Here is a 230,686-nt window from a genome sequence, read left to right as displayed (position 1 = left end):
GCTTCCAGCAGATAAAACTGGCCATCGCTGTCCAGCATGACGTCAATGCGACCCCAACCTTTACAGCCCAATGCGGTCCATGCTTTCAGGACTAATTCCTGCAAACGGGCCTCTTGTTCGGCTTCCAGACCTGCAGGGCAGAAATATTGTGTCTCATCAGAGAGATACTTCGCCTCATAATCATAGAAGGTTCCCGCGGGTTGGATACGTATTGACGGTAAAATTTCTTCACCAAGTATCGCAACTGTAAATTCCGGGCCACTGAGCCATTTTTCGATCAGTACTTCTTCATCATGCTGAAAAGCCAATGCTAATGCACCCTGCAAAGCATTTTCTTCTTCAACTTTTGACATCCCTACGCTGGAGCCTTCACGGCTTGGCTTCACAATCAGCGGCAAACCTAACGCAGAGATTTTTGTAACCGCTTCATCGCTAAGACCTTTTTCGAACTCAGAGCGGGTCAATGCAACCCAGGGCGCGACGGGTAAACCTGCGCCCTGCCACAGCAGCTTGCTGCGCAGTTTGTCCATCGAAATTGCGGACGCCATGACGCCGCTGCCGGTATATGGCAGGCCAATTTGCTCCAGCATGCCCTGCAACGTGCCATCTTCCCCGCCACGACCGTGCAGCGCAATAAACACCTTCTGAAAACCCATAGATTTCAGAAGAGTGACATCAATCTCTTTAGGGTCAACCGGATGGGCATCGACACCACCTTCGCGTAACCCTGCCAGTACGGCCGCGCCGGAATTCAGCGAAACTTCACGCTCTGCGGAGGTTCCTCCTAACAGGACCGCGATTTTATCAGCCATGTTGTTCTTCCTCCGGGTTTTGCGGCTTCAGTTTGATTTCAGCTAAGGAACGCGCGATTTTGCCGATATTTCCAGCGCCCTGCACCAAAATCAGATCATTGCCGGTTAATACCGGCGCCAGCATGTCTGCCACCTGAGCCGGATCGGATACCAGAATCGGGTCGATCTTACCGCGACCACGGATCGTACGGCACAGCGAGCGGCTGTCAGCCCCCGGAATCGCGGCTTCACCCGCGGCGTATACATCCAGCATCAACAGCGCATCGACCTGAGTCAGCACGTTGGCAAAGTCGTCATATAGATCGCGTGTACGCGTAAAGCGGTGCGGCTGGAACAGCATTACCAGATTTTTGTCCGGCCAGCCCGCGCGCGCAGCTTTAATCGTGGCATCCACTTCCGTTGGGTGATGGCCATAATCATCAACCAGCATCGCCGTCCCGGCTTTACCGTTTACCGGCTCAAGCGGAAATTCGCCGAGGAAGTCAAAACGGCGTCCGGTGCCCTGGAAACTTTCCAGCGCGCGCAGAATTGCGTCGTCTTCAATGCCTTCTTCTGTTGCAACTGCCACCGCCGCCGCCGCGTTCAGCGCATTGTGACGGCCCGGTGCGTTCAATGTCACACGTAAATCGGCCATCCCCTGACGCAGCAGCGTGAAGTGCCCTTGTGGACCAATCTGCTGGTAATCTTCAACGCGCACATCAGCATCATCGCTGAAACCATAGGTTGTGGTTTGACGACCGACGCGCGGCAACAACTCGCGGATCACCGGATCGTCAACGCACATCACCGCACGACCATAAAACGGTAAGTTATGCAGGAAATTAATAAACGTCTGCTTTAAATTTTCGAAGTCGCCATGGTAGGTATCCATATGATCGGCTTCGATATTGGTAACAATCGCCACCATCGGCTGCAAATGTAGGAACGACGCATCGCTCTCATCCGCCTCCGCAATTAAATAACGGCTATGACCCAGACGCGCATGGACGCCTGCAGCCTTCACCAGACCGCCGTTGACAAACGTCGGATCCAGCCCCGCTTCCGCGTAGATACTGGAGACCATCGCTGTGGTCGTGGTTTTACCGTGCGTCCCGGCAATGGCGATACCGTGACGAAAACGCATTAATTCAGCCAACATTTCAGCACGACGGATCACCGGAATACGTGCTTCATGCGCCGCAACAATTTCCGGGTTATCCGCAGAAATGGCGCTGGATACCACCACCACGCTCGCATCACGCACGTTTTCCGGGCGATGGTTGAAGAAAATCGTGGCGCCCAGATTCGTCAACTGCTGAGTCACCGGATTCGGCGCCAGGTCAGAACCGCTGATCTGATAACCTTCGTTGGCCAAAACTTCGGCAATACCGCCCATACCAGCACCACCGATGCCGACAAAGTGAATGTGCCGAACGCGACGCATTTCGGGCACTATGGAACGCAGTTTTGCCAGTTGTTGTGTATTCATTCTTTAGCCATTAACTTCTTAGTTCATGCGATGCAAAAGGCATCACCACAATTACGCCCGGGCAGCCCGGCTCACTTCATTAGCAACACGCTCTGTGGCATCCGGTATGGATGCGGCGCGCGCACGTTCTGCCATGGTTAATAAGGTTTCTCGCGACCACCCGGAAAGGGTGTTAGCGACGGCATCCACAGTAAACTGCGGCTGCTCAAGAATTTTGGCGGCGCCCGCTTTCTCCAGCGGCAGCGCATTCCAGTACTGCTGTCGGTCTTTGTGCTGGAAAGGCACAAACAGCGCAGGCAAACCTGCGGCAGCAATTTCACTTACCGTCAGCGCACCTGAGCGACAAACTACGACATCCGCCCACGCGTAGGCGGCTGCCATATCATCAATAAACTCAGTGACCTTGTGCTGCGGTTGTCCCGCGTCAGCATATGCCTGTTCAACGGTTTGCTGCGCACCTTTGCCGCTCTGATGCCAAATAGTCACCGCGTCACCAAGCTCTGCGGCAACCTGCGGCATCGTCTGGTTCAATACGCGTGCTCCCTGAGAACCCCCGACGACCAGCACGCGAACCGGGCCTTCACGCCCTGCCAGACGTACTTCGGGCGACGGCAGCGCCAGAACGTCGGTGCGTACCGGGTTACCCACCACTTCCGCATTCGGAAAAGCGCCAGGAAAAGCCTGCATCACCGTAGTGGCAATTTTCGCCAGCCACTTGTTGGTTAATCCCGCAATGCCATTCTGCTCATGCAGTACAACCGGAATGCCTAATGACCAGGCTGCCAGACCGCCAGGGCCGGACACGTAGCCGCCCATACCCAGCACCACATCAGGCTTAAACTGCTTCATGATGGCGCGCGCCTGACGCCAGGCATTAAAAATACGCACGGGGGCGGCAAGCAGCGCGTTGACACCTTTGCCACGCAAACCGGAGATGCGAATAAAGTCAATTTCAATGCCATGCTTCGGCACTAAGTCCGCTTCCATACGATCGGCGGTGCCCAGCCAACGAACTTGCCAGCCCTGAGCCATTAAATGATGCGCGACCGCCAGCCCCGGGAACACATGCCCGCCGGTACCGCCTGCCATCACCATTAACCGCTTCGGTTGACCACTCATCGTGCACCTCGTGTAAACGCCTGGGCTTTTTCCAGACGCGTTTCATAATCAATACGTAACAAAAACATGATGGCCGTCGACATAATCAACAAACTGGAACCACCATAACTGATCAGCGGTAACGTCAGACCTTTGGTTGGCAGCATACCAGCTGCCGCACCGACGTTTACCAGCGCCTGGAAGCTAAACCAAATCCCGATGGAGCAGGCTAAAAAGCCTGAAAAACGGTGGTCAATTTCCAGCGCTTTGCGGCCAATCGACATAGCGCGAAAAGCGACGAAGAATACCATTAAAAGTGCCAATACCACACCGATATAACCCAGCTCTTCCCCAATGATGGCGAAGATGAAGTCGGTGTGCGCTTCCGGTAAATACTCCAGTTTTTGCACCGAATTACCTAACCCCTGCCCCCAAATCTCACCGCGACCAAAAGCCATCAGCGATTGCGTTAACTGGTAGCCGCTGCCAAACGGATCTTCCCATGGGTTCCAGAAGGAGGTTACGCGGCGAATACGATACGGTTCGGCAAGGATCAGCAGCACCACCGCCGAAATCCCCATACCGATAATGGCAATGAACTGCCACAGTTTCGCTCCAGCGAGAAAGAGCATCGCCAGCGTCGTGACAAACAGCACCACTACCGTACCAAGGTCAGGCTGCGCCAGCAGCAAGATTGCCAGCACCAGAATCACACCCATCGGTTTTAAGAAGCCGCGCAGGTTGTTACGCACTTCATCGACTTTACGCACCAGGTAGTTGGCGAGATAACAGAACAGCGACAGCTTGGTGAATTCCGCAGGCTGAATACGCAGTGGACCCAACGCGATCCAGCGCGATGCCCCGTTAACGGAGCTCCCCACCACCAGAACGATCAACAACATGATGATCGAGGCGATCAGCATCGTCGTGCTGTACTTTTGCCAGAACTCCATCGGCAGACGTAGCGTCACCATCGCCAGACAGAACGCGAGGAAGATATACAGCGCGTCACGTTTAGCGAACAGGAAGGGATCGCCTGCCAGGCGTTGCCCTACGGGCATCGATGCCGATGTCACCATCACAAAACCGATCGCTGCCAGACCAAAAGTCAGCCACAGCAGCATGCGGTCATACATGATCAGGCTGTCCGCGTCTTTATCACGCGAAGCCATCACCCAGCCTTTAAGTGCCGCGAAGATCCACGCCAGGACACCCAGTCCCGGTACGCGCGGCATTTTCAGACGAGGGAGAGAGAAGCGCATCAACCCAACTCCTTCGCCAAACGGGTAAAGACGTCACCACGTTGCTCAAAGTTCTTGAACTGGTCAAGGCTGGCACAGGCTGGCGACAGCAGCACCATATCACCCGACTTCACACACGGTGCGAGCAGACGCATTGCCTGCTCCATGGTTTCAGTGTGTTCCGCAACCTCAGGACGCAGAGCGGCAAGCTGTGCGCCATCGCGACCAAAGCAGTACAGACGAATGTTGTCGCCAGTCAGGTAACGTTGCAGCGGCATAAAGTCGGCGGATTTCCCGTCACCGCCCAGCAGCAGGTGCAGCGTACCCTCAACGTGCAGACCATTCAGTGCCGCTTCGGTGCTGCCGACGTTGGTGGCTTTTGAATCGTTGATCCAACGCACACCGTTATGATTCAGTACCAACTGGAAACGATGCGCCAGACCGGTAAAGGTAGTCAGCGCTTTCAGGCTGGACGCCCGCGGCAGACCCGCAGCATCCGCCAGCGCCAGCGCCGCCAGGGCGTTGGTATAGTTATGCTGGCCGGTAAGCGTCATCTCTTTCACGTTCAGGACTTTTTCACCCTTCACCCGCAGCCAGGTTTCACCCTGCTGACGATTGAGATGATAGTCACCCATATTGATGCCAAAGCTCACGCAGCGCTCATCCGCCCCGCGAATCGGCATGGTCAGCGCATCATCAGCATTGACCACACACACTTTCGCATTCTCATAGACACGCAGTTTGGCCGCACGGTACTGCTGCAAGCCAAACGGATATCTGTCCATATGATCTTCGGTGACGTTCAAAATGGTGGCGGCTACGGCCTGTAAGCTGGAGGTTGTCTCCAGCTGGAAGCTCGACAGCTCCAGTACATACAGCTCGCGTTCGTCATCCAGCAGCATCAACGCGGGCAGGCCAATATTTCCGCCAACCCCCACGTTCACGCCGGCTGCTTTCGCCATCTCGCCGACCAACGTAGTGACGGTACTTTTCCCGTTGGACCCGGTGATCGCGACGATCGGCGCCTGTGCTTCGCGACAAAACAGCTCAATGTCGCCAACAATTTCAATCCCGGCATCAGCAGCAGCGCTCAACGAAGGGTGCGCCAGGGCAATACCAGGGCTGGCGACGATGAGATCGGCTGCCAGCAGCCAGTCATCATTCAGGCTACCAACATGACGCTCAACTGCTTCCGGTAATTTATCCAGACCAGGCGGCGTCGCACGGGTATCCATTACGCGCGGCGTCACGCCACGCGCCAGAAAGAAATCCACGCAGGACAGCCCGGTCAATCCCAGACCGATAATGACGACTTTTTTACCCTGGTAATCAGCCATGATTAACGTACCTTCAGCGTTGCCAGGCCAATCAGCACCAGCATCAGCGAAATAATCCAGAAGCGCACAATGACGCGCGGTTCCGGCCAGCCTTTCAGTTCATAGTGATGGTGAATCGGCGCCATACGGAAGATGCGCTGTCCGCGCAGCTTAAAGGAGCCAACCTGCAGAATGACCGACAGCGTTTCTACAACAAATACGCCGCCCATGATTACCAGCAGGAACTCTTGACGCAGCAGCACGGCAATAATGCCCAGCGCGCCACCCAGCGCCAGCGAACCGACGTCACCCATAAAGACCTGCGCCGGATAGGTGTTAAACCACAGGAAACCTAATCCCGCGCCGACAATCGCCGTACAGACGATCACCAGTTCGCCTGCATGGCGTAAATAAGGAATGTGCAGATAGTTGGCAAAGTTCATATTACCGGTCGCCCATGCCACCAGCGCAAAACCGGCGGCCACAAACACGGTCGGCATAATGGCCAGGCCATCCAGACCGTCGGTAAGGTTTACCGCATTCCCGGTACCGACAATGACGAAGTACGCCAGCAGGATGTAGAACAGCCCCAGTTGCGGCATCACGTCTTTAAAGAACGGCACCACCAGTTCAGTTGCCGGGGTGTCTTTTCCTGCCAGATACAGCGCAAACGCGACCCCTAATGCAATGACCGACATCCAGAAATATTTCCAGCGCGCTATCAGGCCTTTGGTGTCTTTACGCACCACTTTGCGGTAGTCATCGACAAAACCGATAATGCCGTAGCCAATCAGCACCACCAGCACGCACCACACGTACGGGTTGGATGGGTAGGCCCACAGCAGCACGGAGATAACAATCGCGGTGAGGATCATGATGCCGCCCATGGTCGGCGTACCACGTTTACTAAAGTGTGATTCTGGGCCGTCGTTACGCACGACCTGACCAAATGACATTTTTTGCAAGCGGGCAATCATACGCGGGCCCATCCACAAAGAGATGAACAGCGCGGTCAGCAGGCTGACGATGGCGCGAAACGTCAGATAGGAAAAGACGTTAAAGCCGGAATAATATTTGACCAAATGTTCGGCCAGCCAAACTAACATGTCCCATTCTCCTGTAATGCGCGTACTACCTCTTCCATGGCGGCACTACGTGAACCCTTCACTAAAATCGTCATGACCTGATGTTCTGCAATCAATGCTTTAAGATGCGCGGCCAGCGTACTTTTATCCGCAAAATGTTCGCCAACGCCACTGGCGTCGCTAATTGCCTGACTCAGTTTTCCCGTACTCAGTACACGGTCGATGCCTGCAGCTTTCGCAGCAACACCCACCTGTACATGGCATGCTTCGCTTTCTGCGCCAAGCTCTGCCATATCGCCAACGACCAGTACGCGATAGCCCGGCATTTCAGACAGCACCTGCACCGCTGCGGTCATCGAACCGACGTTCGCGTTATAGGAGTCGTCCAGCAGCAGCTGATTTTCCGCGAGTTGAATCGGGAACAGACGCCCCGGTACCGCTTGCAGATCCTTCAAACCCGCTTTGATCGCCTCGTGCGTCGCGCCTACCGCCATAGAGAGCGCCGCCGCCGCAAGGGCGTTAGCGATATTATGGCGACCCGGTAACGGCAGCAGGACATCAATGCTTCCGGTCGGCGTTTGCAGAGAAAATTCCGTGCCATGCGAGGTCACATGAACGTTGGTCGCCGAAAAGTCGCTATTGGCTGCATTCGGGGAGAAACGCCAGACTTTGCGATCGCCGATGATGCTTTGCCAGTTCAGCCAGTCGTTGTTGTCGGCATTCATAATGGCGATACCGTTCGCTGACAGGCCGGTAAAAATCTCACCTTTTGCCTTCGCAACGCCCGCCAGAGAGCCGAAGCCTTCCAGGTGCGCGGCGGCCAGGTTGTTCACCAGCGCCGCTTCCGGACGCGTCAGGCCGACGGTCCAGGCGATTTCGCCCTGATGGTTGGCACCGAGCTCAATCACGGCATAGTCGTAATCGTTGTTTAAGCGCAGCAGCGTCATCGGTACACCGATGTCGTTATTCAGGTTGCCCGCGGTATATAGGGTGTTACCACACTGGCTCAGAATGGCAGCCGTCATCTCTTTGACGGACGTTTTACCGGATGAGCCGGTCAGCGCGACAACGCGCGCCGGAACCTGGGCGCGAACCCACGCAGCCAGTTCACCAAACGCCAGACGCGTATCGTTAACAATCAGCTGCGGCAGGTTGGTGTCCAACGGGCGGCTGACCAACAGCGCACCGGCCCCGCTCTCTTGCGCTTTGTCTGCAAAATCATGGGCATCAAAGCGTTCGCCTTTCAGTGCCACAAACAGGCAGCCCGGCGTCACTTTACGCGTATCGGTTGTTACGGCATCAAGGGTCAGATCGGCCCCTTTCAATTCACCACGGAGGATCTCCGCCAGTTGGCTGAGCGTTACGCTAATCATGCGATAACCCCCAGCAGACGCGCTGCCGTGACGCGGTCAGAATAATCGAGGCGCTGTGAACCAACGATCTGGTAGTCTTCATGACCTTTACCGGCCACCAGCACCACATCATTTTCTTTCGCCTGCATAATGGCGTTTGTCACCGCTTCTGCGCGACCTTCCATCACCTTCGCCTGTCCGGCATCCAGCATCCCCGCCAGAATGTCGTTAATAATGGCGCGCGGCTCTTCGGTACGCGGGTTGTCATCGGTCACCACAACAACATCGGCAAACTGCTCGGCAATTGCGCCCATCAACGGACGTTTGCCTTTATCGCGATCGCCGCCGCAGCCAAAGACGCACCACAGTTTGCCAGTACAGTGCAAACGTGCCGCCTGTAGCGCTTTTTCCAGCGCATCTGGCGTATGGGCGTAATCAACAACCACGGTGGTTTTACCCGGCGCACTGAACACTTCCATACGCCCGCAAACCGGCTGCAATTGTGTCGCCGTTTTCAGTAAATCAGCTAACGGATATCCCAGTGCCAGCAGCGTTGCCAGCGCCAGCAGCAGATTGCTGACGTTAAACGCCCCCATCAGGCGGCTTTCAATTTCACCGTCGCCCCATGAGGAGGTAAAACGAATCGTTGCCCCGCTGTCGTGATACTTCACGTCAACCGCTTTTAACCAACGACCGTGACAGTTCGGGTTGATGTGGTCTTCCATCGAAACGGCAACCGCATCCGGGAGTTTCGCCAGCCAGCGACGACCGACTTCATCATCCGCATTGACGATGGCCTGACCGCAATGGTGCGTGGAATACAGCAGCCATTTCGCGGCTTCGTAATGTTCCATGTCGCCGTGGTAGTCGAGATGGTCACGGCTTAAGTTAGTAAATACTGATGCGGCAAACTTCAGCGCCGCCACGCGATGCTGAACCAGACCGTGTGAAGAGACTTCCATTGCGCCAACCGTTGCGCCCTGCGCAACCAGCCCCGCCAGCACATGCTGGACATCAACGGCTGAACCGGTGGTATTTTCCGTCGGGATCACTTTGCCCAGCAGGCCATTGCCTACTGTTCCCATCACCGCGCTGGTTTCGCCAAGCAGTTGGCTCCACTGTGCCAGCAGCTGGGTGGTGGTGGTTTTACCGTTGGTCCCGGTCACGCCGACCAGACGCATTTTCTCAGAAGGCTCGTGGTAAAAACGGCCTGCCAGTGCAGATAAACGTTCGTTAAGCTGACTAAGATAGATGACCGGAACGCCGTGCATTTCACGGATTTCACCATCAGTAGCTTCATCTTTCGCTTCTGCAATAATGGCAGCCACACCTTGCGCTATCGCCTGCGGGATATACCGACGCCCGTCCGCCTGATGACCTAATACTGCGACAAAGAGATCGCCCGATGCAGCCACACGGCTGTCAAGCGTCATCTCCCGCAGTGCTCGCTCCGGTGCACCCGGCACCCATGGAGCAAGAAGGTCGCGCAAATTACGATCTGCCACCTGTTGCCTCGCCTTGATTATTCACAAATTCATTTTTATCGCCCGTTGTCAGCGCATCCGGCTCGATGTTCATGGTACGCAATACGCCGCCCATGATGGCACCAAAGACCGGCGCGGAAACGGCGCCACCGTAGTATTTACCCGCCTGCGGATCGTTGATAACAACAACCAGCGCGAAGCGCGGCTGACTCGCAGGCGCAACACCTGCGGTATAAGCAATGTATTTGTTGATGTAGCGGCCATCCGGCCCTACTTTTTTCGCTGTACCGGTTTTAATGGCGATACGATAACCTTTAATCGCCGCCTTCACGCCGCCGCCGCCGGGCAGCGCCACGCTTTCCATCATGTGCACCACGGTACGTACGGTCGCTTCCGGGAAGATACGCTCGCCCGGAACTGGAGGGTCAACTTTAGTAATCGACAGTGGACGATAAACGCCGTAACTGCCGATCGTTGCATAGACTCGCGCTAACTGTAACGGCGTTACCATTAGCCCGTAGCCGAAAGAGAAGGTGGCCCTCTCTATGTCAGACCACCGTTGTTTTTGAGGATATAAGCCACTGCGTTCTCCGACCAACCCCAAATTGGTCGCTTTTCCCAGCCCAAAACGTGAGTAAGTATCTACTAACGCTGAGGACGGCATCGCTAACGCCAGCTTGGAAACACCGACGTTACTCGACTTCTGCAAAACCCCGGTGAGGGTTAATTCGCTATAACGTGCCACGTCTTTGATTTCGTGGCCATTAATTCGGTAAGGGATAGTGTTGAGGACCGTATTTTCGCGTACCACACCGCGCTGCAGCGCGGTCATCACCACCATCGGTTTAACGGTAGAACCCGGTTCAAACACGTCGGTAATAGTGCGGTTACGCATCGCGTCTTTTGGCGTACCGGTGAGATTGTTCGGGTTGTAGGACGGACTGTTGGCCATTGCCAGCACTTCACCGGTGTTCACATCCACCAGTACCGCACTGCCTGACTCCGCCTTGTTGAACGCCACGGCGTTATTCAGTTCACGGTAGACCAGTGCCTGTAAACGCTCATCAATGCTCAACGCGAGGTTATGCGCCGCCTGGCTGTCGGTAGAGGAGATATCTTCAATGACGCGGCCATACCGGTCTTTACGTACAATACGCTCGCCCGGTTGTCCGGTGAGCCACTTGTCGAAGCTCTTCTCAACGCCTTCAATGCCCTGGCTGTCGACGTTCGTAAATCCGATGAGGTGAGCAGTCACTTCCCCGGAAGGGTAGTAACGGCGGGATTCTTCGCGCAGATGGATACCTGGCAGCTTCAGTTTTTTGATGTAATCAGCCATGTCAGGGTTTACCTGACGCGCCAGATAGATAAAGCGCCCTTTCGGGTTGGCGTTAATGCGGGAAGCCAGTTGATCGAGCGGGAGATTCAGCGCGGTTGACAGCGCTCTCCAGCGTTCGCCAACGCTCACTCCGCCGGCATCATGTACTTCTTTCGGGTCGGCCCATATAGCTTTAACCGGAACACTCACCGCCAGCGGACGACCAGAGCGGTCGGTAATCATTCCGCGCGATGTAGACACTTCCTGGACGCGTAGAGAGCGCATATCACCCTGACGCACCAGCATGTCCGGCGCGATGATTTGCAGCCAGGCAACGCGACCCAGCAGAAAACCCAGTGCCAGCAAAATACAGCCGCACAGTAACGCAAAACGCCAACTGATAAAGTTGGCTTGTTCTTCCTGGCGTTTTGGTTTGTGCGTTTTTGCCGCTGCTTTCATGCGTCGCGTTTATCCTTATTTTTGTACTACGATATTTTCTTGTGAGGGATCGACATGCTGCATTTGCAGCTTTTCCGTTGCGATCCGTTCAACACGGCTATGGTCGCCGAGCGCGTTCTCCTCAAGGATCAAGTTACGCCATTCGATATCCAGCGCATCTCGCTCCAGGACCAGCTGCTCACGCTGCGCAGTCAGTAACCGCGTATGGTGCGCTGTTGTCACGACGGTAACCGCCGTCAAAATAATGCAAATGAACAGGCAGAGTGGCAGCTTCCCAAACCGCAAAAGATCGTCACCGATCACGCCAGGCAAGGCATGGCGCTCGTTGCTTCCTATCGATCCTTTAACTTTGCTGAGGGCTTCTGTCACTCTGCTGATCATGCGTTCGTCCTCTCTGCAATACGCAGAACTGAACTACGGGCACGAGGATTCTCAGCGACCTCTTCTTCACCCGGCATCATCTTGCCTAGTGCTCTTAACTCACGGCCGCCCAGTTTTTTGATCTGCGCTTCGGTCATCGGTATTCCAGCCGGTACCTGAGGACCACGGCTTTGTTCACGCATAAAGCGTTTCACAATGCGGTCTTCAAGCGAATGGAAACTGATGATCGAAAGGCGACCACCTGGAGCCAGCACGCTGAGCGAGCTTTTTAGCGCCTGCTCTATCTCCTCCAGTTCACTGTTCACCCAAATGCGCACCGCCTGGAAGGTACGGGTCGCGGGATGTTTGAATTTGTCCTTCACCGGCATTGCCGCCGCAATAACTTCCGCCAGTTCTTTGGTGCGGGTCATCGGTTCGATGCGGTTACGCTCCACGATGGCGCGCGCAATGCGTTTGCCGAAGCGCTCTTCGCCAAAGGTTTTAATCACCCAGGCAATGTCTGCTTCATCGGCGGTTTGCAGCCATTCGGCCGCTGACTGACCGCGTGTTGGGTCCATACGCATATCTAACGGACCGTCACGCATAAACGAAAAACCGCGCTCTGCGTCATCGAGCTGCGGTGAAGAAACGCCCAGATCGAGAAGAATCCCGTCGATCTTACCGGTCAGTCCACGCTCAGCGACATAGTCAGCCAGCGCAGAGAAAGGTCCATGTACGATGGAGAAGCGAGGATCGGTAATCGTTTTAGCAACGGCAATAGCCTGCGGATCGCGATCGATTGCCAGTAAACGCCCCTCTTCGCCAAGCTGGGAGAGGATCAGACGTGAGTGACCACCGCGACCAAATGTCCCGTCAATGTAGATGCCGTCTGGACGAATATTCAGGCCGTTTACGGCTTCATCCAGCAACACCGTTGTATGTTTATAATTTTCCGTCATTTTATAGAGACAAATCCTGCAATCGTTCCGACAACGCGCCAGTAACAGACTGCTCAGCGTCGATATCTTCCTTGACCTGTTGATACCAGGTCGTTTCATCCCACAGCTCAAACTTATTGAACTGCCCAACCAGCATCACTTCTTTCGTTAGCCCTGCGTGTTGCCGCAGAATAGGCGCTATCAGTAATCGACCAGCGTTATCCATCTGACATTCGCTGGCATGACCCAACAATAAGCGCTGTACGCGACGCTCAACTGGATTCATGCTCGACAGACGCGATAGCTTCTGCTCGATTATTTCCCATTCAGGCAGGGGGTACAGCAGCAGGCACGGGTGATGGATGTCAATGGTGCAAACCATTTGACCGGTAGCGCTCTCAAGCAGTTGATCCCGATAACGGGTAGGCACGGATAAGCGCCCTTTACTGTCGAGATTAACTAACGTTGCTCCCCGGAACATGCCAGTCTCACCCCCGATTACCACTTTATCCCACAAATTCCCACTTAAAGGAGTTTACGGAGCGGAGGAAAACCTTGTCAAGCAAGTCGCGGCGCTTAGCGGAGCAAAAAACCCATTGTTTACGGCTAATATCAGCGTTGAACAAAATCCGTACAGCAAACGAAGCAAATTAACGTCATGAATATTTGTAAGAAAAAAATCCAACAACTCATCATTGTTTAAAACAACTGAATATCATCAGAAGAAAATATAAAGTGTCAGTTTGCGACGCGAGCGGCATTTTAGGACAATATGCAGCGAGTTAACAGTACCAGTTAATCGGTCTGTACGCCGCGCAGGACCAAGGTAAGCACCAGATGGCCGCAATACGAGAGCAAAGTGTTTGTTAATTCGGCAAATCCACACATGCATGTAACAAAATAATACAACCGTAACGCGTCGTTACGTATCAATAACCCAAAAATGGATAGTTGCATTTTTAATTCGGGGTATTTCAAGAATACATTTCAGATAATTCTAAAGAATATTCTTAAATATAATGCGGTTATTTCTGAGAATAGAAAAACTGAAGACGTCAGAAGCTTATCCCGCCGACGTCATCAATTGAGGAAACTTAGTTACGGCTGAGAATACCGCGACGGTACAGATTACGCCGTATACGCGTTAAACCTGGTTTTGGTTTACGCGGTTCGTCCAGGCTTGCCAGTACAATCTCCAGCACGCGTTCCGCGACATCACGATGGCGCTGTGCCACCGCCAGTACAGGGCACTGCAGGAAGTCGAGCAGTTCATGATCACCAAAAGTCGCAATCGCTAAATCAGACGGCAACTGCCCATCACGACGCAGGGTCACATCCATCACCCCCTGCAACAGGGCAAACGACGTGGTAAACAACGCCTGAGGCATTGGGTGCGTTTCCAGCCATTTATCAAACAGCTGCGCTGCAGCTTCCCGCTCATAGCTGTTGGCGTACAGGAAATGGACTTCACGCGGATCGTCCTTCCACGCGGTACGAAAACCCTGTTCGCGCAGGAAACTGACGGATAATTCAGGAAGCGCGCCCAGATAGAGGACGGTTTCAGCAGGGAATTTGCGTAACTCTTCCGCCAGCATTTCCGCATCATCCTGATCTGCACCCACAACGCTGGTAAAATGTTCGCGATCCAGTGCACGATCCAGCGCCACAATCGGGAATGAACTGTTTGCCCAGCGTTGGTAGAACGGATGTTCAGGCGGCAAGGAAGTCGACACAATAATGGCATCGACCTGGCGCTGTAAAAGATGCTCAATACAGCGCATTTCGTTATCTGGCTGATCTTCAGAGCAGGCAATCAACAGCTGATACCCACGTTGACGCGCCTGGCGCTCCAGATAGTTTGCGATCCGGGTATAGCTCGTGTTCTCAAGATCCGGGATCACCAGCCCGATAGAACGTGTGCGTCCAGCACGCAGCCCGGCCGCCACGGCATTCGGGTGGTAATTATGCTCGCGCACCACCGCCATGACTTTTTCAACCGTTTTGTCGCTTACGCGATATTGCTTTGCTTTGCCATTAATAACGTAGCTTGCAGTCGTTCGCGAAACGCCGGCCAACCGAGCGATTTCATCCAGTTTCACAATTGCCCCTTGCGTAAAATGTACAAACCATAACCTTTGTGATGGCATGGGTTAAATTTATTAACATCTAAGCGCAGAATAATGACTCCGGCAACCGCTTTTGTCTCTGGTTACCGCTGATTTCGCAAAAAAAAGCCCAACCTGAGTCGTTGGGCTTGCGAATTAAGAACCCGATCATGATTAACGCATGATTTTATCGCCGCGGGAAAGCCCAACCACGCCGGAGCGAGCAACTTCCACAATTTTAGCGACTTCACGCAGCGTTGCCAGAAACGCATCCAGCTTATCGCTGGTGCCCGCCAGTTGTACGGTGTAGATAGAAGGCGTGACATCGATGATTTGCCCGCGGAAAATCTCCGTGTTGCGTTTCACTTCTTCCCGGCCATAACCGCTGGCCTGGATTTTCACCAGCATGATTTCTCGTTCAACGTGGGCGCCCTGTCCCAGCTCGCTAACGCGCAGAACATCCACCAGTTTGTGGAGCTGCTTTTCGATCTGCTCAAGGACTTTCTCATCCCCTACCGTCTGAATCGTCATCCGCGATAAGGTCGGATCGTCGGTCGGCGCGACGGTCAGGCTTTCAATGTTGTAACCACGCTGGGCGAAGAGGCCAATCACACGCGATAATGCACCTGACTCGTTTTCAAGCAATACTGATAATATCCGGCGCATAATCAGGTCCTCTCCGTTTTGCTTAACCACATTTCATCCATCCCCCCCCCACGAATCTGCATCGGGTAGACATGTTCACTACCGTCGACGGTGACATCGACAAACACCAGACGATGGTTATGCACATGTTCCAGCGCTTCGCCCAGCTTGCTCTCAAGTTCTTCAGGCCGATTAATCTGGATACCGATATGCCCATAAGCCTCAGCAAGGCGCACGAAATCGGGCAGCGACTGCATGTAAGACTGTGAGTGACGCCCGGAGTAGATCATGTCCTGCCACTGTTTGACCATGCCGAGATAACGGTTGTTAAGGTTGAGTACCAGCACCGGCAGTTCATATTGCAGCGCCGTCGACAGCTCCTGGATATTCATCTGAATGCTGCCATCCCCGGTGACGCACACTACCGTTTCATCCGGCAAAGCCATTTTCACCCCTAACGCCGCAGGTAAACCGAATCCCATAGTGCCGAGGCCGCCTGAGTTAATCCAGCGACGCGGTTTATCGAACGGATAGTAAAGTGCGGCAAACATCTGGTGCTGGCCAACGTCAGAAGTCACATACGCCTCCCCTTTCGTCAGACGCCAGATGGTTTCAATCACCGCCTGCGGCTTAATACTTTCGCTTTGCGTGTCGTATTTCAGACACTGACGGGCGCGCCAGTGCTCAATCTGTTGCCACCAGTCACGATTATCATCCAGCGGCTGCTGAGATTTCTCCTGCTCCAGCAGTTCGAGCATCTGATCCAGCACCAGGCGGGCATCCCCCACAATCGGAATATCCGCAGTAACGGTTTTGGAAATAGAGGTCGGATCGATATCGATATGCAGCACGGTCGCATTCGGACAATATTTTGCCAGGTTATTCGTCGTTCGATCGTCAAAGCGAACGCCGACGGCAAAGATCACATCGGAATGATGCATGGTCATATTGGCTTCGTAAGTACCGTGCATGCCCAACATGCCCAGCGCCTGACGATGCGTGGCCGGAAACGCGCCCAACCCCATGAGCGAGGAGACAACCGGCAGATTCAGCGCTTCAGCAATCTGAGCTAACTGCTCATGGCAAGCGGCATTGACCGCACCACCGCCCACATAGACAACCGGTTTCTTCGCCACGACCAGCGTCTGCAACGCCCGTTTTATCTGTCCTTTATGTCCCGTCGTCGTCGGATTATACGAGCGCATACTCACCGAGTCCGGCCAGCTATAAGGCAGTTTCTTCGCCGGATTCAGAATATCCTTCGGCAAATCCACCACCACTGGCCCCGGACGACCGCTTGCTGCCAGCCAGAAGGCTTTTTTCAGCACCTGCGGGATATCTTCCGTTTGTTTGACCAGGAAGCTATGTTTCACCACCGGGCGGGATATACCTACCATGTCGCACTCCTGGAAGGCATCGTAGCCAATCAGCGACGTTGCGACCTGTCCGGAGAGGATCACCAGCGGAATGGAATCCATGTAAGCCGTTGCGATCCCGGTAATCGCGTTGGTCGCCCCCGGCCCGGAGGTGACCAATACGACCCCCACTTCTCCCGTGGCACGCGCAAGGCCATCAGCCATATGTACCGCCGCTTGTTCATGGCGGACCAGCACATGATCAATACCGCCGACCGTATGCAGGGCATCATAAATATCGAGGACGGCCCCCCCGGGATAACCGAATACCTGCTTCACACCCTGATCGATGAGCGATCGGACGACCATCTCGGCTCCAGACAACATCTCCATGGCTTGCCTCACTCTTATAATGAATTGCGGTTTAACAACACATTAACCGCTGACGATGACGCATGGCAATTGACTCCGAAGGGGTGGCACTGGAGTAAATAAGAATAAAAAGGAGGAAAGACGCGAATAAACGGAGAATTAAACCAGCATAAGCAATCAGTATGATAAATAATCGCTTAAAAATGGGAACTTACAGCAATTACTCTATTTTTTGACACTTTTGGACAGACGTAAAAAATAGAGTTCAGCATAAAATTTCAGTTATAAAGTTAAAAGCAGAATAAACAGGATGCGCCGTCCGGTTTACTCTGCTAAATGCTACTGCTTACAAACGGAGACTAACAACTCTTCCATCCATTGATGTCCTTTATCCCGGCCTGCGGCTTCATGCCATGAAAGATAGCATGTGCGGCTGTTCAATTTTAACGGTAAAGGCAAGATCTGTAGTTCTAAAGAATCGGCAAATTCTTCTGCTAACCAACGTGGCGCAATAGAGACCAAATGCGTTTGCGACACAATATTAAGAACGCTAATTAATGCCATGCCCTGATAAGCCACTGAGGATTGTTTATCCGGTGTGTCATACCACGGTTGGCTGAATGATGCGAAGCGATCAAGTGACACCACCGCATGCTGTTCATTATAGACATTGCTTTCCAGTAAAGGACCACTAATGCGCGGATGCTTTTTACTTGCCACTAACACCATTTCGTCATTGAATAACGGAATACTGGTAAATTCAGGACGTCGGAACTCTTCATAGCTAATAACGAATTCAGTTTCCTGGTAACGTAATTGATGCTCTGTATTTTGATTGAGTGAAGATTTAAATACGACATGAATGTTTGGTGCAACTTGCTCAACCCTATTATAAATCAACGAGGTCAGAATATTATCCAATGGGCTGCATACGCAAAGATTGAATACGCGCTCGCTGCTGGCTGGCTCAAAACCCGATCCAGGCAGTTCATTCTGCACTAATTGCAATGCCTGGCGAACAGAACCAAATAGCTGGAAGGCTCTTGCTGTCGGCTGGATACCGCGTCCATAACGAACAAAAAGCTCATCATTAAACATAATTTTCAGGCGCGCGACCGCATTACTGACAGCAGGTTGCGACATCCCCAAAGTATGCGCGGCACGGGTGATGTTTTGTTCTTGCATCACCGCATCAAAGACGGTTAATAAATTAAGATCAACCATGCGAAGCTGTGGTTTCCCAATATCTATAATATTTGTTTTATCTGTTATTTTTACTTCTGGCATATTTAACTCCACTGTCACTCTAAACTCCCTTTTCCCAGACGGAGTGAAGAAATAATCTCCGTTAATATGATTTACCATACATATAAGATGAGAAAAAGAAAAAACATTAAAATTAGGAAAACATAAAGGCACAAACCTAAATGAACAAAAGACCAATGCGATCGCAGTGTGGCAGTGTCACTGCACGGTGATTCATATGTTTAAATTTCAAAAACAATATAACCATAAGCATGGCGAATATACAATCATACGTATAGTGAATGTGTATTTAAGTTTTAATTAAATGTTTATATTATTAATACATTAAAAGTTAACATTAATTTATCAATTTTGTGGTGTTACACCACCCATAGCCATTCATAATTACTATAAAAACAGATAAATCATCAAGATATGAAATTCCAAGAGCGATTTTTCCTTCAGTTCGCCGTTACAATAAATGCAAATAACTATGCTCAAATATGTCAAAACATGAAAATTATGTACAACCATCAACTGATTAATTTTATGTAGCCCGAAAAATTCAGCACAATTCGCTTAAGTTTTGCAGAAACTTCCCCCCTCTAACGAGGCATTTGCTGGAGTGAGGGTTGACATCAGTCTTCATATCCAGTACCACTAAAAGCATATCGCATTCGCCTGGAGCTTAATTGATGACTTACATTGCTCGTTTCAACGGTCTACTACTACTAAACGCATCTTCGTTGCGCGGTAGACTGGTGGACGACATTCAGCATTAAGTCAGCTCCAGTTAAGACAAAAAACCCGCGCCGTTGCGCGGGTTTTTTTATGCTCGAAGCAAGGCGCCCTAAGAAACCAAGGACCTAAACCATGAGCCAGCAAGTCATTATTTTCGATACCACCTTACGCGATGGTGAACAGGCGTTACAGGCAAGCCTGAGTGTGAAAGAAAAACTGCAGATTGCGCTGGCCCTTGAGCGTATGGGCGTTGACGTGATGGAAGTGGGTTTCCCCGTTTCTTCACCGGGCGACTTTGAGTCAGTTCAGACTATCGCTCGTCAGGTTAAAAACAGCCGCGTTTGTGCCTTAGCTCGCTGCGTAGAAAAAGATATCGACGTTGCCGCAGAATCTCTGAAAGTCGCTGAGGCTTTCCGTATTCATACGTTTATCGCCACCTCGCCGATGCACATCGCGACGAAATTACGCAGTACGCTGGATGAGGTCATTGAGCGCGCGGTCTACATGGTTAAGCGTGCGCGTAATTATACCGATGACGTGGAGTTCTCCTGCGAAGATGCAGGCCGTACCCCTATCGCCGATTTGGCTCGCGTGGTTGAAGCTGCCATTAACGCGGGAGCCAAAACCATTAACATCCCCGATACCGTCGGTTACACCATGCCTTTCGAATTTGGGGCAATCATTTCTGGCCTGTATGAACGCGTACCAAATATCGATAAAGCCATCATCTCCGTACACACCCATGATGATTTAGGTTTGGGCGTAGGCAACGCACTGGCAGCCGTTCACGCCGGAGCGCGTCAGGTGGAAGGCGCGATGAACGGTATCGGCGAACGCGCCGGTAACTGCTCACTGGAAGAAGTGATCATGGCGATCAAAGTGCGTAAAGATATCCTGAATGTACAGACCCGCATCAATCACCAGGAGATCTGGCGCACCAGTCAATTAGTCAGCCAAATCTGCAACATGCCTATTCCTGCTAACAAAGCCATTGTCGGTAGTGGTGCCTTTGCCCACTCTTCCGGCATCCATCAGGACGGCGTACTGAAAAATCGTGAAAACTACGAAATCATGACGCCTGAATCCATCGGCCTGAACCAGGTACAGCTGAACCTGACGTCCCGTTCCGGACGTGCCGCGGTGAAACACCGTATGGACGAGATGGGATATAAAGAAAATGAATACAGCCTGGACAACCTGTACGACGCATTCCTGAAACTGGCGGACAAAAAAGGTCAGGTATTTGATTACGACCTGGAAGCGCTGGCCTTCATTAATAAACAGCAGGAAGAACCGGAGCATTTCCGTCTGGATTACTTCAGCGTGCAGTCCGGCTCAAACGACATCGCCACCGCCTCCGTCAAGCTGGCCTGTGGTGAAGAAGTCAAAGCCGAAGCGGCGAACGGTAACGGTCCGGTCGATGCCATTTATCAGGCAATCAACCGTGTAACTGAGTACAACGTCGAACTGGTGAAATACAGCCTGACCGCCAAAGGGCACGGTAAAGATGCGCTGGGTCAGGTGGATATCGTTGCCAACTATAACGGTCGTCGTTTCCACGGCGTCGGTCTGGCGACAGATATCGTCGAATCTTCCGCTAAAGCAATGGTTCATGTGCTGAACAACATCTGGCGCGCCGAAGAAGTCGAAAAAGAATTGCAACGCAAAGCTCAGAACAACGAGAACAACAAGGAAACCGTGTGATGTCGAAGAATTATCATATTGCTGTTTTGCCGGGTGACGGTATTGGCCCGGAAGTGATGGCGCAAGCCCTGAAGGTACTGGACGCAATCCGCAACCGCTTTAACATGCGCATTACCACCAGCCACTACGACGTGGGTGGTGCCGCTATCGATAACCACGGTCAGCCGCTGCCGCCTGCAACGGTTGAAGGCTGTGAACAAGCTGACGCCATTCTGTTTGGCTCCGTTGGCGGCCCGAAATGGGAAAATCTGCCGCCAAACCAGCAGCCAGAGCGTGGCGCGCTGCTGCCATTGCGTAAGCACTTCAAATTATTCAGTAATCTGCGCCCAGCTAAGCTCTATCAGGGTCTGGAAGCGTTTTGCCCTCTGCGCGCAGATATTGCCGCGAACGGTTTCGACATCCTGTGCGTACGCGAACTGACTGGCGGAATTTACTTCGGTCAACCAAAAGGTCGCGAAGGCAGCGGACAACATGAAAAAGCCTTTGATACCGAGGTTTATCACCGTTTCGAGATCGAACGTATTGCGCGTATCGCGTTTGAATCCGCCCGTAAACGTCGCCGTAAAGTCACGTCGATTGATAAAGCTAACGTACTGCAAACGTCTATTCTGTGGCGCGAAATCGTCAATGAAATTGCTAATGAATACCCAGACGTTGAACTGGCGCATATGTACATCGACAACGCGACGATGCAATTGATCAAAGATCCTTCCCAGTTCGACGTGTTGCTGTGCTCTAACCTGTTTGGCGACATTCTGTCTGACGAGTGCGCCATGATCACCGGTTCAATGGGCATGTTACCGTCCGCCAGCCTGAATGATCAGGGCTTCGGTTTGTACGAGCCTGCTGGCGGCTCCGCTCCTGACATCGCCGGGAAAAACATTGCCAACCCTATCGCCCAAATCCTGTCGCTGGCGCTGCTGCTGCGCTACAGCCTGGATGCCAATGATGCGGCAACCGCAATTGAGAGCGCCATCAACCGCGCATTAGAAGAAGGCATCCGCACCGGTGACTTAGCCCGTGGCGCTGCCGCAGTCAGTACCGATGAAATGGGCGACATCATTGCCCGTTACGTCGCAGAAGGGGTGTAATCATGGCCAAAACGTTATACGAAAAATTGTTTGATGCGCACGTCGTCTTTGAAGCGCAAAACGAAACCCCGCTGTTGTACATCGACAGACATCTGGTGCATGAAGTGACCTCTCCGCAAGCGTTTGATGGCCTGCGCGCGCATGGCCGTCAGGTACGCCAGCCGGGTAAAACCTTTGCCACCATGGATCACAACGTCTCTACCCAGACCAAAGACATCAACGCGTCGGGTGAGATGGCACGCATCCAGATGCAAGAGCTGATTAAGAACTGTAACGAATTTGGCGTCGAGCTGTATGACCTGAACCATCCGTATCAGGGTATCGTTCACGTGATGGGGCCAGAACAAGGCGTGACGTTGCCGGGTATGACCATCGTCTGCGGCGATTCCCACACCGCTACACACGGCGCGTTCGGCGCGCTGGCGTTTGGTATTGGCACCTCTGAAGTTGAACACGTTCTGGCGACGCAGACCCTGAAACAGGGGCGCGCCAAAACCATGAAGATTGAAGTCAACGGTAAAGCAGCCCCTGGCATTACCGCCAAAGATATTGTGCTGGCGATTATCGGTAAAACCGGTAGTGCAGGCGGTACCGGACACGTAGTTGAGTTTTGTGGCGAAGCCATCCGCGCGCTGAGCATGGAAGGCCGCATGACCCTGTGCAACATGGCGATCGAATTGGGCGCGAAAGCGGGCTTGGTCGCGCCAGACCAGACCACCTTCAACTATGTCGAAGGCCGTCTGCATGCACCGAAAGGCAAAGACTTTGACGACGCGGTCGCCTACTGGAAAACCCTGCAAACGGATGAAGGCGCCACTTTCGACAGCGTCATCACCCTGCAAGCGGAAGAGATTGCGCCGCAGGTCACCTGGGGAACAAACCCGGGTCAGGTCATTTCGGTGAACGATAATATTCCCGACCCGGCATCCTTTGCCGATCCCGTTGAGCGCGCATCGGCTGAAAAAGCGCTGGCGTATATGGGGCTGAAGCCAGGTATTCCGTTAACGGAAGTGGCTATCGATAAAGTGTTCATCGGTTCCTGCACCAACTCGCGTATTGAAGATTTACGCGCCGCGGCGGAAATCGCCAAAGGACGTAAAGTTGCGCCAGGCGTACAGGCACTGGTGGTGCCGGGCTCTGGCCCGGTGAAAGCGCAGGCGGAAGCAGAAGGTCTGGACAAGATCTTTATCGAAGCAGGATTCGAATGGCGTTTACCAGGCTGTTCCATGTGTCTGGCCATGAACAATGACCGCCTGAATCCGGGCGAGCGCTGCGCATCCACCAGCAACCGTAATTTTGAAGGCCGTCAGGGCCGCGGTGGTCGCACGCATTTAGTCAGCCCGGCCATGGCCGCCGCTGCCGCCGTTACCGGTCATTTTGCCGACATTCGCAGCATCAAATAAGGAAACCACCATGGCAGAGAAATTTACCCAGCATACCGGCCTGGTTGTCCCACTGGATGCCGCCAACGTTGATACCGACGCAATCATTCCCAAACAGTTTTTGCAGAAGGTTACGCGTACCGGTTTTGGCGCTCATCTGTTTAACGACTGGCGTTTTCTGGACGAAAAAGGACAACAGCCAAATCCTGAGTTCGTTTTGAACTTCCCGGAATATAATGGGGCATCAATTCTGCTGGCGCGCGAAAACTTCGGCTGCGGTTCGTCACGTGAACATGCGCCTTGGGCGTTGACCGATTACGGTTTTAAAGTGGTGATTGCCCCAAGCTTCGCCGACATCTTCTACGGCAACAGTTTCAATAACCAACTGCTGCCGGTGACTCTGAGCGACGCGCAGGTAGATGAAATGTTTACCCTGGTGAAAGCCAATCCGGGCATTAAATTTGAAGTGGATCTGGAAGCGCAGGTGGTGAAAGCGGGCGATAAGTCCTACAGCTTTAAAATCGACGACTTCCGCCGCCACTGCATGCTGAACGGTCTGGACAGCATCGGGCTGACGCTGCAGCATGAAGCAGCCATCACCGAGTACGAAGACAAGCAGCCAGCATTTATGCAGTAATCTCTCCCGCTGGTCACCGCACGGTGGCCAGCCTCTACTCTTCGCCTACAGCGTATCGCCGTAATAGATTTGGTAGCCAAGATTAACGCTGCCCGGCGCATCCTTCCCGCCAAGACGTTTAATCAAAATATCCGCCGCCGTTTTGCCAATCTCAAAGCGTGGTGTAATCACGCTGGCGATTTTTTGCAGCCGCGCACGGCCAATTTCCAGCCCGTGGAAACCGGCAATCGCCATTTTTCCCGGCACATCGTACTGCTGTGCCTGACACTCCAGCAGCACGCCAACCGCCAGGTCATCGTTGGTACAGAAAATAGCGTCAATATCCGGCTTTTCCGCCATCGCCTGCTGGAACATTTTGCGCCCCAGCGCTACCGACGAAATCGTTTTTGGCGCCAGGTGATACGCCTCCAGCCCCTGCGCAGCCAGCGCATTCTCGGTACCGCGGTAACGACTCAAATCGCGAGGGTCGTCCATTGATCCAAAGAACGCAATGTGACGTTTTCCACTGTCGATAAACGCCTGGGTCATCTCGAAGGCCGCTTTTTCGTTATCGAAACCGACCTGTATATCCAGATACTGGCCGCTAATATCCATCAGTTCCGCCACAGGTACGCCGCTGGCGCGCACGTACTGGATCATCCGCTCGGTATGCAGCTTTCCGGTGAGGATCAAGCCGTCGATATTGTAAGAGAGCAGATTCAGAACCTCGCGTTCTTCACGCTCGGCGTCATATTCGTAGTTGGCGATCAGCGTCTGGTACTGGCAAGCCGAGGTGACGGATTCAATTCCCGCCAGCACGTCGGCAAAGATCTGATTACGAAACGAGGGGATCAGCACACCAATAGTTTTGCTACGTGCGTTGAGCAGAATTTCCGGAGCGCGGTTAGGAATGTAGTTGTTCTCTTCCATGATTTTCGAAATCAATTCACGGCTGCGTTGCGACACCTGATTCGGGTCACGCAGATAACGGCTGACCGTCATCTTATTCAGACCGGCCAGATTAGCGATATCCTGTAATGTCATCCGATTGTTTTTCATGAGGTTCTCTACGACCAACATCCCATTATGCTCGCAGAGAACCTTATCACAGCCGGTTAGCGACTGCACTCCTCGCTCAACCTTAACGCGTTACCATCTCAGCCGACGGCGACGTGGTTTCATTTTGCGCACGAACGCAGTACATCAGCACCACCGATGACAGCAGAGCAATCGCCATGAAGGTGTAGGAGACGCCCGGCCCGCCGGTCACGCCGTTGAGGTAACCCACCAGCCACGCGCCGAGGAATGCCCCTAACGCGCCAAAACTGTTGATCATTCCCATCGACACGCCGGAGACGTTGCGCGGCAGCAGTTCGGGGATCAGCGCGAAGAACGGTCCGTAAGGCGCATACATACAGGCAGCGGCAACGACCAGCAGCGCGTAAGAGAGCCAGAAGGACTGGTTGCCCAGCATCCACGAGGCAAAGAACGCAATGGCAGCAATCAGCAGCAGCGGCCAGATAAACAGCTTACGGTTCTGGTATTTATCGGACAGCCAGGAAACCGTCAGCATCAGGCAGATCGCCGCCAGATACGGCACTGCCGCCAGCCAGCCCACCGCCACAATATCCATCTGCGCCGCGTTTTTCAGAATCGACGGCATCCACATCATGAAGCCATACACCCCGATGCTCCACAGCGCATGCACCGCGCAAAGCATAATGACGCTGCGTGAACGCATCGCTTCACCGTAGTTGCGCATCGGTTTGATGTCCCGCTGCTCGCGGTCCATCGCCTGCTGTAACGCCTGTTTCTCCTGCTCGCTCAACCAACCCGCATCCGCCGGTTTGTCGCGCACCAGAATCACCCAGCAGAAAGCCCAGATCACCGCAGGAATACCTTCAATGATAAACATTTCACGCCAGCCCCAGGCTTCAATCAGGTAGCCAGAGACAATCGACATCCACAGCACTGTGACCGGGTTACCGAGAATTAAAAAGGTGTTGGCGCGCGAGCGTTCAGTTTTGGTAAACCAGTTGCTGATATAAATCAGCATCGCGGGCATCACCGCCGCTTCGACGATGCCGAGAATAAAGCGGATCGCCATCAGCGTTGGGATATTGCTGACAAAGCCGGTCGCCGCGGCACAAAGCCCCCAGAGGATCAGGCTGTAAAAAATCATTTTACGGACGCTATGTTTAACGGCATACATGGCGCCAGGCACCTGGAAAAAGAAATATCCCAGGAAAAAGAGCGCGCCAATCAGCGAGGCCGTGCCCTGGGTGATCCCTAAATCGTGTTCGATACCAGCGGCAGCGGCAAAGCCGTAATTGGCGCGGTCGAGATAAGCTAAGCTGTAGGTAATAAAAATAATCGGCATTAAATACCACCAGCGACGCGCTGGCAGTTTTGCGAGCATATTCATACTCACTCCTTGGATTATCATTAAAGGATGAGGTTGCTTCCCGCGGCCTCGTTAGCGATCAAACAGCGGCCAGCATGCCGCCATCGACAAACAGAAGATGCCCATTCACAAAGTCAGAGGCGGGCGCAGCGAGATAAACCGCCGCGCCGATCAACTCTTCCGGGTTACCCCAGCGAGCAGCGGGCGTGCGCTGGAACAGCCAGGCGGAGAATGCTTCATCGTTAACCAGCGCGGTGGTCATGTCGGTAGCGAAATAGCCGGGAGCAATACCGTTGACCTGAATATTGTATTCCGCCAGTTCCACGCACATGCCACGGGTTAACATTTTGACCGCGCCTTTTGACGCCGCGTAGGGGGTAATGGTTTTACGACCTAATTCACTTTGCATTGAGCAGATATTAATAATCTTCCCGCGGCGGCGTTGCACCATGTAGCGGGAAACCTGCTGTGATACCAGAAAGACCGATTTCTGGTTTACATCAATCACTTTGTCCCATTCAGCCTCCGGGAATTCGGTGAAGGGATAACGACGCTGGATTCCGGCGTTGTTAATTAAAATATCAATGGCCCCAACGTCCTTTTCAATTTGCGCGATGGCGCACGCCACCTCTTCCCCGCTGGTAACATCAAATCCATAGCCAACAGCGCGATAGCCTTCGGCCACCAGTTTGTCCGCCGCCGCCTGCGCCCGCTGCTGGGTAATGTCGTTAATAACAATCTCAGCACCGTGCGCCGCCAGACCGCTGGCCAGCAGGTTACCAATGCCCTGAGCGGAACCGGTAATCAGCGCGCGTTTACCGGTCAGGTCGAATAGGTTTTTCATGAAAAAACTCCTTTTTTGATAACTGTTACGCGTAACTGTATACGCGTAACAGTAGAAAAAAGAAGATCCAGAAAGAGGAAAATGATCGTTATGTGATCAACGTTACATTTACGTGCAAGATAAAAAAAGAGGGATAGGCCTGATAAGCGTAACGCGTTCAGGCCGTAGGGACAGGTTGCCTGATGGCGGCGTAAACGCCTTATCCGGCCTACAAAAACGACAAAAACTAATGCAAAATATCGCCAGTCCGGGCACTGCGACGCCAGGACTGCGCCGGACTAAACGTCCTTCACCCGCCCGGTCATCCACAGCGTAACCACCGAAATCACCGCAATCACCCAATAGACGGCATAGTGACCGTAGCTTTGCGCAACTGCCCCCTGAATCACCCCTGCCAGAATGACTCCCGTTGAAATACTGTTGGTAAATAATGTGGTCGCTGACCCCGCACGTCCGGGCATCAGATCCTGAAACCACAGCATGCCTATCCCGGCGATAATACCGATAAATACCGCGTTAAACAGTTGCAGCACCAGCAGCGCCGTACGGCTGTGAAAGAAGATCAAACCAATATAAAACAGCACGCCTGCCGCTACGGCCGCGATCATCATTCGCCGTTTACCAAAGCGCTTCACGTAATAGCCTGCCAGAATCATCGCCGGAATTTCCAGCCCAGCCGCCGTCCCCATCAGGATCCCGGCCAGCTTGTCCGGCAAGCCCAGTTCAAGACTTATCCACAGTGGCATATCAATGATGTACATGGTGTTGCAGGTCCACATCAGCGTGGAGGCAATAAACAACATACGCACATTTTTGTCCTGCCAACCGCCGGTCTGTTCCAGCGGCACGTCTACAGGCTGCTCCACCCGCGCGACAGACGGCAGTATCAGCGCAATCAGCACCAGGCTAATGGCAAAAATCCCTGCGGCAATGGAAAACATCGCCGTAAAGCCGTAATTCAGCGCCAGCATGAATGCCAGTGGCGGTCCTATCACCCAGGCCAGCGAAAGCTGCGCACGCATCACCGAGCTAAACATCACCACTTCACGCGCGGAGTTATCAGCATATTCTCGCGCCAGCGCAAACAGCTGCGGCATGGCGGTGTTCGCCAGCGAGGCCAGCAGCACACCGCAGGTGATCAGCGTGAGATAGTGGCGATTAAAGGCAAACAGCAGCGCATTGCCAATTGCCATCAGACAGCAGAACATGATCAACTTACGCCGATCGCCCTGGCTGTCGGATCGTTTCGCCAGGCCAAGGCTGACGACGATCCCGACAATCGCATTGACGGTGTAAAACAGCCCGACCCAAAATGGCTGCGCCCCGACTTCACGGCTCAGGAACAGACTCAGAGTGGGTGCCTGCAATGCCCCCGCCACGCCCATCATAAAAGCGACCAGCATAAATGCCGCGTAAACGCCGTTGAGGCGCCGTCCCATGGTCATAATCCAGAGCATATCTTTCCTTTTAAGCGCAGCTGAAACGAAAAAAGCCAGCAGATAATACCTGCTGGCGGGTGAACGAGGCTGTATCCTGCCATTATATCTGGCATCGACGCTGGGTAAAAAACGCATAATCCAGGCGGAGGGCGCTGGGTATAGAAATCTATTCCCAAGCCTGACAACGCAGAGTATGCGTTTTTTACACGCGTCCCGGAGGGCTGGGGCCATTTTTTCACATAGCTGTGTTGCTCACACCCTATTTGGTTCACCAAATTTCACTGTTCGCGCCTTGCCATGTGAAAAAATAGCCACCAGCGATGCTCAGATATAATGGCAGGATACAGCCTGCACCAATACTCAGTCACACATGATGTCTGCAATTTCCAATTCAGGAGTCAGATGTCATCTCCCACTGCATCAGCTCTTCGAGCATCTTTAAGCGCTGCGGTGCGCTCAGGCAAGCCAACCAGGACGATTTTTCCGTCGTGGTAAAGTACTTCAACCAGAACTGACGCATAGATGACCCCTTCGTTGTCTCATCGCTTCATCGGAATCTATTATTGGCTTAATATAGGGATTATAAAATTGCTGAGTTTTCCGCAGGAGTTCCCCTTTTATGTCTTCTGGTCGTTTGCAACAACAGTTCATCCGTCTGTGGCAATGCTGTGACGGCAAAACGCAAGACACGACGCTCAACGAGCTGGCGGATCTGCTGAGCTGCTCGCGCCGCCATATGCGTACGCTGCTTAATACCATGCAGGATCGCGGCTGGTTAACGTGGGAAGCTGAAGTTGGACGAGGTAAACGCTCGCGCCTGACATTCCTCTATACCGGGCTGGCGCTCCAGCAGCAGCGCGCGGAAGACCTATTGGAACAGGATCGCATCGATCAACTGGTGCAACTGGTCGGTGACAAAACGGCCGTACGGCAAATGCTGGTCTCCCATCTGGGTCGCAGCTTTCGCCAGGGTCGGCATATCATGCGCGTTCTCTATTACCGCCCCATGCACAACCTGCTCCCCGGCACGGCATTACGCCGCTCCGAAACCCATATCGCCCGGCAAATCTTCAGCGCCTTAATTCGGGTAAATGAGGAAAATGGGGAACTGGAAGCGGACATTGCCCATCACTGGCAGCAAATTTCACCTTTACACTGGCGATTCTTCCTGCGTCCGGGGATCCATTTTCATCATGGCCGCGAGCTGGAAATGGCAGATGTTATCGCCTCACTGATGCGCATTAACAGCCTGCCGCTGTACTCACACATCACGCAGATCGTCTCTCCCACGGCCTGGACGCTGGATATCCATCTGGCCCAGCCAGACCGCTGGCTTCCCTGGCTATTGGGGCAGGTCCCCGCCATGATCCTGCCGCGAGAATGGGAAACGCTAAACAACTTCTCCAGTCACCCGATTGGTACCGGTCCGTATGCGGTAATACGAAACACCAATAACCAACTGAAAATTCATGCATTTGATGATTACTTTGGCTACCGGGCCCTGATCGACGAAGTTAACGTTTGGGTATTACCCGACATCGGAGAAGAGCCTGGCGGCGGGTTGACGCTAAAAGGTCCCACAGAGGATGAAAAGGCGATCGAAAGCCGCCTCGAAGAAGGTTGCTACTACCTGCTGTTTGATGCGCGTAGCCACCGTGGAGCTAACCAGGAGGTCCGCGAATGGGTAAGCCGCATTCTCTCGCCAACGAATTTAATCTGCCACGCCGACGAACAGTACCAGCGACTGTGGTTTCCCGCGTATGGTTTACTCCCCCGCTGGCATCACGCAAAACCCGGCCATGGTGAAAAACCCGCCGGGCTGGAAACGCTGACTATCACTTACTATCGCGATCACATCGAACACCGGATTATCGCGCAGATAATGAAGACATTGCTCGCGCAGCATCAGGTGCAGTTGAATATTCAGGAGATCGACTACGATCAATGGCATGCAGGTGAAATCGTCAGCGATATCTGGCTCAACAGCGCCAACTTTACCCTACCGCTCGACTTCTCACTGTTCGCCCATTTGTGCGAAGTCCCGTTGCTGCAAAACTGTATCTCGCGGGACTGGGAAAACGATGCGGCTCGCTGGCGAACGGGCGAAATGAGCCTGGCTGCATGGTGCCAACAGCTGCTCGCCACAAAGGCCATTGTGCCATTAATCCACCACTGGCTGATCATTCAGGGACAGCGCAGTATGCGCGGGCTGCGCATGAATACCCTCGGCTGGTTTGATTTTAAATCGGCGTGGTTTGCTCCGCCGGATCCTTAATTGCTGCTAAGCAACAAAATCATTACACTAACGCCGTTCTCAACGGGGTGCTAAATAAAAACATACACAAAATCATTCGATCTGCGTATGGGCTGAGAGATACCCGTCGAACCTGATCCGGATAATGCCGGCGAAGGGATTTGAGGCTTATCTCAAGTCCTTTGCCACCCAACTCTTGAGGTGCAAAGTGTTTAAAAAATGTCTTCCGCTTTTACTGCTGTGCGCAGCGCCTGTCTTCGCCAAACCTGTACTGACCGTCTATACCTACGACTCGTTCGCAGCTGACTGGGGCCCGGGCCCAACAATCAAAAAAGCCTTTGAAGCTGACTGCAATTGCGAGCTGAAACTGGTCGCGCTGGAAGATGGCGTCTCGCTGCTTAACCGCCTGCGCATGGAAGGAAAAAACAGCAAAGCCGACGTCGTGCTGGGTCTGGATAACAACCTTCTGGAAGCCGCCACACAAACCAAACTGTTTGCCAAAAGTGGTGTAGCAAACGACACCGTTAACGTACCCGGCGGCTGGAAAAACGATACCTTCGTGCCGTTTGACTACGGTTATTTCGCCTTCGTTTATGATAAGAACAAGCTGAAGAATCCGCCCAAAAGCCTGAAAGAACTGGTAGAGAGCGACCAAAAATGGCGCGTCATTTATCAGGATCCACGCACCAGCACGCCAGGTCTGGGTCTGCTGCTATGGATGCAGAAAGTCTATGGTGATAAAGCGCCAGAGGCGTGGCAGAAACTGGCAGCCAAAACCGTCACCGTCACCAAGGGCTGGAGCGAAGCCTACGGCCTGTTCCTGAAAGGTGAAAGCGATCTGGTGCTCAGCTACACCACCTCTCCGGCCTATCACATCATCGCCGAGAAAAAAGACAACTACGCCGCCGCTAATTTTAGTGAAGGCCACTATTTGCAGGTGGAAGTCGCCGCCCGCACCGCGGCCAGCAAGCAGCCGGAACTGGCCGAGAAATTCCTGAAGTTCATGGTGTCTCCGGCATTCCAGAATGCGATTCCGACCGGCAACTGGATGTATCCCGTGACGCAAGTCGCCCTGCCGTCAGGATTCGAGCAACTGAATAAACCGACCACCGCGCTGGAATTTACGCCACAGCAGGTTGCGGCTCAACGTCAGGCATGGATTAGCGAATGGCAACGCGCCGTCAGCCGTTAATCCCCGGCTGGCTGGTTCCAGGGCTTACCGCCGCCACGCTGATGGTGGCCGTTGCCCTGGCCGCGTTTCTGGCACTGTGGTTTAACGCCCCACAGGGAGAGTGGTTCTCGCTGTGGCAAGATGACTACCTGTGGCACGTGGTGCGCTTTTCTTTCTGGCAGGCTTTTCTATCCGCTGTGCTGTCGGTTGTCCCGGCGATTTTCCTTGCCAGAGCGCTCTATCGTCGCCGTTTTCCAGGACGTCTGGCGCTGCTGCGCCTGTGCGCCATGACGTTAATCCTGCCGGTGCTGGTCGCGGTCTTCGGTATTCTTAGCGTCTATGGTCGTCAGGGCTGGCTGGCCTCACTCTGGCATGTCTTCGGGCTGGAATGGACCTTTTCGCCTTACGGTTTGCAGGGCATTCTGCTGGCGCACGTCTTTTTCAATCTGCCAATGGCCAGCCGTCTGCTGTTGCAGTCGCTGGAGAATATTCCCGGCGAACAGCGACAGTTAGCCGCTCAACTCGGGATGCGCGGCTGGCATTTCTTCCGTTTTGTTGAATGGCCGTGGCTGCGTCGTCAGATACTGCCCGTCGCAGCACTCATCTTTATGCTGTGCTTCGCCAGCTTCGCCACCGTTCTGTCGCTGGGCGGCGGGCCACAGGCCACGACCATCGAGCTGGCTATCTATCAGGCGCTGAATTTTGATTACGATCCTGCCCGCGCAGCCATGCTGGCGTTGATCCAGATGGTTTGTTGTTTGGCGCTGGTGCTTCTCAGTCAACGTCTGAGCCGCGCGATTGCTCCCGGTGCTACCCTGGTACAAGGCTGGCGCGATCCTGACGATCGCCTGCACAGCCGACTGACTGACGCAATCCTGATTATTCTGGCCCTGTTGCTGTTGCTGCCGCCGCTGCTGGCGGTGATTGTCGATGGCTTAAACCGCCATGTTCTGGATGTACTGATGCAGCCAGTGCTGTGGCAGGCGCTGGGAACCTCGCTGCGCATCGCATTAGCAGCAGGAGCGTTATGCGTCATACTCACCATGATGCTGTTATGGAGCAGTCGTGAACTTCGTGCACGACAGCAGGTGCTGGCAGGTCAGATGCTGGAACTGAGCGGCATGATGATCCTCGCCATGCCGGGTATCGTGCTGGCAACCGGCTTCTTTCTGCTGCTCAATAACACTATTGGGCTTCCCGAATCTGCCGACGGCATTGTCATTTTTACCAATGCGCTGATGGCGATCCCTTATGCTTTGAAGGTGCTGGAAAACCCAATGCGTGACGTCACTGCGCGCTATAGTATGTTGTGCCAGTCGTTGGGCATTGAGGGATGGTCGCGCCTGAAAGTGGTTGAACTGCGCGCCCTGAAGCGCCCGCTGGCACAGGCGATGGCGTTTGCCTGCGTGCTGTCGATTGGCGATTTTGGCGTAGTGGCGTTATTTGGTAATGAGGATTTCCGCACCCTGCCGTTTTATTTATATCAGCAGATTGGCTCTTATCGCAGTCAGGATGGCGCAGTTACGGCGTTATTACTGCTGATCCTGTGCTTTACGCTGTTTACCGTTATTGAGAAATTGCCGGGTCGAAATGTTAAAACTGATTGATATCACATGGCTTTATCACCATCTGCCCATGCGCTTTACGCTGTCGGTCGCGCACGGTGATCAGATAGCGATACTCGGGCCCAGCGGCGCCGGGAAAAGTACGCTACTGAATCTGATTGCCGGCTTTCTCACGCCTGCCAGCGGTAACATGGTGATTGACGGTGAAGATCACACCACAACACCACCCTCGCGCCGTCCTGTTTCTATGCTGTTTCAGGAAAACAACCTGTTCAGCCATCTGAGCGTACAGCAAAACATCGGCCTGGGCCTGAATCCTGGATTGAAGCTTAACGCATCGCAGCGGGAGAAAATACTTCACATCGCCCAGCAAATGGGGATCGACTCTCTGCTGGAACGCCTCCCCGGTGAACTTTCCGGCGGACAGCGGCAGCGCGTGGCGCTGGCGCGTTGTCTGGTGCGGGAACAACCTATTTTACTGCTTGATGAACCGTTCTCTGCACTTGATCCCGCGCTGCGCCAGGAGATGCTAACGCTGGTGGCCGAAGTCTGTCGCGAGAAGCAACTGACGTTACTGATGGTTTCCCACAGCGTAGAAGATGCGGCGCGAATTGCGCCCCGCTCGATTGTGGTCGCCGACGGGCGCATCGCCTGGCAGGGCGATACGGACGATCTGTTAAGCGGCAACGCTAGCGCCTCGGCGCTATTGGGCATTAAAGCATAATGCGTTGCCGGATAAGGCGAAGCCGCCATCCGGCAAAAGATTCGTCAGTAACCCACGACTTTACGCAGAATATCGATATACACCGGCATCAGTGGATGGCGCAGTAACGCCACCAACGCAACCACACCGATCCCGAGCGTCAACGGCGCCAGATACAGCAAACGGCTGCGGGGGAAATACGCCGTTAAGCGATCAACAGCCGCTTTGCCACTGCGCCATAGCCGCCAGCAAAACCAGCCGCCCACCCAGAGCAACACCGCCGTCGCCAGCAGCAACCATTTGAAATCCCCGCTCTGCATATCAGAAGGAATATCAATTGCCGCCCCCGCCAGGATCCCCGGCAGGAAGTAGAACGGTGGCCACAGCACGCAGCCGATAATATTCGGGACGATAAATTTAGCGACAGGCAGATCCAGCATGCCTGCTACCATCGGCACCAGCGGACGCGTCGGTCCGACAAAACGCCCCACCAGAATAGTAAACATGCTGTGCTGATGCAGGGCGTGCTCGGTTTTATCCAGCAACGCCTTGTTCTTTTTCATGAACGACCAACGGTGCAATGGCTTTTTAAAGCGCCAGCCCAGCCAAAAAGAGATCCAGTCCCCCAATAAGCAACCTATAATGCCCGCAAGCCAGGCATGCCAGAAGTTCAGTTCGCCGCTGCCAATCAGCGCCCCCAGCCCCGCCATCATCACGGTCCCGGGTAGAATCAGGCCAACCAGCGCCAGCGACTCCAAAAAAGCCACCAGAAGTACGGCGATCAGAGAGTACAGGGCGGACTGGAGAATAAAGTGTTCCAGCAATGCTTGCATAATGTGTCCGTCAAATTTACGAAGCAGGGATTTTGATAACCCCTCTCAACTTCGTCAAGCCATCAATTGTCTGAATAGATTGCGAGTTATGACAACTTTCAGGATACATCATTCACTTTTTATTCACATCCAGCGCGAAACTCGCTCGGACTGGCGCCGGTACATTTTTTGAAAACACGAGAGAAATAGAGCTGGTCGTCAAAACCAACATTGCGACCTACGGTGGCAATGGGCATACGTGTGGTACTCAGTAATAGCTTCGCCTGGCTGATGCGCTGGTCCTCGCGCCAGCTTAATACGCTGATACCTAACTGCTGACGGAACAGATGCGACAAACGGGAAGGCGACAGGCAGACGTGCTGCGCGACGCTGGCGATATCAAAATTGCTGTCCGCCAGGTGATCGCTGATGTACTGGCAGGCATCGCGGACGCGGTTGTCCATGGGCGGGTGTAGCGATTCATTGATGGCTTCCATACGTCGGAGCAACAACTGTTCCAGTAAATTAATCGCCAGCAGTTCGGAATAACGACCTTCTCCCTGCCCGGCGTTAATTATCTGCCCAAACAGCTCGTTAAAATGCGGCTGATGCGCTTCATCCGGGCGGAAAAAACCGGTCTGGGCAAAAATGGCTGGCCAGGTCAGCCACTCCTGCCAGTAGGCGCGCGGGCGAAAGTAAACCCACTGGTGATACCACTCGCTGGCGTCAGGGTGGCGTCCGTAGTGGTGAATTTCTCCTGGTGGAAACAACAGAATATCGCCAGGCCGACAGACAAACTGCTTGCCCTGATTATTGATAACCCCTTCACCACGGATGGTGAGATTGAGGATATAACCCTTCATACCCAGCGGCCTGTCGATAAAAAAATCCAGGTATCCGTTCGCCTCAATGGGGGTTAATCCGGCCACCAAATGCGCGTTAAACGAATAACCTGGCAACAGGGGATCGTTTTGCGTTTCAGCCATAATTTCAATACTCCCTATGTCCTGCCAAGAAACAATTTGTCCATATTACGCCAGACATCATCGCTGTCGCCCCTGCGGGCCGCTGTATTTGCGGTAATGGACCACCAATCCCGCTTGTGAAAAGCTCTTTGTAAAAAACATGTACTACGCCAACGTCAAAATCGGCTAACAAAAGTGTCTATAACTACGGCAGAAATGTCCACATTGATTATTTGCACAGCGTCACACTTTGTGATGCCACAGCATTTTAATCCATAAGATTAGCGGATCCTGCCTGACGGTTTTTATCGCTACTCACTACTGTTTATCCATACCCGTATTTTTGGATGGAGTAAGACGATGGCGATTGCAATTGGCCTCGATTTTGGTAGTGATTCAGTACGCGCTTTGGCGGTGGAATGTGCCACCGGCGAAGAGATCGCCACCAGCGTTGAGTGGTATCCACGTTGGCAGGAAGGGCAGTATTGCGATGGCCCAAACAACCAGTTTCGCCATCATCCGCGCGACTACATTGAATCCATGGAAGCGGCGCTGAAAACCGTATTAGCCGAACTGAGCGCTGAACAGCGCGCGGAAGTGGTCGGGATCGGCGTTGACAGTACCGGCTCAACCCCGGCGCCCATCGATGCAGACGGTAACGTACTGGCACTGCGTCCGGAGTTCGCGGAAAACCCGAATGCAATGTTTGTCCTGTGGAAAGATCACACCTCAGTAGAAGAAGCCGAAGAAATCACCCGCCTGTGCCACACACCGGGCAAGATCGATTACTCCCGCTATATCGGTGGTATTTATTCCAGCGAATGGTTCTGGGCCAAAATCCTGCATGTAACTCGTCAGGACCATGCGGTAGCCGAAGCTGCGGTCTCGTGGATTGAGCTATGCGATTGGGTTCCGGCCCTGCTCTCCAACACCGTACGCCCACAGGATATTCGTCGCGGTCGCTGCAGCGCCGGACATAAATCCCTGTGGCATGAAAGCTGGGGTGGTCTGCCGCCAGCCAGTTTCTTTGACGAACTCGACCCCATCCTCAACCGCCATCTGCAATACCCAATGTTTACTGATACCTTCACCGCGGATCTGCCGGTTAGCACCCTGTGCGCCGAGTGGGCACAGCGCCTGGGGCTACCGGAAAGCGTGGTGATTGCAGGCGGTGCTTTTGACTGCCATATGGGCGCGGTTGGCGCAGGCGCACAGCCTAACACGCTGGTGAAAGTCATCGGCACGTCGACCTGCGACATTCTGATTGCCGACAAACACAGCGTTGGCGAACGCGCGGTGAAAGGCATTTGCGGCCAGGTTGATGGCAGCGTAGTGCCTGATTTTATTGGCCTCGAAGCTGGCCAGTCCGCATTCGGCGATATCTATGCCTGGTTTAGCCGCGTGCTGAGCTGGCCTCTGGAACAGCTTGCCGCACAGCATCCGGAACTGCAGCCCCAGATTAAAGCCAGTCAAAAACAGCTGCTGCCTGCACTCACTGAAGCCTGGGCTAAAAATCCATCACTGGAGCATCTCCCGGTGGTGCTCGACTGGTTCAACGGTCGCCGTACGCCCAATGCCAACCAGCGTTTGAAAGGGGTAATTACCGATCTGAACCTGGCAACTGACGCGCCAGCGCTGTTCGGTGGGCTGATTGCCGCCACGGCCTTTGGCGCACGCGCCATTATGGAATGCTTCACCGAACAAGGCATTGCGGTTAACAACGTAATGGCGCTTGGCGGTATCGCGCGCAAGAACCCGGTCATCATGCAGGCCTGCTGTGACGTGTTGAACCGCCCGCTACAGATTGTCGCTTCAGACCAGTGCTGCGCACTCGGTGCGGCTATCTTCGCTGCCGTTGCCGCGAAAGTACACGTCGATATCCCAGCCGCTCAGCAGCAAATGGCAAGCGCCGTGGAAAACACGCTGCAACCTCGCCCAGAGCAGGCTCAACGTTTTGAACAACTCTACCGCCGCTATCAGCACTGGGCGGTAAGCGCTGAACAACAATACCTTCCGACTGCCGCTCCGGCGCAACAAACCCCGGTAGACCTGGCAACCCTGACACATTAAGGACACGACAATGACGATTTTTGATAACTATGAAGTGTGGTTTGTGATTGGTAGCCAGCATCTGTATGGCCCTGAAACCCTGCGTCAGGTAACCCAACATGCGGAGCACGTCGTTAACGCACTGAATACTGAAGCCAAACTGCCCTGTAAGCTGGTATTAAAACCGCTGGGCACTTCCCCTGACGAGATTACCGCTATCTGTCGTGACGCTAACTACGACGATCGCTGTGCAGGGATGGTGGTCTGGCTGCATACCTTCTCCCCGGCCAAAATGTGGATCAACGGCCTGACTATCCTTAATAAACCGCTACTTCAGTTCCACACCCAGTTCAACGCCGCCCTGCCGTGGGACAGCATTGATATGGACTTTATGAACCTGAACCAAACCGCGCACGGCGGTCGTGAGTTCGGCTTTATCGGCGCACGTATGCGTCAGCAGCACGCCGTGGTCACCGGTCACTGGCAGGATAAACAAGCGCATGAACGCATTGGCTCCTGGATGCGCCAGGCCGTGTCCAAACAGGATACCCGCCACCTGAAAGTCTGCCGCTTTGGCGACAACATGCGCGAAGTTGCGGTCACAGATGGCGATAAAGTCGCTGCGCAGATCAAGTTCGGCTTCTCGGTAAACACCTGGGCCGTGGGCGATCTGGTGCAGGTCGTGAACGCAATTAGCGACGGCGAAATCAACGCGCTAATCGATGAGTATGAAAGCACTTACACCATGACGGCGGCGACGCAAGTCCACGGTGAAAAACGTCAGAACGTCCTGGAAGCGGCCCGTATTGAACTGGGGATGAAGCGCTTCCTGGAACAGGGTGGATTCCACGCCTTCACCACCACATTTGAAGATTTACACGGCCTGAAACAGCTTCCGGGTCTGGCCGTACAGCGTCTGATGCAGCAAGGCTATGGCTTTGCGGGCGAAGGCGACTGGAAAACCGCCGCTCTGCTTCGCATCATGAAGGTGATGTCAACCGGTCTGCAGGGCGGCACCTCATTTATGGAGGATTACACCTACCACTTCGAGAAAGGCAACGATCTGGTACTCGGTTCGCACATGCTGGAAGTTTGCCCGTCCATCGCGGTGGAAGAGAAACCGATCCTCGACGTACAGCACCTCGGCATTGGTGGTAAAGACGATCCCGCCCGTCTGATCTTCAACACCAAAGCCGGCCCGGCCGTGGTTGCCAGCCTGATCGATCTCGGCGATCGTTTTCGCCTGCTGGTTAACTGCATCGACACGGTACAGACACCGCACTCCCTGCCGAAACTGCCTGTAGCTAACGCGCTGTGGAAAGCTCAACCCGATCTGCCGACCGCATCTGAAGCCTGGATCCTGGCCGGCGGCGCGCACCACACCGTGTTCAGCCACGCGCTGGATCTGAACGATATGCGCCAGTTCGCTGAAATGCACGATATCGAGATCGCGGTGATCGATAACGATACCCGCCTGCCGGCCTTTAAGGACGCGCTGCGCTGGAACGAAGTGTATTACGGGTTCAAACGTTAATTGTCGAAACGGATTGCCCGGTGGCATTTCATTTACCGGGCCTACAAATCACCGTAGGCCGGATAAGCGAAGCGCCATCCGGCATTCAGGAGTTAACATGCTAGAAGATCTTAAACGTCAGGTACTGGAAGCCAATCTGGCGTTGCCTAAGCACAATCTGGTCACCCTGACCTGGGGGAACGTCAGCGCCGTCGATCGCGAGCGCGGCGTGTTTGTGATTAAACCTTCCGGGGTCGATTACAGCGTAATGACCGCAGACGATATGGTGGTAGTCAGTATCGCCACGGGTGAAGTAGTCGAAGGCCAGAAGAAGCCCTCTTCCGACACCCCAACGCACCGACTGCTGTATCAGGCATTCCCGACCATTGGCGGTATTGTTCATACCCACTCGCGTCACGCGACAATCTGGGCGCAGGCGGGTCAGTCGATTCCGGCCACGGGTACCACCCATGCGGACTATTTCTACGGTTCGATTCCCTGCACACGGAAAATGACCGACGAAGAAATCAACGGCGAATATGAATGGGAAACCGGCAATGTGATCGTTGAAACCTTTGAGAAACAAGGTATTGACGCCTCGCAGATGCCTGGCGTGCTAGTGCACTCTCACGGTCCGTTTGCCTGGGGAAAAAATGCCGAAGATGCAGTGCATAACGCCATCGTGCTGGAAGAAGTCGCCTACATGGGGATCTTCTGTCGCCAGCTCGCGCCGCAATTGCCAGATATGCAACAAACCCTGCTAGATAAGCATTACCTGCGTAAACACGGTGCTAAAGCCTACTACGGGCAGTAACCTTTATATAAGCGCGTTTTGATCGTCGCGCGCTTTATTTCTACTCGGCTATATATTCAGCAAAAGCACTTTGATAAACACAGTTATTAGAAGAAACATACTCAATCACATTGTCATAATTCCCATGAGTTTCCTCTCCTTCCAGTGAATGGAAGAAAATATAATCTGTTATCGTTGACTGCCATTTCTGCCCACACAACAAATAATTAATTACCGTATCACGATGACCATTTCTTCTGTCATGCCCCTGCCAGTGAAAAAAAGCGTTTCCACTTTCAATTATTTCAGTCCGCCAAATTTGTCCGGTCCATGTTTTGTACTCAATATATTTGCTCACAGTTTTAATTAATGGGTTTGATAGCTGAGTATTAACAAATAGATAGTGCTGGTATCCAGGCAAAATTGCCTGAGTATAAACATTCATAAAAACTCCATCTCATCACTTTCCCGGATATGTATTAAGAAGCACCCGAACAGTAAGCTGAAAATAAATTATACCCCGAGATAAAAACCAAATTCTACAGAGAGATTCCCGACGAATTCGAACTGAAAATCCGTTTCTATTCGGCAATAAACACGATTAAATATATATTATATTTAAAACTCATATCCGGATGCTTCGAATAAAATCTTTACATCAACCATTAATAAACACAAATAAAAAAAGTAACTTTTCCTGAATCCGAGAAAGATGTAGCAAAAATAAATAAGCACAAATCCGAAAAACAGCAAACATCCGATAATGAACTTTATAATATCAATTCAATACATAACCCAGATGGACAATCGCCATTTAAAACAACAGCCACACCAATAAAATAGTTCACTGCAACTCGTCTTAGGCACGATATTCATATATTAAATACGAAGATAACCCAGGCTGACACAACACATTTTTTACTCAGAGACGCTTTTTACTCCAGCGGGTACCGCGTCTTACGCCGAATAACTGTACAAAATAACAGTACAATCATGTAAACCAGGCTATAATAGTGTCTGGCTTTTTGACGGATACACAGCGTGGCGCAGGCAGGCTTTATTCTAACCCGACACTGGCGGGACACTCCGCAGGGAACTGAGGTCTCATTCTGGCTGGCTACAGACGATGGGCCGCTGCAGGTCACGCTTGCGCCTCAGGAGTCAGTCGCGTTTATTCCCACCAGTCAGGTTCCTCGCGTCACGTCATTATTACGCACTGAAAACGGCTATCGCCTGACGCCTCTTCAGTTGCAAGACTTCCACCGCCAGCCCGTTTCCGGCCTGTATTGCCGCTCACATCGCCAGCTTATGCGGCTGGAAAAACTGCTGCGCGAAAACGCAGTCACCGTCTACGAAGCTGACGTACGGCCGCCGGAGCGGTATCTGATGGAGCGCTTTATCACCTCCCCTGTTTGGGTCGAAGGCGACAGACATGACGAAATGCTGGTTAATGCCCGCCTGAAGCCGAACCCTGACTATCGACCACCGCTAAAATGGGTATCGCTGGATATCGAAACCACGCGCCACGGCGAACTCTACTGCATCGGTCTTGAGGGCTGTGGGCAGCGTATTGTCTATATGCTCGGCCCGGCAAACGGTGATGCCTCTGCGCTGGATTTTGAACTTGAGTACGTTGCAAGCCGCCCGCAGTTGTTGGAAAAGCTCAATGACTGGATTGCCCGTCACGATCCTGATGTGATAATCGGCTGGAACGTCGTGCAATTCGATTTACGCGTCCTGCAAAAGCACGCCGAACGTTACCGCATTCCCCTGCGTTTTGGTCGTGACAATAGCGAGCTGGAGTGGCGCGAGCATGGCTTCAAAAACGGCGTGTTCTTCGCGCAGGCTAAAGGTCGCCTGATTATCGACGGCATTGAGGCGCTCAAATCCGCATTCTGGAATTTCTCGTCATTTTCGCTGGAGACGGTGTCGCAGGAGCTACTGGGCGAAGGGAAGTCAATTGATAATCCCTGGGACAGGATGGACGAAATCGATCGCCGGTTTGCCCAGGATAAGCCCGCGCTCGCCACCTACAATCTCAAAGACTGTGAGTTGGTTACGCGTATTTTTCATAAAACCGAGATCATGCCATTTCTGCTGGAGCGATCGACGGTCAACGGTCTGCCGGTCGACCGGCACGGTGGTTCAGTTGCCGCCTTCGGACATCTCTACCTGCCACGAATGCACCGGGCGGGGTATGTGGCACCGAACCTGGGTGAAGTCCCCGCTCACGCCAGCCCCGGTGGCTACGTGATGGACTCGCGCCCCGGCTTATACGACTCGGTACTGGTGCTGGATTACAAAAGCCTGTACCCCTCAATAATACGTACTTTTTTAATCGATCCGGTGGGGCTTATCGAAGGAATGGCGCAGCCGGATCCGGAGCACAGCACCGAAGGGTTCCTTGACGCCTGGTTCTCACGTGAAAAGCACTGCCTGCCGGAAATCGTGACCCGGATCTGGCATGGTCGCGATGAAGCAAAACGCCGCGGCAATAAGCCGCTCTCGCAGGCGCTGAAAATCATCATGAACGCATTTTACGGCGTGCTGGGAACCACCGCCTGTCGCTTTTTCGACCCGAGACTGGCCTCGTCCATTACCATGCGCGGCCATGCGATCATGCGCCAGACCAAAGCGCTGATTGAAGCTCAGGGTTACGACGTTATCTATGGCGATACCGACTCGACCTTTGTCTGGCTGAAAAAGGCGCACTCAGAAGATGATGCCGCCCGGATTGGCCGTGAGCTGGTGAGCTACGTCAACGACTGGTGGGCGCAGTCGCTGAAACAACAAAAATTGACCAGCGCGCTGGAGCTGGAATTTGAAACCCATTTTTGTCGCTTTCTGATGCCGACCATTCGCGGTGCAGATACCGGCAGTAAAAAACGCTATGCAGGGATGATTCAGGACGGTGCTGAGCAACGTATGGTGTTTAAGGGACTGGAAACGGTACGAACCGACTGGACGCCGCTGGCCCAACAGTTTCAGCAGGAGCTATACCTGCGAATTTTTCGTAACGAACCTTATCAGGAGTTTGTTCGCGAGACTATTGACCGTCTGATGGCCGGTGAAATGGATGAACAACTGGTGTACCGCAAGCGCCTGCGCCGCCCGTTAAGCGAATACCAGCGAAATGTTCCACCACACGTGCGTGCCGCGCGACTCGCCGATGAGCAGAATGTAAAGCTGGGGCGTCCACCGCAGTATCAAAATCGCGGAACCATAAAATATGTCTGGACGGTCAATGGCCCAGAACCTGTTGATTATCAGCTATCTGTGCTCGATTACGAGCATTATCTGACACGCCAGATCCAACCCGTTGCCGAAGGAATTCTTCCCTTTATTGACGATAATTTTGCTACACTACTCACAGGGCAACTGGGGTTATTTTGACGCGTGACGAAACCGTCGCCATCCAGTACCATAGCGCCCTTTCCATTCCTGGACCCCAATACACTTGCTGCCACTTTACTCTGGCAGAGGGTGAGTATTGCCTGCAACTAAAGATATAGAGCCGAACATATATGCCTTTTACACTTGGTCAACGCTGGATCAGCGATACAGAAAGCGAATTGGGACTTGGTACCGTTGTCGCCATGGATGCGCGAACCGTCACATTACTTTTCTCATCGACGGGCGAAAACCGTCTGTATGCGCGCAGTGATTCCCCCGTGACCCGCGTGATGTTCAATCCAGGCGATACGATAACAAGCCATGAAGGCTGGCAACTGCATGTCGATGAAGTAAAAGAAGAAAACGGCCTGCTTGCCTATATCGGAACCCGCCTGGATACCGAAGAAACCGGTGTCATGCTGCGTGAAGTACTACTCGACAGCAAACTGGTATTCAGCAAACCACAAGATCGCCTGTTTGCCGGCCAGATTGACCGCATGGATCGCTTTGCTCTGCGCTATCGCGCGCGTAAATTTCAGAGCGAACAATACCGTATGCCGTGGAGTGGTTTGCGTGGTCAACGTACCAGCCTGATTCCTCACCAGCTGAACATTGCCCATGATGTTGGCCGTCGTCATGCCCCTCGCGTTTTACTGGCAGACGAAGTGGGTTTAGGTAAAACCATTGAAGCCGGGATGATCCTGCATCAACAGCTGCTGTCAGGCGCCGCAGAGCGCGTGCTGATCATCGTGCCGGAGACATTACAGCACCAGTGGCTGGTCGAAATGCTGCGTCGCTTCAACCTGCGTTTTGCCCTGTTTGATGATGAGCGTTATGCAGAAGCGCAGCACGACGCCTACAACCCGTTTGAAACCGAACAACTGGTCATCTGCTCGCTGGACTTTGCCCGTCGCAGTAAACAGCGCCTGGAGCATCTGTGTGACGCCGAATGGGATCTGCTGATCGTCGATGAAGCGCATCACCTGGTGTGGAGCGAAGACGCGCCCAGCCGCGAATATATGGCCATTGAACAACTGGCAGAACGTGTGCCGGGCATCCTGCTGCTAACCGCTACACCGGAGCAGCTGGGCATGGAAAGTCACTTTGCTCGTCTGCGCCTGCTGGACCCCAGCCGTTTCCACGATTTCGCCCAGTTTGTTGAAGAGCAAAAAAATTATCGTCCGGTCGCCGACGCCGTCGCTATGTTACTGGCAGGCAACAAGCTGAGTAATAGTGAGCTGAACATGTTAGGCGACATGATTGGCGAGCAGGACATTGAACCGCTATTGCAGGCGGCAAACAGCGACAGCGAAGATGCCCAGAGCGCGCGTCAGGAGCTGGTTTCGATGCTGATGGACCGCCATGGCACCAGCCGCGTGCTGTTCCGTAACACCCGTAATGGTGTTAAAGGCTTCCCAAAACGCGAGCTGCACACCATCAAGCTGCCGCTGCCGACCCAATACCAGACGGCGATTAAAGTCTCCGGCATTATGGGTGCGCGTAAAAGCGCGGAAGACCGGGCGCGCGATATGCTCTACCCGGAACAGATTTATCAGGAATTCGAAGGCGATACCGGCACCTGGTGGAACTTTGACCCGCGCGTGGAATGGCTAATGGGCTATCTGACCAGCCACCGCTCGCAAAAAGTATTAGTTATCTGTGCAAAAGCCACCACCGCGCTTCAACTGGAGCAGGTTCTGCGCGAGCGCGAAGGTATCCGCGCTGCCGTGTTCCATGAAGGGATGTCGATCATTGAGCGTGACCGCGCCGCAGCCTGGTTTAGCGAAGAAGATAGCGGCGCCCAGGTAATGCTGTGTTCTGAAATCGGCTCCGAAGGGCGTAACTTCCAGTTCGCCAGCAATCTGGTGATGTTTGACCTGCCGTTCAACCCGGACCTGCTGGAACAGCGTATTGGCCGTCTGGACCGTATTGGTCAGGCGCATGATATTCAGATCCACGTCCCGTACCTGGAAAAAACCGCACAATCCGTGCTGGTGCGCTGGTACCACGAAGGTCTGGATGCGTTCGAACACACCTGCCCGACCGGCCGTACCATCTACGACACGGTCTATAACAATCTGATCGGCTACCTGGCTGAACCAGAAAATACCGATGGCTTTGACGATCTGATCAAAACCTGTCGCGAACAACATGACGCGCTGAAAGCTCAGCTGGAGCAAGGTCGTGATCGTCTGCTCGAGATCCACTCTAACGGCGGTGAAAAAGCGCTGGCACTGGCTGAGAGTATTGAAGAACAGGACGATGATACCAGCCTGATCGCCTTCGCCATGAACCTGTTTGATATCGTTGGTATTAATCAGGATGACCGTGGTGACAATTTGATCGTGCTGACACCGTCCGATCATATGCTGGTGCCAGATTTCCCTGGATTGCCGGAAGATGGCTGCACCATTACGTTTGAGCGTGATGTCGCTCTGTCGCGTGAAGACGCTCAGTTTATTACCTGGGAGCATCCGTTAATCCGTAATGGTCTGGATCTTATCCTCTCTGGCGACACCGGCAGCAGCACCATTTCGTTGTTGAAAAACAAAGCATTGCCGGTTGGAACTCTGTTGGTTGAGCTGGTGTATGTGGTTGAAGCGCAAGCGCCGAAACAGCTGCAGCTGAACCGCTTCCTGCCGCCAACGCCGGTACGTATGCTGCTGGATAAAAACGGCAATAACCTCGCTGCACAGGTTGAGTTCGAAACCTTTAACCGCCAGCTCAGCGCCGTTAACCGCCACACCGGCAGTAAACTGGTCAACGCCGTGCAGCAAGACGTTCATACTATTCTGCAACTCGGTGAAGCGCAGGTGGAAAAATCAGCCCGCGCGCTGATCGACGCGGCGCGTAAAGAAGCGGACGAAAAACTGACTGCGGAACTCTCCCGTCTGGAAGCGCTGCGTGCCGTTAACCCGAACATCCGTGATGACGAACTCAGCGCAATTGAAAGCAACCGTCAGCAGGTGATGGAAAGCCTGGATCAGGCGGGCTGGCGTCTGGATGCCCTGCGCCTGATCGTCGTGACGCATCAGTAACGGAGCCATACATGGGGATGGAAAACTACAATCCGCCGCAGGAACCCTGGTTGGTCATCCTGTATCAGGATGAGCACATTATGGTGGTCAACAAGCCGAGCGGTTTGTTGTCTGTGCCGGGTCGTCTGGATGAGCACAAAGACAGCGTGATGACGCGTATTCAGCGCGACTATCCGCAGGCTGAATCCGTCCATCGTCTGGATATGGCCACCAGCGGCGTGATTGTAGTCGCGCTAACCAAAGCGGCAGAGCGCGAGCTAAAACGCCAGTTTCGCGAGCGCGAACCGAAAAAACAGTATGTGGCACGCGTCTGGGGGCATCCCGCTCCGGCCGAGGGTCTGGTTGATTTACCGCTGATTTGCGACTGGCCGAACAGGCCAAAGCAAAAAGTGTGTTATGAGACCGGGAAATCAGCGCAGACAGAGTATGAAGTAGTGGAGTTCGCGGCGGATAACACCGCCCGGGTCGTGCTTAAACCGATTACTGGACGCTCCCACCAGCTGCGTGTGCATATGCTGGCGTTAGGGCATCCAATCCTCGGCGATCGCTTCTATGCTACGCCCGAAGCGCTGGCGTTGGCACCCCGCCTGCTGCTGCACGCCGAGATGCTAACCATCACGCATCCCGAATACGGCAACAGTATGACGTTTAAAGTCCCGGCGGATTTTTAAATTCTGAGCCAATTTATGCCGGGGGCGCTTCGCTTGCCCGGCCTACATTCATTACCGTAGGCCGGATAAGGCACTAGCCGCATCCGGCATAATTATTATTTAAAGCCTTTTTGTTCTTTGATTAACTCGTAAGCCTTCTGGATTTCCTGCGCTTTTTGCTTCGCCATTTCCATCATCTCTGGCGGCAGACCTTTCGCGACCAGTTTGTCCGGATGGTGCTCGCTCATCAGCTTACGGTAAGCGCGCTTTATGGTAGTCGCATCATCGGTCGTTTTCACACCCAGCACATTACAGGCGTCTTCCAGCGTCGGGCCGCGTTGCGCCTGCTGCCAGCCACCGCCGCCAGACTGCTGCTGATATCCGCCGCCAAACTGTGCGCCGCCCTGCATCATGCGCAGGAACTGATCAAATTGGGTACGTGAGATCCCCAACTCTTCAGCAATCACATACAGCACTTCACGCTCATTAGGATGTAACGACCCATCGGCAAATGCCGCCTGGATTTGAATTTCCAGAAACATGCGGATCAGATCGAATCGACCAAAACAGACGCTGCGAAACTGACGCATCTTTTCACGTAATGGATAATTATCCGATTTTCCTACCCGGAAGGCGTGTTGTGCAGCCGTTCGCGAGTCACCGTGCAAATTCATCCGATCCATCAACTGGCTGGCGATATGAATATCGGCTTCCGTGACGCGACCTTTGGATTTGGTCAGATGTCCCATCACCTCAAAAGTGGTGGCAAAAAACAGCGCCTGGCGTTCACGTTGGTTGGCAAACCACGCCATTTTGCGCATGCGGGCTTTGTCGAACATGTGGCCAACTAACAGCCCCAGAACCACACCCCAGAAGCCGCCACCCATCATTAAGGCCACGGCTACACCAATTATCTTTCCCCAATACTGCATAGACTCCCCAAATCTTTATGCTCTCAGCCAGGCTATGTCCCACAATATAAGGTGCTTTTACCGATTTACGGCTGCGGTCAATTGTGGGACATCGCCTATAATTTGCATTATCATACCTGTCATTCAATGCCGTGCCTAACACCACGGATGCCTAAATGGGCAGGATTAACACTAGCGCAGTGAAGATGAGATAAGTTAGGCTGTGACCGTTTGTCACGCGCGACGCTACTGATGATGGAACAATAAATACAACGTATGAAAAAACGTATTCCCACTCTTCTGGCCACCATGATTGCCAGTGCCCTCTATAGCCATCAGGGCCTGACAGCCGATCTCGCCTCACAGTGTATGCTGGGCGTGCCGAGCTATGACCGTCCTCTGGTACAGGGCGAGACTAATGAATTACCCGTCACCATCAATGCCGACAACGCTAAAGGGAATTATCCCGATGACGCGGTGTTTACCGGCAACGTGGACATCGCACAGGGTAACAGCCGCCTGCAGGCCGACGAAGTACAGCTTCATCAGAAGCAGGCTGAAGGCCAGCCGGAGCCAATACGTACCGTCGATGCGCTGGGCAATGTCCATTATGATGACAATCAGGTTATTCTGAAGGGGCCGAAGGGTTGGTCGAATCTGAATACCAAAGATACCAACATCTGGGAAGGTGATTACCAGATGGTGGGCCGTCAGGGACGCGGGAAAGCCGATCTGATGAAACAGCGTGGGGAAAACCGTTATACCATTCTGGAAAACGGTAGCTTTACCTCCTGTCTGCCAGGTTCCGATACCTGGAGCGTCGTCGGTAGCGAGGTGATCCACGACCGTGAAGAACAGGTCGCAGAGATCTGGAACGCCCGTTTTAAACTGGGTCCGGTTCCGGTCTTTTACAGTCCTTATTTACAGTTACCCGTCGGCGATAAGCGCCGTTCCGGTTTTCTGATCCCGAACGCAAAATATTCCACCAATAACTATTTTGAGTTCTACCTGCCGTATTACTGGAACATTGCGCCCAACATGGACGCCACCATCACGCCACATTATATGCACCGTCGTGGCGGGATCATGTGGGAAAACGAATTCCGCTACCTGACGCAAGCAGGTGCGGGCCTGATGGAGTTCGACTATCTGAACTCCGATAAAGTGTATGAGGACGAACATCCGAAGGATGACAATTCACGTCGCTGGCTGTTTTACTGGCAACACTCTGGGGTGATGGACCAGGTGTGGCGTTTCAACGTTGACTATACCAAGGTCAGCGACACCAGCTACTTTAATGATTTCGATAACAAATACGGTTCCAGTACCGACGGCTACGCCACGCAAAAATTCAGCGTCGGCTACGCGGTACAGAACTTTGATGCCACAGTTTCGACCAAGCAGTTCCAGGTCTTCGACGCGCAAAACAGTAACAGCTACTCTGCGCAGCCGCAGTTAGATGTCAACTACTACCAGAATGACGTTGGTCCGTTTGATACCCGTATTTATGGTCAGGCGGTGCACTTCGTTAACACCAACGACAACATGCCGGAAGCGACGCGCGTTCACCTTGAACCGACCATCAATCTGCCATTGTCGAACAACTGGGGAAGCATCAATACCGAAGCAAAACTGCTGGCAACGCACTATCAGCAGACTAATCTGGATTGGTACAACAGCAACCCGCAGAACACCAAGCTCGATGATTCAGCTAACCGCGTCATGCCGCAGTTTAAAGTTGACGGCAAGATGGTGTTTGAGCGCGACATGCAAATGCTGGCGCCGGGTTATACCCAGACGCTGGAGCCGCGCGCGCAGTACCTGTACGTACCGTATCGCGACCAAAGTCATATCTATAACTATGACTCGTCCCTGCTGCAATCCGACTATAGCGGCCTGTTCCGTGACCGTACCTATGGCGGTCTGGACCGCATTGCCTCCGCCAACCAGGTCACGACTGGGGTCACATCTCGCGTTTATGATGACGCAGCCGTTGAACGTTTTAATATATCCGTGGGTCAAATCTACTATTTCACCGAGTCTCGCACCGGCGATGACAACATTAAATGGGAGAATGATGATAAAACGGGCTCACTGGTATGGGCGGGCGATACCTACTGGCGCATCTCCGATCGCTGGGGGTTACGCAGTGGGATCCAGTACGATACCCGTCTGGACAGCGTTGCAACCAGTAGCAGCAGTATCGAATATCGTCGCGACGAAAACCGTATGCTGCAGTTGAACTACCGTTATGCCAGCTCGGAGTATATCCAGGCTACTCTGCCGTCTTACTACTCTACGGCAGAGCAGTATAAAAACGGGATCTCACAGGTGGGCGCAGTGGCAAGCTTCCCAATCGCCGACCGTTGGTCGATTGTTGGCGCTTACTACTTCGATACCAACGTGAACAAAGAAGCAGATTCAATGCTGGGGCTGCAGTACAACTCCTGCTGTTACGCCATTCGCTTCGGTTACGAACGTAAGCTGAACGGCTGGGATAACACCCAGAAACACGCGATTTATGACAACACGATCGGCTTTAATATCGAACTGCGCGGCCTGAGCTCCAACTACGGTCTCGGCACCAACCAAATGTTGCGTTCAAACATTTTGCCGTATCAAAGCTCTTTATGATCTGATTGATTTACAACGTAATCCGCATCGCGGTTAATTGAAATGGAAAAAGTATGAAGAACTGGAAAACGCTGCTTCTCGGTATCGCCATGATCGCGAATACCAGTTTCGCTGCCCCACAGGTAGTCGATAAAGTCGCAGCCGTCGTCAATAACGGCGTCGTTCTCGAAAGCGACGTCGATGGCTTAATGCAGTCAGTAAAACTTAATGCGGGTCAGGCTGGTCAGCAGTTACCGGACGACGCCACGCTGCGTCATCAGATCCTGGAACGTTTGATCATGGATCAAATCCTCCTGCAAATGGGTCAGAAGATGGGTGTTAAAATCTCTGACGAGCAGTTGGATCAGGCTATTGCCAACATCGCCAAGCAGAACAACATGACGCTGGATCAGATGCGCAGTCGTTTGGCACAGGATGGTTTAAGTTATTCGACCTATCGTAGCCAGATCCGCAAAGAGATGACCATCTCTGAAGTTCGTAACAACGAAGTTCGCCGTCGCGTCACTATCCTGCCTCAGGAAGTGGATGCCCTGGCGCAACAGGTAGGCAACCAAAACGATGCCAGCACCGAACTTAACCTGAGCCACATTCTGATCCCATTACCGGAAAACCCAACTTCCGACCAGGTTAACGCGGCTGAAAGCCAGGCACGCTCTGTTGTTGATGAAGCGCGTAACGGTAGCGATTTCGGCAAACTGGCTATTACTTATTCCGCTGACCAGCAGGCGCTGAAAGGCGGCCAGATGGGTTGGGGACGTATTCAGGAGCTGCCGGGTATCTTCGCCCAGGCGTTAAGCACTGCGAAAAAAGGCGATATCATCGGCCCAATTCGTTCAGGCGTCGGCTTCCACATCCTGAAAGTCAATGATATGCGTGGCCAAAGCCAGAGCATCTCCGTGACTGAAGTTCACGCCCGCCATATTCTACTTAAGCCGTCGCCGATCATGACCGATCAGCAGGCGCGTCTGAAGCTGGAACAAATCGCGGCAGATATTAAGAGCGGTAAAACTACCTTCGCGGCAGCCGCTAAAGAGTTTTCTCAGGATCCAGGCTCTGCCAACCAGGGCGGCGATCTGGGTTGGGCTGCAGCGGATATTTTCGACCCAGCTTTCCGCGATGCGCTGACCAAACTTCATAAAGGCCAGATGAGCGCCCCGGTGCACTCCTCTTTCGGTTGGCATCTGATCGAACTGCTGGACACGCGTAACGTTGATAAAACTGACGCGGCGCAGAAAGACAGAGCTTACCGTATGCTGATGAACCGTAAATTCTCGGAAGAAGCAGCAACCTGGATGCAGGAACAGCGCGCCAGCGCTTACGTTAAAGTTCTGAGCAACTAATGGCTCGTACTCAACGTGTTGTTATCACTCCCGGCGAACCCGCCGGGATTGGCCCGGACCTGGTGGTTCAGCTCGCCCAGCGCGATTGGCCTGTAGAACTCGTTGTCTGTGCGGATGCAGGACTTCTCAGTGACCGGGCAGCGATGCTCGGTTTACCGCTTTCACTCCTCCCCTACTCTCCAGATACCCCAGCCAGACCGCAATCAGCAGGCACATTGACGCTGTTACCGGTTGCGCTGCGGGCACCTGCTGTCGCGGGTCAGTTGGCGGTAGAAAACGGGCAATATGTAGTGGATACGCTGGCTCGCGCCTGCGATGGTTGTCTGCAAGGTGAGTTTGCGGCGTTGATCACCGGTCCGGTTCACAAGGGCGTAATCAATGACGCAGGCGTTCCGTTTACCGGGCATACCGAGTTTTTTGAAGAGCGCTCACAGGCAAAGAAAGTTGTTATGATGCTGGCGACCGAAGAGCTGCGCGTTGCCCTGGCAACCACGCATTTGCCGCTCAGAGCCGTTGCCGACGCCATTACGCCCGCCCTGCTTCAGGAAGTGATCGGCATTTTGCATCATGATTTACGCACTAAGTTCGGCATTGCCGATCCACATATTCTGGTGTGCGGTCTTAACCCGCATGCTGGTGAAGGCGGTCATATGGGAACGGAAGAGATAGACACCCTCATTCCGGTACTCGATGAACTGCGTGCGCAGGGGATGAAATTAAACGGCCCGCTGCCCGCAGATACGCTTTTTCAGCCCAAATATCTCGACCACGCGGATGCCGTGCTGGCAATGTACCACGATCAGGGTCTCCCCGTGCTAAAATACCAGGGATTTGGTCGCGGTGTGAATATCACGCTGGGCCTGCCCTTTATTCGCACATCCGTCGATCACGGCACCGCACTTGAACTCGCGGGCCATGGACAAGCAGATGTCGGCAGTTTTATTACGGCGCTTAATCTCGCCATCAAAATGATTGTTAATACCAATGAATAATCGAGTCCATCAGGGCCATTTAGCCCGTAAACGTTTCGGGCAGAACTTCCTCAACGATCAGTTTGTGATCGAAAGTATTGTCTCTGCTATCAACCCGCAGAAAGGTCAGGCTATGGTCGAAATCGGCCCAGGCCTGGCGGCATTGACCGAACCAGTAGGCGAACGTCTGGACAAGCTCACGGTCATTGAACTGGACCGCGATCTGGCAGCACGCTTACAGACACACCCGTTTTTAGGGCCTAAGCTGACGATTTATCAGCAAGATGCTATGACCATGAACTTCGGCGAACTGGCACAAACGATGGGACAGCCGCTACGTGTATTCGGCAACCTGCCGTACAACATCTCCACGCCGCTCATGTTCCATCTTTTTTCCTATACTGATGCCATTGCCGACATGCATTTCATGTTGCAAAAAGAGGTGGTCAATCGTCTGGTTGCAGGGCCAAACAGTAAAGCGTATGGTCGATTAAGCGTCATGGCGCAGTATTACTGCAATGTGATCCCGGTACTTGAAGTACCGCCTTCCGCATTTACGCCTGCGCCTAAAGTCGATTCCGCCGTAGTGCGTCTGGTCCCTCACGCGACGATGCCGTACCCGGTTAAAGATGTTCGTGTGCTGAGCCGTATTACCACCGAAGCGTTTAATCAGCGCCGTAAAACGGTACGTAACAGTCTCGGCAACCTATTTAGCGTTGAAGTACTGACAGAGCTGGGCGTTGATCCGGCGATGCGAGCGGAAAATATCTCTGTCGCGCAATACTGCCGGATGGCTAACTATCTGTCAGAAAACGCGCCATCGAAGGAGAGTTAAACATGATCAATTCGCCCCGAGTGTGCATTCAGGTACAAAGCGTCTACATTGAGGCGCAATCCTCACCTGATGATGAACGTTACGTTTTTGCTTACACCGTAACTATCCGCAATTTGGGGCGAGCGCCTGTGCAGCTGTTGGGGCGTTATTGGTTAATCACTAATGGTCATGGCCGCGAAACAGAAGTCCAGGGTGAAGGCGTGGTTGGCGTCCAGCCCCATATCGAACCCGGCGAAGAGTACCAGTATACCAGCGGTGCGGTGATTGAAACGCCGCTGGGCACCATGCAGGGTCACTACGAAATGATCGATGAACAAGGCATCGCCTTTACCATCGACATTCCCGTATTCCGACTCGCCGTTCCAACACTCATTCATTAAAACAATAACTATGGCGACATACCTTATTGGCGACGTTCACGGTTGTTACGATGAACTGGTAGCCTTGCTGCATCAGGTAGACTTTAATTCCAAAAAAGATACCCTATGGCTCACCGGCGATCTGGTCGCTCGTGGGCCGGGCTCGCTGGACGTTTTGCGCTACGTGAAATCACTGGGCGACAGCGTGCGGTTGGTATTGGGTAATCACGATTTACACCTGCTGGCCGTATTTGCTGGTATCAGTCGTAATAAACCTAAAGACAGGGTCACATCGCTGCTCGAAGCACCGGATGCCGACGAATTACTTAACTGGCTCCGCCGTCAACCGCTGTTGCAGGTGGACGAAGAGAAGAAGCTGGTGATGGCACATGCCGGTATCACCCCACAGTGGGACCTGCAGACGGCAAAAGACTGTGCTCGCGATGTTGAAGCCGTGTTGTCGAGTGACTCATATCCCTTCTTCCTTGATGCGATGTACGGCGACATGCCCAATAACTGGACCCCGGAACTGACCGGGCTGGCACGCCTGCGTTTTATTACCAACGCCTTTACCCGCATGCGTTACTGCTTCCCCAACGGTCAACTGGATATGTACAGCAAAGAGTCACCAGAAGACGCGCCTGCCCCGCTGAAGCCATGGTTTGCCATTCCTGGACCTGTCAGTGAAGCGTACAGCATTGCATTCGGGCACTGGGCATCGCTGGAAGGCAAAGGCACACCAGAAGGTATTTACGCGCTGGATACGGGGTGTTGCTGGGGAGGCGATCTCACCTGTCTGCGCTGGGAAGACAAACAGTACTTTGTGCAGCCATCAAATCGCCATCTGAATCTGGATCCTGGCGAAGCGGTCAACGCCTGAGAGATTTATGCCTGATGGCGCTACGCTTATCAGGCCTACATCTGGCACAAGAATAGGCCGGATAAGGCGTTTCGCCGCCATCCGGCACTTACAGGATTAACGACGCTCCAGAATCTCGAAGCAGTAGCTGTGAGAGTTTTGCGCGTCGGCATCGTGGAATTCACTGAACACCGACTCCCAGTCATCCGGTTCGTAGTCCGGGAAATGCGTATCCCCTTCGACTTCAGCATCAATGTGCGTCAGATACAGCTTCTGCGCTTTTGGCAGGAACTGCTCATACACGCGCCCACCGCCAATCACCATAATCTCTGGTTCATCACCGCAGGCCGCAATGGCTTCATCAACAGACTTCACCCACTGCACACGATCGTCAGTGCCAGGCTTGCTGCTGATGACGATATTTTTACGCCCAGGTAACGGTCGCCCGATGGATTCCCAGGTGTGGCGTCCCATGACAACCGGCTTGTTTAAGGTATTACGTTTAAACCAGGCGAGATCGGCAGGGAGGTTCCACGGCATGGCGTTCTCCATACCGATGACGCGATCTACCGCTAACGCCGCAATCAGACTGATCATTGAATATTTCCCGGATACAAAAAAATTGTCGCCACTATACGGAAAGCGCAATCTTTCGTCGACTGGCGGAAAGAGGATGAACAGGAAAATTTTCCGTTCTGCTGGCGAACCGACCTATTTAAGGTGGTACGCCAGCATTACAGTAGTTCAAAAACAGCCAATTAGCAGTAAAGTTTGCAGAACATCACATTTTTTACCCTATGCTGACGGTTTCACTTCCGGCTCATCGGCGACGTCGCCCGTATGCTTACCTTCATCCGTGCCTTGCCAGCCATGGCGTTGAATTAACGATAAGTGCTGACGATCTTCCGCAATAATTTCACTCAGCATTGCGCTGGTGCGTTTATAAACGGCCGCGCGGGAAGTCGCGTCATTTTCCCCTTTCACCATCTCCTCTACCATCATGGTATTGAATCGGCGGAATACGTCCGCCCGCTCACGTGCCTCATAGCGCCCAAGCCCGAGACCCTCCAACGCCAGACGTCCGGTCTTCAGTGCACCTTCAAAGGTTTCGCGTTCCGGCATATCCACGCCCGCCTGGCGCAGGCGGATGTAATGATCCACATCGCGCGCACGAGCAATAATTTGCAGATGCGGGAAATGCTCTTTCACCATTTCGGTTAACTGCAGGCTGGTTTGCGGATCGTCAATGGCATTAATAATGACTTCAGCTTTCGCCGCCCCGGCAGACTCCAGCAGATCCATCCGGGTCGCATCGCCATAGAAAACCTTCATCCCGAATTTACGCAGCGTTTCGATATGGTCCGGGTCATGATCAAGAACCACCATTTTGACCCCACTCGACAACAACAGACGACCGGTTATCTGGCCAAATCGCCCAAATCCAGCGATGATCACCCGCGGTTGCTCCTCATCGATTTCATCGGCTTCCCGCTCTTCCGAAGTCGCCGATTTTTCCAGACGCGTCAAAATCACCAGCAAAATCGGCGTAGCCGCCATCGACAACGCCACCGCCAGCGTCAGCGATTTCGCCCAGTCAGGATCGAGCACATTTGCCATTTGCGCCGCGCCAAACACCACAAAGGCAAACTCACTGCCCTGCCCTAACAATACGGCAAACCAGCGACGCTGCTTGTTCGGCACCTGCAACGGTTTCGCTATCAACCACAGCATGACGGTTTTGATAACCAGGAAACCGACCAGCAAAATGATAATGCGCAAGGGATTATCAATCAGCGTACCAAAGTCGATAGACATCCCCACGCCAATGAAAAACAGTCCCAGCAGCAATCCTTTAAATGGCTCAATGTCGCTTTCCAGCGCGTGGCGATACTCAGAGCTTGCCAGCAGCACCCCGGCCAGAAAGGCCCCCATCGCCATCGACAGGCCAACCTCTTCCAGGAGCAGACCGAAGCCAAACACGAGGAACAGCGCAACGGCACTGAATACTTCCCGCAGGCCCGAACGCGCAACAAAACGCAAGGCCGGACGTGTGACATAACGCCCCAATACCACCACTAATACCAGTGCGCCCGCTACCTTCAGGGCTGACAATGCAAACGCCCCAAGCGTAGTCGATGCGCCGCTCGCCGCCAGTAACGGGATCATCGCCACCAATGGAATAGCGGCGATATCCTGGAACAGCAGCACGGCAAACGCGCTGCGGCCCATTTGCGAAACCATCAGGTTGCGTTCATTCATTGCCTGCATAGCGATGGCCGTTGAGGAAAGCGCCAGCGTCATGCCGATCAGTTCCGCTACCTGCCAGCGCAGGCCGAGGAACATACAGAACAAACCAATTAAGCCGCCGCAAACCACCATCTGTAGCGCACCGCCGCCGAACACCGATGCCCGCAATTTCCACAAACGTTGCGGATCCAGCTCCAGACCGATGACAAACAGCATCAGTACCACACCGATCTCCGCAAAATGCAGGATGGATTCGGCGTCCGTCACCAGCCTCAGCCCCCAGGGTCCGATAATGCATCCGGCGATGAGATACCCCAGTACCGACCCTAATCCCAGCCGTACGGCGATGGGTACAATCAGCGCCGCCGATCCGAGATAAATCAGCGCCTGTATCAGCGTATGGCTATCCATGGTGTGCCTCCTGCCATTCCATCAGACGCTGTTTGTAGTGACGCGCCTGCGCTTGCAGCGTTTCATCATCACAGATAAACGTACAGTGCATCGCAAACGGCGGCAGCCATTTGAGGCCGCAATAGAGCGCTGTTGCCTGTAAAGGCTGAGAAAGCACATCAAATCCGGGATGGGAGCCAATATCGAAGTGGTTTTCACCGCCGCCGGTCGTCACCGCCCACAGCAGTTGTTTACCGTGCAGCGCAGTACCACCATGGCCATACGCCCAGCCGTGCGAAAGGACTTTATCCATCCACAGCTTGAGTAATGGAGGTGTGCTGTACCACTGCATCGGATGCTGCCAGATGATCAAATCAGCGCGCGCCAGCGCATCCTGTTCAGCGGCAATATCGATATTGAAGTCGGGGTAGAGCTGGTATAGCGAGCGTATCTCCACGCCCTCCAGCGTCCTTGCCTGTTCAAGCATCCGCTTATTCGCATGCGAATGTTGCGGATAGGGATGCGCATAAATGATGAGAATCATGATTAGCCTGTGTCACTGCATTATTGTAATAACAGTGAGTTTAGTCACTTAATCCACAGGCTAACAGTCAATATTATTGAGTGGCTGAATGGAGAAAACTGAACTAGTTGTCCAGTTCGCTCATATCCTTAACCTGATCGCGGTTAATCTGTTCCGTCTTACCCGTCTGGGCATTTTTGTACGACACCAGACCAGTATCATCATCAACCTGTGGTTTGCCGTCAGTGACGATTGTTTTGCCATCGGTGGTTTTAACCGCCTGGTTTGAGGAACAACCGGCCACGGTAAACAGTGCTGCTGCGGTAAAAATTGAGGTGATCAGGATATGTTTTTGCATGGTGTTCTCCCTGCTTTTCAGTTGTTTTCAGTGATATACCCAGTTAACTGTAGGCTAACTGACTGAGTTGCAGGGAAAATACAGAACACTCCTAATAGCCTGCCCTGGTCACGGGCTTACTGCGAATCGTCATTTGACTGGTTTGCGCCAGCGTCAGACCTCGCGTTTCCGGGGCGAAAGCGATGGACACAAGCAGGCCAATCAGCGAAATTCCTGCGCCCATCAGCATGACATTGCTGATACCGTATTTGGTGATGAATACCGGCAGCGCCCAGGTTGAAACAATAGTACCGATGCGGCTTAAGGACATAATCACCCCGACGGCAGACGCGCGAATGTCGGTAGGGAACAGTTCGTTTGGGTATAGCCACTGCAGGTTTCCCGGTCCCCCCGAGAAAAACGCGTACACGGCAAACGCCAGCACCACCAGCCACGCCCCCATATCAGGAATTAACCCCAGCACAGCCAACGCCAGCGTCATCATAATAAAGCTGCCAATCAATAGCGGTCGGCGACCCGCGCTATTGAGCCAGAACATGGGCGGAATGCATCCCAGCATAAAGCACAGGCTTATCACCACATTGCCCAACGCGGCGCTTTTCCCGGCACCAAGCCCCAACAGTCCAACAATCTGCGGACCAAAGGTATAAATGGCGAACATCGGGATCACCTGACAGGTCCAGATAGCGGCAACAAACAGGACAAACGGGAAGTGTCGGCGATTAAACAACTGAAGGAAACGCGTCTCCTGCGGCGCCTCTTCGTCGAACACCACCGGTTCGCCGAACAGTTTGATCATCATCGCTTCACACTCTTTCACCCGACCTTTACGCAGCAGCCAGCGCGGCGATTCAGGAAGATCGAAGCGCCCAATCAGGATCAAAATACAGGGGATCACCGCGCTGCCCAGCATCCAGCGCCATCCTCCCTCAACATCATAAAGCCAGTAACCGACCAGATCGGCACAGGTAGCGCCGACATACCACATCGCGGCGATAAAACCGATGGAGAAAGCGCGCTGGCGGGTATTGGAGAACTCGGTAATCATCGAGGTAGCAATCGGATAATCGGCACCAATCACAATGCCGATCAGCACGCGCATCACCAACAGCTCAACGGGCGAGGAAACAAACATGGTTGCTGCCGATATCACGCCAATGGCGATAATATCGATGATGAACATTTTGCGCCGCCCGACCTTATCGGAAATGTAGCCAAACAGCGACGTCCCCACAAACAGACCAGCGAGAGTGCCGGCGCCCAGCAGACCAATCCACTGTGCGTCCAGTTTCAATGCTGGCGTGAGCTGTTCCAGCGCCACGCCAATCATCACCAGCACATAACCATCCAGAAATGGCCCACCGCTTCCCCACAGCATTATCCGGCGGTGAATAGAGGTAAATTTGATGTCATCAAAGTTCCTGGGCTGCTGCATAGCGACTTCCTGTTTCAACACGGGCAAAGCGTCATCTATAGGCCGGATAAGGCGTTTACGCCCCCATCCGGCACTGGCGTCACATGATTGCCGGATAAGACGCTAGCGCGTCTTATCCGGCCTACGGGTGCACAACCTCGTACTTATTAACCGTAGCGAAACTCCACGCCAAATGTCCCACGCGGGTATTCCCACTTTTCCAGCGCTGTATCGAGTCCGAGAATGCGGCACGTTCCGCACTCCAGACATCCGGCATAATCAAACCGTACGCTGCCGTCGTCCTGCTTTTTATACAGCCCCGCTGGACAGGCCTTAATCAGCACTGCCAGCGCCTGTTTATCAGGATCGGTTTTGAGAATGATATGTGGGCTGTCTTCATCGACATTGAACTTATTGACGCCCAGTTTGACGTCCACATTGACGGGAGATGTCATAATACGGTCACTCCTTTCAGGCCATCTTTCATCAGGTTGATGAAGCCCACTTTCTTCGCATGGCGCAGGATTTTTTTACGCATTGGCACTGGGGCGGAACCATCTACGGTGAACAGGTCGCGTGCGATACTGACCGCCATTTCGGGATAGGCGGTAAACATGCGCGGGTTATCAAGAAAAGCAGGAAGCTTCTGGTACATACGCATATCGCGCATCGGGCCATCGTCCAGATGCTGACGGTATTCACCCAGCGACTGCTTGCTAAAGTCGTCACGCTTCATCGCTGAAAGCACCGTTTTCGCCGCCGCTTCGCCTGCGGAAATGGCGAGATCCATACCGCGAATGGTAAAGCCGAGGTTCATACACATTCCGGCAGCGTCACCGGCAATCAGCACACCGTCCCCCACCAGTTCAGGCTGCATATTCATACCGGCTTCAGGTACGACGTGCGCGGCATATTCCACCAGCTTGCCACCGGCGATCAGTGGGGCAACCGCCGGATGCTGTTTGAAATCTTCCAGCATTTGCGGGACCGATTTTTTCGCGTCTTTCAGGTGATGAAGGCCGCAGACCAGCCCCAGAGAAAGGGTTGTTTCATTCGTATAGAGAAAGCCACCGCCCATCAACCCATCGGTTGGCGATCCGGCAAACAGGCAGGCTGCACCTTCGTTCCCCTGTAACTGGAAACGATCTTCAATTACCGATTTTGGCAGTTCGATCAGCTCTTTTACGCCGACGGCAACATGCGATGCCTCGACGCGCTTTGCCATACCCAGCTTTTCAGCCAGCAGAGAATTCACCCCGTCGGCGAGGATCACCACTTTGGCTTCCAGAATATCGCCGTCGGCTTCCACGCCCACGACTTTACCCTCGCGCTGCACAACGTTATCCACACGAATACCGGTGATGAGCTGGGCGCCCGCCTCCTCGGCCTGCTCCATCAGCCAGGCGTCAAATTTGCTACGTAAGACGGAATAAGAAACCTGCGACGATGCGGCCTCTTCACCATTGCAATAGTCGATGGTCATCGCCCCTTTGTCGGTCATAAAGGCGAGCTTTTCGTGGGTGATTATGCGTTCAATGGGGGCCTGCTCAGCAAAACCGGGAATGATGCGCTCCAGGCTATGCGCATACATGCGCCCACCGGTGACATTCTTCGCGCCAGCAGAATTGCCGCGCTCGATAACCAGCACCTGTGCACCTTCCCGAGCCAGCACCAGCGCCGCAACCGAACCAGCCAGACCTGCACCCACGATGATGGCATCAAAGATATCTTCGGACATACGTACTCCTGTCAGCGGCAGGATACCTTCGCATCCTGCCCGAATGGTTTAACGCGCTAAGGCAGCCGTCAGCGCAGGCAGGATCTTCAGCGCATCGCCAACGATGCCATAATCTGCATACTGGAAAATCGGCGCATTTTTGTCTTTGTTGATGGCGAAAATCGTCTGTGCGCCGTTGGCGCCGACCATATGTTGGATCTGCCCTGAGATCCCCACGGCCAGATACAGTTCAGGCTTAAGCATCAGGTTGGAGATGCCGACGTAGCGTTCATGCTCCATCCACTTCTCGTTTTCCGCCACCGGACGGGAACAGGCCAACTCAGCGCCAATCGTCTGGCACAGCGCTTCTGCCAGCGAGATATTTTCTTTGCTACCAATACCGCGTCCCACGCTGACCACCAGACGGGCTTTGTCGAGATCGACGCTGTTGCTCTGACGCGCCTGAGTTGCCGTACGGGTCGCGACAATGGCCGGAGCCTGCCACTGGACGGTGTGCACCTCACCGCTGCGAGCGGTATCCGGTTGCTGCGCGTCAAATGTTCCGCTACTGAGAGTGATCACGGCAAACGGTGAAGCGATTGTTTCTGCTCCCATCGCCAGGCCGCCGTAGACCATATGTTTGACCGCCGCTTTTCCATCCTGCACCGCGACTGCGCTGGCGTCATTTGAGACTGCAGCCGACAAGCGAAAGCCCAGCTTTGCCGCTAACAGCTTGCCCCGACGTGTATTCGGCAGCAGCACCGCGCCGCCCTCGCTGTGCTGACGAATGATTTCGGCCATCGCATCGGCGTAGTCTTCAACCATACGGTCTTCTGGTTTGCCGCTGAGCAGCCAGACATGATCCGCGCCTAAATGACATGCCGTTGCACTGTCCGCATCGCTGAGCACAAACGTGTTAACTTTTTCGCCTAAAGCCTGCGCACCTTTCATCAGTTCCGGCAGACGAGAAGGGGTATCGCTGAATACCCAGATACTGGAAAATTTGTTCATAACATCCCCTGATAATTAAATGATTTTGCGAAGATTCTCGACAAACGCGGCAATCTGTTCTTCACCGTCACCTTCAATTACAACGCGCTGACGCTCGCGCTGTTTCGGCGCAGCAACCTGCTGTGCGGAATACGCCTGCACGCTGTTCAGCCCAATGTCTGCAGGTGACCAAACCTGAACCGGTTTTTTCGCCGCACCAAGAATGGCTTTCATGGAAGGGATTTGAGGGGTGTTGATGTCAGTAGAGACCGCGATAACCGCCGGAAGCGGGATACTCAGGGTTTCAACTTCATCTTCCAGTTCACGCTCTACCGTCAGAGTGCTGTCGGTAAGAGAGAGGATTTTGCTCACGCCGTTTATCGCCGGCACGTCCAGCATTTCGCCCACCAGCAGACCAACCTGCTGAGCATAAAGATCGGAAGAACCGTCGCCGCAAATAAGCAGATCAAAACCGGATTTTTGCACGGCGGCAGCCAGCGCAGTGGCTGTTTGTTGCGGCAGCGCCTGTTCAAATTGCTCGTCAATGACAACAATCAGTTCATCAGGGCCACGGGAAAGCACATCTTTGCGCCCTTTTGCATTGGTCAGCGCTTTGCCTCCGACGCTCATGGCCACAACCTGAGCCTCTCCCACCTGCTGTTTTAACTGGCAAGCCGCTTCGATCGCATTCAGATCATATTGGCTGATTTTGCCATCTGCTTTGCTGAAATCGAGTGTTCCATCAGCATTATTAATCGCAATATCCTGCTCATCAGGTACGCATTTGTAGCAAGTAATTATCTTCATTGCATCTCCAGAAATCATGAAGGAAACGTATTTATATCGGCGGTGTTAAATACAGATATCACGCTCTTTAATTCGGAAATAAAACCTTAATCACCAATATTGAAAATGTCACACATTGAAATTCGTAACTTTCAATAGTGTTACATGCCTCACCAATATTGAAAGAATCACGTCAAATATGAAAATTTTCAATATTGTCTGCTGGTTCAACAATATTGAACGCCAGTCACTTAAAAAAGTTAAAAAACCAATATCAAGATTATGATTAATAAGGAAATTATCTAGATTTCCAGACAAAATAACCAGCATAAAAAAGTGTGACGCACATAACAGAATAGCCGGAAATGAATACCCATTATGAGTTACTCACTGAGGCGCCCCAGAGGTTAAAAAGTCATCAACAAATCATTAATAATAAATAAACAAACGATCACATACGGGCACGCTAAATAAATTTCGTTTTCACACTGGAATTCACTTATGAAAAATGAAAAGAGAAAGTCGGGAATTGAACCGAAGGTTTTTTTTCCGCCATTAATAATTGTTGGGATACTTTGTTGGCTAACAGTAAGAGATCTTGATGCCGCTAACGTCGTTATTAATGCGGTATTCAGTTATGTCACCAACGTCTGGGGTTGGGCATTCGAATGGTATATGGTCGTCATGCTCTTCGGCTGGTTCTGGTTAGTCTTTGGCCCGTATGCCAAAAAGAAATTAGGCGACGAAAAACCCGAGTTTAGTACCGCCAGCTGGATTTTTATGATGTTCGCCTCCTGTACATCCGCCGCGGTGCTGTTCTGGGGTTCCATCGAGATCTACTACTATATCTCTACCCCGCCGTTCGCTTTGGAGCCCAATTCCACGGGTGCGAAAGAGATCGGTCTGGCGTACAGCCTGTTCCACTGGGGGCCGTTGCCGTGGGCAACCTACAGCTTCCTTTCCGTGGCCTTCGCCTATTTCTTCTTTGTGCGCAAGATGGACGTCATCCGTCCCAGCTCTACGCTGGTACCGTTAGTGGGCGAAAAGCATGCGAAAGGGCTGTTCGGCACCATCGTTGATAACTTCTACCTGGTGGCGCTGATCTTCGCGATGGGTACCAGCCTCGGTCTGGCGACGCCGCTGGTAACCGAGTGTATGCAATGGCTGTTCGGTATTCCGCATACGCTGCAATTAGATGCCATCATCATTACCTGCTGGATCATTCTGAACGCCATTTGCGTAGCCTGTGGCCTGCAAAAAGGAGTCAGAATCGCCAGCGACGTGCGTAGCTACCTGAGCTTCCTGATGCTGGGCTGGGTGTTTATCGTCAGCGGCGCCAGCTTCATCATGAACTACTTCACCGATTCGGTCGGCATGCTGCTGATGTATCTGCCGCGCATGTTGTTCTATACCGATGCCATCGGCAAAGGCGGATTCCCGCAGGGCTGGACTGTTTTCTACTGGGCGTGGTGGGTCATTTACGCCATCCAGATGAGTATCTTCCTGGCGCGTATTTCTCGTGGTCGTACCGTACGTGAACTGTGCTTTGGGATGGTGCTGGGCCTGACCGCTTCCACCTGGATCCTGTGGACAGTCCTTGGCAGCAACACGCTGCTGCTGATGGATAAAAACATTCTCAACATCCCGCAGCTGATTGAACAACACGGCGTGGCGCGCGCCATTATCGAAACCTGGGCCGCCTTGCCATTCAGCACCGCCACCATGTGGGGCTTCTTTATCCTCTGCTTTATTGCCACCGTCACGCTAATTAACGCCTGCTCCTACACCCTGGCGATGTCCACCTGTCGCGAAGTTCGTGATGGTGAAGAACCGCCGCTGTTGGTGCGTATCGGTTGGTCCGTTCTGGTCGGCGTCATCGGCATCGTTCTGCTGGCGCTGGGTGGGCTGAAGCCCATTCAGACCGCAATTATCGCCGGAGGATGCCCGCTGTTCTTCGTCAACATCATGGTGACGCTGTCCTTTATTAAAGACGCCAAAGTGCACTGGAAAGACAAGTAATTCTTATTAACCCAATTGATCAAGAGGCTGAAAGATGGATTTCAACTTAAATGACGAGCAGGAACTGTTTGTCGCCGGTATTCGTGAACTGATGGCCAGTGAGAACTGGGAAGCTTATTTTGCCGAGTGCGATCGCGACAGCGTCTACCCTGAGCGTTTTGTAAAAGCACTGGCAGATATGGGCATCGATAGCCTGTTGATCCCGGAAGAACACGGCGGGCTGGAAGCCGGTTTTGTCACCGTTGCCGCCGTCTGGATGGAACTCGGACGTCTTGGCGCACCAACCTATGTGCTGTACCAGTTACCGGGGGGTTTTAACACCTTCCTGCGTGAAGGGACTCAGGAACAAATCGATAAAATCATGGCGTTCCAGGGAACAGGTAAGCAGATGTGGAACTCTGCAATTACCGAACCGGGAGCGGGATCGGATGTTGGCAGTCTGAAAACCACTTATACACGCAAAAATGGTAAGGTTTATCTTAATGGCAGTAAGTGCTTTATCACCAGTAGCGCCTATACCCCGTACATCGTAGTGATGGCGAGAGATGGTGCATCGCCGGATAAACCTGTTTATACCGAGTGGTTTGTTGACATGAGCAAGGCGGGTATCAAGGTCAACAAACTGGAGAAACTCGGTCTGCGCATGGATAGCTGCTGTGAAATCACCTTTGATGACGTTGAACTGGACGAGAAAGACATGTTCGGTCGGGAAGGTAATGGCTTCAATCGTGTGAAAGAAGAGTTTGACCATGAACGCTTCCTCGTCGCACTGACCAACTACGGTACGGCAATGTGCGCTTTTGAAGACGCAGCGCGTTATGCCAACCAACGCGTACAGTTTGGCGAAACGATCGGCCGTTTCCAGCTGATTCAGGAGAAGTTCGCGCACATGGCGATCAAACTGAACTCCATGAAAAACATGCTGCTGGAAGCCGCATGGAAAGCGGATAACGGCACTATTACCTCGGGCGACGCGGCCATGTGCAAATACTTCTGCGCCAACGCGGCATTTGAAGTGGTAGACACCGCCATGCAGGTGCTGGGTGGCGTGGGTATCGCGGGTAACCATCGCATCACGCGCTTCTGGCGTGACCTGCGCGTTGACCGTGTTTCTGGTGGTTCTGACGAAATGCAGATCCTGACGTTGGGTCGTGCGGTATTGAAGCAATACCGTTGATTCGTTCGTTTCGTAGGCCGGATAAGGCGTTTACGCCACCATCCGGCAATATGCCCGGTGGCGCTGCGCTTACCGGGCCTACAAAAAAAGCCAGGAGAAAAATGATGAATCATTTACCAATGCCATCCTTCGGCCCGCTATCCGGGGTACGCGTTGTCTTTTCAGGGATCGAAATTGCCGGTCCGTTCGCCGGACAGATGTTCGCCGAATGGGGTGCTGAGGTTATCTGGATTGAAAACGTCGCATGGGCCGATACCATCCGCGTGCAACCTAACTATCCGCAGCTATCACGCCGTAATCTGCATGCCCTGTCGCTGAATATTTTCAAAGATGAAGGCCGGGAAGCGTTTCTGAAGCTGATGGAAACCACCGATATTTTCATTGAAGCCAGTAAAGGCCCGGCCTTTGCCCGCCGCGGTATTACCGATGAAGTGCTGTGGGAACATAACCCGAAACTGGTTATCGCCCACCTTTCCGGCTTCGGCCAGTTTGGTACCGAGGAGTACACCAATCTTCCGGCGTATAACACCATCGCACAGGCGTTCAGTGGCTATCTGATCCAAAACGGTGACGTGGATCAGCCAATGCCAGCCTTTCCGTACACCGCCGATTACTTCTCCGGGATGACCGCGACGACAGCGGCGCTGGCGGCTCTGCACAAAGTCCGCGAAACGGGTAAAGGTGAAAGCATCGATATCGCCATGTACGAGGTGATGCTGCGCATGGGTCAGTATTTCATGATGGATTACTTCAACGGCGGCGAAATTTGCCCACGCATGACCAAAGGCAAAGACCCGTATTACGCTGGCTGCGGCCTGTATAAATGCGCCGATGGCTATATCGTCATGGAGCTGGTCGGCATCACGCAAATCAACGAGTGCTTCAAAGATATTGGCCTCGCCCACATTCTTGGCACACCGGAAGTCCCGGAAGGCACCCAGCTTATCCATCGCGTGGAATGCCCTTACGGTCCGCTCGTGGAAGAGAAACTGGACGCGTGGCTGGCAACACACAGCATCGCCGAAGTCCAGGCGCGCTTTGCTGAGCTGAATATCGCCTGCGCGAAGGTGCTGACCATTCCGGAACTGGAAGGCAACCCTCAGTACGTTGCTCGTGAATCCATTACTCAGTGGCAAACAATGGATGGCCGCACCTGCAAAGGGCCAAACATCATGCCGAAATTTAAAAACAACCCGGGGAAAATCTGGCGTGGCATGCCGTCACATGGCATGGATACTGCCGCCATTCTGAAAAACATTGGTTATAGCGAAGCAGACATAAATGAGCTGGTCGGCAAAGGCCTGGCCAGAGTTGAGGAATAAACGCGACGCGCTGACCCGCGAGTGGGTTAGCGCTCACGCCTGATTTCAGTGGATAAAGCAATATGGATATCGTTGGCGGACAAAACTTACGTCAGATGTGGGACGACCTGGCCGGGGTGTACGGAGATAAAACGGCGTTAATTTTCGAATCCTGCGAAGGAGTCGTTCGGCAGTTTAGCTATGCCTCGCTCAATGAAGAGATTAACCGCACGGCAAACCTTTTCCATTCCTTAGGGATCCGCAAGGGCGATAAGGTCGCATTGCATCTGGATAACTGTCCGGAATTCATTTTTTGCTGGTTTGGGCTGGCAAAAATTGGCGCCATTATGGTACCGATTAATGCCCGCTTACTGGGCGAAGAAAGTGCCTGGATCCTGCAAAACAGCCAGGTAAGCCTGCTGGTCACCAGCGCCCAGTTTTATCCTATGTACCGCCAGATACGGCTGGAAAATACCACACCGCTTAATCATATCTGTCTGATTGGCGAACAGCTTCCGGTTGACGACGGCGTGAGCCACTTTACCCAACTGCAATCCCGCCAGTCGACTACGCTGTGTTATACGCCCGCGTTATCCACTGACGATACGGCGGAAATTCTGTTTACCTCAGGCACCACTTCACGGCCTAAAGGGGTGGTGATTACCCACTACAACCTGCGTTTTGCAGGCTACTACACTTCCTGGCAAATCGCTCTGCGCGATGATGACGTCTACATGACGGTGATGCCCGCTTTTCATATCGACTGTCAGTGTACCGCCGCAATGCCCGCATTCTCCGCTGGCAGCACCTTTGTGCTGCTAGAGAAGTACAGTGCCAGGGCGTTCTGGAATCAGGTGCATAGATATAAGGCGACGGTTACCGAATGCATTCCGATGATGATCAGAACACTGATGGTACAACCTGCCGCGCCAACCGACAGACAGCATCACCTGCGCGAGGTAATGTTCTATCTCAATTTATCCGCACAGGAAAAAGACGCCTTTACCGAACGCTTTGGCGTCAGGCTGCTGACCTCCTACGGTATGACTGAAACCATCGTCGGTATTATCGGCGACCGTCCCGGTGACAAACGACGCTGGCCCTCCATTGGCCGCGTGGGATTTAGCTATGAAGCTGAAATCCGTGACGATCACAACCGTCCCCTGCCCGCCGGAGAAATTGGCGAAATCTGTATTAAAGGCGTGCCGGGCAAAACAATCTTCAAAGAGTACTATGCCCAGCCGGAGGCTACCGCCAAAGCGCTGGAACCTGAAGGCTGGTTACATACCGGAGATTCGGGCTATCAGGATGCGGATGGCTATTTTTATTTCGTCGACAGACGCTGCAACATGATTAAACGCGGCGGAGAAAATGTCTCCTGCGTCGAGCTGGAAAATATTATTTCTGCGCATCCGAAAATTCAGGACATTGTGGTTGTCGGTATTAAAGATTCAATCCGTGATGAAGCCATTAAAGCGTTTATCGTCCTTAATGAAGGTGAAACATTAAGCGAAGCCGAGTTCTTCAGCTTCTGCGAAAACAATATGGCGAAATTCAAGGTTCCCTCGTTTATGGAGATAAGAACCGACCTGCCGCGCAATTGTTCAGGAAAAATAATCAAAAAAAATCTGAAATAACCCTCCCGGTAGGAATTCCTCCTGCCGGGAAATCTATTTATCTGGAGATGAACTATGAGTGAATCATTACATCTGACCCGTAACGGCCCGATTCTGGAAATTACCCTCGACCGGCCTAAAGCCAATGCCATTGATGCCAAAACCAGCTTTGCCATGGGTGAAGCGTTTCTTAATTTTCGTGATGACCCGGAATTACGCGTAGCGATAATCACCGGCGGCGGTGAGAAATTCTTTTCTGCGGGCTGGGACTTAAAAGCAGCGGCTGAAGGTGAAGCGCCGGATGCCGATTTTGGCCCAGGCGGCTTTGCCGGTTTAACCGAAATTTTCGACCTTAATAAACCGGTCATCGCTGCTGTAAACGGCTATGCGTTTGGCGGTGGTTTTGAATTAGCGCTGGCGGCGGATTTTATCGTCTGCGCGGAAAATGCCAGCTTCGCGCTACCGGAAGCCAAGCTCGGGATCGTACCTGACAGCGGAGGCGTTCTGCGTCTGCCGAAGCTACTGCCACCGGCTATCGTCAACGAAATGATGATGACCGGCAGACGAATGAGTGCCGAAGAAGCGCTGCGTTGGGGTATCGTCAACCGCGTTGTCAGCCAGAGCGAACTGATGGATAGTGCGCGCGAACTGGCGCAGCAGCTAGTGAATAGCGCCCCGCTGGCGATCGCCGCGCTGAAAGAGATTTACCGTTCGACCAGCGAAATGCCGGTAGAAGAAGGCTACCGCTACATCCGCAGCGGCGTGCTGAAGCACTATCCGTCAGTGCTGCACTCCGAAGATGCGCTCGAAGGACCGCAGGCGTTTGCGGAAAAACGCGATCCGGTGTGGAAAGGACGCTGATAACAGATGAGCTATTACGCCTTTGAAGGCCTGATTCCGGTAGTGCATCCAGAGGCGTATGTTCATCCCAGCGCCGTGTTGATTGGTGATGTGATCGTGGGGGCTGGCGTCTACGTCGGCCCACATGCCTCACTGCGCGGTGACTATGGTCGCCTGATTCTGGAGGCAGGTTCTAACTTGCAGGATGGCTGCATCATGCACGGTTATTGCGACACTGACACCATCGTGCATGAGAATGGGCATATCGGCCATGGCGCAATCCTGCACGGTTGCATGGTGGGCAGAGATGCGCTGATCGGCATGAACAGCGTCATTATGGACGGCGCAGTGATTGGTGAAGAGAGCATTGTCGCCGCCATGAGCTTTGTCAAAGCCGGATTTCAGGGGGAGGCTAGGCAGATGCTGGTGGGCTCACCCGCTCGCGTATTGCGTGAAGTCACGGACCAGGAACTGCACTGGAAACGGTTAAACACCAAAGAGTATCAGGATCTTGCGGTCCGCTGCCGGGCAGGTTTACGCGAAACGCAGCCATTAACGCAAGTCGAAAAAAACCGGCCGCGCCTGAAAGGCACGACGGACGTAAAACCCAAATCAGCACAGTAATTGATGCCGGATGCGCTCACGCTTATCCGGCCTACGCGTCAACCACCGTTTATGCCGCCATCAGGCAACTGACAATTAGCGACGCATACTCTTGGAGAGCATCATCTGCCATTTCTGCTCACGGTTGAGCTCTGTTGGGGGAACGGCAGACAGCCGCGGCGTTTTCGCCACACTCACCTTTTTTTCCTGCAAATTGTGGCTCAATCGGTTGTAGAGGTGAGAATCAATACTGATGACTTTTACCAGACGCTGGCACTGGCAGCCCCGGCCTGCAATCTGATTAGGGATCATCTTAACTTCACAAACAATTTCTCCCACTTCCGACAGAATATAAGAGAGCGTATTAATTGCTTTGCAGTGTTCAATATCAAAATGGCGGGAAATTTCTTTTGCGGTGATCCAACGATCTTCAGCCATCATCCAGTCAGCAATTAACAAATAAAGCGGTCTTTCAACATATTTTTCACACATAAGCACACCATTTCACAAATTAAAAATCTGGCTACGGCCTGTCCAAATTAATAAAAACTAAGCCATATTAAAATTGTGGATATAAAAGATAGTATGCGACTTGAATGTTGATTAGTGTGAGCAATATCGTGCTTATTACATTGAAAATGTGGTTATGAAACTGCATTTGGCCAGGAATGACCTTACGAGAGATAAAAAAAGGGTTTCTTTACAGAAACCCTTTCAAGATTATATTGCAGGTCCGATTAACGCAATTATCACCGGACTCTTTGTTTATGACTTTTTGATCTGCGCGTGCATTTCCTGTACCGAGGTCACCTTCTCAGTGGCATCGGCATTCAGCGCCATCGCCGTCGCGAAACCGCCGTTCAGGGTAGTGTCATAATGCACTTTGTACTGCAGGGCGCTACGGCGAATCAGCTTAGAGTCTTCAATCGCCTGACGACCTTCGGTGGTGTTGATGATGTAAGTGTACTCGCCATTCTTGATACGGTCCTGAATGTGCGGACGCCCTTCATGCACCTTATTCACCAGACGTGGATTGATACCCGCTTCGCCCAGCACAATCGCCGTGCCGTGCGTTGCATCCAGCTCAAAACCAAACTTCAGCAGTTTCGCCGCCAGGTCAACCACGCGCTCTTTATCGCCTTCGCGAACAGAGAGCAGCGCACGCCCCTGTTTTTTCATGGTGGAGCTGCTGCCCAGCTGTGCCTTGGCGAACGCTTCCGCGAAGGTACGGCCCACGCCCATCACTTCCCCGGTAGAGCGCATTTCTGGCCCTAACAGCGGGTCAACGCCCGGGAATTTGTTGAACGGCAGCACTACTTCTTTTACTGAGTAGTACGGCGGGATAACTTCTTTGGTTACGCCCTGCTGTGTCAGCGTTTTCCCGGCCATCACGCGCGCCGCAACTTTCGCCAGCGGTACGCCAGTTGCCTTGGAGACGAACGGAACGGTACGCGCCGCACGCGGGTTCACTTCAATCAGGTAAACTTCGTTATTCTTCACCGCAAACTGAACGTTCATCAGACCGCGAACCTGCAGTTCGAAGGCCAGTTTCTGCACCTGCTGACGCATCACATCCTGAATTTCCTGGCTCAGGGTGTACGCTGGCAGAGAACATGCGGAGTCACCGGAGTGTACGCCCGCCTGTTCGATGTGCTCCATGATGCCGCCAATCAGCACCATTTCGCCGTCGCAGATAGCGTCCACGTCCACTTCAACCGCATCGTCAAGGAAACGGTCCAGCAGTACCGGCGCATCGTTAGAAACGCTGACCGCAGTCTGGAAGTAGCGACGCAGGTCGGCTTCGTCGTAGACAATTTCCATCGCGCGGCCGCCGAGAACATACGACGGACGCACCACCAGCGGGTAGCCAATCTCTTTCGCCTTCTCAACAGCCTGTTCGATAGCCGTTACGGTAGCGTTCGCCGGTTGCTTCAGCTTCAGACGGTCAACCGCCTGCTGGAAACGCTCACGGTCTTCCGCGCGGTCGATGGCATCCGGGCTGGTGCCGATTACCGGTACACCTGCCGCTTCCAGCGCACGCGCCAGCTTCAGCGGGGTCTGGCCGCCGTACTGTACGATGACGCCTTTCGGCTTCTCAATACGCACGATTTCCAGTACGTCTTCCAGCGTGACTGGCTCGAAGTACAGGCGGTCGGAAGTGTCGTAATCAGTAGAGACGGTTTCCGGGTTACAGTTGACCATGATGGTCTCGTAGCCGTCTTCACGCAGCGCCAGCGAAGCGTGTACGCAGCAGTAGTCGAACTCAATGCCCTGACCGATACGGTTTGGACCACCACCCAGCACCATGATTTTATCGCGGTCGACGGACGGATTCGCTTCACACTCATCTTCATAAGTGGAGTACATATAAGCGGTGTCGGTCGCGAATTCTGCCGCACAGGTATCCACGCGCTTGTAGACCGGGTGAAGGTTATATTGGTCACGCAGTTTGCGGATTTCCGCTTCGCGAACGCCGGCCAGTTTTGCCAGACGCGCATCAGCGAAGCCTTTGCGCTTCAGTACGCGCAGGAAGTCAGCGTCGAGGCCGTTGATGCCAAGGTCAATGACTTTTTCTTCCAGGCGCACCAGCTCTTCAATCTGCACCAGGAACCAGCGGTCGATGTTGGTCAGGTTGAACACACCATCGACGGACAGGCCGGCACGGAAGGCATCGGCGATGTACCAGATACGCTCAGCGCCAGCGTCTTTCAGTTCGCGACGGATTTTGGTCAGCGCTTCCGGGTCGTCCAGGCTGACTTTCGGGTCGAAGCCGGTCGCGCCCACTTCCAGACCGCGCAGCGCTTTCTGCAGCGATTCCTGCTGGGTGCGGCCAATCGCCATCACTTCACCAACAGATTTCATCTGCGTGGTCAGACGGTCATTAGCACCAACGAATTTCTCGAAGTTGAAGCGTGGAATTTTCGTCACAACGTAGTCGATGGACGGCTCAAACGAGGCCGGAGTACGGCCGCCGGTGATGTCGTTCATCAGTTCGTCGAGGGTGTAACCTACGGCCAGCTTGGCGGCGACTTTCGCAATCGGGAAGCCGGTAGCTTTGGACGCCAGCGCCGAGGAGCGGGATACGCGCGGGTTCATCTCGATGACAATCAGGCGACCGTTTTTCGGGTTTACCGCAAACTGGACGTTAGAACCGCCGGTTTCCACGCCGATTTCACGCAGTACCGCCATCGAGGCGTTACGCATGATTTGATATTCTTTGTCGGTCAGCGTCTGGGCAGGTGCTACGGTGATGGAGTCACCGGTATGGATGCCCATCGCGTCGAAGTTTTCGATGGAGCAGACGATGATGCAGTTGTCGTTTTTATCACGCACCACTTCCATCTCGTACTCTTTCCAGCCAATCAGCGATTCATCAATCAGCAGCTCGTTGGTTGGGGAAAGGTCCAGACCGCGTTCGCAGATTTCTTCGAACTCTTCGCGGTTGTAGGCGATACCGCCACCGGTGCCACCCATGGTGAAGCTAGGGCGGATAATGCACGGGAAGCCAACGTCAGCGGCAACCGCCAGCGCTTCTTCCATGGTGTGAGCGATACCTGAACGCGCGGTGTCGAGACCAATCTTCTTCATCGCGATATCGAAGCGACGACGGTCTTCCGCTTTATCAATGGCATCCGCCGTTGCGCCAATCATGGTCACGCCGAATTCAGCCAGTACGCCCTGGCGCTCCAGCTCCAGCGCACAGTTCAGCGCAGTCTGACCGCCCATGGTTGGCAGCACCGCATCCGGGCGCTCTTTCTCAATAATTTTGCGTACTACTTCCCAGTGAATTGGCTCGATGTAGGTGGCATCGGCCATTTCCGGGTCGGTCATGATGGTTGCCGGGTTGGAGTTCACCAGAATAACGCGGTAACCCTCTTCACGCAGGGCTTTACACGCCTGTGCGCCGGAATAGTCAAACTCACACGCCTGACCGATAACAATCGGACCCGCGCCCAGAATCAGGATACTTTTTATGTCTGTACGTTTTGGCATGGCTCTTTTACTCCTGATTATTTCGCGGACTGACGGTATTGCTCAATTAACTCGATAAAGTGGTCGAACAGCGGTGCAGCGTCGTGCGGCCCCGGACTCGCTTCAGGGTGCCCCTGGAAGCTGAATGCCGGTTTGTCGGTACGATGAATCCCCTGCAAAGTGCCGTCGAACAGTGACTTGTGGGTCACGCGCAGGTTGGCAGGCATGGAGGCTTCATCTACAGCAAAACCGTGGTTCTGCGCGGTGATCATCACGGTGTTGTTATCAATATCTTTTACCGGATGGTTGCCGCCGTGGTGGCCAAACTTCATCTTAATGGTCTTCGCACCGCTCGCCAGCGCCAACAGCTGATGGCCGAGGCAGATGCCAAATACCGGAATATCGGTTTCGAGGAATTTCTGAATCGCGGTAATCGCGTAGTCGCACGGCGCCGGGTCGCCAGGGCCGTTGGACAGGAAGATACCGTCCGGATTCATCTTCAGAACGTCTTCTGCTGAGGTTTTCGCCGGTACAACCGTCAGGCGGCAGCCGCGGTCCGCTAACATACGCAGAATGTTACGTTTAGCGCCGAAATCATAAGCCACAACGTGGAACGGCAGTTCATCGGCAGATTTTGCTTCCGGCAGGTCACCCGCCAGCGTCCAGCTACCCTGCGTCCAGCTATAAGGCTCCGCGGTGGTCACTTCTTTCGCCAGATCCATACCGTTCAGGCCAGGGAAAGCTTTTGCCTTTTCCAGTGCCAGCGCCGCATCCGGGTTATCGCCCGCGATGATGCAGCCGTTCTGTGCGCCCTTTTCACGCAGCAAACGCGTCAGCTTACGAGTATCGATATCAGCAATCGCCACAATGTTATGGCGCTTCAGGTAAGAAGAGAGGTCTTCGGTATCGCGGAAGTTGCTGGCAATCAGCGGCAGGTCGCGGATGACCAGGCCTTGCGCATGTACCTGTGAAGATTCTGCATCGGCTTCATTGGTGCCGACATTACCGATATGAGGATAAGTAAGAGTGACGATTTGGCGGGAATAGGAAGGATCAGTGAGGATTTCTTGATAACCGGTCATTGAAGTATTGAAAACGACTTCCCCAACCGCCGAACCTGTTGCCCCTATGGCCCGACCGTGAAACTGGGTTCCGTCTTCCAGAACCAATAGCGCTGACTTAATCAAAACACCCTCCAGAGAATATTCACTCACTTTATTTGCATATTAATTCATTAACACCTCATGAATCAATGCAAATTTGCTTACCTATGGATTTCTGGCAAACGGCGGCATTCTAGAGATAGCCCACGTAAAAGTCTACCCAAAAGGGTAATTTTTATTATTATTTTGCGCCACTGGGATAAATCACACGATTTAACAGGCAAAAAGATCAGCTAACTCGGGGTAGAAAACGCTTGCGGTAGGCAAAGAGTGCAAAAACAGAATACGGGAGAGAAAAAAGTGGACCATTTGGTCAAAATTTACATTGAGATAACATAAACACACAACAAAATATATACAAACACTCACTTAAAAGAAAAAACACATTCAAAAGCGAAAAATTAAAGGGCAATAAAATATTGCCCCATGTAATCAATTAATTATGATTACAATAACCACATCACGAAGGGTAGTAAAAGCTATAAATTACGTAAATCAAGCACATCTTTCATATCAAAAAGACCATTTGACTTTGATTTTAGCCAAATTGCCGATCTCACCGCACCGTTAGCAAAGGTCATGCGGCTGGACGCTTTATGCGTGATCTCAATACGCTCGCCAATATCAGCAAACATCGCGGTATGCTCACCAACGATATCCCCCGCCCGCACCGTGGCAAAGCCGATCGTGCCCGGTACGCGCTCGCCGGTGTAACCTTCACGCGAATAGACTGCGCAGTCTTTCAGATCTTTATCCAGCGCCCCGGCAATCGCCTCGCCCATCGCCAGTGCAGTGCCTGACGGCGCATCAACTTTATGGCGGTGGTGGGCTTCAATAATCTCAATATCGGTGTAATCGCCCATCACTTTCGCCGCTTTCTCCAGCAGCTTAAGCATAACGTTCACGCCGACGCTAAAGTTCGCGGCGAAAACGATAGCAATCTCCTGCGCGGCATCACGAATAGCCTGTTTACCCGCGTCATCAAAGCCGGTGGTGCCAATCACCATTCCTTTACCGTACTGGCGGCAAAACGCCAGATGCGTCAGCGTGCCTTCCGGGCGGGTAAAATCGATGAAAACATCAAAATCATCTTTCACCGCTTCAAGGCTACTTTGTACGGTAACGCCCGTTTTCCCGGCTCCCGCTAACTCTCCGGCATCGCTTCCTAATAAGGAGGAACCTTCGCGCTCTAGCGCCGCGCCCAGCTGTACGCCATCCATGCCGAGAGTGGCTTGAATCAACTGACGCCCCATGCGTCCTCCGGCTCCCGCGATGGCAACGCGGATTTGTGCATCATGCATAGCTATTCTCTTTTGTTAATTTTACGTAAATCGTTTTCAGATTAACCAGCGCAACGCTGCACCGCCAGCCGAAAACGTCGATAATTAGAATTTAATGATAAACAGGCAGAGATATCAGTAAAAGGCATGACGCCACGGAAAAAGCAGCGTCATAGGGTTATAAAGCGCGGAGATCAAGGGGCCAGTGTCAGCACCTCTGCCACCCACTGCTGGAAACCTTCAACGTTCAGACCCAGCGCAACCTGCGCATTTGCTGGATGCCCCAGACGTCCTTCGATATCCACCACCGTCGTACCTGAGGTATATTCGCCCTGGGTTTCAACCGCCACGAAACACGACTGCAGGGTAAACAGTTCCGGGCGCACCAGCCAGGCAATGGCACACAGATCGTGCATTCGCAGCCCCGTATTCATACTGCCGCTACGGTAATGGCTAAACAGCGCGTGCAGCATTTTTCCCGTCTGGTTAAGCTGGGGGAGCGTCGCCAGATAGTCCGGGGCGAGCATGGCCTGGTTAGTAACATCCAGCCCACACATCACAATATCCAGCCCGCTCTGGAAGACTTTTGCGGCAGCCTCGGGATCGATAGCAATATTAAACTCGGCGTTGGGTGTGAAGTTCCCGCGCCCGGCAGAGCCGCCCATAATCACCAGACGGTGAATGTTGAATACGCATTCAGGATAATGGGTCAGCAGCAGCGCAATGTTGGTCAGCGGGCCAATTGCCACCAGCGTCACGGGCTGCGGGGCATGCATCAGCGCATCGCGAATCGCCTGGAAGGCGGGTTTTGCCATCGCCTGGCGGTCGTGTTCGACAAATTCATACCCTTCCATACCGGACTCGCCGTGCACGGAAGCGGCATCACGCAGCGGCCGCACCAGCGGCATCGATGCTCCCTGCGCCAGTGGAACATCCGCATTCCAGAAGTGCAGCAGTTGCAACGCATTACGGGTGGTTTTTTCCACCGACACATTGCCTGCTACCGTGGTCATCAGTTGCAGATCCAGCTCAGGGGCAAACAGCGCGGCGGCAATGGCGGCGGCATCATCAATGCCGGGATCGGTATCAAGAATGATCGGTAAGCGCATGGTTTCTCCATAAAAAATGCCAGACGTTAAGTCTGGCATCTTCTCATAATCGTAACCGGAAAGACTTACTCTACTTCACGAACATCCACACGCAGCTCTTTCGGCACTTCGAAAACGATGTTCTCTTCGCGGCCTTCCAGCGGAATAGCTTCCCCACCGCCAAGCTCCTGCAGGCGAGCAATCACGTTTTGCACCAGGATATCCGGCGCCGAGGCTCCGGCCGTCACGCCTACGCACTTCGCCTCTTTCACCCACGCTTCCTGGATGTCGGTCGCATCGTCAATCAAATACGCCGCTTTCCCCATTCGCTGTGCCAGTTCAGCCAGACGGTTGGAGTTAGAGGAGTTCTTCGAGCCGACCACCAGCACAACATCAGCCTGTTCCGCCAGCGCGCGAACCGCCTCCTGACGGTTGGTGGTGGCATAACAGATATCATCTTTACGCGGTCCGACAATTTTCGGGAAGCGTTGACGCAAAGCATCAATAACGTCAGAAGTATCGTCAACGGAGAGCGTGGTCTGCGTCATGAAGGATAATTTGCCTTCATTTTTCACATTCAGTTTCAGCACATCATCTGGTGATTCAACCAGATACATTCCGCCTTGCGGGTTGCTGTACTGGCCCATCGTGCCTTCGACTTCCGGGTGTCCGGCGTGACCAATCAGAATGGATTCTTCGCCACGACGGCTGGCGCGGGCAACTTCCATATGCACTTTCGTGACTAGCGGACAGGTTGCATCAAAAACCGTGAGGTCGCGGCCTTTGGCTTCGTTACGCACCGCCTGAGACACGCCATGAGCGGAGAAAATCAGGATCGCGCCATCCGGCACTTCGCTGATTTGCTCGATAAAAATAGCGCCGCGCTCGCGCAGGCTATCCACCACATAACGGTTATGTACCACTTCATGACGGACATAAATCGGTGCGCCGTAAATAGCCAACGCGTTTTCGACAATGCTGATAGCGCGGTCTACGCCAGCGCAAAAACCGCGCGGGTTGGCCAACAGGATCTGCATTTTACGCCTCCAGTGCCGGTTCGACTTCCAGCACTTCAATATCAAAATGAACGGTATGCCCAGCCAGCGGATGGTTGAAATCAACCGTGATCGAGTCACCGTTGATTTCACGGATCACGCCAGGCATCTCACTGCCGTCCATTGCGGTAAAGAGCATGATAGCGCCAATTTCTGGCTCGCCCGCGTCCATAAATTCCCGACGCGAGAAATACTGAATTAAGTCCGGACTTGATACGCCAAAGGCGGCATCCGGCTCCAGAGCAAAGGTGGTTTTATCGCCTTCTTTTAGCCCCAGCAGGTGTTGCTCCAGTCCTTCAGAAAGAGAACCGTCGCCCAGGCGAAACAGCGCAGGCTTGCCGTTATTGCGGGTTGACTCTGCGGTGGAGCCATCGTCGAGCTTAAGGGTGAAGTGCACCAGCACCGCACTGTTACTCTGTACTGATTTAGACATGCAGGTTGCTCTTTAAAATTGCTGCCGCCTGTCTGCCCGGTGGCGCTACGCTTACCGGGCCTACAAGGATCGCAGTAAATTGTAGGCCGGATTAGCATAGCGCCATCCGGCATTTTTTTATGCGGCTTTTTTCTCTTTCGACGGCAGGAAGCCTTCGAGAACAATCAATGCCGCCCCGATACAGATAGCTGTATCGGCCAGATTGAAGGTCGCGAAATGCCAGTCGCCGACGTAAAAGTCAATCATATCAACCACGAAACCGTGCCACAGGCGGTCAAACAAGTTGCCCAGCGCACCGCCAATGATTAACGCATACGCGATGTTGTTCAGCTTCTGCGTCGCCTTCGAGCGATACATCATCACCATCAGGATGACGCAAATACCGATAGCGATACCGGCAAAGAACCAACGTTGCCAGCCGCCGCTGTCAGCTAAGAAGCTAAACGCCGCACCATAGTTACGCGCGTAGTGCAGATTAAGCGACGGAAACAGCGACACCGTATCCCCCAGAGCAAAGTTCTGGAGGATCAGGTATTTGCTGCCTAAATCGATAATCAGCACGACTACCACCAGCCACAGCCAGCGTAGTCCTGTTGAACAAAGAGGCTTACTCATCAGGCAAACTTACGTTGTTCGCCATCACCGGCGATGTTGCTGACACAGCGTCCGCAGATATCTGCATGTTCCGCCACCTGGCCGACGTCGGTAGTGTAATGCCAGCAGCGCGGGCATTTCTCACCTTCGGCTTTGCTCAGTACGATTTTCAGACCTTTGAGCAGTTCGCTCTGCTGAGCATCAGCAGGAGCAGCCGCATAATCCGCAACCGTCGCACCTGAGGTCAGCAGTACAAAACGCAACTCTTCACCCAGCGCGGTCAGTTTCGCCGCCAGCTCAGGTTCAGCGTACAGGGTCACTGCCGCTTCCAGAGAACCGCCGACTTTCTTATCCGCACGCGCCTGCTCGATAACCTTGTTCACTTCGCCGCGCACTTTCAGCAGCTCGTCCCAGTAGGCATCGTTCATCGCTTCGGTTTCGCCTAAGCCAAACAGACCTTCGTACCATTCACCGGTAAAGACGTACTTCTCACGATCGCCCGGCAGGTAGCCCCAGATTTCATCGGCGGTGAAGGACATGATCGGCGCCATCCAACGAACCAGCGCTTCTGCAATATGGAACAGCGCAGTCTGGCAGCTACGACGCGCCACGCTGTCCGCTTTCGCGGTGTACTGACGGTCTTTGATGATGTCGAGGTAGAACGAACCCATTTCTACGGAGCAGAAGCGCATCAGGCGCTGTACCACTTCGTGGAAGTCATAGGCTTCATAGGCTTTCAGGATTTCGTCCTGCGCCGCTTGCGCACAACCTACCGCCCAACGATCCAGCACCACCATCTCTTCCGGTTTCACCATGTCTTTAACCGGATCGAACCCGTTCAGGTTCGCCAGCAGGAAGCGCGCGGTGTTACGGATACGACGATAGCTGTCGGCAGCACGTTTCAGGATTTCGTCAGAAACGGCCATTTCACCGGTGTAATCGGTAGAAGCAACCCACAGACGCAGAATATCCGCGCCCAGTTTGTTCATCACGTCCTGCGGAGAAACGGTGTTACCGATAGATTTGGACATCTTACGGCCCTGACCATCAACGGTGAAACCGTGGGTCAGTACCTGGCGATAAGGTGCTTTGCCTTTCATGGCGGTGGAGATCATCAAGGAAGACATGAACCAGCCACGGTGCTGGTCAGAACCTTCCAGATACATATCTGCCGCATGGCCCGCAAACTCAGGACGCACATCCACGACGGATGAGTGGGTTGAACCGGAGTCGAACCACACGTCCAGCGTATCCGGGACTTTGACATACTGGTCAGCTTCGTCGCCGAGGATATCTTTCGGATCGAGATCCCACCACGCCTGGATGCCGTCAACTTCAACGCGTTTAGCCACTTCTTCCATCAGTTCGATAGCGCGCGGATGCAGCTCTTCGGTGTCTTTGTGAACAAACAGAGACATCGGCACACCCCACGTACGCTGACGGGAGATACACCAGTCAGGACGGTTGGCAACCATCGATTCAATACGCGCCTGGCCCCAGTCCGGGATCCACTGTACGCCTTTGATCTCTTTCAGCGACTGCGCGCGCAGGCCTTTCTGATCCATGCTGACGAACCACTGCGGGGTCGCACGGAAGATGATCGGTGACTTGTGACGCCAGCAGCATGGGTAGCTGTGCTGCATCTTCTCAACGTGCAGCAGCGCGCCTTTTTCGCTCAGCAGCGCAACGATTTTGTCGTTGGCTTTAAAAACGTTTACACCGTCCAGATCCGGATAGGTACCCGCCAGGTATGCGCCGTCCGGGCCAACCGGGTTAGCGATTTCCAGACCGTATTTCTGGCTGATGACGTAGTCATCCGGACCGTGACCGCCAGCGGTATGGACCGCACCGGTACCCGCGTCCAGCGTAACGTGATCGCCAAGGATAGCCGGCACGTCAAAGCTCATAAACGGATGGGTAAAGCGCAGCAGTTCCAGCTCAGCGCCTTTCACTGTGCCGAGAATGGTGTATTCAGCCGCGCCAATACGCTGCATGACGCTTTCAACCAGATCTTTCGCCAGAATCACAGCCTGGCCGTCAATCTGCACCAGCGCATAGTCAAAATCAGGTGCCAGAGAGATTGCGCGGTTCGCCGGTAACGTCCACGGGGTAGTGGTCCAGATAACCAGAGAGATCGGGCCGTTGACGTCAGAAACGCCAAACTTCGCTTTCACCGCATCCTGATCGGCAGCGTGGAACGCCACGTCGATGGACGGGGAGGTTTTGTCATAATACTCAACTTCCGCTTCCGCCAGCGCGGAACGGCAGTCAACGCACCAGTGCACCGGCTTCGCACCTTTGTGCAGGTGACCGTTGCCGATGATTTTACCCAGCGCACGAATGATGTTGGCTTCAGTTTTGAAGTCCATGGTCAGGTACGGATGCGACCAGTCGCCCAGTACGCCAAGACGGATAAAGTCTTTACGCTGACCATCAACCTGGGTCGCTGCGTATTCACGGCACTTGGCGCGGAACTCAGCAGCGGTGAACTTCTCGCCCGGCTTGCCGTATTCCTGCTCTACTTTCAGCTCGATCGGCAGACCGTGGCAGTCCCAGCCCGGAACGTACGGCGAGTCATAGCCCGTGAGTCCTTTGGACTTCACGATAATGTCTTTCAGAATCTTATTAACCGAGTGACCAATATGAATGCTGCCATTCGCATAAGGAGGGCCATCATGCAGAATGAAGGTTTTTTTGCCTTTTTTGGCCGCACGAATGATGCCGTACAGGTCATCATCAGTCCAACGCGCCAGCATTCCCGGTTCGCGCTTGGCGAGATCGCCGCGCATCGGGAACCCTGTTTCCGGCAAATTCAGGGTTGATTTATAGTCACTCATCAGATTCTCGGTTCCGTATTTAAAACTCGTATAGGCATTAAGCCGGTTTTGTTAGCCCAAAAAATTCACGGGCAGTCAACTCATCACGCGCAATCTGCGCTTTTAGTTCATCCAGCGAGGCAAATCGCTGTTCGCTGCGTATTTTTTTACGCAGTACTACATCTATATGGCGACCATACAGGTCCATTACAACGTCCAATAGATGCACTTCCAACTGCTGGCGTACGCCTGCTACCGTCGGGCGGGTGCCGATGTTGGCGACGCCGGGCAACGGTTTGTCACCCAGTCCCATCACTTCAACCGCATAAACACCTTTCACCGGAGAAACCTGACGACGAAGCGGTAAGTTTGCCGTCGGAAAACCGATGGTGCGCCCTAACTCATCACCGTGAACGACGCGTCCTGAGATAGTAAAAGGATGCCCAAGCAGGCTTTCGGCCAGTTGCAGGTTATCTTCGGCCAGCGCCTGACGTACTGCGGTGCTGCTGATACGCACACCGCCTTCACAGAAGGTTTGGGTGCTGGTGATATCAAAACCATACTCAGCGCCCGCTTCCTGTAATAACAAGAAATCGCCCGCACGGCTAGCGCCAAAGCGGAAATCATCGCCAACGGCAAGAAATTGTACACCAAGGCGCTTCACCAGCAGGTCGCTGATGAAGGTCTGTGCCGTTAATGCGGCGAAACGCCTGTCAAAACGCACACACAGCACGTAGTCCACACCGCATTCGGCCAGATAACGCAGTTTTTCCCGCAGGCGGGTAAGGCGCGCAGGTGACTTGTCCGTCGCAAACAGTTCCAGCGGCTGTGGCTCGAAAATCATTACCACCACCGGTAAATTGCGTTTGCGCCCTTCTTCCTGTAAGCCTTGCAGCAACGCACGGTGGCCACGGTGCACACCGTCGAAATTACCAATAGTCAGCACACACCCATGCGGGGCCTGGCTGAGATTATGTATGCCTCGTATCAGCTTCATGTCTGGCTCAAAACAGTGAAAATCGTGAAAGTATACCCTGTACCGCGGTCAAGGTTAACCGGCGATTGTTTCTACGAAACAGAAAGAGGATGGTTTTCATTGTTATGAAACAAATTGACGCCCTTCACGGGTACACCAATGCAATTTTTCTCGTCGAAAAGCTGTATTCACGCCACGCAAGCTGGTAGAATCCTGCGCCATCACTACGCAACGAGTGCTGGAATTTAAACGGCGCTTATTTGCACAAATCCATTGACAAAAGAAGGCTAAAAGGGCATATTCCTCGGCCTTTGAATTGTCCATATAGAACACATTTGGGAGTTGGACCTTGGCTAATATCAAATCAGCTAAGAAGCGCGCCGTTCAGTCTGAAAAGGCCCGCAAGCACAACGCTAGCCGTCGCTCTATGATGCGTACTTTCATCAAGAAAGTATACGCAGCTATCGAAGCTGGCGACAAAGCTACTGCACTGAAAGCATTTAACGAAATGCAACCAATCGTGGACCGTCAGGCTGCTAAAGGTCTGATCCACAAAAACAAAGCTGCACGTCATAAAGCAAACCTGACTGCACAGATCAACAAACTGGCTTAATCGCCTGCTTGTTGACGCTTTGTGAAAAAACCCGCGAAAGCGGGTTTTTTTATGCCTGCTATCTGGCGTTTTTCTCTTCAACCACTGATGTTGTTCTCACTCGCCCACGCTCTTCCTGACCAGCCTGTTTTTTCAGCTATCCCTCCCTTAGTTAGTCGCGTCGCGTAATACTTGAAAGTTATTTTCTTTCACTGTTTTCCTTTTTTTATTTCATTATTAAAAAAACTGTGACCACCTTAGCAAATAGAAACATCGCTCATTCAAAAACGAATAAACGCAATCCTGATGTAAGATTTGATAATTGATTGCTGCGGTAGGGTCAACTACTTTCCATGTACACCTTACTCACTCATTTTAATCTGAGGTTAAATTCAGTAACGACATAAAAAATAATATTTAAAACTTGCTTGGAAAGTAAAAGTTGTTTTTCTGGGCGTATCGCACCAATATCGGAGTTATTATTATGAGTTCTGTTATTGAGGATACCCAGTCTTGCGGGTCAGCATCATTATCTTTACTACAGCGTATTAGCTACGGCTCTTTGGATGTGGCAGGTAATCTACTGTACTGTTTCGGCTCAACCTACATCTTATATTTCTACACTGACGTTGCGGGTATTAGTCTCGCCGTAGCAGGTGTCATCCTGCTGTTGGCGCGTATCGTAGATGGTATAGATGCCCCAATCTGGGGGATCATTATCGATAAAACACGTTCACGTTACGGTAAATGTCGTCCCTGGTTCTTATGGCTACCGCTGCCTTTTGGTGTATTCAGCGCGCTGTCATTTTGGTCTCCAGATATCAGCATGACAGGAAAAGCCATATATGCAGCAATATCCTACATGATTGCCAGCATTTTATTTACCGGACTCAATACACCGCTCAGCGCAATATTACCTCTAATGACACTGTCCCCTAAGGAACGGCTGGTATTAAATTCCTGGAGAATGACCGGGGGACAAATTGGGGTTTTATTAATGAATGCCACAGCATTACCCCTGGTTGCATTTTTAGGTAACGGAAATGATCATGCCGGATTTATTTACACGGCGATTCTGTTTGCTGCGATATCCTGTTCGCTAACGCTTTTCGCCTTTAAAAATATCCGCGAAATGGATGCGGATAAAATACAGCAAGAACCCAAACTGCCGATGAAAAAAAGTTTCACGGCAATGAAAGGTAACTGGCCATGGATCCTGATGGTGCTGGCCAATCTGATCTTCTGGATTGCCCTGCAACAGCGGTCCACAACCATTGTTTATTATCTGACCTACAACCTCGATCGCAAAGACCTGGTTCCGCTGATTAACAGTCTGGCGACGATTCAGATCCTGTTCATCATCGCCATCCCTTTCTTTAGCAAATTCCTGGCTAAAACCTGGATATGGGTAGGAGGCTTGCTGGTCGCCACGTTCGGCGGCGTCTTGATGTGGCTGGCGGCGGACAACATACCTTTCCTCATCGCGGCCTGGGTGCTCGGCAATATCGGTAGCGGAATCGCCTGCTCAATGCCGTTTGCCATGTTGGGCTTTGCCGTCGACTTCGGTGCCTGGAAAACGGGCATTAAGGCCACGGGCATTCTTATCGCCTTCGGCAGTACTTTCTGCATCAAGATGGGCAGTGGTCTGGGTACCGCTTTCGCCGCCTGGATCATGAACAGTTTTGGCTATGTCCCGAACCATGCCCAAAGCGCTGCGGGCTTGGAAGGCATTACCTGGGCTTTTATCTGGGCGCCCGCCCTACTCTTCGCACTCGCGGCGATCCCGCTACTTTTCTTCCGTAAGTACGAAGCAATGGAAGAGACGATTCGCCACGATCTGGAAACCATCACCCAATAACTTTCTTAATCTTTACCCTCAAAATATGGGAGGCACCACCATGCCATTTGTGCAACATGACCCGCATCGTCTGGTCTGGCAGCAAAACGATCGCTATTTGTGGATTGAACCCTGGGGCGAGAACAGCCTGCGCGTACGCAGTGGTCGTCATCTGCCGGTAATGAGAAATGAAGACTGGGCATTGACTGAGCCAGTCGCAGAAAGCCACTGCCACATCGATTATGAGCACCACCAGGCGACACTGACCAACGGCAAAATTATCGCTATCGTCAATCAAAAAGGACAAGTTACCTTTTACCGTCATCCACACAAACCCCTGTTGCAGGAGTTCTGGCGCCTGCGGGGCGAAATTGGCGAGGATGAATCTTCTCACGGCCAGTACGTCAGCGCACTCAACCTTGAGGGACGCGAATTCCGCCCTATTCAGGGTGGAAAATATTCACTTAAAGCCCGCTTCGAAGCCACCGAAGGGGAAAAAGTTTACGGTATGGGCCAATATCAGCAGACCAATCTGGATCTCAAAGGATGCGTGCTCGAACTGGCCCAGCGCAACTCTCAGGCCTCGGTGCCCTTTATGCTCTCAAGCCTGGGCTACGGATTTTTATGGAATAACCCTGCGGTCGGCCGCGTGACGTTCGCCCACAACGTGACCGAGTGGGAAGCTCAAATCAGCGAGCAGCTGGACTACTGGATCACCGCTGGCGATACCCCGGCAGAAATTAGCCGGGCGTATGCGCTCGCCACGGGCACGCCACCAATGATGCCGGATTACGCCATGGGCTTCTGGCAGTGCAAGTTACGTTATCGCACTCAGGAGGAGTTGCTCGCCGTCGCCCGCGAGTACAAACGGCGCAATCTCCCCATCTCGGTAATCGTGATCGATTTCTTCCACTGGCCAAATCAGGGGGACTGGATGTTCGACTCGCGGGACTGGCCCGATCCCGATGCCATGATCGCCGAACTGAAATCACTGGGTATCGAACTGATGGTATCCGTGTGGCCAACCGTGGATAGCCGAACCGAGAGTTATCGGGAGATGCGCGAAAACGGCTGGCTGGTGCAAACAGAGCGCGGATTGCCGATTAATATGGATTTCCTCGGCAATACCACTTTCTTTGATGCCACCCATCCCGACGCTCGCGACTACGTCTGGGGTAAAGCAAAACGCAACTATTACGATAAAGGCGTGAAGCTCTTCTGGCTTGACGAAGCCGAGCCGGAGTTCAGCGTTTACGACTACGATAATTATCGCTACCACGCCGGACCGGTGCTGGAAGTGGGCAATATCTACCCGCGAATGTACGCCAAAACCTTTTTTGACGGCATGAAAGCCGATGGCGAAGACCAGGTGATCAACCTGCTGCGCTGCGCCTGGGCCGGAAGTCAGAAATACGGCGCGCTGGTCTGGTCAGGTGATATCCACTCATCGTTTCGTTCTCTGCGCAATCAGTTTGCCGCCGGGATGAACATGGGGATTGCAGGTATCCCGTGGTGGACAACAGATATTGGCGGCTTTCATGGCGGCAATATTCACGACCCACACTTTCATGAGTTGCTGATTCGCTGGTTCCAGTGGGGCGTGTTTAGCCCAGTGATGCGACTGCACGGCAACCGCGATCCGCAGATTTTACCAGAACATCCTTACCGTGATGGTATTGCCCAGTGTCCGACCGGTGCGGCAAACGAAGTGTGGAGCTATGGTGAAGAGGTGTGCGAAGTGTTGACTGGCTGTCTGACGTTGCGAGAAAAGTTAAGGCCGTACATCAAAGCGGTGATGGCGGAAACACACGAACGCAATGCCCCGGTTATGCGCACCCTGTTTTTTGAATTCCCAGAACAGACAAGGAGTTGGGAGATTACCGACCAGTACTGTTTTGGCCCCGACCTGCTGGTTGCGCCCGTCATGCTTGAAGGCATGCGCGAGCGTGACGTTTGGCTACCGGAAGGTGAAACATGGACGGATCTTGCAACCGGCGAGAGCTATCAGGGAGGACAAACGCTGCGCTATGACGCTCCCCTGAACAGAATTCCGGTATTTATCCGCGAAGGTGGGCAGTATCGTAATATGTTGAAACTGTAGTCACAGTCCGGCTGCGGTTAGTACACCGCAGCCGGCAACATGAAGGCGTTTAGACTTGTGGCGACTTGAACAGTGCTGAGTAGTCCGTATTGCAAATACGCTGCACCGCCGGATGCTGGATCATCCTTTCCGCAAATATGGCGTGATACTCCTCCATCACATTCTCTACGCGTCCAATTTCTACAATAGAATCATCGGCATAGAAATTGTGTGAATACAGCGTAGGCGCAACGAAAATGGCATTATGCGTTGCGCCAAACGCTTTCATCAGCGCAGCGTCATCAAACTCGCCGAGGATTTCGACATTCAATCCTTGTGAGTTGATCCAATTCAGCAGCTTACGACCGAGCATTGAACGACGTCCAGGGATCAGTAATCGACGCTCCTCAAGGCAGGCCGGGAAGGGTTTTTCAGGCAACGGTTTGGTGCACCAAAAACTCACGCTGCATTCGCCTATCCGCACTGAGAACAGCCCTTCCTGCTGCGTAGAGTCGATCGGGCAGTCGGAGATAATCATATCCAGCTTATGCTGACTGAGTTGATCCAACAGCATCTCATGTGTTGACTCAAAACAACGCAGATGGATTTGTTCATCTTCAACCACAGCGGCATCCAGCACGCTACTGACCAACTGCTTCGATAGCGCATCCGCCACGCCGACATCAAACAGTAAATTAGACTCTTTGCGGTAGTTCACGATATCCAGCATTTCCTGGCTTAAGGTGAACATCTTATCCGCATAACGAAAAACCAATTCGCCTAACTCACTAGGCTCCAGTCCACGCCCCTTGCGCTTGAACAGCTTTCCCTGCAAACGTTCCTCAAGCGCTTTAATCTGTCCGGTAATGGTTTGCGGCGTCAGATAAAGCGCTTCTGCAGCGCCAACCACCGAACCTTCTTTATAGACATGCCAAAAGTAGTACAGGTGGTTGTAGTTTATATGAGACATACTCACTCCCTGAAAATTGTCACAAAAGGGTTATCCCGTCAGGCTGACGCGTTCAACCGGGTGCGTAACCAGCAGTAACCTATTACCGCCGACAGCAAGGAACCGATCAGGATCCCCAGTTTCGCCCAGTTAATCAGCTCAGGATCGACGTTCCCAAACGCCAGGCTGGCGATAAAAATCGACATCGTAAAGCCAATGCCGCACAGAATGCCGACCGCCATAATCTGCTGGAAATTCGTTCCCTCTGGCAATTGCGCCACCTTGAGGCGTAACGCCAGCCAGCAAAACAGACTGATACCCAACGGTTTACCGATCAACAAACCAGCAATGATCCCCAGCGGTAACACCGAGGTCAGTCCATCAATAGTAACGCCCTGCAGTGAAACGCCCGCGTTGGCGAAGGCAAACAGTGGCAGGATCAGGTATGCCACCCATGGATGCAGAACATGCTCCAGTCGCTTCGCCGGTGAACGCCCGTGTTTTTCCTTTAACGGAATGAAGAAACCGACGATCACGCCAGCCAGCGTCGCATGCACGCCGGACTTCAGTACCGCAGTCCACAGCACCACGCCAACCAGAATATAAATCCCGGTACGTCTCACTCCGCACAGATTCAATGCCGCCAGAACGAGGATCGCGCACGCGGCAACCCCCAGCGACAACAGCGAGAGATCGCTGGTATAGAACAGCGCGATAATTACGATAGCACCGAGGTCATCGATAATCGCCAGCGCCATCAGGAATATTTTCAACGCCAGCGGTACACGGCTGCCCAACAGCGCCAGCACGCCTAATGCAAAAGCGATATCCGTTGCCGCCGGGATCGCCCACCCTTCACTGGTGATGGGATCGGCATAGTTGAATGCCAGGTACAGCAGCGCCGGGACAATCATGCCCCCGATAGCGGCAATGATCGGAAACGCTGCCTGACGCAGGCTGGCCAGCGAGCCTTGCATCAACTCGCGCTTCACCTCCAGACCAATCAACAGGAAGAACACCGCCATCAAAGCGTCGTTGATCCACAGCAGCATATTTTTGTTGATCTCAAGCGCGCCAACCCGCAGTTGAACGGGCGTTTCCAAAAAGGCGTGGTACCATCCACTGGTTACCCCGATGTTTGCCATCAGCATAGCGACCACGGCAGCGATGATCAGAATGATGCCCCCCGAGGCGTCACTACTAAAAAAACGATGCAGATGTTTCACTTTTATTCTCTCTATTGGGTGAATACTTCGTAAATACTATCTTACACCCTCAAAAAGCTCGTTAAAATTAGATTATTTGTGATTGATAGATCGGTTTTTACGACCTATTCAGATAAAGTCGATAAAGATTTTCCGAGCGGAAAACAGAAATAAAAAAGCCTGAGGCTTTTCAGTCCCAGGCTTTTTATTCGAGATAAAACGGCGAATTAGCGAGTCAGATCGTCAAAGAACTTCTTCACACCGTCGAAGAAACTTTTGGAGCGCGGACTGTTTTGTTCACCCGTCGGGCCGCCAAAACTGTCCTGCAAATCTTTCAGCAGTTGCTTCTGCTTGTCATTCAGGCCAACAGGGGTTTCCACTACCACGCGGCAAAGCAGGTCTCCCTGAGCGCCACCGCGTACAGACTTGACGCCCTTTCCACGCATGCGGAAAAGTTTGCCAGTTTGCGTTTCGCCCGGAATTTTTAGCTTCACGCGACCATCCAGCGTCGGGACTTCAATCTCGCCGCCCAGAGCAGCCATCGCAAAGTTAATCGGCACTTCGCAGTAGAGGTTATTGCCTTCACGTTCGAAAATTGGGTGTTGTTTTACCTGCACCTGAACGTACAAATCACCTGCTGGCGCGCCATGCTCACCGGCTTCGCCTTCACCAGACAAACGGATACGGTCGCCGGTATCAACCCCTGCCGGGATTTTAACAGACAGCGTTTTGCTCTTCTCAACGCGACCATGCCCGTGGCATTTGTTGCACGGATCTTTGATCAGCGTACCGCGGCCCTGACAGTGTGGACAGGTCTGCTGTACGGCAAAAAAGCCCTGACGCATCTGCACCTGACCGGAACCGTGACAGGTTGGACAGGTTTGCGGCTGAGTGCCCACCTTCGCGCCGCTACCGTGGCAGACGTCACACTCTTCCAGAGTCGGAATACGGATCTCTTTGGTGACGCCACGCACGGCTTCTTCCAGAGTGAGATCCATGTTGTAACGTAAATCAGCACCACGTGAGGCGCGCTGACGACCACGACCGCCGCCAAAGATATCGCCAAACACGTCACCAAAGATATCGCTGAAGTCAGCCCCGCCGCCAAAACCGCCGCCGCCGCCCATACCGCCTTGCTCAAACGCAGCATGACCGTACTGATCGTAGGCCGCACGTTTTTGCGCATCGGTCAGGATCTCGTACGCTTCTTTGATCTCTTTAAACTTGGCTTCGGCCTCTTTATCACCCTGGTTGCGGTCCGGGTGATATTTCATGGCCAGGCGCTTGTAGGCCTTTTTGATTTCACGCTCTTCCGCTGATTTGGAAACGCCTAAAATCTCGTAATAGTCTTGCTTAGCCATCTCTTTTTATCTGCCCCTAACATGCGTGCACGGGCGGAGAGGAAACCTCTTCGCCCGTGCCAGTAATTACCCGTTCAAAGGGCGATTATTTTTTGTCTTTCACTTCTTCAAACTCGGCGTCGACAACGTCGTCATCTTTCGCGTTATTTGCAGAAGCATCAGCGCCTGCTGCACCAGCCTGTTGCTGTGCGTGCTGCTGCTGAGCGATTTCCATCAGTTTCTGGGAAACCTGTGCCAGCGCCTGCATTTTCGCTTCGATATCCGCTTTGTCTTCACCTTTCAGAGAAGTTTCCAGCGCGGTCAGTGCAGACTCGATGGCAGTTTTGTCGTCAGCCGGCAGTTTGTCGCCTGCTTCTTCAACCTGCTTGCGAGTGCTGTGCAGCAGATGGTCACCCTGGTTACGGGTCTGAACCAGCTCTTCAAACTTACGGTCAGATTCTGCGTTCGCTTCTGCTTCGCGAACCATTTTCTGAATTTCTTCTTCGTTCAGACCAGAAGAAGCCTTGATGGTGATCTTCTGCTCTTTACCGCTGTTTTTGTCTTTCGCGGAAACGTGCAGGATACCGTCGGCATCGATGTCAAAAGTAACTTCGATCTGCGGCATACCGCGCGGAGCCGGGCTGATGCCATCCAGGTTAAACTGACCCAGATCTTTGTTATCAGCAGCGCGTTTACGTTCACCCTGCAGCACGTGGATGGTTACCGCAGACTGGTTGTCTTCAGCGGTAGAGAACACCTGGCTGTGCTTGGTCGGGATAGTGGTGTTTTTCGCGATCAGCGGAGTCATTACGCCACCCATGGTTTCGATACCCAGAGACAGCGGGGTAACGTCCAGCAGCAGCACGTCTTTAACATCACCGGTCAATACACCACCCTGAACAGCAGCACCGATTGCTACGGCTTCGTCCGGGTTAACGTCTTTACGCGGTTCTTTACCGAAGAACTCAGCAACTTTCTTCTGCACCATCGGCATACGCGTCTGACCACCAACGAGGATAACGTCGTTGATATCAGATACGGACAGGCCAGCATCCTGCAGAGCAACTTTCAGCGGCTCGATAGAACGGTTAACCAGGTCTTCAACCAGGCTTTCCAGTTTCGCACGGGTCACTTTGATGTTCATGTGTTTCGGACCGGTCGCGTCTGCAGTGATGTACGGCAGGTTCACGTCGGTCTGCTGAGCGGAAGACAGCTCGATCTTCGCTTTCTCAGCGGCTTCTTTCAGACGCTGCATCGCCAGCGGGTCATTACGCAGGTCGATACCCTGATCTTTCTTAAACTCATCAACCAGGTAGTTGATCATACGGCTGTCGAAGTCTTCACCACCCAGGTGGGTATCACCGTTGGTTGCCAGAACTTCGAAGGTTTTTTCGCCGTCAACTTCGTCGATTTCGATAATAGAGATATCGAAAGTACCACCACCAAGGTCATATACCGCGATAGTACGGTTGCCGACTTCTTTATCCAGACCGTAAGCCAACGCAGCTGCGGTTGGTTCGTTGATGATACGTTTTACTTCCAGACCTGCGATACGACCGGCGTCTTTAGTTGCCTGACGCTGAGCATCGTTAAAGTATGCAGGTACGGTGATAACTGCTTCAGTTACCGGCTCACCCAGGTAATCTTCAGCCGTTTTCTTCATTTTTTTCAGCACTTCAGCAGAAATCTGCGGCGGTGCCAGTTTCTGACCTTTTACGTCAATCCATGCATCACCGTTGTCAGCACCGATGATTTTGTACGGCATGATGGCTTCATCACGCTGTACTTCTTCGTCCTGGAAGCGGCGGCCAATCAGGCGTTTAATCGCAAACAGGGTGTTTTGCGGGTTTGTCACTGCCTGACGTTTAGCCGGCTGACCAACCAGAGTTTCACCATCCTGGGTATAAGCAATGATAGAAGGCGTGGTGCGATCGCCCTCGGCGTTCTCCAGCACACGTGCAGTAGTGCCATCCATAATCGCTACACAAGAGTTGGTAGTACCCAGGTCGATACCAATAATTTTACCCATCTAAACGTCTCCACTAAAAATTCGGTCATCATGTGGTTGTGAATCTGTAATAAGGGCGAAACGTGCGGTTTCAACTACCCTGAATCGTTTTTTTTCAGACTCACCACTGCGGTTGCTTACAAGATGGGGTCGTAACCCACGTCATCAAGGGGGGCATGAAAATTTTTTTTAGCCTTGTGGCAATAAAATCGCAGAAAAAAGGCTAAAAGATTAAAAAATGAATAGTCTCAAATCAAAATTAATTCATAAAACAGATAAATTCAGCACAGCCATTCACATAAAAATTGTAATAAAAAGAAAAGATTACAAGCATGAATCATGATTCTGACAGCGGTAAGATGGTCTGAAACGACACACTTTTACAGCCGTCAAAGAGAAATTCCATGAAATCCGTATTAACCCTTTCCGCCAGCCTGCTTATGGGCCTGCTGCTGAGCAGCGCCGCACACGCTAACGATCATAAAGTCCTCGGCGTGATCGCCATGCCTCGTAATGAAACCAACGATCTAACGCTGAAACTTCCTGTTTGCCGCGTGGTGAAACGCATTCAACTTACGGCCGATCATGGTGATTTACAGCTCAGTGGTGCATCGGTTTATTTCAAAGCTGCCCGCATGTCCAGCCAGAGTCTGAACGTGCCTTCCTCCATCAAAGAAGGGCAAACGACCAATTGGATCAACATCAATAGCGACAACGACAATAAGCGCTGCGTGAAAAAAATTACCTTCTCCGGCCATACGGTGAACTCTTCTGATATGGCGACGCTGAAAATCATCGGCGACGACTAATTCCCCATACTTTTATTCAAAAGCCATAGAAACATGAATGTCACCTATTTGAATGACGACGATCTCGATTTTCTTCAGCATTGCAGTGAGGAGCAGCTCGCCAATATTACCCGCCTGCTTACACATAATGAAAAGGGGAAAGCCCGTCTGTCGAGCGTTCTCAACCACAACGATTTATTTAAATCGATGGAAGGACATCCGGAACAGCACCGCCGCAACTGGCAACTGATTGCTGGCGAACTGCAGCATTATGGGGGCGACAGCATTGCCAATAAACTCCGTGGACATGGAAAACTGTATCGGGCGATTTTGCTGGACGTTTCGAAGCGTCTGAAGATTAAAGCTGATAAAGAGATGTCCACGTTCGAAATTGAACAGTCTCTGCTGGAGCACTTTTTACGCAACGCCTGGCAAAAAATGGATGCCGGACAAAAGCAGGAATTTCTGCAGGCTGTCGATGCAAAAGTTTCTGAACTGGAAGAACTGCTACCGTTATTATTGAAGGATCGTCACCTGGCAAAAGGCGTCTCTCACCTGCTCTCCGGCCAGTTAACCAAAATTCTGCGAACCCACGCCGCCGTCAGCGTAATCGGGCACGGATTACTGCGCGGAGCCGGACTTGGCGGCCCGGTAGGTGCGGCTTTAAACGGGGTTAAAGCGGTGAGCGGCAGCGCTTATCGGGTGACGATCCCAGCTGTACTCCACATTGCCTGCCTGCGCAGAATGTTCAACCACGCACAAGCGTGATGCCCATCACAGGGAAAATAATTCGTTTTCCCTTCGTTAGATCATAGACAGTGCCCTCTCCCCTGATTATTATGCCGCGCCCCGAAGACAGTGATCGTTATTTGGGGAAACTATTTCACCATTCAATCAATGATGATTTTGAGGAATTATGGGCAACACTAAGTTGGCTAATCCGGCACCGCTGGGCCTGATGGGCTTTGGCATGACCACCATTCTGCTTAACCTGCATAACGCGGGTTTCTTCGCTTTAGACGTTATTATTCTGGCGATGGGCATTTTCTACGGCGGTATCGCGCAAATTTTTGCCGGTCTTCTGGAATATAAAAAAGGCAACACCTTCGGTTTAACCGCCTTTACCTCCTACGGTTCGTTCTGGCTGACGCTGGTTGCGATTCTGCTGATGCCGAAAATGGGCCTTGCGGATGCAACCAATGGTCAGTTCCTGGGCGCTTACCTGGGTCTGTGGGGCGTGTTCACTCTGTTCATGTTCTTCGGTACGCTGAAAGCCGCGCGCATGCTGCAGTTCGTGTTCCTGAGCCTGACAGTGCTGTTCGCCCTGCTGGCCGTTGGCAACATTGCAGGTAACGAAGCAATCATTCACGTAGCGGGTTGGGTTGGCTTAGTGTGTGGTGCAAGCGCCATTTACCTGGCGATGGGTGAAGTGCTGAACGAACAGTTTGGCCGTACCATCCTGCCGATTGGTGAAGCGCACTAATCTGACAATATCCCCCCTGAAGGGGGGATATTCCTTACAAACGCTGTAACTCTCCCTGTACGCTCGTATCGCGATGATAAATATCCTGTCGCAGCCAAATCCCCAGACCTAACCCCACCAGCGATAACGCCAGCACATACCAGGCCGGAGCCATTGGCGACACGCTCATTAACATCGTCACGGCGATTGGCGTCAGACCACCAAAAATGGCATATGAGACGTTATAGGAAAAGGAAATGCCGGTAAAACGGACTTCCGCCGGAAACGCCCGCACCATGACATAAGGCACTGCGCCGACCACGCCAACGCATAATCCCACCAGCCCGTATAACAGGAACAAGTGCTGAGGATGGCTGCCGGTCAGGTGATAGAAAAACCAGCTCGAACAGGCCAGCAGCAGGCTGCCGACAATAAAGGTTTTGCTGGCGCCGACCCGGTCGACAATAAATCCGGCCAGCAGACAGCCGACGCACAGCATAATGGTAGCGACACTGTTGGCCTGTAACGTTAGCGCGGGTGCAAAGCCATACTGCTTCTGCAGCCAGACTGGTGACATCAGGATCACCACCACAATCCCGGCCGATAACAGCCAGGTCAGCAGCATTGAAATAACCACCGCTTTTTTATGCTTACTCACCACCGACTTCACCGGTAGCTCTTGCGCAAGTGCTTTACGCTGCTGCATTTCGAGGAAGATGGGCGTTTCCTGCAACCAGCGACGCAGGTACATCGCCACCAGCCCAAAAACGCCCCCCAGCAGGAACGGGATACGCCAGCCGTAGTCATGCACCGCCTGTTGCGTCAGGTTGGTATTCACCAGCGTAGCAACCACCGATCCCAACAAAATCCCCACAGTCAGCCCGGCGGTCAGCGTGCCACAGGCAATGCCGATGCGGCGCTCCGGTACGTGCTCCGCCACGAACACCCACGCGCCCGGCACTTCTCCGCCGATGGCAGCGCCTTGCAAAATGCGCATCAGCAGTAACAGCAGCGGTGCGAGGATCCCCATTGAGGCGTAGGTAGGCAAAAGACCAATCGCCAGCGTCGGTATCGCCATCAGCAAAATGCTCAGGGTGAACATTTTCTTACGCCCGACCAGATCGCCAAAGTGCGCCATGATGATGCCACCCAGCGGACGCGCCAGATATCCGGCGGCAAAAATGCCGAAGGTTTGCACCTGACGTAGCCACTCAGGAATGTCTGCCGGAAAGAACAGTTCACCAACAACAGCGGCAAAGAAGACGAAGATAATGAAATCATAAAACTCAAGCGCACCGCCGAGGGCAGCAAGCGTAAGAGTTTTATAATCCTGGCGATTAAGCGGTCGAGTGTGTTGTGACATAGCAAACCATCAGTCAGTGGAGTTATTGAATCTGTCTGTCGATACATGTAAAGCAAAAATTACTATATCGTAAACAATTCAATACTCCACTATGATTGGCACTTATGTCACGATCGGGCTACTTTCAGGCGTTTGTATCGCGAATTGCGCTTTTAGGACGAAAAGATGCTACAACAGCCGGTGCGGTTTCCACATACGGCCCATCCAGCAACTGTATACAATACGGTACACTTGCAAAAATACCCGGTACGATAACCTTACCGTCGGCATCTTTCACGCCTTCCAGCGTTTCTTTGATCGATTTCGGCTGCCCAGGCAGATTCAGGATCAACGCCTGTTTGCGAATAACACCAACCTGGCGGGAGAGAATAGCCGTTGGCACAAAGTGCAGACTTATCTGGCGCATCTGTTCGCCAAAGCCTGGCATCTGGCGGTCAGCGACGGCAAGCGTAGCATCGGGGGTCACGTCGCGACGTGCCGGACCCGTTCCGCCAGTAGTCAGCACCAGATGACAGCTCATTTCATCCACCAGCTCGCATAAGGTCTGTTCGATGATCGCCTGTTCATCCGGGATCAGTCGCGTTTGCAGCTCAAAAGGGGTGGTAAGGGCAGATGCCAGCCACTCTTCAAGGGCCGGGATACCTTTATCCTGGTAAACGCCGCTGGAAGCACGGTCAGAAATGGAAACCAGGCCAATGCGTAAAGTATTCATGATTATTCCGTTTAAACAGTCTCGTTAAACAGAATGATACACTGCGAAAGGAAGGACAGACAGGTTTCAGAAGAGGTAGCGTGACCCATATCAGGGCCACGCGTTAATGATTACAGCAGATCGCCGATCATTTTTTCCAGTTTACCCTGGTCTACAGCAAACTTACGGATACCGTCCGCCAGTTTATCTACAGCCATCGGATCCTGGTTGTGCTGCCACAGGAACTCAGCTTCGGTGATGCGTGCAGGACGCGCTTTCACTTCGCCGGAGAAGGACAGTTTACGTTCGATAGCGCCTTCGCTTTCCGCCAGCTCTTTCAGCAGTGCCGGAGCAATCGTCAGACGATCGCAGCCTGCCAGCTCAATGATTTCGCCGATGTTACGGAAGCTCGCACCCATCACCACGGTTTCGTAACCGTGCTGTTTGTAGTACTCGTAGATTTCCGTTACGGAAACCACACCCGGATCTTCTGCCGGTGCATACTCTTTCTTGTCGGTGTTGGCTTTGTACCAGTCAAGAATACGACCAACGAACGGAGAAATCAGGTATACGCCAGCTTCTGCACATGCACGTGCCTGCGCGAAGGAGAACAGCAGAGTCAGGTTACAGTTGATGCCTTCTTTTTCCAGCTGCTCAGCGGCACGGATGCCCTGCCAGGTTGAAGCCAGTTTAATCAGAATGCGATCGTTGCTGATGCCAGCGTCGTTGTACATCTTGATCAGACGTTTTGCTTTCGCGATGGACGCGTCGGTGTCGTAAGACAGACGAGCGTCAACTTCAGTAGAGATACGACCCGGGACCAGTTTCAGGATCTCCAGACCGATATTTACTGCCAGTTTGTCGGTCGCGTCGACGATCTGCTGTGCGCGGTCGTTGCTCTGCTGCTTAGCCCAGGCTACAGCGTCATCAATCAGCTTGCGGTATTCTGGGATCTGCGCTGCGTTAAGAATGAGAGAAGGGTTAGTTGTGGCATCCTGAGGCTGATACAGCTTCATTGCCGCGATGTCTCCGGTGTCGGCCACTACTGTGGTGAACTGACGAAGGGAGGTCAATTTGTCCGTCATGATAGCGATTCTCTTTAAACAGCTTGTTAGGGGGATGTAACCGATCTTCCCTGATGATAGCACGACGCACTCTCAGCGCAACCGCCTGGATTGTCCGACCCGCTGCTCAGCCCTGATTACGCATCTCAAAGCCTGTGATGCGCAATTGCGGGATATAACGATTGTTATGATAAACTCCCGCAATCACTCTCATGACAAGGTATATACTGGTCGATTATTGGTAGCGCTTACACGGAAATCTTCGCGCTTACCGGCATCAACAAGAGGGATGTTAATGCCTGATTTTTTCTCATTTATTAATGAAATACTCTGGGGATCGGTGATGATCTACCTCCTGCTTGGCGCAGGATGTTGGTTCACCTGGCGTACAGGGTTCGTGCAGTTCCGCTACATTCGCCAGTTTGGCACAAGTCTTAAAAACAGCATTAGCCCGCAGCCGGGCGGTTTAACTTCCTTTCAGGCTCTGTGCACCAGCCTTGCCGCGCGTATCGGTAGCGGGAACCTGGCCGGCGTAGCGTTGGCGATCGCCGCTGGCGGCCCTGGAGCCATTTTCTGGATGTGGGTCTCAGCGGTCATTGGTATGGCAACGTCATTCGCCGAGTGCTCACTTGCCCAACTGTATAAAGAACGCGATAGCAAAGGACAGTTCCGCGGTGGCCCTGCGTGGTATATGGCACGTGGTCTGGGCATGCGCTGGATGGGCGTCCTTTTTGCCATCTTTTTACTGATTGCCTATGGACTGATTTTTAACAGCGTTCAGGCGAACTCGGTCTCTCGTGCGTTGACCTTTGCTTTTGACATCCCTCCCCTCTTCTCCGGTATCGCACTGGCAATAGTGTCATTACTGGTCATCGTCGGCGGTATTAAAGGCGTCGCACGCCTGATGCAATGGTTCGTTCCGATGATGGCACTGCTGTGGGTTGGAAGTAGCATCATCATCTGTCTGTGGCATATCGGGCATCTTCCCGACATTATCGTCACCATTATAAAAAGCGCCTTTGGCTGGCAGGAAGCAGCAGCGGGTGCGGCCGGATATACGCTAAGCCAGGCTATTGCCAACGGTTTTCAGCGCGGCATGTTTTCTAACGAAGCCGGAATGGGATCTACGCCGAATGCAGCCGCATCGGCCGCCTCCTGGCCACCGCATCCTGCGGCACAAGGCATTGTGCAAATGATTGGGGTATTAGGCGACACTCTCGTGGTCTGTACGGCTAGCGCGATGATTATTCTGTTGGCAGGCAATGGTACCAGCTATGTGCCAATGGAAGGCATCCAGTTACTTCAAAAAGCAATGGTAACGCTGACGGGAGAATGGGGAGCCGGATTCGTGGCTTTTATTGTGATTCTGTTTGCCTTTAGCTCGATCGTCGCCAACTACATCTATGCGGAGAACAATCTCGTCTTTCTGAAACTGGACAATATGCGCATCATCTGGCTATTGCGAATCGCTACCATTAGCACCATTATCGGCGGAACGTTTGTCAGCTTCCCGCTGGTCTGGCAGTTGGCCGATATCATTATGGCTTGTATGGCCATTACTAACCTGACAGCGATTCTGCTGCTTTCTCCGGTTGTCCATACCATCGCCAGCGATTATCTGCGCCAGCGTAAACTCGGGGTGCGCCCGGAATTCGATCCGCACCGTTATCCTGATATCAGACAACAGCTTGCCCCCGAAAGCTGGGATGAAACGCCGCGCGGATAGCGCGGCAATCACAACCATCGATCAAATCTGTCGTTTTTTTTGCTAAAGTCGCAGTAAATTTCCTGCAAGGACTGGATATGCTGATTCTGATTTCACCTGCAAAAACGCTCGACTACCAAAGTCCGCTGGCAACAACACGCCATACGCTACCCGAACTGCTGGATCACTCTCAGCAGCTTATCCATGTGGCGCGCCAGCTCTCTGCGCCGCAGATTGGCAAGCTGATGGGAATTAGCGACAAACTGGCGGATTTGAATGCCACGCGTTTCCATGACTGGCAGCCTGACTTCACGCCGGACAATGCGCGCCAGGCCATTCTGGCATTTAAGGGCGACGTGTATACCGGGCTGCAGGCTGAAACCTTCAGCGAGGCGGATTTCGACTTCGCTCAGCAGCATTTAAGGATGTTGTCCGGACTGTACGGCGTTCTACGTCCACTGGATTTGATGCAGCCTTATCGTCTGGAGATGGGCATTCGTTTGGCCAATGCGAAGGGTAAAGATCTCTACCAGTTCTGGGGAGATATCATCACCGATAAACTTAATGAAGCACTTGAAGCACAAGGCGACAGCGTGGTGATTAACCTCGCTTCGGATGAGTATTTTAAATCCGTGAAGCCGAAAAAGCTCAATGCCGAGCTGATTAAACCAGTCTTCCTCGACGAGAAAAACGGCAAGTTCAAAGTCATCAGCTTTTATGCCAAGAAAGCGCGCGGCCTGATGAGCCGCTACATCATTGAGAACCGCTTAACGCAGCCGGAACAGCTGACCGCATTTAACAGCGAAGGCTATTTCTTTGATGAAGAAGCGTCAGGAAACGGCGAACTGGTGTTTAAACGCCGCGAGCAATAATTTACATGCCGGATGACGGCTAACGCCTTATCCGGCCTACAGGTTTTGTAGGCCCGCTAAGCAAAGCGCCAGCGGGCACAACCATTACCCGCGGGTCATCATCAGCTTACGCAGTTGCGCAAAATCAGCAGGCAGGTGATGAGAAAGCAGCGGCAAGTCCGCGCGTTCCGCCAGCTCTTTTGGCAACGCCAGCGTCAGATCAAGAATCTCTTCAACGCTTTCTTTAAACTTCGCCGGATGCGCAGTACCAAGGAACAGGCCGTACTCGCCAGGGTTCAGTTGGTCACGCAGCGCACGGTAAGCCACCGCCGCATGCGGTTCTGAGGTGTAGCCTATCTCATGTAACTCACGCATGGTGTCCTGAGTCGTGGCATCATCAACGGCGGCATAACCCAGCTCATTCAGACGCCAGATTTTACGGCGGAACAGTTCTTCCACGCGCGGCCAGTTGTTCGGCTGGCTGACATCCATTGCATTCGATAACGTCGCCTGAGTCGCTTTCGGCGCCCACTCACCTTCAGCAAGGAAACGCGGAACCGTATCGTTAACGTTAGTCGCCGCGATAAAACGCTTCACCGGCAAGCCCAGTGATTTCGCCAGCAGCCCGGCGGTCAGATCGCCAAAGTTACCGCTGGGAACAGAAATCACCAGCTGATTCCGCGCCTCTTGCGGTAGCTGAGCCACAGCCTCAAAGTAGTAACAGATTTGCGCCAGCAAACGGCTGATGTTAATTGAATTAGCCGAGTTCAGTCCCAGAGCCACCTTCAGCTCTTCGTCATCAAACGCCTGTTTCACCAGCGCCTGGCAGGCATCAAAATCGCCATCAATCGCTACAGTTTCAATGTTACCGCCCAGCGTACAGAACAGTTTTTCCTGTAATGGGCTGATCTTGCCGTTCGGGTAGAGGATCACCACGCGCACATTTTTCAGGCCATAAAAGGCATGTGCAACCGCCGCGCCGGTATCACCTGAGGTCGCCGTCAGAATGGTTACCGGCTTGTCGCCGCTGATGTGCGTCAGCATTTGCGCCATAAAGCGCCCGCCAAAGTCTTTAAATGCAAGCGTAGGGCCGTGGAACAGTTCCAGACAGCCGACATCTGCGGCAACCTGAGCAACCGGTGCCGGAAAAGCAAATGCAGCACGCACGCGTTTTTCCAGAATTTCCTGAGGGATCTCATCACCAATAAATGCGGACAGGATCTTCGCGCTGCGGCTAACGAAGTCCTGGTTCAGCATCTCATCCACTTCTGTCAGATTGAATTCCGGTAGATCGTGCGGAAAAAACAATCCCTGATTCTTGCCAAGCCCTTGCGTGACGGCCTGCGCAAAGCTGACCTGCTCGTTATGATCTTTCAGATTATACAGTTTCATTGATTATCCCAGTACCCGTGCGCCCGCCGTGTCCAGCCGGCAAATATGAACAAAGCCTTCCTGATTTTGCAGGTAATTTTTACTCAGCCAATCTGCTACGCGCTGCGCCGTATCCGGCTTATCGCACAAGGCGAACAGCGTCGGCCCTGACCCGGAGATCCCGCTGGCCAGCGCGCCAATTTCTGTTACCGCCTGACGCGCCTGACTAAAGCCTGGCAGCAAGCGGGTACGATACGGCTCAGCAATGACGTCCTTCATCAGCTTCGCGGCAAGCCCAGGCTGACGGGAATAGCAGGCATGGATAAATCCAGCCAGATGTCGCCCGTGGGCGATACAGTCCTGACGGCGATACTGCGCAGGTAGAATCGCCCGCGCTTCTGCCGTCGACACTTTAATCCCCGGATACGCCAGTACCCATAGCCACTCATCAAAGCCTGGCACCTGCTGGCTAATAATGCCGTTTTCTTCAATCATTAACTGCATGCCGCCCAAAAAGCACGGGGCAACGTTATCGTAATGAATACTGCCGGAGATACGCCCTTCCAGCTCGCCCATTATCGCCAACAGGCGCGTATCGTTGAGCGGCTTACCGCAGAGTTCGTTCATAGCGACTAACGCCGCCACGACGGAACAGGCGCTGGAGCCTAACCCGGAGCCAATCGGCATATTTTTTTCCAGCGTCATCGCCACCGGAACCGTTTTACCCAGCTCCTGGCAGAATCGCTCCCAACACTGATAGACAATATTTTCGCGCGGCTCTGACGGCAGCTTGTTGGCAAAGCGCCCAAGGTTGTTCAGGCTGAACTGATCAGCCGCCTCAACAGACACCACATCGCCCAACAGCGAACCGTCCACCGGAGTTACCGCCGCACCAAGCACATCAAACCCGACGCTCATATTGGCACTGGAAGCCGGGGCATAAACTCTCACCATGTCAGACTCCTAACTTCCATGAAAGGGTGCGTAGCAGGTCGGCAAAGACGCCCGCTGCCGTCACGTCGTTACCCGCGCCATATCCGCGCAGAACCAACGGTAACGGCTGATAGTAGTGGCTATAGAATGCCAGCGCGTTCTCACCGTTTTTCACTTTAAACAGCGGATCGTTGCCGTCTACTGCATCAATTTTCACGCGACAAACGCCGTCCTCTTCGATATTGCCAACATAACGCAATACTTTTCCCTCATCACGGGCTTTCGCCACGCGCGCGGCAAACACGTCATCCAACTGTGGCAATTTCGCCATAAACGCGGATACATCACCAGAATCATCAAACTCGTTTGGCAGAACTGGCTCAATGACCACGTCTGAAAGCTCCAGCTCACGACCGGTCTCACGGGCGAGGATCAACAGCTTACGTGCCACATCCATGCCGGAAAGATCGTCACGCGGATCGGGCTCGGTATAGCCCATCTCACGCGCCATGGTGGTGGCTTGCGAGAAGCTCATGCCTTCATCCAGCTTGCCGAAAATAAACGACAGCGAGCCGGAAAGAATACCGGAGAAACGCTGCAATTCATCACCTGCGCTGAGCAGGTTTTGCAGATTCTCAATTACCGGCAAGCCTGCGCCCACGTTGGTGTCGTAGAGGAATTTACGCCGGGACTTCGCGGCGGCAAAACGCAGCTGATGGTAGTAATCCATCGACGAGGTGTTGGCCTTTTTGTTCGGCGTAACCACATGGAAGCCTTCGCGCAGGAAATCAGCATACTGATCCGCCACCGCCTGGCTTGACGTACAGTCGACAATCACCGGATTAAGCAGATGATATTCTTTCACCAGGCGAATTAAGCGCCCAAGGTTGAATGGCTCTTTCGCGCTTTCCAGCTCCGACTGCCAGTTCTCCAGATTCAGTCCATGGACGTTGGTCAGCAGAGCCTTCGAATTCGCCACGCCGCACACGCGAAGATCGATATGCTTCTTTTTGAGCCAGGTTTGCTGACGTTTAAGCTGCTCCAGTAGCGCACCGCCCACGCCGCCTACGCCAATCACAAACACTTCAATCACCTGGTCGGTGTTGAACAGCATTTGATGGGTCACGCGAACGCCGGTGGTCGCGTCGTCGTTGTTCACCACCACCGAAATAGAACGCTCAGACGACCCCTGGGCGATCGCCACGATATTGATGTTCGCGCGAGCCAATGCGGCAAAGAATTTCGCCGAAATGCCACGCAGAGTACGCATACCATCGCCAACAACAGAGATGATAGCCAGACGCTCAGTCACCGCCAGCGGCTCCAGCAGGCCTTCTTTCAGTTCGAGGTAGAATTCATCCTGCATGGCGCGTTGCGCACGCGCGCAGTCGCCCTGCGGGACGCAGAAGCTGATGCTGTATTCGGAAGAGGATTGGGTGATCAGCACTACCGAAATGCCCGCACGCGACATTGCGGCAAAAACACGTGCCGCCATACCCACCATGCCTTTCATTCCTGGGCCAGAAACGCTAAACATCGCCATGTTATTGAGATTAGAAATACCTTTTACCGGCAAATCGTCGTCATCACTGCTGGCGCCAATCAACGTGCCAGGCGCTTGTGGATTGCCGGTATTTTTAATCAGGCAAGGGATCTGGAACTGGGCAATAGGGGTAATGGTGCGCGGGTGCAGCACTTTGGCGCCGAAGTAAGAAAGCTCCATCGCTTCCTGATAAGACATCGACTTCAGCAGTCGGGCGTCGGGTACCTGACGCGGATCGCAAGTATATACGCCGTCAACATCGGTCCAGATCTCACAACAATCCGCGCGCAAACAGGCGGCCAGTACGGCGGCAGAGTAGTCGGAGCCATTACGCCCCAGCACCACTAACTCACCTTTCTCATTCCCGGCGGTAAATCCGGCCATCAAAATCATGTGGTCCGCAGGAATACGGCTGGCGGCAATGCGGCGCGTAGATTCGGCGATATCAACGGTAGATTCGAGGTAATGGCCGACTGCCAGCAATTTCTCCACCGGATCGATGACCGTCACGTTGTGCCCACGCGCTTCCAGCAGGCCTGCCATGATGGCGATCGACATTTTTTCGCCACGGCAGATAAGCGCGGCATTGATGCTGTCCGGGCACTGTCCCAACAGGCTGATGCCATGCAGGACGTGTTTAATCTGGGCAAACTCTTGTTCAACAAAGGCTTTGAGCGGGGCCAGCGGAAAACCCGGCTGAGCAGCGGCCAAACCCACCAACAGCTCAGAGAAAATACGTTCGGCGTCGCTGATATTGGCTAAAGCATCCTGACCACCGATGGTCTTCTCAATCATCGCCACCAGATGGTTGGTAATTTTTGCGGGGGCAGAGAGCACGGTCGCGACCTGCCCCTGTCTGGCATTGCTTTCCAGAATATCGGCAACCCGCAGAAAGCGCTCTGCATTTGCCACTGATGTACCGCCGAACTTCAACACTCGCATGGTTTACCTCATTGCCTTTGGTCGAAAAAAAAGCCCGCACTGTTTAGGTGCGGGCTTTTTCTTGTGTTTCCTGTACGCGTCAGCCCGCACCGTTACCTGTGGTAATGGTGATGGTTGTGGTAATAGTGATGCTGATGCGTTTCATGATGTTGTGTGCTCTGTAATTATTATCTGTCTGTCTTGTATTCTTTTAGGGTTAAAGTATCTGCTGACCTAAGTCAATAAATTTTTAAATTGATCACATTCCGAAACTTGTTCATGAGCGACTGCTTGCCCTTTTACTTTCAACCAATACAGCATGTCTCGCCCACTTGAAACCAGAGTAAAACACCACACAACAAACATTTATCAATACTTTATTTTGTTAGATTTTTTTCTATATCATGTAAAAAACGGTGCAACATTGCCGTGTCTCGCTGCTCTAACAGACCCATTCGCTGTTGCAGCCAGTCCGTCAACTTAATGTCGTCAGAAACGTTCAGCGTGGCTAATAAACGCAAAACACGTTCGCGCAATGCCTGTAGCTGATGCTCATCCGTCATCTCAATGTTTCTGGCCGGTTGTTGTATTAAACCTGCTAATTGATAGCAATACACCATCACCGCCTGCCCCAAATTGAGTGATGGATAGTCAGCTACCATAGGTACCCCGGTGAGGACATCCGCCAGAGCCAATTCTTCGTTGGTCAGCCCCGAATCTTCACGACCAAAAACCAGCGCGGCGTGATCCATCCACGTTGATTTTTCCTGCAGCAGGGGAACCAGTTCGACCGGCGTAGCGTAATAATGAAACTTCGCGCGGCTGCGCGCCGTGGTCGCGACGGTAAAATCCACGTCGTGAAGCGCCTCGGCTAACGTTGGAAAAACGCTAATATTATCAATGATATCACCCGAACCATGAGCGACCCATCGCGTGGCGGGTTCCAGGTGGGCCTCGCTGTCAACGATCCGCAACTGGGTGAATCCCATGGTCTTCATCGCACGGGCAGCCGCACCAATATTTTCCGCTCTGGCGGGGGCAACCAGAATAATTGTTAAACGCATTTCGATACTCTTTTGGCCTGTGTGCAGGTAATAATGTGACGTGCATCAACATATTACGCAGCGCGAATTTACATATTTTTAACAGAAATCACTGAAAAAGCATTTCGCATCCGGTAAAAAATGCTAAACTATTTCCAGACTGAACTATTGCCCTTTATGTTAACAAAAGTTGCATATCCTTCTGTTTATCCATGATAATTTAATTTAAAATGGATCGCATTGGTTGGATTCATTACATTTATTAATTAGCGCGTGCAACTAGTTGTAATATTGCAATTTTGTGATGAAAGCAAACATTTGGATACGTTGATTTCATCAAACTGTTAACGTGCTACAATTGAACTTGATATATGTCAACGAAGCGTAGTTTTATTGGGTGTCCGGCATGTCTTAGCCTGTTATGTTGCTGTTAAAATGGTTAGGATGACAGCCGTTTTTGACACTGTCGGGTCCAGAGGGAAACTACCCACGACCAAGCTAATGATGTTGTTGACGTTGATGGAAAGTGCATCAAGAACGCAATTACGTACTTTAGTCATGTTACGCCGATCATGTTAATTTACGGCATGCATCAGGCAGGTCAGGGACTTTTGTACTTCCTGTTTCGATTTAGTTGGCAATTTAGGTAGCAAACATGCAGACCCCGCACATTCTTATCGTTGAAGACGAGTTAGTAACACGCAACACGTTGAAAAGCATTTTCGAAGCAGAAGGCTATGATGTATTCGAAGCGACAGATGGCGCGGAAATGCATCAGATTCTCTCTGAATATGACATCAACCTTGTGATTATGGATATCAATCTGCCTGGGAAAAATGGCCTCCTGTTAGCGCGCGAACTCCGCGAACAAGCTAACGTTGCGCTGATGTTCCTGACGGGCCGTGATAACGAAGTCGATAAAATTCTCGGCCTCGAAATCGGCGCAGACGATTACATCACCAAGCCGTTTAACCCGCGCGAACTGACTATCCGTGCTCGTAACCTGCTGTCGCGTACCATGAACCTGGGTACCGTCAGCGAAGAACGCCGTAGCGTCGAGAGCTACAAGTTCAATGGCTGGGAGCTGGACATCAACAGCCGCTCTCTGATTGGTCCTGATGGCGAGCAGTATAAACTGCCACGCAGCGAATTCCGCGCCATGCTTCACTTCTGTGAGAATCCGGGCAAAATCCAGTCTCGCGCAGAACTGCTGAAAAAAATGACCGGTCGCGAACTGAAGCCGCATGACCGTACCGTTGACGTGACTATCCGCCGCATTCGTAAACATTTCGAATCAACGCCGGATACGCCAGAAATTATCGCCACCATTCACGGTGAAGGCTACCGTTTCTGCGGCGACCTGCAGGATTAATTCGATCCTCACAGGTAAAAAAACGGCGCAATATGCGCCGTTTTTCATTTCACCACAACCCTATTTCCATAAGCGAAACTCGTCACTCTGCGCAGGCTGAGACTCCGGAATTTCTGTCGGCTTTGGTTTTGGCTGTGCCAGCGAGTGCCAGTCAAGATGACGCGTCAGGAACATCACGCCACACAACGCGACCAACAGCACGCCGGTTCCCAGCAGTAAAGAGCTGTCCTGTGAACGGAGCAACACCCACATCACACCATCCAGCCCCAGCAGCGCTACGGTGAACAAAATACTCTTAAGCCAACCCTGTAATATCGCCTGCAGATACACACCGTTCATCAACGCCCCCACCAGACTCGCCGTAATCCACGCGGCGGTAAAACCAATATGTTCTGACAACGCCAGCAGCAACAGATAAAACATCACCAGCGATAATCCCACCAGCAGGTACTGCATCGGGTGCAGTCGAAGGCTGGTCATGCTTTCAAGAACAAAGAAAGACATAAAGGTCAGCACAATCAGCAAAATGGCATATTTTGTCGCCCTGTCCGTCAGTTGGTATTGATCCGCAGGCGTGGCGACAGCGACGCTAAATGCAGGCATTCCCTCCCAGCCAATCTTTTCGCCATCAAAGCGTTCGCCGAGGTTATTGGCAAACCAACTGCTTTGCCACTGTGCATTGAATCCAGACTCACTGATTTCGCGCTTAGCCGGAAGAAAATCCCCAAGAAAGTTGGGATGCGACCAATTGCTGGTTAAGGTCATTTCACTGTTACGGCCAACCGGAACAACGGAGAAATCTCCTGTTCCGCTCAAATTCAGCGACAGCGTCATGCTCAGGTTTTGCTCCGCCCAGCTCGCGTCGGGTAACGGAATGTGGATCCCCTGCGCACGTCCATCCAACCCCGTCCCCGGCTCAACCGCCAGCGACGTTCCATTGACCTGCGGCGCTTGCACCACACCAATCCCGCGCGCATCCCCCACGCCAACCACGATAAACGGTTTGCCGACGCTGACGTTGGGATGGTTTGAATCACGCAAACGTTCAGCGTTAAACTCGGCCTTCACCGAGATATCGTTGTGCCAGACCTGGCCCTCATAAATACCGATTTTACGCGCTTCAACGTTCTGACTCCCCTCAACCACCAACGACTCCGGCAGCCAGAAATGGATATAGCTTCGCTTACGCTGGATCTCTTTGCCATCCTCCAGCGAGGTATAAAGCTCTGTCACCGGAATGGCTATCAACGGGCCGACCATCTTTTGCGGTCCGCTGGTGCTCTGGCGGATTGCATCTTCAACGTCATTGCGATAATCCGATCGCTCTACGATTATCTGCCTGACCATTGTCAGGGGAATTAACAGCAGCAGCATGGCGCCACCCAGAGTGACGATTTTCCAGAACAGGGGTGATTTCAACATAGCGTTCTCCTTTGCAATATCAGCAAGGTAGAACAGCTATGTGCGGAGAATTTGAAGTTATGTGAAGTGACGGTGAAGCGTAAACGAAGCTTGTGCACCGCCTTCTGGTCGGTTAGATAATATCACCGCGCCTTCATGCAGTCGTGCAACTTCACTGACAAACGCCAGCCCCAAACCGCTGCTCTTGTGTCCATTCTCGCGGGGCAGCGAGTAGAAGCGCTCAAAAATACGCGGCAACGCAAAGTCAGGGATCCCGCTACCGCTGTCGGTAACCTGCAACGTGACCCGATCCTCGTGCTGATGTGCACTCAGCACAATCGTCCCGTCCTGTGGCGTAAAGTCGATAGCGTTGTCGAGTAAATTCCCCAATGCCTGCTCCAGTAACGCGGGATCGGCTGCGACGCTAAGCGATGAAGGCAGAATGGTCAGCGTGATGTTTTTTGCCGCCAGCTGCACGCTACGCGCCTCTTTAAGCTGAGCAAACAGCGCATCTACCGCCACTGGCGTCAACGTAATGTCCTGCCGATTCTCCAGTCGCGCCTGACGTAACAAGGTTTCAACCAGCGCCTGCATGCGCGCATTTTGCGTCAGAATATTATCGGTAAAGCGCGCTACCACGTTTGGCGGCGGACCTTCGCGCAGTATCTCTGCCGCGCCACGAATGGCCGCCAGCGGGCTTTTCAGCTCATGGGTTAACGCGTAGACATACTGCTCAATGTAGTTCTTGCCTTCGAGCTTCAGACGCATACTTTCCAGCGCCTGCGCCAGTTTGCGTAACTCGCTACTGCCTAAATCAGGCAGTGGGACGGGGCGATTCTCAGTAACGGAATCGGCATAACGCGCCAGCCGGGCAATGGAGCGGTTTATCCACCATACCATCCCGAAGCCAATCACCAGGGCAATACCCAGCAATACGGCGCTGGCCCACAGCATTCGCCGTTCACTGCGTTTAATCACCGGCGCCATCGCTGCATTTGGTTTGCCGACACTGAGCACACCGATAATACGACCACCGTCTACAATCGGCGCGGCAACGTACATCACCGAGCTTTCCGGATCATCCGGGTTTTGCGGCGTACTACGAGCGCCATACTGCCCACGTAGCGTTAACCACACGTCGTTCCAGCGGGAGTAGTCCTGACCGACGGCCTGGTTAGCTGAATCAAACACCACCTTGCCCTGCGCGTCCGTCATGTAGACATGGTATTCATTACGTACTTTGTTAATGCCGCTGATATTGGCGCGGAATGGGCGGTTATGCAGTTGCGAAAAGGCCTGCGCCAGCTTGCCGTTGGTGGGGGTGTCAGAGAGTAAGTCATCACGCGCCAGCGCAGCCAGCAGCGTGGCGGTATCAATCAATGAGCCTTCAGTCGCTCGACGGACGCCTGGCTTAATTTCCTGCACAAAGATAGACAGAACGAACCAGGCAGCGACGGCAACAATCAGAAAATAGCCGAGCAGCAAACGCATGCCAATGCGCATCAGACGCTCCTCAGGCTGTATCCCATACCGCGATGCGTATTGATGGGGGAAAGCTCGGGGTTGATGGCCCGCAGCTTGGCGCGCAGCGTTTTGATGTGGGTATCGACCGTTCTGTCAAAGGTATCCTGCGCATCGGCCCAGACTAAATCCATCAGTTGTTGGCGGGAGTAAATACGTCCCGGCGACATCAGCAGTGTTTTCAGCAGCAGGAATTCATAGCGCGTCAGGTTCAACGGCATGCCGAACCAGGTAATCTGCGCGGCCAGCTCATTAAGTTCAAAATCCCCACAGCGCGTTGTCAATGAAGGCGTGGAGAATTTTTGCACCCGCCGCAGCAGCGTACGCACACGAGCGCACACTTCACGCGGCGAGAAAGGCTTGGCAACATAGTCATCCGCGCCAATTTCCAGCCCCAACAGGCGATCCACTTCATCGCTGCGTGCGGTCAGAAACAGGATCGGCAACGCCGGGTGGCGTTCAAGTAAACGTCGGCACAGTTCAAAACCGCTTATATCCGGTAGCCCGACATCCAGAATGATGGCATCAGGGCATTGCTGGCGAGACTTCTCCAGCACGGGAAATCCGCGCTCAAACGCCTCTACGCTAAACCCCTCTTGCTGCAGCATGTAGATAAGCGTATCAGCGATTCCCTGCTCATCCTCAACCAACCAGATCAACGGCTGTTGCATTGTGCTTCCTTGTTATTGCCGCCACGGCATGATGGGTACCGCGCTAATGGCATTTTTGGGCGATCCATCGACGACTTTATCTGAATAAGCCAGATAGGCCAGCGCATTACGTTTCGCATCGTAAAAACGCACGACCTGTAAAGATTTAAACACCAGCGAGGTACGTTTTTTAAATACCACTTCGCCCTGAGCTTTACCGTTCTTGATTCTGTCGCTCAGTTCTACCGGCCCAACCTGCTGGCAGGAAATGGCGGCATCGGAGGTATCTTCCGCCAGCCCCAGACCACCTTTGATGCCGCCAGTCTTCGCCCGACTCACGTAGCAGGTCACGTTGGTAACATCCGGATCGTCAAACGCTTCGACCACAATTTTATGATCCGGGCCGAACATTTTGAACACCGTATCGACAGATCCAATCTGCTCCGCATGGGCAACCTGCGCCAACATCAGCAGAATTGAGGAAATGACTAAGCTCTTATATTTCATATTGTTACCATTTTTAAAAGTTACTCTGTGCAATTATTCGACATTCTAAGATAAAACGTATACAGATCACAGGATTACAATAATCACGCTTTCGTATGTCCGAAAAAAGCATTTATGAGCAAAAAAAACACTGAATGCTAAAACAGCAAAAAATGCTATTATCCTCATACCTGACGTCAGGTACTCGTTGTTGAAAGGATGAGGATATTTTATGGATCAGGCTGGCATTATTCGCGACCTATTAATCTGGCTGGAAGGTCATCTGGATCAGCCTTTGTCGCTTGACAATGTGGCGGCAAAAGCGGGCTATTCCAAGTGGCACCTGCAGAGAATGTTTAAGGACGTGACGGGCCATGCTATTGGCGCCTATATCCGCGCCCGTCGTTTATCGAAATCTGCAGTGGCGCTGCGCCTGACTGCGCGCCCAATTTTGGATATTGCGCTGCAATATCGCTTCGACTCTCAACAAACCTTTACTCGCGCGTTCAAGAAACAGTTTTCCCAAACGCCTGCGCTGTATCGTCGCTCCCCGGAATGGAGTGCGTTTGGTATTCGCCCGCCAATGCGCCTGGGTGAATTTGCGATGCCTGCGCACGAGTTTGTCACCCTGGAAGATACGCAACTACTCGGCACCACGCAAAGCTATTCCTGCTCGCTGGAACAGATTTCAGATTTCCGTCATGAAATGCGTATTCAGTTCTGGCGCGACTTCCTCAGTCAGGCTCCTGCGATCCCGCCAGTCCTGTACGGGCTTAACGAAACACGTCCGAGCATTGAAAAAGATGACGAGCAGGAAGTGTTTTACACCACTGCACTGACGCCGGAACAGGCCAATGGCTATGTGCCGTCGGCGCAGCCTATCCTGTTACAGGGTGGCGAATACGTGATGTTTACCTACGAAGGGCTGGGAACCGGCGTGCAAGAGTTTATCCTGACGGTTTACGGCACATGCATGCCAATGCTGAACCTGACGCGCCGTAAAGGACAGGATATCGAGCGATACTACCCGGCAGAAGATGCCAAAGCGGGAGATCGCCCGATCAACCTGCGCTGCGAATTCCTGATTCCGATTCGCCGCTAGCGCTGTAGTTCATCCAACGCAGGGGCGTCCAGATGTGAGATGTCCCCTGCCGTTTCAACGACCCATCCCGGCGCCAGCCATAAGCTTTCCTGGTAATCAACGCGAGAAATAGAACAGTTGCGCAGACGCAAGCGACGTTCAGCCCATGCCGGTAATCCAAGAATTGTACTCACCAGGCAACCCAGCGCGATACCGTGACTGACCAGCAGCGGACGACTTCCCGGCGGCAATTCCAGACAGGATGCCAGCGCTGCGTTGACGCGATCGCTCAATTCCTGCATCGATTCCCCTTCCGGGATACGACCATCCACCGTACCGTTCACCAACTGGCGACGCCAGCCCTCTTCCTCCGGCGTCAGCGTATCGATGTGACGTTTTTCCAGCACACCCATATTTAGCTCGCGCAGACGGGAGTCATAGGTGATATCACAGCCACAGGCCTGGGCGATGATTTCTGCAGTGCGTCGTGTACGACCAAGATCGCTACTGATGACATGCGTAATACCAAACGAGCGAGCGCGTTCACCCACCTGCATGGCTTGCTGTTCACCTTTAGCGGTTAGTGGGCTGTCTGACTGGCCTTGAATACGTCGCTCGGCGTTCCACTGCGTTTCGCCATGGCGAACAAGGTATACCTGTAACATGCTTTTTTTCCGTTATACTGCGATGCGATGAATTTTCAAACTGAGCTTAATTATGCACAAGGTTATCTCTGCGACCACCAATCCTGCCAAAATTCAGGCAATTCTGCGGGCATTTGAAGAGATTTTCGGGGAAGGATCCTGCCATATTGAACCCGTCGCCGTCGAGAGTGGCGTGCCGGAACAACCTTTCGGAAACCAGGAAACGCGCACTGGCGCACGAAATCGCGTTGATAACGCTCGCCGCCAGCACCCACAGGCTGATTTCTGGGTCGCCATTGAAGCAGGAATTGACGACGATGCCACCTTCAGTTGGGTGGTGATTGATAACGGCATCCAGCGCGGTGAAGCCCGTTCAGCCACGCTGCCATTGCCTACTGTCATTCTCGACAGAGTCCGCAAAGGTGAAGCACTCGGCCCGGTGATGTCGGACTATACAGGTATTGATGAGATTGGCCGTAAAGAGGGCGCAATCGGCGTCTTTACCGCGGGTAAGCTGACGCGCTCGAGCGTCTACCACCAGGCGGTGATTCTGGCGCTCAGCCCGTTTCATAACGCGGTATTTTTATAGCATTGTGCCGGTTGTTCAATCGTAGGCCGGATAAGGCAAAGCCACATCCGGCGGATCAATTTTTCCCGAGCAACACCTGTTCCAGCCACTGACGCAGATCCACCGGTGCGGATTTGAGGCTGTTCGACCCTCGCGTAATAGTAGCAATCCCCGCCCCGAGCTCGTTTTTAAGCTCACGCTGGCTCATCTCACCGCGCAGCAGCTCTTCAATGATACGCACACGCGTGCCCAACGCTTCACGCTCATCCGGCGTTAACATCAAATTGAGCAGTGGCAGGTGTAAATCTTGTTCGTAGGCGTGTTTAAGCAGATCGACAAAACGTAACCACTCCTGGTGACGTTGTTCTGCCATCTCTGCTGAATAGGGTGATTGCTGAGTCATAAGATATCGCCATCGTTGCGGGGGAAGCGTGCTTGCCTCCCCCTTTTGTACTCTTTAACGAGTACGATAGCATAACACAATCGACACGATCAGTAACGACGTTGCCATTCTGCGTCGCTCATCAACTCCGGTTTATCACCGAGGAAATAGCGATAGTACGCATCGTAAGCCAGCACGTTCTTCACATAACCACGCGTCTCTGAGAATGGAATGCTCTCGACAAACGCGACGGCATCAATGCGGCCAGCGCTATTGCCAAGCCAGGTGCGAACGCGTCCCGGACCGGCGTTATAGGCTGCTGACGCAAAGATGCGGTTATTGCCAAATTGCTGATACACGTACTGCAAATAGCTGGTTCCGATGTTGATGTTGGTATCAGGATCCAATAGCTGGCTCGGACTGCTGTAACCTGGAATCGAGAACATTTTCACCGTATGCGTCGCCGTACCCGGCATAATCTGCATCAGCCCGCTTGCGCCAACCGGTGATTTCACTTTCGGGTTCCAGGCGCTTTCCTGACGCGCTATCGCCATCGCATAGCTTGGCTGAATATCCTTGCCGCTGGTGTAACGGGTAAAAAGATCTTTATAGGCCAATGGGAAGCGCTCTTCCAGATGATCCCACAGTTTTCCGGCGATCGTCGCCTGAACGCTTAGATCCCACCAGTGATTATTGAACGCGTAACGCGCCAACTGAGCCTGCTCGGACTTGGTACGGCTGGTGACCAGATTAGCCCATTCACTGCGCGCAGTATTATCCATGTTCCAGTACATTAGCTCGCGTACGCGTGCCATTTCCGGGCCCTGAGTCAGCGCAGAATCAACGTTCGCTGGTGCTTTATCCACTTTCAGCTCGTACTCTTCGCCCAGGCGCTGCGCCGCCACCATCGGATAGAAACCGCGCTGCTGCATGAGTTGGTGCAGGATCTCTTTGGCTTCCGCATCGCGTCCGCGCTCCAGCAGCAGATCCGCTTGCCAGTAGCGCCACTCATCTTTTTCTTTGGCTTCCATTGGCAGACGCGCCAGCCAGGTATTCAGGCCACGACGATCGCCGGTTCCCAGCGCCATGCGCACCCGGCGCTCCACAAGCGAGGTGGAGTTGGAGCGCATAATCGCATCATCACGCCATTTGGCCTGCTCGTCGGTAACGTCATTGCCCATCAGACGCCAGGCGACAATGTCGCGCAGCTCCTGGGTTTGCTCGTCATTCAACTGTTGCGCCTGCACCAGGGAAGGGATCATCAGGCGGGCATTCTCCACATCCTGACGCGCCACGCTGGCAAAGGCGACCGCCGCCATCTGTCGGGTGAAATCCGTTGCGCCGGTGGTGCGAGCAAAGGTCATTACCGAATTCGGATCGTTGGCCAGCGCGATGATCGCTGAAGCAATGGTTTGGTATTGCGCGGGCATCTGTCCGGCCAACGCCGTGACCAGTCCGGTATTCCCGGCTTTCATCGCCAGACGAATACGTTCCAGATACGCCAGCGGATCCTGGGTGCCTGAGGCACGCCATACGCCGAATAATTTGTCACAGGCGTTCGGCTGACTTTTTCCGCTCAGCCACAGTTCTTTCGCCCCCTGCCAGGCTTCTTCAGTTTGTCCGGTACTCCATTTCGCGAAGTAATAGTTACATTGCGCTTCGGTGGTGCCCGGTTTTTCCGGACTGAACGCCAGCAGCCCACGCCAGTCTTCGCGGCGCGCCAGTTCATTCACGAAACGAGATTGCAGAGTACGCGCCGGGGGCAGCGTCGGGTTGGCGCGCACAAAATTGGTGACGGTAATGGTGGGCTGATTCATCAGATCGTCAGTGATCTGGCGATATTCCAGATAAGGATACAGAGGATAGTTCTTCAGGCCAGGCATCATCTGCTCTACGACATCCATCTGTCGGTTATCCCAGGCCTGCTTAATTTGCGCATAGCGATTGCGCTGCTCATCCAGGGAATCCGCTCGCGCTACTTGACTGACCGTCAGCAGACATACGCTGGCAGCCAGCAGGCGCCAGGTAAATTGTTTGGCTTTGTCCACAAGCTCTTCCTCTTCTCATGTTACGTCTGTGCAGCATCATGCCGCTTAATTCATTCATGCTAACCAGACATTGCAGAATGCGCCACGTCACGGACACTTTTTTACTTTTGTTGCGAGTGGGATCTGCTGGCTGGGATTGGACAATGAAAAAGGCTACACTTCGCCTTTGATAACTATTTACCAATAATTAGCCCTAAATAATTCAAGTTGCAGCAAGGCGGCGAGGAAGTGAATCCCCTGAGCGTACAAAAGTACGTGACTGGGGTGAACGACACAGCCAACGCATCTGCGGCTTGAAGTATGACGGGATAAACATAGAGGCGAGTCCAACGTGGCCCAATTCGTTTATACCATGCATCGTGTCGGCAAGGTCGTTCCGCCGAAACGTCATATTCTTAAAAACATCTCACTGAGCTTCTTCCCTGGCGCCAAAATCGGTGTTCTCGGTCTGAACGGCGCGGGTAAATCTACCCTGCTGCGCATCATGGCTGGCATTGATACCGAAATTGAAGGTGAAGCTCGCCCGCAGCCAGGCATTAAAATCGGTTACCTGCCGCAGGAACCAAAACTGAACCCGGAACATACCGTTCGTGAATCCGTGGAAGAAGCGGTTGCCGAAGTGGTTAACGCGCTGAAAGGTCTGGATGAAGTGTACGCCAAGTACGCCGAACCGGACGCTGACTTCGATAAGCTGGCCGCGCAACAGGGCAAGTTTGAAGAGATCATTCAGGCGCACGACGGTCATAACCTGAACGTGCAGCTTGAGCGTGCCGCTGACGCTCTGCGTCTGCCGGACTGGGATGCCAAAATTGAAAATCTTTCCGGTGGTGAACGCCGCCGCGTCGCGCTGTGCCGCCTGCTGCTGGAAAAACCAGACATGCTGCTGCTCGACGAACCGACTAACCACCTGGACGCCGAATCCGTCGCGTGGCTGGAACGCTTCCTGCACGACTTCGAAGGTACCGTAGTGGCAATTACCCACGACCGTTACTTCCTCGACAACGTTGCCGGCTGGATCCTGGAGCTGGACCGTGGTGAAGGTATTCCGTGGGAAGGTAACTACTCTTCCTGGCTGGAGCAGAAAGATCAGCGTCTGGCCCAGGAAGCTTCTCAGGAAGCGGCTCGCCGTAAATCCATTGAGAAAGAGCTGGAGTGGGTTCGTCAGGGCGCGAAAGGCCGTCAGTCTAAGGGCAAAGCCCGTCTGGCACGCTTTGAAGAACTGAACAACACTGAATACCAGAAACGTAACGAAACCAACGAACTGTTTATCCCACCTGGACCACGTCTCGGCGATAAAGTCGTTGAAGTCACTAATCTGCGTAAATCTTACGGCGATCGCGTGCTGATCGACGATCTGAGCTTCTCGGTACCGAAAGGCGCTATCGTCGGCATCATCGGTCCGAACGGCGCGGGTAAATCAACCCTGTTCCGTATGATGTCCGGTCAGGAACAGCCTGACAGCGGCACCATCACGCTGGGCGAAACCGTGAAGCTGGCCTCCGTTGACCAGTTCCGTGACGCAATGGATAACAGCAAAACCGTGTGGGAAGAAGTTTCCGGCGGGCTGGATATCATGAAGATCGGCAACACCGAAATGCCAAGCCGTGCCTATGTGGGCCGCTTCAACTTCAAAGGTGTGGATCAGGGTAAACGCGTCGGCGAGCTGTCCGGCGGTGAGCGTGGTCGTCTGCACCTGGCGAAGCTGCTGCAGGTTGGCGGCAACATGCTGCTGCTCGATGAACCAACCAACGACCTGGATATCGAAACCCTGCGCGCGCTGGAAAACGCCCTGCTGGAGTTCCCGGGTTGCGCGATGGTTATCTCGCATGACCGTTGGTTCCTTGACCGTATCGCGACCCACATCCTGGATTATCAGGATGAGGGTAAGGTTGAGTTCTTCGAAGGTAACTTTACCGAATACGAAGAGTACAAGAAACGCACGCTGGGCGCCGATGCGCTGGAGCCGAAGCGTATTAAGTACAAGCGTATTTCTAAGTAATTAGCGTTAAGTGCCGGATGGCGGCCTCATGCCACATCCGGCCTACGAGGTTAGTGCGACTTGTAGGCCGGATAAGCGCAGCGCATCCGGCATTAAAACCTACCTCTGCTCGCCCATCAACTCTTTCACCAGCTCCACGCAGCGCAGGAAGCGGCCGTCGTAGTCAGGCTCCTGAACGTGCACAAAATTGATATTGTTTTCCTGCAACATCTCGACCAGCAGCGTCTGAAACGCTTTTCTGTCAACCGAACTTCCAAGGCTGCGCAAGCCATCCGCTACCCACGGGGTGTTGTTTTCCAGCAGGATAACCAGGTCGAAGCGATACTCGTCAATCAGCGCTTGCACAAACGGGTGTTCACGCCCTTCATACTTTTTGCAGAAAGCCTGAGTGGTCACGAAATCGGTGTCGATGAACGCCACTTTATTGGCGTACTTAACAGCAAAATCAATGTATTGCGCTTGTCCCAGTGCGATTTTATCGTAATCAGAATACTGTAACGCCATCTCATCGCCGCCCAAATGGGAGAAGACGTAATCACGCCCATATTCCCACGCACTGGTGGTGTTAAAGATGTTGGCGAGCTTGTTCACCAGCGTCGATTTACCGCTCGACTCCCCGCCGAGGATCGCCACGGTGCGCACGAAAAACGGCTTCACTTCGGTCGGAATATACTCCCAGTAGCGAAACGGGTTTTCACGGATTTGCCCGCCGCTGATGCTCATAAACGTCCGCTTGGGATCCACCAGCACGGTTTCGATCCCCAGATGTTCGAGATACTGCGGGGCATCTGATTCTTCAGAGGTGTAAATCCAGTTTGGCTGGATCCCTTTCTCCTGCATAAACGTTTTGATCCCGTTGCTCCACACGTCCCAACCGTGTGGATACGGCTCCATGCCCTCTTCGTTGAAGGCATGAATACGGATATTTTTCTGATACTTAAAGGTTTGCAGCAGCCAGCGTAGACGATCGGGCACCGTAGGCTGTTGCGACATGGCACTGTCTTCAAACAGACTGCGATCGCGCGTGTCGTCATAGCCCATGATGATATGCAGTTCATCAACCTGACTACAGGCGCGCTGGATAAGGTAGATATGGCCGGTATGCAGCGGATAAAACTTACCAAATACCACACCGATATTTTTCTGCTGGCGCGGAAACTCCAGTCCGAGAAAACGGTGCAACGCCTCCAGCTTTTGCGCGCTGGGGCTTTTAATTTTGGCATTCAGAAGCTGGCTTAGATATCCCTTGGTCATGCCACTGGCATCTGCCACCTGTTGCAGGGTACAACCCTTTTTCTTAATGGCGGTTTTCAGATAATCAAATGACACAAGAGCCTCCTGCTGGAAAAATCGCGTAACACTGCCTGATGGCGCATCGCTTATCAGGCCTACAAATTCAGTACGTACGGGTATTTGATTATAGGTCGTCAAACACGCTTAACGCATCCGCAAGCTTCTTAACGCCAAAGACCTGCATCCCTTCCGGTACTTTTTTCGGTACGTTAGCGGCAGGAACAATCGCCCGGCGAAAACCGTGTTTCGCCGCTTCCGAAATACGCTCCTGCCCGCTGGGTACCGGACGGATTTCGCCTGCCAACCCCACTTCGCCAAAGACCACTAAGTCCTGTGGCAGTGGCCTGTCGCGCAGGCTGGAGACCATTGCCAGCAGCAACGCCAGGTCGGCGCTGGTTTCGGTGACTTTTACGCCGCCGACTACGTTAACGAACACGTCCTGATCCGCCATCTGCAAGCCACCGTGACGATGCAGCACCGCCAGTAGAATCGCCAGACGGTTCTGTTCCAGACCGACCGCCACGCGACGCGGGTTCGCCATCATTGAGTGATCGACCAGCGCCTGAATCTCGACCAGCAGCGGGCGCGTGCCTTCCCAGACTACCATCACCGAACTACCGGAAGTGACTTCATCGCCACGGCTTAAGAAAATAGCAGACGGGTTGCTGACTTCACGTAGCCCCTGTTCCGTCATGGCAAAGACGCCCAACTCATTCACCGCGCCAAAGCGGTTTTTATGGCTACGCAGTGTACGGAAGCGGGAATCGGCGTCGCCGTCGAGCAACACCGAGCAGTCAATACAGTGCTCCAGTACCTTCGGCCCGGCCAGCGAGCCATCTTTGGTGACGTGGCCGACCATCACAATCGCCACGCCGCGCGTTTTAGCAAAGCGCGTCAGGTAAGCAGCGGTTTCACGCACCTGCGCCACGCTGCCCGGCGAAGACTGAATATCCGCCATGTGCATCACCTGAATGGAGTCGATCACCATCAGCTTCGGCTGTTCTTCTTCAGCAATCAGGCAAATTTGTTCGATACTGGTTTCCGACAGCATGTTCAGGTTCGCCGTCGGCAGGCCAAGCCGATGCGCGCGCATCGCCACCTGTTGCAGCGACTCTTCGCCGGTGACGTACAGGGTTTTCATCTGCTCGGCGAGCCTGCACAGCGTTTGCAACAGCAGCGTTGATTTGCCCGCGCCAGGGTTACCGCCAATCAGTATGGCGCTGCCGGGCACCACACCACCGCCGAGCACGCGATCAAACTCTTTAAATCCGGTAGAAAAACGCGGCAGTTCCTCAAGGCTGATGTCAGAGAGCTTCTGCACTTTTGCAACGCCCGCATTTCCGGCGTAGCCGCTGAGTCGCTCGTTGCGCGCCACCGTTGGCGATGCGGCAAGGCGCACCTCGGTAATGGTATTCCAGGCCTGACAGGCGCTGCATTGCCCCTGCCAGCGCGGGTAATCGGCCCCGCATTCATTACAAACAAAGGCGCGTTTAGGAGCTTTTGCCACGTTTTACCTCATTATTTCTGATTCATACTGCCAGAGAGAATGCAGAACACGCCCATCAGGTCAGCGTGACGGATAGTAATCTCCGTCTTTTCATTCACTTTGGGTTTCGCATGATACGCAATCCCCAGCCCGGCCGTTTTGATCATCGGCAGATCGTTGGCACCGTCGCCGATCGCCACCGTCTGCGCCATCGGGATCTCATATTCTTGCGCCAGGCGGGTCAGAGTACTGGCTTTGTACTGAGCATCGACGATATCGCCGATCACGTTGCCAGTAAATTTACCGTCCATGATCTCCAGCTCATTCGCCACAGCTGCCGTCAGGCGCAGCTTGTTACGCAGATAATCGGCAAAGAAAGTAAACCCGCCGGAAGCGATAGCCACTTTCCAGCCAAGCGTTTCCAGTTTTAACACCAACTGAGTCAGGCCTGGCATTAGCGGCAATGTTTCGCGCACCTGGTGCAGAATATTGGCATCAGCGCCCTTCAGCGTCGCCACGCGGCTGCGCAGGCTGGCGGTAAAGTCCAGCTCGCCGCGCATTGCGCGTTCGGTGACTTCGGCAACCATCTCGCCGGTTCCGGCCAGTTTAGCAATTTCATCAATGCATTCGATCTGGATAGCCGTTGAATCCATGTCCATCACCAGCAAACCCGGCGTGCGCAGATGCGGAATTTTACCCAGCGGCGCAACATCCAGTTTGGCGTCATGCGCCAGTTTTGCCGCACGCGGCGTTAACGAGCCCGCCAAACGAATTACCTGATAATCCTCAACGCACCACGCCGCCACGATCACCATCGCCGCGCCCAGTTTACTCTGGTATTGCGTTAACCGTTGTTTATCCAGCCCACGACCGTACAGCAGCCAGCCACTGCGGCCCGCGTGGTAATCCAGCGGCATGACTTCATCACCGCTTAAAGAGAGGGGCAGACCTGGCCACAGAGAGACATCTTCAGGTAGATCGCACCAGGTAATGTTAGGCATTAAAGCTCCTGTAAAATCGTTCGGGTCGGAATCATCAGGGGAAAATAACGCATGAGGCTACCCTGTAACCAGCGCTTCTGGCAACATTAAGTCTCAAATTTTCAGCAGGTGGAATATGGCTCGCACAAAACTGAAATTCCGACTTCATCGTGCAGTGATTGTATTGTCCTGCCTTGCGCTGCTCGTCGCGCTGATGCAGGGGGCTTCCTGGTTTAGTCAAAGCCACCAGCAGCAGCGTAATCCGCAGCTCGAAGAGCTGGCCCGCACGCTAGCCCGTCAGGTCTCGCTGAACGTCGCCCCGCTGATGCGTACTGAAACGCCGGATGAAAAGCGTATTAAGGCGGTGCTCACGCAGTTGACGGAGAGTAGCCGTATTCTGGACGCAGGCGTGTACGACGAACAGGGAGACCTGATTACGCGCACCGGTGAGAGCGTCAATGTTCGTGACCGTCTGGCGCTCGACGGCAAAAAAGCCGGGGGCTATTTTAACCAGCAGATTGTCGAACCCATTCAGGGAAAAAATGGTCCGCTGGGCTATCTGCGCCTGACGCTGGATACCCACACTCTTGCCACTGAAGCCAAGCAGGTGGATAACACCACCAACATCTTACGCCTGATGCTGCTACTGTCACTGGCAATCGGTGTAGTGCTGACCCGCACCTTATTGCAAGGTAAGCGTACCCGCTGGCAGCAATCTCCTTTCCTTCTCACTGCCAACAAACCGGTGCAGGAAGAAGACAACGAGAAGATAGAATAAAAGCTGTAAAAACTGTAAAACAGAAGGGAAATCAACCATGACAACACTACGCCTGCTTATCTCAGACTCTTACGATCCGTGGTTTAACCTCGCGGTCGAAGAATGCATTTTTCGCCAGATGCCCGCCACGCAGCGCGTTCTGTTCTTGTGGCGTAACGCCGATACGGTGGTAATTGGCCGGGCGCAAAATCCATGGAAAGAGTGTAATACACGCCGCATGGAAGAAGACAACGTGCGGCTCGCCAGGCGCAGCAGCGGTGGCGGCGCGGTGTTCCATGACTTAGGCAATACCTGCTTTACCTTTATGGCTGGTAAACCGGAATATGACAAAACCATCTCCACCGCGATCGTCCTCAATGCGCTGAATTCGCTGGGCGTAGAAGCTGATGCCTCCGGGCGTAACGATCTGGTGGTGAAAACGCCGGACGGCGATCGCAAAGTTTCCGGCTCTGCTTATCGGGAAACGAAAGATCGCGGATTCCACCACGGCACGCTGCTGTTGAATGCCGATCTCAGCCGCCTGGCAAACTATCTCAATCCCGATAAAAAGAAACTTGCCGCCAAAGGCATCACTTCGGTTCGCTCGCGCGTAGCGAATTTGACCGAGCTGTTACCGGGCATCACTCATCAACAGGTCTGTCAGGCCATCACGGAAGCCTTTTTCGCCCACTACGGCGAACGCGTAGAAGCCGAGATCATCTCCCCAGACAAAGCGCCGGATCTGCCGAACTTCGCCGAAACCTTTGCCCGCCAGAGCAGTTGGGAGTGGAATTTTGGCCAGGCGCCTGCTTTTTCACATTTACTGGACGAACGTTTCACCTGGGGCGGCGTTGAGCTGCATTTCGACGTCGAAAAAGGCGTGATTACCCGCACCCAAGTCTACACCGATAGCCTCAATCCTGCGCCGCTGGAAGTACTGGCAGAACGACTACAGGGCTGCCAGTATCGCGCCGATATTTTACAGCAGACTTGTGAAGCGCTGCTTGCGGAGTATCCAGATCAGGAAAGCGAGTTGCGTGAGCTGGCTGCTTGGGTAGCGAAGGCCGTGCGCTAAGCGATTAGTGGCGAATTGCCGGATGGCGGCTGCGCCTTATCCGGCCTACAAGACCGCTCCCGTAGGCCTGATAAGCGAAGCGCCATCAGGCATTAATAGCGGCATTCCCGTAGGCCCGGCCAGCGCAGCGCCTCCGGGCCACAACAAAACTTACTCTTTATCGCCCAGCAGAACGGATTCCAGTGCGATTTTGATCATGTCGTTGAAGGTCGTCTGACGCTCAGCGGCAGTGGTCTGCTCGTGGGTACGGATATGGTCGGATACGGTGCAGATGGTCAGCGCTTTCGCACCGAATTCCGCCGCCACGCCGTAGATACCCGCCGCTTCCATTTCCACGCCCAGCACGCCGTATTTTTCCATCACGTCGAACATTTCACCGTCCGGAGAGTAGAACAGGTCAGCGGAGAACAGGTTGCCAACGCGAGCGTCTACACCCAGCGCTTTTGCCGCATCAACTGCGTTACGCACCATGTCGAAGTCAGCGATAGCTGCAAAGTCATGATCTTTAAAACGGATACGGTTAACTTTGGAGTCGGTGCAAGCACCCATACCGATAACCACGTCACGCAGTTTAACGTCCATACGCACAGCGCCGCAGGAGCCTACGCGAATGATTTTCTTCACGCCGAAGTCGGTGATCAGCTCTTTGGTGTAGATGGAGCAGGACGGGATACCCATACCGTGGCCCATTACGGAAATCTTACGGCCTTTGTAAGTACCGGTGAAGCCTAACATGCCGCGAACGTTGTTCACTTCACGAACATCTTCGAGGAAAGTTTCAGCAATATGCTTTGCACGCAGCGGGTCGCCCGGCATCAATACGACGTCAGCGAAATCACCCATTTCTGCATTAATATGTGGAGTTGCCATCTTCAGTTCCTTTTATATTGTTGTTTTTGCCGGGTGGCGGCTGCGCCTTACCCGGCCTACAAAACCGTAGGCCCGGTAAGCGAAGCGCCACCGGGCAATTGCATCAGAGCATATTTTTACCGTAGTCCATCGGCGACGTACCAAAGTAGCTCGCCAGCGTCTGACCGATATCCGCGAAGGTTTCACGGTGACCTAAAGAACCAGGTTTCACTTTCGGGCCGTAAACCAGTACCGGAATGTGTTCACGGGTATGGTCAGTGCCGGTCCAGCTTGGGTCGCAGCCGTGGTCAGCGGTCAGGATCAGAATGTCATCTTCACCCACCAGCTCCATCAGCTCAGGCAGACGGCGGTCGAACAGTTCCAGGCCCGCAGCATAACCGGCGATATCGCGACGATGTCCCCAGGAAGAGTCGAAATCAACGAAGTTGGTGAAGACGATGGTCTTATCACCGGCTTCTTTCATCTCTTTGATGGTGGCGTCGAACAACGCGTCCAGACCGGTGGCTTTCACTTTTTTGGTGATGCCGCAGTTAGCGTAGATATCCGCGATTTTACCGACGGAAACCACGTGACCGTCTTTTTCGTCGACCAGTTTCTGCAGCACGGTCGGTGCTGGCGGCTCAACGGCCAGGTCGTGACGGTTACCGGTACGCTGGAAGTTACCGGCTTTATCGCCGATAAACGGACGGGCGATAACACGACCGATGTTGTAACCACCTTCGGTCAGCTCTTCACGGGCGATTTCGCACAGCTCATAGAGCTTATCCAGGCCAAAAGTCTCTTCGTGGCAGGCAATCTGGAACACGGAGTCAGCGGAGGTATAGAAAATCGGCTTGCCGGTTTTCATATGCTCTTCACCCAGTTGATCCAGGATCACGGTACCGGAAGAGTGGCAGTTGCCGAGGTAGCCCGGCAGGTTGGCACGTTTTACCAGTTTATCCAGCAGTTCTTGCGGGAAGCTGTTTTCATGATCGGAGAAATATCCCCAGTCAAACAGAACCGGAACACCCGCGATTTCCCAGTGGCCAGACGGCGTGTCTTTCCCGGAAGAAAGTTCATGCGCCCATGCGTAGGCACCAATCACTTCCGCGTTGCCGTCCATGCCAGCAGCAATTTTACCAGTAGAACCTTCGTGAGCTTTCACCAGGCCCAGACGGGTCAGGTTAGGCAGATTCAGTGGTCCTTTGCGACCATTGTCAGCTTCACCTTTCGCACAGGCTTCTGCAATGTGTCCCATAGTGTCTGAACCTACGTCGCCAAAGCGATCCGCATCTTCAGTCGCACCAATACCAAAGGAGTCCAGCACCATAATAAATGCACGTTTCATCTTGTTCTCCATACATCTGCGCCGCAAAAAAGCGATCAGATCAGTATACAGTTATTCGGTAATACGACGATAGACTGTCGGTGTAATTTCTGGCGCTTTATCGTCAAGGCTAATTGCCGCTTTGACCGCTTTCGCCGCTTCCTGCCAGCTGGCTTCGTCTTTGGCGTGGATCACCGCCAGTGGGCGCTGTCCGTCTACGCTGTCGCCCAGACGCGCCATATCGCTAAAGCCAACGCTGTAATCAATGGTGTCCGATGCCTGACGACGACCGCCACCCATGGAAACAACCGCCATTCCCAGCGCACGGGTATCCATCGCGCTGACAAAGCCTTCAGTATCAGCATATACCGCTTTGCTGAGCATTGCCGTCGGCAGGTACTTCGCATAATTTTCGACGAAATCTGTCGGGCCTTTTTGCGCCGCCACCATGCGACCAAAAATCTCTGCTGCTTTGCCGTTATCCAGCACCGTCTGCAATTTCGCACGGGCTTCGGCGTCATCTTTCGCCAGGTTGCCGGAGATCAGCATTTCCACGCACAGCGCCATGGTGACGTCTAACAGACGTGGATTGCGGTATTCACCGGTCAGGAACTGCACCGCTTCGCGGACTTCGACCGCGTTACCTGCGCTGGAGGCCAACACCTGGTTCATATCAGTTAACAGCGCGGTGGTACGTACACCCGCACCGTTTGCCACGCCGACAATCGCTTCAGCAAGGGCTTCAGAAAGCTCGTAGGTCGGCATAAAAGCACCGCTGCCCACTTTCACATCCATCACCAGCGCATCCAGCCCTTCCGCCAGTTTTTTCGCCAGAATGGAACCGGTAATCAGCGGGATGGAATCCACCGTCGCGGTAATATCGCGGGTGGCATAAAAACGTTTATCCGCCGGTGCGAGCGAGCTGGTTTGCCCAATAATCGCCACACCCACGTCTTTAATAATTTCACGGAAACGCGCGTCGTCCGGGAAGATGTCAAATCCAGGAATCGCTTCCAGTTTATCGAGCGTACCGCCGGTATGCCCCAGGCCACGCCCGGAGATCATCGGAATATAGCCGCCGCACGCAGCAACCATCGGGCCTAACATCAGTGACGTTACGTCACCTACGCCGCCGGTAGAGTGTTTATCCACAATCGGGCCGTTCAACTGCAGGCTTTTCCAGTCCAGCACGGTTCCTGAATCACGCATTGCCATGGTCAGCGAAACACGCTCAGGCATTGTCATATCGTGGAAAAAAATGGTCATCGCCAGGGCGGCGATTTGCCCTTCAGAAATGGTATTGTCGCGAATGCCATTGATAAAGAAACGAATTTCTTCATCGCTCAGCGTATGACCATCACGTTTTTTACGAATAATTTCTTGTGCGAGAAACACGGTAACCCCCAGGGGAAAAGAGTAGAAGGCCGTTGTAAGCCGGGTAAGCAACGCGCCACCCGGCAGTCGTCTTAATGCCGGATGGCGGCTGCGCCTTATCCGGCCTACGGGCTTAGTAGCTGCTTGCGCTCTTGCCGTCGCCGTGACCCAGCGCTTTCAGCAAGCTAGCCAGCAGGCTGGATGCGCCAAAACGGTAGTGACGAGAATCAGCCCAGTCAGCGCCAAACAGTTCATCAGCAATCGCCAGGAATTGCTGTGCATCTTCTGCAGTACGCACGCCGCCAGCCGGTTTGAAACCTACAGTTTTAGAAACACCCATGTCGCGGATCACTTCCATCATGATGCGTGCGCTTTCCGGCGTCGCATTGACCGGCACTTTACCGGTAGACGTTTTGATGAAATCAGCACCGGCTTTGATGGAGATTTCAGACGCTTTGCGAATCAGTGCTTCTTCTTTCAGCTCACCGGTTTCGATGATCACTTTCAGCAGCACGTTTGCCGCCGCACACGCGTCTTTGCAAGCTTTAACCAGATCAAAACCAATCTGCTCGTTACCGGCGATCAGCGCACGGTACGGGAACACCACGTCAACTTCATCGGCACCGTAGGCGATCGCCGCGCGGGTTTCCGCCAACGCAATCTCGATGTCGTCGTTGCCGTGCGGGAAGTTGGTGACGGTTGCAATGCGGATGTCCGGCGTACCCTGCTCTTTCAGAGTCTTACGCGCAATAGGGATGAAACGCGGATAGATACAGATTGCGGCAGTGTTGCCAACCGGGGTCTTCGCCTGATGACACAGCGCGATCACTTTTTCATTGGTGTCGTCGTCATTCAGGGTGGTCAGGTCCATCAGTTTCAGTGCACGCAGGCTGCTTGCTGTTAAATCGGTCATAACATTCTCCAACGGCATCGCCGTATAAAATTTCACCTTGCGAGTTTGTTAGTATTCTAACATCCGCTCGCTATTACACTTCGATATACATCACAGTTAATGAAAACCACATACAGATTTGCATTACTCTAATGAGATCTACTTCAAATAAATTACCTTTTCTAAAGGGATGCCGTGGCATCAGGCGCATCCGGATCAAAGGTTGTGGCGGCGTTGCTTTCTACAATGGCGTTACACCTTCGGGACAAAAAGGAATCAACGATGCCCACCTCAAGCGAACTCGCGCTGCAACAGCGTTGCCAACAAATCGTGACCAGCCCGGTGCTCAGCCCTGAGCAGAAACGCCACTTTCTGGCGCTGGAAGCTGAAAACGCGCTGCCTTATCCGCAACTACCTGCACAGGCACGTCAGGCGCTGGATGATGGGGTAATCTGCGATATGTACGAAGGTCATGCCCCGTTCAAACCGCGCTACGTTTTACCCGATTACGCGCGTTTTCTGGCCAATGGTTCATCGTGGCTGGAGCTGGAAGGCGCCAGCGATCTTGATGATGCGTTATCCTTACTCACCATCCTGTACCACCACGTTCCGTCAGTGACGTCGATGCCGGTTTATCTCGGCCAGCTCGATGCGCTGCTGCAACCGTATGTTAGAATTCTAACACAAGAAGAGATCGATATTCGAATAAAACGTTTCTGGCGTTATCTCGACAGAACCCTGCCAGACGCGTTTATGCATGCCAATATCGGCCCCGCCGATACTCCAGTTACCCGTGCAATTTTACGCGCAGATGCAGAGTTAAAGCAGGTTTCACCTAATCTGACATTCATTTATGACCCGCAAATCATACCTGACGATCTGCTGCTCAGCGTGGCGAAAAATATCTGCGAGTGCAGTAAGCCACATATTTCCAATGGCCCTGAAAATGATAAAATTTTCACAAAAGGTCAGTATGGCGTCGTCAGCTGTTACAACTCTTTGCCGCTCGCCGGGGGTGGTAGCACGCTGGTCAGGCTTAATCTGAAAGCCATCGCAGAGCGCAGCGCCTCTGTCGATGACTTCTTTACGCGCACTCTACCGCACTATTGCCAACAGCAAATCGCCATCATTGATTCACGATGTGAATTCCTCTATGAAAAATCACATTTCTTTGAGAATAGCTTCCTCGTGCAGGAAGAGTTGATTGATCCCGAACGTTTTGTGCCTATGTTCGGCATGTATGGCCTGGCGGAGGCGGTGAATCTACTGTGCGATAAGGCGGGACAAAATGCGCGCTACGGAAAAGATGAGTTCGCCAATCAGCTTGGCTATCGCATCAGCGCCCAATTGGCGGAGTTTGTCGAAAACACCCCGGTGAAATATGGCTGGAATCAGCGTGCGATGCTGCATGCACAGTCGGGGATCAGTTCTGACATCGGCACCACGCCGGGGGCACGCCTGCCTTACGGCGATGAGCCAGACCCGATCACTCATCTGCAAACCGTCGCGCCACATCACGCGTTTTATCACGCCGGGATCAGCGACATTCTCACGCTGGATGAAACCATCAAGCGTAATCCTCAGGCGCTGGTGCAACTGTGCCTCGGCGCATTTAAAGCCGGGATGCGTGAGTTTACCGCCAACGTGAGCGGCAACGATCTGGTTCGCGTTACCGGCTATATGGTGCGTCTGTCGGATCTGGAAAAATATCGCGCCGAAGGTTCTCGCACCAACACCACCTGGCTTGGCGAAGAAGCCGCGCGTAATACGCGCATTCTGGAACGACAACCTCGCGTGATTAGCCATGAACAGCAGATGCGCTTCGGTAAGTAAGATTATCCCTTTCTCCTGCGTCGACGGGCCGGGCAGTCGCCTGGCTCTGTTTCTGCAGGGATGTAATCTGCGCTGTAAAAACTGCCACAATCCGTGGACGATGGGACGCTGCAACGACTGCGGGGAGTGTGTGCTGCATTGCCCGCATGAGGCGCTGAGCCTGAGCGCGGGGAAAGTGTGGTGGCAGTCTGATTTGTGTCAGCAGTGTGACACCTGCCTTCATATGTGCCCCCAGCAGGCCACGCCGATGGCGCAGACCATGAGTGTTGATGAGGTGCTGCAACATATTCGCAAGGCAGCACTGTTTATTGAGGGAATTACGGTCAGCGGTGGCGAAGCGACAACCCAGCTACCGTTTATTGTGGCGCTGTTTCGTGCGATCAAAACCGATCCGCAACTGCAACACTTGACCTGTATGGTCGACAGCAATGGCATGCTGAGCGAAACCGGCTGGCAGAAGCTGCTGCCGGTGTGCGACGGCGTAATGCTGGATTTAAAAGCCTGGGACAGCACGTGTCATCGTCAGTTGACCGGTCGCGATAACACGCTGATTAAACAAAGCATTACCTTTCTGTCCGGGCAAGGGAAACTTGCGGAACTGCGCCTGCTGGTTATCCCTGGTCAGGTGGATTATCTACAGCATATTGATGCGCTGGCGGCGTTTATCAGAGGTTCAGGTGACGTGCCGGTACGGCTGAATGCCTTTCATGCGCACGGGGTGTATGGCGAAGCGAAGGACTGGCCGAGCGCCACGCCGGAGGATGTGGAACACCTGGCGCAAAGATTGCGCGAACGCGGGGTGGATAATTTGATTTTCCCGGCGCTGTACCTGTGATGGCCGGATGCGATGCAATAGCGCCGCATCCGGAATTCAAAAATCAAACAACGCCGTGGTATTACGATACAGCGCGTCAGCGATCACGTCCGCAGGTTCCGGGCGCAGTTCGCATAAGACGTCAAAGACTCTGACTACCTGCTCAGGGCGATTAGGCTGCCCCTGAAAGCCGTTGAGCGGCATATCCGGCGCGTCGGTTTCCAGCAACAGCGACTCGAGCGGCAGCTGCGCCATTACTTCGCGGGTTTTACTGGCGCGCGGATAGGTAATGGTGCCGCCCACGCCAATTTTGTATCCCAGTTGCACAAAGCGTTCGGCCTGCTGCACGCTCCCGGAAAACCCATGCACCACGCCTGTTCGTGGCAAAGCATGGCGTTTAAGGTACATCGCCAGCTTGTCATGCGTGCGTCGCGAATGCAGGATCACCGGCAGTTCGTACCGCTTCGCCAGCTTAAGTTGCGCTTCCAGCACCCGCTCTTGCTTGTCGAATTGCGGAACGTCGCGATACAGATCCAATCCAATCTCACCTACCGCCACCAGCTTTTGTGGGCGCTTATCCAGCACCTGTTGCAACTGGTCCAGGCAGTCATCACTATGTTGTTCAATAACAATGGGATGTAGACCAAGCGCGGCAAATAATGGAGGATAATTTTCCGCTAACGCCAGTACACGGGAAAAATTCGCCGCCTGGGTGGCCGGAACGATAATGCTCTGTACACCAACCTCCGCCGCGCGCTGAATGCTGGCAGGTTCATCGCCGGTAAACGGCGGGAAATCAAAGTGACAGTGCGTATCGATAAAACGATAACTCACGCCAAATCCTCATTATTAAACGTTGTATCGTTGGCCTGAGGCGCATTGGCCACCACCGGCGCGTGGGCATCGTTGGCCACCGGCGCGGGAGGAACCACCACCGGTCCCGGCACCACAATCTTCGGCGTCTGACGAGGCAGCGGCACGTTTTTCCCCAGCAGTTTGCCGACGGTAGCGAGGAAGTAACGACCGCACAGGCGTCCGGTTTTGTAGTCTTCCCGCAAGGCCGGAATACGGCTTCCCAACGCCATGCTATGGAGCGGTTTGGGAGGGTAGATCTCAAAGATACGCAGCTTGCCCGGCGGTTTCTCAATAAAGCTCTGAATCGCGCGATAGGTGGCTTCATGGTGCTGCACCAGATTCAACAGTGGTTGCAGGCTGCTTTCGCCCAGCCAGCGTTCCATACGCTTGAACCACTGCGGGGTGTAATACATTTGCGAAGGCACAGTGCGGATAACCACCAGCGTTTTCGCCCCCTGCTTCGCCGCTTCCTGCACGGGAATGGCGTCGCTGACGCCCCCATCCAGGTAATTCACGCCGTCCAGCACAACCCCTGTGCGGTAGAACCCGGGAATCGCGCTGGAGGCACGAATAAGATCGAGCCAGTTTTGCCGGTTCGGCGAAAAATAGCCCGGCGTGTAGTCATCACCCCGACAGGCGCACATATAAAACGCTTTCCCCGCGGCAAACAAGCGCTCAGCGTTGTCCATCGCCAGCGGCATTTGGGACGAGGTCGAATCCACCAGCCAGTCGAGATCGATTAAGTTTCCCCCGCGCACAAAGCGCACCGGGTCAAAAAACTCACGTCGGGTAGTGTAACGCATGATGACTTTACGACCGTAACCGGGCTGGTTACAGAGATAAGCTGAAAGGTTTTGCGCACCAGCGGACGTCCCGTAGAAGAGATCAAAGGGATTGAACTGCGCGCGCATGAATTCATCCAGTACGCCTGCGGTGAAGATGCCTCTTTGTCCCCCGCCCTCGCACACCAGCGCCATACTGCCTGGTTGAAACGGACGTAACGATAACGGCGCGATATTACCGAGCGTGACGGGTATTCTCTGCCCCACCTCTGCCTTCCTGTTGTTTTTGTAATAGGACAACAAAGTAACGCAAATTGCCTGCAGCTAAAACCGTAAAAGCCAGTCCGCTGGACTGGCTCAGTAGCAAGTTATCTTTACGGTTTACGTACTAGGGTCGTTTACGCCCGGTAAACAGGCTGACCAGAAACAGAATGATACCCACCACAAAAACAATTTTCGCTGCGCCTGCAGCGGTACCCGCCAGTCCACCAAAACCCAGTGCAGCGGCAATTAACGCGATAACCAGAAATATGATGCCCCATCGAAACATATGCTTCTCCTTTACCATAGTTAATTTCACCGCTTGATATGAGCGCTCAGGCTACCCATCGGCGATATTTTCAGTGTGGTGCACAATACGCCTCCCGACAAACGTCAGGAGGGCGAATTAAGTCTAATTAGTGAGTTTTGAGATCGTTTTTAACGCTTTTCACGCCATCAATCGCTTTGGCGATGCTCTCAGCGCGATCGCTTTGAGCTTGTGAATCGACAGAGCCTGAAAGCTGTACCACACCATCGGTGGTTTCAACTTTCACTTTGCGGGATGGGACAATATCATCGGCCAGCAGCTTGGCTTTTACTTCACTAGTGATTGCCGTATCGCCCGCATAGCCTTTAACGGAGGTTTCTTTACTATCACGCACGTGCAGTTTGTCGCTAACGGAGGTCACACCCTCAACGCCTTTCGCCACTTTCACCGCTTCTTCAGCCTGCGCCTGGCTTTCAACAAAGCCGCTTAGCGTTACTACTTTCTGATCGGTCTTGACGGAAATATCGGTGCTCTTAATGCTATCGTGGTCCACCAGCGCGGCTTTTACTTTCGCGGTGATGGTGCTGTCATCCATGAAATTACCGACTTTGTTCATAGAGCTATCGACTTTCTGCCCCGCACTTTCGACGCCGGATTGCGCTTTATCCGTCGTGGCGTTTTCTGCATAAGCAGAACCCGTTGCAACAGCGGAGGTCAGCATCACGGCCAGCAGCGTTTTAGAAATCTTAAGTCCTGTCATTGTCATCGATGTATTCCTGTATGTTTTGCTAAAAGCCAGGCTCTGCCGTTACACGGCCTGAACCAGCAACTAATTTTGTAAGTGGAATAAATATCAGCAATAGAAGCTGCAACAGGCAGCCTAAAAAGCATTTAACGCCGATATTTATGTCATCACATTGTTAAATATAGTTCAGGATTTCGTGATCGCTGCCCGAGTTGACTAAAAAACAGGCAAACAAAAGAAAAACGCGAAGTTTTAAGAACATTCCGCAAGGGATTTAAAAGACAGGGAAAGTTGCAGGGCACGGCGGATACCGTGCCCTGGAAGGTCGATTAGTGTTCGCGTGTTTTACGGAACTGAACGTCCGGATAACGTTCCTGGGTGAGATTCAGGTTAACCATGGTTGGCGCGATATAGGTGAGGTTATCGCCGCCATCCAGCGCCAGCTGAATTTCGTTCTTACGCTTAAATTCTTCGAATTTCTTCACGTCAGAACATTCTACCCAGCGTGCAGTCGCCACGTTGACGGATTCATAAATCGCTTCAACGTTGTACTCGCTCTTCAGACGTGAAACCACCACGTCAAACTGCAGCACACCCACCGCACCGACGATCAGATCGTTGTTGGCGATCGGACGGAATACCTGCACTGCACCCTCTTCTGAAAGCTGAACCAGCCCTTTCAGCAGCTGTTTCTGCTTCAATGGATCCTTCAGGCGAATACGACGGAACAGCTCTGGCGCGAAGTTCGGAATACCGGTGAACTTCATCATTTCGCCCTGGGTAAAGGTATCGCCGATCTGGATAGTGCCATGGTTATGCAGACCAAGAATATCGCCCGGATACGCTTCTTCCACATGAGAACGGTCACCGGCCATAAAGGTGAGTGCGTCGGAGATCACCACGTCTTTACCAATGCGCACCTGGCGCATTTTCATGCCTTTCTCATACTTGCCGGATACCACACGCATGAACGCCACACGGTCACGGTGTTTCGGGTCCATGTTGGCCTGAATTTTAAACACGAAACCGGTGAACTTCTCTTCTGAGGCTTCGACGACGCGGGTGTCGGTTTTACGCGGCATCGGCGCAGGCGCCCACTCCACTAAGCCATCCAGCATATGGTCAACGCCGAAGTTACCCAACGCGGTACCGAAGAAGACCGGGGTGATTTCGCCCGCAAGGAACAACTCATGGTCGAACTCGTTGGACGCGCCCTGCACCAGCTCAAGCTCGTCGCGCAGCTGCTGCGCCAGGTCTTCACCCACGGCAGTATCAAGTTCCGGGTTGTTAAGACCTTTAACAACACGCACTTCCTGAATGGTGTGGCCTTTACCGGTCTGATACAGGTAAGTTTCATCTTTATAAAGGTGATAGACACCTTTGAACAACTTACCGCAGCCAATCGGCCAGGTGATCGGCGCACAGCCGATTTTCAGTTCGTTCTCAACTTCATCCAGCAGCTCCATCGGATCGCGGATGTCACGGTCGAGTTTATTCATAAAGGTCAGGATCGGCGTATCGCGCAGACGGGTAACTTCCATCAGCTTACGGGTACGATCTTCAACGCCTTTTGCAGCATCGATAACCATCAGGCAGCAGTCCACCGCCGTCAGAGTACGATAGGTATCTTCGGAGAAGTCTTCGTGCCCCGGGGTGTCCAGCAGGTTCACCAGGCAGTCATGATACGGAAACTGCATCACAGAGGTGGTAATGGAGATACCACGTTGCTTTTCCATTTCCATCCAGTCAGATTTTGCATGCTGGCTGGAGCCACGGCCTTTTACCGTACCGGCGGTCTGAATGGCCTGTCCGAATAACAGTACCTTTTCAGTAATTGTCGTTTTACCGGCATCCGGGTGAGAAATAATGGCAAAAGTGCGGCGTTTGGCCACCTCTTGCAAATAAGGAGACAACGTCATAGTCAAATCTTCTTAGGTAAGCACGGCAACGGGCCGGGCAAGTTGAATACGAAAAATTGCGGCTATTTTACCCATCAACGGGGGGGAGGCAATCAGTGTTTACACAGGAGCTGCTCCAGTTCGCTTAATGACGCTACGGTCCAGGTCGGCTGAATGCCCGCTGGCTGCTCGCGGTGGTGCGTATTTAGCCAGCAGGTGGATAGCCCGGCGTTAATGCCGCCAAGAATATCGGACTCTGCGGTGTCACCCACCATTAGCACGCGAGAACGGTCAGGATTGCCCGCCTGCTCCAGCGCATGGTCAAAAATACGGGAATCAGGTTTTGCCACCCCAACCTGCTCAGAAATCACCAGCAGGTCGAAATAATCGCGCAGCCCCGTCCGCTCAAGGCGGATTTGCTGCAACGCGGTAAAGCCGTTAGTAATGATGCCGATTTTCGCTTTATCACGAATCGCATTGAGCAGAGAAACCGCCCCCGGCAACGGCGAGCAGATCTCCGCCATCGCATTGATGAATGCATCATTAAGCTGGCCCGGTTCAACCTTCAGGCGTTCGGCCCAGCTCTGAAAACGGGCATGCTGCAGTTGTAATGAGGTAATCGCGCCGTTTTGGTAATCCACCCACAGCGGTTTATTCACGGCCTGGTAGTCCTGAAAATCTTCAGCGGTAAAGGTAATGCTATAGTCGAGAAACATCCGCTGTAAGCCGGTAAACGAGTCAAATGTAAACAGCGTTTCGTCGGCATCAAAGAAAATCCAGTCCCACTTCTTCATCATTACACCTTGTCTTACATGCTGATTGGCAACGCCATGATGATGGCGTCTTCGTGACCATCGGCCGTTGGATAGTAATTGCGACGGATCGTCGCCTCGTTAAAGCCTAAGCTTTCGTACAGCGCGATAGCGGCCGCATTCGAGGCGCGCACTTCAAGCCACAGCGTCAAAATGCCACGCTTTTCCAGCTCATCGATCAAATGCTCCAACAGCTCACGCCCCAGCCCACGGCGCTGAAAGTCAGGATCGACGGCAATATTGAACAGCGTAGCTTCATCCAGCACGACCTGCGTAATCGCAAAAGCCGCCATCACGTCATCAACCCTCAACTGAAAATTGAGATAGCGATCGCCCTGGTTGCTGGCAAATGTTTTTTCACTCCACGGAAAAGCGTGGGCGCGTTTTTCAATATGAAATGCTGCGGGTAAATCAGTCGGTTCGAGGGAAGAAATCGTGTTCATATGCGCAGATTTGTTGCCATAACGCGGCGCGTGCCGCTGGGTTTTCCCGTAATTCATTAAACGCAGGACTCTCGACCTGAGCGCCCTCCAGCAGCAGCGGCTCTTCGGTTCCCAGCCGCCAGCTATTACAGCGACTGCCTTGCGGCAGCATGGCGACACGGTCAGGCGTCAGTTGTAAAACCTGATCCGGGCTGACGGTTAATGCGCGTAAAATATCGCTCATCAATGGTTCGGTTAGCGCGGGTAACTGTGCAGCAACCATCACCAAACGGACATGCGCAGGAATGGAAATCGCGATCTCGCCCTGCAGTGCGCCAGGACGACGCAACGACCACTGCGTAATGCCCAGTTGCTGTAACTGCCAGTCTCGTCGGGATGTCATAGCGAAACACTCCTGTCTATCAGGGGCGCAAATATAGCAAATTTGTCGAATCCGTGCCATCAAACAACTATAATCCCCCGCTGTACAATTTAAGGAGCATTCCATGTCTGCTTTTACCCCGGCAAGTGAAGTCTTGCTGCGCCACAGTGATGATTTCGAACAAAGCCGTATTCTGTTTGCCGGTGATTTGCAGGATGACCTGCCTGCCCATTTTGAAAGCGCCGCCAGCCGAGCGCACACTCAGCAACTTCACCACTGGCAGGTGCTTAACCGCCAGATGGGCGACAACGTCCGCTTCAGCCTCGTCGCGCAGGCCGATGACGTTGCCGATAGCGATACGCTGATCTACTACTGGCCAAAGAATAAGCCTGAAGCCCAGTTCCAGTTGATGAACATTCTGTCGCTGTTACCGGTTGGCACCGATATTTTTGTTGTCGGTGAGAATCGCAGCGGCGTACGTAGCGCAGAGCAGATGCTGGCCGAATACGCACCGTTAAACAAAGTCGACAGCGCACGTCGCTGTGGCCTGTACCACGGTCGTCTGGAAAAACAGCCTGTCTTTGATGCAGAAAAATACTGGGATGAATACCAGACAGAAAATCTGACCATCAAAACGCTGCCGGGCGTCTTCAGCCGTGACGGCCTGGATGTTGGCAGCCAACTGCTGCTCTCCACGCTGACGACGCACACCAAAGGCAAAGTGCTGGATGTCGGCTGTGGCGCAGGCGTTCTCTCCGTCGCCTTGGCCAGCCACTCGCCGAAAGTGCGCTTAACCCTGTGCGATGTTAGCGCCGCCGCCGTTGAAGCAAGCCGCGCAACGCTTGCAGCCAATGGCATTGAAGGTGACGTCATCGCCAGTAACGTCTTTTCTGACGTAACGGGCCGATTTGATATGATCATCTCCAACCCACCGTTCCACGACGGAATGCAGACCAGCCTTGATGCCGCGCAAACGCTGATTCGCGGCGCCGTGCGTCATCTGAACAGTGGCGGTGAACTGCGTATCGTGGCAAACGCCTTCCTGCCTTATCCGAAGGTTCTGGATGAAGTGTTTGGCTTCCACGAAGTTATCGCGCAGACCGGGCGCTTCAAGGTCTATCGCACCATCATGACGCGCCAGGCGAAAAAAGCCTAACCGCTGTAGGCCAGATAAGGCGTTTACGCCGCCATCTGGCGTGACACCGAGCAACGCCGGATGGCGCTATCGCTTATCCGGCCTGCATAAAACGCCAAAGCCGAAGAAACGCCTTTTTTTTCGGCAATCACGTTAAGTTCGATAATTAACAGTTGACGCCCTGCATAAAATCTCTAGAATTCGCCTCCGTGGTAACGATACTTTTTGAGTGTCGATGGTATGCGAAGGTGGCGGAATTGGTAGACGCGCTAGCTTCAGGTGTTAGTGTCCTTTCGGACGTGGGGGTTCAAGTCCCCCCCCTCGCACCATAATCCACGTTGATATTGCTCGCACTGGGCGAAGGTGGCGGAATTGGTAGACGCGCTAGCTTCAGGTGTTAGTGTCCTTAGGATGTGGGGGTTCGAGTCCCCCCCCTCGCACCAACGAGGCGATATCAAACAAATAAGATGACTGTGCGAAGGTGGCGGAATTGGTAGACGCGCTAGCTTCAGGTGTTAGTGTCCTTAGGATGTGGGGGTTCGAGTCCCCCCCCTCGCACCAATTATCTTATTTCCCTCTCGATTTCCTTCTCTAGTTTTGTTCATCCCTGATTCCAGTTCATTATTACCAGAACAATGCCACCAATCAGCGCCGCGCATGAAGGTAACAAAACAAAGTGCCGTAAACGCTTGTGGTACAACATGAGCGAAGTCAGTAGTAATCCTAATACAATCATCACCTTCCATACGTAGACCGACAGGTCGCTATATGCCATCCCGGCAATCAGCATTCCCGGCAGCAGAACACCCCATCCACTGCCCAGCGTACGTTGCAACATGATTCCACCTATGACACTGATAATGATAACCAATATCATATGATAAAATTTCTCATTTGTCAGCCGTGAAGCACTATCAATTATATGAGTTTTACTTAACGATTGATGACATAAATAACCCAAGGTGATAAATTGCTCACCGGTTAGCTCTTCAACTAAAAACAATAAAAACCTCTGCGAATGATACCCCGTTCGTTATTTGTTTTATTTACCAACACACCTTCGTACATTGCAGATAACTAACAATATTTACCTATGACAGTACAATCCTGGCGAACTCTGCGCACCAAAAAATACCAACTCTCTTTACGACTGTTTCTGCTGCTCAACGCAGTCTCCGCGCTGTTTACGCTTTTTTTCCCACTGTTTGCGGTCAAAGCCTTATCAGTATCGGCGTTGCTGATACTGGTGATGAGTACACTGCTGCTGGTATGGCATGGGAAATACGCAGATAAAAGAATTAATCTCCCTTTTATTTCAATCGTTTTTGGCTTGTTATGGGCGTTACACATATTATTGAAATATAATGCTTTAGGTCAGAATGATTATTATTTCCTGTTAATAGCGCTTCTCAGCGTACTGTTTATTGGTTCTATCGCTTTTGCCAATAATATCATCGCGTTTACGCTCCACTCACTCCCCTCCGTCGCCGTTTGTTTATGGCTTAACGGCAGCGAGCATGGTTTGCGGATTTTCTATTTTATGGCGCTGCCTATGGCCGGTATCGCCATCCAGCATGTGATACAAAAGCGCTACGATGGGTTCGCTCAGCAGCTGATGTACAAACTGCTGGAAGAACGAGAAACCCTGAACGGGCTCAGCATGCTCGACCCGCTAACCGGTTTGTATAATCGCCGGGGGCTGCAACACCGGCTCGATACGCTGTTGGCCCTAAGTAATTCGAGACACTTCGTTCTGCTGCTGGATATCGACCATTTCAAATCCTATAACGATCATTACGGACATATGATGGGCGACCAGGCGTTGATCCGTGTTTCTGCCGCCATCCGAGACTCCGTCCGCTCCAGGGATGTGGTGGCGCGTTTTGGCGGTGAAGAGTTTATGATTTTGCTGACCGCGGTCGATCCACAGCAAGCCCAGGCTGCCGCCGAACGTATCCGCCAGAAAGTGTACGACCTTAAAATCCCTCACATGTTTAATGAGAGCGTGGCAACCAACGTAACCGTCAGTATCGGCATTGCACCTCTGGTCGAACAGGATATTGATGCTGCTATTGCCAAAGCGGATAAAGCCCTTTACGAGGCGAAGAATCTTGGGCGTAACAATACTCTGGTCAGCGATGAGCTACGGGTAAACTGCCCTTCTATCTGAGTTTTCTGTGCGGTGCCACCCGAGATGGCGACAAAGATCTTGCTATCGCTTAACACCAATTATAGGATTAGCAATCATTATCATTAAGATTAACATCCTTATATCGACATGGCTTATCGTTCCGCACCGATCGTTGAAGATGTCATCTGGCGTAGCCATCTCCCCTCAGAGATGCCCTCGCTGGCTGCTGCCGTACGCGCAACGATAGCCAAAACTCGCGAGCACTTGCTGGACTTCATTCGTCTTGACGAAACGCCTGTGCCAGGTGCAATGACGCTGCATGAATGGACGCAACCGACGACGCTAAGTTCATTGCTCGCTGTTTATTCAGACCATATCTATCGCAACCAGCCCACGCTGCCCCGCGAAAATAAGCCCCTGATATCTCTTTGGGCGCAATGGTATATCGGCCTGATGATGCCTCCGTTAATGGTGGCCCTGCTGACGCAAAAAGAGGCTATAGACGTCTCTCCTGAACACATGCACGTAGAATTCCACGAAACGGGCCGAGCAGCCTGCTTCTGGATCGATGTCCATCAGGATCATCTGGCTACAGCCCTGTCTCCTCAACAACGCATGGAAACGCTGATTCTCTCAGCGCTAACGCCGGTTGTGCAGGCGCTGGAAGCAACGGGTGAGATCAACGCAAAGCTTATCTGGAGCAACACCGGATACTTAATTCACTGGTATTTAACGGAAATGAAGCCGTTGTTAGGTGAAGAACTGCTGACCACGCTGCGCCAGACCTGCTTTTTTGAGAAACAACTTTCCTGCGGTCAGGATAATCCTCTATGGCGTACCGTTGTTCCGCGTGAAGGGCTGTTAGTGCGCAGAACCTGCTGCCAACGCTATCGCCTGCCTGACGTTCAGCAATGCGGAGACTGCACGCTGAAGTAAGCGAGGAGCCGTAGCCCCTCGCCAGATATTTATGCAACCTGCTGGTTTTCCTCTTCCATACGCTGCGCTTCTTCTTTTTCCTGCGCTAATAACTGCTTTTCGTAGACCTTAAAGAACGGGAAGTAGATAACGGCCGATACCAGCGCCAACAGCACCACCAGGATAGCCGCACGATAATCCCAACCTAACGCCCATGCGGCGCCAACCGGTGCCGGGGCCGTCCAGGGAACCACTGAAATTACCCGCCCAATTAAATCCAGTTTCATCGCCGCCCACGCCAGTACCGCATTCACCATCGGAGCCAGCAGGAAGGGGATAAAAAACACCGGGTTCATGACAATCGGCGTACCGAATATCACCGGTTCGTTAATATTAAAAATGCTGGGGACCACGCTCAGACGCCCAATCGAGCGTAGATGAGCGGAACGACTCCGCAGATAGCAAATCACCAACCCCATCGTCGCGCCGGAACCACCAACCACAATGAAGAATGTCCAGAACGCTTCCATAAAGATATGCGGCAACGGCGCACCCTGCGCCAGCGCCGACTGGTTCATCCCGAGATTGGTGAGCCAGAACATTTGCAGCATTCCCGACACAATAGCCGCGCCGTGAATACCGGCAAACCACAGCAGATGGCCGATCAATACCGCCAGCAGGATCGCCGGGAGAGAATCTGCAGCCGACACCAGTGGTTTGAAAATGGCCATAATGGCCTGCGGGATCAGCATGTCAAACTGCGACTGTATCACCAGGCTTAGCGGGTACAGCGTCAGCACCACCACCAGCACCGGGATCAGCAGATCGAAAGAGTTTTTGATCATCGGCGGCACCTGATCGGGTAAACGGATGCCAATGTTGTGCGCCTTCAGGAAGCGCATCATTTCAACGCAGTAAATGGCTACCAGGATGGCGGTGAAAATCCCCGTTCCTCCCAGACTATCAACCGGCATCGTGCCTTTGGTTTTTGGCGCGGCAATCAGCAAAAAAGCCATGATTGATAGCATCGCACACATAAACGGATCTAACTGATGCGACTTCACATAGTGCTTGCCCAGGTTATAAGCAATAGCCGCACATATGTAGACCGACATGATCCCCATCGTCATATCAAACGGTGTGAGGATTTGGCCTTCAAACTGTTTTGCCAAATCCAGCCACGCACGGGCGAATCCCCAGGTGGTATCGGGAGAAAACGGCGGATAGGCAAAAACCAGCAGAAAAGAGCCTACAATCATAAAAGGCATCGCCGAAATAAAACCGTCACGAATAGCCATGACATGACGTTGTGAAGAGATGCGCCCGGCAACAGGGCTAACATAGTTTTCAACAAAGCGGAAAATCACGTTAAACACAGCATGATTAGTAGACATAGCCGTTCTCCCGTTGTGCAAAACCTTGCAACCGTGTTGGCATCAACACCACCACGTAAAGCCCATTACCACTTTTCGCAACCGTGCCGGGGGGAACACCAGCACTACCGCTATTCGAGTTAAGTTTCATAGATGGCTCTTATTATGTGATACAGAGGAAGTGACAACTTCAGTATTAATCGTCATTTAAGCATCCTGCAACCGGTTACTGTAACCGGTTTCTTTGATTGTGAAGACGATCGAAAAACTGCTAATGTTGCTATATTGTTACAATAAAATATTTACAGTGCGGTTGCCCCTATGACAAATTACATCCTGCATGTTTTCTGCTGTGCAGGGTTATCTGTAAGCGATAGGGAGAGAAGAATGAGTTTGCAATCAGTACGTCAATTCCTGGCGCAACATGCACCAGATATTGAGATTATCGAATTAGATCAGAGCACAGCAACCGTTGATCTGGCAGCAAAAGCCCATAACGTTGAACCTGGCCAGATAGCGAAAACACTTTCGCTAAAGGTGAAGAACGACATCATCCTGGTCGTGGCAAAAGGTGATGCCCGACTGGATAATAAAAAGCTAAAGAGTACGTTCGGTGCCAAAGCCCGTATGTTGAGTAGCGATGAGGTCGTGAGCGCGACGGGGCATCCCGTTGGCGGCGTTTGCCCCTTCGGATTAGAAACACCGATTTCAGTGTACTGTGATGTTTCTCTGAAGCACTACGCTGAAGTGTTGCCTGCCGCAGGTGCCATCCACAGCGCGGTTCGCATCACGCCTGAGAGGATGGCTGAACTGACTTCTGCCACCTGGGTTGACGTGTGTCAGTAATGCTTCACGCGCCAAATCGGCGACCAAACCCGGCACAAAGCACGTCAACGTTGCCTGTCACGAAGCCGCCTGCATAAAAGGCGCTGGCTCGCCAGCACGCAGGTACAGCAGGATATCGGCAGCATCCAGTAACCCGGCATCTGAGCTTACTCCCAGTTTGGACATCACATTAAATTTGTGTGCCCGAATGGTTTTAATGTTCCGTTCAAGCTGAGCGGCAATCTGCGGCATCGAATAGCCATTTGACATAAAGCGCAGTATTTCTCGTTCTGTCGGACTGAGCATGCGGCTTTGATTAATATACCAATGGTTTTTCGTGCTTTCGGTTCCTCGGCTTGGGCAGCTTAACGCCGTAAATAAAGCGTCCTGTAGCACCGTTAACGAAGAAGCTTTACTCACAACGCCATCCAGCGGCAAGGGGGACAAGGAGCCAATTAAACGCGCTTCAGCGTCATCATCGGCAATCACCACGCGGCGAATCCGTGGAAAATTTATCGCCAGTTCCGTTAAATAGGCCAACCCAGCTCTGCGATCGCTTCTGATTGCAGAGAGAGAAAAAATAACTGCCGAAAACGACATCTTTAACATTGCCTGACTAAAAGTGGGCTGGCTAGAAAAGAGATGAAGTTTATATTGGTCATCTGGCATGGTATTAAATAAACTATTAATACCTACACTGCTCATTGTACACTTTTCTACCAGTGCAACGTTTCTTTTGATGATTCTGCTTTCCATTCCGTGGTTTCTCCATAAACTGAAGGTAAATTAAGTTCTCGCGATCCTTGAGAACTATTTATCCAGGCATACATTTCTGCATTGCTATTTATCGACAAGCGACGCATAGCGCTATTCTTTTGGGCACTGATTGTTTTATTGCTTTTCTTCAGCAACATCGCAATCTGATTAATTCCCCAGCCTTTCCCAAGGAGGCGCAGCACTTTCCTTTCAGAGAGAGTGAGGACTATTGAGCGCGCGCTATGATCTAACAATTGCGGCATGGCAGGTGGAGAAAGTAGTGTCTTACTTATTCTTTCTGCTCGCGCATTTCCTGCGTGAATGACGCTCACTAAACTTTCTATCGGCTCTGCATCAGAGAGCAGCGAACTGACAGGACACATCAGTAGCTCAATAGCCAAAGGATAGAAAATACGAGAGACGAGAAAGACCCAGTGAATATCACGGTATTGAGATAATAAAGAATAATATTGTTCGCAGACTGAACGAGGATAATTGCAGTCTCCAGTTAAATCAGCAATCACCAAATCAGCGTACCGTAGTTGTAATAATGTTAGTTCTTCAACAGAACAACAGTATGTAAGTTCGTAATCGGCAAACTGCGCCTGTATTATACCTTTAAGCCCGGTCTGTATAATCGGCGATTTACTAATAATAATTGCGTTTTTGCAGCGTCCTTGCAACATATCCCCTCCACACTCACCAGTCCGTAATCGTACTTAATTCAGTTCTCCCGAATAAATTAATAGCCATTAATTCACGGGAAAATACTCCGAACAATAAACGGGGTGAATTGCTTATCCTTGGCGTTTATTAAAATAAAAGTATTGGCACTACAATCCAGATAAAGCCAAACTGTCAAGCTATTATTACATGATTACGCATAAATACGTTATTTGTAAAATTAAAATAACTACAATAGATCGTTAGCATGGCTTATGTATTTGCCATCCGGGTAAATAACGCTACATTACAGTCATGCGCCCTCTCATACCTCGGCGAGTGGGGAGTGTTAATATGCCATAACCGTATCGTCGGTGTCTTTTTTCGACACAAAGATTGATCTTAGCCAGAGCCAGCGGGCTCATGCTTCATGATAAAAGTAAACATTCGTCACTCAAAGAGATCCTTATCAGTCAGAGCGAACCATGCAAACAGAGCAGTCGTCACAGCGAACGGTTACACGGTTATGTATTCAATGCGGTCTTTTTTTACTTCAGCATGGGGCAGAAAGCGCGCTGGTTGACGAGCTATCCACCCGCCTCGGGCTGGCGCTTGGCATGGATAGTGTAGAAAGCGCTATCTCCTCTAACGCTATCGTCCTGACCACCATTAAAGACGGGCAATGCCTGACATCAACGCGAAAAAATCAGGATCGCGGCATTAATATGCACGTCGTGACGGAAGTGCAGCACATTGTCATTTTGGCGGAACATAAACTGCTGGATGTTAAAGGCGTAGAGAAACGCTTTAGCCAGATTAAACCACTGCGCTATCCAAGATGGCTGGTCGCCCTGATGGTCGGTTTATCCTGCGCCTGTTTTTGTAAACTCAATAACGGCGGATGGGATGGTGCGGTGATCACCTTTTTCGCCAGCATGGTGGCGATGTATATCCGCCAGATACTGGCATCCCGGCATTTGCATCCGCAAATCAATTTTTGCATCACCGCCTTTGTGGCGACCACCATTTCAGGTTTGCTGCTGACGTTGCCGACCTTTAGCAATACTCCGACTATCGCTATGGCCGCCAGCGTGCTACTGCTGGTTCCGGGCTTTCCGTTGATCAACTCCGTCGCGGATATGTTTAAGGGACACATTAATACCGGACTCGCTCGCTGGGCTATTGCCAGTCTGCTTACGTTGGCGACCTGTATTGGCGTGATCGTGTCGATGACCTTATGGGGGCTGCGCGGATGGGCGTGATCGATTTCATACTGGCGCTAATGCAGGATATGATCCTGTCGGCGATCCCGGCGCTTGGCTTTGCCATGGTATTCAATGTCCCCCATCGGGCGCTCCCATGGTGCGCATTACTCGGCGCACTCGGTCACGGCTCACGAATGGTGATGATGACCGCAGGGTTTAATATTGAATGGTCAACATTTATGGCGTCGCTGCTGGTCGGCTGCATTGGGATCCAGTGGTCGCGCTGGTATCTGGCGCATCCGAAAGTCTTCACCGTCGCGGCAGTGATCCCCATGTTTCCAGGGATCTCCGCCTACACCGCCATGATCTCAGCAGTAAAAATCGGCCATTTCGGTTACAGCGAAGTGCTGATGATTACCCTGCTGACCAACTTCCTGAAAGCCTCATCGATTGTCGGTGCGCTCTCCATCGGTCTGTCCGTGCCAGGATTATGGCTGTATCGCAAACGTCCACGCGTTTAACGGTGCACTTTCTTTATTACCGTGCAGAGAGGGGAATCTCCCCTCACCTGCTGCTCTCCTTCTTCTCTGTGTTACTATAAAAGCAGTCCCCTTCTCGGTTGTTGTTCAGTATTGAGAAACATTATGCCCTGCAAAATTTTGACGCCAGACGTCACAAGCATTGACGCCTTATTACACGATCACCACGCTGTGCTGGCCAAGTCTGCGGGTGGCGCCGTAGCCGTATTCGCTAACAATGCACCAGCGTTTTACGCGGTGACGCCTGCGAGACTGGCTGAGCTGTTGGCGCTTGAGGAGAAACTGTCACGCCCGGGAAGCGATGTGACATTGGATGATCAATTTTATGAAGAGCCGCAAACCGCTCCCGTTGCCGTGCCAATGGGGAAATTTGCGATGTACGCTGCCTGGCAGCCTGATGCCGACTTTCAGCGTCAGGCCGCTTTATGGGGCGTAGCGTTGCGAGAGCCGGTTACTGCTGAAGAACTGGCCTCATTTGTTGCCTACTGGCAGGCTGAAGGCAAAGTCTTTCACCATATTCAGTGGCAGCAAAAACTGGCGCGCAGCATTCAGATTGGACGGGCCAGCAATGGCGGAATGCCAAAGCGCGATGTGAACACCGTCAGTGAACCTGACAGCCACATTCCACCGGGTTTTAGAGGATAACGATGAAAAACGTTGGCGACCTGATGAAACGTCTGCAAAAAATGATGCCACCTAATGTCGAGCCCGCCTTTAAAACGGGCGAGGAGCTGCTGGCATGGCAAAAAGAGCAAGGTGAAATTCGTGCCGCAGCGCTGGCCCGCGAAAACCGGGCCATGAAAATGCAGCGCACATTCAACCGTTCCGGTATCCGTCCGCTGCATCAGAACTGTTCGTTCGAAAACTATCGGGTAGAGTGCGAAGGTCAGATGAACGCCCTGAGCAAAGCCCGCCAATACGTTGAAGAGTTTGACGGCAACATCGCCAGCTTTATCTTCTCCGGCAAACCCGGCACCGGCAAAAACCATCTGGCCGCCGCCATCTGCAACGAACTGCTATTGCGCGGCAAGTCGGTACTGATCATTACCGTGGCCGATATCATGTCGGCGATGAAAGAAACGTTCAGCAATCGTGAAACCAGCGAAGAACAGCTGCTCAACGATCTGAGCAATGTGGATCTGCTGGTGATCGACGAGATCGGCATGCAGACCGAATCCCGCTATGAAAAAGTGATTATTAATCAAATTGTCGATCGCCGTTCATCCTCAAAACGTCCGACCGGCATGTTAACTAACAGCAATATGGATGAAATGAACAAGCTGTTGGGCGAGCGCGTGATGGATCGTATGCGCCTTGGCAACAGTCTGTGGGTCATTTTTAACTGGGAAAGCTACCGTAGTCGGGTCACCGGTAAAGAGTATTAACGTATTAGGACCACTCCTAAGACTGCCAGCGCTATACTGCGCTGAAAAGGCATAACACGAGTTGCATATAATGATGAAAACTACCAAACGTCTGCTGTGCTGTGCGCTTGCCGCCAGCACGCTCATCTCCACCAGCGTTTTCGCCGCCTCCTGGCAGGATTCGCTCTCCAGCGCGGCCAGTGAGCTAAGCAAACAAAGCTCCGGCTCGCAAAGCAGCTCGTCGCTCTCTTCCCTGACCAGCCTGCTGAATGGCAGTAATCAGTCGTTGACCTCCAGCAGCATGAATAACGCCGCCGGGATCCTGGAATATTGCGCGAAACAGAAGCTGGCCTCGGTCACCGACACACAAAACGTCAAAAACCAGGTGCTGGATAAACTGGGGCTCAGTGCTCCTGAGCAGAAGCAAGACACCAACTATATGGACGGGATTCAGGGTCTGCTCAACGCCAAAGATGGTCAACAGCTGGACCTGAACACGATTGGCAACAGCTCGCTGGCGAAACAGGTTAAAACCAAGGCCTGCGATCTGGTGTTAAAACAGGGCATGAACTTCATTTCCTGACGCACGACATGCCGCGTATAACCTGCGCGGCATCTATTTATTTCCGTCAATACATTCACATTTCAAATAAATAGTAATTCCCCACAAAAACGCGCATATCTAAACCAATTCTGAATAACAACGTAATTTAATGTCACTACAATTGCAGCAATGTAACAACGCTATTACATTGTGCTTTCCCCCTAATGATTAGCCTGCCAGGCATGTGCCCGGTTTACTGAGGATCGACCGTTGTCAGAATTAATCTCCATCACTCTGTTTCTCGCTTCAGTGCTGATTTACGCCTGGAAAGCGGGTCGCAACACCTGGTGGTTTGCCGCCACGTTATCGGTGCTGGGGATTTTTATTGTCCTGAATATCACGCTGTACGCCAGTGACTATTTCACCGGCGACGGGATCAATGACGCGGTACTGTACACGCTGACCAACAGTCTGACCGGCGCAGGGATCGGCAAATATATCCTGCCGGGCGTTGGGATCGCGCTGGCGCTGACGACCGTTTTTGTCGCGCTCGGTTGGATCCTGCGCCGCCGTCGCCATCACCCGCATCATGTGGGTTACAGTCTGCTGGCCCTGCTGCTGGCGCTGGCCTCCGTTGACGCCAGCCCGGCGTTTCACCAGATAACCGAACTGGTGAAGTCGCAGTCGCGCGATGGCGATCCGGATTTCCCGACGTATTATAAAGAGCCATCGAAAACCATTCCCAACCCGAAGCTGAACCTGGTGTATATCTACGGTGAGAGCCTCGAGCGCACCTATTTTAATAACGACGCGTTCCCGGATCTGACCCCGGAACTCGGCGCGTTAAAAAATGAAGGTCTGGATTTCAGCAATACCATGCAACTGCCGGGTACCGATTACACCATCGCTGGCATGGTCGCCTCCCAGTGCGGTATTCCGCTGTTTGCGCCATTTGAAGGCAACGCCTCGGCGTCGGTCTCAAGTTTCTTCCCTAACAATATCTGTCTGGGCGATATCCTGAAAAACTCCGGCTATCAGAACTACTTTGTGCAGGGTGCCAACCTGCGCTTTGCCGGCAAAGACGTGTTCCTGAAATCTCACGGCTTTGACCATCTGTACGGTGCGGAAGAGTTAAAAAGCGTGGTGGCGGACCCGGCCTATCGTAACGACTGGGGCTTCTACGACGATACCGTGCTGGACGAAGCATGGAAAAAATTCGAAGAGCTTTCGCGCTCAGGCCAGCGTTTTTCACTGTTTACCCTGACCGTGGACACCCATCATCCGGATGGATTTATCTCACGTAGCTGCAACCGTAAACGTTATGACATCGACGGGAAGGCTAACCAGTCGTTCAGCGCGGTCAGCTGCAGCCAGGAAAACATTGCCGAATTTATCAATAAAATCAAAGCATCGCCGTGGTTTAAAGATACCGTTATCGTTGTTTCTTCCGATCATCTGGCGATGAACAACACCGCATGGAAGTATCTGAACAAGCAGGATCGTAACAACCTGTTCTTCGTGCTGCGCGGCGACCAACCGCAACAGGACACGCTGGCGGTAAAACGTAATACGATGGATAACGGCGCAACGGTACTGGATATTCTCGGCGGCGATAACTTTATCGGTCTTGGCCGTAGCAGCTTGTCGAGCGAATCCGTGTCGGAAGTATTCCTGAACATTAAAGAAAAAATGCTGGCGTGGAAGCCCGATATCATTCGCCTGTGGAATTTCCCGAAAGAGATGAAAGAGTTCACCGTCGACCAGGACAAAAATATGATCTCCTTCTCCGGTAGCCATTTCCGCTTGCCGTTGCTGCTGCGTGTATCTGACAAACGCGTCGAGCCGCTGCCGGAAAGCGAATACTCGGCCCCGCTGCGCTTCCAGCTGGCTGATTTTGCCCCGCGCGATAACTTTGTCTGGGTCGATCGCTGCTACAAAATGGCGCAACTGTGGGCGCCGGAGCTGGCGCTTTCTACCGACTGGTGCGTTTCACAGGGTCAGTTAGGCGGGCAGCAAATTGTGCAGCACGTCGACAAAGCCAAATGGAAAAGTAAAACCGTATTTAAAGATACGGTGATCGACATGGAGCGCTACAAAGGTAACGTCGATACGCTGAAAATTGTCGATAACGACATTCGCTACAAAGCAGATAGCTTCGTTTTCAACGTGGCGGGCGCGCCGGAAGAGGTGAAACAATTTAGCGGTATTTCACGCCCCGAATCCTGGGGACGCTGGTCCAATGCGCAGCTCAGCGAAGAAGTAACGATTGAGTACAAAGCCCCGTTGCCGAAGAAATTCGATCTGATCATTACCGCGAAAGCCTTCGGCGACAACGCTAATCGCCCTATTCCCGTGCGCGTTGGCAACGAGGAACAGACGCTGGTGTTAGGCCATGACGTCAGCACCACTACCTTACATTTTGATAACCCGGCGGATGCCGATACGCTGGTGATTGTCCCGCCCGATCCGGTTGCCACCAACGAGGGCAATATTCTCGGTCACTCGCCGCGTAAGCTGGGGATCGGGATGGTTGAAATCAAAATAGTGGCTGCTCAGGGATAAAAAAAACAGCGCCCAACACCACACCGGGCGCTGCATGGCAACCTTATTCCAGACTGTTCACCGCCTGGCGCATACCCTGCACCAGAATCATCTCCAGGTTGGCCGTCACCTGCCCGGCAAGCCCAGGTAACAACGTCAAATCCTCTCCCCAGTGCGCCGCATCGCCAAGCACTGCATCCACCAGTTCACGCAGCGTTAAATCATTGCCAACTCGCGGCCACAGGCTGGCATAGAGGCTTACCCACTGCTCATCATCCTGTATCGGATAGCGTTCCCCGTGACGCTCTGCGCGATAAAACGCCAGCAGCGCAGCGAGGGCAAACGTTAACCGCACTGGCCAGCGCCCATTTTGCTCACCCGCCAGCAGTTGCGGCAAAATACGGGTGCGGAATTTAGTCATCCCGTTAAGCGCAATGGAAAGCAACTGGTGGCGAATGTAGGGGTTCTGAAAACGCCCGCTCACCGCGTCGGCAAATTCTCGCAGTTCGTCCGCCGGGAGATCCAACACCGGAATAATCTCCTCACTAATCGCCCGCTCGACAAAGCGGCGAATATCAGCATCCTGCATCGCCTCGCCAACGGTCTCCAACCCGCACAGCCACGCCACCGGCACCAGCGCCGTATGCGCGCCATTGAGAATAGCGACTTTGCGCTCTTTGTACGGTTTGATATCGCTCACTACACGGATATTCAGCGGACACTGCGCCAGCTTCAGCTCCTCTGCCAGCCACTGCGGCCCCTGGATCACAAACAGGTAAAAATGCTCCGCGGTATCGAGAAACGCATCGTGATAGCCAAGTGTAGCCTCCAGCGCTGCGGCTTCTTCGCGCGGGTAGCCGGTGACAATACGGTCAACCAGCGTGGAACAGAACGTGTTTGCCGTCTCCACCCAGTCGGCAAATGCCGGAGGAAGCTGCCACTCCTGCGCATACCGCAGCACCAGGGATTTGAGCGCCTCACCGTTATAGTCGATAAGCTCGCACGGAATAATTACCCAGCCCTTATCCACCGCGCCCTCAAAGTGGTTAAAGCGCTCCATCAGCAGGCGCGTCAGTTTGGCCGGAAAGCTCACCGGCGGCGCATCATCCACACAGTCTGCCGCGTGATAGCTAATTCCGGCTTCGGTAGTATTTGAAAACACAAAACGGATATCCGCATTGTGCGCCAGCGCCAGATACGCCGCGAAATCCTGGTACGGGTTGATTTCGTGATTCACCGAACGGATAAGCCGCGCCTCACTCACCGCCTCACCCTGCTCGTTTAGCCCGCGAATAAGCGTGGTATACAGCCCGTCCTGGGTATTCAGCGACGGCGGGAAATCGGTATTAATTGGCCGAACGATGGTCACGCCAGCGTTCAGATCGGTATGCTCGTTGAGGATATCCAGTTGCCAGTCGACAAACGCCCGCAGAAAGTTACCTTCTCCAAACTGGATCACACGCGTTGGGTAGCTGGCTCCCGGAAAATCACGTCGATTCAATGTTTTCATCCTGTTTTCCCTCTCAGAACGTGATCACGCCTTTAATCAGTTCACGGTTATTGATCACATCCCGCTCGTAGATTTCAGCCAGTGTGGCAAACGCATAACGGTGCGTAAGCATCATGTCGGCGGTCAATTTGCCTTCCGACATCAGGCGGCCCACTTTGGCGAAATCTTCCGGCGTGGCGTTGCGACTGCCCATCATGGTGGTCTCTTTCTTGTGGAACTCAGGGTCAGAGAACTGCAAATCGCCTTTAAACAACCCAACGAAAACGATGCTGCCGCCATGACGAATCAAATTCACCGTGTTATTCATCGCATGTTGATTCCCCGTGGCATCAATGACCTTTTGCGCCAGCGAACCGCCAAACTGAGCGCGCAGCTGCGCATCAAAATCTTCAGCGGATGGGTCGATAACCGGAAGTCCCAGGCGGGAAACCACATGGTCTCGGCGCGCCGGACTGGTATCGGCGACCACCACCTGTGCGCCATCGGCTTTGGCAATCGCTGCAGCCCCCAGGCCAATCGGACCAGCGCCGACCACCAGCACCTGCTCACCCGGCGCCACCGCCGCCCGGCGTACCGCATGCGCGCTGATGGCATAAGGCTCAATCAGCGCCGCCGCCTGCGGGTCAATCCCCTGCGCATCCAGCAGGTTGGTCACCGGAACGGACAAATATTCACTGAAACCGCCATCCTGGTGCACGCCAATTACTGAAATCTTCTCGCAGCAGTTAGTGCGCCCGCTCAGGCATGCCGGACACTGCTGGCAGGCCACGTAAGGAATAACCGCCACCTGCTGACCATTTTTCAGATTCTGTATATTCTTACCCAGCCCGACAATTTCCCCACATATTTCATGCCCTAATACACGTGGGTAGCTGAAAAAAGGTTGATTGCCACCCCAGGCATGAATATCGGTACCACAAATCCCTACCGATTTAATTTTTATTAATGCTTCGCTCTCACCCGGAATAGGTATTTCGCGTTCTTTCCAGACTAATTTTTTAGGTTCCTGGCAAATCAACGTATTCATCGTAGACATGATTCTGCTCTCCTGTTTTTTGTTGCCTCAGATATCAACGAAAATAAAAAAGACGGAGAAAGCAGAAACACAATCTGTGAATCCCAGCGCATAAAAATGTTTTAAATCGGGTTTTAATAGGTAAAAAGGAGAAGCCATGAGCCGTTCGCAGAACTTACGCCACAATGTGATTAACCAGATTATCGATGATATGGCGCGTGGTCATATCCCTTCCCCTCTCCCGTCGCAAAGCGCATTAGCGGAGATGTACAACATCAGCCGCACCACCGTGCGTCATATGCTGAGCCACTTAGGCGAGTGCGGCGTTCTGACCCAGGTCGGCAGCCACTATGTTATCGTGCGTAAACCCGACCATGACGACGGTTTTGCCTGCACCACCGCCTCCATGACCGAGCAAAACAGGATTTTTGAGCAGGCGTTTTTCACCATGATCAACCAGCGCCAGCTGCGTGCAGGCGAGAGCTTCTCCGAACTGCAGCTTGCCAGAGCCGCGGGCGTCAGTCCGGTAGTCGTACGGGAATATCTTTTAAAATTCGAACGTTACAACCTGATCAAAAACGAAAAACGCGGTCAGTGGAGCATGAAGCAGTTCGATCAGGCCTATGCGGAGCAGTTGTTTGAACTCAGAGAAATGCTGGAAACCCATTCCCTGCAACATTTTCTCAATCTGCCCGACGATGACCCACGCTGGCTGCAGGCGAAAACGCTGCTGGAACGCCACCGGATCCTGCGCGACAGCATCGGCAGCAGCTTTCGTATGTTCTCGCAGTTAGACCGTGAGTTTCATGCCTTGCTGCTCTCTGCTGCCGATAATATATTTTTCAATCAATCACTTGAAATCATCTCCGTGATTTTCCACTTCCACTATCAGTGGGATGAGAGCGACCTCAAACAACGCAACATCATTGCCATCGATGAGCATATGACCATCCTCAGCGCGCTGATCTGCCGCAGCGACCTGGATGCCACCCTGGCGCTCTGTAACCATTTGAATTCAGCCAAACAATCAATGATTCGTTCCATCAACCAGAGTCATAGCGCCGCCCATTAAGTACCGATAAAAAACAGCAAATCATTACCGGGAGCACGATTTTATAAAAATAAAAACGCCTGAAAAATACCTCTTGCCTATGCTCACGCTAAGTCGACTGCATTAAAAACTTTTGTGAGCGGTGATGAGCAAATTGATTCATCATCGGTATTTTTTCAATACTGCACAGTTCTGCTGTGTGAAAAATAAATTATTGAGGTTCAGGAGTCCGGCGTGGAAAAAAATAATATTACCCTCGACCCGAGTTCTTCGTTTGGCACGTCATCATCTGCGGATATTAATGTTCCGCCTGAGGGCATGGTGCAACGCAGTAGCCGAATAAAACGTATTCAAACCACGGCAATGATTTTATTATTTTTTGCTGCGGTTATTAATTACCTCGACCGCAGTTCTCTGTCGGTCGCCAACTTAACGATTCGTGAAGAACTGGGGCTAAGCGCCACGCAAATCGGCGTGCTACTGTCGGTATTCTCTCTCGCTTATGGTATTGCGCAATTGCCCTGCGGCCCGCTGCTGGATCGCAAAGGTCCGCGCATTATGCTGGGGCTGGGGATGTTCTTCTGGTCGCTGTTTCAGGCGATGTCCGGCATGGTACACAGCTTCACCCAGTTTGTGTTGGTGCGTATCGGGATGGGGATCGGCGAAGCGCCAATGAACCCGTGCGGCGTAAAGGTCATCAACGACTGGTTTAACATCAAAGAGCGCGGCCGCCCGATGGGATTATTCAACGCCGCCTCCACCATCGGGGTTGCCATTAGCCCGCCGATTCTGGCTGCCATGATGCTGGTAATGGGCTGGCGCTGGATGTTCATCACCATTGGCGTGCTGGGTATTTTCCTCGCCATCGGCTGGTACATGCTGTATCGCAACCGCGAGCAAATTGAGCTGAGCGCCACGGAACAAGCGTACCTGAACGCTGGTAGCGTCAATGCCCGCCGCGATCCGCTGAGCTTTGCCGAATGGCGCAGCCTGTTTCGCAACCGTACCATGTGGGGCATGATGCTGGGCTTTAGCGGCATCAACTATACCGCATGGTTATACCTGGCCTGGCTGCCGGGCTACCTACAAACCTCCTACAACCTGGATTTAAAAAGCACCGGATTAATGGCGGCGATCCCGTTCCTGTTTGGCGCAGCCGGCATGTTGATTAACGGTTTTGTCACCGACTGGCTGGTAAAAGGCGGTATGGCGCCGATTAAGAGCCGTAAGATTTGTATAATCGCCGGGATGTTCTGCTCTGCAGCCTTCACCTTCGTTGTGCCGCAGGCCACAACGTCGATGGCCGCCGTGTTACTGATCGGTATGGCGCTGTTCTGCATCCACTTCGCCGGTACCTCGTGCTGGGGCCTGATCCACGTCGCCGTCGCCTCACGCATGACCGCTTCCGTGGGCAGTATCCAGAACTTTGCCAGCTTTATCTGCGCGTCGTTTGCGCCGATCGTCACCGGATTTATTGTTGATACCACCAACTCTTTCCGCCTGGCGCTGATCATCTGCGGCTGCGTCACCATGGCGGGGGCCCTTGCCTACATCTTCCTGGTTCGCCAGCCCATTAGCGATCCACGTAAAGATTAATCCTCCAGATGCCCGATAACACCGTGCTTATCGGGCATGTTATGCTCCTCGTATGAACATCACCTTACGCGCTACTACTCTGGCAGACGCAGCCGCTCTTCCCGCCATCGAACGATCTGCGGGGCAACGTTTTTTACAGATCCCGGAACTGGCGTGGATTGCTGATGACCAGATTATATCGGCTGCTCAGCATCAGGCATTTGCCGCCACTGGCTTGAGCTGGCTGGCGCAGACCGATGAGCATCCAGTCGGCTTTTTAGTCGCCGAAACGCTGGATTCATCGCTGTTTATTGCAGAACTGTCGCTGCATCAGGAGTGGCAGGGAAAAGGAATTGGCCGCCGATTAATTTGCTATGTTGCCGAACAGGCGCGCGAGAAAGGTTACACATCGCTCACGCTGACCACCTTCCGCGATGTGCCGTGGAATGCGCCATGGTACGCGCGTCTGGGATTTGAAATGTTGGCTGAAGAGACGCTGCCTGCAAAGTTGCGCCAGAAAAGAGAAGAGGAAGCGGCGCATGGACTGGCATATGAATCGCGCTGCGCCATGCGCCTGATGTTGCGCTAATTGCCCGATGGCGGCTACGCCTTATCGGGCCTACATAACTTTCCCGCAGACCGGATAAGCGATAGCACCATCCGGCAACCACATAACTTTCCCGTAGGCCGGATAAGCGATAGCGCCATCCGGCATCACAGTCTTAGAACGTTTCCCAGTTATCCCCGGCATCCGCTACCGCGGCTTTACGCGGCTGGACCGTTGAAACCGGTTTAGCGGCCGCAACGTCACGCGCGCGCTGTTGGTCATGCTGAATACGGAACACGGCAACGGCTTGAGTCAGGCGGCTGGCCTGCTCTTCCAGCGCGGCAGCGGCAGCGGCGGATTCTTCCACAAGCGAGGCGTTCTGCTGCGTCACACGATCCATCTCGGCAACGGCCAGACCAACCTGATCAATACCGCGGCTCTGTTCATCAGAAGCAGAGGCGATTTCACCCATGATATCGGTCACGCGGGTTACCGCATTGACGATCTCATCCATGGTTTCACCGGCGCTTTCAACCAGCGTTGAACCAACATCAACACGGCTGACCGAGTCTTCAATCAGGCTCTTAATCTCGCGCGCGGCCTGTGCACTACGCTGGGCCAGGTTACGCACTTCACCCGCAACCACCGCAAATCCACGGCCCTGCTCGCCCGCACGTGCGGCTTCTACCGCGGCGTTGAGTGCCAGAATATTGGTCTGGAAGGCAATGCCGTCGATGACGCTAATAATGTCGGCGATCTTCTGCGAACTGGAAGCGATATCACGCATGGTTTGCACCACGTTGTCCACCACTTTGCCGCCTTTCTGCGCGGTTTCCGACGCACTCAGCGCCAGATGGCTGGCCTGACGCGCGTTTTCGGCGTTCTGCTTCACGGTTGCCGTCAGCTGTTCCATGCTGGCTGCGGTTTCTTCCAGAGAGGCCGCCTGCTGTTCGGTACGGGAGGAGAGATCGTTATTGCCCATCGCAATCTCGCTGGCCCCGCTGTAAATCGCGTTGGCGCCGTTACGCACGTCACCCACGGTATTCATCAGCTCACCCTGCATGTGACGCAGGCTTTCCGCCAGTTGCCCAATCTCGTTGGAACCTTCCACTTCAATGCGCTTCACCAGATCGCCGCTGGCGATATGACGAATGCTGTCAATCAGACGGTTCATTGGGGAGATAAGGGTCAGTTTGATACCAAACCACACCGCAATAATCGCCGCCAGTACGGTAATCAGCACGCAGATCAGCACCCACATCGCCTGGCTGTAAGAACTGTTGTTATCTTCCACCGCGATGTCATACAGGCGATCGTTCTGCTGCATGTAACTCATATACTGCTTCTCAAAACCATCCTGATAGCTCTGCGTCGGTTGATCAAAGAACGCGTTGATCTTCCCGTCACCCAGTAACTGGATCAGCTCCGCCAGCGCACCGTGATAGATGTCATAGGTGCGGTTGATCTCCTGGAAAGCGGCTTCGCTTTGGCGCGGATCGCGCGGGAGCGACTCGTAAATCGCCCAGTTTTTTTCCGTCAGCTTCAGCGCCGTACTCGCCACCTGCATCAGCTCGGCAACGGTCGCGCCGCTGCCGATATTGCTCTGATCCATCATGTAGCGAATGCCCGCCCGGTTCAGGGTGTTACGCGTTTGCAGCAGCTCAACCCAGGTAGCGTTCAGCGCAGACTGTTGCTGGCGAATGGTTTGCAGAACGGTAAAGTTCTCTTTGTCATTCTTAAGTGAGTTAAAAAACAAGCCGCCCGAGGCGAGCTGTAAAAGGCCAAATAGCGCCAATACCAGCAGTAAGCTGGTAACAATCTTCATACGTTTTAACATGTTTTCTCTTTCCGCTAGACAGATGTCAGAATTTTCGGCCTGGAAAGGGAAAACTTTATGAAATTTGTGCTAGTTGAATCGATCTCAGCATCGACGATTCGTCGATCCACGCCGTCTGCCAAAGCACTAAGCGGGTTTATTAGTGATCTCAATCACATAAATATTCCCGTTTGCCCCCACCGCTTACCGCTCGCTGACACTTGGGACCGCTTAAGCTGACATACAACCGCTCACTTATTTACCTTACTTTACGCGCGTAATTCTCTGGCAAGATCCCCCCAACATAGCAGTCAAATAACCTCCTCAAACACAAGATCAAACCCACGCGGCTTCGGCCAATTATTAATTAGATACCAGGTTTTACTATGGATACGAAAAAGATATTCAAGCACATACCCTGGGTGATTCTCGGAATCATCGGTGCATTCTGCCTCTCGGTAGTGGCATTACGTCGGGGTGAGCACATCAGTGCCCTGTGGATCGTGGTCGCCTCAGTTTCTGTTTATCTGGTGGCTTATCGTTACTACAGTTTGTACATCGCCCAAAAGGTGATGAAACTTGACCCGACGCGCGCCACGCCGGCGGTCATCAATAATGATGGTCTGAACTACGTTCCAACCAACCGTAACGTGTTGTTTGGTCACCACTTTGCCGCTATCGCAGGTGCAGGTCCGCTGGTTGGGCCGGTACTGGCCGCGCAGATGGGCTACCTGCCTGGTACGCTGTGGTTGCTGGCGGGCGTAGTGTTGGCCGGTGCGGTACAGGACTTCATGGTGCTGTTTATCTCTTCTCGCCGTAACGGCGCATCTCTGGGTGAGATGATCAAAGAAGAGATGGGCCCGGTGCCGGGAACCATTGCGCTGTTCGGCTGCTTCTTAATCATGATCATCATCCTCGCGGTACTGGCGTTGATCGTGGTGAAAGCACTGGCTGAAAGCCCGTGGGGTGTGTTCACCGTCTGCTCAACCGTACCTATCGCGCTGTTCATGGGGATCTACATGCGATTCCTGCGCCCAGGACGCGTGGGCGAAGTGTCGGTGATTGGTATTGTGTTGCTGGTTGCCTCCATCTACTTCGGCGGCGTGATTGCGCACGACCCGTACTGGGGCCCGGCGCTGACCTTTAAAGACACCACCATTACCTTTACCCTGATCGGTTACGCGTTTATCTCTGCGCTGCTGCCGGTATGGCTGATCCTCGCCCCGCGCGACTATCTGGCTACTTTCCTGAAAATCGGCGTTATCGTCGGTCTGGCGGTGGGGATTGTTATTCTCAACCCGGAACTGAAAATGCCGGCGATGACCCAGTACGTTGATGGTACTGGCCCGCTGTGGAAAGGCGCTCTGTTCCCGTTCCTGTTCATCACCATCGCGTGTGGTGCGGTATCTGGCTTCCACGCGCTGATCGCTTCCGGTACTACACCGAAGCTGCTGGCCTGTGAAACCGACGCGCGTTTCATTGGTTACGGCGCGATGCTGATGGAATCCTTCGTGGCGATTATGGCGCTGGTTGCTGCGTCCATCATCGAACCGGGTCTGTACTTCGCAATGAACACCCCGCCTGCTGGCCTTGGCATCACCATGCCGAACCTGCATGAAATGAGCGGTGAGAACGCCCCGCTGATTATGGCGCAGTTGAAAGACGTTACCGCACACGCAGCGGCAACCGTCAGCTCCTGGGGCTTTGTGATTTCACCTGAGCAGATCCTGCAAACCGCGAAAGACATCGGCGAGCCGTCTGTTCTGAACCGCGCAGGTGGCGCACCGACGCTGGCCGTTGGTATCGCCCACGTGTTCCATAAAGTGCTGCCGATGGCTGACATGGGCTTCTGGTACCACTTCGGTATCCTGTTCGAAGCGCTGTTCATCCTGACCGCACTGGACGCCGGTACCCGTTCTGGCCGCTTTATGCTGCAAGATTTACTGGGTAACTTCGTTCCGTTCCTGAAGAAAACCGACTCTCTGGTTGCGGGTATCATTGGTACTGCGGGCTGCGTAGGCCTGTGGGGTTACCTGCTGTATCAAGGTGTTGTTGACCCGCTGGGCGGCGTTAAGAGCCTGTGGCCGCTGTTCGGTATCTCTAACCAGATGCTGGCTGCCGTGGCGCTGGTTCTCGGCACCGTGGTGCTGGTTAAAATGCAACGCACCAAATACATCTGGGTTACCGTGGTTCCGGCAGTATGGCTGCTTATCTGCACCACCTGGGCGCTGGGTCTGAAACTGTTCAGCACCAACCCGCAGATGGAAGGCTTCTTCTTCATGGCGAATCAGTACAAAGAGAAGATTGCTAACGGCGGCGAACTGACCGCTCAGCAGATTGCCAACATGAACCATATCGTCATCAACAACTACACCAACGCAGGCCTGAGTATTCTGTTCCTGGTGGTGGTGTACAGCATCATTTTCTACGGGTTCCGTACCTGGCAGAAAGCCCGTACCATCAACGGTCGCTCTGATAAAGAGACACCGTATGTACCGGTGCCGGAAGGCGGTGTGAAAACCTCTTCACATCATTAAGCCGTAATTGCCGGATGGCGCTGCGCTTATCCGGCCTACAAAATGTGCAGTATGTAGGCCGGATAAGGCGCAAGCCGCCATCCGGCTTTATTCATTAACAGGACGGCAGAATGTTTGGTACTTTAGGTCAGGCAAAAAAATATCTCGGTCAGGCGGCAAAGATGCTGATTGGCATTCCGGACTACGACAACTACGTCGAGCACATGAAGACCAACCATCCCGATAAGCCGTACATGACCTACGAAGAATTCTTCCGCGAGCGCCAGGAAGCCCGCTACGGTAGCGGCGGAAGCAGTTGCTGTTAGAAGGAGAAGTGAATGACCCCGATTGCAGTTACCCTACTCACCGGTTTTCTTGGCGCGGGTAAAACTACCCTGCTGCGCCATATTCTTAACGAGCAGCACGGTTACAAGATTGCCGTTATCGAAAACGAATTCGGCGAAGTCTCGGTGGACGATCAGCTGATTGGCGATCGCGCAACACAGATCAAAACCCTGACCAACGGCTGCATCTGCTGCACCCGTTCGAGCGAACTGGAAGATGCGTTGCTCGATCTGCTCGACAACCTCGACAAAGGCACCATCAATTTCGACCGTCTGGTGATCGAATGCACCGGCATGGCCGATCCCGGCCCGATTATTCAGACCTTTTTCTCCCATGAAGTAATTTGCGAACGCTACCTGCTGGACGGCGTGATTGCACTGGTTGACGCGGTGCATGCCGACGAGCAGATGAACCAGTTCACCATTGCCCAGTCTCAGGTGGGCTACGCCGACCGCATCCTGCTGACCAAAACCGACGTAGCAGGTGAAAGCGAAAAACTGCGTGAGCGCCTGGCGCGCATCAACGCCCGCGCCCCGGTGTATACCGTCACGCATGGCGATATCGACCTATCCCTGCTGTTCGACACCAACGGTTTCATGCTGGAAGAAAACGTGGTCAGCGCCAAACCGCGCTTCCACTTTATCGCCGACAAGCAAAACGATATCTCCTCGATCGTCGTCGAACTGGATTACCCGGTCAACATCAGCGACGTGTCGCGAGTGATGGAAAACCTGCTGCTGGAATCCGCCGAGAAGCTGCTGCGCTACAAAGGCATGCTATGGATTGAAGGCGAGCCCAACCGCCTGCTGTTCCAGGGCGTCCAGCGTCTGTACAGCGCCGACTGGGACCGCCCGTGGGGCGACGAACAACCGTACAGCCAACTGGTGTTTATCGGCATTAACCTGCCGGAAGACGAGATCAGAGCAGCGTTTGCGGGATTGAAGAAGTAGCTTTTTTGTAGGCCGGATAAGGCGCAGCCGCCATCCGGCACTGGCAGTTTTCATTCCGATAAGTGATTCATCCCATGGAATTTTTCACCTGGTGTGGCAAGCTATTGTCATTGCACTCGTTAAGGGACCAACGTGAAAAATTACAAAGTGATTACCCCGCTTTTTCCGACCTACGCCCAGGTAAAAGCGATGATGAAAGCCGTTTCAGGCTATTCCCTGAAAGCCGTGCGGGATATGATTACCGCCATCCACGAGCAAACGGGCACACCGCAACAACCCGTTGACTGGTCCGAACCGGATCTCTGGATCAGCGAGCGCTTGTCAGGTGAAGATGCCGAAATCGCCCGCCGCATCTGGGATACTGATAACCATATTCTGAACCCACGCCACAGCTACGGCTGCTATTTATTCCTTAATTATCCTCAGTTTGACCTGATGAAAAGCACATCAGATGATGTCTGGCAACCTACGCCTCGTGGGCAACAATTTCTGCACGATGACGAAAAGACATTGCGTTCGTTAGACGATCAGGAAGGCATCCTGCAGCTTCTGGAACTGCTGGCTGGCCGGGAAATGTCGCGTCGCGCGGATTTACTTCCCGAATGGCAGGCCTTTTTGCACCAGCACTCCAAATTCGCCTCTGCCAGTTCAGTAAAAAGCACACTCTACTCTCGCCTGTATAACCTGATCGACCGTGAGATGGTGAACCGCGAAGGCATGAGCTACCGCATCACCGATGTCGGACGCGCCTGGCTTGGCAAAGCGCTGCCGGCCCGAAAAAGCGATCCGCGTAAAGAGCTTTTGGACGCCGTGAAGCGCTATAATGAACAGCAAAAAGAGCTGCTGCGCGAGCAAATCAGCACCATGAATCCGTACAAGTTTGAGCATCTGGTTGGGCAATTGCTGGAAGCGATGGGCTATGAACAGGTTAAAGTGACCAAAGCCTCCGGCGATAAAGGTGTGGACGTGATTGGTCAGGTGCAGGTGGGTATCACCACCATCACCGAAGTGGTGCAGGTAAAACGGATGCAGAACACCATCACGCGCCCATACATCGACCAGCTGCGCGGCGCACTGCCTTACCACAAAGCCATTCGCGGCACGCTGATTACTACCGGCAAGTTTGCCGCCAAATGCGCGGAAGCGGCGCTGTTTCCGGGGGCAGCCCCTATCACGTTAATCGACGGCGACCGCCTGCTGGAACTGTTGATCGAAAACAACGTCGGCATTCGACGCAGCAACGCGGTGGAATTGCTGGATGTGGATTTACAGCTATTTGATGAGCTGGAGATTGAGTGATAAGCATGAAAGGTCGCGGCCAGTAAGGCCGCGTCCTCTTCTTCTCCGCACTCATACAGCAGCATAATCTATAAATTACTCATCAATCCCATTCTTTAGCCTTTTTAAAGTGTTACGCACAACATCCTGCCCTTATAACGCTTGATAAAAAAACGTGCAGCGTTATGATTTTGGAAGACGTCTCGCAAAACGAACCTTTTCACCCTTTGCATTTTCAGCAATACGCTGCGGGTGATCGCTGCAAGGAGCTCAATCTTTGACAACCGCCAGCCCAACTCAGCCAACAAACTTTGATTTCCTGGCAGAATACGATCCGCTATTGGTTCAAATCACCGCCACCGCAGAACGGCTATTCTCCAGCGATCCCAATACCACACTAATGAAGCTACGCCAGTTTGGTGAAGCGCTGGCGCAAAATATTGCTGCCCGGTTGAATATTAGCCGGGAAGATAATCCAAACCAGCAAGAGTTGCTCTACAGGTTGGACAGGGAATTACAGTTTGATCCTGCCATCCGTCAGTTATTTCATACGCTGAGAATTGAAGGTAATAAAGCGACACATCAGTTCCAGACCCGTCACCGTGAAGCGATGGATGCGCTGAAAGTCGCCCGTGCCCTGGCAATCTGGTTCCATCAGACATTTGGTGATGCAGGTAGTCAGTTTAATCCCGGCCCTTTTGTTCCGCCGCATGACCCGAGTGAACAGCTCAATAAATCTCAATCTGCCATCGAACAACTCAAACAAACCTTATTGGCAGCGAACCAAAAGCTGGAATCCAGCGAGCAGCTTCAGACGTTACTTAAACAGCAAAAAGAAGAATATGAACAACTGGCTCATGCGATGGATATTGAGGCCAGAGAACAGCAGCAATTGCTGGAAATAAGCCAGCAGGATCTGCAAACGCTCCAGCAAAATTATGAAGCGAAGCTCACCGCCTTGCAGGCGCAGCTTGCTCAACAAACACAGCAAGCCATTATGGCCCAGCGTAAAGAGTTTGGCCGCAAGTCCAGCTATGCCCGCAAGCACATCATTACCGAAGAGCTGACGCGGATCCTGATTGACCAGCAGCTCAATGAATGGGGTTGGCTGGCGGATACTCAGGACATCACCTGGAAAAAAGGCTCCCGCCCTGAAAAAGGGGTCAACAAAGCCATTGCGGAATGGCCGACCTTTGCCGATGACGAACATGGCAGAGCAGATTACGTTCTTTTCTGCGGGCTCACCCCCGTCGCAACCGTTGAAGCAAAAAGAAAAAACGAAAATGTTGCTGGGAAAATCCCTCAGGCCGAGCGCTACAGCAAAGGCTTTCAGTTTGACGCATCCATGATCCCCGCCTGGTCTGAAGAAGGACGCGCCAAAGGCTGGGAAGATGGCGTGAATAGCGTTTATCAAATTCCTTTCGTGTTCTCCTGCAACGGTCGGCCTTATATCAAACAGTCCGCCGAACATTCCGGCACGTGGTTCCGCGATGTTCGCTCGCCTGACAATACCCGCTACCCGCTGGAAAGCTTTATTACGCCAGAAGGTCTGATGGACCGCCTGCATCGTAGCCGGGCGGAAGCAGAAGCCAAATTACATCAAGAGCCGTTTAGCTATCTTGGCTTGCGTGATTACCAGGTCAACGCGGTTAAGGCCGTCGAGTCCGCATTGGAACAAGGCTCGCGTGAAGCGTTGCTGGCCATGGCGACCGGGACGGGCAAAACACGTACCATTATTGGCTTAATCTACCGCTTCCTGAAGGCCGAACGCTTTAAACGAATCCTCTTTCTCGTCGACCGCTCTGCGCTCGGTGAACAGGCGCAGGATGCTTTTAAAGAGGCTTCGCTGGAACAGAGCCAGACGCTTTCACAAATCTATAATGTCGCCGAGCTGGGTGATATGGCGGCAGAAGCAGAAACCCGCGTACAGGTTGCCACAGTGCAATCCATGGTCAGCCGGATCTATCGTTCCGGCACGCCGCCTGCGGTAGATACCTACGACTGCATCATCATCGACGAAGCGCACCGTGGTTACACGCTGGATCAGGAGATGACCGAGGGTGAACTCTCTATCCGCGATAACGCCCAATATCTCTCCAGCTATCGCCGGGTGCTCGACTATTTTGACGCCGTAAAAATCGGTCTGACCGCCACCCCAGCCAAACACACTAGCGAGATTTTTGGTCACCCCGTTTATGTTTATTCCTACAGGGAAGCGGTGGCGGAAGACTGGCTGATTGACCACGAACCCCCGGTTCGCTATGAAACCCAGCTCAGTAAATACGGTATTCACTTTGATGCTGGCGACACCGTCAGCGCCGTGGATGCAGAAACGGGGGAAGTCGATACCAGCGAGCTGGAAGACGAGCTGAATTTCGACGTCGACGCCTTCAACCGTAAAGTCATCACCGAAGATTTTAACCGGGTGATCTGCGAAGAGCTGGCGAAAGAGATTGACCCTTCCGGCGATGAAAAAACGCTGATTTTCTGCGCCACGGACGCCCACGCCGATATGGTTAAGCGCCTTCTCGATGAGGCCATGGGCGCGGTCAACCCAGACTTTAATCAGGCCGCGATTGAGAAGATCACCGGCAAAAGCGATCAGGTCAGCAAGCTTATCAAGCGCTTCAAAAACGAACGCTACCCCAGCATTGGCATCACCGTGGATCTGTTAACCACCGGTATTGACGTTCCGGCGATCACCCATCTGGTGTTCCTGCGTCGGGTGAAATCGCGCATTCTGTACGAGCAGATGATCGGCCGTGCCACCCGTCGCTGCGACGATATCGGCAAAACCGTCTTTTGGATCCACGATCCGGTGGATATCTACGCCACGCTTCAGGATGTGAGCACCATGAAGCCGCTGGTGAAAAACGCGGGCGTCAGCATCGAGCAACTGGTTGAAGAGCTATCGAATGACGATGTGCTGGAAACGGCGCTGAACAATCCGGGCGATAGCCCAACGGAAACGCAGGCGGATAGCTTGCTCAATCAGCTCAGCCAGAAAATTATGCGCGTCCTGCGTAAAGCGGAGAAAAAGGCCGAAAAACGACCGGAAGTCCGCAAAAAGCTTAATGAGCTGGAAGAGCTCTGGGGCGTGGAGCCAAAGCAGTTGCACCAACATCTGCATAAGCTTGGCCCGCAGCAAGCCTCGGCGTTTCTCAAGCAGCATCGCAGTCTGATTCGTCAGTTAAGCGACGTCGGTACCCTGTTAGGCAGCGAGTACCGCCCGGTGATTTCAGACCATGATGATGAACTCATCAGCAAAGAGCAGACCTACGGGCGCTACCAGAAACCCGCCGACTACCTGCAAAGCTTTAATGAGTTTATCTCCACGCAAATCAACCAGTCCGCAGCGCTGTCGGTGGTGATTAACCGTCCACGCGACCTGACACGTGAGCAGTTAAAAGAGATCCGTCTTTTGCTGGATGAAGCGGGCTACAGCGAGGCCAGCCTGCGCTCGGCGGTACGCACCCAGAGCAGCCAGGATATTGCCGCCACCATCATTGGGCATATCCGCCAGGCTGCGCTCGGTGAACCGCTTATTCCGTTCGAGGAACGCGTGAAGCTGGCGCTGGACAAAATCTATGCCCAGCATAACTGGAGTAAAGTGCAGAAACGCTGGCTGGAACGGCTGGCAAAACAGCTGGTCCATGAAGTGGTGCTGGATAAAAACTTCGTAAATCACCTGTTCTCCGCCGACGGCGGAACGAAGAAGCTCAACAGCCTGCTGGACAACCAACTGGACACCATTCTCGATCAGATGAGCGATGCATTATGGGCACCAAAATCCGCCTGATCGTGATACCCTTCCCCATCATTTTTTGACAGACAGGCCGGGTAACCGGCCTTAACCGGAATAGCTATGAGCAACAACGAAATCGTTCAGAAACTCTGGAATCTTTGTGACGTCCTGCGTGACGATGGCATCAACTACAGCGATTACGTCACCGAGCTGGTCTTACTGTTGTTTATCAAGATGGTGCACGAGAACACCGAAGCGGAAACGCTGGATAAACACATCCTGCCAGAAGGGTGCCGCTGGAGCGATTTAAACAGCAAATCCGGCCTTAACCTGCTGAACGACTACAAACAAATTCTGCTGAAGCTCTCTACCGGTAAAGACGCCGAAGGCAAGCTGGTTCACGCCGACCCGCTAATCACCGCAATTTATGCCGACGCGCAAACGCGTCTGCGCGAGCCGCGCCACCTGGAGCAGCTGATCCGCTCGCTGGATCAGATCGACTGGTTCAGCGCGCAGAAAGACGGTCTGGGCGACCTGTATGAAGGGCTGCTAGAAAAGAACGCCGGTGAAACCAAGTCCGGTGCCGGGCAGTACTTTACCCCGCGTGCGCTGATCAACAGCATGGTGCGCTGCATCAAACCGCAACCGGGCGAAGTGATTCAGGATCCTGCCGCCGGTACTGCGGGCTTTTTGATTGCCGCCGATCAGTACATCAAGGCCAACACCGACGACCTGTACGATCTGTCGGATAAAGAGCGCATTTTCCAGAAGAACAAAGCCTTTATCGGCGTTGAGCTGGTGCCATCTACCCGCCGTCTGGCGCTGATGAACTGTTTGCTGCACGGGATGGAAGGCGATGAAAAAGGCGTGGTGCATCAGGGCAACGCGCTGGGCATGGCCGGGCAGTCACTGGCGAAAGCCGATATCATTTTAGCCAACCCGCCGTTTGGTACCTCCAAAGGTGGGGAAGCCAGTATTACCCGCGATGACCTTACCTATAACACCAGCAATAAACAGCTGGCCTTTTTGCAGCATATTTACCGCAACCTGAAGCCGGGCGGCCGTGCTGCCGTTGTGCTGCCTGATAACGTGCTATTTGAAGCCGGGGTCGGTGCCGATGTTCGCCGCGACCTGATGAACAAATGCAATCTGCACACCATTCTGCGTTTGCCGACCGGGATCTTCTACGCACAGGGCGTGAAAACCAACGTGCTGTTTTTCACCAAAGGCACCGACGCCGATAAATATCAGGAAGAAAACTGCACTGAAAACGTCTGGGTGTATGACCTGCGTACCAATATGCCGAGCTTCGGCAAGCGCACGCCGTTTACCGAGCAGCATCTCAAGCCGTTTGAAGATGTGTTTGGCGACGATCCGTACGGCAACAATCCACGCATTGAAGGCGAGTGGAGCTTTAACGCCAGCGAAATTGACGTGGCCGACAGCGAAGAGAACCAGGACACCGAGCAGCAACTGACCACCAGCCGCTGGCGCAAATTCAGCCGCGAATGGATCCGCACGGCAAAATCCGATTCGCTGGATATCTCCTGGCTGAAGGATAAGGACAGCATCGACGCCGACAGTCTGCCGGAGCCGGACGTGCTGGCGGCAGAAGCGATGGGTGAGCTGGTGCAGGCGCTGGGCGAGCTGGATGCATTGATGCGCGAGCTGGGCGCAGGGGATGAAGCGGATGCGCAACGTCAGTTGCTGGAAGAAGCGTTTGGTGAGGTATTGTAATGAATAGCAAACTACTGCCAGAAACCTGGCAGACAAAGCTAGCAATTGATTGCTTTGACCAAATATCAACAACAAACAGCAAAGTGAAGAGTAAAGACTGTTCACCGGAAGGGTTATATCCTGTAATTGACCAAGGTCAGAATTATATTTCTGGCTATATAAATGATGATAGCAAGGTTATTAAAGTAGACTCTCCTATATGCATATTTGGCGATCATACAAGGATTGTAAAATGGGTAACCCATGACTTTGTCCCTGGCGCTGATGGCACGAAATTACTACAACCAAAAGCCTTCATACACCCACGATATGCTTATTATAGTTTGTGCGCCTTAAATATCCCAGATAAAGGCTACTCACGTCATTTCAAATATTTTAAAGAACTAGAGATTAATCTACCCGGGCGGCTAGAACAAAAAATCATCGCCGAAAAACTCGATACGCTGCTGACGCAGGTAGACTGCACCAAAGCACGTCTTGAGCAAATCCCGCAAATCCTGAAACGTTTTCGTCAGGCGGTGCTTGAAGACGCTGTCAGCGGCAGATTAACGGAAAACTGGAGAGATGCGAGAATTAGTGAAGAATCAGCTGAAGAACTTCTCGTAAACATAAGTAAAACAAGAAAAAAAAACCTTACTAGTGGCACAGACTCTCTAGCTACAGAATCCAAGCGATATATTGCAAAGATCGATGCCCATCATTTTAATATTCCTGATATTATTCTTCCGGTTGGATGGAAATGGACTACTTTCTTACAGTCGATGGAAAAAGTGGTTGATTGCCATAACAAAACAGCACCATATACAGAGGAAGGTATTTATCTTATCAGGACACCTGATATTCGTAACGGCATTATTTCATTAAAAAACACTAAATATGTCAATGAAGATACCTATAATTTTTGGTCAAAACGATGCCCCCCGAAAAGTGGTGATATAATTTTCACACGAGAAGCCCCTATGGGAGAGGCAGGTATTGTACCTGAGAATACACTTCTATGTATGGGACAAAGAATGATGCTACTTCGCCCAATACAGAGCTATCTCAATAACAAATATGTTTTGCTGAATATTCTATCAATTAGTTTTCAGGCGAGAATGATGGCTCAGGCAATTGGTACTGGAGTTAAGCACCTTCGTGTAGCTGATGTCGAATCATTAATGTATCCTTTACCACCACTCCCAGAACAACACGAAATCGTCCGCCGCGTCGAACAACTCTTCGCCTACGCCGATACCATCGAAAAACAGGTCAACAGCGCCCTGACCCGCGTTAACAACCTCACCCAGTCAATCCTGGCAAAAGCCTTCCGCGGCGAGCTTACCGCCCAGTGGCGTGCTGAAAACCCGGAACTGATCAGCGGTGAAAACAGCGCTGCCGCCCTGCTGGAAAAAATTAAGGCTGAACGCGCCGCCAGCGGCGGTAAAAAAGCCTCGCGTAAAAAAGCATAATCCTTATAAAAGCGCACCGAAAGCGTGCGCTTTTATATATTTACACCCATTTATAACCCGCAAAAATATATCTATTTATTCCAAATCGCGCTTATTACGTTCAGTTTTTAGCTGGACTTTTCTTTTATTTACTGATGATATACACAGGTATTTAGCGCGATGCGGTCGTGCTGCAACACAACCGCATCGCTAATCACAATCACTATTCTCGGAGAATAGCCATCATGACTACCCCGCATTCTATTGCAGAATTCACCGTTCCAGAAGTCTCCCCGGCAAATAATCGTCTGGGTACCGTCAGCTATGCGAGTCGTTATCCGGATTACACGCATGTTCCGGCAATTATTATGAAAGGCCAGTGGCTGGCCGCCGCCGGTTTTGCCACCGGAACCCCATTCGATGTCAGAGTAATGCCAGGCTGCATCGTGCTGACGGCAAAACTGCCGGAGCCGGAAGAACCGGCGTTATTGCAGTCGCTGCGTCGGGTGTGCAAGCTGTCCGCGCGTAAGCAACAGCAGGTACAGGAGTTTATCGACGTGATTTCGGCGAAGTCGCTCAGGCAGAAATAACCGCCCTGATGCCCGGTGGCGCTGCGCTTACCGGGCCTGGAAATTCCGCTTCCCGTAGGCCGGATAAGGCGCAGCCGCCATCCGGCATTCCAGCCACTCACTCGGTGATCACAAATCGTGTCGCCGCAAAGCAGTTCAAAACGCGATGCACCAGAAATACCATCGTTAATGTGGCCACCAGCGCGACGGTAACGGAGGTTATGCGGTAGAGATCGCTGAACACCAGATCGCTGTCCGGATGCAGGTTCTGGCCGAACATAATGCCGATGGTGGTGATACTGGCAAAACCCACGCCCGCACCGACTTTTTCCATCACGTGCAGGCGGGCGCTGAACGCCAGTCCAAGGCCAATCAGCGGCATCATCAGCACCATATGGTTGCTGAAATCATACACCAGCAGTTGCACCAGCAGAATGTACAGACAAGCCAGAACCACGCCGACCACGCGCCAGAGAGAGCTCAACACCGCGCCGCGATAATGCATCGGAAACAGGATCAAAATGCCCGCCATCAGCGCCGACAGCGAATCGCTCAAGTCGCAAATCTGAAAGACCACAAAAATCATTGTCGCCACCGAACCGGAAAGCAGCGACTCGTGGCGAACCCGGGCGTCATCTTTCTCAATGCGCGGCGGCGGCTGGCGGGGTTCCACGTCCGGGATCAGATAATGCAGCAACGCGCTCAGCGCCACCGCCATGACGCAGGCTTCCATATTGGAGAACATCAGCGTATGCCAGTTGGTGGTGGGATAGCTCATAAAATTGAGCATCGTGCTCTGGCACACCACGCCCATTGAGCCGAACAGAAACAGCGGTCCTTTGCTCATCAAACGAAAACGCACCACGTACAGGCCAAATACCACCAGCGTCATAATCAGCGGCCATTGTGAGAGATAGCCGACAATCAGCACCATTTCGACGCAATTCACCGCCGCGCTGAACACAAACTGTTTGGCCACATGGCGGTTGAACACCGGTACCAGCGACAGCAGCATCAGCGGATAAACCACAAAGAACACGCCGTACTGCACGTTATAAAAGGTCGAGATACTCAGCGCGATTGTCCCGGCAACCGAGATACGCAGGGTCTGGCGAAAATCATTGGCGGTGTAGACAATATTCCCGTGCGGCGTAAAGACGTGAGCGAGGGTGTTAATAGACATAATGCAGCCAGCTAACGAGATGGATCTGCGCTCCGGCAAAGGTGCGGGCGAACATCCCTTCGCTGTTATACAACTGCACTGTGGCGCGTGCCCCGGTCGGCAACGGCGTGTCGAGCGGTTCGTTCAGCGCGACGTGAATACGCATACGCTGGGCATCGCGCACCCAGCGGGTAGACTGTTCCGGTTGCGACAACTGGCCATTAACCTGCTCCTGACCTGCCAGAATACCGGCATCGCTGCTGGTAACGCGAGCAGAGAAAACCTTGCCCGGCATGGCGTCGAACACTACGGCGGCATCGGTATCCACCCGGGTGTGGCGCAGGCTTTTCTCGCGAAAGTCGGCCACGATATCGGTCTGGTGGCTGACCAGCGCCAGTAGCGGCGTGGCGGCAGTGGCGTAAAGTCCGGGGCTAAGCTGGAGGTTGCTCACCGTGCCGTCGGTCTGTGCATATACTTTGCTCCAGCCGAGGTTCAGTTGCGCCTCTTCCAGCGCGTTACGGTATTTTTGCAGCGTCACGTTGCGGTTTTCATCGCGCTCGCCGCGTTGGATCAGCAGGTTCTGAATACTGGCATTGAGCGCCGACACCGACTGCTCGCTGGTTTGCCAGGCGGTGCGCACCTTGTCGAGATCGGCTTGCGACACGTTCTGCATGGCGCTCAGGCGCTGATAGCGGTCAAAGGTGGTCTTGTCGTTCCGGGCGTTAAATTGCGCGGTGCGCAGGTTGGCACGCACAGAGGCGATCTGCGCATCCAGCTGTTGGTTGCTCAGCTTTGCTTGCTCAAGGGCGATTTGCGCAGCCTCGACCTTATTGATAAATGGCGTCGGATCCAGTTCGTACAGCAAATCGCCCTTTTTCACCTGGCTATTGTTATGTACATGCACCTGCGAGACGTAGCCGGATACGCGTGAGGAAACGGGCGTTACTACACGCATCACCGTGGAGTCCGGTGTTAGCGGGATCCAGATATCGGCAACGATAAACCAGGCGAATATTACCAGGAAAGCGGCAATACTCACCCTTACCCAACGGGCAAATTTTTGTTCTGGGGTCATCATAGTTTTTTAGTGTTGATTGTCTTCTTCGCGGATTGTCCGCAAATTGCAGGCGAGTTGATTTAAGGTCGAGCTGAAGGCGGCAAGCTCCGCTTCGGGGATGGTACACGTGACACGATGTTGGTAGTTCTCAATCACCCGGTTTAGTTCTTCCAGCCTTGCGCGGCCTTGCTCGGTCAGCGTGAGCAGGCGAATGCGTTTGTCATAAGGCGATGTGGAACGCAGCAGATAGCCGTGTTTTTCCAGCTGTGAGAGGGTGCGCATCAGCGGCGGCAGTTCAATACCCTGCACCTCCGCCAGTTCACTGACCGAGACGTTGTCTCCCAGTTGATACAGCTGCATCAGTACCGTCCAGCTTGACTGCGTCAGGCCAGTGTCGGTAATGGCTGCATCAATAATGGCCCGCCACTGGCGCACCACCATTGCCATGCGCATCCCCATCGGGCGGCGGGCAAACAGTTCATCTTCAGTCATGTATCCTTCCCCTCATCGCTGAGAAGAAAATAATACTTATCAGGGTAAGTATCAAGAAACACTGCATTCAGAAGCATGAATTGATAAATCTCATGAATACAAAAGAGGCCGGGCGATAACCCCAGCCTCTGTCGATGAAAGAAAATCACTCCACCTGATCGCGTCGCAGCCCGACGTCCCGCAGCCGCTCGTCGCTCATCTGTTGCAACAGGCGCCGCGTTTGCGCTCGCAGCCGCCACGCCTTGTATGCCCGCCAGATCAGTACAAACCCAATAAACGGCTGTTTTGCTTTATTCTCGTGAAATTCCATACCTTGCCTCCCCGCCTTGCCAGAGGCTTTATCTTCACGGATTTGGCCCAAAACAATACAGACTCACAAAGTACTTTTATTTAACATACAGATTGGTTAAAAAGAGTTCTGCATCGCTTTTTTCACGCCAATCTGTACCGGTTTGTTAATCTGTATGGTACCCATGAGGGATACAGCATGACGCGTTACCAACATCTGGCCAATCTGCTGGCCGAACGCATTGAGCAAGGTCTGTATCGCCATGGCGAAAAACTGCCTTCGGTACGCAGCCTGAGCCAGGAGCACGGGGTCAGCATCAGCACCGTCCAGCAGGCATATCAGACGCTGGAACAACTACGGCTGATCACGCCGCAGCCGCGTTCCGGTTATTTTGTCGCACCACAAAAAGCACAGCCGCCGGTGCCGCTGATGTCGCGCCCGGTCCAACGTCCAGTCGAGATAACCCAGTGGGATCAGGTGCTGGACATGCTTGCAGGTCATGCAGACAAATCGATAATCCCTTTTAGCAGTGGCGTGCCCGATATCAATCAACCCAGCCTGAAGCCGCTCTGGCGCGAGCTAAGTCGCGTGGCGCAGCATAATCTCAAGGCGGTTCTGGGCTACGATGAATTACCAGGCTGTCGCGAATTGCGTCAACAGATTGCCCGGCTCATGCTGGACGGAGGTTCGGTCATCAATGCGGATGATATTGTGATCACCAGCGGGAGTCAGAGCGGGATGTCACTGGCGCTGCTGGCAGTCTGCCAGCCAGGGGATATCGTCGCCGTAGAATCGCCCGCCTATTACGGCACGATGCAGATGCTACGCGGATTAGGGATCAAAGTTATAGAGATCCCAACCGATCCGGATACAGGGATCAGCATTGAAGCGCTGGAACTGGCGCTGGATCAGTGGCCGATTAAAGGGGTGATTCTGGTTCCTAACTGCAATAATCCCCTCGGATTTATTATGCCGGATGCGCGTAAACGGGCGGTGCTCGCCCTCGCCCAGCAGCACGATATTGTTATTTTTGAAGATGATGTGTACGGAGAGCTTGCCACGGAATATCCCCGTCCGCGCACAATACACTCCTGGGACAGCGATGGTCGGGTGCTACTGTGCAGTTCATTTACCAAATCCGTGGCGCCGGGGTTGCGCGTCGGTTGGGTTATTCCCGGTCGTTATCACGATAAATTTCTGCATATGAAATATGCCGTCATCGGCACTAACGTTCCTGCTACGCAGCTGGCGGCCGCCGCTTTCGTGCGCGAGGGGCATTATCATCGGCATGTTCGCCGTATGCGTCAGATCTACCAGCGCAATATGGAGATCTACACCTGTTGGGTACGGGAATACTTCCCCTGCGGGATCTGCGTCACCCGACCAAAAGGCGGCTTTATGCTGTGGGTTGAGCTGCCGCACCAGGTCGATATGGTCTGTGTCGCTAAGCAGCTCTGTCGCCTCAAAATCCAGGTTGCGCCGGGTTCGCTGTTCTCCGCATCAGGAAAGTATCGCAACTGCGTACGCATCAACTGCGCGTTGCCGCCAAACGAGAAGCATCGGGAAGTGATGCAGAAGCTCGGCGAGGCGGTAAAGTTGGCGATAGAGTAAATCAGACCGCCCGGTGCTACCGGGCTGGCGATAGCACGGATTAAGCCATTTTTAATGGCTTACGCCCTGAATATCTTCAACGGAAAGTCGGGTAATTTTTTGCACCGTGCTGAGATCAGTACCGTCGGCCAGCATGGTGCGGGCAATACGCAACGCTTCAGTACGTTGCCCCTCAATAAGACCTTCCTGCTTGCCTTTTTGCGCGCCTTCCTGCTGACCCTCAAGCCACCCTTTTTGAAATCCAGCCTCATGCAATCTGTCTGCGATCGTCATCAAATGCTCCTTGTGCTGCGGTGAACGTTCGGCAACCCCGCGAATAAACTCACTGAATCGAGGTGCATCGCCGGTGCGTAAAATATAATTAAACAGCGTCTTTATCTGGCTGTCATTAGTCACTCCAGTAAGTAGCAGGGAAACAATTTGCTCAACAAGCCCCATAAGGAAGCCACACCCTCACCTGCAACTTTCTCTGTTTGCGAGACGATTTCCGGGATAAAAACGTCCCTATGTAACGTCTGCATTTGTCTGGAACCCGTCACGCAGAATCACGACCTCAATGCACATTCCCACTTTTTCACCACTCGGCCTGTGCTATAACGAATCATTACTTTCAGGGAGGACGCGATGTGACGCACACCCGGGATATTCCACAATCGTTCTGGCGTGATGAACAGCTCCCGTGGCTGGAACTGCGCAGCACCTGGCAAAGCCAGCAGGCCTATAAGCGGCATCACCACTCTCAGCTCTCAATCGGGGCGATTCTGGAGGGCGAAACATGTTGCCAGTGCGATGGCAAGGAATACCGTCTAAAAGTGGGCGATCTCATCGTGATCCCGCCACTGGCACCCCACAGCTGCAACCCCGTTAACGGGCAGTTTCGCAGCTATCACATGCTTTATCTTGATGCCCGATGGTGCCTTGCCCATCTGCCTGCACTGAACAACAATCAGCGGCTTTGCACGCACGATCCCGTTATCCGCAATCGGCAATTGTTCCAGCACTATGTAAACCTCGTGGCACTTATGCAGCAACGGCAAACGACGCGGGTAACGGATGCCGCACAAGCATTGCTGCGTTCGCTGCCGTTGCAGTCGGTCACACAAGACAACCTAAGCGCCACCAGCCAGTATCTGCGCGAACGGTTGCAGTCCAACCTGCAGGCTCCGCCCTCACTTGATGAGCTGGCAAATGAGTGTCACATGCGTAAAGAGACGCTGATCCGCGCTTTTAAGCAGGACACCGGGCTGACGCCAGGAAGTTATCTGAACATCATACGGATTGACTATGCCCGCCAGCGGCTGCGGGCCGGGGACGAAATTGCCGATGTCGGCTATCAGAGCGGGTTTGCCGACCAGAGCCATTTCCATCGCACCTTTGTTCGCTACACCGCCGCCACACCGCGCCAGTACGCGTTGGGGCGATCAATATCAGACAATAATTAGCGCTGCGTCAGGCGTACGGTGATCTCAGATTCATTGTCTGAGGTCGCTATGTCGCTGCTTTCTGTACTTTTTCCGTCTGCTTTTCCCGCGCTGGCGCTGGCACATTTTGTCGCACTACTCAGCCCCGGTCCGGACTTCTTTTTACTGGTCGGTTATGCCGTACGATACCGGATGCGCGACAGCACCGGGCTGTGCGTGGGTATCGCCGTCGGCAATGGGCTATATATCCTGCTGGCAATTATCGGTTGGGGGATCCTGCGCCAGCTTCCCCTGCTGTTTACCATTATTGAGCTGCTGGGCGCGCTCTATTTATTGTGGATAGGCAGCCTGCTGATACGCAGTCGCCCGCAAACTCTGACCGGAGCAGATGCCCGGTCTACCTGTCCAGGATTTGGTAAACAGCTGCTGCTGGGATTGGGTTCGTCACTGCTTAACCCAAAAAATGCACTGTTCTATCTGGCACTAATGACTGCCCTGCTCGGCCCGTCGGTGACGCTGCTACAACAAACCATGAGCGGGATCTGGATGACCAGCGTGGTGCTGTGCTGGGATCTGCTGATCGTGATGTTCATCGGTTTACCGCAGATCCAGAGGCGGTTAACCAGAGGGATCCTGTGGGTAGAGCGTATCGCTGGCGGTGTATTGATTATCTTCGGCTGTGCTATCGCGCTGCGGTTTTTGCAGAGCATCGTAGTCTGATTTGCGGTGCGATTTTCTACACATAAACAGGATAAACTCGTTTAATTAATATCCAATCCGCATTACACTGCGGATGGTTATTACCCGTTCAACTTACTCTTCCTGAGGTGCGATGTGCTGATTGTTACCTGTAATCGTTACGTTTTCTGACCCCGCGTTAGTGAGCGTTTCTCCTGTTTGCGCTTCACGCAGGCAGCGTTTTTGATTACATGAAATTCAGTACATTTGCAGTCTGCTTTTATTCTGTCATCGGCCTGACGTCTCAAAGACGGTATTGAATTTCGCTATTCCCGTTGAGGGTTTTCTCCCGACAAGGAGCTGTTTTATGCAACGGATTCTCGCGTTTTTCTCCCAACGCGCTACGACGCTATTTTTTCCTATTGCGTTGATTTTGTATGATTTCGCCGCCTATCTGTCGACGGACTTGATTCAGCCCGGCATCATTAATGTCGTACGCGATTTCAACGCCGACGTCAGCCTGGCGCCCGCTGCGGTGAGCCTCTATCTGGCAGGCGGCATGGCGCTGCAATGGCTGTTGGGGCCACTTTCCGACCGGATTGGCCGTCGACCGGTGCTGATTGCGGGGGCGTTAATCTTTACCCTCGCCTGCGCTGCCACGCTGTTTACTACTTCAATGACGCAATTTCTGATCGCCCGATTTGTGCAGGGCACCAGCATTTGCTTTATCGCGACCGTTGGCTATGTCACGGTACAGGAGGCGTTTGGGCAAACGAAGGCCATTAAGTTAATGGCGATAATCACTTCCATTGTGTTGGTTGCACCGGTTATCGGCCCGCTCTCCGGAGCGGCGCTAATGCACTTTGTACACTGGAAGATCCTGTTTGCCATCATTGCCGTCATGGGGCTTATCGCCCTGATTGGGTTAATGCTAGCCATGCCGGAAACCGTCCAGCGCGGCGCGGTGCCGTTCAGTGCACGCGGCGTACTGCGCGATTTTCGCGACGTTTTCCGCAACCGGGTATTCCTGTTTGGCGCAGCCACGCTATCGCTAAGCTATATCCCGATGATGAGCTGGGTGGCGGTCTCACCGGTGATACTGATTGATGCGGGCGGCATGACCACATCACAGTTTGCCTGGGCGCAGGCGCCGGTGTTTGGCGCAGTGATCGTCGCCAATATGGTGGTAGTTCGTTTCGTGAAAGATCCGACCCGACCACGCTTTATCTGGCGGGCCGCACCTATACAACTGAGCGGGCTGACGGTGCTGATTGTCGGCAATTTACTGTGGCCGCACGTCTGGCTGTGGTCGGTGCTGGGAACCAGCCTGTATGCGTTTGGTATTGGGATGATCTTCCCGACGCTGTTCCGCTTTACACTTTTTTCCAACAACTTACCTAAAGGAACGGTCTCGGCATCGCTGAATATGGTGATCCTGACGGTGATGGCGGTTTCTGTCGAAATTGGACGCTGGCTATGGTTTAACGGTGGCAGGATTTCGTTTCATCTGCTGGCGGTTGCGGCGGGGCTCGCTGTCGTGTTCACGCTGGCAGGCTTACTCAAACGGGTGCGTCAGCATGAGGCAACGACGTTAGTCACTGAAAACTAACCTGCCCGTTTATTCGGCCTACGACAACTATGTAGGCCGGATAAGGCGCTTGCGCCGCATCCGGCTACGCTCACATCACCTTACGCAATGCGTGCAAATCCCGCTTCGAGATCGGCAATCAGGTCGCCAATATCCTCCAGGCCAATATGCACCCTGACCAGCGTGCCGCTGAAATCCACCTCTCCAGCCGGGCGGATGCTGTTCAGCTCTTCCGGCTGGTTCGCCAGAATGAGCGACTCAAATCCACCCCACGAATAGGCCATATGGAACAGCGAGAAATTATCGAGGAAATTCGCCATCTGTTCGTCGGTCAGTCTCTTTTTCAGCACAAATGAGAACAGGCCTGAGCTTCCGGTAAAATCACGCTGAAAATACTCATGGCCCGGACATTCCGGTAACGCCGGATGGTTCACCCGCGCCACTTCCGGTCTTGCCGACAGCCAGCGAGCAATATGGATACTGCTCTCCTGATGCTGCTTAAGGCGTACCGCCAGGGTACGCAATCCGCGGCTGCCGTTGTAGGCGGTATCGGCATCCAGCGTTTGCCCCATCAGATAGGAGTTCTCGCGCAGACGATCCCAACAACGAGCGTTAGACACCGCCGTGCCCAGCATGCCGTCCGAATGACCGATGGTGTACTTCGTTCCCGCCTGAATGGAAATATCCACGCCATAATCCAGCGCTTTGAACAGCACGCCCGCCGCCCAGGTGTTGTCGATCATAATGACAATCTCCGGATTCACCGCGCGGATAGCCTTCACCATCCCCGGCACATCCTGGACTTCCATGGTGATAGAACTTGGTGACTCAAGGAATACAACCTTCGTTTCCGGACGCAGAAGATCGACGATACCTGCACCAATCAGCGGATCGTAATACGTTGTTTCCACATTGAATTTACTCAGGATCTTATTGCAAAAATCCTGGGTTGGCTCGTAGGCCGCGCCGGTCATCAGGATATGATCGCCACCCTGAACAAACGCCAGAATCGCGTTGGTCACCGCCGCAGCACCACATGGGTACAGCGCGCAGCCAACGCCGCCTTCCAGTTCGCTCATTGCCTTCTGGAAGGCAAAGTGGGTATAGGTTCCGCGACGACCGTAAAACAGCTCACCGTTTGCGCGATTGGCGGTGGCAAATTTCTTGTCCTTCACGGTATCAAATACCAGTGAAGAGGCACGTTGGATAACCGGATTCACCGCTCCCTGGGTGTAGCGTTTGTCACGACCAGCAACAACCAGTTGCGTCTCAAGCTTCATTGCGTCTTTCATAACATCTCCTGTTCTTAATCCGTGTGAAACCTATACCACCGCAGCAGTAGAGTTTATTTCAGTGTTGGTCTGCTTTTTTCCAGCGAACCGTTCAACAATCTGCGCCGCATTCAAATCATGGATAACGTTAATCAGTGTGGCCGGCGCATCGGTAATGGTGCCCAGCACCACCAGCATCGGGATTGCTTCCATCGGCAGGCCCAGCGTGGTGACGATAAAGATTTCACCGAGGAACGCCCCGCCCGGCACGCCACCAACGATAATGGCGGAGAGCACCGCAATCAGCATCGTCAGGAAGAAGGTTTCGGTGGTGAATTCCATGCCCAGCACGGAATAGATAAAGACGATTTTCAGCGCGGCAATCATCGCCACACCGCCTTTGTTCAGGTTAACCAGCAGCGGAATGGAAACATCAACGATTTCCGGGTTAATCCCCATCGCCTTACCGGCACGCAGCGTCACCGGGAGCGTCCCCAGCGAAGAGCAGGTCCCCAGCGCAGTTGCAGACGGTTCAATCGCGTTACGCCAGAAGGCTTTGACCGCCGGAATACCGCCGCCAATATACGAATAGAGAATCGAGCCAAAAACAAAATAGACCAGCGTGGCAACCATAAACAGGCCAATGGCGCGGGCAAAGGTTAACAGTAGTGCAGAGTCCTGACTGGCCATGGTGGCGGCGAAGTAGCAGCCCAGACCAATCGGCGCGACCTTCATAATGATCGAAACGATCTTCATGATCACGGTATTGGCGTCTTCCAGCAGCGACGCAATACGTTTACCGGCCTGATCCGACTGGCCAATCGCCACACCGGCGATGATCGCCATTACGATCAGTGCCAGAATATTGGACTTAGAGAACAGCCCAATAAAGTCGCTGGTGGTGATCATGCTGACAAAATCCATCTTGCCGCTGCCCGCCTGCACCGACTGCGAGAGATCGATAGTGACGCCCTGCGCCGGGTTATACCAGAGCGCCAGCGCGACGATCCCGGCCGCCGGAATAAAGGCCATCGCGATCGAAACAATAAAGATAATCGCCATAATACGCCCCAGCCTTTTCAGGTCGGTCATACTGGCGATCGAAGACATGACGCTGATCCCCACCAGCGGCACAATAATCATAAATAACAGGTTTAAGAATATCTGACCTATTGGCTGGAGTTTACTTGCAAACGATGGGGCATAAATACCTAATAAGCCGCCAATCACCAGAGCAACTAATAAAATAATCGACGATCTGTAGGGTTCGAGTCGTGACCACATAATCGGTACCTTTAGAATAATAATTAATGAGATTAAATTCACAATGTGATGAGTTTCCGTTTCGCCTCCTTTTAATTTGTGACGTAACTCACCTAAGTTGTTATTTTTTCATTTTGCCAGCAAGTTGTTTCCTGTGATTCAATAGTTGCATGTTTAAAAGGCGAATGTAACGGCCTATTCGTACCGTTTTTGCAAATCACTTGTGAATTAAAGGAAACTATGAGTACGCCGATTTCACTCAAGCATCTGGAGTTTTTTACAAAAATCGTCGACTGCGGAGGATTGTCAGAAGCCGCGGCGCAGCTCAACGTCTCGCCGTCTGCGGTCAGCAAAAGCCTGGCAGCGATGGAAGATACGTTAGGCACGACATTAATTAAACGCACCACCCGCAGTATTACCCTGACCGACGCCGGGCAATATCTCTTCAACCGCGCTAATAAGCTGTTGAAAGAGTTCGATGAAACGCTGAATACCACCTCCGGTTATTACCACAGCCCGCAGGGTGAATTACGCATAACCTGCTCAATTGCGTTTGGTTATTCCCGGCTGGTGAACCTGGTGGATAAATACCGCTCCCAGTTCCCGGATGTGAATCTGTATATCGATCTCAACGATAACTTCGTCAATCTGAACGAAACGGATTTCGACATTGCCCTGCGAATTTCCACCGCGCCGCCGCAAAACTATGCGATGCGCAAGCTGGTGCCCGTTCGCTGGGCGTACTGTGCCTCACCCGGCTACTTCGCCAAAAAAGGCATGCCCCAGCGTCGCAGCGATCTGGTAGATCATGATTGCCTGGTTTACCCGGGCCTCACGCCGGTACTGAAGGTGGCAGATGAACAGGATCGACTGCATCAGTTGAAACTACATATGCCGATCCAGGCCAACAGCAGTCTGGTGCTGTTGAAGTCGGTGTTAGAAGATCAGGGGGTGGCATATTTGCCCACTTATTTGATTGGCGATCATATTCAAAAAGAGGAGATCACGCCGCTGATGCTCGACGGCACCATCACCTGTGAAACTCATGCCCTGTATGCGCTGTACTTTCCCAGCAAGTACAGCAATCCGAAGGTGCGATCGTTTATCGATTTTCTGGTCGCAGAACTTGGTCCCTTACCGGCGTGGGATAACTGGATCCCGGAGTAAACCCAGCCCACCTGAAAATGGGAGGCGCACCACATTTTTTGCGCGATCCCCCCGTCTGGCTCTATCCTTAAGCCTATGAATAAAATTGCTGAACTCAAACGTGCCAAGCGACTGGCGCTCTCTCTGCTGCTGATCGCTGTCGCGACCTTCGTCATCACGCTATTTCTGCCACCTAACTTCTGGGTACTCGGGATCAAAGCGATTGCCGAAGCGGCGATGGTCGGCGCGCTGGCGGACTGGTTTGCCGTGGTGGCGCTTTTTCGCCGGGTACCGATCCCGTTTATCTCGCAACACACGGCTATTATCCCGCGCAATAAGGATCGGATCGGCGAAAATCTTGGTCAGTTTGTACAAGAGAAATTCCTCGATACCCAGTCGCTGATAGCCCTGATCCGCCGCCATGAACCGGCGTTGTTGATCGGCAACTGGTTCAGCCAGCCGGAAAACGCCCAGCGCATCGGCCAGCATCTGTTGCAGATCATGAGCGGTTTTCTCGAACTGACCGACGACTCGCGCATTCAGCGGCTGATCAAGCGGGCGGTGCACAAGGCCATCGACAAGGTCGATCTCTCCGGAACCAGCGCGCTGATGCTGGAAAGCATGACCAAAAACAATCGCCATCAGGTGCTGCTCGATACGCTGATCGCCCAACTGATCGCCCTGCTCCAGCGCGACAGCTCGCGAGCGTTTATCGCCAGACAAGTAGTGCACTGGCTGGAAACCGAACATCCGCTGAAAGCGAAGATCCTGCCAACCGAATGGCTGGGCGAGCACAGCGCCGAGCTGGTGTCTGATGCCGTTAACTCCTTGCTGGATGACATCAGCCACGATCGCGCGCATCAGATCCGCCATGCCTTCGATCGCGCTACATTTAAGCTCATCGATAAGCTCAAACACGATCCGGAAATGGCCGCGCGGGCCGAAAGCATGAAAAGCTATCTGAAGGAAGATGAAGCCTTCAACCGTTATCTTGGCGAGCTGTGGGCAGACCTGCGTCAGTGGGTGAAAACTGACATTAACGCAGATGATTCCCGCGTGAAGCAGCGCATCGCCAGCGCCGGCCAGTGGTTCGGCGAAACGCTGGTAGCCGACAGCGCCCTGCGTGCCTCACTAAATGGGCATCTGGAGCAGGCCGCGCATAAGGTAGCGCCAGAGTTCGCCACCTTCCTGACGCGCCATATTAGCGACACGGTGAAAAGTTGGGATGCACGCGATATGTCGCAGCAAATTGAGTTAAACATCGGTAAAGATTTGCAGTTTATTCGCGTCAACGGCACGTTGGTTGGCGGTTCAATCGGGCTGGTGTTATATCTGTTGTCGCAAATTCCGTCCCTGCTGACGCTGGCGAATTTTTAAGGAGAAAGATTCAATGACGATGAACATCCGCATTTTTTCCCTGCGCGAGACGCCAGAAAAGCTGCACGAGATCACCGCTTACTTTCAGCAGCAATGGGCCTCAGAAGACTCCATGGCGGTATACGAGGATGCATTGCGCCGTTGTATTGGCGCAAAGAACCCACTACCACAGTGGTACTGGCTGCAGGATGGTGACAGCATTGTTGGCTGCGCTGGATTGATCACCAATGATTTTATTAGTCGCGGCGAATTGTGGCCGTGGCTATGCGCGCTCTATATCGATCCTCGCTATCGTGGTCACGGTCTGGCGTTTCGCCTGATCGAACATATTGCACAGCAGGCCAGACAGCTGGGTTTTACGCAGCTCCATCTGTGTACTGACCTGGAAGGTTTATACGAGAAAGCAGGGTTTTACTTTAACGGGCCGGGCTATCATCCGTGGGGGAAAGTCTCGCGGGTCTACAGCCGAAACCTTTGATGGCATTCAGCGTTACGCGGTTTTATTTTTACTTTTCATTATCATTTACGCATTTAATATAACAATCATCAACTAACAGCGCGAAATGAGAGTCCGTATGTCCCAGGGAAGCCCAGATTCAAATCGCCACGCCATCAGTGTCGCGCTCTTTGGCATGCTGGTCTTAACGCTGGGCATGGGGATTGGGCGCTTTCTGTATACGCCAATGCTGCCGGTGCTGCTGTCAGAAGGTCAATTTACCTTTGACCAACTCTCGTGGATTGCCAGCGCCAACTACGCCGGGTATCTGGCGGGAAGTCTGCTCTTCTCCTTTGGGCTCTTTCATCTTCCCTCACGCTTACGTCCAATGTTGCTAACGTCCGCGCTCGCTACCGCAGGGCTGATTCTGGCGATGGCCAGCTTTACGCAGCCCGCACTGGTGATGCTGATCCGCTTTCTGGCGGGCGTCGCCAGTGCCGGTATGATGATCTTTGGCTCGATGATCGTTCTGTATCATACCCGGCATCCCTTCGTGATCGCGGCGTTGTTCTCCGGCGTTGGCGCAGGCATTTTGCTGGGCAATGAATATGTCATTAGCGGTCTGCATTTTGCGCTGTCCTCGCACACGCTCTGGCTGGGCGCGGCGGCAGCCTCGGCTCTGTTCTTTGTGCTACTGGTTATACTCCTGCCATCTCGCGACCACGTGCTCCCCGCCGCGGCCCCGGTAAAAACAGAGCATCAGCCTATGTCCTGGTGGCTGCTGGCGCTGCTGTACGGGCTGGCCGGATTTGGCTACATCATTGTCGCCACCTACCTGCCGCTAATGGCGAAAAGCGCCGGTTCGCCGCTGTTGACTGCCCATCTCTGGTCGCTGGTCGGCATATCGATAATTCCGGGGTGTTTCGCCTGGCTGTGGGCCGCCCGACGCTGGGGAGTATTGCAATGCCTGACGGCGAATTTGCTGATTCAAAGCGCCTGCGTGCTCATGACGCTCGCCAGCGGCTCTTTGCCGCTGCTGGTGATAAGCAGCATGGGTTTTGGCGCAACGTTTATGGGAACCACTTCACTGGTGATGCCGCTTGCCCGACAACTTAGCGTACCGCGCAATATTAATCTGCTGGGCCTGGTCACTCTGACTTACGGCATTGGGCAAATACTTGGTCCGCTATTAACCAGCCTGCTGGGAAGCGGCGCACTGGCGATCGTTAACGCCACGGTGTGCGGCGCCGTCGCGTTGTTTATTGCGGCACTTATCAGCCTCACGCAATTATACAAACAGCGTTTCGCCTCGCCAAAAAGGGTATAACCGGCAACCTTCTAAAGAAGGTATATTCGGATTAGTCCGCAATTAAATGTCAACATTTAATAAACCGCAAATAATCGGTAATTACCCACCAGACAATTTATAATTCCCGTCCGTTCATTTATAAACTCAATTTAAAATGCGTAAAAATGGACATATTAATTCAACATCAACACTATCTTCGGGAAAATACATGTCGTGGTTTAAAAGAATATTACTGGGGTTGATTATTTTGGTGGATTTAATTGGCACGCTAAAGGATTATAAATACTTTGGCCTGTTTGGCGCACTGGGATTGTTTATTATCTTCCTGTTATCAACAACATTTTTATGGCAATGGGCATCTGGCAATGGCTGTTTAGCGGTGTACAGCAGGAAGAGAGTCAGCCGGTTTAAACGCCGGCAGATATAAAAAAAGGCGTCTTAACCAGGACGCCTTTTTCATAACAGAACAAAAAGTTAGAACTGATAGGTCAGACCCGCAGCAACCTGGTTATCGCTGTCTTTACCTTCGAGCAGGTTAATTTTATAACCTACATCAGCCACGATGTTTTTGTTGAAGTAGTAGTCTGTACCCAGCGCGACGTATTCGGTCAGGTCATTATTGTTGTTATCACGCGCGTGGACGTAAGCCACGTTCGGACGCAGACCAAAATCAAACACATACGCGGCCATCGCTTCAAAGTGCTCAGCTTTGTCCGCATCCTGAATCAGGTTGTGGGACTCTCCGTACATAGTCGCTACATAGATAGCATTAGCATCATATTTCAGACCCGCGCCCCAGAACTCTGCGTTTTCGCCATTCCAACCTTTTTGTTTCTGCTGAGCAGTCACAGAACTGTTGGTATAGGCCGCAATTGCAGATATGCCAGAATCCGCAATGTTGTCATAACCCAGGGAGAAGCCGTAGCCATTGCCGTGTTGTTTCGTCGGATCCTTATTGGTATCGTCCTGACCCTGATATTGCGCGCCAACATTCAGACCATCAACGGCACCGAACAGATTTTTGGTGCGAAGTGTTGCAACGCCAGAAGTGCGTGTAGTAAGGAAGCGGTCAGTATTTTCAAAGGAGTCACCGCCGAACTCTGAGAGAGTATCAGTATAAGCTCCCACATCGTAAGCGATACCATAGTTGCGACCATAGTCAAAACTGACGTCATGACCATAATCCAGGCCAGCAAACGCCAGACGTGTATTAACGCCATTCTGAGAACCTTCTGCTTTAGCGGCATCAAACTGACTTTCAAATTGCCCGTAACCGGTCAGTTGATCGTTGATTTGCGTCTCACCGCGAAAACCCAGACGTGCGTAGGTTTCATCAGCATTAGTACCATCAGTCCAGGAATGGGCTGCTTTTACTTTGCCGTAGAGATCCAGCTTGTTGCCATCTTTATTATAAATTTCCGCTGCATGAACGGAGGTTACCCCTAATGCCATTACAGCTATGGATTAAGGGGCAATACCAATAACACACCAAAAAAATACCAATGAAGGTAATAATGAAGTGGCAAGACATAATTCATTTTTGGATTTTCAATCAAAACCGGACAGCGATAATTACTCGAGACTTTCACTCTCATTAACTGAGCGATGCAACATTAATGCTTCAGCAATAATATCTTGTTTACTTTTACGGGTTTCAAATGCCAGCGTTCGCACATATTCCCACAAAGAGGTATCGACACGGGCACTTAAAAGAACCATATCTTTTGATCGGGTCCCTCTGGGTTTTCGAATATCGGGATAGTCTCGAGATGGCATTTTCAACTCCTGAACGTAATAACACGCTTATGGCGATGAAATATGCAGTTAGTGTAAAAACATGTCAACGGTAAAATACAGTCATAATAGTAATGAAAGTGTTAATAAACCAATGAAGAATGGAACGATATTTCAAATGAAAGATAACTTGTTTATGGAATAATGTGTAATGCTAGCTTTACGAATATTGGCTTTTATTCATTTGATTAAAAAAGCATGAAACATTCACATCAACTATATCACCAATCAAAACATCATTACGACCAATAAGTTACGCACCGTTATTAATGTCTACATTTACGCGAACCGCTTGTTTTTATGTGTAGTTATGCCGGTAAACCTTATCCTGATTACTGCAGAGATCGCGTTGATTCTCACTTAACCCAGACCCGTTTTGTCTAAAAATAAGCACGGAAAGGTAAAAATAAGGTAAATAACACATTTTTTCGCATGCGAAAATAAGTTGTTTTTAATTGATTTAAATCAATTTGCACCGCACAAAGGGGACGAAAAAATGTTCATCCGAGGCGATGGAAACAATTTTTTACGTGACTTTCAGAACGTGAAAAGCGGCCCTGCCGGGCAATGAATGAGAATGCGGAAAACGCGGTGCGGGCCGCAATAGCCCGCGTATGAGAGGAAGGGAAATCAGGCGTTAACTTTATCCAGCGGCCAGGAATCAAACAGATAACCATCAAAATCAATGTCATCGACATTTGAAAACTCCAGCAGACGCTGTTTGACGTTTTCCAGATGCTGCCACATGGCCAGCTTGGCCGCGCGGGCATCTTTTTTGATTAATGCAGCCAGGATCTGTTTATGGTCGCCCATCCACTCTTTCCGGTAGTGGGTATCGTCGAGGTGGCTATGGAGCTGGATCCACATCGGGTTGTTCTCACGCCACTGCCATGACTGGCGAAACAGCTCCACCAGCATGCTGTTATGCGTGGCTTCAGCTATGGCGAGATGGAACTGCATGTCGCCGCTTTCAGAACCGTTCGGCTCGCTGGAAGCCAGCTCCCGCTCTTCCAGTTGCAACGCCTGGCGCATTTTGACGATATCTTCGCGGGTAGCCTGCAGCGCGGCAAATTCGGCAATGTTGCTTTCCAGCAGCTGTCGCGCCTGCAACAGTTCAAACGGGCCCGCATCATTGCAATGATTTGCATCCGTACTGTCGATAGTCTGCGCATCCGCATTGTCGAGCACGTAGATCCCGGCTCCGCGGCGCACGTCCACCAGGCCTTTAATTTCCAGCATGATTAACGCTTCGCGAACCACCGTGCGAGTGACATTGAGCATCTCGGCAATTTCACGCTCTGGCGGCAAGCGTTCACCGGGCTGGTACGGCGTCTGGACAATCAGATCGCGGATCATGGCACCCACTTCCTGGTAGGGTCTTTGCTGAGAAGTGTTCGATTTCATCGTGTTATGTCCGTCAGATGCGTGTAATCAGATACGGGGAATAGGTATCGAACTATAGCATTTGCGGGAAGGCAAAAACAGAAAACGGGTCAACCAAACCAATATTTTGATTGACCCGTCATAGTTCGGAGGTTATGCGTCAGCGCTTAATGCCGCAACGCACTCACGTGCGCCGTGTTCACATAGCTGTTGATACGTCGCGATAATGGTCTCCACAAAGCCGGCGTTTTCCGCCAGGTCATGACCAAAAATGCCAGACAGCCCCAGCAGCGCCGTCACGCGCTCGGCGCCCTGGTACTGTTGGTTAATGTGTTGAAATTCAGCCAGCATAGGGTCGACAACATCAATGGCCTGCCCTTGCTCATCCACACCGTGGGTGTAGCGCATCCAGCCCGCCACGCCCAGCGCCAGGTGACGCCAACTGCTGGCATTTTGCAGGTGCAGACGCACCGGATCCAGCAGGCGCTGCGGCAGTTTCTGGCTGCCGTCCATCGCAATCTGCCAGGTACGGTGGCGCAGAGACGGGTTGCTGAAACGCTCGATCAGCAGTGTCGCGTAGGCGTTGAGATCGGTGCCTTCCGGCATCGAGAGCGTCGGCGCCTGCTCCTGCATCATCAGCGCAAACGCAGCTTTGCGGTACGCCGGATTGGTCATGGTATCGGCGATGGTTTCATAGCCGCCGAGATAGCCCAGATATGCGAGGAAAGAGTGGCTGCCGTTGAGCATACGCAGTTTCATCATTTCAAACGGCACCACGTCGGCCACGAACTGTGCGCCAACCTTGTCCCAGTCAGGACGACCGTTGACAAAATTGTCTTCAATTACCCACTGACGGAACGGTTCACAGGCGATAGCACACGGATCGTAAACACCCAACTGGTCGGCAATCTCCTGCAACGTTTCCGGTGTCGCCGCCGGAACAATGCGGTCGACCATAGTGCACGGGAAAGTCGCATTAGCTTCAATCCACTGCGCCAGCTGCGGGTCGCGCGCCTGCGCCAGCCCCAGAACTGCAACTTTCGCCACATGCCCATTTTCACGCACGTTATCGCAGGACATCACGGTAAAAGCCGCCAGCCCCTGCTCACGGCGCAGGTACAGCGCTTGTACGATGTAACCAATCGCCGATTTCGGCGCGGTCGGATTCGCCAGATCGTGTTTAATCAGCGGGTTATTGAGATCTAACTGACCGCTGGCCGCATCGGTGCAGTAGCCTTTTTCGGTGACCGTCAGCGAAACAATTGCCGTCTGCGGGCGCGCCATCGCCTGTAAAATACCGTCACAGCCGTCAAGATCCGGGTGCAGCGCTTCTTTCATTGACCCGATCACTTTCAGCACGGTGTTGTCCGCGCCTTTTTCCGCCACGGTATACAGCAGTTGCTGCTTGCGCAGATTTTCAATCAGTACGCAGTCGTTACCCGGCATCAGGTTAACTTCACAGATCCCCCAGTCGCTGTCAGTGGTTTCCAGCAAATGATGGGTGTACAGCGCCTGATGTGCGCGGTGAAAAGCGCCACATCCCAGGTGAACAATGCGGGATTGCAGGCGCGAGCGGTCCCATGCAGGGCGCGCAACCGGCAGGTCGCTATTGGCAATTGTCGTTGTCATCGTGAACTCCAGAACCCGTTGAAAGGCCAACGGATGAGAAAAGAAAAAGCCGGCCAGACAGGTGGCCGGCAACTCGCTTTAGCGGCTAAAGAAAGCGCGCTGGATAGCCATCTCAACGCCGCGCACTTCCGCCAGCCCTTTCAGGCGACCAATCGCGGAGTAGCCTGGGTTGGTTTTCTTTTTCAGATCGTCCAGCATCTGGTGGCCATGGTCCGGACGCATCGGGATCAGATCCTCTTTACCCTCGGCTTTACGGCGTTGTTCTTCTTCAACGATCGCTTTCACCACCTCGTACATGTCGACATCGCCATTAAGATGCGCCGCCTCATGGAAGGTTTTCGGGTTATCTTCACGCAGCGTGGAGCGCAGATGGGTGAAGTAAATGCGTGGGCCAAACTGTTTGATCATGTCGACCAGATCGTTGTCTGCCCGCACGCCGTAGGAGCCGGTGCACATGGTGAAACCGTTCGCCATGCTGTTGACCGTATCGACCATCCACTGCATGTCTTCCACCGTGGAAACAATGCGCGGCAGGCCAAGGATCGGGCGCGGCGGATCGTCCGGGTGTACCGCCATGCGTACGCCAGCTTCTTCCGCCACCGGAATAATCGCCTTCAGGAAGACGGCGAAATTCTCACGCAGCGCGGCTTTGTCGATATCTTTATAGCGCGCAAGATGCTGGCGGAACTGGTCGAGGGTGTAGCCCTCTTCCGCGCCCGGCAAACCGGCAATGATGTTGCGGGTCAGACGCGCTTTGTCTTCATCGCTCATGGTGGCGAAGCGTTCATTTGCCTGAGCAATCTCTTCGGCGGTGTAGTCCGCTTCCGCGCCTGGACGCTGGAGGATATGCAGCTCAAAGGCGGCAAATTCAATCTGGTCAAAACGCAGCGCTTTGGAGCCGTCCGGCAGAACGTATTCCAGGTCGGTACGGGTCCAGTCGAGAACCGGCATGAAGTTGTAGCACACGGTACGAATACCGCACTGAGCCAGGTTACGCAGGCTTTGCTGGTAGTTGGCGATCCACTGCAGATAGTTGCCGGAACGGGTTTTAATGTCTTCGTGGATCGGCACGCTTTCGACGACCGACCAGACCAGGCCCGCCTGCTCAATAATGGCTTTGCGTTTTAGGATCTCATCAACCGTCCACACTTCCCCGTTCGGGATATGGTGTAAGGCGGTGACAACGCCTGTGGCACCCGCCTGACGTACATCCGCTAAGGTGACCGGATCGTTAGGACCATACCAGCGCCATGTCTGTTCCATGTTTTATTCCTCGTTACGTTATGGACTCGACGATATGGCACATAAATTCCTCCTTTTGGTATGACATGTCAACCTGAAGCTTAAAATTGGTTAACCAAATCACGATTTATTCTATTGAGATCGCCATTTTACGACCCTGTTGCTCAGTAATAATGTAAACATGTAACGCAATGTGACATTCATCGCATCAATGGTTAACCAATATATGTAACATCTCAACCAAAATCATAATAGTTCAACCAATAAAGGTAGACGTTATATGCACGTTCTCAATATTCTGTGGGTCGTATTCGGCATCGGTCTGATGCTGGTGCTCAATCTAAGATTCAAAATAAACTCGATGGTCGCCCTGCTGCTGGCGGCGCTCTCGGTCGGTATGCTGGCGGGTATGGATTTAATGGAGCTGCTGCACACCATGAAATCCGGCTTTGGCAGCACGCTGGGTGAACTGGCGATTATCGTAGTATTCGGGGCGGTCATCGGTAAGCTGATGGTTGATTCCGGGGCGGCGCATCAGATTGCCCATACGCTACTGGCGCGACTCGGTCTGCGCTATGTGCAGCTGTCAGTGATCATTATTGGTCTGATCTTTGGCCTGGCAATGTTCTATGAAGTGGCATTTATTATGCTGGCGCCGCTGGTGATCGTCATTGCAGCAGAAGCGAAGATCCCGTTCCTCAAGCTGGCGATTCCTGCCGTTGCCGCCGCCACCACCGCCCACTCGCTGTTCCCACCACAGCCGGGTCCGGTGGCGCTGGTTAACGCCTACGGCGCGGACATGGGCATGGTCTACATCTACGGTATTCTGGTGACTATTCCGAGCGTGATCTGCGCCGGGCTTATCCTGCCGAAGTTCCTCGGCAACCTCGATCGCCCAACGCCGTCATTCATGAAGGCCGACGTACCGGTTGACCAGAATAACCTGCCATCCTTCGGTGTTTCTATCCTGGTGCCGCTGATCCCGGCGATCATCATGATCTCCACCACCATCGCCAACATCTGGTTGGTGAAAGGGACGCAGGCGTGGGAAGTGGTCAACTTCTTAGGCTCTTCACCGATTGCAATGTTTATCGCTATGGTTGTCGCCTTCGTGCTGTTTGGTACCGCGCGTGGTCACGACATGCAGTGGGTGATGAATGCCTTTGAAAACGCCGTGAAAAGCATCGCCATGGTGATCCTGATCATCGGCGCGGGCGGCGTACTGAAGCAGACCATTATTGATACCGGCATTGGCGATACCATCGGCATGCTGATGTCACACGGCAATATCTCTCCGTACATCATGGCGTGGTTGATAACCGTGCTGATTCGTCTGGCAACGGGTCAGGGCGTAGTCTCAGCCATGACGGCTGCAGGGATTATTAGCGCCGCCATTCTCGACCCGGCAACCGGCCAACTGGTGGGCGTCGATCCGGCGTTACTGGTACTGGCAACGGCGGCGGGCTCCAACACCCTGACCCATATCAACGATGCCTCGTTCTGGCTGTTCAAAGGCTACTTTGACTTGTCGGTGAAGGATACGCTGAAAACCTGGGGTCTGCTGGAGCTGGTGAACTCCGTGGTTGGCCTGATTATCGTATTGATCATCAGCATGATTGCATAACATCGATACCGCTCTGGCCCGCAGCGCCAGAGCGGTTATCCATCCTATCCTGCCTCAACAATCCTCAATAATCAGATACACCGCCTTCACCGGGCCATGCACTCCAACCACCTTGATAAGCTCAATATCTGCCGTCGAGCTGGGTCCACTGATGATGTTAATGCACGATGGCATACGCTCACCGGCCTGCGCCTTCTGATGCAGTTTTTCTGCCAGTTGCGCCACGCGCGGCAGGATAGTGCTTTTACGCAGCACGAAAATTGAGGATTCCGGCAACAGGCTCAGGGAACGCCCGCGCTCCGGCGCGGAAAACAGCACCACGCCGCCGGACTCGGTCAGGCCATACTCGGCATACACCACGCCCACTTTCGCCTTTTCGGCCTGGGTAATATTTTCGCTGCCACGCGCCGGATCCCAGACCACGGCGTTGCATTCCTGTTGCAAGCGTTCGGTAATGCCCAGCGCCGCCAGCCGGCTGTCGCCGCTCAGCACCACCGGCTGCTGGCCCAATTCTTCGCACAGACGGAGCGCCGCGTCTGCGGCCTGATCTTCGCGAGTCAGCTCACAGCGAGCCAGCATCACTTCACTGGCAAACTGGACAAACGCATCGCAGCGCTGCTGCGGGCTAAGTTCGGTCAGGCGCTCGTTAGCATAGTTGTTAACCGGCGCGACATCCGCTTGCGGTTCGAAGCGCAGCGGGCGACCCAGCGCCTGGGCGATGGTATTTAAAAACGCGGTACGGTTATCCATTCTTTTTCTCCTGCGCCTGATGTTTCTTAAACCAGCTACGGAAGCTCTCGCCGTCGGCATCAGGCAGATCGCGCGCCTCCATCCAGTCACCAATCGCGCCAACCTTGAGCGGCGTTTTGCCGCCATTGATAAACCAGCTCGCCGCATGTGCGCCCGCCATCATCCCGACTTTCCACAGCCCCGGATGGCTATTGGCGTAGGCGAACATTTTGATCGCCCGTCGCTCGGCTTTCGGCGTAATGCCCTCCTCGGCCATCACCCGGCGATGACGCAGGATCAGTTTTGACAGCGGAATCTTAACCGGACAAACGCTGTCACAGGCCGTGCATAATGAACAGGCGTATGGCAGATCTTTAAAATCTTTATAGCCGCCGAGCAGCGGAGAGATCACCGCGCCGATAGGGCCGGGATAGATAGAACCATAACCGTGTCCGCCAATGTGGCGGTACGCCGGGCAGGTGTTCATACAAGCCCCGCAGCGGATGCAGCGCAGCACATCGCGAAACTCAGAGCCCAGCACCTGTGAGCGGCCGTTATCGACAATCACCAGATGGAACTCTTCCGGGCCGTCGACGTTATCCGCCTCGCGTGGGCCGGTCAGCCAGGTGTTGTAGCCCGTCAGACGTGCGCCCACGGCGCTGCGCGCCAGCATGGTGATCAGCACATCCACCTCGGCAAAGGTCGGCGCGATACGCTCCATGCCCATCACCGCAATGTGCGTTTTCGGCAGCGTGGTACACATGCGCGCGTTGCCTTCGTTGGTCACCAGACAAACAGAGCCGGTTTCCGCCACGGCAAAGTTACAGCCGGTAATACCGATTTCGGCACTGAGGAAATCCTCGCGGATCTTCTGGCGAATGAACAAGGTCATGGCTTCCGGAGTTTCCGGACCGTCGTAGCCCAGACGTTCGTTCAGCACGCGGCGGATCTGGTAGCGATCTTTATGAATAGCCGGGACCACGACGTGCGAAGGCGGATCCTGATCCAACTGCAGGATATATTCGCCGAGATCGGTTTCAATCACCTGAATTCCCGCATCCTGCAGCACATGGTTGACACCGATCTCTTCGGTCACCATCGACTTGGACTTCACCACCTTCTTCGCATTTTTACGCTGCGCAACCTGCAAAATGTAGCGGGTGGCGTCTTCTTTGGTTTTGGCGAAATAGACGTGCCCGCCGTTTTCCGTCACTTTCTCGGAGAGTTGATACAGGTAAGCATCGAGGTTGCTCAGAACGTGATCGCGGATCTGGCTGGCACGATCGCGCCAGTCTTCCCAGTGGCCTAGCTCATCAACCATTTTCTGCCGATTCGCACCAATACGCTCCTGCGCGTTGGCCACGGCTTTGCGCATGATCGGATCTTCGATCTGCTGACGAATGCGCAGTTTAAATTCTACATCGCTGGTTTTTATCGACATCTCTTTCCCCTCAGCGGCTCATCAGCACTTCAGCAATATGCATCACTTTGACCGGCTGGCCTTCGCGTTGCAGTCGGCCGCCAATATTCAGCAGGCAGCTGACGTCAGCGCCGATCAAAAACTCCGGCTTCGCATCCATCAGATGTAAAACTTTCTCTTTCACCATCTCGCCGGAGATCTCGGCCATCTTGACCGAGAACGTCCCGCCAAAGCCGCAGCAGGTGTCCTGATCGGCAAACGTCAACAGCTCCAGTCCGCGCACGTTTTTCAGCAGCGTGAGCGGCTCTTCCTTCACCCCCAGTTTGCGGGTCAGGCTACAGGAAGGGTGATACACAGCGCGGCCCTGCAGGCTGGCACCCACGTCCACCACGCCCAGTTTGTTGACGATAAAAGAGGTGAGATCCTGCATACGTCCGGCAACCTTCTCGGCGCGCAGCGCCCATTCAGGCTCATCCGCCAGATACGTCGGGTAGCTTTTTACCGCATAGGTGCAGGAGCCTGCCGGGGAGATAATCGGATCGTCGTTGTCTTCCAGGGCGGCGATCAGGTTTTTCATCCCGGGGATCGCCTCTTTGATGTAACCGCTGTTGATGGCTGGCTGACCGCAACACCCTTGCTTCTCGGGGAAATTAACGCGACAACCCAGTTTTTCCAGCAGCAATACGGAGTCTCGTGCCATCCGTGATTTCAGTGCGTCACCAATACAGGTAACAAAGAAATTTACATTCACAATAACTACTCCATTGCTTCATTTCTGTTTATTGCGCTTGATATCGCGATATCAAACAAATGTTCATTCGTATTTCATGCCCAGTTTTTCTGTTTGCTGGTTTTACCAATACCTGGGTTCATGGTGATGCTCTGATCGTTTTCCTTTGATGACGACTCTCCTCTTCTTATATCAGGACAATCGCAAATGTCTGTATTTTCATTTGTATGACAAAACCAAATAATCCCCTAATCGACTCGCACATGCAATACCCTGGTTTATTTATTTCGGCCTCGCTCACATTTTTACATTGGAAACCACCGCGTTATTAACACCTTAGAAAACAGTTTCAAGTGATTACCACTGTTGTCACTACCATTATTAAAAAGTTTATTAAATAACTACTTATAGGTATTTAATCGGCACTTAAGTATATTTACCCGGCATTGGATTTTAATTAAAAGATTACAATAGTTACAAAACTACAAATCATAATTACTTTATTCACTGAAGCGATTCAGTTTGCATACTTTATTAGAACAGCAATGTAGCCTCCCCACCATAAATATAAATCAGGTTTAATGAACCAATTGGGAATAGCAATGAACGAATATTTTATGTTTGCCCTGGCACTCTCTCCGTTACTACTGATGGTATTTTTAATATTGAAATTGAAAATGCCCATCCATTATTCAGTACTGATCTCTTTGGTATTCACCGCTGCACTATCGGCAATATTCTGGGAAATGCCCGTACAAAATCTAAAAGCCGCGATAGGCTATGGCGCGCTGAAGGGATTATGGCCGATTGTGATTGTGATCCTCGGCGCTATCTTCAGTTATAACGTCATGCAGGCGACCAAAGCGCTGGATATTCTGCGCGATATTCTCGCCAGTATTAGCGAAGATAAGCGTATTCAGGTGCTGCTGATTTCATGGTGCTTTGGTGGATTTCTTGAAGCCGCGGCGGGTTATGGTACAGCGGTCGCCATTCCGATCGGTATTCTTATCGCATTGGGTTTCAATCCGCTGAAGGCGGCGATTGCCTCTCTGGTGGCAAATACCGTTCCCACTGCATTCGGCGCGGTCGGGATCCCGGTTTCTATTCTGGCAGAACAGGTTAACCTGCCGGTTTATACCTTAGGCGGAACCATTATTCTGCAGCTCGCGCTGTTTAATATCCTGCTGCCGTTTGTGATTGTCTGCATTATTGGCGGCGGCCTGAAAGCCATTCGCGGCGTATTTCTGATCACGTTGATTTGCGGTATTACCACGCTGGTTCCGCAGTATTTTGTCGCTATTCATCTCGGTGCTGAATTACCCGCCTTTGCCGGTAGCCTGGTCAGCCTGTTTGCCGTGGCGATGGTTAGCCGTCTGCGCAAAGGGAAAACCGATCCCGAGTGGCGAATTGAAGTCAGCCATACCCGCGAAACCACGCCGCGCTCGGCAAAAGTGTTGTTCCGAGTTGGCTCTATTTATCTGTTTATTTTTGTGTTTATCCTGATGTGTTCGCCGCTGTTCCCGACGATAAAAGGCGCAGCCTCACAACTGGCCTCGGTGCTACATTTCACGTTGGCTGACGGCAAAACGATGGCGTTGAAAGTTGAATGGGTGACCACGCCAGGGATGCTGATCATCTTTGCGACCATTATAGGTGGTTTTATTCAGGGAGCGTCCGCACGCGGGATGCTGGAAGTATTTATCAAAACGATTTTCCAGCTTAAAAACTCTATCGTTGCAATTATGGCGATCGTCGCGCTGGCCACGGTGATGGATCTCAGCGGGATTATCTCCACGCTGGCACAGTCAATTGTCGATCTGACCGGCAGCTCGTACGTCTTCCTCGCCCCGGTGATTGGCGCGCTGGGCACGTTCGTTACCGGCAGCGATACCAACTCGAACATTTTGTTCGGAAAACTGCAAACCATTGCCGCCAGCAAACTGCATATCGATCCCAACTGGCTGGCGGCGGCCAACACCTCTGGCGCAACGGGCGGAAAAATGATTTCGCCGCAAAGCATCGCCATCGCGGTATCCGCCACAAAAATGGACGGTCAGGCCAACCAGATCATGTCTGGCACCATGAAATACTGCTGCGCCTATATCGTGATCCTCGGCTTAAAGGTTGGCCTCTTTTATTACTGGTTTATGGCGTAAGCCATTGTCAACCCCGTCAAATTTGCGGCAACCGTATTTGACGACGCGGTGACCAAAAAGGTTTACACCTCCCCGGAAACGGAACGAGGCGCCAGACTTTACGATTTGTCGGCGCTGACTAAAATAGCGCCGATGTTTCAAATCGAGGATTGTTGTTATGTTGTTCTGGAAAAAGATGGTGAAGAAGTTCGACGCCTTTTCCGCGTTGATTCCACCACGCTACTTCCGCGTGTAATACTGGGCACTTATGCCTGATGGCGCTTCGCTTATCAGGCCTACGTTTCGCATTCATTTGTAGGCCTGCGTTTCACGCTCATTTGTAGGCCGGATAAGGCGCTAGCCGCATCCGGCAGCAGCGTAAAATGTTCACCCCTTTCTCTTACGCAGTCCGCACGCTCTTAACATCACAACCCAAATACGAAGCCATGCAAAACGGTAGACCAGCGGATGCTGAAACCTCAGCAATGTCAGAAACACAGAGCCCCCTTGCGGCGTCAGATCACCGTTGCCTGATAGCGAACCTGTGGGTCCATAATCTGGTGACGCGCGTCTATCAGCCGCAGTTCATACGAATCATGCTCTTTCGTCAGCCGCATTACCGCGTCAACAACACTGGTGGTCCGTTCCAGTGCCTGCTTGTCCTCGTAACCATTGAGCAGTGAGGCCAGCATCACGCTGCAAATCAGATCCCCAACGCCCACCGGCATTTTGGCAAAGGTATACAGCGGCCGGGCAATGTGTAACGTCTGTTCCGGCGTCACCAGCAGCATTTCAAACGCCTGTTTGTCCCGCGAACAGTCGCCGAGATGCTTCACCAGCACCTTCTTTACGCCCCACGACACCAGCTGCCGCGCCGCTTCCACCACCTCGTCAAAACTACGCAGTTGTCTGCCCGTCAGCACGCCCAGCTCATAGAGATTTGGTCCCATCATGTCGGCCAGTTGAATGGCGTCATCGACAAAAAATGACTCCACGCCCTGCGCGACAATGCAGCCTTTTTGCGGGTCGCCCATTACCGGATCGCAAAAATAGAGCGCCTGCGGATTACGCTGACGAATGGTGGTGACCGCGTGCTTCACCTCTTCACAATGGCGTTTATCTCCAAGATACCCGGACAATACGGCATCGCATTGCGCCAGCTTTTGCAGGTCATCCAACCCGCTGATGATCGCGCTCAGCTCGCCGTGCGGCATCGCCATGCCCTGCCACATCCCATATTGGGTGTGGTTGGAAAACTGTACGGTGTAAAACGGCCAGACATCGATTCCCGAGAGCTGCATCGGCAACACAGCGGCTTTATTTCCGGCATAGCCATAAACAACCGACGACTGAACAGACAACACGTTTTTCATTTTGACTCCGTCTAACGAAACGTTGGCAGCAGACCAAATACGTCCAGAACAACCGTCAGATAGACAACCGCTCCGCAGACAATCACCAGGTTAAGCACGGTGTTATTACAGGGCGCGGTATAGCTGGCGGTCGGGAAACGTTTCCGCGCGGCTTTCACCAGGAACGGCGGCAGGATCACGCTCCAGATGGTAAAGGCCAAACCAGCGTAACCAATCGCGTGCACAAAACCGTTCGGGAAGAAGAAGCACACGGCGGCTGGCGGGAAGTAGGTCACCAGCGCGGTTTTCAGGCGACCCATGCCGTCGTCCGGGAAGTGAAACAGGTCAGCGATGTAATCGAACAGGCCAAGCGTCGCCGCCAGCAGGGAACTGGCTACTGCGAAGTTGCCGAAAAAGGTGAGGATCAGATCCATATATCGGCTGGTGAACAGCCCGCTGATGGCCTCGACAAACACATCGATATTGCCGCCTTTGGCGATAATCGGCGGGAATGAGGAACGGCTGATGTTACCCATCGTCACGCCCAGCCAGAAAATATACAGCAGCAGAGCAAACAGAGTACCGATGATAATCGAACGCGTAATATTCGAGACTCCGCTTGTGCCATACAGTTTGACCAGGCTCGGCACGTTACCGTGAAAACCAAACGAGATAATACAGAACGGCAGCGTCATCAGGATGTACGGCAGATACTGCGAATTGGGCAACGCCACCGCCACGCTGTCGATGAGTTTTGCCACTTCGATATGGCCAATCAGCCCGGAGAACGTGGCAAAGAACGCCACAAACTTACCGATAATCAGCACGGTAGTGATGCGTCCAACCAGCAGGGAGCTGTACCAGGCAATCGCGCCGACCAGCATACTGACGATCACCACCGAGATATTCGCCGGAAAGCGCACACCGCTGTATTTGAACACGGTTTGCGCCATCACCGCCGACGAACCGGAGATATAGGCATAGGTCAGAATATACAGCACAAAGCCGAAAGCGATACCAACCACGATATTCCACTTCCGGCCTAATAAATCCTGAGTAAAGGTATTAAAACTGGCACCGGCGCCATAATGCAGGTTAACTTCGACCAGCATCAGACCGGTTAATAACATCATGATGGCGATAAACAGAAGAATAACAGACGCACCGGGGAACCATACGCCGGCCATCGCAATCGGCAGGGAGAACATCCCGCCACCCACTACGGTCGCGATAACCAACATGGTTCCGCTAATCAGTCCGGGGGTACTACTCTGTCGCTCAATGGCATTAATATCCATGATAAATGTTCCTGTAGACTATTCGTTATAATTACAGCTGTCATTTGTACATCATGCGGATAATAAAAATGTCGGAGTCAGGGTTTACTTTTTTTTAGTTATGTCACGGTAACGGGCACCGCAAAGGCTTCCTGTTCATGGAAAAGGAATACAAAAAAGCCCCATCACATGATGGGGCCATAACTATTTTTAGATGTAATCAAAGCGTGCAGTAAAGAAACGCAACTGCTTCGGCTCGTAAATAAACTTCAGCCCGCGAATATCTTCTTTGTGCTGGTAAAGTTTAATAATACCGTCAGCCACAACATCCATATGTGCGTAGGTATAAACACGACGTGGAATAGTCAGACGCACGGTTTCCAGTTTCGGTCTGTGGTGTTCACCGGTCACGTTATTACGGCCCGCAGAGATAATTCCGCGCTCCATACTGCGCACGCCGGTTTCCACATAGATGCTGGCAGCCAGACTTTGTGCCGGGAACTCATCTTGCGTCAGATGCTCGCAGAAGCGACGCGCATCGAGGAATACCGCGTGACCGCCTACCGGTTCAACAATCGGTACGCCAGCGGCTTTCAGTTTGTCGCCCAGATAGCGAACCTGCTTCACGCGGTGCTCAATATATTCGTACTGCATGGCTTCACGCAGGCCAATCGCCATCGCTTCCATATCACGTCCGGCCAGGCCGCCGTAAGATGGCATCCCTTCGTAGACCACGACTAACTCTTTGGCAGAAGAGAACATTTCGTCATCGTTCATGCACAGGAAGCCGCCGATGTTCACCAGACAGTCTTTTTTACCACTCATGGTACAACCGTCGGCGTAGCTGAACATCTCATGCACGATCTCGGCGATGCTCTTGTTCTCAAAGCCCTGCTCTTGCTCTTTGATAAAGTAGGCGTTTTCTACGCAGCGGGTAGCGTCGTAGAACACTTTAATGCCATGCGCTTCTGTCAGTTCACGCACCGCACGCATGTTAGCCATCGAGACCGGTTGGCCGCCCGCGAGGTTAACCGTCACCGCTAGGCAGATATACGCAATATTCTCTGCGCCTTTTTCATCAATCAGCTTTTGTAATTTTTTAAGATCGATATCACCTTTAAACGCAATATTCAGACCGGCATCGTGCGCTTCGTCACGAACGATATCGACAAACACCGCACCATTTTTTTCCTGGTGATAACGGGTGGTAGTGAAATACATATTCCCGGCAACATATTGCCCAGGTTTAATAGCCAACTGCGATAACAGGTTTTCTGCGCCACGCCCCTGGTGAGTCGGAACAATATGTTTAAAGCCAAACAGTTCCTGCACGGTTCTTTCCAGATGATAGAAGTTTTCGCTGCCCGCGTACGCTTCATCACCCATCATCATTCCGGCCCACTGCTTGTCGCTCATTGCGTTAGTGCCACTGTCTGTCAGCAGGTCAATATAAATATCTTTCGAATTTAACAGGAAAGTATTGTAACCCGCTTCCTGCATTTTCTTGAGGCGTTCATCACGCGGGATCATAGATACAGTTTCAACGCTTTTAATACGGAAGGGTTCTGCCGGATAATTCATTTTGTTTCTCCAGTAACAGTGGTCATGTACGTATTAATGTGAAGTAAATCATACCTGGTTCATCAACAAATCCTGATGAAATATAACTATTCGCCTCCTGAGTCAGGGGGAGAAATAATGTGGAGGCACTATGCAAGATTTGATTGATTATGGAAATAGCCCGGTCAACATTAATCACTGGCAATAATTTAAAAAGCTGTAAATGTGGGTGATGCAAATCACACGTCATTTTTTTACCCGTTAATATTCAACAAGTTTTTTTTTGCTTTTCGATTTGCCATTCGTCGTAGTGTGTCTGCGGAGAGTGGAAATACTGAAAACATAACTTTCCAGGCTGTGCTCGTAATGTATTGGTGAATGAGTACACCTCATTTTGTGAGAGTCGGATCACTTCACGGAGTGATATTTGTGATTCACATCACCAAAAGTGTAAAGCAAAGTGTACAAAACGGTGTTGTTTCAGAGTTTACTATTTGCTTCAGTGAGTCAGATCGCATTTTTGGCCAGATGCCGACAGGCGTTGTTTTCTGGAACGTGGGGATATTCAGGCGTGTGAAAGGTAATGAATAAATACGATGAATAATACCGAATCTATTGTGATGAGTGGGTTTTCTATTTATTCCGAAAGCGTGCAATTCGCGCTTATTTCATCTTATTTACATCTGGACTTCCCCCAGGATACTGGCGTAATTTACAGGGGTTTTATTAGCGCGATGCAAAGGTGTTGGCGCACCTTCGCATCGCTGATCGCAGCAACTATTAATAGAGAATAGCAGCCATGACTGATACGCATTGTATTGCAGTTTCATTTGATCCAGAAGTCCACGCCGCAGATAACCGTCGCCTGAAGGTGGGTTATGCGAGCCGTTATCCTGATTACAGCCGTATTCCGGTGAAGTACGTCCGGTTTCCGTCCATTGTGATGAAGGGCCAGTGGCTCAAAGCCGCCGGATTCGATACCGGCACCGACGTTGATGTTCGCGTAATGCAAGGCTGCATCGTATTAACCGCCCGCGCTGCCGACCCCGAAGAGTCAGAACTGATGAAATCCCTGCGCGCCGTGGAAAAGCTCTCCGCGCGTAAGCAAAAGCAGGTACTGGAGTTTATCGGGGTGATTGCGGGGAAAGCGTTGAAGGGGTGAGTGTGTGATTGTGATTGGGGCGCCTGCGGGCGCCTTTATTGAGGAAGCATTTTCATATGATTTTTTATATCAGCACTAGAATATTTAGCTCAAGAATTAATATCTCTAATTAATAACCAATGTCGATATTCTTAATGTTATTTGAGAAACTGTTACTCAGGTCAACTATTTCACCATCTATTTTTGTTATTTACATGCTTTCATTTCTAGCCATCTTATTTTATTAAAGGATTGCCATGGCCGATATAGAAGACATTGCAAGAAGGATCTATAATATTATCATTCTACCTGATACAGTACAATCTTTTGTTGATTCTATACATACTGGACATACAGAAGACAAGCTTTTTTTTATAAAAATTATTGAGTTAGTGGAAGAACAATTAAACAGTAAGCCTAAGGACTGGTAACATGAAAAAACTAATCACCCTAATAATAAACTCATTGTTTTGTGGGTATGTTACCACCCTTTGTTTAATTTCTCTCATCGAATTCTATTCATGGGAGGATAAAATCCTTGCCATTATTATCATCGTTGGAAGTGCTTATATTATCGCCTTTATAGCCAATAGGTTCTTACCAACAAAGATACACCTGATGGGTGGAGTTATTGATCTATTATCCGGTCCATTGCTAATCGCAGGGGCCCTCGCCTGTTTCGCTTTTCTTGAACCCTGGCCCATAAAAATTATTGGAACATTCGTTTGGATTCTCATCATGCTTTATTTCCCTTCTCATATAAATGTAGATAAGGACTAATCATGTCAAACCCAGCCTATCTGCGGTTAACCGATGCAAATGGCTCCCCCGTAATGGGAAGCTCACAAGTCGCTGGGAGCATTGGTGCTATTGAACTGAAAGCAGTCACTAATCACCTGTCTATCCCTGTAGATGTAAATACAGGTAGACTGACAGGAACGCGTGTGCACGCGCCGATTACAATACAGAAGGAGTTTGATAAAACAACGCCTCTTTTGTATAAAGCGTTAAGTGAAAGCCAGACATTAAAATCAGCCACAATAAAAATGTATCAAACTCTAGAGGTTGGTATTGAAAGTGAATATTTCAATATCATTTTAGAAAATGTAAAAGTGACAGGAATCACACCAAATTTATTCCCCGGTTCGGGAACAGGAACCCACAATGAAACTATTCAGCTAAGATATGAGGCTATTACATGGAAGCACTGCGATGGAAATATCATTTATAAGGATGCCTGGAATCACAGAGTAATTTCGTAACTGCCATTGAGTATTTCACCAGCACAGAAAGAATGTGCTGGTGGTGAAAGCATACGTTTTATGAACAAACGAGGTCATTCCTCTCTAATAAACAGCGAGATACACCACCAAAACTTTTGAGTAAACTGATACTGCCATTATTCTTCGTATAATTATTTCCCAGATTTTGTCGATGCAATCAACATCTAATTGCGTCAGTATCCTCTGTAAGCATACAGTCAATCATATAACCAGTGACCTGCTCTGGCTGATTCTGCGAACATACGCACAGTAAGCGGTTTTGACACTTGTTTGATGGGTTCTTTCGTAAACCACTTTCTATAGACCGATTCTCTTTCCCTGGGGTAATAGGCTTCGAAATCAATGACTGAAACCTCAACGTTATATTTCTCTCCAAAATCTTCAATGGCATACGGTAATTCATCCCATTCAGCGTAACCTTGCAGCGGCGTATCAAGTTCAATCGGGATAAGCTTGAAAGTAAGCGTTACCGCGAGAGATAACTCCCCCCGAAAAAATTCCAATACCTCGTTATCCTTCACCATCAAAGATCTTTCGATATGCAATAATTTGCTTACTTATTGTACTCCTGCGTCTCCAGTTTGGGGAACGGTAAACGCCATGGCGTATGTGTTTTTCAGAAAACATAAAAGTGATGTCGGTAGCGCATCAACCCGTCTTTGCTTGATCAGGTGATATTTTGCGAGCATCATCGCAATTATTTACCTGATAATGAAATCAATGACTTCCAGTAAAACCCTGCAACAGGCGATTGCCGACATCACCATCTGGCGTAAAGGCGAGCAGCGTGCGCCGCACAAGCCCCTGCTGCTGCTTCATGTGCTGGCCGGTTATCAGCAGGGTCACGGTCGCCTGTTTGACTACGGTTCGGAAGTTCGCGACCCGTTGCATAGTCTGCTGGAGCGATTTGGACCACAGCGCGCGCAATACCGCCCGGATATGCCTTTCTGGCGCTTACAGGGAGATGGGTTCTGGGAGCTACAAAACGCCGAGCACTGTTCAACATGCGGTAGCAGCAAACAGCCTCCTGCCGGAGAACTGGTGTCGCACAACGTTACCGGAGGTTTTGATGAACAGCATTTTGCCCTGCTGAAAAAGAGCAAGAGCCTCATCAACGCCCTGGCCCAGCAAATCCTCGAGGCGCACTTCACCGAAAGCATCCAGGAAGAGATCGCGGATGAACTGGGATTTGATATCCTGCAAATCCGCAAACAGCGGGATCCATTGTTCCGCCAGCAGGTTCTGCGCGCTTATAACTATGAATGCGCCATTTGTGGCTTCAATATGCGCCACGACAGCACCTCAGTCGCCCTGGAAGCCGCCCATATCAAATGGAAACAGCACGGCGGCCCGTGTGAGATTTCAAACGGCCTGGCGTTGTGTGCAATCCACCATAAAGCCTTTGATAAAGGTTCGATTGGGCTGGATGAAAGTATGCGGGTTCAGGTGTCCACCGCAGTGAATGGCAGCGGCATTGTTGGCAGACTGTTCTGGGATTTCGACGGTAAATCGATAGCGCTACCGATGATGCGCGAGAATTATCCAAAAGAAGGGTTTGTGGAGTGGCACAGGAAGGAGGTGTTTAGAGGGTGAATGCGAAGGCCGGACTCAAAACATCACCCAAACAAATGAAAAACAACAAAAAAAATTCACAAGCAATGATATATGCCCCCATTTGTGCCCCCAACTATTTTTTCACCCCGCTTCACCCTAGCTATCTGATATGACTCACTAAATAAGTGTTAAAGCTTCTTTTCGGTTAGGATCCGTCACTCGGAACCTAACCGGGACAAGAGTGCCATAAAAAAGTTTTTTTGCATTTAACTGTTCACACTGTTCACCTCGGTTATTTATCATTTTATATCATGTAGTTAGGTGGTGACGAGTTGGTGAAGAGTGAACAGTCGACTCTTCACCTTTGTGATTTTTGCTCGCTCTGGATACGCCCGGTCAGGCGATGTGGTGGGGGGATAAAAAGTTTTTTCAAGTTTTACTGTTCACACTGTTCACCTCTGGTTTTTTATTAATAATTTCATGGTGATACAGGGTGAATACACGGTGAAGGGTGAACAGTGGATTGTTCACCCTGTGGCAATGGCCAGAAAGGAAAAGACCGGCTGTTGCCGGTCTGAGTGAGGTTATGTTGCTGCGGGTTCGTCGCACTTCGGCAGCCAGTCGCCGTAGCTTTCCTCTTTCAGCGACAGATTGGTTTGTATCCCCTGCTTTGTGTGCCGCTTCTCATAATTCAGGCCGTACTCTTTCAGCATCATGGGTAGCCCCAGCCCGAACATTTTCAGGCTGAGCACGTTCCTGTACCCGTTAGCCTCCATATAGGCCAGATATGCGTGATAGAGGTATTTACGGTAATTACGCGGGACGATGCTGGCATTACCCATAAACATTCCGCTGGTCTGCGGGAGCATTTCCAGATAGCCGCAAAAATCAAATGTCGGGTCAGCATCGCGCTTAATGCTGAGCGCCTCGTCGGAATTCTGCTGCGACTGGAGCAGTGCGCGGGCGGTCATCGGGTCGCTGAATTTCTGCATAAGCTGGCGCACAATCACGGCCAGCTCGCGCGCAATTTTATCCCTGAGCTGCGGGTCGCGTTCCTCCGGCGCAATCTGCTCCGGGAAATGGATAATCACCCGGCGACGTGACACACCGCCGCTGCGGTCGGTGAAGCGCATCGGGTTGTTGTTCACGGCCAGAATCACCGCCGGAATATGCGTTGAGTACGGGTTCTGGTATTTCGGGTCAACCGAGACCGCATCGCCGCCGGTGATGGCCTTGAGTCCTGCCCCGTCACCACTCCATTTTTCCTGGTCAGGCAGACGGATAAGCGAGAAGCCAATCAGGGAGGCACGCTTGCGCGGGTCTTCCAGTGTGTCGATATCGGCTGACGTGGCGTTATCCTCCCCGGCGAGCAGGGTCGCGATTTCGGCCAGAATACTTTTGCCGCTCCCGCCGGGACCGGTGACTTCGAGAAAGAGCTGCCAGTCGTAGCGGTTCGCCAGCACCATAAACAGCGCAGCCAGTATCACGTCGCGTTTTTGTGGATTTTTACCGGCTGCACGGTCGAGCCAGCGCCAGAAGTTCGGCGCGTGCGTCTCCAGCGTTTCCCCCTCCACCGGCGGGGTGAAATCCACATCGCACAGCGTGCGCAGCCAGTGCGATTTGTGGTGCGGGCTGAACAGGCCGCTTTGGGTATCGAGTACCCCGTTGCGAAAGCCAATCAGACGGCGCGCCGGTGTATCCTGCTGCGGAATAATCAGTTTCAGGGTCTCCACCACCGAGGCAATTTTCCCGGACGAGAACGGGGCGCGCAGACGCTGGAATAAGTCAGCCACATTCCGTGAAAAAGTGGCGGCAGGGATATTTTTCCAGATGCCGTTTTCATAGCGGGACAGGAGCTGGCCGTTCGCATCCACCGCCAGCGCTTCGCCGTAATGCTCATGCACCCGCAAAGCCTTGTCGCTGGCGCTCATGGCGGTAAATTCCGCCTCGCTCATGGTGTCGAATGGGCTTTGCGCCGGTGGCCGGATAGCGTCATAAATAGCCTTGCGCGTGGCCTCCTCGCCGTACTGTATAAACGCATCATTCCAGTCACCGAACACCGGCGGCAGGGCAACAATGCCCTCACAGGCATCTGCGGCCGCAGCGGCTTTACTCTGGCCATCGCCGTTCAGGTCACGGTCGGCAGCGAGCACAATCTGGCAGGTCGGATATTTCTGACGGGCAAGGCTCGCCAGAGAAAAGAGGTTCACGGAGGACAGCGCCACCATGACGGTTTCCCCGGTCAGGTGATGCACGGTGAGTGCGGTCGCATAACCCTCTGCAATCCACAGGCGTTTTCCGGCCTGTTTTTTCCCTTCGATTATATGACATGCCCCTTTGACCTGACCGCCTTTCAGGGTGCGTTTGAGACCGTCAGCATTGATAAGCTGAAGGTTAACCAGTGCGCCGGTATCGTCATACAGCGGGACAACCACATCACCGGCGCGGAACGTCACGCCGCCGGTTTTATGCATGACGGTGAGCGTCAGACATTCCAGAGCGGGGAAACCCTTGCAGGTGAGGTAGGCATTGCCGGTGGCCGGTCGGGTTTTCTCCATGAGCCTGACGGCCAGCGCAGCCGCCGCTTTGCGGTCGGCCTCCGTTTCAGCCTCTGCGACCGCAGTCACTTCCGGGGCAACCGGCGGCAGGTTGCCGGTCACGGCATTCACCTTCCCGGCGGCCTCTGACGGGGTCACGCCAAACACTTTTTCTACCAGCTTAAGCCCGTCACCCGCGCCGCACTGATTGCAGAACCACGTCCCGCGCCCCTCTTTATCGTCAAAGCGGAAACGGTCAGAGCCGCCGCACACCGGACAGGCCTGATGGCGGTTTTTAATCACCTTCACACCCAGCGCCGGGAGAATGCGCGGCCAGTGGCCGCACGCCTGTTTTACCGTTTCTGTTACGTTCATTTTCATCGTTGTTTTCCCCCTCAGTGCAGTACTGGTGCGGTGATATGACGGGCGCAAAGCTCATCCATCACGGCCAGCCCGAGAAAAGACAGCGACGGCGCGGCTTTGAGGGGTCCGGCTTCCATTAAATCTTCCAGCAGGGCACAGGCTATCTGGCGGCCTTTTTCCTCGCCGTGCTGGCGCAGGTAGAAGCCCTCCAGCTCGTCAGCAATGGCGCTTTCCAGCGCGTCGAGGGTGAGGTGCGGGTAGCGGTGCTGGCGTTCGCACAGGGTCAGCCATGCACAGGCCACGGCGCGACGATACAGCGCGGCGCGTAATACGGGTGGTAATGGCTTTTTCATACGTTACCCTCCCCGGTCAGCCACTGCTGATTGCAGCGTTCGACCACGCCGTCGAGCTGGGCGGTCATGAGGTAAATCACGGAGGTGAGCTGTAACTGCTGCGCCGGGTCACGACGAACCGTGGCGCAGTCCTGCACCTGCATCAGGTCGCCGACGAGCTGGCCGACATTGCGCATATGCTCCAGACATTCGAGGTCACGGGCAGTAATGGTGGTGTGTCTCATGCGCGCACCTCCGCAATCGGCAGGCGGCCAGCGAACGAGAGGACGTAATCGCGAACGAGGGAACGACGTGCAGCGTGTTCATTACCGGCAACGGTGCGGAGCATACAGATACGGGGTTTACGGTCTGCGCGACGAACAGCGGCAAACACAAAGACAAACTGCGGATGTGACGGGGTGAGGGTCGTAGCCATAAGGGCAACCTCCTTGAAGTAGCGGTTATTGCCACCACCGGAGCTGCAAATCTCATGGGTGGTAGCCCGGACGGGGTTTGCAGTACCGGCCTTCAAGGAAACCGGCCAGCCCGAAGGCTGCCCCGCCCGGACCACCATTATCTGACAAGAGCCAAGGTGTAAGCACCACAGCCCGAAAAATAGGTGTGCCTGAGCAACGACATAAAAAAACACGCTCGGCGCGTGTTGTGTCGCCTTGAAGTTACACGGGCTGCAAATCCCGGCTGCCGATTTTGCGACAGCGGGAAAACTATACCTGGAAACGGCGAACGGAAGCAAGCCAGAAAAAGGGGCTGTTTGCTGAACGGTCATCGTCATGCGTCATAGCCCCGGTTACGTTCGGCAATGCGATCCGCCATCCATGCAGTGATTTCAGACTGCGCCCACGCCACATTTTTTCCGCCGAGGGAGATTTGTTTCGGGAAGGCTTCCCGGCTGATGAGGTCGTAAATGGTCGAGCGGGACAGGCCGCACAGATGCATCACTTCGGGCAGACGGATAAAGCGCTCGTGAACGGTATCAGAAACCGGCATCAGCGGGGCGGCAGGGGCAGAAGACGGGGAAGAAAAAGCGATGTGCATTGGGCTACCTCACAAAGTCCATACAGTGCCGGTCGTGTCCGTCCGGCTTCGGGTAGCTCTCTATTTTGTGTATATTTTCCCTCGGGGCAACAAGTCATTTTGTAGCGAAATCTCACACAACAAACCGTTAACAAGTGAATGGCAAACAGTGGCAATCGGTGGCATACATTGGCAATCCTGTGGCAATCCATTGGCAATCCGTCCATTGCTTTTATTTATATACTTATCTTTTTTAATCACTAAAAAGTCTAAGAAGCTGGCTGGCTGAAAAAACCAATGGGTGAACAGTGGTGAACAGACGGTGAACAGTCAGAGCCTCAACTGTTCACCCTTTAACTTACTGTATTACTTATCTTTTTATTTAAGGTGAACAGTGGTGAATAGTTATAAGTAAAAAAACAAACGGTGAGCAAGGTTTTCCTGCGACCTTTCTCTGGCCAGCCTGATTTTAAGGTCTGTTTGTGCCAGCACTCTGACAACGGCAATGAATCGTGTTGTTGTGCAGGAGGCGTCAGAATCATTTCAGGTTGAACACACGGAGAGCCTGAACATGAAACCCGAACTCATTATCAAAGCCATGCAGACCGTTATCAGTAAACAGGATGAAGGCGCGGAACAACGTATTGCCGGTGCGCTGGCCGCACTTAACGAAGCAAAAGACGCACACACGGCCAGCATGGAAAAACTCAGCGACATTGAGGCTTCCATTCAGCGTTGTGAGCAGGAACGACAGACCGCCCTCAGTGAAAGTGCACAGGCCGAACAGGACTGGCGCAGCCGCTTTCGAACTCTGCGCGGCAACCTCACTCCTGAACTGAAAGCTGAACACAGTAAACGTATCGCCAGTCGCGAACTGGCTGATGAGTTCACCTGTCTGATTACCGAGCTGGAGAAAGACAAAAGCCACGCCATGCTTGGCGCATGCTCCTCCGGTACGGCTTATATCAGCGCCCATGAAAAAGCGTTCACTACCTACGCCAACAGCGAGTGGAAGAAGGCGCTGGCCGGTATCAGCCCCGCACTGTTACGTGCCTTTCTGTTGCGTATACGGTCGCTGGAAATGAGCGGAGAAACCTCGCCGCGTGCGACCGTGACCCGCGAGCTGGGTGATGCCCTGAATATGCAGTCAGCCCTGTATCATTTTGATATGGAGCAGGAGCCGGTCCTGTCCGTAACGGCCATGAATCGCCCGGTCATAACCGGGGTTGATATGGCGCTGTTAAGAAGCCCGGCCAGACGGATGAAGCTTGCCGCTGAACTGGCCGCAAAAGACCACGAACAGGCAGAGGGCTGAATCATGTTTCACTGCCCGTTCTGCAAAAAGACCGCGCACGTCCGTACCAGCCGTTATCTGTCGGAAAACGTCAAACAGCGTTATCACCAGTGTACCAATATCGAATGCTCGGCCACTTTCCGCACCATCGAGTCGGTTGACGGTGTGATACGTGCCTCACCGGAAAAAACCGACCCCGCCCCGGTGACGCCACCGCCGCCGCGTAAAGTACAGGGCTGCTACAGCTCGCCGTTCCGGCATTAATCAGGAGAGAGACACGTGACCACTGTGACAATACAGCAGGCCTTTGAGGCCTGTCAGGCGAACAAAAACACCTGGCTGAAACGTAAAGCCGAACTGGCAGACCTTGAGCGGGAATACCGTGAACAGCTCCTTGCCGGTGACGAACAAATCCCGCGCAGAATGCAGGATTTGCGCGACAATATCGATGTGAAAAAATGGGAGATTAATCAGGCCGCCGGTCGCTATATCCGCTCACATGAGGAGGTGCAGCACATCAGCATCCGCAACCGGCTCCATGACTTTATGCAGCAGCACGGCGCGGAGCTGGCCGCCACGCTGGCACCTGAGCTGATGGGATATCACGAACAGCTTCCCGCAGTAAAACAGAGCGCCATGCAGCACTCGGTTGATTATCTGCGTGAAGCCCTGTCGGTGTGGCTGGCCGCCGGTGAAAAAATTAATTATTCCGCGCAGGACAGCGATATTTTAACGGCCATCGGATTCAGGCCTGATGCGGCCTCGCGGGATGATAATCGCCAGAAATTCACCCCGGCACAGAACCTGATTTACACCCGCCGACGTGCAGAACTGGCCTCACGGTAGCACGCAAAAAAATCCGCGAAAATTCCGCTATTTTTCCCAAAAAAAGCCATGCATCCATAAGGTGCATGGTTTTGCATGCAAATCCCCGTATTTTATTTCCCCCACCACGCCAGTACCGGCGCGGCCTGAGCCGGTTCATGCACCTGCATGAAAACTACCCTATAAAGCGGGCAGGCGTGGCGGGGAGAGCATTGCGCGCTGAACCAACAACGCGCATTTTTATTAGAACGGTATACCACCCAAGTTGCGTTTTAAGAGAGCCTGAACCCGTGGCCTCCCACCTACCGCTGAGGAGAACTGCAAACCAGTACGGTAAATCTCAGGCAAATAAAAACGCTCCTCATTAGGTTGATCTGTATCTTCATAAATAACACCAAGTTCTTTTAACGAGGTTAAAAGCTGCAGGTCTAATCCCACCTCTTGTGGGTTGAAAGGAACTTTTTTCAAATCTGGCGACACAGTTTTTAAGTTACTAATCCACTGTTCTAATGGTTTGATTTCCTTCTCAGCTTCATCAACCTTTTCTTGGCTGCAAGAATTCAATGAGCGTCTAATAGCTTCTGGAGCTAAAAGGCGATCTAACCAGAATTCTACTTTAATTCCATTAGATGGTGCTTTGAGCATATTATCAGCTGAGAATTTCAAGAATCTAACAAGATCTCGAGCTTGAAGACGGCCATTTAAATCGCACAGAGCTGCAAAGACCCATCTTGCAGAGCTGGCTTCTTTGGAATTATCACGCCCTAATTTCTTGCCCCATAGACGTTCAAGATTGCTTAGTAGAAAATTAAGACTACCAGATTCAGCATCCAATTCATTAGCATTTATAATTTCAGCCTTAGCACTTATCCAATAAGCTAATCTTAAAAAAGACTCAGGAGTCCACTCAAGTCTGAACTGTTGATACTTAGCGACATACTGGTTCACATTTTGTTTAATTGCTGACTGTACATAGTCAGCCCTCACAAAACATACCAACCCTATTCTTCTATTCTGCAAGTCAGAAATAGCATTTGGTAAATTTAGCAGTGATCTAATTGCAGAATTATGATTTGCATCTTTTTCTGGAGCAAAAAGTATATCTTCTATCCCATCAACCAATAAAACAATAGATTTATCAATGGCTATAAGGTGATCATTCAAATCTTTTAAATTTTTATTATCACCAACTATCTCGGAAACCAATAAATTCTGCCAAAAATCATCCCAATTAGTAGAGTCACTTGCCAATGCATCAGTTATTCTCTTGACATTCAGGAATAAACTACGTGGTGATTGCGCTGAAATTTCAGTCAAACATTTTGCACGTTGCTCTGCCACTTGCTCCCTAACTTTTTCATTAAGGTTAGTAGAGGAAATCCATGGTAATATATTGGCATGAATATGTGGCTTGACGTTGCTATTTACCTTAAATATAAAATCACTCCAAGTTTTTGATTTGCAAACTTGTAAGTATGTAAATGTTTTGCCTGCTCCTTTAGCCCCTATTGACACAACATTTGGTAGTGAGTCGGCATAATTTTTAGCGAGATTACGAATTGGATCGATGACTAGCATATCATCTCCACTGGTATTCTCAGCAAATTGGAAGGATTGACAAGTGTCATATAATCGTTGCAATCCACTATCGTTACCATGAGAATCTTCATTTCCCTCAGCCGACTCCATCAATTCGACGTCAGCAATCCAATCCTTAGCATTATCATAAATACTTGATTTTCTTAACAATGAAAGTGCATCTTTTATATTTGACACACTCATTAAATTCTCATCAAAATCAAATTCTAATAACTCAATTGATTGAGAAATTATATCTTCATCTTCGATAGCAGGATATGCCTCATTCACAATTTGAATGGCTTCAGTATAACTCGTAGATTCTCGAAGCAGTTTTGTGAGCATACTTATTATGACTGTCGGTTTATCACTCACATTAGAATAGCTATTTTTAATTGAATTATGAATTTTCTTTAATACCTCGCCAATACCGACAACCGACTGCTTAGCGATAGTTGAAACAAAAAAGTGCTCAACCCTAGGGTCAAAAATTAAAGGGCTAGAAAGTTCACTGAGACCCGCACGTAAGTCAATTAGAATAACATCCACCTCAAGCTTATTACCTAAGAGCCTTAATAAATCGCTTAGTATATATGGATTGTCAATATTTTTAGAAATATGATCTGGTGTTACAGGCATATCCATAATACTTTCTAAAGATAATGCGGAAGGGAGAACAAAAATCTCTTTTGAATTACCATCAATACTAATCGAGCTTTTCCTCAACTCTTTAGCGAAGAAATCTATTGTTGCGTCAAATTTACCCTCTGAGAATTGAATTGCCTCTAAAAAATTAGTGTATGTTACTTTTCCTAAATTTTCCGCATCAAGCCATAAAGTGAGACCTGGAGCCTCAAGATCACCATCAATCAAAAGTATTTTTTTTATATTATCGTTATCTAATGCTGCACTTGCATAAGTCATTAAAGATGTCGTACGCCCGACACCACCTTTAAATGAATGAAATGCACAAAATTTAGGTCCATCTCCCCACTGTTCTGGTTGTTTAAAATTTGTATTTTCAACATATACATGTTCACGCCACAATGGATAAACTATATTATTTTCTTTCTTCTCTCCAACAGCAGGAATTAATTCAATAAAATATTCCGGCCCACCTATTTCCACAAACAATAACAATTCATCTTCTTTACGGACAATTGAATCGTTGAATATTTCATTTAAATCAGAAATAGCCAATTCTTTTTCATTAATATATTCGACCTCCATTCCTGATGAATAGCAATAGATAGCTTTAATATTCTTTAGTTTATTTTTAAATTTGAATTTTCTTTTAACTTCTCTTTCAATATCGAGCCAAGTAATAAATTCAGCCATTTGTAAGTTCCTTTTCTATAATTTCGTTCAATTTTTCCAATTTTCCTTCAAGAAAGATGTCATTTTCCACACCATCTAAAGTACCACCATATCTCCATATTTGGTTAATTTCAGACGGACTACATGTGCGGGTAATATCTTTACTATCGATCTTACAATCTTTCATACGCAAAGATTGAGGAAGCATAAACGAACTGTTTATAGATAGTTTTTCACATAGTTTGTTAATATCATGAGAAAATTGTTGTGCTATATCAGAGTCAATCACTGTTTTATTTATTTGCTTCAAATATGCAGCTTTTAGACCACATTCAATTGCATAAAATAATAATAATCTATGAGGATTTTTTCTTTGGTCCGATCTTGAGACATCTAGAGAATTACGCCAAGCCCTGACTAACTCTCTGTTTGTGAAGGGAATCTTCGCCACTCAACTTTCCTCCATGCTCATACATAAACTAAATCGAAATGTGATTAAAACATACCAGATCTTCTTTAGAAGATCTCCCAAATAAACTCATAATTGTATGTCAACCGCTTCAAATCTTAAGCTCTATTGCCTCAAAGGTTCGATTATAATTTCGAGTATTCATATGGTGTAATGGAACCGTAGCGACAAGCATCAAGATAATCAGCCCACCACTGTACCATCAAGCGACGCTCATCTAGGTGTTCCGAAGTATGGATGTAAGCAGCCCTCACATTATTACGTTCAGAGTGACTCAATTGTCGCTCAATAGCATCATCGCTCCAAAGTCCAGACTCACCCAACGCACCACGCGCCATAGTCCTAAACCCATGCCCACAGACCTCGGTTTTAGTATCATAGCCCATAGCACGCAATGCGCTGTTTACCGTGTTTTCACTCATAACCTTAGTTGCGTCATGATCACCCGGAAAAAGCAGCTCTTTATCACCACTAATCTGCTTTAACTGGTTCAATAAAATCATCGCCTGCCGACTAAGCGGAACGATATGTTCCTCTTTCATCTTCATGCCTCGGTACGAATAACGCACGCCTTTAATTTCTTCTCGTTTTGCAGGTATACGCCAAAGAGATTTATCGAAGTCGAATTCATCCCAACGCGCGAAACGTAACTCGCTGGAACGCACAAAAGTTAGCAAGGAAAGCTCGACCGCGATCCGTGTCATTACACGACCACGATATGCAGCAAGACGTGCAAGAAACTCAGGGAACCGGCTGGAGGGTAAAGCGGGGTAATGCCGCGCTTTGGTTGTTGATAGCGCACCAGCCATATCACTGGCTGGATTTGAGTCGATGTAATCGTTCTGTACAGCATAACGCATAATAGCCGTGACGCGCTGCTGAAGACGCTGCGCAACGTCATGCTTACCACTGGCATCAACTTTTTTAATCGGGGCTAACAGGTGGCTGGTTTTAAGCTGCCGAATGTCGGACGAACCGATATGAGGGAAGATATAAAGCTCAAGATAGCGTAGAACGCGTGATCGATGGTCTTCACTCCAGCGCTTGTTACTGGCATGCCATTCACGAGCAATTGTTTCGAAAGTGTATGCCCCCGAATTCTCAGCCTGAGATTCTTTCTGTTCGGCTTTAGGGTCAATGCCCTGCACTAAGAGCTTTTTAGCCTCGTCACGCTTTGCTCTTGCCTGAGCAAGCGTCACAGTAGGCCAAACACCAAAAGCGAGGCGATCCTCTTTTTTGTCAGAGGGGCGTCTGTATTTCATGCGCCAGTATTTAGAACCCTTGGCCGAAACCTCAAGATACAAACCGCCGCCATCGGCCATTTTGTAGGCTTTGTCTTTTGGCTTTGCGGTCTCGACCTGTCTGGCGTTGAGCTTCATTTGGGGGCACATTTCTAATCGAAGTTAAGATGCCCCCAATTATGCCCCCAATGACATCCGGATTTCAACGGACAACCTCGGACGACTCAGGACGTAAAAATCGCTGCAAGCATTGATTTTAAAGGAATAATTGGACTTTCTCGGATGGTCTTGGAAGTACTAATGGTGCGAAGGCCGCACCGCGATTTAAGATATAACATATTGAAATAAATTGATTTATAAAAACAATGAACCACAATGTATACTCACATGTATACTCAACGCAATTCCCTGTGAATACAGCTAGCTAAAAACTACTCTTCATCTTCTTCCACAGGCTCCAGCGCGTCAAGTACGACTCGCACCATGGCAATAGAACCAATACGGATAAAAGCATCTTCACCGTCTTCATCGGTTAACATATAACGATCTGTGGTTTCAGGCTCGCAGTCCAGCTTTTCAAAGAACGCATTCAACTGACCGATATCATCCGCCATTTCGTTTTGTGGTGCATCAGGCTCAACGCTCAGCGGAATCACTGGGCCACCGTTCACCAAGGTGATAAGGATATTAAAATAATCATCTTCGTAATCATCATCGTCTTCAGCAACGATTGGCGGTAGACCATCAGACAAGAACTGGTGAAATACTACTTCGCGCATATTTAACGCATAGCGATACTGGTCCGAGTCAAAGACAAAGAACCGCTCTATATTCGGGCTAGCTGTTTCCTGAAAATAATAATAAAACCTTCGCTTATCCGCAGCAGAAATGGGCAATAATAAATAGTCCTGCTGTCCCTGTAGCCAGAGTTTTACTGTCCAGAGACCGCTATCTATTTCAATACCGCTAGTAGCTATCGCCTCAAGATCATCATCGGTTTTACGGCGCTTCTTGTGAAAGTCGTTAATCAACTGATCGCTTTCCGGGAATACGATGTTTAAAGGCTTATCCAGAGCATTGCATATTGCCTGTGCAATGCCCAGCTTTGCTGCGACCTTTCCGGTTTCGATGCGTTGGATTTGCTGTTGGCTGGTGCCGACCATATACGCCAGCTCGCGCTGAGTGATCGACAATTGAGTACGAAGCTGTTTGATGTTGTTCTGTAACATGGCATCGCTCTTTTGATGAGATTGATGACAAGCATTAAAACACAAAAAAACGTAAATACACATTTATGTGTTTTCAAATAAAATTTGACATAAGCATGGAAGAATTGAAAGACCATTCCAAAAGAGAAGACCTTTTACACATACTTAGCATCCAGCATTCCCGGATAGTGCTTCGCGATGATATCGTTCAGCTTATCCACCAGATCAGGACGTTTCATGGTTATATGGGCTGTTCCCTTCTGAAAATACTTGATTGTAAACATCTCGTCCTCATAACGATTGCTGTGTCTGTTCTCATGGATGTGATCTCCAAGACGGCGGGTGACATCAGCTCGGTTGTCAGGAACAGGCTTTCCGTCCAGGATCATCAGCATGCGTTCAAGATCCGCCAGACGATCACGTTGCCATCCCCAGCTAAGCCCAAATCCCCAACGATCATATTTCACCAGCCCTGTAACGATAATCTTTTTCCCAAACTTACACGGGCTGTTACTCTTGTAGTCCCAGCTCAGACCTTTAAACACATTTATCGCCCCACGTTCAAATACGTCACCTTTGCTCTGGTGCAATTGTTTAAACGTGCTGAGAATATTCTCTTCACTAACAGTGGGAATATCGTCTTTCTCCAGGCTGTTGTACCACTCGTCGCGGGCCTGTGCGTCCATGAGCGCCAGCATTCCCGACTTATTCATCAGGTCTTTCCAGATGCTGCGATCGATATTTCGGGTAATGGCTTTCATCGCTGATTCTGGTTTTTCCATCAACAAGCAGTCGTAACGGTATTGCCGTACTCCCCATTCGTTCGCTTTGCCTCCTCCTACACTGCCTGTCAGGGCAGAGATATCGTCAAGCTGTTGTATTAGCGCTTCAATCTGTGCAATCGCGGTATTACGTCCGGTGACGATACGCTCAATACTGGTAGAGCAAATCACATCGGTATGGTTGGTTAACACTTCGGGTTCGGTGAGAGTTAGTTCTGACATCAGTAATTTCCTTTATATAAAGTGAAACGCCAGCCGGTGAGGGCTGGCGTTTGTATGTGGGTGATGAGTAAGGTTCGGAGGCTAATCTGTACTGGCCTGTTGCAGAAGCTGGAGGTGTCGGAGGTCACGAACATCATTTCGTGCCTACTTAATCCAGGGCAACAACTTTGCTGAGTCGGTGTTGTTTTCGTCGTTGCCAAAGATGTTCCCCGTACCGCAATCTATATTGTCCTGCAGCCAGCCAATCAGAATGTTGGGAACGACCTCAGTGGTTAATTCTGGCATTAGAACTCCTTGTTGTGATTGTTGTTGAGTTACCAGTCAAAGGTGGCAAAGCCTGGCAGCACTTCGCCACAGGCATCCAGATGAACAATGCTGGCGGCGTAACGGCGCATAAGCGCCACCACCAGGCGACGACAGGTTTTCGACAAACCGAGACGTTTGAGGCGTAATACCGGAAACGACCACGCATCCAGATGCAACAGATAGCCGGAGCCGGTATACATAATCCATTCGCTGTCACCATGGTCTTCATATTGATGCGAAAGCGTGAACAGCAGGTTGTTGTCGGCTTCGGTGATATGTGCGGTGCTGCACCGGATACCGTTAAAGCGAGTGACAGGCAGGAGCGGATCTTCAGCCCCTGGTTCCCCAGGGGCTTCTGTAAAGCGTAATATGCAACCGTTATCACAGACTACATCGATCAGATTGGCCAGCTCAATTCCGTCGATATCAACAGCGATCCGCCCCATGTTAAGGGCCAGTATATTGACGGCATCAGCTTCCACAGTCAGAGACAGTTTCATCGGGTCACCCCACTGTATTTGCCGGTGGTGATGTCAGTCACCATTTTGTAGCCATTGGGTATCATCAGTCCGCAGGCCTTACGGGCGTGGAGGATATCAATGCTGGTGATAAGTGGTGACTGTGTTTCTGCGCTGAAACCGTGACGATCGGTGCGCACCAGTTCATATTTTTCCACGATAAAATTCACGGCGTCGCACAGTGAGATCCCGGTGTCTATGTGCTCCTGAATCACCTGTTCATCAGCAAATAGCGTGTCGTTTAGCGTGAGGCCGTAGTGTTTGTCCAGCAGGTGGCTCAGAAGTCGCTGCCAAATCTCCACGGGTGACAGACGTGGAGAAGCCTCCCGTGCCGGGGATACGGGTTGTGTTTGCATAAGGGGTATCTCGTTGTTGAAGGGGTAAAAAGAAAGGTGTTGCGTGGGTTATGACCTTACTGATGGTGTCGGATAAATCGCTATATAGATATAACCATGCGATCCGAGTGAGTCAGCCTCGCAGGTCAGTCCCTTTGCATACAGCGTGACGCAGTGGTGATGGCGGGGACTGAGTTCACCGGAAACCAGCATCAACTCCAGCTGTTTGAACAGCACAGGAAACGCCTGGTCGAGATGGCGTAAATCCGCGTCGGTGAATGTCCCGGTGATGCTGGCGCGGTCGGCCAGATAATGCAGCCGGTTGCCTTCCTGTACCAGCCGTGCACCGAAGCACGGGGTGATATTACGTTTCAGTCCCCACCACGGTTCAGAAATATGATGATTTGCCGGCAGTGTTTTATTCAACAAGGTCGTGCTCCTTGAATATGAGTTAACTGAGGGTGACGCTGCGCAGAACGACATACGGGCCGTTGCGGTCCTGGCGACGTTCAGCGAACACGGCCAGGACGCCGCTGATATCCTGGACCTCCTTCCCTGCATAGTGGCAGATGCTGCCGGACCAGGCGTATTTCCCGGAACAGAAGCGAAACAGCCTGGACTCAGGATGCTGGCGATATAGCGCCATCGCCTGACGTTTGCTGATAATCTTCATCGCTGCTCTCCTTACAGCCAGCCGCGTTCAGCGAATGACACTACTTCCATGCCGCCAACCACCAGATGGTCCGGCAGGCGGATATCCACCAGGTCCAGTGCCTGCTTAAGACGTTCCGTGAGGCGGCGGTCTGCCTCGCTGGGTTCTGCCAGGCCTGACGGATGATTGTGGGCAACGATGACGGCGGCTGCATTATATTTCAGGGCGGCTTTCACCACTTCCCGGGGATGGACTTCGGTATGACTGATAGTGCCGGTGAACAGTATCTCGTGGGCAATGAGGCGGTTCTGGTTGTCGAGGAACAGCACCATAAACACTTCGCGCTCTTCCCCTGCCAGGCGCAGGCGCAGCCAGTCCCGGGTGGCACCGGCGGAGGTGAAGGCCACACCGGGTTCACGCAACTGGCGCTCCAGCAGGTTCATTGCCCGCCGCAACGTTCGCCGGGCATACGGGGACAGGGGGACTTCCTGGTGTGGTGAGGTCAGTGACGGGAACATATCAGGCTGCGATGACGTGGGTAAGGGGGCCGGATTTGTCATGGTAATTCCCCTAATCAATGATACGCATAATTGCGTGGCAGTCCGGGTGCAGCAGGGCATAGTCCCGCAGGCGATAATAGTGCTCTGTCATGGCATCGCATTCGGTGCGGCAGGCGTAATGACTGTAAGTGATAAGGCAGACGGCTATCCCGGCAGCCTCAGCGCTCATCTCTGCGCCGTTACCGTTCATGCTGTTAAACAGTGTCCATTTCTCATCGTTTTCGCTCTCCGGGGCCATAAACGCACCACCATTGTTGAGGGTAAAGAAATTCCATATCCCGCCACAGTAGCCCCTGCAAAACCGGTCCATCCAGCCAAAAATGTGGGGTTCGAGGGTTATCCACTGCGGTATGCTGCCAAACTGCTGCGGCCAGAAGCTGATGCGGTTCTCATCGGCGACCTGTGTGGCGGCAATCTGGTTTTGAGCTGCGACGGGGACGGAGTCTGCGGGTGTGAACAGTGGCAGTGTGTTACTCGTCATGTTGATTTTCCTTGTGTATGACTATGTGAAATGAACTGAAGAAAGGGGTATTTCGTGGGAAGCGTTCCGGTTACTGGCTCAACAGATCCATCATGTTCTCAGCCATCACCCATAAAGCGCGGTTTAACTTCACGTCGCCATCAATGCCGTTCACGGCACGGGTGTGGCTGCGTTTACCCTTCGCGGTACGCCCGGGCAGACCACCTTTGAGCAGGTTTTCCTGCAGTCTCTGGTACGTGGTCCACAGGTCATCCTGACGGTCCTCATACCGTCGGGGCGTCAGTATCTGCGTAGCGGTCACTGGCTGGTGTTTTTCACCAAAACGGTATGTCAGTGCCGCATTCGCCATCGCCTGCTGTGCCGCTGGTGGAAGCAGCAGTGACTGCATGGCATCGCGTTTCTCTTCCACCCGGTCAAAGACCCCGAGAACCTCGTAAGCGCCTTCGATGACCTTTTCCACCACATTGCCTTTATGAGGGACACGTATCTCGCCAAAGGACTGGCCGCAGACCAGGGAGTTGGTGCAGACGCTGCGGAAGATACCGGGCAGCATCTGGTAACTTGATGAACCATCATGAGAATTCAGCAGAATGATTTCCGGGACCTGCTGACCGGTAATCTGTCCGGCACGGCGCAGCCTCAACATGTGCTTAGTGTGTTCACGTTTGCTCAGGTCCCGAACACGGGTCTGGCAGGCAAAGAACGGTTGAAAGCCCTCGCGTTGCAGGTTTTCCAGCAGGGTGATGGTAGGGATATAGCTGTAACGCTCAGAACGTGATGCATGCTTGTCTTCCCCGAAAACACTGGGAACGACCTGCATCAGTTCTTCGCGGGTTAAAGGGCGGTCGCGGCGTACTTGGTTAATTCGCCCGAAGCGACTGGCTAAGCGCATGGTTAACTCCTTATATGGCAGGAAAAGAAAAGGGCTGTTCCTCCCGAAGGAGGAACAGCCCTGTCAGTGCAGTGGTGTATCACCGGTTCAGTATTCACCGGCGAAGGTTGCAGATTCTTTTTTACAAGCAGCACCGAACAGCCGTTACGGATTGCCAGTTAAAGGTAAAAGCACTCTTGCTGGTTTGTACTGCTAACTCACTTCATTTAGATTTCTCGCAATCAACCGGCTGTATCATGGGGCATAAAACCGTATTGATGTCATCCGGCAGATGCTGCTATCAGAGGCTGTCAGCCTGTATAACCCCCTCTTCTGCCAGTGAATGGCTGATGTTGTTAGCTACCGTATCCGGGTCAAGTTTTATCTCTGCGAGCAGTTTTCCTGTCTCCGGGGTGCCCTTATAGACATAAAGGGAAGCAAATGGCTCTCCGGAATCATTCGAACCAGCTGAAACCTGATAACTGGTATCGCCATTTCTGACCGTAAAATCCTGAATACTGATGACCTGATTGTTCTGGTACGCGTAAGTGGTGCTACCCGCAGGAACAGTAAGATTCATTTCTTTGCTTTTTGTACCAATCTTACCGAATGAATACGAGACCGACGGCGTGACAATGCAAATCTCCACCTCTTTTTTGTGATTCGTAGTCTGTGCGTAAAACACCGGTTTTGCACAGCGCGGGGCATGAGCCTGAGGGAGCGCGTCCGTCGTCGCTGCATGCAAAACTGATGTCGCGGTGAATAACACGGCTGCACTCATCAGCAGATGTCGGATAATGGTTTTCACGGTTTTCATTTTCGTCACTCTCCTGCTTCGGGTAAAACGACATAAATATCCCGGCCCCTGACCTCAATGGTCACCGGCTCCTTTACACCGGTGTTCAGCAGGGCCTGTGCCCGCCAGAAACGGCCTTTTACTTCTTCCTGCATATCGGTTACGCGAATACAGCGTTCATCAAATCCCTCGTCCCGCAGAATTTTTGTCACCACGCTGCAGGCACTCTGCGCCAGGTTTTCCGTACCAGACCGCTGGTTAAGCAGGTATATCGCCACGAATGACAGCACGGTACACAGCAGCCAGACCTGCATCAGCCGCCAGGGTTTGCCCTGTATCTGGTCACGCTGGCGCAGGTACACCACCGGGAACCAGAACCAGACAAAGGACGGGGGCGTTATGCCCTGCTTCATCAGGTTTGTCCGGTCCAGCAACACCCAGGCCAGGGCAACAGCCATGTAAATGACAAGTGCGACTGTCTGTGGAAAATTGAGGAACAGCACGACCCAGATTGCAGGGAGTACGGCCGCGAGGCACCAGGCAAACATATCCTGACGCAGTAATGGATATGATTTCATTTCAGGGTCTCCCTGTGAATACAGGCACCCGTCATCACGGAGATAAAATGAAGCATATAATATTCCTTTATAAATAATTGATTAAATAGAATTAATAACCGGGGATATCTTCATGGACAGCACAGATCGTACTGGCTAATCAGAAGGCGGGATAATTGTTAATTCAGATCGATATGCGCAAACCGATCGTTGATATCTATCACTAATAACGATCAATAAATTTCTTTCAATAGTCATTGGCTATCATACATTGCGATTTCGATCGTCGAAACAGATCGAAACGGCAGTGATAAAAGAAAGGTAAAATCAGAACAGAAGATGCCAGACGACATGAATAAGGGACAGAAACCGCCGACGGAGTCGCTGTAACTGACGCACCAGTTTCCCTGAGGTCTGCACAACTGAAGCCGCTTCGTCAAAAATCGTTCCGGCGACACTGACGAACCCTTCCCGTGCGGTATGCTGAACACGTTCAGTGCGTAACTCTGCGTTCAGGTGGCGTGAAACGGCACTGCAGCTGTTAACTGGCAGGGCCTGAATCAGTGCCTCCGCCCACAGCTCCAGGTTGTAGTATTCCGTGGCGGATACCGCAATGACCGGATGGACTGCGGCAAACAGCGTCATGGCAAGCTCTGTTTTGGTGGCGAGGTTTTCAGACTGGTTTGCAGAAGGCTGATGATTTGAATTGTCCCATTCGCGACAGGGCTCCATTTTGTCGGCCTGTGTGAGGACAAACAGAAAATGCTCCGGCTCTGCTCCCGCGTTCAGCAGTTCACGGTAGCAGCGCAGGTCATCTTTCCAGGCCCGGTCATCTGCTTTCAGCGCCCAGACAATCAGGTCCAGTTTTGAGGACCATGCCCGGTACAGCCGACGATACTGTCTGTCGAGTTCCGGGGTTTCGGCAATGCCGGGAAAATCTGCAATATAAAGAGTATGTGACCCGCGCCTGATATGATACCGGTTAACGCGTCGGGTGCAGCCCCTGGCCGCATCCACGCTGGCAGGTGGCGGACTGAAAAGGGTATTGCACAGGCTGGATTTTCCGGCTCCCGATTTTCCCATAATGCCAATCACCGGCTCGTAGTGAACACACCGGAGTATTCGTTCGACCATCGCATCCGGCAGGCCGCCGGGAAGACAGGACAGGGACTGCTTCAGGGCATCGGAAACCTGCCCGGTATGGGTACTGTCTGACACATTGACCTCCGTGAGTTAAACAACAGGCGGCAGCGATACGGGCTACCGTACTCACGGGGGTAATATCGGTCTGAATATATTTACAGCTAAAAACATCAGACTGAAACTTATCCGAAATGCCGTTTTTTCTGAGAGGCATTCATCGCTTTTAGCCTGAGCCTGTCCTTATTGGCGTTGATGTCAATGCCCTTTATCAAAATGGGAGGGAGTCTGTCAGACGGAAATGCTTTAGCTGTTTTTCGTACAGGGATAAAAAATGCGCCGGCCTTGTCCTGAGGTGCATACTCTGCCACCTGGCATAACCCGGTATGTTTGTTTACTTTTGGGTTTGAAAGATCTCTGTATTTTATATATCTGATATTTTCAAAATCATACTTTCCACCCCATTTCTCCCATTCAACTCTGTTGACCCTGATGATAATACAACTGGCTATAAATGTTCCCTGACAATGGTGCTCAGTCGTTATGTTGTCGCTGTAAGAACAATGTATATCTGTTTTTATGACTATAAGGAGATCGTCATTGTTGTATGTCTGATGGGGATTCTTTAGAGAGGCTTTGTTAATATCAAAATCGATTTCCTGATCGATTGCTTTCATTATATCCTTGTGTACGAATCTTATTCGCGATTTTTCATCTTTGCCTGTTACCATCAAACAAGGGAAGGATATATCCCCTGAAACATCATAACGATGGACAGCAGTATACTCAGGGTAAATGTGCACTCCCGCCGACGTATCCATTTTACTGCGGGTTGTGTCGGCGACTTCTCTTTCACGCGATACCAGGGAGTAAAGGTAGTGTGACGCACTTTTCTTTCCATTTGTCTTTAATGCTTTCTCCCGGAGAAATGCTTCTGTTTCATCATCAGAGTAATACATTGTTGCCTTGTATTTATAACCCATCCTCTCCCTCTCATCGTCATGATAATTACATCAATAAAAGCGTTCCAGGTAACCCGGTTCACTGCCTGCTTTCTGAAATGCCGCAAAGATGTTCCTGTCAGACAGCAGTGCTATCATGCAATAGTAACCTACTTTATATTAGTTAAATAAATTAATAGTACCTTGTATGGAGTGGTTTACAAATCGCTCGGAGATTTTCGTCTGTCCGC

The 230,686-nt window shown here is 52.5% G+C and carries 208 protein-coding genes, 3 tRNA genes, 4 pseudogenes, 1 riboswitch and 1 other annotated feature (1 of these 217 running past the window's edge); of the genes and pseudogenes, 87 read left to right on the top strand and 128 right to left on the bottom strand.

Annotated features, from left to right (window positions below; translation table 11 throughout):
* The 16 genes from OGV57_RS13350 to leuO form a co-directional block, all read right to left on the bottom strand.
* Positions 1-812 carry the 5' portion of a D-alanine--D-alanine ligase gene (locus tag OGV57_RS13350; protein ID WP_054528054.1) on the bottom strand. 109 nt of this gene lie to the left of the window's left edge, so 812 of the gene's 921 nt are visible here — the first part of the coding sequence; its start codon is at positions 810-812; its stop codon lies off the left edge, out of view.
* Positions 805-2,280, bottom strand: a complete 1,476-nt coding sequence (gene murC / locus OGV57_RS13345) for a UDP-N-acetylmuramate--L-alanine ligase (protein WP_003018763.1) — start codon at positions 2,278-2,280, stop codon at positions 805-807. The genes OGV57_RS13350 and murC overlap by 8 nt, the downstream gene beginning before the upstream one ends.
* A 51-nt stretch (positions 2,281-2,331) precedes the next feature.
* Entirely contained in the window at positions 2,332-3,399 is a 1,068-nt protein-coding gene (murG, locus tag OGV57_RS13340) for an undecaprenyldiphospho-muramoylpentapeptide beta-N-acetylglucosaminyltransferase (RefSeq protein WP_003018767.1), read from the bottom strand.
* Positions 3,396-4,640 carry a cell division protein FtsW gene (ftsW, locus tag OGV57_RS13335; RefSeq protein ID WP_003018770.1) on the bottom strand — a complete coding sequence of 415 codons (1,245 nt, stop codon included), beginning with the start codon at positions 4,638-4,640 and terminating at the stop codon, positions 3,396-3,398. Before ftsW ends, murG begins: the two co-directional genes overlap by 4 nt.
* Positions 4,640-5,956 carry a UDP-N-acetylmuramoyl-L-alanine--D-glutamate ligase gene (murD, locus tag OGV57_RS13330; RefSeq protein ID WP_054528053.1) on the bottom strand — a complete coding sequence of 439 codons (1,317 nt, stop codon included), beginning with the start codon at positions 5,954-5,956 and terminating at the stop codon, positions 4,640-4,642. The genes ftsW and murD overlap by 1 nt, the downstream gene beginning before the upstream one ends.
* Positions 5,957-5,958: 2 nt before the next feature.
* The gene (mraY, locus tag OGV57_RS13325) at positions 5,959-7,041 is read right to left on the bottom strand and encodes a phospho-N-acetylmuramoyl-pentapeptide-transferase (protein WP_005124610.1); all 1,083 of its coding nucleotides are present in this window, start codon (positions 7,039-7,041) and stop codon (positions 5,959-5,961) included.
* The gene (murF, locus tag OGV57_RS13320; protein WP_003837429.1) at positions 7,035-8,393 is read right to left on the bottom strand and encodes a UDP-N-acetylmuramoyl-tripeptide--D-alanyl-D-alanine ligase; all 1,359 of its coding nucleotides are present in this window, start codon (positions 8,391-8,393) and stop codon (positions 7,035-7,037) included. Before murF ends, mraY begins: the two co-directional genes overlap by 7 nt.
* Positions 8,390-9,877 carry a UDP-N-acetylmuramoyl-L-alanyl-D-glutamate--2,6-diaminopimelate ligase gene (murE, locus tag OGV57_RS13315; RefSeq protein ID WP_003018780.1) on the bottom strand — a complete coding sequence of 496 codons (1,488 nt, stop codon included), beginning with the start codon at positions 9,875-9,877 and terminating at the stop codon, positions 8,390-8,392. Before murE ends, murF begins: the two co-directional genes overlap by 4 nt.
* Positions 9,864-11,630 carry a peptidoglycan glycosyltransferase FtsI gene (ftsI, locus tag OGV57_RS13310; protein ID WP_003018783.1) on the bottom strand — a complete coding sequence of 589 codons (1,767 nt, stop codon included), beginning with the start codon at positions 11,628-11,630 and terminating at the stop codon, positions 9,864-9,866. Before ftsI ends, murE begins: the two co-directional genes overlap by 14 nt.
* Positions 11,631-11,645: 15 nt before the next feature.
* Positions 11,646-12,011, bottom strand: a complete 366-nt coding sequence (gene ftsL, locus OGV57_RS13305) for a cell division protein FtsL (protein WP_000625651.1) — start codon at positions 12,009-12,011, stop codon at positions 11,646-11,648.
* Positions 12,008-12,949, bottom strand: a complete 942-nt coding sequence (gene rsmH / locus OGV57_RS13300) for a 16S rRNA (cytosine(1402)-N(4))-methyltransferase RsmH (protein WP_003018789.1) — start codon at positions 12,947-12,949, stop codon at positions 12,008-12,010. The genes ftsL and rsmH overlap by 4 nt, the downstream gene beginning before the upstream one ends.
* A 1-nt stretch (position 12,950) precedes the next feature.
* A complete protein-coding gene (gene mraZ / locus OGV57_RS13295) occupies positions 12,951-13,409 on the bottom strand; it encodes a division/cell wall cluster transcriptional repressor MraZ (protein WP_003018792.1) in 459 nt (152 codons plus the stop codon).
* A 613-nt stretch (positions 13,410-14,022) separates the two neighbouring features.
* A complete protein-coding gene (gene cra / locus OGV57_RS13290) occupies positions 14,023-15,027 on the bottom strand; it encodes a catabolite repressor/activator (RefSeq protein WP_003018794.1) in 1,005 nt (334 codons plus the stop codon).
* A gap of 180 nt (positions 15,028-15,207) precedes the next feature.
* Positions 15,208-15,699, bottom strand: coding sequence for an acetolactate synthase small subunit (gene ilvN / locus OGV57_RS13285; protein WP_003829566.1), 492 nt, complete (start codon positions 15,697-15,699; stop codon positions 15,208-15,210).
* 2 nt (positions 15,700-15,701) lie between these two features.
* Positions 15,702-17,426 carry an acetolactate synthase 3 large subunit gene (gene ilvI / locus OGV57_RS13280; protein WP_071684525.1) on the bottom strand — a complete coding sequence of 575 codons (1,725 nt, stop codon included), beginning with the start codon at positions 17,424-17,426 and terminating at the stop codon, positions 15,702-15,704.
* Positions 17,427-17,744: 318 nt separating this feature from the next.
* Complete coding sequence (leuO, locus tag OGV57_RS13275; protein ID WP_003837423.1) at positions 17,745-18,692, bottom strand: transcriptional regulator LeuO; 948 nt, start codon at positions 18,690-18,692, stop codon at positions 17,745-17,747.
* Between the two features lie 653 nt (positions 18,693-19,345).
* On the opposite strand from leuO, the gene leuL reads away from it, so the two are divergent.
* The 5 genes from leuL to leuD all read left to right on the top strand — a co-directional run bounded on the left by leuL (position 19,346) and on the right by leuD (position 24,205).
* Positions 19,346-19,432, top strand: coding sequence for a leu operon leader peptide (gene leuL, locus OGV57_RS13270; protein ID WP_048998978.1), 87 nt, complete (start codon positions 19,346-19,348; stop codon positions 19,430-19,432).
* Between the two features lie 91 nt (positions 19,433-19,523).
* Positions 19,524-21,095: a 2-isopropylmalate synthase gene (gene leuA, locus OGV57_RS13265; protein ID WP_003837421.1), complete on the top strand. Its 1,572-nt coding sequence runs from the start codon at positions 19,524-19,526 to the stop codon at positions 21,093-21,095.
* Positions 21,095-22,186 (top strand): 3-isopropylmalate dehydrogenase, encoded by a 1,092-nt coding sequence (gene leuB, locus OGV57_RS13260; protein ID WP_003837420.1) that lies wholly within the window; start codon positions 21,095-21,097, stop codon positions 22,184-22,186. The genes leuA and leuB overlap by 1 nt, the downstream gene beginning before the upstream one ends.
* Before the next feature lie 2 nt (positions 22,187-22,188).
* Entirely contained in the window at positions 22,189-23,589 is a 1,401-nt protein-coding gene (gene leuC, locus OGV57_RS13255) for a 3-isopropylmalate dehydratase large subunit (RefSeq protein ID WP_016149551.1), read from the top strand.
* Positions 23,590-23,599: 10 nt separating this feature from the next.
* Positions 23,600-24,205: a 3-isopropylmalate dehydratase small subunit gene (gene leuD, locus OGV57_RS13250; RefSeq protein WP_016149550.1), complete on the top strand. Its 606-nt coding sequence runs from the start codon at positions 23,600-23,602 to the stop codon at positions 24,203-24,205.
* A gap of 45 nt (positions 24,206-24,250) precedes the next feature.
* Here leuD and idnR read toward each other — a convergent pair whose 3' ends face one another.
* The 5 genes from idnR to sgrT all read right to left on the bottom strand — a co-directional run bounded on the left by idnR (position 24,251) and on the right by sgrT (position 29,391).
* Positions 24,251-25,243 (bottom strand): DNA-binding transcriptional regulator IdnR, encoded by a 993-nt coding sequence (gene idnR / locus OGV57_RS13245; RefSeq protein WP_044699207.1) that lies wholly within the window; start codon positions 25,241-25,243, stop codon positions 24,251-24,253.
* An 82-nt stretch (positions 25,244-25,325) separates the two neighbouring features.
* Complete coding sequence (locus OGV57_RS13240) at positions 25,326-26,609, bottom strand: MFS transporter (protein ID WP_003837412.1); 1,284 nt, start codon at positions 26,607-26,609, stop codon at positions 25,326-25,328.
* A gap of 58 nt (positions 26,610-26,667) precedes the next feature.
* On the bottom strand, positions 26,668-27,432 hold the full coding sequence (gene idnO / locus OGV57_RS13235) for a gluconate 5-dehydrogenase (protein WP_016149547.1): 765 nt from the start codon (positions 27,430-27,432) through the stop codon (positions 26,668-26,670).
* A gap of 278 nt (positions 27,433-27,710) precedes the next feature.
* The gene (locus OGV57_RS13230; RefSeq protein ID WP_032948516.1) at positions 27,711-28,889 is read right to left on the bottom strand and encodes a sugar efflux transporter; all 1,179 of its coding nucleotides are present in this window, start codon (positions 28,887-28,889) and stop codon (positions 27,711-27,713) included.
* A 373-nt stretch (positions 28,890-29,262) separates the two neighbouring features.
* The gene (gene sgrT, locus OGV57_RS13225; RefSeq protein WP_003018817.1) at positions 29,263-29,391 is read right to left on the bottom strand and encodes a glucose uptake inhibitor SgrT; all 129 of its coding nucleotides are present in this window, start codon (positions 29,389-29,391) and stop codon (positions 29,263-29,265) included.
* 99 nt (positions 29,392-29,490) lie between these two features.
* Here sgrT and sgrR point away from each other — a divergent pair, with 99 nt between their 5' ends.
* From sgrR to thiQ, 4 genes are all read left to right on the top strand, one after another.
* Positions 29,491-31,146 carry an HTH-type transcriptional regulator SgrR gene (sgrR, locus tag OGV57_RS13220; RefSeq protein ID WP_003018820.1) on the top strand — a complete coding sequence of 552 codons (1,656 nt, stop codon included), beginning with the start codon at positions 29,491-29,493 and terminating at the stop codon, positions 31,144-31,146.
* 33 nt (positions 31,147-31,179) lie between these two features.
* Positions 31,180-31,303: riboswitch (TPP riboswitch) on the top strand.
* Between the two features lie 30 nt (positions 31,304-31,333).
* Positions 31,334-32,317: a thiamine ABC transporter substrate binding subunit gene (thiB, locus tag OGV57_RS13215; protein WP_032937529.1), complete on the top strand. Its 984-nt coding sequence runs from the start codon at positions 31,334-31,336 to the stop codon at positions 32,315-32,317.
* Positions 32,293-33,903, top strand: a complete 1,611-nt coding sequence (gene thiP / locus OGV57_RS13210; RefSeq protein WP_003837403.1) for a thiamine/thiamine pyrophosphate ABC transporter permease ThiP — start codon at positions 32,293-32,295, stop codon at positions 33,901-33,903. Before thiB ends, thiP begins: the two co-directional genes overlap by 25 nt.
* A complete protein-coding gene (thiQ, locus tag OGV57_RS13205) occupies positions 33,887-34,585 on the top strand; it encodes a thiamine ABC transporter ATP-binding protein ThiQ (protein WP_054528051.1) in 699 nt (232 codons plus the stop codon). Before thiP ends, thiQ begins: the two co-directional genes overlap by 17 nt.
* A 44-nt stretch (positions 34,586-34,629) precedes the next feature.
* Here the strand turns inward: thiQ and OGV57_RS13200 are convergent, their stop codons facing one another.
* Positions 34,630-35,397 (bottom strand): DedA family protein, encoded by a 768-nt coding sequence (locus tag OGV57_RS13200; protein WP_003837398.1) that lies wholly within the window; start codon positions 35,395-35,397, stop codon positions 34,630-34,632.
* A 119-nt stretch (positions 35,398-35,516) separates the two neighbouring features.
* Positions 35,517-36,362, bottom strand: a complete 846-nt coding sequence (araC, locus tag OGV57_RS13195) for an arabinose operon transcriptional regulator AraC (RefSeq protein ID WP_003018834.1) — start codon at positions 36,360-36,362, stop codon at positions 35,517-35,519.
* Positions 36,363-36,701: 339 nt separating this feature from the next.
* On the opposite strand from araC, the gene araB reads away from it, so the two are divergent.
* From araB to araD, 3 genes are all read left to right on the top strand, one after another.
* Entirely contained in the window at positions 36,702-38,411 is a 1,710-nt protein-coding gene (gene araB, locus OGV57_RS13190; protein ID WP_054528049.1) for a ribulokinase, read from the top strand.
* 10 nt (positions 38,412-38,421) lie between these two features.
* Positions 38,422-39,924, top strand: a complete 1,503-nt coding sequence (araA, locus tag OGV57_RS13185; RefSeq protein WP_016149540.1) for an L-arabinose isomerase — start codon at positions 38,422-38,424, stop codon at positions 39,922-39,924.
* A gap of 97 nt (positions 39,925-40,021) precedes the next feature.
* A complete protein-coding gene (araD, locus tag OGV57_RS13180; RefSeq protein WP_054528048.1) occupies positions 40,022-40,717 on the top strand; it encodes an L-ribulose-5-phosphate 4-epimerase in 696 nt (231 codons plus the stop codon).
* A gap of 40 nt (positions 40,718-40,757) precedes the next feature.
* On the opposite strand, the gene OGV57_RS13175 is transcribed toward araD, so the two are convergent.
* Complete coding sequence (locus OGV57_RS13175) at positions 40,758-41,141, bottom strand: DUF4751 family protein (RefSeq protein ID WP_044699003.1); 384 nt, start codon at positions 41,139-41,141, stop codon at positions 40,758-40,760.
* A gap of 596 nt (positions 41,142-41,737) precedes the next feature.
* Between OGV57_RS13175 and polB the strand changes: the two genes are divergently transcribed.
* The 3 genes from polB to rluA all read left to right on the top strand — a co-directional run bounded on the left by polB (position 41,738) and on the right by rluA (position 47,798).
* The gene (gene polB, locus OGV57_RS13170) at positions 41,738-44,089 is read left to right on the top strand and encodes a DNA polymerase II (protein ID WP_054528047.1); all 2,352 of its coding nucleotides are present in this window, start codon (positions 41,738-41,740) and stop codon (positions 44,087-44,089) included.
* A 131-nt stretch (positions 44,090-44,220) separates the two neighbouring features.
* Positions 44,221-47,127: an RNA polymerase-associated protein RapA gene (gene rapA, locus OGV57_RS13165; protein ID WP_048216841.1), complete on the top strand. Its 2,907-nt coding sequence runs from the start codon at positions 44,221-44,223 to the stop codon at positions 47,125-47,127.
* A gap of 11 nt (positions 47,128-47,138) precedes the next feature.
* Complete coding sequence (rluA, locus tag OGV57_RS13160; RefSeq protein ID WP_048216842.1) at positions 47,139-47,798, top strand: bifunctional tRNA pseudouridine(32) synthase/23S rRNA pseudouridine(746) synthase RluA; 660 nt, start codon at positions 47,139-47,141, stop codon at positions 47,796-47,798.
* A 95-nt stretch (positions 47,799-47,893) separates the two neighbouring features.
* On the opposite strand, the gene djlA is transcribed toward rluA, so the two are convergent.
* Complete coding sequence (djlA, locus tag OGV57_RS13155; RefSeq protein WP_003845702.1) at positions 47,894-48,709, bottom strand: co-chaperone DjlA; 816 nt, start codon at positions 48,707-48,709, stop codon at positions 47,894-47,896.
* A gap of 255 nt (positions 48,710-48,964) precedes the next feature.
* Between djlA and lptD the strand changes: the two genes are divergently transcribed.
* From lptD to apaH, 6 genes are read left to right on the top strand one after another with little or no spacing between them, the layout of a single operon-like run.
* The gene (lptD, locus tag OGV57_RS13150; protein ID WP_048216843.1) at positions 48,965-51,322 is read left to right on the top strand and encodes an LPS assembly protein LptD; all 2,358 of its coding nucleotides are present in this window, start codon (positions 48,965-48,967) and stop codon (positions 51,320-51,322) included.
* A 53-nt stretch (positions 51,323-51,375) separates the two neighbouring features.
* The gene (surA, locus tag OGV57_RS13145) at positions 51,376-52,662 is read left to right on the top strand and encodes a peptidylprolyl isomerase SurA (protein WP_003018860.1); all 1,287 of its coding nucleotides are present in this window, start codon (positions 51,376-51,378) and stop codon (positions 52,660-52,662) included.
* Complete coding sequence (gene pdxA / locus OGV57_RS13140) at positions 52,662-53,654, top strand: 4-hydroxythreonine-4-phosphate dehydrogenase PdxA (RefSeq protein ID WP_003837378.1); 993 nt, start codon at positions 52,662-52,664, stop codon at positions 53,652-53,654. Before surA ends, pdxA begins: the two co-directional genes overlap by 1 nt.
* Positions 53,647-54,468, top strand: coding sequence for a 16S rRNA (adenine(1518)-N(6)/adenine(1519)-N(6))-dimethyltransferase RsmA (rsmA, locus tag OGV57_RS13135; RefSeq protein WP_003018865.1), 822 nt, complete (start codon positions 53,647-53,649; stop codon positions 54,466-54,468). The genes pdxA and rsmA overlap by 8 nt, the downstream gene beginning before the upstream one ends.
* Positions 54,469-54,470: 2 nt before the next feature.
* A complete protein-coding gene (gene apaG, locus OGV57_RS13130; RefSeq protein ID WP_003018867.1) occupies positions 54,471-54,848 on the top strand; it encodes a Co2+/Mg2+ efflux facilitator ApaG/CorD in 378 nt (125 codons plus the stop codon).
* A gap of 10 nt (positions 54,849-54,858) precedes the next feature.
* A complete protein-coding gene (gene apaH / locus OGV57_RS13125) occupies positions 54,859-55,707 on the top strand; it encodes a bis(5'-nucleosyl)-tetraphosphatase (symmetrical) ApaH (protein ID WP_003018869.1) in 849 nt (282 codons plus the stop codon).
* A 96-nt stretch (positions 55,708-55,803) separates the two neighbouring features.
* On the opposite strand, the gene folA is transcribed toward apaH, so the two are convergent.
* The 9 genes from folA to OGV57_RS13080 form a co-directional block, all read right to left on the bottom strand.
* Positions 55,804-56,283, bottom strand: coding sequence for a type 3 dihydrofolate reductase (gene folA / locus OGV57_RS13120; protein ID WP_003018873.1), 480 nt, complete (start codon positions 56,281-56,283; stop codon positions 55,804-55,806).
* Between the two features lie 198 nt (positions 56,284-56,481).
* A complete protein-coding gene (kefC, locus tag OGV57_RS13115; RefSeq protein WP_003018875.1) occupies positions 56,482-58,344 on the bottom strand; it encodes a glutathione-regulated potassium-efflux system protein KefC in 1,863 nt (620 codons plus the stop codon).
* Positions 58,337-58,867 (bottom strand): glutathione-regulated potassium-efflux system oxidoreductase KefF, encoded by a 531-nt coding sequence (gene kefF / locus OGV57_RS13110; RefSeq protein WP_003018878.1) that lies wholly within the window; start codon positions 58,865-58,867, stop codon positions 58,337-58,339. Before kefF ends, kefC begins: the two co-directional genes overlap by 8 nt.
* A 103-nt stretch (positions 58,868-58,970) precedes the next feature.
* Positions 58,971-59,204: a YgdI/YgdR family lipoprotein gene (locus tag OGV57_RS13105; protein ID WP_003018880.1), complete on the bottom strand. Its 234-nt coding sequence runs from the start codon at positions 59,202-59,204 to the stop codon at positions 58,971-58,973.
* A 91-nt stretch (positions 59,205-59,295) separates the two neighbouring features.
* Entirely contained in the window at positions 59,296-60,639 is a 1,344-nt protein-coding gene (locus OGV57_RS13100; RefSeq protein WP_003845694.1) for an MFS transporter, read from the bottom strand.
* Positions 60,640-60,785: 146 nt separating this feature from the next.
* Entirely contained in the window at positions 60,786-61,073 is a 288-nt protein-coding gene (gene fixX, locus OGV57_RS13095) for a ferredoxin-like protein FixX (RefSeq protein WP_003837369.1), read from the bottom strand.
* Complete coding sequence (locus OGV57_RS13090) at positions 61,070-62,356, bottom strand: FAD-dependent oxidoreductase (protein WP_003018887.1); 1,287 nt, start codon at positions 62,354-62,356, stop codon at positions 61,070-61,072. The genes fixX and OGV57_RS13090 overlap by 4 nt, the downstream gene beginning before the upstream one ends.
* 48 nt (positions 62,357-62,404) lie before the next feature.
* Positions 62,405-63,346, bottom strand: coding sequence for an electron transfer flavoprotein subunit alpha/FixB family protein (locus tag OGV57_RS13085; RefSeq protein WP_054528046.1), 942 nt, complete (start codon positions 63,344-63,346; stop codon positions 62,405-62,407).
* A gap of 15 nt (positions 63,347-63,361) precedes the next feature.
* Entirely contained in the window at positions 63,362-64,132 is a 771-nt protein-coding gene (locus OGV57_RS13080; RefSeq protein ID WP_046670918.1) for an electron transfer flavoprotein FixA, read from the bottom strand.
* 480 nt (positions 64,133-64,612) lie between these two features.
* On the opposite strand from OGV57_RS13080, the gene caiT reads away from it, so the two are divergent.
* The 6 genes from caiT to caiE all read left to right on the top strand — a co-directional run bounded on the left by caiT (position 64,613) and on the right by caiE (position 71,688).
* Positions 64,613-66,130, top strand: coding sequence for an L-carnitine/gamma-butyrobetaine antiporter (gene caiT / locus OGV57_RS13075; RefSeq protein ID WP_003018896.1), 1,518 nt, complete (start codon positions 64,613-64,615; stop codon positions 66,128-66,130).
* A gap of 34 nt (positions 66,131-66,164) precedes the next feature.
* On the top strand, positions 66,165-67,307 hold the full coding sequence (caiA, locus tag OGV57_RS13070; protein WP_003018898.1) for a crotonobetainyl-CoA dehydrogenase: 1,143 nt from the start codon (positions 66,165-66,167) through the stop codon (positions 67,305-67,307).
* Between the two features lie 104 nt (positions 67,308-67,411).
* On the top strand, positions 67,412-68,629 hold the full coding sequence (caiB, locus tag OGV57_RS13065) for an L-carnitine CoA-transferase (RefSeq protein WP_032937510.1): 1,218 nt from the start codon (positions 67,412-67,414) through the stop codon (positions 68,627-68,629).
* Positions 68,630-68,691: 62 nt separating this feature from the next.
* Positions 68,692-70,245 (top strand): crotonobetaine/carnitine-CoA ligase, encoded by a 1,554-nt coding sequence (gene caiC, locus OGV57_RS13060; RefSeq protein ID WP_003845685.1) that lies wholly within the window; start codon positions 68,692-68,694, stop codon positions 70,243-70,245.
* Between the two features lie 54 nt (positions 70,246-70,299).
* Positions 70,300-71,085, top strand: coding sequence for a crotonobetainyl-CoA hydratase (gene caiD / locus OGV57_RS13055; RefSeq protein WP_003845683.1), 786 nt, complete (start codon positions 70,300-70,302; stop codon positions 71,083-71,085).
* 6 nt (positions 71,086-71,091) lie between these two features.
* On the top strand, positions 71,092-71,688 hold the full coding sequence (gene caiE / locus OGV57_RS13050) for a carnitine operon protein CaiE (RefSeq protein ID WP_046670916.1): 597 nt from the start codon (positions 71,092-71,094) through the stop codon (positions 71,686-71,688).
* Between the two features lie 75 nt (positions 71,689-71,763).
* On the opposite strand, the gene caiF is transcribed toward caiE, so the two are convergent.
* The 11 genes and pseudogenes from caiF to OGV57_RS12995 all read right to left on the bottom strand — a co-directional run bounded on the left by caiF (position 71,764) and on the right by OGV57_RS12995 (position 85,276).
* Positions 71,764-72,159 (bottom strand): carnitine metabolism transcriptional regulator CaiF, encoded by a 396-nt coding sequence (caiF, locus tag OGV57_RS13045; RefSeq protein ID WP_003018912.1) that lies wholly within the window; start codon positions 72,157-72,159, stop codon positions 71,764-71,766.
* 273 nt (positions 72,160-72,432) lie between these two features.
* Positions 72,433-75,660: a carbamoyl-phosphate synthase large subunit gene (carB, locus tag OGV57_RS13040; RefSeq protein ID WP_048216847.1), complete on the bottom strand. Its 3,228-nt coding sequence runs from the start codon at positions 75,658-75,660 to the stop codon at positions 72,433-72,435.
* Positions 75,661-75,677: 17 nt separating this feature from the next.
* A complete protein-coding gene (gene carA, locus OGV57_RS13035) occupies positions 75,678-76,826 on the bottom strand; it encodes a glutamine-hydrolyzing carbamoyl-phosphate synthase small subunit (protein WP_003018918.1) in 1,149 nt (382 codons plus the stop codon).
* A 455-nt stretch (positions 76,827-77,281) separates the two neighbouring features.
* Positions 77,282-78,103, bottom strand: coding sequence for a 4-hydroxy-tetrahydrodipicolinate reductase (gene dapB / locus OGV57_RS13030; RefSeq protein WP_054528045.1), 822 nt, complete (start codon positions 78,101-78,103; stop codon positions 77,282-77,284).
* A 173-nt stretch (positions 78,104-78,276) separates the two neighbouring features.
* A complete protein-coding gene (gene rihC / locus OGV57_RS13025; RefSeq protein WP_046670915.1) occupies positions 78,277-79,191 on the bottom strand; it encodes a ribonucleoside hydrolase RihC in 915 nt (304 codons plus the stop codon).
* A gap of 65 nt (positions 79,192-79,256) precedes the next feature.
* Positions 79,257-80,207, bottom strand: a complete 951-nt coding sequence (gene ispH / locus OGV57_RS13020) for a 4-hydroxy-3-methylbut-2-enyl diphosphate reductase (RefSeq protein WP_003018925.1) — start codon at positions 80,205-80,207, stop codon at positions 79,257-79,259.
* Position 80,208: 1 nt separating this feature from the next.
* Positions 80,209-80,658: an FKBP-type peptidyl-prolyl cis-trans isomerase gene (fkpB, locus tag OGV57_RS13015; RefSeq protein ID WP_003018929.1), complete on the bottom strand. Its 450-nt coding sequence runs from the start codon at positions 80,656-80,658 to the stop codon at positions 80,209-80,211.
* A gap of 117 nt (positions 80,659-80,775) precedes the next feature.
* On the bottom strand, positions 80,776-81,273 hold the full coding sequence (gene lspA / locus OGV57_RS13010) for a signal peptidase II (protein WP_003018932.1): 498 nt from the start codon (positions 81,271-81,273) through the stop codon (positions 80,776-80,778).
* Positions 81,273-84,089, bottom strand: coding sequence for an isoleucine--tRNA ligase (gene ileS, locus OGV57_RS13005; RefSeq protein ID WP_054528044.1), 2,817 nt, complete (start codon positions 84,087-84,089; stop codon positions 81,273-81,275). The genes lspA and ileS overlap by 1 nt, the downstream gene beginning before the upstream one ends.
* Positions 84,090-84,126: 37 nt before the next feature.
* Complete coding sequence (gene ribF, locus OGV57_RS13000) at positions 84,127-85,065, bottom strand: bifunctional riboflavin kinase/FAD synthetase (RefSeq protein WP_054528043.1); 939 nt, start codon at positions 85,063-85,065, stop codon at positions 84,127-84,129.
* A 7-nt stretch (positions 85,066-85,072) separates the two neighbouring features.
* Positions 85,073-85,276: pseudogene (locus OGV57_RS12995) on the bottom strand (DUF2575 domain-containing protein).
* Positions 85,277-85,393: 117 nt separating this feature from the next.
* Here OGV57_RS12995 and rpsT point away from each other — a divergent pair.
* From rpsT to OGV57_RS12980, 3 genes are all read left to right on the top strand, one after another.
* Positions 85,394-85,657 (top strand): 30S ribosomal protein S20, encoded by a 264-nt coding sequence (gene rpsT, locus OGV57_RS12990; RefSeq protein WP_003018940.1) that lies wholly within the window; start codon positions 85,394-85,396, stop codon positions 85,655-85,657.
* A gap of 463 nt (positions 85,658-86,120) precedes the next feature.
* Entirely contained in the window at positions 86,121-87,494 is a 1,374-nt protein-coding gene (locus OGV57_RS12985) for an MFS transporter (protein ID WP_003837335.1), read from the top strand.
* A gap of 40 nt (positions 87,495-87,534) precedes the next feature.
* Positions 87,535-89,574: a glycoside hydrolase family 31 protein gene (locus OGV57_RS12980; protein ID WP_054528042.1), complete on the top strand. Its 2,040-nt coding sequence runs from the start codon at positions 87,535-87,537 to the stop codon at positions 89,572-89,574.
* 49 nt (positions 89,575-89,623) lie between these two features.
* Here the strand turns inward: OGV57_RS12980 and nhaR are convergent, their stop codons facing one another.
* The 4 genes from nhaR to dnaK all read right to left on the bottom strand — a co-directional run bounded on the left by nhaR (position 89,624) and on the right by dnaK (position 95,076).
* The gene (nhaR, locus tag OGV57_RS12975; protein ID WP_003837333.1) at positions 89,624-90,523 is read right to left on the bottom strand and encodes a transcriptional activator NhaR; all 900 of its coding nucleotides are present in this window, start codon (positions 90,521-90,523) and stop codon (positions 89,624-89,626) included.
* Positions 90,524-90,561: 38 nt separating this feature from the next.
* The gene (gene nhaA / locus OGV57_RS12970) at positions 90,562-91,728 is read right to left on the bottom strand and encodes a Na+/H+ antiporter NhaA (RefSeq protein ID WP_054528041.1); all 1,167 of its coding nucleotides are present in this window, start codon (positions 91,726-91,728) and stop codon (positions 90,562-90,564) included.
* 206 nt (positions 91,729-91,934) lie between these two features.
* Positions 91,935-93,068, bottom strand: a complete 1,134-nt coding sequence (dnaJ, locus tag OGV57_RS12965) for a molecular chaperone DnaJ (protein ID WP_032937497.1) — start codon at positions 93,066-93,068, stop codon at positions 91,935-91,937.
* Between the two features lie 85 nt (positions 93,069-93,153).
* On the bottom strand, positions 93,154-95,076 hold the full coding sequence (gene dnaK / locus OGV57_RS12960) for a molecular chaperone DnaK (RefSeq protein WP_003018959.1): 1,923 nt from the start codon (positions 95,074-95,076) through the stop codon (positions 93,154-93,156).
* A gap of 383 nt (positions 95,077-95,459) precedes the next feature.
* Between dnaK and OGV57_RS12955 the strand changes: the two genes are divergently transcribed.
* The 3 genes from OGV57_RS12955 to satP all read left to right on the top strand — a co-directional run bounded on the left by OGV57_RS12955 (position 95,460) and on the right by satP (position 97,326).
* Positions 95,460-95,864 carry a DUF2541 family protein gene (locus OGV57_RS12955; RefSeq protein ID WP_003018965.1) on the top strand — a complete coding sequence of 135 codons (405 nt, stop codon included), beginning with the start codon at positions 95,460-95,462 and terminating at the stop codon, positions 95,862-95,864.
* A 33-nt stretch (positions 95,865-95,897) separates the two neighbouring features.
* Complete coding sequence (msyB, locus tag OGV57_RS12950; RefSeq protein WP_003837316.1) at positions 95,898-96,611, top strand: acidic protein MsyB; 714 nt, start codon at positions 95,898-95,900, stop codon at positions 96,609-96,611.
* A 148-nt stretch (positions 96,612-96,759) separates the two neighbouring features.
* Positions 96,760-97,326 (top strand): acetate uptake transporter, encoded by a 567-nt coding sequence (satP, locus tag OGV57_RS12945; RefSeq protein WP_003018969.1) that lies wholly within the window; start codon positions 96,760-96,762, stop codon positions 97,324-97,326.
* 34 nt (positions 97,327-97,360) lie between these two features.
* Here the strand turns inward: satP and OGV57_RS12940 are convergent, their stop codons facing one another.
* From OGV57_RS12940 to tal, 3 genes are all read right to left on the bottom strand, one after another.
* Positions 97,361-98,668 carry an MFS transporter gene (locus tag OGV57_RS12940; RefSeq protein WP_003837314.1) on the bottom strand — a complete coding sequence of 436 codons (1,308 nt, stop codon included), beginning with the start codon at positions 98,666-98,668 and terminating at the stop codon, positions 97,361-97,363.
* Positions 98,669-98,792: 124 nt separating this feature from the next.
* Complete coding sequence (gene mog, locus OGV57_RS12935) at positions 98,793-99,380, bottom strand: molybdopterin adenylyltransferase (protein WP_003018973.1); 588 nt, start codon at positions 99,378-99,380, stop codon at positions 98,793-98,795.
* Between the two features lie 110 nt (positions 99,381-99,490).
* Complete coding sequence (gene tal, locus OGV57_RS12930; protein WP_003018974.1) at positions 99,491-100,444, bottom strand: transaldolase; 954 nt, start codon at positions 100,442-100,444, stop codon at positions 99,491-99,493.
* Positions 100,445-100,718: 274 nt separating this feature from the next.
* Here tal and OGV57_RS12925 point away from each other — a divergent pair, with 274 nt between their 5' ends.
* Both OGV57_RS12925 and yaaA read left to right on the top strand, forming a co-directional pair.
* Positions 100,719-102,149: an alanine/glycine:cation symporter family protein gene (locus OGV57_RS12925; RefSeq protein WP_054528040.1), complete on the top strand. Its 1,431-nt coding sequence runs from the start codon at positions 100,719-100,721 to the stop codon at positions 102,147-102,149.
* 77 nt (positions 102,150-102,226) lie between these two features.
* The gene (yaaA, locus tag OGV57_RS12920) at positions 102,227-103,000 is read left to right on the top strand and encodes a peroxide stress protein YaaA (protein WP_054528039.1); all 774 of its coding nucleotides are present in this window, start codon (positions 102,227-102,229) and stop codon (positions 102,998-103,000) included.
* An 84-nt stretch (positions 103,001-103,084) separates the two neighbouring features.
* Here the strand turns inward: yaaA and thrC are convergent, their stop codons facing one another.
* The 6 genes from thrC to yjjY form a co-directional block, all read right to left on the bottom strand.
* A complete protein-coding gene (thrC, locus tag OGV57_RS12915; RefSeq protein ID WP_016149524.1) occupies positions 103,085-104,371 on the bottom strand; it encodes a threonine synthase in 1,287 nt (428 codons plus the stop codon).
* Positions 104,372-104,374: 3 nt separating this feature from the next.
* A complete protein-coding gene (thrB, locus tag OGV57_RS12910) occupies positions 104,375-105,304 on the bottom strand; it encodes a homoserine kinase (protein WP_054528038.1) in 930 nt (309 codons plus the stop codon).
* 1 nt (position 105,305) lies between these two features.
* Positions 105,306-107,768: a bifunctional aspartate kinase/homoserine dehydrogenase I gene (thrA, locus tag OGV57_RS12905; protein ID WP_003837305.1), complete on the bottom strand. Its 2,463-nt coding sequence runs from the start codon at positions 107,766-107,768 to the stop codon at positions 105,306-105,308.
* Positions 107,769-107,791: 23 nt separating this feature from the next.
* Positions 107,792-107,918 (bottom strand) — a sequence feature (Thr leader region).
* Positions 107,848-107,913 carry a thr operon leader peptide gene (gene thrL / locus OGV57_RS12900; protein ID WP_032337689.1) on the bottom strand — a complete coding sequence of 22 codons (66 nt, stop codon included), beginning with the start codon at positions 107,911-107,913 and terminating at the stop codon, positions 107,848-107,850. (Overlaps the previous feature by 66 nt.)
* A gap of 206 nt (positions 107,919-108,124) precedes the next feature.
* Entirely contained in the window at positions 108,125-108,811 is a 687-nt protein-coding gene (locus tag OGV57_RS12895) for a tRNA/rRNA methyltransferase (protein ID WP_054528037.1), read from the bottom strand.
* A 398-nt stretch (positions 108,812-109,209) separates the two neighbouring features.
* Positions 109,210-109,350, bottom strand: coding sequence for a YjjY family protein (gene yjjY, locus OGV57_RS12890; RefSeq protein ID WP_042998021.1), 141 nt, complete (start codon positions 109,348-109,350; stop codon positions 109,210-109,212).
* A 95-nt stretch (positions 109,351-109,445) separates the two neighbouring features.
* Here yjjY and arcA point away from each other — a divergent pair, with 95 nt between their 5' ends.
* Positions 109,446-110,162: a two-component system response regulator ArcA gene (arcA, locus tag OGV57_RS12885; protein ID WP_001194359.1), complete on the top strand. Its 717-nt coding sequence runs from the start codon at positions 109,446-109,448 to the stop codon at positions 110,160-110,162.
* Positions 110,163-110,222: 60 nt separating this feature from the next.
* On the opposite strand, the gene creD is transcribed toward arcA, so the two are convergent.
* From creD to creA, 4 genes are read right to left on the bottom strand one after another with little or no spacing between them, the layout of a single operon-like run.
* Positions 110,223-111,584, bottom strand: coding sequence for a cell envelope integrity protein CreD (gene creD, locus OGV57_RS12880; protein ID WP_286531255.1), 1,362 nt, complete (start codon positions 111,582-111,584; stop codon positions 110,223-110,225).
* Positions 111,585-111,641: 57 nt separating this feature from the next.
* Positions 111,642-113,066, bottom strand: a complete 1,425-nt coding sequence (gene creC, locus OGV57_RS12875; RefSeq protein WP_054528036.1) for a two-component system sensor histidine kinase CreC — start codon at positions 113,064-113,066, stop codon at positions 111,642-111,644.
* Entirely contained in the window at positions 113,066-113,755 is a 690-nt protein-coding gene (gene creB, locus OGV57_RS12870) for a two-component system response regulator CreB (protein WP_044713001.1), read from the bottom strand. The genes creC and creB overlap by 1 nt, the downstream gene beginning before the upstream one ends.
* 12 nt (positions 113,756-113,767) lie before the next feature.
* Positions 113,768-114,241, bottom strand: a complete 474-nt coding sequence (gene creA, locus OGV57_RS12865) for a protein CreA (RefSeq protein WP_003018998.1) — start codon at positions 114,239-114,241, stop codon at positions 113,768-113,770.
* Positions 114,242-114,452: 211 nt separating this feature from the next.
* On the opposite strand from creA, the gene robA reads away from it, so the two are divergent.
* A complete protein-coding gene (robA, locus tag OGV57_RS12860; protein ID WP_003837295.1) occupies positions 114,453-115,322 on the top strand; it encodes an MDR efflux pump AcrAB transcriptional activator RobA in 870 nt (289 codons plus the stop codon).
* On the opposite strand, the gene gpmB is transcribed toward robA, so the two are convergent.
* Positions 115,319-115,966 carry a 2,3-diphosphoglycerate-dependent phosphoglycerate mutase GpmB gene (gene gpmB / locus OGV57_RS12855; protein ID WP_003019006.1) on the bottom strand — a complete coding sequence of 216 codons (648 nt, stop codon included), beginning with the start codon at positions 115,964-115,966 and terminating at the stop codon, positions 115,319-115,321. The genes robA and gpmB overlap by 4 nt on opposite strands.
* A gap of 52 nt (positions 115,967-116,018) precedes the next feature.
* Here gpmB and yjjX point away from each other — a divergent pair, with 52 nt between their 5' ends.
* The gene (yjjX, locus tag OGV57_RS12850; RefSeq protein ID WP_054528035.1) at positions 116,019-116,534 is read left to right on the top strand and encodes an inosine/xanthosine triphosphatase; all 516 of its coding nucleotides are present in this window, start codon (positions 116,019-116,021) and stop codon (positions 116,532-116,534) included.
* Between the two features lie 55 nt (positions 116,535-116,589).
* Here yjjX and trpR read toward each other — a convergent pair whose 3' ends face one another.
* Positions 116,590-116,916 (bottom strand): trp operon repressor, encoded by a 327-nt coding sequence (trpR, locus tag OGV57_RS12845; protein ID WP_003837292.1) that lies wholly within the window; start codon positions 116,914-116,916, stop codon positions 116,590-116,592.
* Between the two features lie 89 nt (positions 116,917-117,005).
* Positions 117,006-118,943 carry a murein transglycosylase gene (gene sltY, locus OGV57_RS12840; protein ID WP_003019016.1) on the bottom strand — a complete coding sequence of 646 codons (1,938 nt, stop codon included), beginning with the start codon at positions 118,941-118,943 and terminating at the stop codon, positions 117,006-117,008.
* A gap of 331 nt (positions 118,944-119,274) precedes the next feature.
* Here sltY and ettA point away from each other — a divergent pair, with 331 nt between their 5' ends.
* Complete coding sequence (gene ettA, locus OGV57_RS12835; protein ID WP_003845630.1) at positions 119,275-120,942, top strand: energy-dependent translational throttle protein EttA; 1,668 nt, start codon at positions 119,275-119,277, stop codon at positions 120,940-120,942.
* A gap of 99 nt (positions 120,943-121,041) precedes the next feature.
* Here ettA and nadR read toward each other — a convergent pair whose 3' ends face one another.
* The 3 genes from nadR to serB all read right to left on the bottom strand — a co-directional run bounded on the left by nadR (position 121,042) and on the right by serB (position 124,722).
* On the bottom strand, positions 121,042-122,271 hold the full coding sequence (nadR, locus tag OGV57_RS12830; protein ID WP_003019021.1) for a multifunctional transcriptional regulator/nicotinamide-nucleotide adenylyltransferase/ribosylnicotinamide kinase NadR: 1,230 nt from the start codon (positions 122,269-122,271) through the stop codon (positions 121,042-121,044).
* Positions 122,272-122,359: 88 nt separating this feature from the next.
* Positions 122,360-123,742, bottom strand: a complete 1,383-nt coding sequence (radA, locus tag OGV57_RS12825; protein ID WP_001728171.1) for a DNA repair protein RadA — start codon at positions 123,740-123,742, stop codon at positions 122,360-122,362.
* Between the two features lie 11 nt (positions 123,743-123,753).
* Positions 123,754-124,722 carry a phosphoserine phosphatase gene (serB, locus tag OGV57_RS12820; protein WP_003019027.1) on the bottom strand — a complete coding sequence of 323 codons (969 nt, stop codon included), beginning with the start codon at positions 124,720-124,722 and terminating at the stop codon, positions 123,754-123,756.
* 115 nt (positions 124,723-124,837) lie between these two features.
* Here serB and OGV57_RS12815 point away from each other — a divergent pair, with 115 nt between their 5' ends.
* Positions 124,838-125,479, top strand: a complete 642-nt coding sequence (locus OGV57_RS12815; RefSeq protein WP_003837287.1) for a YtjB family periplasmic protein — start codon at positions 124,838-124,840, stop codon at positions 125,477-125,479.
* Between the two features lie 37 nt (positions 125,480-125,516).
* Entirely contained in the window at positions 125,517-126,533 is a 1,017-nt protein-coding gene (gene lplA, locus OGV57_RS12810) for a lipoate--protein ligase (RefSeq protein WP_003019035.1), read from the top strand.
* A gap of 150 nt (positions 126,534-126,683) precedes the next feature.
* On the opposite strand, the gene deoD is transcribed toward lplA, so the two are convergent.
* The 4 genes from deoD to deoC form a co-directional block, all read right to left on the bottom strand.
* The gene (gene deoD, locus OGV57_RS12805) at positions 126,684-127,403 is read right to left on the bottom strand and encodes a purine-nucleoside phosphorylase (RefSeq protein WP_000224864.1); all 720 of its coding nucleotides are present in this window, start codon (positions 127,401-127,403) and stop codon (positions 126,684-126,686) included.
* Between the two features lie 103 nt (positions 127,404-127,506).
* Entirely contained in the window at positions 127,507-128,730 is a 1,224-nt protein-coding gene (gene deoB / locus OGV57_RS12800) for a phosphopentomutase (protein ID WP_003019037.1), read from the bottom strand.
* Between the two features lie 51 nt (positions 128,731-128,781).
* A complete protein-coding gene (gene deoA / locus OGV57_RS12795) occupies positions 128,782-130,104 on the bottom strand; it encodes a thymidine phosphorylase (protein ID WP_003019040.1) in 1,323 nt (440 codons plus the stop codon).
* A 112-nt stretch (positions 130,105-130,216) separates the two neighbouring features.
* Positions 130,217-130,996, bottom strand: a complete 780-nt coding sequence (deoC, locus tag OGV57_RS12790; protein WP_003019042.1) for a deoxyribose-phosphate aldolase — start codon at positions 130,994-130,996, stop codon at positions 130,217-130,219.
* A 261-nt stretch (positions 130,997-131,257) separates the two neighbouring features.
* On the opposite strand from deoC, the gene OGV57_RS12785 reads away from it, so the two are divergent.
* The gene (locus OGV57_RS12785) at positions 131,258-132,808 is read left to right on the top strand and encodes a YjjI family glycine radical enzyme (RefSeq protein ID WP_286531250.1); all 1,551 of its coding nucleotides are present in this window, start codon (positions 131,258-131,260) and stop codon (positions 132,806-132,808) included.
* The gene (locus tag OGV57_RS12780; RefSeq protein ID WP_003837280.1) at positions 132,780-133,643 is read left to right on the top strand and encodes a YjjW family glycine radical enzyme activase; all 864 of its coding nucleotides are present in this window, start codon (positions 132,780-132,782) and stop codon (positions 133,641-133,643) included. Before OGV57_RS12785 ends, OGV57_RS12780 begins: the two co-directional genes overlap by 29 nt.
* 36 nt (positions 133,644-133,679) lie before the next feature.
* Here the strand turns inward: OGV57_RS12780 and OGV57_RS12775 are convergent, their stop codons facing one another.
* The 8 genes from OGV57_RS12775 to holD form a co-directional block, all read right to left on the bottom strand.
* A complete protein-coding gene (locus OGV57_RS12775; protein ID WP_048233950.1) occupies positions 133,680-134,456 on the bottom strand; it encodes a metal-dependent hydrolase in 777 nt (258 codons plus the stop codon).
* Positions 134,453-135,526, bottom strand: a complete 1,074-nt coding sequence (locus OGV57_RS12770) for a patatin-like phospholipase family protein (protein ID WP_003837277.1) — start codon at positions 135,524-135,526, stop codon at positions 134,453-134,455. Before OGV57_RS12770 ends, OGV57_RS12775 begins: the two co-directional genes overlap by 4 nt.
* Before the next feature lie 121 nt (positions 135,527-135,647).
* Entirely contained in the window at positions 135,648-135,809 is a 162-nt protein-coding gene (locus tag OGV57_RS12765) for a DUF1328 domain-containing protein (protein ID WP_003019081.1), read from the bottom strand.
* A gap of 127 nt (positions 135,810-135,936) precedes the next feature.
* Complete coding sequence (osmY, locus tag OGV57_RS12760) at positions 135,937-136,554, bottom strand: molecular chaperone OsmY (protein ID WP_003837258.1); 618 nt, start codon at positions 136,552-136,554, stop codon at positions 135,937-135,939.
* A 308-nt stretch (positions 136,555-136,862) separates the two neighbouring features.
* Positions 136,863-138,452: a peptide chain release factor 3 gene (prfC, locus tag OGV57_RS12755; protein ID WP_003019086.1), complete on the bottom strand. Its 1,590-nt coding sequence runs from the start codon at positions 138,450-138,452 to the stop codon at positions 136,863-136,865.
* Positions 138,453-138,544: 92 nt separating this feature from the next.
* Positions 138,545-139,225 carry a pyrimidine 5'-nucleotidase gene (yjjG, locus tag OGV57_RS12750; protein ID WP_003019088.1) on the bottom strand — a complete coding sequence of 227 codons (681 nt, stop codon included), beginning with the start codon at positions 139,223-139,225 and terminating at the stop codon, positions 138,545-138,547.
* Between the two features lie 14 nt (positions 139,226-139,239).
* Positions 139,240-139,686 carry a ribosomal protein S18-alanine N-acetyltransferase gene (gene rimI, locus OGV57_RS12745; protein WP_003019092.1) on the bottom strand — a complete coding sequence of 149 codons (447 nt, stop codon included), beginning with the start codon at positions 139,684-139,686 and terminating at the stop codon, positions 139,240-139,242.
* The gene (holD, locus tag OGV57_RS12740; protein WP_003837254.1) at positions 139,655-140,068 is read right to left on the bottom strand and encodes a DNA polymerase III subunit psi; all 414 of its coding nucleotides are present in this window, start codon (positions 140,066-140,068) and stop codon (positions 139,655-139,657) included. Before holD ends, rimI begins: the two co-directional genes overlap by 32 nt.
* Positions 140,069-140,171: 103 nt before the next feature.
* On the opposite strand from holD, the gene rsmC reads away from it, so the two are divergent.
* From rsmC to OGV57_RS12720, 4 genes are all read left to right on the top strand, one after another.
* On the top strand, positions 140,172-141,203 hold the full coding sequence (gene rsmC / locus OGV57_RS12735) for a 16S rRNA (guanine(1207)-N(2))-methyltransferase RsmC (protein ID WP_054528033.1): 1,032 nt from the start codon (positions 140,172-140,174) through the stop codon (positions 141,201-141,203).
* A gap of 221 nt (positions 141,204-141,424) precedes the next feature.
* A tRNA-Leu gene (locus OGV57_RS12730) sits at positions 141,425-141,511 on the top strand.
* A gap of 28 nt (positions 141,512-141,539) precedes the next feature.
* A tRNA-Leu gene (locus OGV57_RS12725) sits at positions 141,540-141,625 on the top strand.
* Between the two features lie 32 nt (positions 141,626-141,657).
* Positions 141,658-141,743 (top strand) — tRNA-Leu (locus tag OGV57_RS12720).
* Between the two features lie 40 nt (positions 141,744-141,783).
* Here the strand turns inward: OGV57_RS12720 and OGV57_RS12715 are convergent.
* Positions 141,784-142,020 carry a DUF1435 domain-containing protein gene (locus tag OGV57_RS12715; protein WP_003845617.1) on the bottom strand — a complete coding sequence of 79 codons (237 nt, stop codon included), beginning with the start codon at positions 142,018-142,020 and terminating at the stop codon, positions 141,784-141,786.
* Positions 142,021-142,275: 255 nt separating this feature from the next.
* Here OGV57_RS12715 and OGV57_RS12710 point away from each other — a divergent pair, with 255 nt between their 5' ends.
* Positions 142,276-143,352, top strand: coding sequence for a GGDEF domain-containing protein (locus OGV57_RS12710; RefSeq protein ID WP_003837249.1), 1,077 nt, complete (start codon positions 142,276-142,278; stop codon positions 143,350-143,352).
* 108 nt (positions 143,353-143,460) lie between these two features.
* Entirely contained in the window at positions 143,461-144,249 is a 789-nt protein-coding gene (gene fhuF / locus OGV57_RS12705; RefSeq protein WP_003837247.1) for a siderophore-iron reductase FhuF, read from the top strand.
* A 29-nt stretch (positions 144,250-144,278) separates the two neighbouring features.
* Here fhuF and OGV57_RS12700 read toward each other — a convergent pair whose 3' ends face one another.
* Positions 144,279-145,622 (bottom strand): PTS cellobiose transporter subunit IIC, encoded by a 1,344-nt coding sequence (locus OGV57_RS12700; RefSeq protein WP_003829998.1) that lies wholly within the window; start codon positions 145,620-145,622, stop codon positions 144,279-144,281.
* Positions 145,623-145,988: 366 nt separating this feature from the next.
* On the opposite strand from OGV57_RS12700, the gene OGV57_RS12695 reads away from it, so the two are divergent.
* Positions 145,989-146,447 carry a YbaK/EbsC family protein gene (locus tag OGV57_RS12695; protein WP_003019114.1) on the top strand — a complete coding sequence of 153 codons (459 nt, stop codon included), beginning with the start codon at positions 145,989-145,991 and terminating at the stop codon, positions 146,445-146,447.
* A gap of 57 nt (positions 146,448-146,504) precedes the next feature.
* On the opposite strand, the gene bglJ is transcribed toward OGV57_RS12695, so the two are convergent.
* Both bglJ and OGV57_RS12685 read right to left on the bottom strand, forming a co-directional pair.
* Positions 146,505-147,182, bottom strand: a complete 678-nt coding sequence (bglJ, locus tag OGV57_RS12690) for a DNA-binding transcriptional activator BglJ (protein WP_048216856.1) — start codon at positions 147,180-147,182, stop codon at positions 146,505-146,507.
* Positions 147,143-147,868 carry a helix-turn-helix transcriptional regulator gene (locus OGV57_RS12685; RefSeq protein ID WP_003837239.1) on the bottom strand — a complete coding sequence of 242 codons (726 nt, stop codon included), beginning with the start codon at positions 147,866-147,868 and terminating at the stop codon, positions 147,143-147,145. Before OGV57_RS12685 ends, bglJ begins: the two co-directional genes overlap by 40 nt.
* Before the next feature lie 462 nt (positions 147,869-148,330).
* Here OGV57_RS12685 and OGV57_RS12680 point away from each other — a divergent pair, with 462 nt between their 5' ends.
* The 6 genes from OGV57_RS12680 (at position 148,331) to opgB (ending at position 154,059) form a co-directional block, all read left to right on the top strand.
* Positions 148,331-149,107 carry a threonine/serine exporter family protein gene (locus tag OGV57_RS12680; protein WP_003019122.1) on the top strand — a complete coding sequence of 259 codons (777 nt, stop codon included), beginning with the start codon at positions 148,331-148,333 and terminating at the stop codon, positions 149,105-149,107.
* Positions 149,098-149,571 (top strand): threonine/serine exporter, encoded by a 474-nt coding sequence (locus OGV57_RS12675; protein ID WP_003019127.1) that lies wholly within the window; start codon positions 149,098-149,100, stop codon positions 149,569-149,571. The genes OGV57_RS12680 and OGV57_RS12675 overlap by 10 nt, the downstream gene beginning before the upstream one ends.
* A gap of 123 nt (positions 149,572-149,694) precedes the next feature.
* Positions 149,695-150,234, top strand: a complete 540-nt coding sequence (gene dnaT / locus OGV57_RS12670; RefSeq protein ID WP_054528032.1) for a primosomal protein DnaT — start codon at positions 149,695-149,697, stop codon at positions 150,232-150,234.
* A 2-nt stretch (positions 150,235-150,236) separates the two neighbouring features.
* Positions 150,237-150,974: a replicative helicase loader DnaC gene (dnaC, locus tag OGV57_RS12665; RefSeq protein WP_003019133.1), complete on the top strand. Its 738-nt coding sequence runs from the start codon at positions 150,237-150,239 to the stop codon at positions 150,972-150,974.
* A gap of 70 nt (positions 150,975-151,044) precedes the next feature.
* On the top strand, positions 151,045-151,536 hold the full coding sequence (locus OGV57_RS12660; RefSeq protein WP_003830016.1) for a YjjA family protein: 492 nt from the start codon (positions 151,045-151,047) through the stop codon (positions 151,534-151,536).
* Between the two features lie 231 nt (positions 151,537-151,767).
* Positions 151,768-154,059: a phosphatidylglycerol--membrane-oligosaccharide glycerophosphotransferase gene (gene opgB / locus OGV57_RS12655; protein ID WP_054528031.1), complete on the top strand. Its 2,292-nt coding sequence runs from the start codon at positions 151,768-151,770 to the stop codon at positions 154,057-154,059.
* Between the two features lie 43 nt (positions 154,060-154,102).
* Here the strand turns inward: opgB and OGV57_RS12650 are convergent, their stop codons facing one another.
* Both OGV57_RS12650 and OGV57_RS12645 read right to left on the bottom strand, forming a co-directional pair.
* Positions 154,103-155,548, bottom strand: a complete 1,446-nt coding sequence (locus OGV57_RS12650) for a tagaturonate reductase (protein WP_054528030.1) — start codon at positions 155,546-155,548, stop codon at positions 154,103-154,105.
* 13 nt (positions 155,549-155,561) lie between these two features.
* Positions 155,562-156,584: a zinc-binding alcohol dehydrogenase family protein gene (locus tag OGV57_RS12645; RefSeq protein ID WP_003837229.1), complete on the bottom strand. Its 1,023-nt coding sequence runs from the start codon at positions 156,582-156,584 to the stop codon at positions 155,562-155,564.
* Between the two features lie 136 nt (positions 156,585-156,720).
* Between OGV57_RS12645 and OGV57_RS12640 the strand changes: the two genes are divergently transcribed.
* The 3 genes from OGV57_RS12640 (at position 156,721) to OGV57_RS12630 (ending at position 159,778) form a co-directional block, all read left to right on the top strand.
* Positions 156,721-157,635, top strand: coding sequence for a GntR family transcriptional regulator (locus tag OGV57_RS12640; RefSeq protein ID WP_003019148.1), 915 nt, complete (start codon positions 156,721-156,723; stop codon positions 157,633-157,635).
* Between the two features lie 213 nt (positions 157,636-157,848).
* Positions 157,849-159,210, top strand: coding sequence for an MFS transporter (locus OGV57_RS12635; protein WP_046670879.1), 1,362 nt, complete (start codon positions 157,849-157,851; stop codon positions 159,208-159,210).
* 52 nt (positions 159,211-159,262) lie between these two features.
* Positions 159,263-159,778 (top strand): GNAT family N-acetyltransferase, encoded by a 516-nt coding sequence (locus OGV57_RS12630; protein ID WP_046670877.1) that lies wholly within the window; start codon positions 159,263-159,265, stop codon positions 159,776-159,778.
* 133 nt (positions 159,779-159,911) lie between these two features.
* Here the strand turns inward: OGV57_RS12630 and tsr are convergent, their stop codons facing one another.
* A complete protein-coding gene (tsr, locus tag OGV57_RS12625) occupies positions 159,912-161,573 on the bottom strand; it encodes a methyl-accepting chemotaxis protein (RefSeq protein ID WP_003837223.1) in 1,662 nt (553 codons plus the stop codon).
* A gap of 365 nt (positions 161,574-161,938) precedes the next feature.
* On the opposite strand from tsr, the gene btsT reads away from it, so the two are divergent.
* The 9 genes and pseudogenes from btsT to symE (OGV57_RS12585) all read left to right on the top strand — a co-directional run bounded on the left by btsT (position 161,939) and on the right by symE (OGV57_RS12585) (position 174,143).
* Entirely contained in the window at positions 161,939-164,089 is a 2,151-nt protein-coding gene (btsT, locus tag OGV57_RS12620) for a pyruvate/proton symporter BtsT (protein ID WP_003845609.1), read from the top strand.
* A gap of 110 nt (positions 164,090-164,199) precedes the next feature.
* Positions 164,200-164,394 carry a YbdD/YjiX family protein gene (locus tag OGV57_RS12615; protein WP_003830038.1) on the top strand — a complete coding sequence of 65 codons (195 nt, stop codon included), beginning with the start codon at positions 164,200-164,202 and terminating at the stop codon, positions 164,392-164,394.
* 12 nt (positions 164,395-164,406) lie between these two features.
* Complete coding sequence (yjiA, locus tag OGV57_RS12610) at positions 164,407-165,363, top strand: GTPase (protein WP_003837219.1); 957 nt, start codon at positions 164,407-164,409, stop codon at positions 165,361-165,363.
* Positions 165,364-165,495: 132 nt separating this feature from the next.
* Entirely contained in the window at positions 165,496-166,662 is a 1,167-nt protein-coding gene (locus tag OGV57_RS12605) for a restriction endonuclease (RefSeq protein ID WP_286531242.1), read from the top strand.
* A gap of 256 nt (positions 166,663-166,918) precedes the next feature.
* Entirely contained in the window at positions 166,919-170,440 is a 3,522-nt protein-coding gene (hsdR, locus tag OGV57_RS12600) for a type I restriction-modification system endonuclease (RefSeq protein ID WP_054528028.1), read from the top strand.
* A 66-nt stretch (positions 170,441-170,506) separates the two neighbouring features.
* A complete protein-coding gene (locus tag OGV57_RS12595; RefSeq protein ID WP_054528027.1) occupies positions 170,507-172,123 on the top strand; it encodes an N-6 DNA methylase in 1,617 nt (538 codons plus the stop codon).
* Positions 172,123-172,554, top strand: a pseudogene (locus OGV57_RS23820) (restriction endonuclease subunit S domain-containing protein); the annotation flags it as partial. The gene OGV57_RS12595 and the pseudogene OGV57_RS23820, both read left to right, overlap by 1 nt.
* Positions 172,534-173,574: pseudogene (locus tag OGV57_RS12590) on the top strand (restriction endonuclease subunit S); the annotation flags it as partial. The pseudogenes OGV57_RS23820 and OGV57_RS12590, both read left to right, overlap by 21 nt.
* A 224-nt stretch (positions 173,575-173,798) precedes the next feature.
* Positions 173,799-174,143 carry an endoribonuclease SymE gene (symE, locus tag OGV57_RS12585; RefSeq protein ID WP_054528026.1) on the top strand — a complete coding sequence of 115 codons (345 nt, stop codon included), beginning with the start codon at positions 173,799-173,801 and terminating at the stop codon, positions 174,141-174,143.
* Between the two features lie 97 nt (positions 174,144-174,240).
* Here the strand turns inward: symE (OGV57_RS12585) and OGV57_RS12580 are convergent, their stop codons facing one another.
* From OGV57_RS12580 to OGV57_RS12565, 4 genes are all read right to left on the bottom strand, one after another.
* Positions 174,241-175,305 carry a DUF2955 domain-containing protein gene (locus OGV57_RS12580; RefSeq protein WP_054528025.1) on the bottom strand — a complete coding sequence of 355 codons (1,065 nt, stop codon included), beginning with the start codon at positions 175,303-175,305 and terminating at the stop codon, positions 174,241-174,243.
* A complete protein-coding gene (locus OGV57_RS12575; protein ID WP_003837201.1) occupies positions 175,295-176,362 on the bottom strand; it encodes an HlyD family secretion protein in 1,068 nt (355 codons plus the stop codon). Before OGV57_RS12575 ends, OGV57_RS12580 begins: the two co-directional genes overlap by 11 nt.
* 6 nt (positions 176,363-176,368) lie before the next feature.
* Positions 176,369-176,833 (bottom strand): MarR family winged helix-turn-helix transcriptional regulator, encoded by a 465-nt coding sequence (locus OGV57_RS12570; RefSeq protein ID WP_003019178.1) that lies wholly within the window; start codon positions 176,831-176,833, stop codon positions 176,369-176,371.
* A 145-nt stretch (positions 176,834-176,978) separates the two neighbouring features.
* Entirely contained in the window at positions 176,979-177,143 is a 165-nt protein-coding gene (locus OGV57_RS12565) for a DUF1127 domain-containing protein (RefSeq protein WP_003019180.1), read from the bottom strand.
* Positions 177,144-177,320: 177 nt separating this feature from the next.
* On the opposite strand from OGV57_RS12565, the gene OGV57_RS12560 reads away from it, so the two are divergent.
* The gene (locus tag OGV57_RS12560; protein WP_054528024.1) at positions 177,321-178,733 is read left to right on the top strand and encodes an aminotransferase-like domain-containing protein; all 1,413 of its coding nucleotides are present in this window, start codon (positions 177,321-177,323) and stop codon (positions 178,731-178,733) included.
* 51 nt (positions 178,734-178,784) lie between these two features.
* On the opposite strand, the pseudogene OGV57_RS12555 reads toward OGV57_RS12560, so the two are convergent.
* Positions 178,785-179,174: pseudogene (locus OGV57_RS12555) on the bottom strand (Rpn/YhgA-type helix-turn-helix domain-containing protein); the annotation flags it as partial.
* A gap of 185 nt (positions 179,175-179,359) precedes the next feature.
* On the opposite strand from OGV57_RS12555, the gene OGV57_RS12550 reads away from it, so the two are divergent.
* The 3 genes from OGV57_RS12550 to mdtM all read left to right on the top strand — a co-directional run bounded on the left by OGV57_RS12550 (position 179,360) and on the right by mdtM (position 182,441).
* Positions 179,360-180,175 carry an AraC family transcriptional regulator gene (locus tag OGV57_RS12550; protein ID WP_054528023.1) on the top strand — a complete coding sequence of 272 codons (816 nt, stop codon included), beginning with the start codon at positions 179,360-179,362 and terminating at the stop codon, positions 180,173-180,175.
* A gap of 48 nt (positions 180,176-180,223) precedes the next feature.
* The gene (locus OGV57_RS12545; RefSeq protein ID WP_054528022.1) at positions 180,224-180,874 is read left to right on the top strand and encodes a LysE family translocator; all 651 of its coding nucleotides are present in this window, start codon (positions 180,224-180,226) and stop codon (positions 180,872-180,874) included.
* A gap of 325 nt (positions 180,875-181,199) precedes the next feature.
* The gene (gene mdtM, locus OGV57_RS12540; protein ID WP_044713030.1) at positions 181,200-182,441 is read left to right on the top strand and encodes a multidrug efflux MFS transporter MdtM; all 1,242 of its coding nucleotides are present in this window, start codon (positions 181,200-181,202) and stop codon (positions 182,439-182,441) included.
* A gap of 80 nt (positions 182,442-182,521) precedes the next feature.
* Here the strand turns inward: mdtM and metC are convergent, their stop codons facing one another.
* A complete protein-coding gene (gene metC / locus OGV57_RS12535) occupies positions 182,522-183,712 on the bottom strand; it encodes a cystathionine beta-lyase (RefSeq protein ID WP_003019195.1) in 1,191 nt (396 codons plus the stop codon).
* A 30-nt stretch (positions 183,713-183,742) separates the two neighbouring features.
* The gene (locus tag OGV57_RS12530; protein WP_003019196.1) at positions 183,743-184,975 is read right to left on the bottom strand and encodes a dicarboxylate/amino acid:cation symporter; all 1,233 of its coding nucleotides are present in this window, start codon (positions 184,973-184,975) and stop codon (positions 183,743-183,745) included.
* 219 nt (positions 184,976-185,194) lie between these two features.
* Here OGV57_RS12530 and OGV57_RS12525 point away from each other — a divergent pair, with 219 nt between their 5' ends.
* The 5 genes from OGV57_RS12525 (at position 185,195) to OGV57_RS12505 (ending at position 189,649) form a co-directional block, all read left to right on the top strand.
* Positions 185,195-186,121 carry a LysR family transcriptional regulator gene (locus OGV57_RS12525; protein WP_054528021.1) on the top strand — a complete coding sequence of 309 codons (927 nt, stop codon included), beginning with the start codon at positions 185,195-185,197 and terminating at the stop codon, positions 186,119-186,121.
* 75 nt (positions 186,122-186,196) lie between these two features.
* A complete protein-coding gene (locus OGV57_RS12520; protein ID WP_054528020.1) occupies positions 186,197-187,477 on the top strand; it encodes a DUF445 domain-containing protein in 1,281 nt (426 codons plus the stop codon).
* 13 nt (positions 187,478-187,490) lie between these two features.
* Complete coding sequence (locus OGV57_RS12515; protein ID WP_054528019.1) at positions 187,491-187,955, top strand: GNAT family N-acetyltransferase; 465 nt, start codon at positions 187,491-187,493, stop codon at positions 187,953-187,955.
* Between the two features lie 97 nt (positions 187,956-188,052).
* Positions 188,053-189,240, top strand: coding sequence for an MFS transporter (locus OGV57_RS12510; RefSeq protein ID WP_044699090.1), 1,188 nt, complete (start codon positions 188,053-188,055; stop codon positions 189,238-189,240).
* 190 nt (positions 189,241-189,430) lie between these two features.
* Positions 189,431-189,649 carry a hypothetical protein gene (locus tag OGV57_RS12505; RefSeq protein ID WP_054528018.1) on the top strand — a complete coding sequence of 73 codons (219 nt, stop codon included), beginning with the start codon at positions 189,431-189,433 and terminating at the stop codon, positions 189,647-189,649.
* A 47-nt stretch (positions 189,650-189,696) separates the two neighbouring features.
* Here OGV57_RS12505 and OGV57_RS12500 read toward each other — a convergent pair whose 3' ends face one another.
* The 5 genes from OGV57_RS12500 to uxuA all read right to left on the bottom strand — a co-directional run bounded on the left by OGV57_RS12500 (position 189,697) and on the right by uxuA (position 195,291).
* Positions 189,697-190,674: a porin gene (locus OGV57_RS12500; RefSeq protein ID WP_054528017.1), complete on the bottom strand. Its 978-nt coding sequence runs from the start codon at positions 190,672-190,674 to the stop codon at positions 189,697-189,699.
* A gap of 120 nt (positions 190,675-190,794) precedes the next feature.
* Entirely contained in the window at positions 190,795-190,998 is a 204-nt protein-coding gene (locus OGV57_RS12495) for a hypothetical protein (protein ID WP_008322159.1), read from the bottom strand.
* Positions 190,999-191,646: 648 nt separating this feature from the next.
* Positions 191,647-192,420 carry a Uxu operon transcriptional regulator gene (uxuR, locus tag OGV57_RS12490; RefSeq protein WP_003033268.1) on the bottom strand — a complete coding sequence of 258 codons (774 nt, stop codon included), beginning with the start codon at positions 192,418-192,420 and terminating at the stop codon, positions 191,647-191,649.
* A 132-nt stretch (positions 192,421-192,552) separates the two neighbouring features.
* The gene (locus tag OGV57_RS12485) at positions 192,553-194,028 is read right to left on the bottom strand and encodes a fructuronate reductase (protein WP_032948455.1); all 1,476 of its coding nucleotides are present in this window, start codon (positions 194,026-194,028) and stop codon (positions 192,553-192,555) included.
* A 78-nt stretch (positions 194,029-194,106) separates the two neighbouring features.
* On the bottom strand, positions 194,107-195,291 hold the full coding sequence (gene uxuA / locus OGV57_RS12480; protein WP_003837169.1) for a mannonate dehydratase: 1,185 nt from the start codon (positions 195,289-195,291) through the stop codon (positions 194,107-194,109).
* 259 nt (positions 195,292-195,550) lie between these two features.
* On the opposite strand from uxuA, the gene gntP reads away from it, so the two are divergent.
* Positions 195,551-196,894 (top strand): gluconate permease GntP, encoded by a 1,344-nt coding sequence (gene gntP / locus OGV57_RS12475; RefSeq protein ID WP_003033260.1) that lies wholly within the window; start codon positions 195,551-195,553, stop codon positions 196,892-196,894.
* Positions 196,895-196,948: 54 nt separating this feature from the next.
* Here gntP and OGV57_RS12470 read toward each other — a convergent pair whose 3' ends face one another.
* Genes OGV57_RS12470 through OGV57_RS12460 form a run of 3 tightly spaced genes read right to left on the bottom strand, consistent with a single transcriptional unit; the run spans position 196,949 to position 199,794 of the window.
* A complete protein-coding gene (locus OGV57_RS12470) occupies positions 196,949-197,644 on the bottom strand; it encodes a LutC/YkgG family protein (protein WP_003837166.1) in 696 nt (231 codons plus the stop codon).
* Positions 197,637-199,064: a LutB/LldF family L-lactate oxidation iron-sulfur protein gene (locus OGV57_RS12465; RefSeq protein ID WP_003845582.1), complete on the bottom strand. Its 1,428-nt coding sequence runs from the start codon at positions 199,062-199,064 to the stop codon at positions 197,637-197,639. Before OGV57_RS12465 ends, OGV57_RS12470 begins: the two co-directional genes overlap by 8 nt.
* 10 nt (positions 199,065-199,074) lie before the next feature.
* Positions 199,075-199,794 (bottom strand): (Fe-S)-binding protein, encoded by a 720-nt coding sequence (locus OGV57_RS12460; protein ID WP_003845579.1) that lies wholly within the window; start codon positions 199,792-199,794, stop codon positions 199,075-199,077.
* Between the two features lie 581 nt (positions 199,795-200,375).
* Between OGV57_RS12460 and OGV57_RS12455 the strand changes: the two genes are divergently transcribed.
* Positions 200,376-201,929 (top strand): L-lactate permease, encoded by a 1,554-nt coding sequence (locus OGV57_RS12455; RefSeq protein WP_003837161.1) that lies wholly within the window; start codon positions 200,376-200,378, stop codon positions 201,927-201,929.
* A 494-nt stretch (positions 201,930-202,423) separates the two neighbouring features.
* On the opposite strand, the gene pdxY is transcribed toward OGV57_RS12455, so the two are convergent.
* The 3 genes from pdxY to OGV57_RS12440 form a co-directional block, all read right to left on the bottom strand.
* On the bottom strand, positions 202,424-203,281 hold the full coding sequence (pdxY, locus tag OGV57_RS12450) for a pyridoxal kinase PdxY (RefSeq protein ID WP_003837157.1): 858 nt from the start codon (positions 203,279-203,281) through the stop codon (positions 202,424-202,426).
* An 11-nt stretch (positions 203,282-203,292) separates the two neighbouring features.
* Positions 203,293-204,558, bottom strand: a complete 1,266-nt coding sequence (locus OGV57_RS12445) for an aromatic amino acid transporter (RefSeq protein WP_003837156.1) — start codon at positions 204,556-204,558, stop codon at positions 203,293-203,295.
* Positions 204,559-204,747: 189 nt separating this feature from the next.
* Positions 204,748-206,118, bottom strand: coding sequence for a tyrosine phenol-lyase (locus OGV57_RS12440; RefSeq protein ID WP_003837154.1), 1,371 nt, complete (start codon positions 206,116-206,118; stop codon positions 204,748-204,750).
* 778 nt (positions 206,119-206,896) lie between these two features.
* On the opposite strand from OGV57_RS12440, the gene symE (OGV57_RS12435) reads away from it, so the two are divergent.
* The 4 genes from symE (OGV57_RS12435) to OGV57_RS12420 all read left to right on the top strand — a co-directional run bounded on the left by symE (OGV57_RS12435) (position 206,897) and on the right by OGV57_RS12420 (position 208,500).
* Entirely contained in the window at positions 206,897-207,259 is a 363-nt protein-coding gene (gene symE, locus OGV57_RS12435) for an endoribonuclease SymE (protein ID WP_054528016.1), read from the top strand.
* Positions 207,260-207,495: 236 nt separating this feature from the next.
* Positions 207,496-207,669: a hypothetical protein gene (locus tag OGV57_RS12430; RefSeq protein ID WP_157844748.1), complete on the top strand. Its 174-nt coding sequence runs from the start codon at positions 207,496-207,498 to the stop codon at positions 207,667-207,669.
* 1 nt (position 207,670) lies between these two features.
* A complete protein-coding gene (locus OGV57_RS12425) occupies positions 207,671-208,018 on the top strand; it encodes a hypothetical protein (protein ID WP_054528015.1) in 348 nt (115 codons plus the stop codon).
* A gap of 2 nt (positions 208,019-208,020) precedes the next feature.
* The gene (locus OGV57_RS12420; protein WP_032948446.1) at positions 208,021-208,500 is read left to right on the top strand and encodes an Hcp family type VI secretion system effector; all 480 of its coding nucleotides are present in this window, start codon (positions 208,021-208,023) and stop codon (positions 208,498-208,500) included.
* 218 nt (positions 208,501-208,718) lie between these two features.
* Here OGV57_RS12420 and OGV57_RS12415 read toward each other — a convergent pair whose 3' ends face one another.
* Complete coding sequence (locus tag OGV57_RS12415; protein WP_054528014.1) at positions 208,719-209,045, bottom strand: DUF1493 family protein; 327 nt, start codon at positions 209,043-209,045, stop codon at positions 208,719-208,721.
* Positions 209,046-209,241: 196 nt separating this feature from the next.
* On the opposite strand from OGV57_RS12415, the gene OGV57_RS12410 reads away from it, so the two are divergent.
* Entirely contained in the window at positions 209,242-210,114 is an 873-nt protein-coding gene (locus OGV57_RS12410) for a phosphorothioated DNA-binding restriction endonuclease (protein ID WP_081011292.1), read from the top strand.
* A 545-nt stretch (positions 210,115-210,659) separates the two neighbouring features.
* Here OGV57_RS12410 and OGV57_RS12405 read toward each other — a convergent pair.
* The 5 genes from OGV57_RS12405 to OGV57_RS12385 are packed head-to-tail and all read right to left on the bottom strand — an operon-like array spanning position 210,660 to position 214,363.
* Positions 210,660-212,993 (bottom strand): primase-helicase zinc-binding domain-containing protein, encoded by a 2,334-nt coding sequence (locus OGV57_RS12405; RefSeq protein WP_054528012.1) that lies wholly within the window; start codon positions 212,991-212,993, stop codon positions 210,660-210,662.
* A 14-nt stretch (positions 212,994-213,007) separates the two neighbouring features.
* The gene (locus tag OGV57_RS12400; RefSeq protein ID WP_054528011.1) at positions 213,008-213,328 is read right to left on the bottom strand and encodes a DUF5375 domain-containing protein; all 321 of its coding nucleotides are present in this window, start codon (positions 213,326-213,328) and stop codon (positions 213,008-213,010) included.
* Positions 213,325-213,552 (bottom strand): hypothetical protein, encoded by a 228-nt coding sequence (locus tag OGV57_RS12395; protein WP_001216599.1) that lies wholly within the window; start codon positions 213,550-213,552, stop codon positions 213,325-213,327. The genes OGV57_RS12400 and OGV57_RS12395 overlap by 4 nt, the downstream gene beginning before the upstream one ends.
* Positions 213,549-214,100 carry a host cell division inhibitor Icd-like protein gene (locus OGV57_RS12390; protein WP_071684523.1) on the bottom strand — a complete coding sequence of 184 codons (552 nt, stop codon included), beginning with the start codon at positions 214,098-214,100 and terminating at the stop codon, positions 213,549-213,551. Before OGV57_RS12390 ends, OGV57_RS12395 begins: the two co-directional genes overlap by 4 nt.
* The gene (locus OGV57_RS12385; RefSeq protein WP_000546674.1) at positions 214,097-214,363 is read right to left on the bottom strand and encodes a helix-turn-helix transcriptional regulator; all 267 of its coding nucleotides are present in this window, start codon (positions 214,361-214,363) and stop codon (positions 214,097-214,099) included. Before OGV57_RS12385 ends, OGV57_RS12390 begins: the two co-directional genes overlap by 4 nt.
* Before the next feature lie 550 nt (positions 214,364-214,913).
* Here OGV57_RS12385 and sid point away from each other — a divergent pair.
* The 3 genes from sid to OGV57_RS12370 are packed head-to-tail and all read left to right on the top strand — an operon-like array spanning position 214,914 to position 216,482.
* Positions 214,914-215,657 (top strand): capsid size-determining scaffold Sid, encoded by a 744-nt coding sequence (gene sid, locus OGV57_RS12380; RefSeq protein ID WP_054528666.1) that lies wholly within the window; start codon positions 214,914-214,916, stop codon positions 215,655-215,657.
* 3 nt (positions 215,658-215,660) lie between these two features.
* Positions 215,661-215,900, top strand: coding sequence for an STY4826 family bacteriophage gene regulatory protein (locus tag OGV57_RS12375; protein ID WP_054528009.1), 240 nt, complete (start codon positions 215,661-215,663; stop codon positions 215,898-215,900).
* A 15-nt stretch (positions 215,901-215,915) separates the two neighbouring features.
* The gene (locus tag OGV57_RS12370; protein ID WP_054528008.1) at positions 215,916-216,482 is read left to right on the top strand and encodes a phage polarity suppression protein; all 567 of its coding nucleotides are present in this window, start codon (positions 215,916-215,918) and stop codon (positions 216,480-216,482) included.
* A 222-nt stretch (positions 216,483-216,704) separates the two neighbouring features.
* On the opposite strand, the gene OGV57_RS12365 is transcribed toward OGV57_RS12370, so the two are convergent.
* From OGV57_RS12365 to OGV57_RS12285, 17 genes are all read right to left on the bottom strand, one after another.
* A complete protein-coding gene (locus OGV57_RS12365) occupies positions 216,705-219,377 on the bottom strand; it encodes a ParA family protein (protein WP_054528007.1) in 2,673 nt (890 codons plus the stop codon).
* Complete coding sequence (locus OGV57_RS12360) at positions 219,370-219,807, bottom strand: hypothetical protein (RefSeq protein ID WP_054528006.1); 438 nt, start codon at positions 219,805-219,807, stop codon at positions 219,370-219,372. The genes OGV57_RS12365 and OGV57_RS12360 overlap by 8 nt, the downstream gene beginning before the upstream one ends.
* Before the next feature lie 143 nt (positions 219,808-219,950).
* On the bottom strand, positions 219,951-221,204 hold the full coding sequence (locus OGV57_RS12355; protein WP_054528005.1) for a tyrosine-type recombinase/integrase: 1,254 nt from the start codon (positions 221,202-221,204) through the stop codon (positions 219,951-219,953).
* Positions 221,205-221,497: 293 nt separating this feature from the next.
* Entirely contained in the window at positions 221,498-222,295 is a 798-nt protein-coding gene (locus tag OGV57_RS12350) for a helix-turn-helix transcriptional regulator (RefSeq protein ID WP_250856811.1), read from the bottom strand.
* Between the two features lie 134 nt (positions 222,296-222,429).
* Complete coding sequence (locus OGV57_RS12345) at positions 222,430-223,278, bottom strand: DUF4942 domain-containing protein (RefSeq protein ID WP_250856812.1); 849 nt, start codon at positions 223,276-223,278, stop codon at positions 222,430-222,432.
* 144 nt (positions 223,279-223,422) lie between these two features.
* Positions 223,423-223,563: a hypothetical protein gene (locus OGV57_RS12340; protein WP_250856813.1), complete on the bottom strand. Its 141-nt coding sequence runs from the start codon at positions 223,561-223,563 to the stop codon at positions 223,423-223,425.
* Positions 223,564-223,592: 29 nt separating this feature from the next.
* Positions 223,593-224,084, bottom strand: coding sequence for a DUF5983 family protein (locus OGV57_RS12335; RefSeq protein ID WP_250856814.1), 492 nt, complete (start codon positions 224,082-224,084; stop codon positions 223,593-223,595).
* The gene (locus OGV57_RS12330; RefSeq protein ID WP_250856815.1) at positions 224,081-224,458 is read right to left on the bottom strand and encodes a TA system toxin CbtA family protein; all 378 of its coding nucleotides are present in this window, start codon (positions 224,456-224,458) and stop codon (positions 224,081-224,083) included. The genes OGV57_RS12335 and OGV57_RS12330 overlap by 4 nt, the downstream gene beginning before the upstream one ends.
* Before the next feature lie 48 nt (positions 224,459-224,506).
* Positions 224,507-224,866: a type IV toxin-antitoxin system YeeU family antitoxin gene (locus OGV57_RS12325; RefSeq protein ID WP_286531200.1), complete on the bottom strand. Its 360-nt coding sequence runs from the start codon at positions 224,864-224,866 to the stop codon at positions 224,507-224,509.
* Positions 224,867-224,888: 22 nt separating this feature from the next.
* On the bottom strand, positions 224,889-225,110 hold the full coding sequence (locus OGV57_RS12320) for a DUF987 domain-containing protein (RefSeq protein ID WP_250856816.1): 222 nt from the start codon (positions 225,108-225,110) through the stop codon (positions 224,889-224,891).
* An 11-nt stretch (positions 225,111-225,121) separates the two neighbouring features.
* Complete coding sequence (radC, locus tag OGV57_RS12315; protein ID WP_250856876.1) at positions 225,122-225,607, bottom strand: RadC family protein; 486 nt, start codon at positions 225,605-225,607, stop codon at positions 225,122-225,124.
* Between the two features lie 52 nt (positions 225,608-225,659).
* Positions 225,660-226,130 carry an antirestriction protein gene (locus OGV57_RS12310; RefSeq protein ID WP_250856817.1) on the bottom strand — a complete coding sequence of 157 codons (471 nt, stop codon included), beginning with the start codon at positions 226,128-226,130 and terminating at the stop codon, positions 225,660-225,662.
* 70 nt (positions 226,131-226,200) lie between these two features.
* Positions 226,201-227,022, bottom strand: a complete 822-nt coding sequence (locus OGV57_RS12305) for a DUF932 domain-containing protein (RefSeq protein WP_250856818.1) — start codon at positions 227,020-227,022, stop codon at positions 226,201-226,203.
* A 280-nt stretch (positions 227,023-227,302) separates the two neighbouring features.
* Positions 227,303-227,818, bottom strand: a complete 516-nt coding sequence (locus OGV57_RS12300) for a hypothetical protein (RefSeq protein WP_250856819.1) — start codon at positions 227,816-227,818, stop codon at positions 227,303-227,305.
* A 5-nt stretch (positions 227,819-227,823) separates the two neighbouring features.
* On the bottom strand, positions 227,824-228,375 hold the full coding sequence (locus tag OGV57_RS12295) for a hypothetical protein (protein WP_250856820.1): 552 nt from the start codon (positions 228,373-228,375) through the stop codon (positions 227,824-227,826).
* 306 nt (positions 228,376-228,681) lie between these two features.
* The gene (locus tag OGV57_RS12290) at positions 228,682-229,572 is read right to left on the bottom strand and encodes a GTPase family protein (protein WP_250856821.1); all 891 of its coding nucleotides are present in this window, start codon (positions 229,570-229,572) and stop codon (positions 228,682-228,684) included.
* Between the two features lie 107 nt (positions 229,573-229,679).
* Complete coding sequence (locus tag OGV57_RS12285) at positions 229,680-230,477, bottom strand: hypothetical protein (RefSeq protein WP_250856822.1); 798 nt, start codon at positions 230,475-230,477, stop codon at positions 229,680-229,682.
* Between the last annotated feature and the right edge of the window lie 209 nt (positions 230,478-230,686).

It is taken from the genome of Citrobacter sp. Cf087, from assembly GCF_030334285.1.
GTDB classification, from domain to species: Bacteria; Pseudomonadota; Gammaproteobacteria; order Enterobacterales; family Enterobacteriaceae; genus Citrobacter; species Citrobacter freundii.
Note: the sequence above shows the minus strand (reverse complement) of the source record. Positions and strands in the feature narration are given on the sequence as shown.

Coding starts and splice junctions, on each gene's coding strand:
- murC (WP_003018763.1), bottom strand. CDS start 2,280: ATGAATACACAACAACTGGCAAAACTGCGTTCCATAGTGCCCGAAATG.
- murG (WP_003018767.1), bottom strand. CDS start 3,399: ATGAGTGGTCAACCGAAGCGGTTAATGGTGATGGCAGGCGGTACCGGC.
- ftsW (WP_003018770.1), bottom strand. CDS start 4,640: ATGCGCTTCTCTCTCCCTCGTCTGAAAATGCCGCGCGTACCGGGACTG.
- murD (WP_054528053.1), bottom strand. CDS start 5,956: ATGGCTGATTACCAGGGTAAAAAAGTCGTCATTATCGGTCTGGGATTG.
- mraY (WP_005124610.1), bottom strand. CDS start 7,041: ATGTTAGTTTGGCTGGCCGAACATTTGGTCAAATATTATTCCGGCTTT.
- murF (WP_003837429.1), bottom strand. CDS start 8,393: ATGATTAGCGTAACGCTCAGCCAACTGGCGGAGATCCTCCGTGGTGAA.
- ftsI (WP_003018783.1), bottom strand. CDS start 11,630: ATGAAAGCAGCGGCAAAAACGCACAAACCAAAACGCCAGGAAGAACAA.
- ftsL (WP_000625651.1), bottom strand. CDS start 12,011: ATGATCAGCAGAGTGACAGAAGCCCTCAGCAAAGTTAAAGGATCGATA.
- rsmH (WP_003018789.1), bottom strand. CDS start 12,949: ATGACGGAAAATTATAAACATACAACGGTGTTGCTGGATGAAGCCGTA.
- mraZ (WP_003018792.1), bottom strand. CDS start 13,409: ATGTTCCGGGGAGCAACGTTAGTTAATCTCGACAGTAAAGGGCGCTTA.
- ilvN (WP_003829566.1), bottom strand. CDS start 15,699: ATGCGCCGGATATTATCAGTATTGCTTGAAAACGAGTCAGGTGCATTA.
- ilvI (WP_071684525.1), bottom strand. CDS start 17,426: ATGGAGATGTTGTCTGGAGCCGAGATGGTCGTCCGATCGCTCATCGAT.
- leuO (WP_003837423.1), bottom strand. CDS start 18,692: ATGCCAGAAGTAAAAATAACAGATAAAACAAATATTATAGATATTGGG.
- leuL (WP_048998978.1), top strand. CDS start 19,346: ATGACTTACATTGCTCGTTTCAACGGTCTACTACTACTAAACGCATCT.
- leuA (WP_003837421.1), top strand. CDS start 19,524: ATGAGCCAGCAAGTCATTATTTTCGATACCACCTTACGCGATGGTGAA.
- leuB (WP_003837420.1), top strand. CDS start 21,095: ATGTCGAAGAATTATCATATTGCTGTTTTGCCGGGTGACGGTATTGGC.
- leuC (WP_016149551.1), top strand. CDS start 22,189: ATGGCCAAAACGTTATACGAAAAATTGTTTGATGCGCACGTCGTCTTT.
- leuD (WP_016149550.1), top strand. CDS start 23,600: ATGGCAGAGAAATTTACCCAGCATACCGGCCTGGTTGTCCCACTGGAT.
- idnR (WP_044699207.1), bottom strand. CDS start 25,243: ATGAAAAACAATCGGATGACATTACAGGATATCGCTAATCTGGCCGGT.
- OGV57_RS13240 (WP_003837412.1), bottom strand. CDS start 26,609: ATGAATATGCTCGCAAAACTGCCAGCGCGTCGCTGGTGGTATTTAATG.
- idnO (WP_016149547.1), bottom strand. CDS start 27,432: ATGAAAAACCTATTCGACCTGACCGGTAAACGCGCGCTGATTACCGGT.
- OGV57_RS13230 (WP_032948516.1), bottom strand. CDS start 28,889: ATGCTCTGGATTATGACCATGGGACGGCGCCTCAACGGCGTTTACGCG.
- sgrT (WP_003018817.1), bottom strand. CDS start 29,391: ATGCGTCAGTTCTGGTTGAAGTACTTTACCACGACGGAAAAATCGTCC.
- sgrR (WP_003018820.1), top strand. CDS start 29,491: ATGTCTTCTGGTCGTTTGCAACAACAGTTCATCCGTCTGTGGCAATGC.
- thiP (WP_003837403.1), top strand. CDS start 32,293: ATGGCAACGCGCCGTCAGCCGTTAATCCCCGGCTGGCTGGTTCCAGGG.
- thiQ (WP_054528051.1), top strand. CDS start 33,887: ATGTTAAAACTGATTGATATCACATGGCTTTATCACCATCTGCCCATG.
- OGV57_RS13200 (WP_003837398.1), bottom strand. CDS start 35,397: ATGCAAGCATTGCTGGAACACTTTATTCTCCAGTCCGCCCTGTACTCT.
- araC (WP_003018834.1), bottom strand. CDS start 36,362: ATGGCTGAAACGCAAAACGATCCCCTGTTGCCAGGTTATTCGTTTAAC.
- araB (WP_054528049.1), top strand. CDS start 36,702: ATGGCGATTGCAATTGGCCTCGATTTTGGTAGTGATTCAGTACGCGCT.
- araA (WP_016149540.1), top strand. CDS start 38,422: ATGACGATTTTTGATAACTATGAAGTGTGGTTTGTGATTGGTAGCCAG.
- araD (WP_054528048.1), top strand. CDS start 40,022: ATGCTAGAAGATCTTAAACGTCAGGTACTGGAAGCCAATCTGGCGTTG.
- OGV57_RS13175 (WP_044699003.1), bottom strand. CDS start 41,141: ATGAATGTTTATACTCAGGCAATTTTGCCTGGATACCAGCACTATCTA.
- rapA (WP_048216841.1), top strand. CDS start 44,221: ATGCCTTTTACACTTGGTCAACGCTGGATCAGCGATACAGAAAGCGAA.
- rluA (WP_048216842.1), top strand. CDS start 47,139: ATGGGGATGGAAAACTACAATCCGCCGCAGGAACCCTGGTTGGTCATC.
- djlA (WP_003845702.1), bottom strand. CDS start 48,709: ATGCAGTATTGGGGAAAGATAATTGGTGTAGCCGTGGCCTTAATGATG.
- lptD (WP_048216843.1), top strand. CDS start 48,965: ATGAAAAAACGTATTCCCACTCTTCTGGCCACCATGATTGCCAGTGCC.
- surA (WP_003018860.1), top strand. CDS start 51,376: ATGAAGAACTGGAAAACGCTGCTTCTCGGTATCGCCATGATCGCGAAT.
- pdxA (WP_003837378.1), top strand. CDS start 52,662: ATGGCTCGTACTCAACGTGTTGTTATCACTCCCGGCGAACCCGCCGGG.
- rsmA (WP_003018865.1), top strand. CDS start 53,647: ATGAATAATCGAGTCCATCAGGGCCATTTAGCCCGTAAACGTTTCGGG.
- apaG (WP_003018867.1), top strand. CDS start 54,471: ATGATCAATTCGCCCCGAGTGTGCATTCAGGTACAAAGCGTCTACATT.
- apaH (WP_003018869.1), top strand. CDS start 54,859: ATGGCGACATACCTTATTGGCGACGTTCACGGTTGTTACGATGAACTG.
- folA (WP_003018873.1), bottom strand. CDS start 56,283: ATGATCAGTCTGATTGCGGCGTTAGCGGTAGATCGCGTCATCGGTATG.
- kefC (WP_003018875.1), bottom strand. CDS start 58,344: ATGGATAGCCATACGCTGATACAGGCGCTGATTTATCTCGGATCGGCG.
- kefF (WP_003018878.1), bottom strand. CDS start 58,867: ATGATTCTCATCATTTATGCGCATCCCTATCCGCAACATTCGCATGCG.
- OGV57_RS13105 (WP_003018880.1), bottom strand. CDS start 59,204: ATGCAAAAACATATCCTGATCACCTCAATTTTTACCGCAGCAGCACTG.
- OGV57_RS13100 (WP_003845694.1), bottom strand. CDS start 60,639: ATGCAGCAGCCCAGGAACTTTGATGACATCAAATTTACCTCTATTCAC.
- fixX (WP_003837369.1), bottom strand. CDS start 61,073: ATGACATCTCCCGTCAATGTGGACGTCAAACTGGGCGTCAATAAGTTC.
- OGV57_RS13090 (WP_003018887.1), bottom strand. CDS start 62,356: ATGTCCGAAGATATCTTTGATGCCATCATCGTGGGTGCAGGTCTGGCT.
- OGV57_RS13085 (WP_054528046.1), bottom strand. CDS start 63,346: ATGAACAAATTTTCCAGTATCTGGGTATTCAGCGATACCCCTTCTCGT.
- OGV57_RS13080 (WP_046670918.1), bottom strand. CDS start 64,132: ATGAAGATAATTACTTGCTACAAATGCGTACCTGATGAGCAGGATATT.
- caiT (WP_003018896.1), top strand. CDS start 64,613: ATGAAAAATGAAAAGAGAAAGTCGGGAATTGAACCGAAGGTTTTTTTT.
- caiA (WP_003018898.1), top strand. CDS start 66,165: ATGGATTTCAACTTAAATGACGAGCAGGAACTGTTTGTCGCCGGTATT.
- caiB (WP_032937510.1), top strand. CDS start 67,412: ATGAATCATTTACCAATGCCATCCTTCGGCCCGCTATCCGGGGTACGC.
- caiC (WP_003845685.1), top strand. CDS start 68,692: ATGGATATCGTTGGCGGACAAAACTTACGTCAGATGTGGGACGACCTG.
- caiD (WP_003845683.1), top strand. CDS start 70,300: ATGAGTGAATCATTACATCTGACCCGTAACGGCCCGATTCTGGAAATT.
- caiE (WP_046670916.1), top strand. CDS start 71,092: ATGAGCTATTACGCCTTTGAAGGCCTGATTCCGGTAGTGCATCCAGAG.
- caiF (WP_003018912.1), bottom strand. CDS start 72,159: ATGTGTGAAAAATATGTTGAAAGACCGCTTTATTTGTTAATTGCTGAC.
- carB (WP_048216847.1), bottom strand. CDS start 75,660: ATGCCAAAACGTACAGACATAAAAAGTATCCTGATTCTGGGCGCGGGT.
- dapB (WP_054528045.1), bottom strand. CDS start 78,103: ATGCATGATGCACAAATCCGCGTTGCCATCGCGGGAGCCGGAGGACGC.
- rihC (WP_046670915.1), bottom strand. CDS start 79,191: ATGCGCTTACCGATCATTCTTGATACCGATCCCGGCATTGATGATGCC.
- ispH (WP_003018925.1), bottom strand. CDS start 80,207: ATGCAGATCCTGTTGGCCAACCCGCGCGGTTTTTGCGCTGGCGTAGAC.
- fkpB (WP_003018929.1), bottom strand. CDS start 80,658: ATGTCTAAATCAGTACAGAGTAACAGTGCGGTGCTGGTGCACTTCACC.
- lspA (WP_003018932.1), bottom strand. CDS start 81,273: ATGAGTAAGCCTCTTTGTTCAACAGGACTACGCTGGCTGTGGCTGGTG.
- ileS (WP_054528044.1), bottom strand. CDS start 84,089: ATGAGTGACTATAAATCAACCCTGAATTTGCCGGAAACAGGGTTCCCG.
- ribF (WP_054528043.1), bottom strand. CDS start 85,065: ATGAAGCTGATACGAGGCATACATAATCTCAGCCAGGCCCCGCATGGG.
- OGV57_RS12985 (WP_003837335.1), top strand. CDS start 86,121: ATGAGTTCTGTTATTGAGGATACCCAGTCTTGCGGGTCAGCATCATTA.
- OGV57_RS12980 (WP_054528042.1), top strand. CDS start 87,535: ATGCCATTTGTGCAACATGACCCGCATCGTCTGGTCTGGCAGCAAAAC.
- nhaR (WP_003837333.1), bottom strand. CDS start 90,523: ATGTCTCATATAAACTACAACCACCTGTACTACTTTTGGCATGTCTAT.
- dnaJ (WP_032937497.1), bottom strand. CDS start 93,068: ATGGCTAAGCAAGACTATTACGAGATTTTAGGCGTTTCCAAATCAGCG.
- dnaK (WP_003018959.1), bottom strand. CDS start 95,076: ATGGGTAAAATTATTGGTATCGACCTGGGTACTACCAACTCTTGTGTA.
- OGV57_RS12955 (WP_003018965.1), top strand. CDS start 95,460: ATGAAATCCGTATTAACCCTTTCCGCCAGCCTGCTTATGGGCCTGCTG.
- msyB (WP_003837316.1), top strand. CDS start 95,898: ATGAATGTCACCTATTTGAATGACGACGATCTCGATTTTCTTCAGCAT.
- satP (WP_003018969.1), top strand. CDS start 96,760: ATGGGCAACACTAAGTTGGCTAATCCGGCACCGCTGGGCCTGATGGGC.
- OGV57_RS12940 (WP_003837314.1), bottom strand. CDS start 98,668: ATGTCACAACACACTCGACCGCTTAATCGCCAGGATTATAAAACTCTT.
- mog (WP_003018973.1), bottom strand. CDS start 99,380: ATGAATACTTTACGCATTGGCCTGGTTTCCATTTCTGACCGTGCTTCC.
- tal (WP_003018974.1), bottom strand. CDS start 100,444: ATGACGGACAAATTGACCTCCCTTCGTCAGTTCACCACAGTAGTGGCC.
- OGV57_RS12925 (WP_054528040.1), top strand. CDS start 100,719: ATGCCTGATTTTTTCTCATTTATTAATGAAATACTCTGGGGATCGGTG.
- yaaA (WP_054528039.1), top strand. CDS start 102,227: ATGCTGATTCTGATTTCACCTGCAAAAACGCTCGACTACCAAAGTCCG.
- thrC (WP_016149524.1), bottom strand. CDS start 104,371: ATGAAACTGTATAATCTGAAAGATCATAACGAGCAGGTCAGCTTTGCG.
- thrB (WP_054528038.1), bottom strand. CDS start 105,304: ATGGTGAGAGTTTATGCCCCGGCTTCCAGTGCCAATATGAGCGTCGGG.
- thrA (WP_003837305.1), bottom strand. CDS start 107,768: ATGCGAGTGTTGAAGTTCGGCGGTACATCAGTGGCAAATGCAGAGCGC.
- OGV57_RS12895 (WP_054528037.1), bottom strand. CDS start 108,811: ATGCGTTTAACAATTATTCTGGTTGCCCCCGCCAGAGCGGAAAATATT.
- yjjY (WP_042998021.1), bottom strand. CDS start 109,350: ATGACTAAAGTACGTAATTGCGTTCTTGATGCACTTTCCATCAACGTC.
- arcA (WP_001194359.1), top strand. CDS start 109,446: ATGCAGACCCCGCACATTCTTATCGTTGAAGACGAGTTAGTAACACGC.
- creD (WP_286531255.1), bottom strand. CDS start 111,584: ATGTTGAAATCACCCCTGTTCTGGAAAATCGTCACTCTGGGTGGCGCC.
- creC (WP_054528036.1), bottom strand. CDS start 113,066: ATGCGCATTGGCATGCGTTTGCTGCTCGGCTATTTTCTGATTGTTGCC.
- creB (WP_044713001.1), bottom strand. CDS start 113,755: ATGCAACAGCCGTTGATCTGGTTGGTTGAGGATGAGCAGGGAATCGCT.
- creA (WP_003018998.1), bottom strand. CDS start 114,241: ATGAAATATAAGAGCTTAGTCATTTCCTCAATTCTGCTGATGTTGGCG.
- robA (WP_003837295.1), top strand. CDS start 114,453: ATGGATCAGGCTGGCATTATTCGCGACCTATTAATCTGGCTGGAAGGT.
- gpmB (WP_003019006.1), bottom strand. CDS start 115,966: ATGTTACAGGTATACCTTGTTCGCCATGGCGAAACGCAGTGGAACGCC.
- yjjX (WP_054528035.1), top strand. CDS start 116,019: ATGCACAAGGTTATCTCTGCGACCACCAATCCTGCCAAAATTCAGGCA.
- trpR (WP_003837292.1), bottom strand. CDS start 116,916: ATGACTCAGCAATCACCCTATTCAGCAGAGATGGCAGAACAACGTCAC.
- serB (WP_003019027.1), bottom strand. CDS start 124,722: ATGCCTAACATTACCTGGTGCGATCTACCTGAAGATGTCTCTCTGTGG.
- OGV57_RS12815 (WP_003837287.1), top strand. CDS start 124,838: ATGGCTCGCACAAAACTGAAATTCCGACTTCATCGTGCAGTGATTGTA.
- lplA (WP_003019035.1), top strand. CDS start 125,517: ATGACAACACTACGCCTGCTTATCTCAGACTCTTACGATCCGTGGTTT.
- deoD (WP_000224864.1), bottom strand. CDS start 127,403: ATGGCAACTCCACATATTAATGCAGAAATGGGTGATTTCGCTGACGTC.
- deoB (WP_003019037.1), bottom strand. CDS start 128,730: ATGAAACGTGCATTTATTATGGTGCTGGACTCCTTTGGTATTGGTGCG.
- deoC (WP_003019042.1), bottom strand. CDS start 130,996: ATGACCGATTTAACAGCAAGCAGCCTGCGTGCACTGAAACTGATGGAC.
- OGV57_RS12785 (WP_286531250.1), top strand. CDS start 131,258: ATGCCCACCTCAAGCGAACTCGCGCTGCAACAGCGTTGCCAACAAATC.
- OGV57_RS12780 (WP_003837280.1), top strand. CDS start 132,780: ATGAACAGCAGATGCGCTTCGGTAAGTAAGATTATCCCTTTCTCCTGC.
- OGV57_RS12765 (WP_003019081.1), bottom strand. CDS start 135,809: ATGTTTCGATGGGGCATCATATTTCTGGTTATCGCGTTAATTGCCGCT.
- osmY (WP_003837258.1), bottom strand. CDS start 136,554: ATGACAATGACAGGACTTAAGATTTCTAAAACGCTGCTGGCCGTGATG.
- prfC (WP_003019086.1), bottom strand. CDS start 138,452: ATGACGTTGTCTCCTTATTTGCAAGAGGTGGCCAAACGCCGCACTTTT.
- yjjG (WP_003019088.1), bottom strand. CDS start 139,225: ATGAAGAAGTGGGACTGGATTTTCTTTGATGCCGACGAAACGCTGTTT.
- rimI (WP_003019092.1), bottom strand. CDS start 139,686: ATGAACACGATTTCTTCCCTCGAACCGACTGATTTACCCGCAGCATTT.
- holD (WP_003837254.1), bottom strand. CDS start 140,068: ATGACATCCCGACGAGACTGGCAGTTACAGCAACTGGGCATTACGCAG.
- rsmC (WP_054528033.1), top strand. CDS start 140,172: ATGTCTGCTTTTACCCCGGCAAGTGAAGTCTTGCTGCGCCACAGTGAT.
- OGV57_RS12715 (WP_003845617.1), bottom strand. CDS start 142,020: ATGTTGCAACGTACGCTGGGCAGTGGATGGGGTGTTCTGCTGCCGGGA.
- OGV57_RS12710 (WP_003837249.1), top strand. CDS start 142,276: ATGACAGTACAATCCTGGCGAACTCTGCGCACCAAAAAATACCAACTC.
- fhuF (WP_003837247.1), top strand. CDS start 143,461: ATGGCTTATCGTTCCGCACCGATCGTTGAAGATGTCATCTGGCGTAGC.
- OGV57_RS12700 (WP_003829998.1), bottom strand. CDS start 145,622: ATGTCTACTAATCATGCTGTGTTTAACGTGATTTTCCGCTTTGTTGAA.
- OGV57_RS12695 (WP_003019114.1), top strand. CDS start 145,989: ATGAGTTTGCAATCAGTACGTCAATTCCTGGCGCAACATGCACCAGAT.
- bglJ (WP_048216856.1), bottom strand. CDS start 147,182: ATGGAAAGCAGAATCATCAAAAGAAACGTTGCACTGGTAGAAAAGTGT.
- OGV57_RS12685 (WP_003837239.1), bottom strand. CDS start 147,868: ATGTTGCAAGGACGCTGCAAAAACGCAATTATTATTAGTAAATCGCCG.
- OGV57_RS12680 (WP_003019122.1), top strand. CDS start 148,331: ATGCAAACAGAGCAGTCGTCACAGCGAACGGTTACACGGTTATGTATT.
- OGV57_RS12675 (WP_003019127.1), top strand. CDS start 149,098: ATGGGCGTGATCGATTTCATACTGGCGCTAATGCAGGATATGATCCTG.
- dnaT (WP_054528032.1), top strand. CDS start 149,695: ATGCCCTGCAAAATTTTGACGCCAGACGTCACAAGCATTGACGCCTTA.
- dnaC (WP_003019133.1), top strand. CDS start 150,237: ATGAAAAACGTTGGCGACCTGATGAAACGTCTGCAAAAAATGATGCCA.
- OGV57_RS12660 (WP_003830016.1), top strand. CDS start 151,045: ATGATGAAAACTACCAAACGTCTGCTGTGCTGTGCGCTTGCCGCCAGC.
- OGV57_RS12650 (WP_054528030.1), bottom strand. CDS start 155,548: ATGAAAACATTGAATCGACGTGATTTTCCGGGAGCCAGCTACCCAACG.
- OGV57_RS12645 (WP_003837229.1), bottom strand. CDS start 156,584: ATGTCTACGATGAATACGTTGATTTGCCAGGAACCTAAAAAATTAGTC.
- OGV57_RS12640 (WP_003019148.1), top strand. CDS start 156,721: ATGAGCCGTTCGCAGAACTTACGCCACAATGTGATTAACCAGATTATC.
- OGV57_RS12630 (WP_046670877.1), top strand. CDS start 159,263: ATGAACATCACCTTACGCGCTACTACTCTGGCAGACGCAGCCGCTCTT.
- tsr (WP_003837223.1), bottom strand. CDS start 161,573: ATGTTAAAACGTATGAAGATTGTTACCAGCTTACTGCTGGTATTGGCG.
- btsT (WP_003845609.1), top strand. CDS start 161,939: ATGGATACGAAAAAGATATTCAAGCACATACCCTGGGTGATTCTCGGA.
- OGV57_RS12615 (WP_003830038.1), top strand. CDS start 164,200: ATGTTTGGTACTTTAGGTCAGGCAAAAAAATATCTCGGTCAGGCGGCA.
- yjiA (WP_003837219.1), top strand. CDS start 164,407: ATGACCCCGATTGCAGTTACCCTACTCACCGGTTTTCTTGGCGCGGGT.
- OGV57_RS12595 (WP_054528027.1), top strand. CDS start 170,507: ATGAGCAACAACGAAATCGTTCAGAAACTCTGGAATCTTTGTGACGTC.
- symE (WP_054528026.1), top strand. CDS start 173,799: ATGACTACCCCGCATTCTATTGCAGAATTCACCGTTCCAGAAGTCTCC.
- OGV57_RS12580 (WP_054528025.1), bottom strand. CDS start 175,305: ATGTCTATTAACACCCTCGCTCACGTCTTTACGCCGCACGGGAATATT.
- OGV57_RS12575 (WP_003837201.1), bottom strand. CDS start 176,362: ATGATGACCCCAGAACAAAAATTTGCCCGTTGGGTAAGGGTGAGTATT.
- OGV57_RS12570 (WP_003019178.1), bottom strand. CDS start 176,833: ATGACTGAAGATGAACTGTTTGCCCGCCGCCCGATGGGGATGCGCATG.
- OGV57_RS12565 (WP_003019180.1), bottom strand. CDS start 177,143: ATGGAATTTCACGAGAATAAAGCAAAACAGCCGTTTATTGGGTTTGTA.
- OGV57_RS12560 (WP_054528024.1), top strand. CDS start 177,321: ATGACGCGTTACCAACATCTGGCCAATCTGCTGGCCGAACGCATTGAG.
- OGV57_RS12545 (WP_054528022.1), top strand. CDS start 180,224: ATGTCGCTGCTTTCTGTACTTTTTCCGTCTGCTTTTCCCGCGCTGGCG.
- mdtM (WP_044713030.1), top strand. CDS start 181,200: ATGCAACGGATTCTCGCGTTTTTCTCCCAACGCGCTACGACGCTATTT.
- metC (WP_003019195.1), bottom strand. CDS start 183,712: ATGAAAGACGCAATGAAGCTTGAGACGCAACTGGTTGTTGCTGGTCGT.
- OGV57_RS12530 (WP_003019196.1), bottom strand. CDS start 184,975: ATGTGGTCACGACTCGAACCCTACAGATCGTCGATTATTTTATTAGTT.
- OGV57_RS12525 (WP_054528021.1), top strand. CDS start 185,195: ATGAGTACGCCGATTTCACTCAAGCATCTGGAGTTTTTTACAAAAATC.
- OGV57_RS12520 (WP_054528020.1), top strand. CDS start 186,197: ATGAATAAAATTGCTGAACTCAAACGTGCCAAGCGACTGGCGCTCTCT.
- OGV57_RS12515 (WP_054528019.1), top strand. CDS start 187,491: ATGACGATGAACATCCGCATTTTTTCCCTGCGCGAGACGCCAGAAAAG.
- OGV57_RS12510 (WP_044699090.1), top strand. CDS start 188,053: ATGTCCCAGGGAAGCCCAGATTCAAATCGCCACGCCATCAGTGTCGCG.
- OGV57_RS12505 (WP_054528018.1), top strand. CDS start 189,431: ATGTCGTGGTTTAAAAGAATATTACTGGGGTTGATTATTTTGGTGGAT.
- OGV57_RS12500 (WP_054528017.1), bottom strand. CDS start 190,674: ATGGCATTAGGGGTAACCTCCGTTCATGCAGCGGAAATTTATAATAAA.
- OGV57_RS12495 (WP_008322159.1), bottom strand. CDS start 190,998: ATGCCATCTCGAGACTATCCCGATATTCGAAAACCCAGAGGGACCCGA.
- uxuR (WP_003033268.1), bottom strand. CDS start 192,420: ATGAAATCGAACACTTCTCAGCAAAGACCCTACCAGGAAGTGGGTGCC.
- OGV57_RS12485 (WP_032948455.1), bottom strand. CDS start 194,028: ATGACAACGACAATTGCCAATAGCGACCTGCCGGTTGCGCGCCCTGCA.
- uxuA (WP_003837169.1), bottom strand. CDS start 195,291: ATGGAACAGACATGGCGCTGGTATGGTCCTAACGATCCGGTCACCTTA.
- gntP (WP_003033260.1), top strand. CDS start 195,551: ATGCACGTTCTCAATATTCTGTGGGTCGTATTCGGCATCGGTCTGATG.
- OGV57_RS12470 (WP_003837166.1), bottom strand. CDS start 197,644: ATGGATAACCGTACCGCGTTTTTAAATACCATCGCCCAGGCGCTGGGT.
- OGV57_RS12465 (WP_003845582.1), bottom strand. CDS start 199,064: ATGTCGATAAAAACCAGCGATGTAGAATTTAAACTGCGCATTCGTCAG.
- OGV57_RS12455 (WP_003837161.1), top strand. CDS start 200,376: ATGAACGAATATTTTATGTTTGCCCTGGCACTCTCTCCGTTACTACTG.
- pdxY (WP_003837157.1), bottom strand. CDS start 203,281: ATGAAAAACGTGTTGTCTGTTCAGTCGTCGGTTGTTTATGGCTATGCC.
- OGV57_RS12445 (WP_003837156.1), bottom strand. CDS start 204,558: ATGGATATTAATGCCATTGAGCGACAGAGTAGTACCCCCGGACTGATT.
- OGV57_RS12440 (WP_003837154.1), bottom strand. CDS start 206,118: ATGAATTATCCGGCAGAACCCTTCCGTATTAAAAGCGTTGAAACTGTA.
- symE (WP_054528016.1), top strand. CDS start 206,897: ATGACTGATACGCATTGTATTGCAGTTTCATTTGATCCAGAAGTCCAC.
- OGV57_RS12430 (WP_157844748.1), top strand. CDS start 207,496: ATGGCCGATATAGAAGACATTGCAAGAAGGATCTATAATATTATCATT.
- OGV57_RS12425 (WP_054528015.1), top strand. CDS start 207,671: ATGAAAAAACTAATCACCCTAATAATAAACTCATTGTTTTGTGGGTAT.
- OGV57_RS12420 (WP_032948446.1), top strand. CDS start 208,021: ATGTCAAACCCAGCCTATCTGCGGTTAACCGATGCAAATGGCTCCCCC.
- OGV57_RS12415 (WP_054528014.1), bottom strand. CDS start 209,045: ATGGTGAAGGATAACGAGGTATTGGAATTTTTTCGGGGGGAGTTATCT.
- OGV57_RS12410 (WP_081011292.1), top strand. CDS start 209,242: ATGACTTCCAGTAAAACCCTGCAACAGGCGATTGCCGACATCACCATC.
- OGV57_RS12405 (WP_054528012.1), bottom strand. CDS start 212,993: ATGAAAATGAACGTAACAGAAACGGTAAAACAGGCGTGCGGCCACTGG.
- OGV57_RS12400 (WP_054528011.1), bottom strand. CDS start 213,328: ATGAAAAAGCCATTACCACCCGTATTACGCGCCGCGCTGTATCGTCGC.
- OGV57_RS12395 (WP_001216599.1), bottom strand. CDS start 213,552: ATGAGACACACCACCATTACTGCCCGTGACCTCGAATGTCTGGAGCAT.
- OGV57_RS12390 (WP_071684523.1), bottom strand. CDS start 214,100: ATGACGATGACCGTTCAGCAAACAGCCCCTTTTTCTGGCTTGCTTCCG.
- OGV57_RS12385 (WP_000546674.1), bottom strand. CDS start 214,363: ATGCACATCGCTTTTTCTTCCCCGTCTTCTGCCCCTGCCGCCCCGCTG.
- sid (WP_054528666.1), top strand. CDS start 214,914: ATGAAACCCGAACTCATTATCAAAGCCATGCAGACCGTTATCAGTAAA.
- OGV57_RS12375 (WP_054528009.1), top strand. CDS start 215,661: ATGTTTCACTGCCCGTTCTGCAAAAAGACCGCGCACGTCCGTACCAGC.
- OGV57_RS12365 (WP_054528007.1), bottom strand. CDS start 219,377: ATGGCTGAATTTATTACTTGGCTCGATATTGAAAGAGAAGTTAAAAGA.
- OGV57_RS12355 (WP_054528005.1), bottom strand. CDS start 221,204: ATGAAGCTCAACGCCAGACAGGTCGAGACCGCAAAGCCAAAAGACAAA.
- OGV57_RS12350 (WP_250856811.1), bottom strand. CDS start 222,295: ATGTTACAGAACAACATCAAACAGCTTCGTACTCAATTGTCGATCACT.
- OGV57_RS12345 (WP_250856812.1), bottom strand. CDS start 223,278: ATGTCAGAACTAACTCTCACCGAACCCGAAGTGTTAACCAACCATACC.
- OGV57_RS12340 (WP_250856813.1), bottom strand. CDS start 223,563: ATGCCAGAATTAACCACTGAGGTCGTTCCCAACATTCTGATTGGCTGG.
- OGV57_RS12335 (WP_250856814.1), bottom strand. CDS start 224,084: ATGAAACTGTCTCTGACTGTGGAAGCTGATGCCGTCAATATACTGGCC.
- OGV57_RS12330 (WP_250856815.1), bottom strand. CDS start 224,458: ATGCAAACACAACCCGTATCCCCGGCACGGGAGGCTTCTCCACGTCTG.
- OGV57_RS12320 (WP_250856816.1), bottom strand. CDS start 225,110: ATGAAGATTATCAGCAAACGTCAGGCGATGGCGCTATATCGCCAGCAT.
- radC (WP_250856876.1), bottom strand. CDS start 225,607: ATGTTCCCGTCACTGACCTCACCACACCAGGAAGTCCCCCTGTCCCCG.
- OGV57_RS12310 (WP_250856817.1), bottom strand. CDS start 226,130: ATGACGAGTAACACACTGCCACTGTTCACACCCGCAGACTCCGTCCCC.
- OGV57_RS12305 (WP_250856818.1), bottom strand. CDS start 227,022: ATGCGCTTAGCCAGTCGCTTCGGGCGAATTAACCAAGTACGCCGCGAC.
- OGV57_RS12300 (WP_250856819.1), bottom strand. CDS start 227,818: ATGAAAACCGTGAAAACCATTATCCGACATCTGCTGATGAGTGCAGCC.
- OGV57_RS12295 (WP_250856820.1), bottom strand. CDS start 228,375: ATGAAATCATATCCATTACTGCGTCAGGATATGTTTGCCTGGTGCCTC.
- OGV57_RS12285 (WP_250856822.1), bottom strand. CDS start 230,477: ATGGGTTATAAATACAAGGCAACAATGTATTACTCTGATGATGAAACA.